Source organism: Frondihabitans sp. PhB161, assembly GCF_003814635.1.
In the GTDB taxonomy this organism is placed as follows: Bacteria; Actinomycetota; Actinomycetes; order Actinomycetales; family Microbacteriaceae; genus Frondihabitans.
In genome coordinates, this window is sequence record NZ_RKQW01000001.1 from 793,518 (window position 1) to 1,018,739 (window position 225,222).

The window sequence follows — 225,222 nt, forward strand, 5'->3', positions numbered from 1 at the left end:
AAGGCTGGTCATGGACCCAGCCTCTCACTGCAGTGACAGCTTTGCGTCGATGAGCGATCGGCTACCGAACAGCCTCAGGGCGTGCTAGCCGCTGCCCTCCTGGAGGGCGTATCGCACCACGGCGAGGTCCTCGTCGTGACGCTGAACAATGTTCGACCGGCGCACCTCGAAGTCGCTCATCGGGACAATCACGAGCCTGATCCCGTGCGCTGGAACCAACTCGCGACGACGGTCGTCGTAACGCTTCCGCTGCATGCCCCGGTGCATACCCGAGACGGTCATCACGTCTGGCTTGTCGAAGTGCCGCACCTGTTCGGTGTGCTGCTTTTCGTGGAACTCCACCACGGGCGCATGGTCAGGCCAGTACGCATCGACGGGAAGGGTCATCCGTCGCCCGGTATTAGGCGAAGGGTCTCCTTCGAGCCACTCGAACCGATGCTGCCGAAGGCCCGTGCTTCCGAGCACCTCGTCACACAGCCCCAGCACGTACTTCTCGTTTTGATTCGCCATGCCCTGACCGTAGCGGCCGCGCATCGTGGCTATTTCGCCTTACGCTGAGCCCTGAGCCGCGCCTTCAGCTTCGCGTTCTGTTCCTTCAGCCGTTTCTTCTGCTCGCGGAGCTTGCGCTTCTGGTCCGCGTTTTTCGTGTCCTTCGCCTTCTCACGCGGTGTGCGGTTGAGCGCGCCTTTGGTGCGGGGCATGTCCGGGTCCTCCCGACGGGTACTGATGCTCGGAGCCTATCGAGCAACGCTCGACTCGGCGTGTTGCGCGCATTGGACGGCCACTGAGCCGCGCTTGGACGTTGAAACCGGCGGAGGCTATGACCGCAGGCTGTCTACTTGAGGCCCACTGAAGCGCATCAAGTGCGTCATTGCGCGCCCTTCCAATGGGCGTCGCGATGCAGTACCGAATGGGACAACTGATTGATCGCTTGAACGGACCCGTGAGCGGCGCCCGATAGACGATGGTCTATCGAGATGCGTTCAGGTGGCGTACTCCCTGTGCCACCAGGTCGACAAGTGGTCAAGGGTCGCCGTGGCTGCGCCGTCTAGACGCTCGCGAGTGTCTCCCCGATGAGCATCCGACAGGACCGCGTCGCCGATGCTCGCGGTGGTCTGCTGCACCACCGAAACAAGTGCGGCCGCGTACGCCCGCTCGGACATCGCGTTCGGTCCCGTGCCGGCAAGTTCCGCTGCCACCGCGGTCGTGACGTCGTCGTAGAACACCAGGGCCCGGCGTCGGAGTAGCGCACTGAGCCGACACTGCGCGGGGAACTCGCCCTTGGCTAATCCCTCGTCGTCCTCGACGTACCGATCGATGTCCTCGAGGACGAGGGAGCGCATCGCATCGGCCGGCGACTGCTGGGGGTCTCGCCGGGAGATCGCACCCCTGATCTTCTCGAGCACTTCGTCCGCTCGGTCGAAGACGAGGTCGGGCTTAGTCGGGAAGTAGTTGTAGACCGTCGGCTCCGATACGCCCGCGGCGCCAGCGACGTCCGCGATGGACACCTCGTCGTACCCGTGCTCCGCGAAGAGCCGAGCCGCCACATCACCCAGACGCTCGCGGGTCTCTCGCTTCTTGCGTTCTCGGAGCCCTGATTTGGCACCCGCGCTCGCTTGCTCCATCCCACAAGTCTGCCACGAAACATAAGGTGACCCAAAGTTTCTGCTACCGTTGGCATCGTTCGAAAGTTTGGGTCACTATAAGTTCGGTGGGAGCCGGGAAACGAGGACGATCAATGAACACACGCGCGCAGGAACAGGTGCTCATCTCGGGAGCGAGCTTCGCGGGTCTCGCGACAGCACTGTGGATGCGTCGGCTCGGCTACGAGGTCACGATCGTCGAGATCGGATCCGGACTGAAGCGCGGCGGCACCCCCGTCGACATTCGCGAGGACACCATCGCGATCGTTGAACGGATGGGCGTGCTTGAGGAGATCCAAGCGAAGGCGCTTGCTCCTCGCGTGACCGAGTTCATGACGCCGGAGGGAGAGCTCATCGCGCGGATGGACCCAGAACCGCCCACGGACGCCTCGGTCGGCGACGGCTACGAGATCCACCGAGACGATCTGCTGGACATCCTCGCCGCCGCGACGGAGGGGGAGGTCGAGATGCTGTGGGGCAACTCCATCGAGTCGCTGACCGAGCCCGACGAGGACAGTGTTCACGTGGTCTTCCGCGATGGCACAGAGCGGGACTTCTCGATGGTGTTCGGGTGCGACGGCAACCACTCCACGGTGCGGCGATTGCGCTTCGGTCAGGAAGCGCTCCACACCCACTTCCTGCAGACGTACTTCTCCGTCGCCACCCTCAACCACCTCATCATCGACCGGCAGACGACCCAGATCACCAACGCGCCCGGCGTGACGATGCTGGTGAACTCCTACGACACCACGACCGACCTCGTGCTCGGCTTCCGATCCGAGCAAGAAATCCCATACGACCACCACGACGTCGACCAGCAGAAGCGCATCCTTCGCGAGCATCTGCTGCAGGCTGGCGCACCGTTCTCAGGCCACGTCGACGAGGCGGTCAACGTCGACACCTTCTACTTCGACAAGCTCAGTCAGATCAAGATGCCGGCGTGGACGTCCGGACGCATCGCGCTCGTCGGTGACGCCGGCTACTGCGCATCACCTGCCGCGGGCATGGGTGGATCGCTCGCCATCATCGGCGCCACTGCCCTCTACGACGCCTTCCGAGCTGCTGACGGCGACGTTAAGCAGGCATTCGTCGAGTACGAGCGCGCACTCCAGCCGACAGTCAAGGAGATCCAGCACAACGCCGAACACTTCGGCGTCAGCAGCTACTTCCCCGCTACCGACGAACAGATCCGGTCCCGCAACAACATGCTGCTCGGGCGCTGAGCAACGATCACCCCACGTAGGAGAACTCCATGTCCACCAGCGACGCGGCGTCCGATAGCCGATCGGCTATTGGGACGCAAGCCCGGCCAGGCCGGCCGTCATTCGGGCTACTAGACGGCAGGTGGGAACTGACCGGAAGCGGCCGTATGCATGGCGTCTCGGAAGGTGGCGTTAACAGCGTCGGTTCGGTCGAACCAAGGAAGGGCATCAAGCTCGGGAAGCTGCATCTCTCGGTACGAGTAGGCCCAATCCGACCCCAGTTCTGCGGCGTTGATTGGGTCGGCGTAGCCCAGGGCGTCGCCGCAGACGGGTACTAGCGCGCTTTCAAAGAAGGGAAGCGTGCTCCACAGGCGGTGACGACCGTTCACGAGCTGATCCCACCAGGGGTCGACCCGAACCGCCTCGGAGTGTTTGAACCACGCCGTCACGATGTTCTGCTCCTCAGGCGTCAGGACGCCCGGGTACTGCGTCACCTGGACGTCGCCGTAGCGGGGATCGTCCGGGTTCGGTATCCACGCCCCGCGCGCGAGTGCTTCGCCCACTTCGGCCACGACCCCGGCAATAAGATCCCAGCGCTGATCGTCTCGGTCGGCATGGCGAGGGCGACCATCATCGACGTCAGGGTCGCTCGTGACCCACGGCCGCATAGAGTCGGCGCTTGCTCTCCACCAGAAACGAGGTGTCGTCACCCTTATTGTCGTCATCACGGAATCCTAGGGTCAGGCTGTGCGACTCAGCCCGCCAGGCCACGTTTGTGGTTTCCCACAAGCCGGCCGCCGCGGTGGAGATCTCCGAGCAGCTGCTCGACTGTCGGATAAGGACCACGATTAGCGGCCTGTTTAGATCGGAAGCCCCTTTGCTCTCTTCCACCCGTCCTCAGGGCTCCAATACAAGAGATCTCTCCGGCTCATTGACGAGGCCACCCAGAGGTGCGTGACCCCGGAGGGAAGTTGCGGTGGCTCATGCGGGACGCTTGGTTCGTCGTCATCGTCGTGACGGAGCATGGAGTTCACGGACCAGGGACTTCCGGTTGAGGTCCAAATAAAAGCGTGACGCTGAGCGCCGCCATGCTTGGCCAGCTTTTCGGACACGTCGTATTCGCGGGTTAGAACTCGCGAGATCCAGGGGATGAGTTCGATGGGGTCATCCCAGCTATACCACCCCTCTGCGGTCAATCGGATGACCCCCGCATTTTCAGGCAAAGGCTGCAAGAAGACCACGCCAAGACGCTCGAGCAGATAGCTAGCTAGGGCGTACTCGCGGTCATCCTGGAGAAAGACGGCATCACCCGGCGTGCTTTCGCTTTGAAACCAGTGAACGGGTAGATCTTGAAGGAGTGCGGGCAGTTGCGCGCGGACGTGTCGAAGGTCGGCCGCATTGCGGAGGGACACATACCAGCCGGGCTGATCCGGAGACGTAATTACGCTCCATCCTATTTTCCGCGCGGCGTTGTCGAAGCGGTTGAAGGCGACGTCGTGGTCTCTCACTACCTCGAGCGGGGCTGGCCCGGTGGGGAAGTGAGTGAGGGCGTCAGGCTGGTTGTCGGCTGATCCGTCGTCGTATCGGGAAACTTCGACGTTCAGCTCTAATGCCACCAGTTCGCGAGCTACGCACTCTTCTAGGCCTTCGGCGGGGCGTTTCTTCTTCATCTCATCGGACTCGGCTGGTACCGCGCGAGCCTTGGCCATCCGTCGGCGTATTGCGTTTCCAGGTCATTCCGCTCTTGTCTGGGCTCCCCCCAAAGCTCCGAATTGACACCAGGGAGTCTGGGGCCAGGAGTGAGACCACAGGACGCATGTTCGTAACGCTACAAGTTTTTTGACGGTGGTCGCTCGTATCGTTCGGCTCATGGGCGTGCAGGGTCCGGGGGAGAGCGTCGACCGGTTCATTGGCCGGCCGAACCCGTCCCACCCGCTCGCGGTCCCGGCGGTCAAGAACACGTTCGGAGCGTGGCAGGTGCGGCGGGACCGGACGAACCCGCTCGGGTACGTCGTGAACTGCTCCCTCGACGGGCGCACCGTCTACGACGCCTATGCCCACTGCCGTGACGGCGGCAAGAAGCGCCCGTGGCTGAGGACGTTCGAAAGCTTGAATTCGGCGGTCGCGTGGATGATCCAGCACGAGGACGAGCTGCTGGCCTTCAACAGCCGGCACGACGTCGAGCCGGACGTGTGGCCGTCCTGACTTCCACCCTCAGAGTCCGGCGAGTGGGACTACGAGAGTCGACCCGGGTGCGTACCGTTGTCCCGACCGAACTCTCTTTCGGTCATCACGGCCCCCGGGTCTCAGGTGTTCCCCCTAACGCCTGATACGCCCGGGGGTCGTCTCGCGCCGTTTAGTGATGGAGCGTGATGGTGTCCGGGTCGACGCCGGGCTGAATGACCTCGATAAACTCGCGTTCCTTCTTCGCCAGGAACGCGTTGGCGAAGTCCACGCTGATTCCGAGCTGCCGCTTTCCGGGGTGGACCGAGACTGTTTCGTGAACGACTTCGGGGAGGTAGCGGGTGCGGAGGTCGTTGCGCCACGTCTGGATGGGGTGGCGGGCGTAGGGCAGTACCCGGATCCTGGTGTCGGGGTCGTCATCGTCGCGAAGCAGTTCCGCCAACGGAGTGTCCGTGAGGGCTGAAAAGCGCACCATGCGTTCCCACTTCGGGTACACGCCCCCGGCCTCCCACAGGTCAACTTCTTGCACGTCGGCGGACGCGTTACAGGCGACGTCTACCCAGTCGCCTTCGTCGATGCCGGTCCGCTGAAACACGGCGGTGAGACGCCACGGCCGTAGGGCACCCGCGGACCATGCTGCAAACGCGTCGGGCTGAGCGGCCTCGACCGCGGCCGGGTCGGCGGCGACCGCGGCAATCACCCCGAGCTGGTGAGTTTTCGGCGGCGGCCCCACTTTGGCCCATTGCTGGTCGTCATGGTGCTCGGCCCAGAACTTCTTCCACCCCACCGTCATGACCAGCACCCTACCGCCGGCCCCGCTATGGCCGGCCCTTCCGCCAGGGGCGGGAGTCGCTGCGCTCTTGAATGCAGCAGCAGAGCTGCCCTGTCTGGCGTTTTGCGAGGGGCAAAGGAACTGGCATGACCACGTGATGTTTATAGCGAGGGGTTGGATGCCTAGCGGTGACAAGTGTTGCGTAGAAGAAACGAGGCCGGATGGGATCTGGGTCCACCCGGCCTCGGCGGGGCCCGTGTGACCAAGCCCGCACCCCAAATCCTAGGGAAGAGAAGACCAACGGCAGTGGGGGACTAGAGGCCTTTTTTTCAAGGCCGCCGGGCCCCTCGGATTCAACCTTGGTTTCGTACATCCGGTCGCGGAGATGGCCCGACTTCGCGGCGGCACCCTCGGCGCCGTCGTCTTGTTCGACCCGATCGATGAATGTGGCGGGTTTGTCCCTGTTAGTGGTGGGCACCAGTGCCGTCTATTTTTGATGCCGTCTGTTCCGGCACGGGGATCGGCGTACGGTGCCAGGTATGACGAAAGACGATCACTCCGACACCCGGCACGAATTCGATCAAGTTGTCAACATGACCTCCCACGAGATCAAGGTATGGCTCGACACCGACGAGTCGAAAAGTGTCGGACAGAAAACCGATGGTCATGAGTCCACCGGGCATGAAAGCGGTCGCCACATTGTTCGGATCCTCGGGAAGAAACAGGCTGACCTCACCGGCGCCGACTACGCCCATATGCGCAAAGTGATCGGCTACATCGCCCGTCATTCCAAGCAACGCCCGACCGGAGACGTGACAGACACACCCTGGCGGTACTCCCTGATGAACTGGGGAAACGACCCTACAAAGTAGGAGCGGCCGCGGGCACCTTCCACCGAGTTGATGAGCGAGTCAATTCGAGCTTCCAAGGGCCCCGCCATCTACAGTTACGGCGAACAACACGCCCTGACCACACTGGAGAGCACCATGGCAGCCGACTACGACGCACCCCGAAACACCCCGGACAACGAAGACAACGTCGTCTCGATCGACGCCCGCCCCACGAAGGCCACCGGGCTCGCGGCGGACCTTGATGACGGCGACAGCGCGGACGGTTTCGAACTCGACGCAGCCATCGTCGACGAAGCCCTCGACGTCGTGGTGTTGCCCATTCAGGAGAACGAGTTCACGTGCGTGGAATGTTTCCTGGTTCGTCCTCGGGTTCAGTTTGATCACGAGTCCAAGCCCGGGCCCGTGTGTGTGGAGTGCGCCGCCTGACACACCCGCAGCCTTGACCTCCATGAGTGTGTCCTCAGACAGGGCGTGCTTTACCGTCGGGGTATGGTGCGACTGATTCCTCTTCCAGACCGTGAGGGGCGCCCGGGCGATGCCCGGCTCTGGTTCAACCCCGAACACATCACCACCGCCGCCCCCATCGTGTCCCGAAGCCAGGACACCGGCGGCGTGATCTTCACGTTGTCGGTCGAGCTCAAACTCGAAGGGCTACCCATGCAACGGGCGTGGCTCGCCACCGCCCGCACTGTCGAGGAGACCGATCAGAAGTGGCGGCAGTTCCTTGATCTTGTCGCCAGCCCCGACGCACTCTGAATCGCGTCCGCTATGCGTTACTTGACATAATACCGGTTATCGGATAACAACGCGGTGTTGGGCTGCCGGTGATGAGACGTGGAGCGAGTGACGGGAATCGAACCCGCGCTGTCAGCTTGGGAAGCTGAAGTTCTGCCATTGAACTACACTCGCGCACCGCACCCGGGGGAGCGGCAGGCCTAGCGTAGCAAAGTCGCACCGAGAGCACGCCGAGGTGAGCGGCGGCCGCGGAAGAGGGCGCCGGGTGTGGGGGACGCGCAAGTCGGCGCGGCGGCGGGTGAGGTGCGGAGGGGACGCGAGTCGGATCCTGAACTGGTGTTTCTACTCGAACACGCCACTACGCCGCGGCCTCATCTTTGAGCCTGTTCTTTCGCCTTGCCCACAGGACGACGGCGGCGATCGTGAGGGCGCTGATGAGGGCGGCGATTCCGGCGAGGACTGCCTCCGTCGGTGTTGGCACGTGGTGGTCGCCATCGATGGTGATATACGACGCGAAGACGATGAGAGCGCCGCTGATGAGGACGAAAGCGGCGGCCAGAGCAACCTCGGCCGTGTTCGGTGTCGGACGGCGGGCCGGGTGCGGGTCGCCGTCGGCGATTCGCTTCCGTTCCAGCTTGCGGGACTCTTAAAAACCAGCCACGATGACCGAACCCCAGAGAATGAGCGCCGCGCCGCCGTACGTGCCGTAGTACGAGCTGATGAATCCGACGAGAACTGCCGAGACGACGAAGCCGACCACGTAGATCCAGGGCACGTGGCGCCAGAAGCCGACGGGGACCTTGTCGGTGGGCTCCTCTGGCATAGGGGAACTGTAGTGGGCGACGTGGGTTCCGTCTGGGGACCGCTACAGCTACAGAGCTGAGCAGGCTGAGGAGTCCACGCCGAGGCCGACCGATGCCTGGATCATCTGGGTGTGGAGCGAGCCAGACGGGCCGTCCGATGTCAGCTCGAAGTCGCCGGCGCTCCCGGCCCTCGCGCCATCGGCCAGCGTCATGCTCGTGATGATCGTTGCGAACGCGTGCGGGGCGATTGTGGTGCCGTTGGCCGCGACCGGCGAGCTGTGGGCCACTTCCGTAGCCGGAACGTCTACTGATGCTGCCACCTCGTAGCCATCCGTCTTTTTGTCGTCGGCTCCCGGAGCGAGCGTCACCGTCGCAGAGGCGAGCCCCTTCAGGGTCTGAGGGCGGATGGCGCGGATCGTCACCGGTGACCCTGAGGTGTTCTTGATGAGGAAGCTCGCCGCCATCGAGTGGAAGGTCGCGGCGTCTGATTCTTGTGGCGATCCGCAGACGCCGATCTGCGGCCCACGGATCGGCTCCGGCCCCTGAACTGGTTGCGAGGCGCTGATCGCGATGACTGCGCCGACCGCCGCCGTGATCGCCAGCGCCGTCGACACCCCGAGTACTACCGACCCCACGTTCATGCCCAGAGCGTATCGGCTCGGCGACTCACTTTATGGCTGCGGGGTCTTCGTCAGCTTTGCAACGGGGCCCGAAGTTCACCCCGCGAGAGGCTCTAGCTCACGGTGCGAGCGTCGACGTCGAAATGATCGGTCTCGTGAACCTCGAAAGCCTCGAGGTCGGGATGGTTGACGATGCGCTCGATGAGCCCTTTCGAACCCCCGACGACGGTGGAGTCGAAGTCGATTTCGCTGGCTACGAGCCACTGATGGTCGCCGGGCCAGATCAGGTTCACACCCATTTCGAGGTCGTCATCGTGCTCGGCCAGGTCTCCCAGCTCATGCAGGGTGGTGACCGCCAAGTAGTACTCGCGGTTGGGCAGCTCGAGAAGAGGAACCTGCGATGGCTGGGGCGGGTTTCCCGCGAGGAGCTTCGCAACCGATTCCTCAGCCAGGCGCTCCGTCAGTGCCCACAGTTCGGCGTCTGTCAGTGCCGCTCGGGGTTCTGCTTCGTTCTGCCCGGACCAGACTGCGAGGGCGGCCCCTGAGCTTGTACCGGTCTCGAGGCCGAATCCGTCCCAGACGCCGATGGTGATGTCATCCGGGGTCGACGTGGCTCCCTCTAAGACGCCGACGAGGTGGCGCAGCAAGCGGGGTTCGAGAAGACCCTCCTGACCGGGGGAGAGGAAGAGGCCATCGACCTCGACCTGGCCGTCCTGGCGTCCGATCGTGTTCCAGTCGACGAGGGGATGCATGCCAACTCCGCGGCGTCGGGCGGCCTCGGCCCACGTCCATTCGTGCTCGACGAACTTGCCATCGACTTCACCGGACGCCCTCGCGGGATGCAGGATGCGGGCGTAGGCATCCCAGCCGGTGCCCGCAACAGTGGGGAAACCGTTGTCGCTCTGCATTCGCTCTCGAAGCCACGCACCCTGGTCGATGTGATCCGTCCACTTCACCGGCTCAGTCTGAGGCACGCCGACCTGTAGCTGCCACAGGTCGGTCGGTCGCCGCGTCGTCGTGCTGGAGGTGACGGCCAATCGGCTGCATGCCCCCGCCCTCTCGGGCGGTGAGTGTCCGCGATCTGCTGGTGCAGCGCCCCGAAGACCAGCAGATCGGGGACACTCACCGCTCACGGCGGGCCACCGCCGACGAGAAAACGGCTGCAGAGGCGGGCCCGGGCCGAGCGGCGGGGGTGGCGCCGCAAGACTCCCGGTTTGTACATGCGCTGGCGCCGGATCCTCGGCTCTTCCGCCAATTTGAGAGTGATCGTGGCCAGAAGCCGGCGGATCCGCGTCGAGTCGTAGGTTTCACTCTCAAATTTGCGCACAGCACGATCGCCGGGGCGCTTGCCGCTCAGCCCCGCGACACCACCCGCACGTCGAACACGGCGGGGAGCGCCTAGCGCGGCTCAGGCTTGGGCGGGGCCGATACCCTTCCGGGATGACTGACGAAACCGGGTCCGTTGTCCGTGCTGTGCAGGGGAAGGACGAGGCGGAGTGGAAGCGGCTCTACCGGGAGTATCGCGCCTTCTACGAGCTCGCTCCGGACGACGCCGCCGTCGATCGCACCTGGGGGTGGGTGTCGAACGGCGAGTTCGGGCTGTCCGGGCTCGTCGTCGTCCGCGGCGGCGAGCTGGCGGGCCTGGCGAACCTCCGGCGGTTCGCGCGCCCGTCGTCGGCCAGCACCGGCCTCTACCTCGACGACCTGTTCACGAGTCCCGATCATCGGCGGTCGGGTGTCGCGTCCGAGCTGATCGACGAGGCTCGACGGATCGCCGGGGCGGAAGGATCCACCGTCGTCCGTTGGGTGACCGCGGCCGACAACTCGACGGCGCGGTCTCTCTACGAGTCCGTCGCGACGGCAACCCGGTGGGTCACGTACGACCTGCCCGTCGAGTCGTCTAGTCACTAGACGTCCTGGTCGCTGCAGCCTCGTCGCTGCCCCCGGGCGGTGAGTGTCCGCGATCTGCTGATACCCGGCCCCGAGCATCAGCAGATCGGGGACAGTCACCACGACCGGCTGCCTAAAACCAGCCGTTCACCCCAGCGACACCACCCGCACGTCGACCACGGCCGGCGGCAACCCGCTTGCCGCGGCAGCGGTGCGAGCGGCAGCAGCCACAGCCCGGGCGACGGCGGGGCCGACCTGCCCGGGCGCAAGGGCGACGTCGAACTCGATGCGGGTGGCCTCGTCGGTCACGTGCACGTCGATGGGCGACACCGAGCCGTCGGAGCCCGAGCCCGAGACGACCGCGACGCCCTCGCGCACGATGCGCGACAGCTGGCCGATGCCGGGGCGGGCGTAGACGCCGGCGACGCCCGGAGTCGACCGAGCGAGGGCGAGGATCTCGTCGGCGAGACTGCGAGACACGTCGAGGCTCATTGCGAGGCCTCGCTTTCGAGCAGGTGCACGTCGCCGATCACGATGTCGACGGTCTCGACCACGAGCTCTTGGGCGGTCAGCCGATCGGCGACGGCCTGCCTGACCTCGTCGGCCATGGCGGGCACGAACTCACCGCGGAGAGCGCTGATCGTGACCTCGATGTGCAGTGGCGCGCCCAACTCGGTGACCGAACCATCGATCGAGCACGAGATGACGACGGCCCCGGGCACCGAGTCTCCGGCCTCGCGGATAAGGCCGCGCACCGCACCTTCGGTCACGTGGAGGGTCTCGAACGCGTCGGTCGCGAGTAGAGGGATGTCTCGCCCGGAGCGGGCCTCGCGGCGCACGCGGTCCATCACCCCGGAGAACCAGCTCGGGTCGGGTTCCGGCTCGGCGGCGGCCTCGTCAGAGATGAGGCGCCCCGAGAGCGAACGGAGCCGCTGCAGCACGGCCAACTGCCCGGCGTTCTCGGGCACGTCTTCGATCTCGGGGTCGTAGGGGAACCGGCCCGAATCCAGGTAGTCGGACAGCCGCTCGAGCGTCACGGTCTGCTCGCTCATCGCCACGCCTCCATCTCTCGGGTCAGGGTTTCTCGGGCGCGGGCGAGCTGACCGCGGGCTGCTGTGGTGGTGATGCCGAGGTGCTCGGCGATCTCGCCGTACGACTCACCGCCGACTTCGCGCAGGATCCAGCTCTGCCTCTGCAGAGGCGGCAGCCGATCGAGTGCCGCGCGCAGGCCCGACATGGCGTCGCCGGTCACAGCGAGACGCGCAGGATCCGCGGACTCGCTCACCGGCAACCGGTTCGAGACCGCCTCGTCGTCGATGTCATCCACCGGCTTCCGCGCGCGCATCAGATCGAAGGCCTTGCGCGACACGATGCGCATCATCCAGCCGCGCACCGCGTCGGGGGTGGTCAGCGTCGGCAGCTCGCGCCAGATGGCAATGGAGGCCTCTTGGACGGCATCGGAGGCGTCGGCCCGCGAACCGGTGAGGCGGACTGCATAGGCGGTCATCAGCGAGAGATGGCGGCGGAGGAGCACCTCGAAGGCTCGTGAATCGCCATCGGCGGCCCGGCGAGCGAGAAGCCCGTCGGAGGCACCGTCGAGGCCGGCACCGGCCTGGGGGGCGAGCTGCTGCTCGGGCGGGTGCGGGGCCTCAGGAGATGCGGCGACCTTCACCCGTTCAGCAAACACCATGCCGACGACAAACGGGGGCCCCGAAAACTTTTTTCAACGAATTCCGTGACGTTTCTGGAGCGGGTACCGTCTCACTCCTGAGCGGCGATTTCGTCGCCCCCTCACGCATCGAAGGAGCATCACATGGCCGACACCAAGCCCACCGTTCCCACCCCGACCTCGACCACCCCGACTTCGACCAGCCGCGTCGACAAGGTCGCGACCCCGGTCACCACCACGTCGAGTGCCGTCACGGCCTCCACCGCGACCGGCAAGACCGTCATCGCCGACAGCGTGATCTCGAAGGTCGCCGGCATCGCCGCCCGCGAGGTTCCCGGCGTCTACGCCCTCGGTGGCGGTGCCGCTCGTGCGTTCGGGGCGATCCGCGACGTGATCGGCTCGACCGACCTGTCGCAGGGTGTGCGCGTCGAGGTCGGCGAGACCCAGGTCGCCGCCGACGTCACCATCGTCGTCGAGTACCCGGTGCCGATGAACTCAGTCGCCGAGCAGGTCCGTGTCGCGGTCGCCCAGGCAATCACCGAGCTCGTCGGCATGGAGGTCGCCGAGATCAACGTCGCCATCAACGACGTGCACATCCCCGGTGACGACGACGACAACGACGACCAGCCCGCCGAGAGCCGCGTCTCGTGACCGCCACCACCACCGGTATCGCGATCGGCGCCGTGCTCGGCGTCGTCGCGGTGGCATTCGGTTTCTGGGCCTTCCTTCTCGTCGCCGTGTTCATCGCTGTCGGCGCCCTCGTCGGCCGGATCGCCTCCGGCAAGCTCGACGCCTCGAGTCTTCTCGACGTGCTGCGCGGACGGCGCTCGTCCTGATGGGTCCCCACACCGCCGCGACCGGCGACGCAGCCGGCGCGGCCTCTAGCGAGTGGTCGTCGGATCCTGATTCCCCGACGGCCACTCTTAGCCGTGACGTGCCGGGTGCGAGCCCGGTCATCCCCGGCCACGTCAGCATCGCCCCACGCGCTCTTCAGCGCGTGGGCAGCGCGATCGTGGCCGACGAGCTGCGCGTCTCGCACCACGACGTGCGGGTCGACGCGCACGACGACGAGGGCCGACTGGCCCTCCGCGTCGCGACCCCGTTGACGATCCCGCGGCTCGACGCTGCGACCGAGGCTCCCGCCGGCGGAGTGATCGGCACCGTGCGTTCGCTCCAAGAGACCGTCACCCGTCGCATCAACGAGATCGCCGGTCGCGCCGTGTCGCGTGTCGACGTGACGATCACCGGCAGCCAGCTCGAAAAGAAAGAGGAGCTGCGATGACCACCGCACCCACCAAGGATCCCTCGGCGGGCTCCCAGTCGAAGCCGACGTCTGCCGTGGCGCGCGTTCCTTCGGGGGTGACTCGGCGGATCCTGCGTCGCGAGACCCACTCGTCGCGCTCCGGGGCCACCGTCGTGATGCTGATCGTGCTGATCCTCGTGGTCGGATACGTCGGCGTCGAGGCCGTGTACGCGGCGCTCGGCCAACCACCGCTGCTGTTCTCGCCCGTCGACGCCGTCGCCACTCTGCTGTCGGCCGCGACCGCACAGCCCGCGCTCGTCATCGCGGCCGGTATCGCCGCGGCCATCCTCGGCCTCGTGCTCGTCGTGATCGGGCTCACCCCGGGTCGTCGCGGCCGCCACACCATCGACGACGACCGCGTCGCCGTGGTCGTCGACGACCAGGTGATCGCTGCGTCCCTCGCCCGCAACGCGCGGATCGCCGGCGGACTCGCTCCCGGCCAGGTCACCGCGTGGGTCGCTCGCTCGAGCGCCCGCATCACGATCACCCCGGCGTCGGGCTCCACCGCCGACACCGATGCCGTGTTGCGCGCCGCCAACGACGAGCTCGGTCGTGTCGCGTACCGCCCGCCCGTGACCGCCGAAGCGCGCGTCACCCCGAACGGAAGGCTCGGCGCATGACCACCACGAATCGCTTCGCCAACCGCCTCTTCTTGATCGTGCTCGGCGTCATCTCGCTCGCTGTCGGGCTCTTCGTCGCTGCGACGGCGCTGCCCGGAGCGCCGCTCCTGCGCGACTGGCTGACCACCGCCCGCGACGCCCAGTCGACGGCGCTCTCGAACACCCGGGCCGGCGGCAACGAGCCGTTCGACGGCAGCTACCTGCCGTGGCTGCTCGCCGTGCTCTGCCTACTGATCGTCATCATTGCTCTGGTGGCCATCGTGACGCGCGGTCGCGGCCGCACCGACCGGGTGGTCGACCTCGACGAGAACGCCGGACGCGTGATCGTGTCGTCGGGCTTCGCCGAGACCGCCCTGGTCGACGCGCTGTCGTCCCGCCGTGACGTGGCTTCGGTCTCGGTGGTCGCGTACGAGTTGAAGGGTGCGCCCGCGCTCAAGATCCGCCTGCGGCTCACCGCCGGATCGGCCCCGACGGACGCCGTCCAAGCGGCCTCCGGTGCGGTGCGCGGCCTCGACCGCGTGCTCGGCGGAGAAGCGGAGATCCCGGTGCTGGTCGAGGTCGTCGGCGCATCGCCGGTGCGGCCCGGGGCTGACTCGCGCGTTCGATGACGCGCTCGCCCTGCCTGCCGCACTGCGTAGTGCGGACTACCCCTCGTGCCGCGGCACGTCGCGTAGTCCGCACGAGGTCTGCTAACCCCTGCGTGGCGGCCCGTAGCCCAGCTACACCTTCAGCAGCAGCTTGCCGATGTGCCCGCCGGCGTCCATCCTCCGATGGGCGTCGGCGGCTTTGTCGAGCGGGAACACCTCGTCGATGATCGGCTTCACCATGCCGCGCTCCACCAGTGGCCATACGTCGCGGCGCACTCCGGCCACGATCTCGGCCTTCTCCTCGATCGGCCGCGCGCGCAGGGTTGTCGCCCAGATGCGTCCGCGCTTCTGCATGAGCGCCCCCAGCTGGAACGACGACGCCTCACCGCTCTGATTGGCGATCACCATGATCCGGCCGTTCATCGCGAGCGCGTCGATGTTGCGCGCCAGGTAGTCGCCGCCGACGAGGTCGAGGATCACGTCGACGCCGCGGCCGTCCGTGAGCTGCCTCGCCGCTTCGACGAAGTCGGTCGTGCGGTAGTTGACTCCCGCGGCGCCGAGGTCGTTCATGAAGGTGACCTTGGCGTCGGATCCTGCGGTTGCGATGGTCTTCGACCCCAGCGCCGTCGCGAGCTGGATCGCGAAGGTGCCGATGCCGCTGGTTCCGCCGTGCACAAGAAGCGTCTCGCCCGGCTGCAGGCCCGCGTGCCAGAACACGTTCGACCAGACCGTCGCGGCGACCTCGGGGAGGCCGGCGGCTTCGACGAGGTCGACTCCGGAGGGGACGGGAAGCACGAGGCGCGCATCGACCGCGACGAGTTCAGCGTAGCCGCCGCCCGCGAGGAGAGCGCAGACCTGGTCGCCGACCTTCCACTCGGGGGTGCCGGTGCCGGTGCCGTCGCCATCGCCGGAGTCGCTGGCGCTGGTCGTCTCGATCGCCGGTCCGATGGCCTCGATCGTGCCCGAGACCTCGAGCCCCGGCCACTCGGGGGCTCCGGGAGGTGGCGGATAGTTGCCCTGGCGCTGGCCGACATCGGCACGGTTGATGCCGGCGGCCGCGACGCGGATGAGGAGTTCGCCGGGGCCGGGCACGGGGTCGGGGGCGGTCGCGGTAACGAGGGCCTCGGGCCCTCCCGGCTGAGAAATCAGGACTAAGCGCATCCCCCGATCCTGCACCCTGGGGTTTCCGGCGGGCTGGACGCTTATGGCCTGAGTTGTCGACGCGGGGTGGGGGCGGGGTCGAGGGGAGAGCGGTGTCGGGGCTGGAGCGGGGTCGGGCCGGATCCTTGTGGCATGAGTTGCCGACGCGGGCTGCGGCGGGCCCCGGTTCAGTAGGCTGACCGCGTGCTGCTCTCCGACCGCGACATCAAGGCCGAACTCGAACTCGGACGAATCGGGCTCGACCCCCACGACCCCAGCCTCATTCAGCCGTCGAGCATCGATGTGCGCCTCGACCGCTTCTTCCGGCTGTTCGACAACCACAAATACCCGTTCATCGACCCGGCCGTCGATCAGCCCGAGCTGACGCACCTCGTCGAGGCGAAGCCCGACGAGCCGTTCATTCTGCACCCGGGCGAGTTCGTGCTCGGCTCGACCTACGAGCGGGTCAGCCTGCCCGACGACATCGCCGCGCGCCTCGAGGGCAAGTCGTCGCTCGGTCGGCTCGGCCTGCTGACGCACTCGACCGCTGGGTTCATCGACCCCGGATTCTCGGGCCACGTCACCCTCGAGCTCTCGAACGTCGCGACGCTGCCGATCAAGCTGTGGCCGGGCATGAAGATCGGGCAGCTCTGCTACTTCCGGCTGTCGTCGCCGGCCGAGAACCCCTACGGCTCGTCGGTCTACGGGTCGCGCTACCAGGGGCAGCGTGGCCCGACGGCGTCGCGGTCGTTCCAGAACTTCAGCGCGACCGACACGGGCGCCGAGCCGTCGTCTGCTCGCGACTAGCTGCTGCCTCTGCTCTGCTGCTGCCCTGCCCGGCCGAATTTGAAGGAGAAACTCGCGATCCGGCAAAAGTGAGGCGGATCGGCGCGGCGTGTCGCGAGGATCTCCTTCAAATTTGCAAAGGCAGTGCCCGGGGCCCAGGATCCCGCGCCCCCGCCTGCAAATTCGAGAGCAAAACGAGCGACCCGATGCAGATCGGCCCGGCCCGTAGCCGCGATCACTCTCACATTTGCAGGGGGAGCCAGTTGTGCCCGATCGGCGTCGACAGGCGCGCATTCGTCCAATCGGAGCGGCGGCGTCGCCCGGATCCTGGACGTTCTGCACTCGACTGGAACGGGAGCGGCCCGGCATTCATACTCGTGTCGTGACCGTCCAGCCCGCACTCGCTCCCAGCCTCGATTCCCGCCGTTTCGTGATGGAGTCGTCGACCAACAGCCCTGTCGACCCCGATTCGCCCTCGCGCTTCCGCTACTTCGAGAAAGACGGCGTGATCTGGGGCGACTACGACGGAGACACCGTCACCTTTGGACGTTTTGTCGGTACGCGGGTCGGTGACGACCTATCCGTCTCGTTCGTGCATGTGCTTGTCGAAGACGGCTCGGTCGTCGCGGGCACGGGCGGCAGTGAGGTCGTGACGGGGCCGGACGGCGTGCGCCTCGTGGAGCGCTTCGAGATCGACGGAGTCGACCACGTGAGTGTGTGCGTCGAGGAGTCGGCACCAAACGAGAGCTAGAAGAACGCGCTACGTCGGCAGCCTCAGCGAACCGAGTCGCGCCCGTTCCCCGCGGTCGTGAACCGCGTCATGCCGAGCCGGTTCGACGAGCCGGAGCGGTCGGGAATGTCGGTCGGCAGCAGGTACGACTTGCTCACCACCTCGTCGAGGATCACCACGCTCACCACCGATTTCACCTCGGGCCGCGCGGCCACGACGCCGGTCACGAAGTCGTGCACCCCGCCGATATCCAGGGATCGCACGAGAAGCATGGCGTCGTGCTCGCCGGTCGTGATGCAGCAGTACTCGACGTCGGGCATCTGCAGAATGCCCTCGCGGAACCGGTGCCAGCTCTGCGGGTGCACCGTCACGAACACGAGTGCGCAGACGTCGAGGCCGACCATGCCGGGGTCGATCTGAGCGGTGAAGCCGGTGATCACGCCGGTCGCGGTCATCCGCTCGACGCGGTTGTAGACGCTAGCTCTCGACACGTTGACGGTCTCGGCGAGTGAGGCCATCGAGATGCGTCCGTTCTCGCGGAGCACGCCGAGGATCCGAAGATCCACCTCATCGAGACCGGTCGCCCTTTGTCCAGGGGCCGGGCGGTTGTCTTGCTCGGTGTTCGACACTTGGTACTCCCATCGGGGGGTGAGTCGCAATTTATCCACAGATCGAGGCCTGAGGTGAAGAGGTGCTCGGAATCGTGCCACAGTTTCTCCACACCGTCCAAGGTGACCCCCCTTTCCCCCCCAGGAGGAACACGTGGCTTTTTCCACGCGAAACAGCTCCACCACCACGAAGCACACGGCGAAGCGAGTCGCGATCGGTGCAGCAGCCATCGCCCTCACCCTCGTCGTCGCCGGGTGCTCGTCCGGCAAGGCCTCGAGCACCGATGGCGCGTCGAAGACGCTGACCATCGACAAGGCGTTCGACCTCAAGACCGCCGACCCGGGCCGCATGTACGAGCCGACCGGCCAGCTGGTCGACAAGGCCCTCTATGAGACCCTCCTCACCTTCAAGGGCGGCGACGTCTCGAAGGTCGTCGACGGCGTTGCAAGCCTCGACGAGTCGTCCGACGCGAAGACGTTCACCCTGACCCTGAACGGCACGCACACCTTCTCCGACGGCACCGAGATGACGGCCGACGACGTCGTGTTCTCGCTCCAGCGCGTCATCGGCCTCAAGGGCAACCCGTCGTTCCTCCTGGCCGGCGTCACCGTCACGAAGAAAGACGCGAAGACCGTCGTCTTGACCACGAAGACCGCCACCCCGGCGCTCCCGTCGATCCTCGCCAACCCGGCGCTCGGTATCCTCAACTCCAAGGTCGTCAAGGCCAACGGTGGGGCAACCGACTCGAGCGACACCGCCGAGAAATACCTCAACGCCCACTCCGCCGGCTCCGGGCCGTACGTGCTCGACTCGCTGAACCTGTCGTCGAAGGTCGTTCTGACGGCTAACAAGAAGTACGACGGCGAGCAGCCCGGCTACGGCCGCGTCGTGATCCAGAACGTCGAGGGCGCCACCCAGAAGATCAACGTGCAGGGTGGCAGCGCCGACGTGGCCCTCGATCTGTCGGGTACGCAGGCGGCGGGGCTCGGATCCTCGGTCGACGTCACCAGCGACCCGTCGGCCAACGTGATCTTCCTGCTGCTCAACCAGAGCTCCAAGGTGTCGAAGATCACCAGCAACCCCGACTTCGTCAAGGCCGTCAAAGAGGCCATCGACTACGACGACCTCGTCTCGATCGCCGGCACCGGCACCGCTCAGGCGGCCGGCGTCGTGCCGAGCATGTTCCTCGGTGCTCTCGGTGAGGGCGATGCCCTCAAGCAAGACCTGGCCGCGTCGAAGTCCGACCTCGCCAAGAGCGGATACAACGGCGAGAAGATCACGCTGAACTTCCCCAGCGACATCACGCTCAACGGCATCGAGTTCCCGACGATCGCCCAGCGCCTGCAGTCGCAGCTCAAGACCGCCGGCATCACGGTCGACCTCGCTCCGGCTCCGGTCGCGACCGAGCTCGACGCCTACCGCAACGGCACCGAGACCGTCGGCCTCTGGTACTGGGGCCCCGACTACCCCGACCCGAGCGACTACCTCGTCTTCACCCCGGGCAACGTCGTCGGTCTGCGTGCCGGCTGGGCCGCGGGTGCCGACCCGGCGATCTCGAAGCTCGCCGATGCGGCAGCGGTCGGTGGCTCGAACGACGAGCGTCAGACGCAGTTCGAAGACTTGCAGAAGGCGCTCAACGCCGACGGCCCGTTCATCCCGCTGCTGCAGCCGGGCAACAACATCGCGGCCGCGTCCGACGTCACCGGCGTCGTCTACAACGCCGTATGGACCATTGATATCGCGGCCCTCCGCAGCAAGTAGTCGACTGTGACGACCAGCACCGCCACCCGACCCCCGCGCGCACGCTCCGTGTCGCGCGGGGGTCACCCCTTCGCCCGGTACGCCCTGCGTCGCGTGATCACCTCGCTGCTGCTGGTGGTCGGCGTCACTCTGGTGACGTTCATCCTGACGAACCTCGTGCCGGGTGACCCGGTCGCGGCGGCGCTCGGCCAGCGGGCCGCAGAAGACCCCGCGATCGTCGCTCAGTTCCGGTCGGAGTACGGCCTCGACAAGCCGCTCGTGGTGCAGTACTTCACCTACCTCGGCAACCTCCTGCACGGCGACCTCGGCACGTCCACCACCACGCACAACGCGGTGACGTCCGACCTCTCCTCGGCACTTCCCGCGACGCTCGAGATCGCGATCGGCGCCATTGTGCTCAGCGTGATCATCGGCGTCGTGCTCGGGACGGTCGCGGCCTACCGCCGCGGGAAGGCGTCCGACCACGTGCTCCGCGTCGTCTCGCTCGCGGGCCTCAGCGTGCCGACCTTTTGGCTGGCGCTGGTGCTGTACTACGTCTTCTACTTCAAGCTGCATATCGCGCCCGGTTCGGGTCGGCTGAGCAGCGACTTCAACGCTCCGCCGACGATCACCGGCCTCTACACGGTCGATGCTCTGCTCGCCGGTCAGCTCGACACGTTCCTCGACGCGGCCGCACACCTCTTCTTGCCTGTGCTCGTGCTGACGCTGTACACGGTCGGCCTGCTCACCCGGTTCGTCCGCACGGCCGTGCTCGAGATCCTCGATCAGGACTACGTGCGGGCCGCCCGTGCCAAGGGCCTTCCGACCCGCACAGTGATCTGGAGCTACGTGCTCCGCGGCGCGAGCATCCCCATCCTCACCGTCGTCGGCCTCGCCTTCGGCAGCCTGCTGAGCGGCACCGTGCTGGTCGAGTCGATCTTCGCCTGGCCGGGCATCGGCAGCTACGCGTACCAGGCCGCCTCGCACCTCGACCTCCCCGGCGTCATGGGCGTCGGCCTCCTGATCGGCGTGATGTACCTGCTGGTGAACCTCATCGTCGACCTTCTCTACGGAGTCATCGACCCGCGCGTCAGGCTGGCGTCGTGAGCCGGCCGACGCTCGACCGGGCGTCCTCGAAAGCCGCCGCGTCGGATCCTGGGCTCGACCTTCCCGGCCGCTGGCGTCGCCCGCGACTGCGGCTCGGCCGCTGGTCGGCCCCGCTCGGCATCGCCGGCGCGCTAGTCGCCCTGCTGTGGATCGTCATCGCGATCCTCGCCCCGGTGATCCAGCCGCACGATCCCCTCGCGCAAGACCTGCCGATCCTCCAGGCGCCCGGCCAGGGCACGTTCCTCGGCACCGACGCGCTCGGTCGCGACGTGTTCTCGCGTCTGCTGTCGGGTGCTCGCGTCACGATCCCGCTGGCTCTGCTGCTGGTCGTGATGAGCGTGCTGATCGGCGCGATCCTCGGGGCGGTCGCCGGCTTCTTCGGCCGCTGGGTCGACGAGCTGATCATGCGCGTCACCGACCTCGTGATGGCGTTCCCGACGGTGATCCTCGCGATGGTGATCGCGGCAGCCCTCGGCGCCTCGCTGCTCAACGCGGTGCTCGCGGCGCTGATCGTGTCGTGGCCGTCGTACGCGCGGCTGACCCGCGGCCTCGTGCTCGGGCTCCGCACCTCGAATTATGTCGTGTCGGGGCAGCTGCTCGGCTTCAGCCCGCTGCGGTCGCTCTGGCGCGACATCGCCCCGAACATCGTCGGGCCGATCCTGGTGCTCGCGAGTCTCGACATCGGCACGGCCATCCTGCTGCTGTCCGGGCTGTCGTTCCTCGGGCTCGGGGCCAAGCCGCCGACTCCCGAGTGGGGCTCGATGGTCTCCGACGCCGTCCAGAACTTCGACTCGTGGTGGCTCGGCGTGTTCCCGGGCCTGGCGATCCTCACGATCGTGGTCGCGTTCAACTTCGTCGGCGACGCCCTCCGTGACGCCCTCGACCCGAAGTCGCGCACGCTGCGCGGAGGAGGCCCGACCCTGTGACCGACTCGCTCACCATCACCGATCTGCGCATCGACCTCCGCACGCCCGACGGCCCCCGGCCGATCGTCCGCGGCATCGATCTCGCGCTCGAACGCGGTCGCATCCACGGCCTCGCCGGCGAATCAGGATCCGGCAAGACCATGACGGCCTTGGCCGTCCTCGGCCTGCTTCCCGACACCATGACCGCCACCGGCTCGATCCTCCTGTCGACCCCCGTCTCGGCGGGTGGCGACTCCGTCGAGCTCGTGGGGGCGTCGCGCCAGGTGCTCGGCGCCATCCGCGGCCGTCGTGTGGCGATGGTGTTCCAGGATCCCTCGACCAGCCTCCACCCGCAGCTCACGGTCGGGCGCCAGCTCACCGATCACCTGCGGCACCACCTGAAGCTGAGCAAGGCGGCAGCGCAGGAGCAGGCGCACGGGCTGCTCGATCGGGTGCGGGTGCCGGATCCTGCGGGCGCTCTCGCGAAGTACCCCCACCAGTTCTCGGGCGGACAGAGGCCGCGGATCGCCATCGCCGTCGCGCTGGCGTGCGGCCCCGACGTGCTGCTGGCCGACGAGCCGACCACCGCGCTCGACGTGACCGTGCAGGCCGGCGTGCTGCACCTGCTGCGCGAGCTCGTCGACGAGGGCGGGCTCAGCGTGCTGCTCGTCACGCACGATCTCGGCGTGATGAGTGCCGTCGCCGACGTGGTGACGGTCATGCGCCAGGGCGTCGTGGTCGAGTCGGCGCCGCGCGAGCAGCTGTTCACCGCGCCGCAGCACGACTACACGCGGTCGTTGCTGGCGGCCCTGCCCGGGTCGACGCTCGAAGAGACCCCCGACGAGCTCGTCGACGATCTGCTCGCAGAAGGCGGACACCATGACTCCTGAGCCACGCACCGGCGGCACCGGCGGCACCGGCGGCACCGGCCGCCCTCGCAGCACCGCGGGCCCCGTTCTGACAGCGACCGACGTCGCCGTCGAGTACCGCCGACCTGCCCTCCGCGCCGTCGACGGGGTGTCGCTCACCATCGCCCCCGGCGAGGTCGTGGCGCTCGTCGGCGAGAGCGGGTGCGGCAAGTCGAGCCTCGCCCGCGCGGTGGTCGGCATCGAGAAGCGCGCCGGCGGCTCCGTGCTGCTCGGCGGCACCGAGGTACCCGTGCTCGGGTTGCGACGCCGAAGCACCGAGATGACCGGCGTGCAGATGGTCTTCCAAGACCCGAACTCGTCGCTGAACCCCCGCCGCCCGGTGGGGGAGCAGATCGGCGACGGAGTGCGGGCCGCTGTCGCCCGCGGTGATGAGCCGTCCGATCCCGCGGAGTGGCTCTCGCGCGTCGGCCTCGACCCGGCCATGGTCGGCCGCTATCCGCACGAGTTCTCGGGTGGGCAGAAACAGCGCATCGCCATCGCCCGCGCGCTCGCCGCGAGGCCGCGCCTGCTGGTCGCCGACGAGCCGATCTCGGCCCTCGACGCCTCGACCCAGACCAGCGTCGCGGCCCTGATGCGCACGCTCAGCGTCGAGGCCGGTGCCGGCATGCTCTTCATCTCGCACGACCTCTCAGTGGTCAGGCGCATCGCCGACCGCACGCTCGTCATGTACCGCGGGCGCATCGTCGAGTCGGGCCACACCGAGACGATCTGGCAGAACCCGATGCACCCCTACACGCGTGCTCTGCTGGCGGCGATCCCGGTGCCCGACGGGTCGGGCCGTCTGCCCCTCGCCCCAGCGGAGGCCGATCGCGTCGACTGGACCGCGGCCCTGCCCGCCGCTCTCGAAAGGACCCCCGCGTGACGACCGTCGACGCTCACCCGTCCGCTCTCTGGCGCATGCCGCGGGCGCAGAACCGCGCTCCGCTCCCCGGCAACGGCGCCTTCATGCTGGCGGGCTGGGGCGACGCGGCTCCCGTGCTCGCAGCCGACGACCCGGTCGTCTCGTATACGGCGGAGCGTCGCGCCCGGCTCGCCGAGGCGCTGCCGGCTGAGCTGCTGGTGATCCCGACCGGCGAGATCCGCACCCGGTCGAACGACACCTCGTTCGGATTCCGCCCCGGCACCGACCACCTCTGGCTGACCGGCAACCGCTCGGCCTCGAGTGTGCTCCTTGTCGACACGACCGGTGGCGAGGCCGGCGCCGTGCTGTACCTGCACGCTCCATCCGGTCGCGAGACCGACGAATTCTGGCGCAACGACGCCATCGGCGACCTGTGGGTCGGGCCGCGCCCGTCGCTTCGCGAGACTCAGGACGCCCTCGGCATCGAGTGCCGCTCCCTCGACGACTTCGAGGCCGACCTCGCGAGCGCGGCTCGGCGGGCCAAGCGGGTCCGCGTGCTGCCGACCCTCGACGACCGGGTCGACGAGCTCGTCAAGTCGATCTGCGGGCCCGACTTCGAGCCGCACCTGCTGCTCAAGAGCACCCTCGACGAGCTCCGCCTGATCAAGAACGACTGGGAGATCGGGCAGCTCCAGGCCGCGGTCGACGCAACCGTGCTCGGCTTCGACGACTGCGCTCGAGAGTGGTCGGCGGCTCGCGCCTCCGGTCGTGGCGAGCGCTACCTCGAGGGCACCTTCACCCGTCGTGCGCGCCTCGACGGCGAAGGCCCCGCTTACGGATCGATCGTAGGATCCGGGGCGCACGCCACCACGCTGCACTGGACGTCCAATTCGGGGCCGCTCCGCGATGGCGACCTCGTGCTGATGGACATGGGCGTCGAACTCGAGTCCCTCTACTCAGCCGACGTCTCCCGCACCCTTCCAGTCACCGGCGAGTTCACGAGCCTGCAGCGCGACGTCTACTCGATCGTGTTGCGCGCCCAGCAGGCCGGCATCGACACACTTCGGGCCGGCGTCGCGTTCCAGGCCTGCCAGGATGCCTGTGCGCGCTCACTGAGCGAGGGTCTCATCGATCTCGGACTGTTGACATGCTCGGTCGACGAGGCGATGGATCCCTCTGCCCTGTATCAGCGCCGCTGGAGCATCTCGCGATCCGGCCACATGCTCGGCATGGACATCCACGACTGCAACCACGCGCCGCAGGCGTCGTACCTCACCGGCGTGCTGTCGGCCGGCAATGCGCTCACGGTCGAGCCCGGGTTGTACTTCCAGCAGAACGACCTGACGGTGCCGGTCGAGCTGCGGGGCATGGGCATCCGCATCGAAGACGACCTCGTCGTGACCGAGACCTCGTCGATCAATCTGTCGGCGGCGCTGCCCCGCGAGCCCGGCGAAGTCGAGGCCTGGATGGCCGAGCGCGCTCGGTAGCTCGGCCGCGCCCTTCCGCAAATGTGAGAGCGAAACGCGCGATTCGGCGGAATCCGCGCGGCGAATCGCCCGGATCACTTGCAAATTGGCAAGCGCGGCCTGACGCAGCAGCCAGCCCGCCCGGCCGCACGACCGCAGCTAGCTGGGCCAGGCCTCGAGCTGCCAGCCGAGCCACGGGCTCCAGGCGAAGGGTGCGCCCGCCACCGAGGCGCGCAGGTCGGCGGGAGACACCCAGGCCCACTCGGCGACCTCGTCGGGCGACGGCTGAGGCGAACCGACGGCAATGGCCGTGAACACCGGGCAGATCTCGTTCTCGACGAGGCCCGACGCATCGACCGCGCGGTAGCGGAAGTCAGGCAGGATCGGCGTGATCTCGGCGACCTCCATGCCCAGCTCCTGGAACGCCCGCCGCTGGACAGCCTCGGCCGGGGTCTCGCCCGGTGCCGGGTGGCCGCAGAACGAGTTGGTCCAGACGCCGGGCCAGGTGGCTTTCGTCAGTGCGCGACGGGTGACGAGAATGTCTCCGGCGTCGTTCGCGACGTGGCAGGAGAAGGCCAAGTGGAGCGGCGTCTCGGGGGTGTGCACGTCGCGCTTGGGGTACACCCCCGAGGGATTTCCCCCCTCATCGAGCAATACCACGAGCTCGTCGTGGAGAACGGTGTCGGCAGCGGTCGACTGCTGGGGAAGTGCCTGGGGTTCGGGATTCATCTCGCGGTAGTCTGCCCTAATGGACGGTGATCACCTGCTCGCAGAGATGCGAGGTAGGCCTATGGACGGTGGGGCGTCCTCTGACACTACGGCGTCAGCCCTCTCGACGACCGAGCGGGTCGACGGTGTGCTCGGCGATTTCTTCGCCGAGGGCAAGCGTCGCGCCTCTCTCCTCGGAGCCCGGTACGTCGACCTCTGGAACGTGCTCGAGCGCAATTCGATCGGCGGCAAGCGGTTCCGGCCGCGCATGGTCGTGGCGGCCTACGAGGGCCTGGGCGGCAGAGACGACGATGCCTGCGCTGCTGTCGGCGCGGCGTTCGAGCTGTTGCACACCGCGCTCATCGTCCACGACGACGTGATCGATCGCGACTTCTCTCGCCGCGGCATCCCCAACGTCTCCGGCAGCTACCGCGACACGGCGACGACGGCCGGTTTCTCCACTCCGGCCGCCGAGCACCGCGGCATGAGCGCCGGGGTCATCGCCGGCGACCTCGCTCTCACCGGTGCGAGCCGCCTCCTCCTCGCCGTCACGTGCGAGGCAGACGTTCGGGCGAGACTCCTCGACGTGCTCGACGACGCCATCTTCGCCAGCGCCGGCGGTGAGCTGCTCGATGTCGAGCTGAGCCTCGCTCCCGAGATGCCGACTGTCGCCGAGATCCTCGAGATGGAGCGCGCCAAGACCGCCGTCTACTCGTTCGAGGCCCCGCTCATGGCCGGGGCGATCCTCGCCGGGGCCGACGACGCCGTCGTCGACGCTCTCGAGGCGTTCGGTCGCGAGGTCGGCATCGCCTACCAGATCGTCGACGACCTCCTCGGGGTCTACGGGGTCGAAGAGGAAACCGGCAAGACCACTCTCGGCGACCTCCGCGAGGGCAAGCGGACCGTGCTGATCGCCCATGCGGCGACCACCGACGAGTGGTTCGCCATCCGCCCGTTCATCGGCAAGGCCGACCTCACCCGCGAGGAGGCCGAGCACGTGCGCGGCCGCCTCGACTCCTGCGGGTCGCGGGCCCTGGCCGAGCGTCTCATCGACGAGCACGCCGACCGTGCGCTCGCCGTGCTCGACAGCGAGGTCATCTCGAACGACCTCCGCGACGTGCTCCGCCCCATCGTCGACACCGTGCTCGAACGGACTCGATGACTCGCCTGGCCCTTTACGACCGCGTCGCCCATGAGGCGTCGGCCGACGTCATCCGCAGTTACTCGACCTCGTTCGGGCTGGCGTCGCGCCTGCTCGGTGCCGAGGTGCGCTCGCACGTCGAGAACATCTATGCGCTGGTGCGAGTGGCCGACGAGATCGTCGATGGCCCGGCGGCCGAGGCGGGTAATGATGCCGAGGCGTGCGCCCGGATCCTCGATGCCTTCGAAACCGAGACCGAGCAGGCGATCCAACTCGGATTCAGCGCCAACCTCGTCGTGCACGCGTTCGCCGCGACCGCCCGCGAGACCGGCTTCGGCGCTGAGCTGACCGCGCCGTTCTTCACGTCGATGCGCAACGACCTCGAGCAGTCCGAGCACGATGCCGAGTCGTTCGACACCTACGTCTACGGGTCGGCCGAGGTGGTCGGCCTGATGTGCTTGCGGGCCTTCGTGCAGGGCCGGTCGTACGACAAAGTCACCAGCGAGCGGCTCGTGCGCGGCGCGCGGGCTCTCGGCGCCGCCTTTCAGAAGGTCAATTTCTTGCGCGACCTCTCCGACGACTTCGAGACCCTTGGCCGCAGCTACTTTCCGGGCGTCGACCCGACGTCGTTCACCGATGCCGAGCGCGACCGCCTCGTGGCTGACATCGACGACGACCTCCGGGTGTCGGGCGAGATCATCCCGCTGCTGCCGAATTCATCGCGTCGCGCCGTGGCCCTCGCCCACGGTCTCTTCGCCGAGCTCAACCGACGCCTGGCAGTGACGCCGGCGTCTGAGCTGATGCACACGCGGATCCGGGTGCCGAACCCGGTCAAACTGCGGATCGCCGCTGCCTCGGCGGCGGGCCGCATCACGACGGTGGGAGCCCGATGAGTACCGAGTCCGGTCTGAGCTCGAAAGAGGGCCTGAGCTCGAAAAACGGCCAGCGTGCCAAGAACGGCCAGCGCGTCGTCATCATCGGCGGCGGCATCTCGGGTCTGGCCTCGGCAGGGCTGCTTGCCCGCGACGGTTACGACGTGACGATCCTCGAAAGGTCCGACCAGGTCGGCGGCCGCGCCTCGTCGTGGCAGTCCGATGGATTCCGCTTCGACATGGGCCCGAGCTGGTACCTCATGCCCGAGGTGTTCGACCACTTCTTCCGCCTGATGGGCACGACCGCCGAGGCAGAACTCGACCTCCGCGCCCTCGACCCGGGCTACCGCGTCTACTTCGAGGGCGAGCGCGAGCCGATCGACATCCCGCTCGGCCTCGAGAAGAACGTCGACCTGTTCGACCGCATCGAGCCCGGCGCGGGCGCCCGCATGCGCGACTATCTCGCCTCCAGCCGCGACACGTACGACATTGCCAAGCGCCGCTTTCTCTACACGTCGTTCCGCACCCTGCTGCCGCTGCTGCGCCGGGATGTGCTGACGCGGCTGCCCAAGCTCGCGCGGCTGCTGCTGCAGAATCTCGACTCGTTCGTGGGTCGCACCGTCTCGGATCCTCGTCTTCGGCAGATCCTGGGCTACCCGGCCGTCTTCTTGGGCTCCTCGCCCTTCGAGACTCCGAGCATGTACCACCTCATGTCGACGCTGGATCTCGACGACGGCGTGCAGTACCCGATGGGCGGCATCAGTGCCGTGATCGGCAGCATCGAGCGGCTCGCCCGCGACGCCGGCGTGACGATCGTCACCGAGGCGACAGCCACAAGGATCCGAACCAGCGGCGGCCTCCACCCCCGAGCCACCGGTGTCGAGTGGTCTGACGCGAGCGGCACGACGCACCTCCTCCGCGCCGACCTCGTGGTCTCCGCCGCCGATCTCCACCACACCGAGACGAAGCTCCTCCCCGCGAAGCTGCAGACGTACGGGGAGTCGTACTGGGCCGAGAAGAACCCCGGGCCGAGCGCTCTGCTGCTTTATCTGGGTGTCGAGGGCGAGATCCCTGAGCTCGAGCACCACACGCTGCTCTTCTCCCGCGACTGGCACGACAACTTCGGCCGCATCTTCGATGAGCCGAAGAGCATTCCCGAGCCGCCGTCGTTCTATGTCTGCAAGCCGTCGGTCGTCGACCCGGACACTGCGCCGGAGGGACAGACGAACCTCTTCGTGTTGGTGCCGTTGCCGGCGCAGCCCGAGCTCGGGTTGGGGTCGATGCCGGGGGCCGCTGGCTCTGAAGGCGCTGCCGATGGTGTTGCCGCAGGTGTTGGCGATTCAGGCCCGGGGCAGCTCGAGCGTCTCGGCGATGCCGTCATTCAGCAGATCGCTGACTGGGCGGGTGTCCCCGACCTGAATTCTCGAATCGTGCTCCGCCGCAGCCGCGGCCCGCAGGACTTCGTCGACGACTACAACTCATGGTCGGGCAGCATGCTCGGGCCGGCGCACACGCTGGCGCAGAGCGCGATGTTCCGTGCCGGAAACCAGTCGAAGAAGGTCCGTGGTCTGCACTATGTCGGCGGCTCCGTGCGGCCCGGCATCGGCCTCCCGATGTGCCTGATCAGCGCCGAGGTGCTGCTGAAGAACCTCCGGGGCGACACCAGCACCGAGCCTCTGCCCGAGTCTCACCTGCCCTGATGCCGGTTCTCTACCTCCTCGGCCTGCTCGTCGCCCTGACCGGGATGGTCGTGCTCGACCGACGGTTCACACTGTTCTTCTGGCGAGACGCACGCCGTGCCGCCGTCGTGCTCGTCGCCGGAATCGTCTTCTTCCTGGTCTGGGATCTCTTCGGAATCGGCCTCGGCGTCTTCTTCCGCGGCGAGACCAGCTTCATGACCAGCATTCAAATCGCCCGTGAGCTGCCGGTTGAGGAGCTCTTCTTCTTGACGCTGCTTTGCTACCTGACGATGAACCTGGCCGCCGGCGTACCACTGATCACCCGGGCGCTGCGTGCCCGGAGCGACGGGGCCCGAGCTGGCTCTCCCGCTCTCGAGGAGCGTCCGTGACCTACTGGGGCCTGAACGTTCCGTTCCTCGTTGTCGCGGCCGTGGCCGGCCTCGCCGCTCTCGTCGTGCGGCGTCGTCGTCGTGCTCCGCGAGCCAGCCTCGCCGACGCCGCTCTCGTGGCCGGAATCCTGCTCGTCATGACTGCCGTCTTCGACAACGTCATGATCGGCATCGGCCTCGTCGGGTATGACGAGGCCAAGATCAGCGGAGTCTTCGTCGGCATCGCGCCCCTCGAAGACTTCGCCTACGCGGTGGCGGCCCTGGTGCTGCTGCCGTCGCTGTGGGTGCTGCTCGAACGACGCCCGGCCCCGAATCAGAACGAGAGGCCCTCCCGGTGAAAACCCTTCGCGCGCTCTTCGCGGTCTCGCGACCGCTGAGCTGGATCAACACCGCGTTCCCGTTCGCCGCCGCGTACATCCTCGGATCGGCGGGCACTCCGGGGCTCGCCGCCGGTCGCGGCAGCGACTGGACCATCGGCTTCGCCGACGGTGCGCTGAGCCCGGGCGACCTGCTCAAGGTCACCGACTTCGACTTCGCGAGGGTCGACTGGCTGATCGCGGTCGTCGGGATCCTCTATTTCTTAATCCCCTACAACCTCGCCATGTACGGCATCAACGACGTCTTCGACTACGAGAGCGACCTGCGCAACCCGCGCAAGGGCGGCGTCGAGGGGGCGATGCTCGACCGCAGCTTCCACAGCGCGATCCTGCGGGCCGTCGTGCTCATGAACGTGCCGTTCCTGGTGTTCCTGATTGCGGTCGGCAGCCCGCTGAGCTGGCTGGTGCTCGCGGTGAGCATCTTCGCGGTGATCGCCTATTCGTTGGGTGGCCTCCGCTTCAAGGAGCGGCCGTTCCTCGATTCGCTCACGTCAAGCACCCACTTCACCAGCCCCGCCGTCTACGGGCTGGTGCTCGCCGGTGCGACGTTCACCCCGCAGCTGTATGCCCTGCTGGGCGCGTTCTTCCTGTGGGGCATTGCGAGCCACGCGTTCGGGGCCGTGCAAGACGTCGTCGCCGACCGCGAGGGCGGCATCGCGTCGATCGCCACAGTGATCGGCGCGCGCGCGACCGTGCGGTTCTCGTTCGTCGCCTACGCGCTCGGTGGTGTCTTGATGCTCCTGACTCGCTGGCCCGGACCCCTCGCGGCGCTTCTCGTGGTGCCGTACCTCGTGACGGTGGCGCCCTGGTGGTCGGTGCCCGACGACCGCGCCGAGGAGGCGAACCGTGGCTGGCGCCGGTTCTTGGCGATCAACTTCGTCTGCGGGTTCGTCACGACGATGCTGCTGATCTGGTGGGTCGTGCTCGGCGGCTGAGGAAGATTGACTGACACTGATGGCGGATCTGGCCCCTCGCCCCTCGCACGTGGCACCGTAGGATCCTAGGACCGAACAACCCCAGAAGGAGAACCCCATGAAAGGCAAGATCCTGTTTGTCGCCGGCCTCGCCGCGGGCTACGTAGTGGGTGCCCGCGCGGGTCGCCAGTCGTACGAGAAGATCAAGAACCGCGCCGACCAGGTCTGGAACGACCCGAACGTTCAGCGTGGCGTGACCAAGGCGGAAGACTTCGTGGCCGAGAAGGCCCCGATCGTCGGCAAGAAGATCCAGGAGACGGCCTCCGATGCCGCTCACGCCGCCACCGAGAAGGTCAAGTCGGCCACCTCGAAGAACGACACCCCGTAAGGCCGCAGATGTCTGACTCCTCTGAGCGTCGTTCGCTCGGCAGCCTGTTTTCGTCGTTGCCCGATCTGATCTCGCGCCTCATCCGGGGCGAGATCCGTCTGGTGCGCGCCGAACTGACGGCGAAACTGAAAGCCGCAGGAGTCGGCATCGGCATCCTCGCCGCCGCGGCCCTCTTCGGGTTCCTCCTTTTGGAGGTCTTGATCGCCGCGGCGGTTCTCGCCACCGCGACCGTTTTTCCGGCCTGGCTCGCCGCACTTCTGATCGCGGCCGGGCTTCTGATCATCACCGCGATCCTCGCACTGGTGGGTATTCGCGCGCTCAAGCGTGGCGTGCCTCCCGTGCCGACCGAGACCGTCGCGAGCCTCAAGAGCGACGTGAATGCACTGAAGGGCACGAAATGACCCCCGCAGCGAAGGATCCCTCGGGGCCCGGCACCGAAGACGAGTCGCCGAAGACTGTTCCCGGCATCGCCGACGAGGTCGCCCGAACTCGTGACGAGTTCGCCGCGACCCTCGACGAGATCGAGGATCGCCTTAACCCGAAGGCCAACATCCGGCGGGCCAAGAGCAAGGTGACGAACGACCCCAAGGTGTTGGCGGTGGCTGCTGCCGGTGCTGCCGGTCTGGCCGCCGTTGTCACCGGTATCGCCAAGCTCGCCGCGCGCCCGCGCCGCTAACCGCCCTTTTTCTCGGAGATCACCGTGGCCCAGAGCTCTTCGTCCCTTCAGGACACCCCTCCCGTCGAGGACGACGCCAAACCCGACACCCTTCCCGAGATCACGAAGCGGACGTGGGTCTACACATTCAAGAAGACGCTTCGCGAGTTCACCCGCGACCAGTGCACCGATCTGGCTGCGGCGCTGACGTACTTCGCGGTGCAGGCGCTCTTCCCCGCGCTGCTCGCGATCGTGTCGATCCTGGGTCTGTTTGGTCAGGGCAAAAGCACCACCGAGAAGGTCCTTGATCTCATCACGCAGCTCGGTGGGTCGAATGTCGTCGAGACCATTCGCGGGCCGGTTGAGGCGCTCGCGGATTCCGACGCAGCGGGCATCACCTTCGTCGTCGGTCTCATCGGCGCCATCTGGTCGGCGTCGGGCTATGTCGGGGCGTTCGGGCGCGCGCTCAACCGCATCTACAGCCGCGACGAGGGCCGACCGATCTGGAAGCTCCGCCCGACCAACCTGCTCGTGACCATCGTGGCGGTCGTGCTGATCGTCGTCGCCGGGCTGATCCTCGTGCTCTCGGGCGACATCGCCCGCACGGTAGGAGACTTCATCGGCCTGGGCGACGCCACCGTCACCGTCTGGCTCATCGTCAAGTGGCCGCTGCTCGCCGTCATCGTCGTGGTCGTCGTCGCCGTGCTCTACTACTTCGCCCCGAACGTCAAGCAGCCCAAGTTCCGGTGGATGAGCATGGGGGCGTTCCTCGCCATCTTCATCTGGGCGCTCGCCTCGGTCGGCTTCGCCTTCTATGTCGCGAATTTCTCGAGCTACAACAAGACGTATGGCGCCCTCGGTGGCGTGATCGTCTTCTTGCTCTGGCTGTGGATCACCAACATCGCCCTTCTGCTGGGTGCCGAATTCGACGCCGAGGTGGAGCGAGGGCGCGAGCTGCAGGCGGGCATCAAGGCGGAGGAAGAAATTCAGTTGCCTCCGCGCGACACCCGTCAGATCGAGAAGATGGAAGAGAAGCGCGCCAAAGACGTCGAGGAGGCGGTCGAGGTGCGCGAGGCGGCGGAGGAGTGGCGCGACCAGGAGGAAGCGGCCGGCGACGACGAGGAGCGCAAGCCGAAAAACCCCGTCGACAATCCTGCCGACTTCGTCTGATCTCACGGAGCCTCCCCTCACGCCTCGCCGGGTGACTCGAGCAACCCCAGCTCCATGGCGCGGGTCACCGCGCGGGTGCGGTCTCTCACGTCGAGCTTTTCGAAGATGTGCAGCAGATGCGTCTTGACGGTCGCCTCACTCACGAAGAGGGCATCGGCCGTCTTCCGGTTCGTGGAACCGTTGGCGACGAGTCGTAGCACCTGCCTCTCGCGGTCGGTCAACGTGACGCCCCGAGTGGCGGCCTCCCCGGCCCCGGCCCCGTCGCCTGAGCCGCCTGTGCTGGCCGGCCCCCTGCCCTGCGCTACCCGGCGCACCAGCGACGCGGCGATCGACGGGGCCAACGCGACTTCACCCCGGGCCACCGACCTCAGGCCGGCCAGGATCTCGGCCTCGGGTGCGGCCTTGAGCAGGTAACCGCTCGCGCCCTGCTCGATGGCCGGCAGAATGGCCTCGTCGGTGTCGTAGGTGGTCAGCAGGACGACGCGAATGCCCGAATCAACCGCGAGGATCCGCCCGGTCGCCTCACCGCCCTCCATGACGGGCATCCGGAGGTCCATCACCACGAGGTCGGGCCGTAACAGCAGGGCTTGGTCGACCGCTTCTGCGCCATTCGCAGCCTCGCCGACCACGTCGAAGTCGTCGGCCGCTCCGAGGAGCGCCACGATGCCGCTCCGCACGATCGGGTGGTCGTCGGCGACGAGTACCCGGATCATGCCGTGACTCCCGCGCGCAGTGGAGCCGGACGACCGGAGGCAGACGCCTCTGCGACGTCGGGAAGCGTGACGGACACGATGGTGCCGTCGCCGACGAGACTCTCTATCTCGACGTGCCCGCCGACCAGGGAGACCCGCTCGCGCATGCCGTTGAGCCCGAAACCGGCGAGGGGTTGAGTGGCGTCGAACCCCCTCCCGTCATCGCGGATCGTGAGGCTCACGTGCCCTGCCGTCTCTGTGAGGCGCATCTCGACAGCCGAGGCAGCGGAGTGTTTGCGCACATTCGCGAGTGCCTCCTGTGCGCATCGGAGGAGAACGACGTCGGAGTCGCGGGCCGATCGGTGCTCGGGGTGCGCGGTGTCGGGCTCTGCGACAACGCCGACGGCGACACCGGTTTCCCGTTCGAAGCGAGCACCGAGTCGCTCGAGGGCCGCGGTGATTCCGGCGCCGAGATCGACGGGCGCTGTGGCGGCGACGAGCGATCGCGTTTCGGCCAGTGCCTCGCGGGCTGTGTCTTCGAGAAGATGCAGGGTCTCGCTTAGCGGCCCAGATGGCCCCGAGGGCCGCGGGGCAGCGGCAGCGAGCTCTCTCTGCGCCCGCTGCCCGAGCATCACCAGACCGGTCAGGCTCTGGGCGATGGTGTCGTGAATGTCGCGGGCCCAGCGTTCTCGTTCGCTGGTGATGCCCGCCTGCCGCCCGAGTGCCTCGACCTGCGCTTCGGCCGCCCGGAGCTCGTCGAGGAGGCGGGCGCGCTCCTCGCTGAGCTCGGCGATGCGGCTGATCCAGAGACCGAGGGCGAGGCTTCCGGCGAAGCTCAGCGCTTCGGTCAGGATGGACTGGACGACCCCACCGCTCTCCCGGCGAAGCGACCACGACATGGCCGCCCCGATCACGAGTGCGAGCACGGCGTTGCCGATAACGGCGTCGCGGATGCGCGGGAGCAGGATCCACATCAGCGGCATCGCTATGCACTGGATGATCGCCATCGATGCATCCGCTGAGACGGCGACCCCGGAGCACAGCACCAGGACGACAGCGAACCCTCGGCCCAGGCGTTCGTCAGAGAAGCCGCGCCGCCCGAGCGTGACGTAGGCGACGATCAACAGTGCCACTGCGGCCAGGGCACAGATCTCGTCGCCGTGCCCCTGGAAGAGGTTCGACAGGGCGATTGTCGTGAGCACTGCCATGGTCACCGCGAAGAGCGTGTGCCACCATCTGTTGCCGTTCATGCGCACAGCCTTCCACGGCTCGGAAGGGGCCCGCAGAGGTTCTCCACAGGGCTGGTGTGCCGACCGCTTCGGAGACCGCTGGTCATGAGCACCGCGTCACGAGTCTTTGCGGATCCAGCGGAACGTGACCAGAGCGGCGACGGCCCCGACGACCAGCCAGATGCCCAAGACCACTGCGACTCCGGTGAGGTTCCAGACATCGCCCTGCTCCTGAGTCTCGAACGACGCCGGGAGGAAGACCGAGCGAGTGCCCTGGGCGATCCATTTCAGCGGAAACACCGACGCGAAATTCTGAAGCCAGACCGGCAGCATCGAGAACTGCAGGTAGACGCCGCTGATGAACTGGAGCACGAGCACGATCGGGATGATGACGGCGGTCGCGCTCTTGCCCGACCGCGGCACCCTCGACAGCGCGATGCCCAGCACGGCGGACGTGATCATGCCAAGAGCGTAGATCCAGACGAAGGTGGCCCATTTCGCCGGGTCGGTCGGAAGTTCGACCCCGAAGGCGAAGTGCGCGATGGCGATCAGCAGGACGATCTGCAAGATCGACGTCGCGAAGACCTGGCCGAGCTTGCCGATGAAGTAGGAGACGACTGGCAGGGGTGTTCCGGCCAGCCGCTTGAGCGTGCCGTCTCCGCGCTCGACCGCGATGTCGACGGCCAAGTTCTGCACGCCCGAGAGCAGGATGCCGGCCGCGATCATTCCGGGCAGGTAGAAGGCCGCGGGCGCGATTCCGCCGGAGCCGTCGGGCAGCGTGCCGATGTTGCCGGCTGAGCTGAAGGCGACGGAGAAGATGGTCAGCATGATGATCGGAAAGAGGAACGTGAAGAGGATCGTGTCGCCCTGCCGAAAGTAGACGCGGGTCTCGTAGCGGGCGCGTGCGACGCCCAGGGCCAGGGCGTTCATGCGTGCGCTCCGACCGTCTCGAGCGCGGCAGCCGCGGGGGAGTGCGCTGCCACGAGCTCGAGGTAGATGTCTTCGAGGCTGGGGCGCACGACTTCGAGGTCGCGCAGCTGGTCGCCGAGGGTGGCGTGGAGTCGAGAGACGAGAGCCCCCGGCGTCGTGGAGCGCTCTTCGTGGAGGCCGGAGGAGTCTCGCCAGCGGACCACCGGGATCCTTGCCGCCTGCCCTCCGATCTCGTCGATGCGGCCGATGTCGATGAGCCGCCCGCCGGCGATCACCCCGGCGCGGTCGCCGAGCTGGGCGGCCTCGTCGAGATAGTGGGTGGTCAGCAGAATTGTGGTGCCCTCGCGCTTGAGCGAGCGGATCAGCTCCCAGAACTCGTGGCGGGCCTCGGGGTCGAAGCCCGTCGTCGGCTCGTCGAGAAAGAGCAGCTCGGGGCGACCGATGACCCCCAGGGCGACGTCGACGCGGCGGCGCTGCCCGCCCGAGAGGGCCTTGATGCGGGTGCCCGCCTTCTCGGTGAGGCCGACCGCGCTGATCGTCTCGTCGACGCCGCGCGGGTTCGGGTAGAGGCGCGCGAAGTGCGCGACCTGCTCGCGGACGGTCACGTTGCCGCTCTCTCCGCTCGACTGCAGCACCATGCCGAGACGTGCGCGCCAGTCACGGCCCGCGTGCGCTGGGTCTTCACCCAAGACGGTCACCGAGCCGCCCGTACGCCCTCGATACCCCTCCAGGATCTCGATGGTGGTGCTCTTGCCGGCCCCGTTCGGGCCGAGCAGGGCGAATGTCTCGCCTCGGCGGATCTCGAAGCTGACGCCGTCGACGGCAGCGAAGGATCCGTACGTCTTGCGGAGGTCACGCACGATCACGTGGTCTTGGGTGGTGGGGGTCATGCCCCTAGCCTCTCGCCGCTCGCGCGCTGGCACCACAGTGGATCGGCTACACCTCCATCAACCGATCGGTTGATGCCCGTCGCCGCGTGGGGCCTGCCGAGTGGCCCGACGCCTAGAAGGCGAATCCGAGTTCGCTCGGGTAGTCGCCCCGAGCCGTCAGCGTCGTGGCTGCGTCGCGGAGGTGCGACAGCGTGAGGCCCATCACGGTCGGGCCGAAGCTGACGCGCGAGACGCCGAGCTCGGCGAGACGCGCGAGAGGCACCTGGGAGGGGTTCGCGATGACCGACACCTTGCCGTGGATGGCGGCGAGGGCGCGCTCGACGGTCTCCTCGGTCGAGAGCCCGAGCACGAAGGCCACGTCGGCCCCGGCGTCGAGGTACGCGTTGGCGCGGGTCATCGCGTCGTCCCAGAGCGACGGGTCGCCGGCGAGGGCGTCGACGCGCGCGTTGATGACGATCGGCACGCCGGCACGGTCACCGGCCGCTCGCGCCGCCGCGATCTTGGAGACCTGGGTGTCGATGTCGTAGAGCTCGGCCTTGCTGCGGCCGATGGAGTCTTCGAGGTTGAGGCCGGCGGCGCCGGCCTCGATCAGCCGCCAGACGTTGTCGCGAGTGCCGGCGGCATCGGAGGCATAGGCCTTCTCGAAGTCGACCGACACCGGCAGATCAACCGATCGGATGATCAACCGCGCGGCAGCGAGAGCCTCGTCGACGTCGAGCCCCTCGCCGTCTTCGACCCCGTGCGCCTCGCTGATGGAGTGGCTCGCCGTGGCGAGTGCCTTGACGCCGTCGGCACCCGCGACGATGCGGGCGGTGATGCTGTCCCACACGTTGGTCACGATGAGCGGGTCGCCGGGGATGTGGAGGGAGCGGAGGAGCTCGGCCTTCTCGGCCGTGGACTGGATCGACATGGCACCAGCCAACCAGTCCTGGCCCGGAGGCGCCAGCGCTAGCTCGATGCGCCTCCCGTCGCCCGGCCTCCCGTACCTGCCCCTCTGCAACGCCGCCCCTTCTGCAACGCCGCCCCGTCTGCAAATTGGAAGGAGATTTCGGCACCGCACCCCGTCGGATCCTTGATTCTGCGTGCGGCCCCGCCGTTTTCTCCTTCGAATTTGCACGCGACCCGCCGCAAACCCCCGCCGAGCCGACGAATTACACTGGGAGCACGGCCTTTGGCCCAGCGATCACGGGGGAGTGCAATGCAGAAGGTTCCCACCGTCTACGACGTCGCCGATCACGCCGGGGTGTCGATTGCCACGGTCTCGCGCGTCCTTCGTCGGCCCGACGCCGTCCGGCCCGAGACGCGAGCGCGAGTGCTGTCGTCCGTGCGTGACCTCGGCTACGTGCCGAGCGGTTCAGCACGAGGCCTGGCCGGACGCCGCACCGGAGTTCTGGGCCTCTTCCTCCCGGGCCACGACGGCCTCGACGAGACCGCGCCGCCCGCCCCCACCGCAGACGGAGCCGGGGCAGACACCGCCGCCGCAGACGCGGCTACCGCAGCTACAGCGGACGCGGCTACCGCAGCTACAGCCGACGCAGCTGCCAGCGCCCCTGCGGCAACGCCCCTCATCGACGATCGCGACGACCGCGCGGCCCCGGCCCCGTCCGGCCTCTACTTCGACGAGGTTCTGCGTGGAGCCGAGATCGAGGCGTGGCGCCACGGGTTCGCTCTCATGGTGGCCGCCGGCCGCGGTTCCAGTCGCGAGGTGATGGTGAACGACATCGCGGGCCGCGTCGATGGGCTGGCGGTGCTGTCGCAGACGGTTCCGGCCGATCTGGTGGCGCACGTGGCACGTCGGATCCCTGTCGTCTTAGTCGCCGACTCGCGCCCGGGCGACGACATCGATCACGTCGGTGTCGACAACCTCGGGGGCATGCGTGCTCTGGCCCGGCACGTCATCGCGTCGCACTCCGTCCGCTCCCTGGTCTATGTCTCCGGCCCCGCCGATTCACCCGACGAGGCCGATCGCCGAGCGGGTCTGGACGAGGGCCTCCGTGAGGGTGCCTTCGCGGGCGATCTTCGCGTCGTCCCCGGAACGTTCGGTCGCGACCGGGGCCGGGAGGTGGCGACGGAGCTCCTGGTCGGCGGTCGCCTTCCCGACGCTGTGATGTGCGCCAACGATCAGACGGCGCTGGGCGTCCTCGACGTGTTCGCGGCCGAGGGTGTCGACGTGCCGGGTCGCGTGCTGGTCACCGGCTTCGACGGGATCGAGGCGGGCCGGTTCTCCAGGCCCCGCCTCACGACGGTCCGTCAGCCCATGGCCGAGCTCGGGCGCGCCGCCGTGCGAGCCATCGTCGACCGGCTGGCCGCCCCCGAGCGGGATCCTCAGCGCGTCACGCTTCCCGTCGAGGTGCTTCTGCGCGAGAGCTGCCCGCCGGCCCCCTAGCTCGCCGGGCCCGTTGCAAATTCGAAGGAGATTTGCGCACCGCACCCCGCCGGATCCTTGATTTTGTGCTCGCCCGCGGCAGTTTTTCCTTCAAATTTGCAACCACCCCGGCAAACGGCCTGCAACCACCCCGGCAAATGGCCTGCAACCGCCCCGGCAACGCCCCGCAAACAGCCCGGCGCAAACCCCTAGAAGTCGGTCATCCCGTGCACCGGCCGGTCCGCCGCGAACAGTCGCGTCGCGAGCCCCAGTGCGCCTGAGGTGTGCTCGACCACGAGCCCCGCTTCGGCCAGCACCGTCACGGCCACGCCGCCGAGGTAGAGCGTCGCGAGCGTCGCGGCGTCGAGCTCCAGGTCGGCCGGTTCGCTCTCGCCGACGCGCACCGCATGCCCGGCGCCGTCGGATGCCTCGAGCCGGAACGTCCCGTCGGCGTGCCCGAGCTTGTCGTGCACCTTCAAAGTAAGGGTGCCGTCGATCGGGTAGGGCCTGGCCGAGAGGGCGGCAGGAGCATCGAGGATCCGCAGCCACACGTGATCGTGCTCGCTCTCGGTCTCGAGAGAGCGGCTCGATGCCAGCGCGTGCAGCAGCGGTCCTTCGACGGGCGCCTTGCGCCAGCGGACGAGGTCGACGAGGTCGACGGATCCGAGGAAGTCCCAGAGGGCGAGGAACGCGGCCGAGTCGGCGGCGACGAGGTCGGCGATCGTGAGCACCGACTTGCCGGCCTCCTCTTTCACCGAATAGACGACGTAGCCGTCGGGTTCTCCACCTGCGGCGGGCACGTGGATTGCGGCGCGGGCGTGTTCGTCGGGCTTGCCGGTGCCGTAGTCGAGCCCGTTGTAGAGGTTGGCGTACTGCCCCTGGCGGTCGACCGAGCCGGGCGTCGTCTCGTGGAAGCGCGCGAAGACGCGGGGCCCGACAGCCGCGATGGCACTGGCGGGGGCGAGCTCGACGCGTCCGGTCGGCTGCGACAGCAGGGCGAACGGCGTCTCGCGGTGGAGCACGACCGTGCGCTTGCGGGTCGCGGGCCCGAAGCCGAAGCGACGGTAGATGGTCGATTCGCTGGCGGTCAGTGCCGCGAGTGCGTGGCCGGCGGCCGCTGCCGCTGCCAGGCGCTCGGTCATCAGGTGACGGAGCATGCCGCGACGCCGGTGGGTGGGCCTGACCGTGACGTCCGAGATCAGGTAGGTGTCGACGAGGCGACCGCCGCCCACGTTGACGGTCTTCGTGTAGCCGGTGTACGTCGCGACGGGCCAGGTTTCGTCGAGGGTGCCGGGTAGCGGGTGCCTGTTGTAGACGCCGGTGAAGGCGCGGCCGTCGTCGATCGCGCCGATCGCCGACTCGCGGATGTTTTCCGCGCTCGAGTTCTCGTGGAACCCGATTCGAGTCGCACCGAGCCAGCCGACGGTGGCCGCGTCCGGGACGCCGTCGTCGAGGGCTGGGGTGAAGGTGCGGACGGTGTAGTCATCGTCGAAGGAGGCCATCGTTCCAGCGTAGTCACCCGAATTCGAAGGAAAAACGCCCAGCCCCGAACGAGAAATCAAGGATCCGCCGCCCCCACCTCCACAGATCTCCTTCAAATTCGGCAGGCGGCCCTTGCGTGCAGCGAATGTATGCGCTTACACTCGGGCACAGTTGAACCGACGGAGATGTCGAAGACGACCGCACAGAAAGCACGTGGCAAAGATGCACACGAATACCCCGAAACGCCGGCGCCGCCTCACGGCGGTCATCGCCGCACTCGCGACCTCAGCCCTCGTCCTCACCGGCTGCAGCATCGACATCAAGAGCGCACCCGACCCGAGCCTTGGCGCCGACACCCTCTTGATCGCGGCCGACACGGGCAGCCCGTCGATGCAGCGGGTCTTCAACCCGTACCTGCCCAACACCCGCATCGGCAGCTGGAACATGTTCGAGCCGCTCGCGATCCTCAACGACCTCACGGGCGAAGACGTGCCGTGGCTCGCGTCGAAGACGACCATCCCCGATCCGCAGACCGTCGTCTTCACGATCCGCGAGGGTGTCAAGTGGTCTGACGGCCAGGCCTTCACGCCCGCCGACGTCGCATTCACCTTCGACCTCCTGAAGAAGAACCCGAGCCTCGACCTCAAGGGCGCGTGGCAGTACATGAAGAGCGTCGAGGTGAAGGGCGACGACGTCGTGGTGCACCTCAAGGGCGACGATGTGCCGGCCTCGCAGGTCATCGAGCAGACGCAGATCGTGCCCGAGCACATCTGGTCGAAGGTGAAAGACCCAACGACCTTCACCAATCCCGATCCGGTCGGCACCGGCCCGTACACCCTCGGCAACTTCACGCCGCAGGAGTACGCGATGGACAAAAACAAGCTCTACTGGCAGGCCGACAAGGTCGAGGCCGAGCACCTCGTCTACCCGGCGAGCAACACGCAGCTCGACGTGGTGACGAAGGGCTACGACTGGGGCTTCTCGTTCATCACCGACGTCAAGGGCACGTGGGAGAAGGCGAACCCCTCGAACACCTACTGGTTCCCGCCGGGAGGCACGATCAGCCTGTTCCCGAACCTCACCGAGAAGCCGTTCAACGACGTGAACTTCCGCAAGGGTCTCAGCTACGCCCTCGACCGCAAGGCCGTCGGCGACGCAGCCGCCGAGGGCTACATGGAGCAGGCCGGCCAGACCGGCATGCTGCTTCCCAACCAGGACGCCCTGCTCAACCCCGCGATCCCCGACAAGGGCCTCATTGCCCAGAACGACAAGACCGCGGCGAGCTACTTCGCCAAAGCCGGCTACACGACCAAGAACGGCAAACTCGTAGGATCCGACGGAAAGCCGCTCACCATCACGATCACGACGGCCAACGGGTATACCGACTGGCTCCGCGCCGTGCAGTCGATCACAAAGCAGTGGGCCGCGGTCGGCATCACCGTCAAGGTCGCTCAGCCCCAACCGGCGGCGTATCAACTCGCCCTCCGCAACGGCGACTTCCAGCTCGCCATGGGCTCCGTCGGCGGCACCGGATCGGTGTACCAAGACTTCGCCAACAACCTGTCGAGCGAGTTCTACGCACCCATCGGAAAGCAGGCGTCGGGCAACTTCGGCCGTTACAAGACCTCGGAGGTCGACGCTCTTCTGACCCGGTTCAAGTCGACCACCGACGAGCAGGAGCAGAAGGAGCTGGGGTACCAGCTGCAGCAGATCTACTACGACGAGCTGCCCTCGATCGGGCTGTACTACGGCGGATCCTGGGGTCTCTTCTCCACCCAGAAGTTCACCGGCTGGCCCAGCGCGAAAGACCCGTACACCAGCCCGAAGACGTACGTGTCGACGGCGCTGTTGATCCTCACCCACCTGAAGAAGTCGGAGGCGACCAAGTGAAGTACGCACTCCGCAAGGTCGGCCTGCTGATCCTCACCCTGTGGGCGGCCATCACGCTGAACTTCTTTCTGCCGCGGCTCATGCCGGGCTCCCCGACCGATGCCGCGATCGCCAAGCTGTCGCAGAACGGCCCGGTCACGGCGGCGACGCGCAAGGCGATCGAGATCCAGCTCGGTGTGCCCGACGGCAACGTCCTCGAGCAGTACCTCCAGTACCTCAAGCAGGTCGTGACGCTGCAGTTCGGCATCAGCTACACCTTCTATCCGCAGCCGGTCGCCGAGCTCGTCAGCCAGGCGCTGCCGTACACCCTGATCCTGGTCGGGCTCGTGACCATCGTCGCATTCGTCTGCGGCACGCTCCTCGGAGTGCTGGCGGCGTGGAAGCGCGGCACCTGGCTCGACGCCCTGCCGACTCTCGGCGGCTCGTTCGCCAGCGCGTTCCCGTACTTCTGGACTGCCCTGCTGCTCCTCTTCTTCCTCGGCTACGTCTTCAAGATCTTCCCGACGTCGGGCGCCTACGGGGTGACGAACACCCCGGGTCTCAACGCGGCGTTCCTGGGCTCGGCCGCCGTCCACGCGGTGCTCCCCGCGGTCACGATCCTGATCACGTCGCTGGGCGGCTGGATCCTGGGCATGCGCAACACGATGATCTCGACCCTCGGCGACGACTACGTCACCTTCGCCGAGGCCAACGGCCTCAAGCCCCGCACGGTGGCGCTCCGCTACGCCGCTCGCAACGCGATCCTGCCGAACCTCACCAGCTTCGGGCTCGCCCTCGGTGGCGTCGTCGGCGGCTCCGTGCTGGTCGAGACCGTCTTCGGCTATCCCGGCATCGGCTACCTGCTGCTCAAGGCCGTGACCAACCAGGACTACCCGCTCATGCAGGCCCTGTTCCTGATGATCACGGTGAGTGTGCTGCTCGCCAACTTCCTCGTCGACATCCTGTACGGCGTCCTCGACCCGCGAACCAGAAAGTAGAGGTGCGACGATGACGACGACACCGCTGAACCCGAGCGCCGAGACCGTTCCGGTCGACGACACGCTGCTCGCAGCCCCCGGCCCCTGGCAGGTGATCACCCGTGTGGCCTCGACCATCTGGTCGAATACCAAGGCCCGCATCGGAGTGATCATCCTGCTGCTCTTCGTGGTGGTGGCGATCTTCGCCCCGCTGCTCGCTCCCTACGACCCGAGCGCGACCACCTTCGCACGCAGCCAGGACGCGAGTGCCGCCCACTGGCTCGGAACGACCGCGGCCGGCGAAGACGTGCTCAGCCAGCTCATCCAGGGCGCCCGAATCAGCGTCTTCGTGGGATTCGTGGCAGGTCTTCTCTCGACCGCTATCGCCGTGCTCATCGGCCTCAGCTGGGGCTACGTGAAGGGCTGGGGAGCCGACGTCATCAACTTCGTCGTCAACCTGTTCCTGGTCGTGCCCGGGCTGCCCCTCATGATCGTGATCGCCGCCTACCTGCAGAACGGCGGCATCGGCATGATCATCCTGGTGGTCGTGATCACCGGATGGGCCTGGGGTGCGCGCGTGCTTCGAAGTCAGACGCAGTCGCTCCGCGGTCGCGACTTCGTGACGGCGGCCGTGTTCAGCGGCGAGCGTCCGGCTCGCATCGTCTTCCGCGAGATCCTTCCCAACATGACCTCGCTCATCGTCGGCAACTTCTTCGGCGCCGCGACGAGCGCGATCCTCGCCGAGGCCGGCCTCGAATTCTTGGGGCTCGGCGACCCGTCGACGGTCAGCTGGGGAACGATGCTCTTCTGGGCGCAGAACTCCAACGCCCTCCTCACCGGCCAGTGGGCGCTCTTGTTCGCCCCGGGTCTCTGCATCGCTCTGCTTGCGACGAGTCTCACCCTCATCAACTTCGGCGTCGACGGCCTCAGCAACCCGCGACTCCGCGAATCGCGAAAGGCCGCGAAATGAGCACCGAAGCCCACGCCGCCCCCTCAGACGCGCTCCTGTCGGTCCGCGACCTCAGCGTCGTCTACGAGCCCGCCGGTGCCGACCCGACGTTCGCCGTCGAGAACGTGTCGTTCGATCTCCGTCGCGGCGAATTCGTCGGGCTTGTCGGTGAATCAGGATCCGGCAAATCGACCCTGGGGTTCGCGCTGACCCGCCTGTCCAAGCCCCCGGCTCGGATCAGCCACGGCCGGATCCACTTCGACGGGCGCGACATCGCGTCGATCGACTCTGAGGCTCTGCGTGAGCAGCGGCAGGGCGGTTTCGCGATGGTGCTGCAGTCGGGCATGAACGCGCTCAACCCGGTGCGATCGATCCGCAACCACTTTTTCGACGTCTTCAAGGCGCACGGGCACGTGCCGCACGACCGTCGCGAGCAGCGCGCCCACGACCTGATCGGCAAGGTCGAGCTGCCCGCTGCGACGCTCGACCGCTTTCCGGGCGAGCTCTCGGGAGGCATGCGCCAGCGCGTCTCCATCGCCCTGGCTCTCTCGCTCGAGCCGCAGCTGATGGTCTTCGACGAGCCGACGACCGCGCTCGACGTGCTCGTGCAGCACGCGGTGATGAACACGATCCGCGACCTGCAGAAGTCCGAGGGATTCACCGCCGTGCTGATCAGCCACGATCTCGGCATAGTGCTGGAGGCCACCGAGCGAGTACTGGTGATGCACGAGGGTGTCATTGTCGAAGACGGTCCGTCGTCGCAGATCCTCAGCAACCCCTCGGCCGACTACACGCGGATGCTGCTCAGCCACTACGCCGACCCGCGCGCCGAGATCGTCTCCCTCCCGGGCTTCGAAGACCGCTCGATTCGCCGAGACCAGGGTGTCAGCCGCAGCGCTCTCGCGTCGCCCGAGCATGCGCCGACCGTCGTGACGAGGTCGATCAGCACCGCGCAGGAGTCGATCGTCGTGAAGGGCGTCTCCAAGACCTACCCTCCGCCCCGCCGCGGCGAGCAGCCGGTCCGGGCAGTGCGCGACGTCTCGTTCACACTGGAGCCCGGCCAGTCGCTCGCTCTCGTCGGTCAGTCCGGATCGGGCAAGTCGACGATCGCGAAGATGATCACCGGCGTCGAGAAACCCTCCGAGGGGAGCATCTCGTTCGGCGGTTTCGACGTGGCGAAGCTCCGCCGCGGCCAGCTCCGCGACCTTCACAGCAACGTGCAGATGGTCTTCCAAGACCCGTACGCCGCACTCAACCCGCTGCACACTATCGAGTACACGCTGATGCGCCCCGTGGTGAACTTCACCGGGCTGAAGGGCGACGACGCGCGGCACCGCGTCCGCGAGCTGCTCGACACCGTCGGGCTCACACCGGTCGAGCAGTTCGCCGCGAAGCTGCCGCACGAGCTCTCGGGCGGTCAGCGCCAACGTGTCGTCATCGCTCGCGCCCTCGCCTCCGACCCCCAGGTGATCATCGCCGACGAGCCGGTCTCGATGCTCGACGTGTCGCTCCGCGCCGGCGTGCTCGCGCTGCTCGAAGATCTCCGCGAGAAGTGGGGCGTCAGCCTGCTCTACATCACGCACGACCTGCTCAGCGCGAGGCTCATCACCGACAACATCATGGTGCTGCACGACGGCGCCGTGGTCGAGCGCGGCGAGACCGCCGAGGTGCTGCAGCGACCGACCGACGCGTACACGGTCGCGCTGCTCGACGCCGTGCCGAACCCGGCGCGAGCGCACGGGGCCACGTGACTCTGTCGGATCCTCGTCTTCTTCCCGTTTCGTCCCCGAAAGGAGCACCCGTGCTCACCTTCCCCGATGGCTTCCTGTGGGGTGCCGCCACCGCGGCGCACCAGATCGAAGGCAACAACGTCAACAGCAACTGGTGGGTGCACGAGCACACACCGGGCACCTCGATCGTCGAGCCCTCGGGCGACGCGGCCGACAGTTACCACCGGTTCCGCGACGACATCCGCACCCTCGCGGAGCTCGGGTTGAATAGCTACCGGTTCAGCATCGAGTGGGCCCGCATCGAGCCCGAGCGCGGGTTCGTCTCGCGAGCCGAGCTCGATCACTACCGTCGCATGGTCGACACCTGCCACGAGTTCGGCATCGAGCCGATCGTCACGCTCATGCACTTCACCGTGCCGCGCTGGTTCGAGCGCGACGGCTTCTGGCGCGCGAGCGACGCGGCCGACCTCTTCGCCCGCTACACCGAGGCCGCCCTGCCGGTCGTGTCGGAGGGCGTGCGCTACGTCTGCACCATCAACGAGCCCAACATCGCGGCCATGCTCGCCGGGGGAGAGGATGCGTCGAACCTCGTCGCTCACGGCCTGCCCGATCCCGACCTGCAGGTGGCCGACGCCCTCCTGGCCTCGCACAAGCGCTCGCGGGAGGTGCTGTCGCAGGTGTCCGGCCTGAAGACCGGCTGGACCGTCGCGACGCAGGCGTTCAAGGCCGTCGACGAACCCGGCGCGGCCGAGAAGCTCCGCGAGTACGCCTACCCCCGCGACGACTGGTACCTCGAGAACGCCCGCGAAGACGACTTCGTCGGGGTGCAGGCCTATACGCAGACGTTCATCGGGCCGGAGGGCCCTCGCCCTGTCGCCGAGGGGCTCGAGACGACGCTGACCGGGTGGGAGTTCTATCCGCCCGCCGCCGCCGAGGGCATCCGCGCCGCCTGGGAGCTCAGCGAGCACGTGCCCGTCATGGTCACCGAGAACGGCATCGCCACGGCCGACGACGACCGTCGAATCGCCTACACGCAGGGAGCGCTCGAGGGCATCCACCAGACGATCGAGGAGGGGGTCGACGTGCTCGGATATCAGCACTGGAGCGCGCTCGACAACTACGAGTGGGCCTCGGGATTCCGGCCGACGTTCGGGCTCATCGCCTGGAACAAAGAGACGTTCGAGCGCACCCCGAAACCGAGCGCGCACTGGTACGGCGAGGTGGCGAAGGCGAACGCGCTCGGCTGAGACGGAGCGGTGCGGACCCCCCCAGTGTTTCGGCATGTAATATTTGTATCCTCTTCTCCGACCGTGCCCCGATCGCGAGGAGAACGCAGTGCCGAATCCCGCCCACCCCACCAAGGTCGAACGCCGCGAAGCCGCGCGCGAGCGTGCCCGGGCCGCCACGGCGGCGCAAAAGAAGCGCGAGGCTCGTAACAAGCTGCTCGTCCGATCGGGCATTCTCGTCGGCATCGTGGCGTTCGTCGCGGTGGTCGCGCTCGTCATCGTGACAGGCATCAAGCCGGCGGGCCCCGGGTCGCGCAACATGGCGAGCGACGGCATCGTCATCGGCAAGGGATTCGTGGCTGAGCGCACGGCAGCCCTCGCGGCCGGCCAGGAGCCCACCCCGACGAAGACGCCATTGACCGACAAGGTCGCTCACATCCGCCTCTACGGCGATTTCCTCTGCCCCAACTGCGGAGCGTTCGAGCGGCAGAACGGCTCGTACATCAAAGGTCTCGTGAAGTCGGGCGGGGCGACCATCGAGTACCACCCGGTCGCGATCCTCGACCGGGCATCGATGGGCACCGACTACTCGACTCGAGCGGCGAACGCTGCCGCCGCGGTCGCCAACTACTCGCCCGACTCGTACTTCGCGTTCAACGAGGCTCTCTTCGCGGCCCAGCCGGCCGAAAACTCCGAGGGTCTCTCCGACGCTCGACTCAAGTCCGTTGCCGGCGACGTCACGGGGATCGACAACCTCAAGAGCATCGAGAAGGCGATCGACAACCGCGAGTTCGCGGGCTGGGTGGCCGATGCCACCTCCCGAGCCGGCGACAATGCGATGCAGGGCAGCGACCTGAAGAAGTTCGTCGGCACCCCCACCGTGATCGTCAACGGCAAAGCCTGGGACGGCACGAAGCTCACCTTCACGGAGTTCGTCACCGCCGCAATCTCCGACACCACGAAGAACTAGCCGCCACCGCGGCACGCCCGCCCGCTTCGATCCGCGTCACATTTGACGCCGCGCAAAACGTCTCGACGGGGGTGCCACCTCCCGCGAGCACGGCGGCGACACTTGGCGCCGACCGACGTATTCCTCGGCTCGCCGAATGCCGCCAAATGCCGTCCGATAGGCAGCCCGCCGAGCATTTGGCGGCACTCGGCACGCGGCGGCCAGCGCAGCCGGCCCGGCCGGCCCGGCCAGCACCGACCCAGCGGCTCAGTCGATCGCGCGCTGCGTCGCGTGCACCCGAGTCATGAGCACCAGCCCGACAGTGAGCACGATGGCGATGCCGATCGCCCCAAACCGGGTGTCGCCGGTCAGCGTGACGAACAGTGTGAACAGGGCCGGCGCCAGAAAGCTGACGGCGCGGCCGGTCGTCGCGTAGAGCCCGAAGATCTCGCCTTCGCGTCCGGGCGGGGTCACCCGGGCCAAGAACGAGCGGCTCGACGACTGGGCCGGGCCCACGAACAGCGAGAGGAAGAGGCCGCAGGCCCAGAACCCCGCCTTGCCGTCACCGACGAAGAGGATCGCGACGGCGGCCACCACGAGACCTCCGACGCAGACGACGATGATCGTCTTTGCGCCGAGGCGGTCGTCGAGACGCCCGGCCAAGAAGGCCCCGGTGCCGGCGACCACGTTGGCGGCGACGGCGAAGTAGAGCACCTCGGTCGGCGTGAAGCCGAAGACCACCGCCGCGATGATCGCGCCGAACGTGAAGACGGCCGCGATGCCGTCGCGGTAGACGGCGGAGGCCGCCAGGAAGAGCAGCACCTGCGGGTTCTTGCGGTAGAGCTCGGCGATCGTCCGGCCGATGCGTCGGTACGAGCCGAGCACGCTCAGGCGCTCCCGGGCCGGGCCGGTCGGCGGCATCTCCGGAACGGCGAGAAACAGCGGCACGGCGAACAGGGCGAACCAGGCCGCCGAGGCGAGGATCGCGAATCGCACCGTCCACACGCCGCCGGCGATCGACGAGTCGAGGCCGAGCAGTCCCGCGTGCCCCTCGACACCGAAGCTCTGGATGAACAGCACGAGCAGGATCACGAGCAGCACGATGCCGCCGAGGTAGCCGGCGCCCCATCCCCAGCTCGAGACGCGCCCGACGTTCTTCGGGGTCGACACCTGCACGAGCATCGCGTTGTAGTTGACGTTGGCGAACTCGATCACGACGCTGCCGAGAGCCAGCAGGCACGCCCCGAGCAGCAGGTACGAGGGGATCGGCGCCACGAACACCATCGCGATCATGACCACGATCACGATGCCGGTGTTCACGCCCAGCCAGAGCTTTCGCTTGCCGGTTCCGTCGGAGCGCTGTCCGAGGAGAGGGGCGAGCAGCGCGATGAGCAGCCCCGCGACGGTCAGTGCCGTCGACACGACCGAGGCGTTGTGCGCTTTCGCGGCGACCAGGGCCGCGTTCGAGGCGTTGGAGCCTGCCGCCGCCACGATGTCGGGGGAGACGAACGAGTTGGAGGCGAGGTAGGTCGAGAAGACGAACGTGATGACGATCGTGTTGAAGCCCGCCGAGCCGGCGTCCCACAGCGCCCACGAGACGATGCGCCGGCGCGGAACCGGGGTGGTGTCAGCCAGCGTCGCCTGAGTCATGTCGCGACGATATCCCGTCGGGGAGCCAGGGCGCTACCGCGGCCGGATGAACGGTGTCGGCGATACCCCATCGGCGCGGAACACCCTCGGCGTCATTCCTCGGGGATGGCGACGCGCGTCGTGGATTCCCCGTCGGAGGCGAGCACGGTGGCGACGGAGTCTCGGCCCTCGGGCAGGAGGCGTGCGACCACCCGGCCCCCGGTTGCCGCGTCGAGGTGCTCGACCACCACCGACTCGACGCGCTCGCGAACGCTCTCCGAGACCTCGGCCCCGTGACGGTCGTCGAGCAGCGACACATCGATGCCGCGGGCGCGAGCCCGGGTCGCCGCGTCCGTCACGCGAGTCGTCGCCAGGTTGCTGGCCCGGAGCTGATCCCGCAGCCCCGCTTCGACGAGGGCGAATGCCTGCCGATCGTCCTCGGTGATCCGCTCCGCCGAGAGGAGCCGTTCGAGCGCCGGCGTGGCCAGGTGACGCAGCTGCTCGAGCCGGGTGTTCTGCTCTTCGAGGGCTGCGGTGGCCGCCGCTTCGGAGCGCACACGGCTGAGCTCGATCCGCTGCAGTCGCCGGATCGCCCTCCTGGTGCGGCTGAGCAGGAGCGAGAACAGCCAGACGACGAGCACGAGGGCGGCGGAGCGGATTACGAAGCCGATGCCGGCGGCTGCCCCTCGGCCGACCTCGACGCTCCAGACGATCGTCAGGCCGGTCATGATGCCGAAGCCGATCCAGGTCCATCCCGGCCGGCCCCTCAGGGTGAGCAGGAACAGCACGAACGACACCGCGCCCCAGTGCCAGGTCGCCCAGCCCGGCCAGCCTCGGTCCGGCAGGTTCCAGGCGTTGAGCGAGCCGAGCGTCGTCAGGCCGACCACGACGAGCGTGAGTCGCAGCGGGAAGGGCTCTTCGGCCGGCAGCGTGACGAGGTAGCCCGCGAGCAGAATGCACGCGAGGGCCACCAGCGTCAGGGCCGGCACGGTGTCCTGCGGGAGGCCGTAGAGGGCCACGGCGATGTGGGTCAGCGCGAACAGGCCGAACAGGAGTGTCGTCGCGGCCCCGGTGAGGCGGAGGAACGACGGGGCGCTGGACGTCACGAGGTCATCTCCGACCGCCAGCCGATCGTCACGCGGGTGCCGCTGCCGCGCCCGCTGTCGACATCGGCATAGCCGCCGGGCAGAGTGGACATGCGGTTCAGGATGCTGACACGCACCCCGAGGCGCTCCGGCGGGATCCTTCGGCTGTTGAATCCGACGCCGTCGTCCGTCACGCCGATCTCGATGCCCGAGGTCGCCGTTCGCACGCTGACGCGTCGAGTGACCTCCACTCGGCCCTGCCCGGCATGCCGGAGGGAGTTGCGAAGGGCCTCCGCTGTCGCCTCGAGAAGCGCCTGAGCGATATCGGAGGGAATCCGTGCCTCGTCGACCGACATCTCGAACTCGATTCCACTCGACTGCGACGAGACCGACGATCGAAGTCGCCCCACGAACTCGTCGCCGCTCAGCAGCTCGCTTGGCGGGAGGGCGTCTTCGCTCAGGGTCGCGAGCGTGGTCGCGGCGAGGGTGCGGAGCGCCGGGGTCGGCACGTCGTCGGCGCGGGAGGCGATGAGCAGGGCCGACAGCACATGATCGTGCACGAGAGCATCGATGCGGATCCGCTGCTGCACCCGGGCGGTCGTCTCCGCCTCCCGGGAGGTCTTGAGCTGCGCGGCGGCGGCGGCCTCGTCCAATCGGCGCGCGCTCGATCGGCTGACCAGGGTGATCGCGACGAAGACCGTGTCGAAGAACGTGTTGTAGAGCAGATCGAGCCCCGCGACTGCGAGTCCCTCGTCGGGCGCCGTCAGGGAGCGGATCACGCCGGAGGTGATGCCGGTCACGACGACGTACGGCCAGATCGTCCGCTGGCGCGCCCCGATGGCGAGGGCGATTGCGGGGATCGCCATGAGGTCATTGGTCCAGGGCGAACCGTCGTCGGGCAGGGGTGGCCGGGCGAAGAGGGGGAAGGTGACCATCACGACCAGGAACACGAGCGCGTACGCGCCCGCGATCCGATTCAGGATCCGAAGCGGCAACCAGAGAGACGTCGTCGCGAGCACGACCGGGCCGCCGGCCGCGAGCAGGTACGCGACGAGGGCCCACCCGTGCTCCATGGCTTCGATCTGAGCCGCCGCTTTGCCGAAGCCGACGCCGAGATAGACCAGCCCCCCGATGCCGATCGAGAGGTAGATGATGCGGAGGACGCGGCGTTCTGCTTCGCCCGCGTCGTCGAGGGCCGATCCGCCGCGAGGAGCCGGGGTCGTCACTGTCGGCGCGCGGGCAGGTCGCCGCCGATGAGGCCGTCCTCGGCGGCGCGCCGGTGCAGATCGACTTTGGTGTGGGCGGGGCGCCCGGCGTTGGCATACTTCGCCCGGATCCTCGAGACGTAGTTGGCGACCGTCGACTTCGAGAGGCCGGTCAGGTAGGCCACCGACTGCGCTTTCTCGCCGGAGGCGTAGAGCGCGAGGATCTCCTGCTCGCGGGCGCTGAGCCCGGCATCGGCGAGCCCCGCGTCGCCGTCGATCGCGGCGGCCCAGTCGAGGCCGGCGACCGTCTCGCCGCTCGCGGCCGCGCGGATCGCCTCGACCAGTTCGTCGACGGGCTGCGACTTGCGGACGATCCCGAGCACTCCCGCCTTCGCGGCGTCGCGGATGGCCTGCGGGTCTTCCGCCGCGGTGAGGATCAGCACGTCGATCCCCGCCGAGGCGAGCTGCCGGATGTTGTCCGTGGCGCTCGAGCCGTCGCCGAGCCGGAGGTCGAGTACGACCAGGTCGACCGGGGCGGCCACGAAATCGAGTTCGCGGACGGTCGCGGCCACGGTCACCACGTCGATGTCGGCGTACTGTCGCAGAAGTTCGGCGAAGCCGACAGCGACGATCTCGTGGTCTTCGACCAGGGCGACGCGCAGCACGGGAAGGCGCAGGCTGTCGTTGATTTCGGTGCGGTCGGCGGGCATCGGGTTGCTCATCGGTCCTCCTGCACGAAGTCTAGGGTTCGTCGATTTCGGAGAAAACCCCCAGCTCGGTGGGCATACCCCCCGTTCGGGTGCCAGCACATGTGATTCTGTCGAACTGAATGGGTTGGTGCGATTCTGATGTCGTCGGAAGAGACGCCGACCTCGATGCCCGAATCATCGAGACGCTCAGAGGGGCTGCCGCGCCAACTGGGGGGAAACCGATCGACCGGCCGGGGGGCCACGGTCCGGATCCCTTCGTCGCGGCAGCCCTCACGCGTCTCTCGGCAGACCGCCGGTGGGCCGCGTCGGCTAGGTCAGACTCGTCGCCAGCTCGTCCAGGACCGACCCGAGGGGTCGCCCTAACGACTCGACGAAGGATCCGTCGTAGGTCGCCTCGGAATCGTCTGCCCTCGCCCGCTCGCAGGCTTCGACCACTGCCGCGCCGAGGTCGCTCGGGTCGCTCGGCGCCGCGATCAGCCTTGGGCTCAGGTGGCCCCGCGTGCCTCCGAGTTCGTTCGTGACGGCCCTCCCGCCCGAGGCGACTGCGTCGAGTGGGGGGTGGGACGGGTGCGGCGTGAGTTGCAGGCTCAGGAGCACGTCGGTCTCGGCGAGGAAGTCGAACCAGCCCTGCCAGGAGAGCTGACCTCGACTGCGGAGCGGAGTGCCGCCGCCGAGGTCGATGGTGGCGTGGGGCTGGCCGACCGACGTGTAGTCGATCGCACCGGTCTTCTGCTGTCGGTTGGCGACCCGGAGGGCCGCGACCCCCAGGGAGAAGGCGTTGCGGGGCTTGCCGGGCCGCCCGTAGAAGGCCACTCGCGCTGTGCCGGTGCGAGAGCGTCTCTCGGCTGCTTCACGGAGACGGGCCACGTCGAGCTCGGGGCGGAAGACCGCAGCGTCGTCGGCGAGGGATCCGATCTGCGTCTGGAGGAAGGCGTGGAGCGGGCGCGAGTTGACCACGAGCCGGAATCCCGCTTCGTAGGTCGCCGCCGCGAGACTCGCCTCGGTCGAGTTGGGGAGGAAGTCGGGTTCGTAGTCCTGCACGAGGTACGCGACTCGGGCGGGGTCGATCGTGCCGACCCGGCACGCGACGTCGACGGCGTGCGCCGTGCTCCAGTAGGTCGGCACCCAGATGTCGCGGGTGGAGAAGTCGGTGCCGGAGAGGGTCCAGCCGCCGCGGAACGAGACTCGCTCTCGGGCGAGATCCGTCTCGGTATGTACGAGGTTCGTCACGGCCGCGCGCGTGTGGCGCGAGGGATCGGGTGCGAAGGTGATGATCCGGAGGTCGAGCCCGAGGCGGTGGGCGAGGCCGGCACCGGCAACGACGGCCGTTCTCACTCCGGCGAAGACCGAGGCCGACGTGAGCGGCGGCAGAAGGAGGTGAACGGTCGTGGCGGCGCGCTCGACTCCGCGACAGCCGACCAATGCGGTGCTGGTTGGGAGAAGGCCGCGGAAGTCGCTCCAGGCCCCCGGCTGGAGAAGGTCGAGGTGGCGCTCGTGCTGGAGTCGGAGGAGTCGGTTGGAGACCCTATTGGCGAGGTCTCCTACGTGTCGGTGGGCCTGGTGCAGGGGAGTCATGTCGTCCTCGGGATCGGGCGCAGAGCATCGAGCATGCTCGCATAGAAATGTAATATTTGCTCTCCTTGATGTCAAGCAGGGGGCTTTCCTTAGAGTTGAGTCTGTGTTGCTCAAGTTTTGACACTTCGACTTGACGCGGAGAAGTCGATGCGTAAACTTGAGCCAGTCGGACTCAACCCCGATCCTCAGATTTGTTCGGCTGCCTTGCGCAGCACCCGCACGACGAAGGAGAACAGCCACATGGCACGTGCAGTAGGAATCGACCTCGGTACCACCAACTCGGTGGTGGCCGTCCTCGAAGGTGGCGAGCCCACCGTTATCGCCAACGCCGAGGGTCTTCGCACGACCCCCTCGGTCGTGGCGTTCACCAAAGACGGCGAGGTGCTGGTCGGCGAGACCGCCAAGCGCCAGAACGTCACCAACGTCGACCGCACCATCGCGTCGGTCAAGCGTCACGTCGGCACCGACTGGAAGGTCGAGATCGACGACAAGAAGTACACCCCGCAAGAGATCTCGGCGCGCATCCTCGGCAAGCTCAAGCGCGACGCCGAGCAGTACCTCGGCGAAGACGTGACCGACGCGGTCATCACCGTCCCGGCCTACTTCAACGACTCCGAGCGTCAGGCGACGAAGGAGGCCGGCGAGATCGCGGGCCTCAACGTGCTCCGCATCATCAACGAGCCGACCGCCGCCGCTCTCGCCTACGGCCTCGACAAGGGCAAAGAAGACGAGCTCATCCTGGTCTTCGACCTCGGTGGCGGAACCTTCGACGTCTCCCTCCTCGAGGTGGGCAAAGACGACGACTTCTCGACCATCCAGGTGCGCTCGACCTCGGGCGACAACCGCCTCGGCGGCGACGACTGGGACAACCGCATCGTCGAGCACCTGATCAAGAAGTTCAAAGACGCGAACGGCGTCGACCTCTCGACCGACAAGATCGCCAAGCAGCGCCTCAAAGAGGCCGCGGAGCAGGCGAAGAAGGAGCTCAGCTCCTCGACCTCGACGAGCATTCAGCTCCCGTACCTCACGCTGACGGCAGAGGGCCCGCTCAACCTCGACGAGACGATCTCGCGCTCGCAGTTCGAGCAGTGGACCTCCGACCTCCTCGACCGCACCAAGAAGCCGTTCAACGACGTCATCAAGGAGGCCGGCGTCAAGGTCTCCGACATCTCGCACGTCGTGCTCGTGGGTGGTTCCACCCGCATGCCCGCCGTGACCGAGGTCGTCAAGCAGCTGACCGGTGGCCAGGAGCCCAACAAGGGCGTCAACCCCGACGAGGTCGTCGCCGTCGGAGCAGCCCTTCAGGCCGGCGTCCTCAAGGGAGAGCGCAAAGACGTCCTCCTCATCGACGTCACGCCCCTGTCGCTCGGTATCGAGACCAAGGGTGGCGCGATGACCAAGCTCATCGAGCGCAACACGGCCATCCCGACCAAGCGCAGCGAGACCTTCACCACGGCCGACGACAACCAGCCGTCCGTCGCGATCCAGGTCTTCCAGGGCGAGCGCGAGTTCACCCGCGACAACAAGAACCTCGGCACCTTCGAGCTCACGGGTATCGCTCCGGCGCCCCGCGGTATCCCGCAGGTCGAGGTCACCTTCGACATCGACGCCAACGGCATCGTGCACGTGTCGGCGAAAGACAAGGGCACCGGCAAAGAGCAGTCGATGGTCATCTCGGGCGGCTCGTCGCTGTCGAAGGACGACATCGATCGCATGGTCCGCGAGGCCGAAGAGCACGCCGCCGAAGACAAGGCTCGCCGCGAGGCGAACGAGGTCCGCAACAACGGCGAGCAGATGGTCTACTCCATCGAGAAGCTCCTCAAGGAGAACGACGAGAAGCTTCCCGCCGATGTGAAGACCGAGGTCCAGGCCGACGTCGACGCGCTCAAGACGGCTCTCGCCGGCGACGACGAGGCGGCCATCAAGCCGGCCGTCGACAAGCTCTCCGAGTCGCAGCAGAAGATCGGTCAGGCGCTCTACGCGTCCGACCAGGCTTCCGCTTCGGCACCGACCGACGAGCAGCCGGCTGACGGCCAGGCTCAGGGCGACGACGAAGACATCGTCGACGCCGAGGTCGTCGACGACGAAGACGACAAGAAGTAGCCGATGGTTGACGAAAAGAACGGCGCTCCCGACGAGGAGCCCACCGTGCCCGCCGCCGACCAGCCGCAGCCCGGTGAGGCGACTCCCTCCGAAGACGGCGGCACCGCCGACGTCGACGGCGCGGAGGAGCTCATCGAGGCCGAGGGCCCTGATGTCGAACTGAGCACCGAAGACGAGGCCATCCTCGATCAGGCGTCGGTCGACCTCGTGGCCGACATGCGCCAAGACATGCTCCGTGCTCAGGCCGAGCTGGTGAACTTCCGCAAGCGCGTCGAGCGTGACCGCGAAGCCAACCGCGACGCCGTGATCGCCGAGGTCGTCCGGGCGGTCCTGCCGGCCCTCGACGACCTCAGCCGTGCCGAGCAGCACGGCGACCTCGCCGATGGGCCCATGGTGGTCATCGCGCAGAAGCTCCGCGGCGGTTTCGACCGCTTCGGGCTGACGCAGATCGGTGCCAAGGGCGACGTGTTCGACCCGAAGATCCACGAGGCGATCGTCCAGCTCCCGACGGCCGACGTCGCGGTCAACACCGTGGCCGACGTCATCGAGCCGGGCTACACCCTCGGTGACCGAGTCCTTCGGGCGGCCAAGGTCGCCGTCTCGGTCCCGGCCTAGCACCACCAGCACTACCGGCGGCGGGTCCCCTCGGGGGCCCGCCGCCCATACTTGGAACCAGCAGACTTCTGAAACACACGAAAGGCGGCGCCCCTTGGCCAGCCAGGATTGGTTCGACAAAGACTTCTACGCCGTTCTCGGCGTCTCGAAAGACGTCACCCCGGCCGAGCTCAAGAAGGTCTACCGCAAGCTCGCCCGCAAGTACCACCCCGACTCGAACCCGGGCGACGCGGCGGCCGAAGCGAAGTTCAAAGAGATCTCCGAGGCCCACTCCGTGCTCTCCGACGCGGAGCAGCGCAAAGAATACGACCAGATCCGCGCCATGGGGTCGGGGGCCCGATTCACGGCCGGGTCAGGCGCTCAGGGTGGTGGCGGAGGCGGTTTCGAAGACGTCTTCGGCGGCATGTTCGGCCAGCAGGGCGGCGGCCGGCGCACCTCGGGTGGCGGCGGAGGCGGCTTCGAAGACATCTTCAGCGGGATGTTCGGCGGCGGCGGCTTCGGGCAGACCTCGGGCGGCTACCGCGGCTACGGCGGGCCCACCAAGGGTCGCGACATCGTTGCCTCCACGACGCTCGACTTCCGCACCGCCATCGGCGGCGACACGATCACTCTCACGCAGGCGCAGGGCAAGCCGATCAAGGTGCGCATCCCCGCGGGCGTGCACGACGGCCAGAAGATCCGCCTCCGTGGCCGCGGAGAGCCGAGTGCCGACGGCGGTGAATCCGGCGACATCGTTCTGACGGTGGCTGTGCGACCGCACCCGATCTTCGAGCGCGACGGCCTCAACCTCCGTCTCGACGTTCCCGTGACCTTCGCCGAGGCGGCGCTCGGGGCGACCATCGAGGTTCCGACGCTCGGTGGCGAGCCGGTCCGGCTGCGCGTTGCTCCGGGCACTCCGAGCGGGCGCGTCCTGCGGGTGAAGGGGCGCGGCGTCGACGCGAAAGACGGCAAGGGAGACCTGCTGGCAACCGTGCAGGTCGCGGTTCCCTCGCACCTCAGCGACCGGGCTCGCGAGGCCGTCGAGGCTCTGGCCGAGGCGCTTCCCGGCGAGAACCCCCGGAGCGACCTGCTCGATCGAGCGCGTCAGTAGCGACCAGTCCTGCAACAGACGTCCACCGAACCGACGCGGAGGCCCGCCATGGATGAACACTCCCCGATCTTCGCGATCGCGGTCGCGGCCGAGCTCGCCGAGATGCATCCGCAGACGCTGCGGCAGTATGACCGGCTGGGGCTCGTCACCCCGACCCGAACGGCCGGCAAGTCTCGGCGGTATTCGATGCGCGACGTCAATCAGCTGCGGGAGATCTCACGGCTGAGCGGTGAGGGTGTCAGCCTGGAAGGGATCAAAAGGATCCTCGAGCTCGAGAATCAGGTCACCGCACTTCAGTCGCGGGTCCGCGAGCTCGAATCGGCTCTGGCCGACGAATTACTGAACCGGCCGGGGTCGCGCGTCTTCGCGGCATCGCAACACGGCGGTGCCGTTCCTCTTCGGCATGGCGCGCGGCCTCAGCGCCCGACGGCTGTCGTGCTCTGGCGGCCACACAACTAACCCTTCTGTACTCTCTCGAAATCTGATATTCTTCATAGAATAATCGTCAGGTGTTCGAGGGGGTGTCGAATGGCAACGCAGACTCGCTCTGCCGGCCGCGTGGTCACACGCGCCAACAGCTTCGACGCCCTGAGGCTCTTCGCGGCCCTCGTCGTCGTCTTCCAGCACGGCCACGCCGGTCTCGGCTTCGGAGAGGGCTTCCATATTTCGGGGCTCTTCGACGGGGTCGCGATCTTCTTCGTACTCTCCGGTCTGCTCGTCTACTCGTCCGCCCAGAGTCTGGCGAGTCGGGGCATCGGCTGGAAGACGTTCTTCATCAACCGGTATCTCCGCATCGCGCCCGCGCTTCTCGCCTTCGCCGTGTTGGCCCCGGTGCTCTTCCTCCTCGTCGGCGCCGTCTCGCCGAAGCAGTTGCTGACGTTCCCTCTGGTGGTGTGGTTCGGAGCCTTCCTCGCCCTTCTGCCGAACTACCACCCGCCGTTCTTCCAGGGCATCGGCAACGGTGTCATCAACGGCCCGCTCTATACGATCCCTGCCGAGTGCAGCTTCTACCTGATCGTGCCCTTGCTGGTCGTGGCCATCCGCCGCTGGGGCCTTGCGAAGATACTCGTGCCGTACTTCGTCGTCACGGTCGGGTGCGGCGTGATCTCGGGGGCGATGGGTGGCCTTGTCGGCAATGTGCTCCATCACACGTTCCTCGAGCGCGGCTCGTACTTCGGTGTGGGCATCCTGCTCGCGCACTACGGCAGTCGCATCCCGCTCAAGCGCGGCTTCGCCCTCCTGGCGGCGGCGATCTACTTCGGCTTGGTCACGCTCGGCCCGATGCCGGCTGTCGAGTCGGTCTACGGCCTGTTCAAGTCCGCCCTCGTCGCGGCGCCCCTCGGCTATCTCATCCTCTTCGTCGGGCTCAAGGCCCCCGCGGTCTTTCGGGGTATCAGCAACAAAATCGGCGACCTCAGCTACGGCATCTACATCTGGCACTCCTTCGTGATCGCCTTGCTGGCCTGGGCGGGCCTCTCGGGGGAGTGGTTCGTGATGCTCCTCCTCGTCGCGATCACTCTCGTGTTGGCCCTCGGCTCGTGGTTCGTCGTCGAGAAACCCGCTCTCGGTCTGAAGCGAGTGAGTGTCAGAAGTCTCCGTCCATCGACTCCGGCTCGCGTCTAGCCGTTCCTCTCCGCTCGCGCGCTTGGAGAGCCGGGCTCGGCCTGCAAGCATGGTGTGGTGAAGATAGCTCAGCTGCCACGCGGCCCCGTTCCGGTGCCACCCCGGGTCGAGGCACTCGCGGCCGGCGCCGAGGTCACTCCGGTCTGGCTCAACGAGGTGGGTGGCCTGACCTTCCAACTCGGGCACGGCGAAACGCGTCGCTTCGCGAAGTGGGCGCCTCACGGCCGCGGCCTCGACCTCCGCGCCGAAGAGGAGCGCCTGCGATGGGCGCGTTCGTTCACGCCGGTGCCGACGGTGCTCGCCTCGGGCCGAGACCCCGATGCCGACTGGCTCGTCACGCAGGGGCTCCCGGGCCGCAGCGCGGTCGACGCACGGTGGCGTGCCGAGCCGGAGCGCGCGGTCGCGGCGTTGGGCACGGGCCTGCGGCGGCTACACGACGGCCTGCCGGTCGACGAGTGCCCGTTCGACTGGTCGGTCGAGACGCGACTGGCGCGGTCTGAGAAGGCGACCACGAAGGATCCTGCGCTTCTCCCGTTCGGCCCCGTGCCTTCCGTCGATCGTCTGGTGGTCTGTCACGGCGACCCGTGCGCCCCCAATACCCTCATCACCGACGATGGGAGCTGGGCAGGCCATGTCGATCTGGATGCGCTGGGGGTCGCTGATCGCTGGGCCGACATCGCGGTGGCGACGATGAGTCTCGGGTGGAACTACGGGCCGGGTTGGGACGATGTCTTTCTGCAGGCCTATGGTGTGAAGCCCGACGCGCAGAGAACAGCGTTCTATCGGTCGCTCTGGAATGGGACCTGAGATCGACTCGGAAATCAGCCAAGGGTATGAAAATTCGAAATACCTGTCGGCCTAGGATCAAAGCATGCCCTTCACGCAGTCACAGCCCGTGGTTCACGACGGCCTTGCGGGCCACCAGGGGACCACGACCCGGCAGAATGGCCCGACCCGTCGCCTTGCCAAGGTCGTGTCGCACGTGTACTTCGCCGCGAACGTCATTGCCTGGGTCGCGCTGTGCGTTCTGGCAATTACGGGCATCCTCGTCGTCCGTCAGCCGCTCGACCCGATCGATGTCGTCGTCGCCGTTCCGCTCGGGCTCGGCATCGGAACGGTCTGGTTGGGTGGGCTGCGCGCCTATGCGTTCTTCCTCGCTCGGCGGCCCCTCCGCCGGGCGCGTGCTGCCTCTGTTCCCGAGTCGTCGGCGTCGTCTTCCCGGGTCGCGCTGCTCTATTGCACCGCCGACGACGTCAACCCCGAGGCCCTGCGTCAGTCCGCTCGGCAGACGCACGACGATGTGACGGTGGTGATTCTCGACGATTCGTCGTCGGTTGAGGCGCGGGCGACCGTCGACCTCCTAGCAGCCGAGCTGGATGCCCTCGTCGTGCGGCGCGAGGCCAAACGTGGCTTCAAGGCGGGCAACCTCAACAACTTCTTCCGGTCGGGTCCTCGATTCGACCACTACGCGATCCTCGACAGCGACGAGATTCTGCAGCCGACCTTCGTCGAGCGAGCACTCGATCACTTCGCTGCGGGCGGGCCCGGCGATCGGATCGGCGTCGTCCAGGGGCGCCACGAGGCGAAGTCGGGGGAGACCCAGTTCACCAGCGAGTTCGCGCCGATGCTCGGCACCCACGTCGCCACGAACCAGCTCTCGCGCTCCGCTGTCGGCTTCTCGATGTTCATGGGTCGCGGAGCCCTGCTGAACGATGCCGTGATCCGAGCTACCGGCGGGTTCCCCGAGGTCGTGGCCGAAGACGTGGCTTTCACCATCCGAGCGCGCGAGGCCGGATTCCGCGTGCAGTACGCCCCCGACATCGTCAGCGTCGAAGACTTTCCCATCGACTATCACGCCTTCAAAAAGCAGCACGGCAAGATGGTTCAGGGGGCAACCGAGCTGATTCGCCTGTTCGCCCTTCCCGCCCTGCGGTCGCGCATGACTCCGGCCGAGAAGCTCGACCTTCTCGTCGAGCTCGTCATGATCCCCCTCGGCTCGCTTCTCGGGCTCTTCTTGTTCGCGACGTCGCTCGTGACGTCGTCGCTCGGTGTTCCGCTCTTCTCGATGTGGGTCGGGTTCGGGCTCGCCGCGAGTGGCCTCGCTCCGCTGATACCCGAGGCCCTGCGGCGCACGAGCCGGGCGACGCCGTTGGCCGGCGCCATCTTCCTGGGGCGTGCCTTCGCGCTTTATAGCTCGATGTTCTGGACCACCCTGCGTTCGGTCGTCCGGGTCGTCATAGGGCGTCGGGCCCTCTTCGTCATCACGCCGAAGCACCGGTCGAAGGCAGGCTGGCGGGCCACAGTCTTGGCCGATCTGATCGTCGCGGTCGTTGCGCTCGCAGTGTCGTTCGCCCTGTCGGGGTCGTTTGCGCCCGCGATGACAGCCGTGGCCGCAGCGGCCGCGGCGATCTACCTCACGCGCTTCGGCGGGAGAGCGGCCGTTCCGAGCTGACGGGCCCGTGCCCAGGAGTCTCGACGGGCAGCTGATGCAAGCGCTCGGCAGCGAGCTCGGCGGCGATCGCGTCGCCGGCCTCGACGGCGGATCGGAGGTCGCGGAACGACTGCGTGAGATCGGGCCAGTTGAAGATGCGCACCAGGTTGGGCAGCCGCAGCTTGAAGGCCAGCCCGGCACTCGTGTCGTGGCTCAGCTTGATCAGGTGGCTGTTGCCGCACTGCTCGACGAAGAGGTCGAACGTGGCGAGCGCGTGGACGTTGAGCGCGGGAACATCGCGTCGCTCGAGGTCGACCAGGCACGAATCGATCGAACCCAGGATCCGCGCCCGTACGTCATCCGCGAGAAGTGGCGTGGCGAGACGCACGGCCCCGCCGAAGATCACCCCGAGCGTCTGAACGACCTCGAATGCCTCCTCGGCTCGCGGTGTGGCGACCCGGGTGTAGCGGTTCGGCATGACCTCGACCAGGCCGGCGTGCTCGAGATCGTTGAGGGCCTCCCGGATGGGCGTGCGCGAGCACCCGAGCCACTCGGCGAGCTCGTCGTCGGACAGGCGCTCGCCGGGAGTGAAGGTGCCGTCGAGAATCGCGCGACGGATCTCGTGCCGGATCTTGTCGCGCATGAGCATGCGCGGGCTGGACGGGGAGCTGACGATCGGGACAGGCATGGATCTCTCCTGAGAAAGGTGCGGATGGTCCGTTAACTCTTCTAGGCGTCTGATTATCTGTCAAGTACTTCATTGAAAATACAGAATTACGCCGTTCGCGGCTGTCGACTGGGCCTTTTCCCGCTACCCCTCGACACCACGGCAGCGCACTCCTAGAGTTCGTCCATGAAGAAGCTGTCAGGGGCTGTCTCTCATCCTCTCGTCGTCGAAGAGCCGCTCGTCCTCACCGGCACGGCGCTCCGGGGTGCGCTCGTCTGCGACGGAGGGTCGCTCGATCTCCGTGGCGCCGTCGCCGACAAGCTCACGATCGAACCGGGCGGGTATGTGCTTCTCAGCGGCACCTGCACGGGCTCGATCGTCGTCCACCCCGGTGCTCTGCTTGAGATCTCCGGCACGGTCACCGGCCAGATCTCCCGAAACGACGGCGAGGTGTGGGCGATGGCCGGGGCGACGATCGGGGGCCGCATGGTTGGCAGCGGCGGTTTCTTCGTCGAACCCGATCCCTCCGCGCCCCGGGCCGTCGATCCGCCGCGATTCCGAATCGCCGGGCAGGGGACCCTCGTCGACGTCGTCGCCTGAGTCGGGCGTCGCCCGGCCGCCCCCTAGGGTTGAATCATGCCTTTCGACTTCGCCGACCTCCGCCGCCGCCCCGATTTCGAAGCCGCGAACCTCGTCGCCGTCGACGCGACCGACCGTCTCCTCCTCGACGAGGCTGCAACCGCGCTCGGCGCGGCCTCCGCAGGCCAGGTCGTCGTCATCGGCGACCACTACGGAGCCCTGACTCTCGGTGCGGCGGCCCTCCACGGCCTGACTGGCATTCGCGTGCACCAGGATCCCCTCGTCAGCGAACTCGCACTCGGCCTCAACGCCGACGAGGCGGGTCTTGCCGGCACCTACACCCAGCACGCGCTCGACGAGAGCCTGGTGGCGGGCGCCCGGGTCGTGCTCCTGCAGCTGCCGCGCAGCCTCGCCGCTCTCGACGAGATCGCCGGCCTCATCGCCCGTCACGCCGACCCCGAGGTCGTCGTCTTTGCGGGCGGCCGTCTCAAGCACATGGCCACGACCATGAACGACGTGCTCCGCGAGCACTTCGAGGTGCTCTACGCCGGCCTGGCCCGCCAGAAGTCGCGTGTGCTTACGGCGTCCGAGCCCGTCTCTCCGCCCGTCGTGTCGACCTGGCCGCGCACTCAGCGCCACGACGACCTCGGGCTCGAGATCAAAGCGTTCGGCGGCACGTTCGCCGGCGCGAAGATCGATATCGGCACCCGCGCGCTGCTCGAGGTGCTGCCGCAGGCGGTGCCCGGGGCGGAGACGATCGTCGACCTCGGGTGCGGGTCGGGTGTGCTCGCCGTGGCCGCGGCGGTCGCGCGGCCGTCGGCGCAGATTGTGGCAAGCGACCAGTCGGCAGCGGCGGTGGCGTCGACGCGAGCCACTGCCGAGGCGAATGGAGCGGCCGAGCGGGTGACCGTGGTGCGTGACGATGCGCTGGCGAGTCAGCCCGACGGATCCTTCGATTTGGTTCTGCTCAACCCGCCGTTCCACGTCGACGCCGCGGTCGAGCCGGGTGTCGCGCTCAAGCTCTTCGAGGCCGCCGCGCGCGTGCTCAAGCCCGGTGGCGAGCTCTGGACGGTCTACAACTCGCACCTCAAGCACCGCGACACCCTCCAGGAGGTCGTCGGCGAGACGCGTCAGGTGACGCGCAACCCGAAGTTCACGGTCACGGCGTCGGTTCGTCGGGGCTGATCTCGAGGCTCGACTTGATGTAGTCGAGCAGGGCGAGGGCGTAGGCGCTTTCGGCGTCGGTCGCCGAGTAGTTGTCGAGCCGGGTCTCGACGGTGAAGTCGGTGCCCTGGTGGGTGAGTGAGCGGAATGACGGGCCCAGAAGGATCCGCAGCTGGTCTTCTCGAGGAAGCCAGAGTGAGTCGTCGGCCGCCACCGAGTCGAGCGCCCACTCGGTGGTGCCGTTGAAGCCGAGCACCGTACCGCCGGAGTAGTCGTGTGCCTCGATGGTCATCTCGCTGATGGTGAAGACCTCGTCGGCGAATTCGTCGCCGTCGATGGCGAATCGATCGCCGGGCGTGGGGCGCCAGCGGAGCCCCGCGTCGCGGAGGGCCCGGGCGAGAGCGGCTGTGATCATCGGTTCATTGTGCTCTGGAACGCTGAAGGGCGCCTCCCGGGGGAGGCGCCCTTGTGACGCGGTGCTATTTGGCGACTGCCGTGTTCGTGCCGACGAATTCGCCAGCTTCGATGATTTCGGGAGCCTCGCCGGAGTAGGTGACGGTGTTGCCGTGCCCCTCGAAAATGAGCTTTTTCGTGGGGCCCAGGTCGATGGTGGCGTCTTCGGTTTGAACGAAGACGGTGTCGCATCCGTCGGGGAGCGAGGCTGTCTTGTTCGTCGTGTTGATGAGGGCTTGCCCATCGACGCAGGTGTTGATGTTGGCCGGAAGCTCGACCTCGGGGGTCGCAGTTGCGGGCGGTGTGGTCCTTGCAGTGCTGGACGGGCTGGTCGGGCTGGATGTGCTGGTCGAGGTGTCAGCTGCGGTCGGGGTGGACGTGGTGCAGCCGGTGAGTGTGGCGAGCAGGGCGAGGCCCGCGAGGGCGGCCGCGATCGGGGTCTGTGGCATGAGGTGCTTCCTGCGAGTGACGGTCCCGCCGGACGGAGCTCTGTTGGCTCCGCCCGGCGGGGTGGGTGGTGCGGTGGGGTGTCGCCGGTGTTATTTGGTGGGGGCGGTGATGGTGGCGGTGAAGGGGGTCACCGTGGTCGTGCCACCGAGGGTGTAGCGGGCTTCGAGGTTCCAGGTCCAGTTGCTGATGCCGCCGGTGGCTTGCCAGTTGCCTTGGTTGTCGACGTTGGCCATGGCGACGAGGCGGTCGGTTGCCATGTTCCCGGTGGTCCAGATCTCGACGTGCCCGCCGGTGGCGCCGAGTCCTTTGAAGGTGGCGAGGTTGGCGCCGTTCTGGACGAATGAGTCGACGTGTCCGTCTGCTCCGGGGGTGGTGAGTTCGAAGTCGTGGACGGTGCCGGTGGGTGCTTTGACGGTGATGGTGAAGAACACGTTCTGGACGATGCCGTTGGTGTTGACTTTGGCGCGGAGCATCTGGGTGCCGACGGGGAGGTTGGCGCCCTTCGCGGTCCAGGTTTCGGTGGTGCCGGTGAGGCCGGTTGCGACGACGGTGCTGCCGGACCAGATCTCGACGGAGGTGTTCTTCTTTGCTTTGCCGGTGAAGTCGACGAGTCCGTTGATCTGGGTGATTTCGCCGCCGTCTTTCGGGTTCGTCAGCTCGAATGCGGTGCCCTGTTCGGCTTTGACGGTGATGGTGAAGAACACGTTCTGGACGATGCCGTTGGTGTTGACTTTGGCGCGGAGCAGGTGGGTGCCGACGGGGAGGTTGGCGCCCTTCGCGGTCCAGGTTTCGGTGGTGCCGGTCAGGCCGGTTGCGACGACGGTGCTGCCGGACCAGATCTCGACGGAGGTGTTCTTCTTTGCTTTGCCGGTGAAGTCGACGAGTCCGTTGACCTGGGTGATTTCGCCGCCGTCTTTCGGGTTCGTCAGTTCGAACTGGGTGCCCTGTTCGGCTTTGACGGTGATCGTGCGGTAGTGATTCTCGGCTGGCTGTCCGGCGGTGGTGACTTTGAAGCGGACGTTGTGGGTGCCGGCGGGGAGGGTGGCGAGGGTCTGCCAGGTGTTGGAGTCGCTGGCGGTGGCGCTGCCGACGACGTTGCCGCCGAAGATCACCTGAACGTTGGCGCCCGCTCGTGCGGTGCCTTCGAGGGAGGCCTTGCCGTCGGCCAGGGTGACTTCTCCGCCGTTTTTCGGGTTCGTGACCTCGAACGTCGCGGCCTCGGCCTCTTCGGGTTTGTCGGGGTTGACGGTGATGGTCTCTTCGGTGGTCAGGTTGCCTTTGGAGAGCATGCGGGCGGTGTAGGTGTGCTGATAGTCACCCTTGACGCCGGTGATGTCGCGGCTCCAGTTGCCGGAGTTGAGGGCCTGGAAGGAGGCGAGGCGGGTGCCGTTTTCGTGGAGGCTGATGTTCGCAAGGGACTGACCTTCTCCGGTGAAGTGGAGGGTGCCGCCGTCGGTGTCGCTGTTGTTGCGGGGGGTGAGGATCTCGACCGGGTTGCCGTAGTTGACGTCGACTTCGCGGACGAGGCTGTTGGCGTCGCCGATGGTCTGGAACACCTCGAAGGTTTGAGTGCCAGCGCCGGGGGCGGTGACGGGGGTGGACCAGTTGCCCTTGGGGTCGGCGTCGGTCTCGGTCTTGTCGCCGTTTTCATCGAGGATGGTGATGTGGGCGGCGCTCTCGGCTTTGCCAGAGAGGATGACGTTCTCGTTGTTGTTGGCCCCGAACTTGTGCTCGACGGTGAGGTCGGCGATCGTCATCATGATGGTGAACGTCTTCGGCCCGCCGACTGACTTCGAGTCGATCCACTGCTCGAAGGTGACGTCGTTGGAGCCGAGGGCGAGGCCGCGGACGGTGGCGGTCGCGGTGCCGGTGCGGCCGAGGGAGACGTCGGTGTTTTGGTACTCGACGGTGGCACCAGGGGTTCCGGTGATCTCGACGTCGGCAGTGTTGTTCTTGATGCTGGTGGCGGTGACCTTGAAGCTCAAGGGTGTGGTCTTCACATCGACGACAAAGCTGGATTTGCCGAGCGATTCGTTGCCGTCGAACTGTTCCATCTCGAACGTGTTCTCACCGATCTCCAGGTTGCGGACGGTGGTCGTCCACTCACCTGTCGCGGAGTCGGCGATGATCTCCTTGTTCCCGATCACCACACGCGCACCCGGGACCGCTTGGCCCTTGATCGTCGCGGTTCGGTTGTAGACGTCGACGCTGGTCGCCTCGGCGGAAAAGGCGGGTTTGAATTCATCAAGGAGCGTGATCGAATCTGCGGACCCTCGCCCCTGAAAATAGGCGGATGTCGGGTTCCCCTGGGCGCTGGCGCCGAAGTAAAGCGGGGTAGTCGTGGTGCTGAGCTTCACGACTAGGCCCTTCCCTGATGAATACTCGTTTGCAACATCCCCCCAGCGAAACTGCTGGGCTTCGGATCCGTCGCAGGTGGCAACTTTGGGAACGGAACCGGTTACAGAACCCACCACGCACAGATTTTCGGCCGCACCTGTGCCGCGAATTGGACCTTCCGAGCCGACTGCCGGGATGCTGAAGTCGACGGCCACTGCTCTTGCTTCAGCAAGGGTATTTTTCGACATTCCCGTGACGTTTTGGCCAGCTCGAAGCTCTTGAGGCACGAAGTATTTCCCCGGGGTCCCCTCGGCCCCGCCGTAGTTGATAGTGATCAGCTTGCCGATGACCTGATTGGAACGGGATTCGGAGGCCGCGGGCGCAGCGCTAGCAGCAGCCCCGAGCGAGAGCGACGACGCGAGCGTCAACGCGGCGAGGCCGAAAGCGGCCCCGGTCTTAGCGATAGTCATGAAGGGTTTGTGTCTTTCTGATCGGCCCGCAGAGCGCGGGCGGAGAGAACGGAGTAAATAAATATTACATCTACACTCCAAATATCTCAAACAGAGCTAAAAAGCGTGGTGGCGCGCCGGGTCTCCGACGAATAAACTTGAGTCGGATCAACTCAACTTCGAAAGGTGACTCATGGCGAACATGCAAGGCGCGCCGGCCTCCGACGAGAAGCAGAAGAGCGCCCTCGAGCAGTACGGCGTCGATCTGACGGCGATCGCGGCGAGCGGCAAGCTCGACCCCGTTATCGGGCGAGACACCGAGATCCGGCGCGTCAGCCAGGTGCTGACCAGGCGCACGAAGAACAACCCCGTGCTCATCGGCGAGCCGGGCGTCGGCAAGACGGCGGTCGTAGAGGGCCTGGCACAGCGGATCATCGCAGGTGACGTGGCCGACTCGCTCAAGGGCAAGAGGCTGATCTCACTCGACATCTCGGCGCTCGTCGCCGGCGCCATGTACCGCGGCCAGTTCGAGGAGCGCCTCAAGGCTGTGCTCAAAGAGATCACCGAATCCGACGGCCAGGTGATCACGTTCATCGACGAGCTCCACACCCTCATGGGTGCGGGCGGCGGCGAGGGATCGGTGGCAGCGGCGAACATGCTCAAGCCGATGCTGGCCCGCGGCGAGCTGCGGCTGATCGGCGCGACGACGCTCGACGAGTACCGCCAGTACATCGAGAAAGACGCCGCCCTCGAACGCCGCTTTCAGCAGGTCTACGTCGGCGAGCCCAGCGTCGAAGACACGATCGCCATTCTCCGCGGCCTGAAGGAGCGCTACGAGGCGCACCACGGCATCACGATCGCCGACAGCGCGCTCGTCGCAGCCGCATCCCTCAGCAACCGCTACATCTCGGGTCGGCAACTGCCCGACAAGGCGATCGACCTGGTCGACGAGGCCGGATCCCGCCTCAAGATGGAGATCGACTCATCCCCCCTTGAACTCGACGAGCTCTACCGCTCCCTGGCGCGGATGCAGGTCGAAGAGCTGGCGCTCAAAAAAGAGAAGGATCCCGCGAGCCGCGCCCGACTCGACGCCCTGCGCGACGAGATGACCGCGCGGCAGCAGACCTACGCCGACCTCAATCGTCGGTGGCAGGCCGAGAAAGCTGCCCTCCAGGGCGTGGGTGAGCTCAAGGGGCAGCTGAACGAAGCCCGCATCGAGCTCGATCGGGCCATGCGCGAGGGGCGCTACCAAGACGCCTCGAAGATCAACTACGAGACAATCCCCGAGATCGAGAAGAGCATCGCCGACGCCGAGAGCATCGAGGAGTCGGGTGACCGGATGGTCAACGACCAGGTCACCGACGCCGACATCGCGGAGGTCGTCGCGGCGTGGACGGGCATCCCGGTCGGGCGGCTGCTCGCGGCCGAGACCGAGAAACTGCTGCACCTCGAAAACGAGTTGGGGCGGAGGATCATCGGGCAGCGAGAGGCCGTGACGGCGGTGAGTGAGGCCGTGCGGCGGACCAGGGCCGGGATCTCGGATCCTGATCGCCCGACGGGCTCGTTCCTGTTTCTCGGGCCGACCGGCGTCGGCAAGACCGAGTTGGCGCGCGCACTCGCGGAGTTCCTGTTCGACGACGAGAAGGCGATGATCCGCATCGACATGTCGGAGTACGGCGAGGCACACACGGTGTCGCGGCTGGTCGGGGCGCCTCCCGGGTACGTCGGCTACGAGGCCGGCGGGCAGCTGACCGAAGCGGTGAGGCGGAGACCGTACAGCGTGGTGCTGCTCGACGAGGTCGAAAAGGCGCACCCCGACGTCTTCGACATTCTGCTGCAGGTGCTCGACGACGGACGCCTCACCGATGGCCAGGGGCGGACGGTCGACTTCCGGAACGTGATCCTCGTGCTGACCTCGAACATCGGCAGCCAGTTCTTGGTCGACCCGGTGCTGACGCAGGAGCAGAAAGAGGAGGCCGTCCAGGCGACGCTGCGGCAGGCCTTCAAGCCGGAGTTCTTGAACCGGCTCGACGACATCGTTCTGTTCACGACACTGTCGCAAGACGACCTCGGGCAGATCGTGTCGCTGTACGTCGACCGACTGGCCCGGAGGCTCTCGGATCGTCGTCTCGAGCTGGCAGTGACTCCGGACGCCCGGGCCTGGTTGGCGGAGCGCGGCTACGACCCCATCTATGGGGCCCGGCCGCTGCGTCGACTCATGCAGCGGCAGATCGACGACAACCTCGCTCGAGCGCTGCTCGGCGGTGTGATCGTCGACGGCGACACGGTTCTGGTCGACGTGGCCGAAGGAGGCGAGTCGCTGACGGTCGTCAAGTCGGAGCCGACCGATCTGACATCACCGGCGCCGCAGCCGACCGACCCGGCCTCGGAGTGAGAGAAGGGCCCGGGCGCCAAACGGTGCCCGGGCCCTGCTCGTACGCGTGACGCCCGCGATCAGTCGCGGCGCAGAACCAGCTCGTCGAGCTCGAGGCGCGTACGGGGCAGCGTCTCGCGCTCGGCCAGCTTCTCGGGGAGCTGGTCGGCGGGGGCGACGACTCCGACCGCGCTCACGGTGACGGGCAGAAGGCGGGCGGGAAGGTCGAAGGCGGCTCGGAGTCCGTCGACCTCGATGCCGGCCATCTGGTGCACGTGGAGGCCCTCGGCGTGAGCCTGAACCGTCAGCGCCGAGACCGCGAGCCCGAGGTCGTACTGGGCCCCGGCGCGAGCGTCGCCCTCTTCGGACTCGGTCTCGGCGATGGCCACGACGAGCGCGGCGGCGTTGCCCGCCCACAGCGTGTTGAAGCCCATCAGGTTGGCGAGGATCGTGTCGAAGGTCGCGGTTCCGCGGCGCCCGACGATGAAGCGTCGCGGCTGCAGGTTGAGGGCCGACGGCGCCCAGCGCGCGGCCTCGAGCAGGGCCGTCACCTGCTCGTCAGAGACGGTGGCGGTCGGGTCAAAGGAGCGGGGGCTCCAGCGCTCGTCGAGAAGGTCGACGAGAGGCACCGAGGTCTCGGAGGTGCGAACCGTGGTGGCGGACTGGTCTGTGATGGTCATGGCTGCTCCTGAACTAGTGAAGTCTGACTCCGCACCGTCGAGGAGAACTCGTCTGCTGAACACCCTAGGCGCAGTATCTATGCCCGCGCATGCTTATGTCGTGACGCGGCGCCCTCAGCCACCGAGGTGCGAGACGACTGCCGAATCGATCATCTGCTGAGTGACCGAGTAGAGCGCCACGACGAGGATCGCGGCCACCACGGGCAACCAGAAGGCGAGAATGCGTCGCGCGACGAAAAGCCCGGCGAACACCGACGCGAAGACGGCGAGACCGATCGGGGCGAACTCGGCGAGGACGTTCGCGAGGGCGGCGCCCGGCACCGACCCCTCCGCTGAGTCGGCCCGTGTCAGTGCCTCGACGACATAGACCGCCACCAGGATGTACAGGATCGCCGTGAAGATCGCTGTGATTGCCACGTCGCCCGTGCGGAGGGGGCGTCGCTTCGGCTTGGCCGGACGCCCCGGGGCGACGGCCCCGGCGGGAAGCCCGGGGCGAGACGTGCCAGGGCTGGTAGCAGGCACGGGAATGCCCGAAGGATCCGACGGCTCGGTCACGAGAGCACGCCCAGTTCGCGACGGATCGACGCCACGAGTGAATCGACGTCGTCGGTCGTCGTATCGAAGGAGCACATCAGTCGCACCTCGCCCGTCTCTCTGTTCCAGTCGTAGAACCGGTGTTCGGCGCGGACCGTCTCGATGATCGGTTTCGGGAGGACCACGAAGACGGCGTTGGCTTCGACCGCCTGCGTGATCGTGACGCCGGGGAGGTCGACGAGCGCGTCGCGAAGGCGGAGCGCGAGTGCGTTGGCGTGCTGCGCTGACCGGAGCCAGAGATCACCCTCGAGGAGTGCCACGAACTGGGCCGACACGAAGCGCATCTTCGAGGGGAGCTGCGCGTCCATCTTGCGGATGTATGTGATGCCCTCGAGACCCGCGTCGCTCAGCGAGACGACCGACTCGCCGATGAGGAGGCCGTTTTTGGTGCCGCCGAACGAGACCGCGTCGACTCCGGCGTCGCGCGTCATCTGCTGGAGTGTGGCCCCGGTGCTCGCTGCGGCGTTGGCGATTCGTGCACCGTCGAGGTGCACCGTCATGCCGAGGGAGTGCGCGTGTTGCGTGATCGCCCTGATTTCGGAGACCGAGTAGGCCGTTCCCATCTCGGTCGTCTGTGTGATCGAGACGGCCAGGGGCTGCGGGCGCTGCTGGTCGCCCCACCCGTAGGCTTGCCGGTCGATCAGATCGGGTGTCAGCTTGCCGTCGGTGGTCGGAACGGAGAGGAGTTTCAGCCCGCCCAGGCGCTCGGGAGCCCCACCCTCGTCGGTGTAGATGTGCGCGGTCGATGCGCAGATGACGGCGCCCCAGCGCGGAACGAGCGCCTGGAGGGCGGCCACGTTGGCGCCCGTGCCGGTGAGGACGGGGTAGACGGTCGAGCCGGCGCCGAAGTGCTGCTCGACGAGTTCGCTGAATCGCGCCGTGTAGGGGTCGGCGCCGTAGGAGGCGACGTGGCCGCCGTTCGCGTCGGCCAGCGCCTGAATGACCTCGGGGTGGGCGCCCGAGTAGTTGTCGGAGGCGAACGAGTGAAGTGCGGGATCGTGCAGAGGAGTCACCTGCCCAGTCTCTCTCACGAAGAGAGGGCCGACCTACTCGTTGCCCGGCGGGGTGGGCGCGGGCGCGGTGGGGGCCGGCTCGGTGCCTGACGTCGGTGGGGCAGCCGGCTCGTCGTTCTGAGGCGCCGGGGCTGTGCCGTTGCTGTCGTCGTTACCGTCGCCGGTCTTGTCGAGCTCGCCGTCGGGCTCACCCTCGGTCTCGTCGGCGCCGAGCGGCAGCGGGGTGGTGCGGGGACGGTATTCGGGCGCCGCTGCCGCGAAGGCGTCTCCGCCGTAGGCAACGTTGATGGCCGACTGCAGGCCGCGCCAGATGTTCAGCCGCTGCACGTTCATCGCGCCGTAGGTGCCATAGATGCGGTACTGGTTTTGGTGGCCCTCGATGTTGCCGATCCAGGAGGCCGTGACGACCTTCGACGAGCCGCCGACGAGCCAGGTCTGTTCGGCGTGGTCGGTCGTTCCGGTCTTGCCGAGGATCGGCACGCCGTCGCGCGGGTTGGCGGAGGTCGCCGTGCCCGACGCGAAGACCCCCTGCATCGCCACCGCGGCCTTGGCTACGACATCGGCGTCGATGACCTGCTCGCACTTCGTCGTCTGGCCGCGAAGGGTCGTGCCGGCGTCGTCGACCATCGAGTCGATGAACGTCGGTTCGCAGTAGGTGCCGCCGTTGGCGATGGCGGCGAAGGCCGCTGCCATGGTGAGCGGAGCGACGGTGTTGCCGGAGCCGATGACGGACGACGGATAGGCGGAGAGCTTGCCGCCGTCGGCGGGGTGGACGCCGAGCGACTTGGCGGTGTCGCGGATGTCGCAGAGGTCGAGCTTCTGGGCCATCGCCGCGTAGCCCGTGTTGATCGAGCGGATCGTGGCCTGGAGGGCTGTGACCGTGCCCGGGTTGCCGAAGTCGTCGTTCATGGGGTCGAAGCGGGTGTAGTCGGGAGCCCCGCAGGCGGTCATCGGGCTGAAGTCGCGCGGAGTCGCATTGACCGTGTCGTACAGGCTGTGGCCCTTCTTCAGCCAGTCGAGAAGTGTGAAGGGTTTGTAGGTCGACCCGGGTTGAAAGCCGGTTGAGCTGCCCCACTTCTCGTCGACGGCGTAGTTGACCGCGGTCGTGCCGGGCCCGCCGCCCCGGAGGGTGTCGTCGAAGTCTTTGTTCTGGGCCATCACGATGACGCGCCCGGTGCCCGCCTCGACGGAGGTGGCCACGGCACCCAGCGCGTATCGAGTCTCGGTTTTGGGGGCGTAGGTGTCGACCAGCTCTTTCGCCTTCGCCGTGAGATCGAGATCGAGCGAGGTGTGGATCTCGTATCCGCCGAGTCGCCAGTTGCGGTCGCGGTCGGCGGCCGTCTTGCCCAGGGCCGGAAGCGTCTTCACGACGCGGCGGATCAGGTCGCACCACTGCTGGGCTCCGGCCTCCGTCACCGCCATGCAGCCCTGCGTCGCGGGGGTGAGATGGACGTACGAACCGATGCGCGCTTTGAGGGCCTTCGTGAGCGACGCCTTCGACATCATCTTTTCGTTCGCCATCGACCGGAGGATCACGTCGCGCCGAGCCTTATTGGCCTTGTAGTGCTTCGGTGAGGAGAGGTTGCGGCTTTCGGGGTACTGGACGGTCGCGATGAGACTGGCCGCCTCGGCCGGCGTCAGCGTCTTGGAGCTCTTGCCGAGGTAGTGCTGGGCCGCCGCCTCGACGCCGTACGCCTGATCGCCGAAATAGACGATGTTGAGGTAGGCGAGCAGGATCTCTTTCTTGCTGTATTTCTTCTCGAGACCGATTGCGAGCTTCATCTCGGCGATCTTGCGAGCCGTCGACTTCTCGGTGGCTTTTGCATAGGCCTTCTGACGGGCCTTCTCCGTGTCGAGCGACATGGCCTTCGCCACGAGGATGTTGCGAACCAGCTGCATCGACAGGGTCGAGCCGCCACCCGCCGACCCGAGCTCTTTCGTCGCCAGGCTGCCGACACCCGCCCGGACGAGCGAGTTGAGATCGACGGCACCGTGCTCGAAGAAGCGCCGGTCTTCACCCGCGACCGCGGCGTTCTTCAGGTTTTTGGAGACGTCGTTCCACCCGACCGTCACGCGGTTCTCGCTGTAGAGGGTGGCCAGCGGCACCTCCTGGCCACCCTTGTGCGCGTAGACGACATTGCGCTGCTGCAGTTTGCCGATCTCGATATAGTCGGGGACCTGATCGAAGGCGCTAATCGCACCCGAGGCTGCTTGACCGGCCACCGCAACGCCGGGCGTGATGGCGACGCTGACGAGGAGGCCGGCCACAGTGCAGAGGGCAACGATGCCGAGCAGGGCTGTAAGGGCGCGACGTGGTTGCGAGGTAGTGACTCCCATAGACAACATGGTATGTCACACCTCAGACATCCAGACTAGAGCTGTCGAGATTCGAGCCAGGTGTTCAGGATCCTGACGAATTCATCGGGGCGCTCGACGCTCGGCAAGTGCGCCGAGTCGGGAAACCGCGCCCCCGACGAGTCGGGGACGGTCGAGAGGAGGTACTCGGTCGCGGCCAACTCGCCCGAGAGGTCGTGCTCGCCGACGACGATGAGCGCGGGCAGCTCGATGTCGACGGTGCGGTAGTAGGCCGGAGACTCGAGGGGGACGGGCTTGGGTGCCTCGGTCAGGTGCGGCAGATTGGCCGCATTGAGTGCGTAGGCCTGCTCGAGAAACGCCGGTTCGAGTTCGAGCAGGTCTCGCGTCGGCCCCGCGGCCCAGAGCGCGGCCTCGACGCGATTGAGTTGCGTGTGGTCTCCCGCTGCCAGCAGGGCGTCGAGTTCGTCGAACAACTCGTTCTCGCGCTCGGTCATCTCGACCTCCGGAAAACCGCTCGGCACCGACCCGACGGTGACAAGGCCGGTGAAGCGGTCGGGGTGCTCGACGACGGCGTCGATCGCGATCCGGCCCCCGCGGGAAGCGCCGATGAGGGTGGCCCGGTCGATGCCCGCGGCGCCCATCACGGCGAGAAGGTCGTCGACCTCCGAGAAGTGGACGTCGTCGGTTGCCGTGTCACCGAAACCCCGGGTGTCGTAGCGCAGGATCCTGTGGTTCTGGGCCAGACCCGGCACGATCGGATCCCACATCCGCCGCGTCGCCACCCCCGCGTGGATCAGCACCAGAGCCGGAGCGTTCGGCTCTCCGTCGAGCTCGTAGGCGAATGTGCCCCCGTTGAAAACAGTCTTAGCCATGGCTCGAGGCTAACGCCGCAGCCACCAGACTGGGGAGTATGGCTGGAGTTCTGATCGGGTTCGCAATCATCGGCGCGGTCATTCTGATCGGGTACGTCGTCGGGCGCATCGATCTGCTCGGACCGCAAGGGCACCGCGTGCTCAGCCAACTCGTCTTCTTCGTGCTCACCCCGTGCCTGCTCTTCACGACCATCTCGAAGGCCGACGTGCACGTGCTGTTCTCGCCCATCTTGATCGTGTCGACCCTCGCGGCGCTCACCGCGGCGGCGATCTCGATCGTGGTGCTGCGGCTCGTGCTTCGTCGCTCGGTGCCCGAGACCACCATGGGCACGATGGCGGGGGCCTACGTCAACGCCAACAACATCGGCATCCCCGTCGCCGTGTACGTCTTGGGGAGTGCCACCTATGTAGCCCCGGTCCTGCTCTTTCAGCTGCTGATTCTGACGCCGGTCGTGCTGACGATCATGGACGTGTCGACGAACCGAGGATCCGGCAGCAGCCGCTTGGCCACCGTGACGCGCCCGTTCCGCAATCCCCTCCTCATCGCCTCTCTCCTCGGCGTGCTCGTCTCGGTGTTCGACATCCGCATTCCCACCGACGTGCTCGAACCGTTCGCGTTGATCGGTGCCGCCGCCGTGCCGGTCGTGCTGATCTCGTTCGGCATGTCGCTGCACGGGCAGAAGCCGCTGCAGGCGGGGAGCGCGCGGGTGGACGTACTCGTCGAGAGCGCACTCAAGGTCGTGGTGATGCCCGTTGTGGCGTGGATCCTCGGCGCTTTCGTGTTCGACTTCGGGCACGACGAGCTCTTCGTGACGGTGGTGCTCGCCGGGCTGCCGAGTGCGCAGAACGCGTTCAACTACGCGCAGCGCTATCAGACGGGGGTGGTCGTGGCGCGGGACACGGTATTGATCACGACGATTGCCGCGGTGCCCGTGCTCGTCGTCGTCGCGGCCCTCTTAAAGTAGGCCCGCCCGCTCCTTCTCAGACGTGCTGCGGACTAGCCGCTGCGCCGCGGCGCGTCTCCCAGTCCGCTCAACGTCCGCCAGTCGCCGGCCCTCGTAGCCGCCGCGCGGCACCGAATCGCGCTCGCCGCGGCACACGTCGGTGTGACGATCCTGGCCACCCGGATCATGAATTCGCCGGAGTTACTCCCGGGTGCACACTCCGACAACGTGATCGTCATTGGCTCTGCAGACGTCTCCGTCGAATTCATAGCCCCTGAACAAATCAGAAGATCATTGGCCGATCGTCGTCGTCACCCGGGTCGACATCGAGGTCGACGACGACGGGCACGTGGTCGCTCGGCGCATCACCCTTGCGCTCGTTGCGGTCGATGCGCGCGCTCGTGACGAGGTCGGCGAACGGCTTCGAGCCGAGGATGAAGTCGATCCGCATGCCCTCGTTGCGCGGAAAACGAAGCTGCTTGTAATCCCAGTAGGTGTAGCCCTCGGGGAGGCGCGGCCGAACGACGTCGGTCAGCAGCCCCTTCGTCTGGAAGGCGGCGAATGCGTCGCGTTCGGCCGGGCTGGTGTGGGTGTGGCCTTCGAAGACCGCGGGATCCCATACGTCGGAGTCGAGCGGCGCCACATTCCAGTCGCCCATCAGCGCGAGCGGCTGCTCGGGGTTGGCCTTGATCCAGCCCCCGGTCTCGTCGCGGAGCTTGGCCAGCCAGTCGAGCTTGTAGACGTAGTGCGGGTCGTCGAGTTCGCGACCGTTCGGCACGTACAGGCTCCAGAGCCGGACGCCGTCGACGGTGACGCCGATCGCTCGGGCCTCTTTTGGCGCCTCGGACGACTCGACGCCCTTGGCGAAGCCGGGCTGCGACGGGAAGGTGATCTCGACGTCGTCCATCGGGAGGCGGCTGGCGAAGCCGACGCCGTTCCACTGCGACAGGCCGTGCAGCTCGACGTCGTACCCGGCCTCCTGGAAGACGTCGTACGGAAACTGCTCCGGTTTGCACTTCAGCTCTTGCATGCCGAGCACGTCGACGTCTTCGCGCACGAGCCAATCGACGACGCGGCCCGCACGGGCTCGAATGGAGTTGACGTTCCAGGTGGCGACTCGCATGCACCCACGCTACTAAGAGCCGGCGACACCGGTGTCCAGCCGCCCCGCGAACGGGGCGTGAGGCCGTGGAGAGGGGCCGGGTACCATGTGGGCGTGACCGACGTACGCCAGAAGCTCATCGACTACATCAGCGAACTCGCCGTTTTCCACGGAGACTTCACGCTGACCAGCGGCAAGAAGGCGTCGTACTACGTCGATCTGCGCAAGGTCAGCCTCGATCACCGGGTGGCCCCGTTGATCGGCCAGGTGATGGTCGACCTCATCGACGAGGTGCCCGACGTCTTCGCCGTGGGCGGTCTCACCATGGGCGCCGACCCCATCGCCACCGCGGTTCTGCACCAGGGCGCCGCCGCCGGCAAAGACTACGACGCCTTCGTCGTGCGCAAAGAGCCCAAAGACCACGGTCGCGGTCGCCAGGTCGAAGGCCCGGAGCTCGACGGCAAGCGCGTCATCGTGCTCGAAGACACCTCGACGACCGGCGGCTCGCCGCTGAAGGCGATCGAGGCGCTCGAGAAGGTGGGCGCAGTCGTCGTCGGAGTCGCGGTCGTGGTCGATCGATCCACCGGTGCCCGAGAGGTGATCGAGGCGGCCGGCTACCCGTACTTCGCAGCTATCAGTCTGGACGACCTCGGGTTGGAGCCGTGAGCGACGAGCGTCGCCCGGGCGACGATCCCGAGGCGGAGGGCACAGGATCCGCGACGCCGCCCCCGGCAGCACGCGAATCCGCTGTTCCCGCCACCCCCACCGAGCCCGACGCCTCGCAGACCGTTCCGATCGTTCCGCGTCGGCTGCCGAGTGCCGAGGCCTTCTTCGGCGAGCCGCGTCCGCCGCGGCATTCCGCTCGGGTCGAGCCGCCCGTGACCCCCGCAGCACCCCTGCCTGTCCCGCCTTCGGCCGCCACACCGGCGTCTCCCGAGTCACCCCACCCGATGTCGCTCGATCTCTCGGCCCTCCGCGGCCAGCGCGACGACGCGCTCGACGAAGACCGATCGGCCGACGCCCCCGAACCCTGGAGTCTCTCGACCCCGACCGTCGCCGAACCCCTTGACACGTCGGCACTGCCGGCGCACGACGGCCGCGGAGAGACGCCCACCTCCGACTTCGGCGCGGTCTTCGGGGCGACCCCGACCGCTCCCGTCCACGTCGTTCCCCCGCAGGATCCCGCTCCCGCGAGTTCCGAATCCCCGCCCGCTCGTGCTGCCTCGTTCACGGAGCTCATCTCGGTGCCCCCGGCCGATGCGGCGACGTCGAGCGAGCCCTCCCGCTTCGATTGGACGGATCTGCCGCCCGTCGAACCGGCCTCGCGTGAGCCTGAGCCTCTCATGCCTGAGCCCGCTGCGCCCGAGCCGGTCAGGCCTGAGCCCGTGACGTCGGCGCCTGAGCCCGTGGCGTCGGTACCTGATGCAGTGACAAGGGACGAGACGCCGACGGTCGCCGCGCCGGTCGTGTGGTCGCTCGACGACCTCGAGCCCGAGCCGGCGGCGACCCCGACTGCCTCCGCGGCTGCAGCTGTGCCGGACCAAGACGAGCTGCCGGACTCGGTTCGGCCCTCTGTCGAACAGCCCGGTGCCGAGCCCCTCGACCCGGCCGACGACGTCGATGCCGTGGCTGCGCTGTTTGGGGAGGACGCCCGCCCCGAGGTCGCCGACCCCGCGGCAGACGATCTGCCGCCGGGCGGACCGGACGGTGCCTGGGCGGACGAGCCGGTGGATCCTGAGCTTCCTGTCACGCAGGCGATGTCGGCCGTACCGGCAGAGACCGACGCCGCTTTCGCCCGGCCCGACCCGGCTCCGAATGATGCGCCGACCGTCGCCTTCGTACCCCCCGTGGTGCCTGCGACCCCCGCGACGCCCGTGGTGCCTGTCACGCCCGTGTCGACCGTCACGCCCGACGTGCCGACGCGCGTGGTGCCGGTGACGCCGACGGAGCGTCCGCTGCCGTTCGGAGGAGCCAGCTCGCGGACCATCACGCCGATCGACGTTTCGAAGGCGCCCGCGGCCTGGGCTTCGGCCGCGCCCGTAGCGCCGACCGCATCGACGGCGACGCCGGCCGCGGTCCGCCCGCGCGCGCAGGGGGGTGGGGGATCGGATGCCGGACGCCGCCGGATCCTGCTCTTCGTCGGAATCGCCGTCGCCTTCATCGTCGTGCTCGCAGCGCTCTTCTTCTTCGGGCGGGTTCTGGCCGGGGGGTCCGACTCGACGGCCGCACCGATCGCCACGGCCACTCCGAAGGCGACCGCGACCAGCACGTCGAAAGCCACACCGAAGGTGAGCAGCACGCCTACTCCGAAGGCGACCGCGGCTTCGGGCCTCGCGGCGCCCGGCGTGCATCCCTATACCGAACTCGGTGGCGGCGAGTGCCTGTCGGCGTTCACCGACGCCTGGCAGTCGAGCTACACCGTCGTCGACTGCGGGACGCCCCACGTCGCCCAGCTCGTCTACGTCGGAACGCTCGACGGGGCCGCCGGGTCGACCTACCCGGGTGCTGCGGCTCTCGAGGCGCAGGTCTCGCCGCAGTGCCAGTCCGATAAGGCCATCAACCTGAGCGCCGCACAGGCCTACACCGACGTGCAGGTGTCAGACAGCTTCCCGTCGACCGCGGAGGAGTGGGCGGCGGGTTCGCGGACGTTTTACTGCTTCGTGAACCGCACCGGCGGCGACCAACTGTCGAGCAGCCTGGCGCCGTAGAGCCCGACTACAGGTTGCCCTCGGCATCGCCGAGATCGTAGGCGACCGGCTCTGAGCGCACGAGCTCGTGCACGCCGTTCAGCACCTCGGTGGGGCGGAACGGGTAGCGGTCGATCTCGGCGCGGTCGCTGATGCCCGTGAGCACGAGGATCGTGTGGAGCCCCGCTTCGATACCGGCGATGATGTCGGTGTCCATGCGGTCGCCGATCATGGCTGTGTTCTCGGAGTGGGCGCCGATCCTGTTCATTGCCGAACGGAACATCATCGGGTTCGGCTTGCCCACGATGTAAGGCTCTTTGCCGGTGACCTTGGTGATCATGGCGGCGATGGCTCCCGTGGCGGGCAGGATCCCCTCGGCGCTGGGGCCGGTTGCATCGGGGTTCGTCACGATGAAGCGGGCCCCGCCCATGATCAGCCGGGCCGCCTTCGTGATCGCCTCGAACGAGTAGTTGCGCGTCTCGCCCACGACGACGTAGTCGGGTGCCGTCTCGGTCATGATGAACCCCGCCTCGTGCAGGGCCGTCGTCATGCCGGCCTCGCCGATGACGAACGCGGAGCCCCCCGGCATCTGCGAGCGGCAGAAGTCGGCTGTGGCCAGGGCACTCGTCCAGATCCGATCTTCGGGCACCTCGAGACCGGAGGCGCGAAGGCGAGCGGACAGATCGCGCGGCGTGAAGATCGAGTTGTTCGTCAAGACGAGATAGGGCGTTCCCTCGTTCTGCCACTGCTGGATCAGCTCAGAGGCACCCGGAAGGGCCTGGTTCTCGTGGACGAGCACGCCGTCCATGTCGGTCAGCCAGCATTCCACTTCGTCACGAGTCGCCATGGGCTCACAGTAGCGGCCTGCCGTGGGCGGACGGCCTGGAAGACTGGACTGCGTGACCGACGAACCCGCAACGAGCCCCGAGCAGACCACCTACGGCGTCGGGCCGTGGCCGGGCGGCGAAGCGGACTGGCCGCGCGACGCGCACTACGACCCCGACCTCCTCCGGGGCGGTGACACCCGGAACGTCATCGACCGATACCGCTACTGGTCGATGGAGGCGATCGTCGCCGACCTTGACGAGCACCGGCACCCCTTTCACGTCGCCATCGAGAACTGGCAGCACGACATGAACATCGGCTCGATCGTGCGCAGCGCCAACGCGTTCGGTGCCGACACGGTCCACATCATCGGTCGTCGTCGCTGGAACAAGCGCGGAGCCATGGTGACCGACCGTTATCAGAACGTCATCAACCACCCCGACGTCGAGACTTTCATTGCCTGGGCAAAAGAGCGCAGGATCCCGGTGCTCGCGATAGACAACGTCGAAGGCTCCGTTCCCATCGAGACGTTCGATCTGCCCGAGACGTGCGTTCTGCTCTTCGGGCAGGAGGGCCCCGGGCTCTCACCCGAGGCGATCGCGGCGGCCGACGCGATCCTCGAGATCGTGCAGTTCGGGTCGACGCGAAGCATCAACGCTTCTGCCGCCGCGGCAGTCGTCATGCACGCCTGGGTGCTGCAGCACGTGAGCTTTCCGCGACCCGCGGCAGGCTGAGCCGCCACGAGCTCAGGGGGCTGCGACCGCGCGGCGCAGGAGGCTGGCGAGCGTCTCGATGGCCGGCTCGATCTCGGCGACGGCTTGGCGATAGACCGCGTCGGAGAGCCCGAACGGGTCGACGACGTCGTCGAACTCGGGTGTGGGTGGCGGTGGGACGGAGCCTCGCAGAGCGAGGACCGTGCGGGTCACCCCGCGGAGCCGCTCTGCTGGATCGTTGCCCGATCGCACGTCGAGATCTCGGACGTCGTCGTCGGTGACGGCCTGCGCGAGACGGTCGAACTCGCGCAGCGTCACGGTGTAGCGGTTCGTCCGTGGAGCCATTGAGACGACCCGGCCGCGGTTGTGGCGGTCGAGCGCGATGATCAGGTCGGCCCCGAGGAGTGCGCCCGCGGTGGCCTGGGTGCCTCGGTGGTGACCGGGTATCAGCCCGCGCGCCGTTGCCAGAGCGATCATTGGCTCGGGTATCGGCGCGCCCTCGGCCGCGCTGATGCCGAGGCTTGCAACGGCAACGAAGGGCGGGCTGCCCAGGCGCTCGCGGAGCAGGAGCTCGGCGTAGGGCGACCGGCAGATGTTGCCCGTGCAGACGAAGAGTAATTGGAAGGGTGCTTGCATACCGGTGCTTTCGTGGTGAAGGCGGGGTGGACAGCTGACGGGGGAGTTCGGATTGTCGGAGTCACCTCCGAGGTACTACGTCTAGCCGGTCGAGTGCCTCTCGCAGGATGTCGCTCAGCGCACGCGACATGCGCTCGCTGAGATGGGAAGCGTCGCCGCGGATGAGGTTGGTTCCGGCGAAGAGAGGGCATCGCGTGCCCGTGCAGAACCAGGGCAGCGTGTCGATGTAGTGCGCGTCGACGCCAGTCTTTCGGGCGGCGGCGGCAGCCTTCGATTCGGCGTCTCGCTTCAGGTGGTAGTTGGACGGCGGGCTTGCGAGGCACGCGGAGGGAGCGGAGAGGCGTGTCGTGCAGATCGCCGGCGAGGGGCCTTTGGGTGGCGCGGGCAACAGGACGAGAGCGCGATCGGGGGCGTCGAGAGCCCTGAGCGTCTCGGTGGTTCCGTCGCGCCACTCGCGCTCGGCGGCATCGCGCTGGGCTCCACTCTCGAGGAAGGGGAGGAGGTTGGTGCTGTCGCTGAGAAGCACGAGGTCGGCAGAGAGCTGCCGAGCGAGGCGGAACATGGTGTCGCGGCTTGCTCCGCAGGCTTCGGCGAACCAGGGCTGGCCGGTCGGAGTGGCCGACACGGAGACGAACGAGCAGCCGGAGAAGGAGAGGGCGTCGACTCGCCAGCCCAGGGGAACGAGCGCCCCGGCTACGGCGGGAGTCCAGGCGGCAGCCGAGGAATCCCCGATCACGACAGCGCGCCGAGATGCCTTGGGGTCGCCCCAGCTGCAGGTTCGGGGGATCTGCGTCGATTCGACCGGGTTATGACGGCATCCTGAATCGTTGTCCATTGCCGGGGGAAGGCGGCTCGTGAACGCGGAATCGAGTTGGGATCGAATCTCGGCGGGCCAGGAGCGGGCGGCGGAGGCTTTCGAGAGCTGTCGGCGCAGCTCGTCGAGGGTGGGTGGGGTGCTCGGAGGCGGGGCTGGGTCGATCAGGCCCAAGGTCGAAGCGGCGAACGCGGGATCGCCGAGCTTTCCTGGGCCGCGTACCTGAGCCACCGCGAAGCACCCGACGATGAGCACCGCGGATGTCGAAGCGGCCACGGCGGCAATCGCCGTCGCCCGGGGTGACAGTCGTGTCCGTGTCCGTGTGCGGTCAGGCGAGAGGACCCGTCGCGGCCGTTGGAAAGGGACCTCGATGTACCGGTAGGTCAGGGCTGACAGGAAAAGGGTCGCGGCCGCGATCGCCAGTGCGAGAGCCGGGGTCATGTCGATCACACTCGTGGCGACAACGATCAAGGGGAAGTGCCACAGATAGAGGGAATACGAGCGCAAGCCCAGCCAGCGGAGGGGAGCGAATCGCAGAGCACGTGACGGCAGTGCCGAGCCGCCGAGGCCGCAGAGGAGAACGAGAGCGGTGCCCACCACTGCGGGCGCGGCACCGGGCCAGGGCAGGGAGTCGCTCGGCACGACGAGCGGCATCACGACGAGGAGGGCGACCCCCGCCGACGAGGCCCAGGTGCGGATCGTGGCCGGGAGGTGGCGGAGGCGGTTCAAGGCGACGCAGCAGAGGCACCCGAGCGCGATCTCCCACAGCCGGGTCGTCGTGTTGAAGTAGCTCGCATTGGGCGAGCTCACGGTCAGCGACGCCGCGACGACGATCGAGACGGCCGTCGTGAGGATGGCGACACCCGCGACGAGGAGCAGGATCCTCCTGCGTGAGCGCCCGACAACCACCGCAAGAACCACCACGAGGGGCCAGGCGAGGTAGAACTGCTCCTCGACGGCGAGCGACCAGAGGTGCTGCAGCGGTGACGGTGTCGGATCGTGGAGGTACGAGGCGCCAGCACCGATGAGGTGCCAGTTCTCGACGAGGGTGGCAGCGGCGAAAGCGTCGAGGATGGTCTGGAAGAACCTCGGCTGAAACCACAGGGTGCCGGTCGCGACGAGGGTGGCAGCCGTCACGACTGCGGCGGCAGGGAGGAGGCGGCGGATCCTGCGCGCAGCGAACCCCGGAAGAGAGACGCGGCCGGTGCTCGCGAGCTCGCGGAGCAACGCGGCGGTGATGACGAAGCCCGAGATGGTGAAGAAGACGTCGACGCCGACTGCTCCGCCCCGCACGCCGGCGCCGAGGTGGAAAAGGACGACGAAGGAGACGGCTAGGCCGCGGATCCCGTCGATCTCGGCATGGTGCTTGTGCGGCGGTACAGTAAGGCGTGAAGTCACGAGGTATTTATACCTTACATCGGAATGGCCCGTATCGTTTCGCGGTTGATGTTTCTCATTTTGGCCATCGGTTTGCTTGCTCGCTGGCCTTCCTCACAGGCCCCGTCGTCGGCGATCGGCACCGTTTCGACACGGGGCATGGCGAGACAGACGATCAGGATGCTCACCATCGACGCGAAAGCGAGGTAGTCGAAGGAGAAGAGCATGACGACCATGGGGAGGATTGCTGCCCGCCCCGCCGCATCGGTTGAGCGCCACCCGACGAGTACGAGGAGGACGAGAAGCACGAGCCCGACCACGCCCTGGGTGGCGAGGGTGGTCACGAGCTGGTTGTCGACGACGTTGAGCCCGTTGTTGAGCAGGAGCCCGCGGTCGAAGAGCAGCTGCTGTGTGGCCGCACCGCTGCCCCAGAGCGACTCCCACGGGGGTCGCGCCAGCAGAGCGGGCACGTACGAGAGGTTTCCCTGACGGTTCGAGAAGGAGCCGGAGTCGACGAGTTCGCCGACGGTCGCACCGACGGAGTCGGCGTTGAGCGCAATGGCCGCGGCGCCGGCGGCGACGGCGAGGAGCCCCCGCCATCGACTCGACAGGGTCTTCCCGTTCAGGAGGACGTAGGCGACCCCGAGGATAGCGGCGAGGATCCCGCTTCGTGACCCCGACAGGATCAGGCTCGCCGCGAAGAGGGCGAGTAGGAGAAGAGCCCACGGCCTGGAGAAGGTCTTCCACTCGACAAGCAGGAGGACCAGGGCGATGGTGATGACCACCGAGAACGGAATCGGGTGGCCGAGGCTTCCCTGCACTCGTGACACCGCATCGCCGAGGAGGTGGTTCTCGTTGTTCAGCCCGCGTCCGTTGCCGTAGATCAGGTAGCCCCAGAGGACTGGGCGGTGAGTGATGAGAAGTTCGATCAGCCCCAGGGCGACCTGGATCGCACCGTTCGCGATGAGCCCTCGGCGCAGCGACGCTATGTCGTCTCGGGTGAATTGGCCGACGACGGTGATGAGCAGCAGCGACAGGCCCACTAGTCGAAGCAGGAAGCCGACTCCCTCGGGGTTGGTCAGTTGTGTCGTCGCCAGGGCACAGCCGAAGAACAAGGCCGTGAGGGGAATGAGGGGCGATATCGACGTCCGAATGCTCGCGTGCGCACGGGGCGACAGGGCAGTCAGGGCGAGGAAGAGGAGCGAGGCGGCGATAGTGGCGTCTTTGACGCTCTGCGGGCTCGTCCGTGACCAGAAGAGACACAGGGCGGTCACGGTCAGCGCGACGGCGATCCCGCGCACGCGCGCGGGCCGGACGAGGGCGCCGAGGAGGAAGAAGAGGCCGGCGCCAAGCGGGGCAGCGAGAGCGATGAGCATCAGGGAACCTTCGGGGAGGAGGGGTCTGGGAGTAGTGGGGTCACCGGGCGGGCGCCGTCGCGCGCCATCGACGGCGCACGCAGAGGCCCTGAACTGCAAGCGCTGTGACCTCGGCGACGATGACAGCGACAACCGCCCCGGTGGCCCCGGCGGCGAGAGAGAGCGCGGGGACGAGCGCGAGGGCCACTGCCGCCGCCGCCAGAATGGCTCGCGTGATGTCGTTGGACGCGTCAAAGGCGACCAGCACGATGCCGAACCCGCGGGATGCGCACATCACGGCGACCAGCAGTGATCCGAGAGCGATGAGGGCCGCATCCATCGGAACGGAGTCTGCGAACAGAACGCCCCAGACCGCGGGCATGCCGGCACCGAAGACGAGGGCGGCGGCGACCCCCATGCCGGCGTTGATCAGCAAAGCGTTGCGGGCCCGGTGCTGGGCGAGTCGCCGGTCGACCACGCCGAGATAGGCCTGCAGCCGAGCCGGGATGGCCCCGAGCACGACGACTCCCATGCGCAGCGGTCGGTCGACGGCGGCGTAGAGGGCGACCGCGCCGGGAGCCAGTGCGCCAAGGGCGACCGAGGGGAGTGCTGTATAGACGATGCTCACGGCTCGCCCGGACACGACGACCGCCTGGCGTCGAAGCGTCTCGGGCGCCCGCGTGAAGTCGCGCGCTCGCGGAACGAGCGGAAGCCCCGCGATCACAGAGGCGAGGATCCAGGCCACAACCGACGACGTGACGAGTGCGGTCCCGTAGAACGCGAGGGAAGCGCCACCGGCGATGAGCCAGGCGGCGCCGAGCGAGAGAACCAAGCGCGGCAGTGTGTCGCAGACCAGCGTCAGGCCGGGGCGCCCTGCCCCGACGAAGAACCACGCGGGGCTGAGGGAGGCCATCGCGCCACCGGCCCCGACGACCGCGGCGCCGACTGGATCGACCGGGGCGAGCAGGAACGCGAGGACCGCCGCGAGTGGGGCGATCACGATGAGAGCGACGAGCTTGGAGGCCAGAGCCGAGCGGTAGAGGTCGTGGCGGGAATCGGGGTGGCGAGCGACCTGCTGGGGGCCCACAACGCCCCAGCCCAATTCGGCGACCGTGGTGCTGGCGTTGCCGATGGCGAGAGCCAGGGCCAGTGACGCCCAGCCGGTGGCACCGAGGCCCCGAGTGACTGCGATGGTGATCGCGAGAGGCGCTGCCGCACCGAGGACTGGCGCTCCGGCAAACAGGAAGAGCGCACCCGTGCGGGCTGCCGGGGTGGAGCGGGGTGTCGTGGCGGCGGTGTGGCGGATGGTCATCGGCGGCATCGGCTCTCGACGAGATCGCGCAGAATGTCTCCGAACTGCGCGTATTCGCCTGCCACCCAGGCCTCGAGGTCTGTCGCGATCGACGTGTCGGCGTCTGCCGGGCTGAGTTCGGCAAGCGTGTCGGCCAATTCGGCGGATTCTGGGGAGCGCACGCCGACGAGAAGATTTCGCGCGATCGGCGCGAGCTCCCGAACCGCGGCGGTGTCGCGGGTCACGACGACGCGACCGCAGGCGAGCCCCTGCCAGACCTTGTTGGCGACGACTGACTGGGCCTTCGCGGATGTGCCGAACGTCCCGAGCACGACGTCAGTCGACGCGATCACTGATAGGAGTGCTTCTTCGGGAACGGAGTCAAGGAAAACGCAGTCGTTCGCGATACCCAGGCTGACGGCGCGGGCCTCGATGGCCGGACGCAGGCTGCCGTTGCCGACGAATGTCGCACTGAACGCCCGGCGCGGGGCAAGCGAGCCGAGGGCCTCGATGACGATGTCGAGCCCGTGCAGAGGAATGTAGTTGCCGTAGTACAGGATGCGCAGGGGCTCGCTGGTCGTTCGGGCCGGCTGGGGCATGGCCCACGGGGGCGCACCGACGGGCAGCGCCAGAACGCAGCGCGCTCGCGGATGGTCAAGTCGGACGGCGGCTGCTCGCACTTGGGTGTCGATGAGGTAGACGTCTGACCAGGCGACCGCCAGACGGTCTTGCAGTCGGAGGAGCCGGGCGCGAAACGAGGTCGGTGAGACGGCTTTCCAATCGCCCACGGCTGTTTCGTGAAGGCCGACGAACCCGTCGATCACGACGGTGCAGCGCGTCAGGCGGCCGACGAGGGTGACGAAGGGGGCGTGTGCGAGGCGGAGTTCGGAGAGCACGACGACCTGCGAGCGTCGCGCCTCGGCCCAGAGGCGGAAGACGTCGTGCGCCAGTCGCACGATTCGACCCCGCACTCGACTCGGTCGCGGTGAGACGACTTCAAAGCCCGCATCGGCCAAGTAGCGCCGGATTCGCGAGTTGCGTGGGTACGTGCGGTCGTGGATTCGGTAGTAGACGACTCGAGGGCGGGTGAGGCTCATCGGTGGCGGCCGGAGATGAGAGCGTCGGTCTCGAGCGACGGGTCTTTTCCGTCGATGCCGTAGTACGCGTCGTAGGAGCCGTAGCCATAGGCATTCGGGCCCTTGGCCGGAAGCATGGTCAGGATGACGCCGGCGGGGTGGCTGCCCGTCCGCTCGAGGTTGTCGAGCGCGCTTTGGAGCTGGTTCTTCGTCGTGCGGCCCGCCGCGGCGACGACGAGGGCACCGCTCGTGACGGTGCTCAAGAGCGCGGCGTCGGTGACGGGAAGTGTGGGGGGTGCGTCGACGAGAACGTAGTCGTAGGCGGCGGTCAGTTCGCGGATGAGGGCGTGCATGCCGGCCGACCCGAGAAGCTCGCTGGGGTTCGGCGGAATGCTGCCCGCGGGGAGCACCGTGAGGCTGCCGCGGCCCCAGGGCTGGAGAGCGTCTTCGAGCTCGACGCGCCCGATCAGGATGTCGGTCAGGCCGACGGCACCCTCGAGCCCCATGATCTCGGCGATGCGCGGCCGACGAAGATCTCCGTCGACGAGCACGACCGTGGCGCCGCTCTCAGCGATGGCGATGGCCAAGTTCGCGGTCGTGGTCGTCTTCCCCTCCGAGGGCACGGAGGAGGTCGTCACGAAGCACCGTTTCGTCGCGCCGATATCGACGAACTGGAGGTTCGTCCGAAGCGCGCGGAACGCTTCGGCTCGAGGGCTTCGAGGGTCGGCGCGGACGATGAGCGGTCGATTCTTGATCGACGGGTCGAAGCTGATGCCACCCAGAATGGGAACCGCGGTGATCCCTTCGACGTCGGAACTGCCGTGGATGCGCGTGTCGAGTGCCGAACGCAGCACTGCGACGGAGAATCCGGCAGCGAGGCCGATGAGCCCGCCCAGGGCGAGAGTGAACAGCACGCGCGGCGACGAGGGGTAGCCCGGCACGACTGCGGGCTCGATCGTGCGGACCTTCACGAGGCTCGACCCGCCCGCCAGCGGCGACTCGAGGTCGAGGACCTCGGTGGTGAAGCTCGCCCCGACCGCGTTCGCGATCTCGGCCGCGCGCTGGGGGTCGGTGTCGGTCACCGCGACGTCCATCAGCGTCGTGTTGGAGTTCGCGGTCGCCGTGACGCGATCGGCCAGAGCGGCCGGTGTCGTATCAAGATGCAGTTTTTTGATCACCGGCGCGAGGACAGTCGAGCTCTTGATGACGCCCACATAGGTGCGGACCTTCTCCTGGGCGGCGCTCGTGCCCTGGACGGCCTCGACGGCGCTGCTGGCGTCGGCCGCCTGAACGGAGACGAAGAGCTGCGTGGAGGCGACATAGGTCTTCGTCGCGGTGATCGTGTAGGCCGCGGCGCACGAGACGGCGACGAGAGTCACGACGACGATCGTCGCCCATCGTCTGCGAACGATGCGGATGTAGTCGTTGAGTTGCATGTTCCCTGCCTGATGTTGTCGAGGAGCGGAGGAAGAAAAGGGGTTGTCCGCTCAAAACGTATCGGAGTGAACAATTTAGCATTTTACATTCGATAAAGAAAGGCTCAGAGCGAGGCGCTACCCTGCCGTCATGCCCGCAAACAACCTCCTCGGTGTGCCCGAGACCCTCTTGCCCGACGAGCCAGACGTGCAGGCGGCGCTGGCAGTGAGTACTCCGCTGGTCGAAATCGTCTCGGCGCACCCGTCGTCGTCACTGGCATGGGCGCTCCTCGCCGACGAGACGGCGCTCGGCGGAGGTCGTGACCTCGAGGCCTACGCGTACGCCCGGGTCGGGTACCACCGCGGCCTCGACTCGCTGCGCAAGGCCGGCTGGCGTGGGCACGGGCCCGTGCCGTGGTCGCACGAGCCGAACCGGGGGGTGCTGCGGGCACTCTTCGCCCTGCGGCGCGGAGCCGCTGCAATCGGCGAGACGGAGGAGGTCGAGAGGCTGACCGCGTTCTTGACCGAGTCGGATCCTGAAGTCTTGCGAGTGCTCGGCAACGACTGAGCCGAAGCGGGTCAGACCGAAGGATCCGCGCCCGGCGCCCTGAGCAGCACGTCTCGGGCGACCGCCCCGAGGACCTCGGACATCGCGTTCGTCAGGTGGCTGTCGTCGATGCGCACCAGGGTTCCGCCGATCTGGGCCGGGCAGCGCCCGTCCGAGCAGAACCAGCTCTCGGTCGACACGAAACGGACGTCGTGGCCGGCCGCCGCTATCCGGGCGGCCGCCGCCTTCTCGGCCCGATCTTTCGCGCGGTGCTCGGCCGAGTAGGTCGTCTCGCACTGCCGGGGCGACGAGAGCCTCGTCGCGCACTTCGTGATCGGCGGGCCCATCGGCGGGCTCCCCAGGAGGACGACCTCGCGATCGGCGTCCGCGAGGGTGCGCAGGAGGCTTTCCGTCCCGCTGCTCCAGCCCGTCCCGGCCCGAGGCTCGGGTGATTCGAGCCGCTCGGGAGCCGTTTCGTGACCGGAGAGGATGACCAGCTCGGGGTCGAGGTCGTCGACGAGAGTGAGGCTCTCTTCTCGCGCGTGCGCGCAGCCGTCCGTGAAGGCGGCGCCGAGCCCTGGTTTCGTGAGAGTGGCGTCGATCAGCGGGCAGCTACTGAATCCCAGGCCGACCACACGCCAGCCGCGGCCGGCTAGGGCCCGGTTGATCATGGGGAGGTAGCTGATCGCCATTGAGTCTCCGAGAACCACCGCGGTCTTGGTCGCGCCCGGTGTCGAAGTCGAGCAGATCGCGTGGGTCGCTTGTGTCGTCACATCGTGCAGGCAGCCGCTTTCGAGCGACATGCCGGGCGCGCACTGGTTGTCGAAGGCGTGGTCGAGGCTCGGGATGGTGGAAGGCCAGGTGGCGTCTGACAGGCCGGCGGTGATGAGTGACTCGAGGGATGACGGGTCGAAGAGCTCGCGCGCCGATTCACGCTTGCCGAGGAGATGGGTCGCGGCGGCGGCGGCCTCGGTGCTGGTGAGTTCGGGCACGCCCGCCCGCTGGAGGGTCGTCGCCGTGCCGATGGCGACGAGCACGATCGCCGCGGTCGCGATCTGCAGGCGTCGGCGAGGTGCACTAGGGCTTCCGCTGATGTGGGCCGGTCGTCGCTCGGGTGTGCGCGCGTGGCGGAGCGCGGGCTGCTCGACGAAGCGATACGACAGCGCTGCGAGGAGGCCAGCCAAGGCGATGGTGAGCAGGGCGCTTGCGGGCGACGTGCCGAGCAGGCTGTGGACGAAGACGATGACCGGGAAGTGCCAGAGGTAGAGCGAATACGAGATTCGGCCAGTAAGGCGGATAGGCCGATTGTCGAGCACCCGGGCGAGATGGCTGCCGCCACGCGGCGGGAATAGGAGGATGAGCACGGCCGCGCCCACCGGGAGCACGGCCACGGGCCAGGGGTAGTGACGTGGAGCGACGGGGGCGAGGAGGCTGAGGGCGATGCCGACGAGACCGGCTGTCGACAGGAGCTGTCGAGACCGCGGCGCGAGTCGAGCGACCAGCGGCGCCAGGGTGGCCGCAAGGGCTCCGGCCGCGAGCTCCCAGACGCGGGCTCCGGTGTCGAAGTACGCGGCGTTCTGATCGACGCTGCTGCGCCAGGCGGCGAACGCCAGAGAGGCGACCAGGATCGCTCCGATCGCAACCGGGGTGACAGCCTGCGAGAGACGTGTTGATCTGCCCCGCTTGAGACGCCGGGCGGCAAGACCGGTCGCGATGAGGAGGAGGGGCCAGAAAGCGTAGAACTGCTCCTCGACTCCGAGTGACCAGAAGTGCTCGAGCGGCGACTCCCCACCGTCGCCCTGCAGGTAGGCGGTGCGGGTGGCGACGAGGTGCCAGTTTTCGACGAAGCTCAGGGAGGCGAGTGCATCGAGAGCGACGGCAAGGGTGCGCGGCGTGTGCCAGAGCGCAGCGGCGGCGACAGTGACCGCGGCGATGACGACGAGGGCGGCGGGCAGGATCCTTCGCGCTCGGCGCACCAGGAACGCCACCAGGTCGATCTGACCCGTCGTGTCACGCTCACGAATAAGGATGCCGGTGATCAGAAACCCGGAGAGGACGAAAAAGAGGTCGACGCCGGCGAACCCGCCGACGGGCGCGCCGAAGAGGTGGTTCGCGAAAACGGCGAGAACGGCGACGCCGCGCAGGCCCTCGAGATCGGGGCGGAAGTGGGTTGAACAAGAGATGTCGGGGCCTTTCGATGGCAACACTCCAAATATTACATAACAACAAGGGATTTGACGATAGTTTCTCGGTGGGACCGCTAGGGTTCGGTGCATGTCGAAATCCGTCGCCGTCATCGGAACCCGGGGCTACCCGAGCTATTACGGCGGTTTCGAGACCGCGGTGCGCAAGATCGCGCCGCACCTCGCCGAGCAGGGCTGGGACGTCACCGTCTACGGCCGCGACGGGGCGACTCGCGACGACGACCCCGACCTCGACCCGCGCGTGCTAGCGAAGACGACCCGCGGTGTCGAGAGCAAGTCGCTGTCGACCCTCAGCTACGGGCTGACCGCCACTCTCGACGCGATGATCCGCAAGCCCGACGTCGCTCTGGTGATGAACGTCGCGAACGGCTTCTGGCTGCCGTTGCTCAAGCTGCGCGGAATCCCGACGCTCGTCAACGTCGACGGCATCGAATGGGAGCGCGCCAAGTGGGGCCGCCTGGCCAAGCTGATGTTCCGGGCCGGAGCCAAGACCACTGCGTGGTGGGGCACCCGACTGGTCGCCGACGCGCGCGAGATCGCCCGGCGCTGGCGCGACGGATTCGGACGCGACAGCGTGTTCATCCCCTACGGCGGCGAAGAGCCCGGCGACCTCCCTGTCGAAGAAGGGCAGACGCATCGCGGCTACGCCCTGATCGTCGCGCGGTTCGTGCCCGAGAACACCGTGCACGAGTTCATCGAGGCGGCCCGCACGATCGCTCTCACGACGAATGTCATGATCGTAGGATCCAGCGGCTACGGCGGCGAGATCGACGACGCGGTCCGGTTGCTGGCCGACGCCGAGCCGCGTGTGACGTGGCTCGGCCACCTGAGCGACGACCGTCGCCTGCTCGCCCTCTGGCAGCACGCGGGTGCCTACTTTCACGGGCACAGCGTCGGCGGAACCAATCCGGCGCTCGTGCAGGCGATGCTCTGCGGCGCGCCGACCGTCGCCCGCGACACCGTCTACAACCGAGAGGTGCTCGACGATGCGGCGGTCTTCGTGCAGCCGACGCCGTCGGAGATCGCGTCGGCCGTCGTCGGCCTGATCGGCGATGCCGCGCGGCAGGAGGAGTTGTCGACGGCTGCGCGCTCACGGGCGCTGGAGCACTACACGTGGGCTGACATCTGCCGTCGGTATGAGGTCGAGCTCGAGGGGCTTATTCGGCGTTAGGTGCGCTGGCGTTACGCCGTCGCAGCGTTGCGTCGTCCCACTGCTGCCGCGTTGCCGCCGCCGAGAGTGCGGAATTGGTGGCTCGGAGAGCGTGCGAGCACCCATTCGTGCACTTTCGGGCGCTCGCCGGCCGGCCGGGCCGGATTGGCCTCCCTCCAGAGACGTTTTGCGCCCGATCGAATTTGACGCGAATCGAAACGTCGGCCATTTCGATCTGCGTCAAATTTGACATCGCGCAAAACGTCTCGACGGGGGCGTGGCCTCGGGTGGGTCGCTAGGGCGACGCCGGCCGATCAGCCGATCAGGCGATCAGCCGATCAGGCTGGGGCGCAGGTCGCGCATCGTGCGGCGCTTCGTCATGCGTCGAGCGGCGACGAACGAGACCAGCAGCGCGCCGATCATCCAGAGGGCGAGCACCCCGGCGTCGCTCCACGCGGCGCCGATGTTGCCGCCGTACATGAGCTGGCGGATGCCGTCGACGGCGTAGCTCATCGGCAGGGCGAAGTGCAGCGCCGCCAGCGGGCCGGGAAGGGTCTGCCAGGGGAACGTGCCGCCGGCGGTGACGAGTTGGATGAGCATCAGCACCAGTCCGAGGAACTGCCCGACGCTCCCGAGGAGCACGTTGAGCATCATGATGATGGCCGCGAAGGTGATCGACGCGAGCACCATCAGGCCGACCATCGGCACCGGGTTCACGACGTCGAACCCGAGGGCGAACTTGACGATCGCGAACAGGGCGACCATCTGCACCAGGCCGAGGATCGCGGGCGAAAGCCAGCCGGCGAGGGTGATCCGGCCCGGGGCGCGGACTGCCGTCAGGGCTCGCTTGGAGATCGGCTTGATGATCAGGAATAGCGCGTACATGCCGATCCAGGCGGCGAGGCTGATGAAGAACGGTGCGAGCCCCGCACCGTAGTTGCCGGCGCTCGCGATCGACGAGTCGCGAATGCTCACCGGGTCGGCGATCGCTGCGGCCTGGGTGTCTCGGGTGGCCGCGGTCGTGGCCGGAATCTGCTTCACGCCGTCTTTGAGGCCCTTCGTCAGCTTCGTCGAACCCGTGACGAGCGACTTCGCGCCCGAGTCGAGCTTGGTGATGCCGGAGGAGAGCGAGGAGGCACCGGTCGACGCGGTGGCCGCGCCGGAGGCGAGCTGCGCGGAGCCGTCGGCCGCGCTGGCGATGCCGCTCGTGAGGGCCGGAGCAGCCGTGCTGAGCTCGTTCGCTCCCGCGTCGAGCTGCTGGATTCCCGAGACGAGGGCCGGCGTCTGCGCCGAGAGCTCAGAGGTGCCGGCGGCGACCTGGGCACTGCCCGTGGCGAGCTGACCGGTCGTGGTTTCGAGCGTGGATAGCTGTGTCTCGGCGGCAGTCGCGGCCGAGGTCAGCTTGGTCGCCGTCGAGTCGTTGGAAGCATCGACGACCTGCTGGATGGCGGCCTTCTGCGCATCGGTCATTCCCGTGGCGGCGTAGATTTGATTGAGAGCGGCCTGCTGCTTCTTCTGAGCGGCCAAGAGCTGAGCCGGCAGGGCTGCCTTGACGTCAGACGCGGCCTGCTTCTGCAGGGCGACCCCGTCATCGAGAGCCTTGTTGCCCGCTGCGACCTTTTGAGCGCCGGTGTCGAGGGCTGCGGACTCGGCCGGAAGCGACGAGGTCTGCGACTGCAGAGAGTCGAGGCCGCTCGACAGCTGCGCCGTCTGGGCGGGGAGAGCTGCGGTCTTGGTGCGGAGCTGCTGGAGACCCGTGTTCAGACTCGACGCTCCGGTCGAGAGCTGGGATGCGCCCGAGGCGAGCTTCGTGGCGCCGGACTTCGCAGAGTCGAGACCGGATTTGAGGTCGGTCGCGCCCGAGGTGACCTTGCTGGATCCTGCGCTCGCGTCTTTCAGGTTGTCGCGGACGTCGTTCAAGCCGACGAGCAGGGTCTTGGCAGCCGTCTTGCCGACCTCCGCGGTGATCGTCGCCCGGATCGTCTTGCCCGCCTGATCGGCGATCGTCGACGAGAGGTAGCTCGTCGTGTCGTTCGTGGTCAGGTCGATCTTGGCCGCGGTCGGATCGGTCGTCGATGCGCTCGTGAGGTCGGTCGAGAAAGACTTCGGAATCGAGAAGACGAAGTTGTAGGTCTCGTCTTTGATGCCCTTGTCGGCCTCGGCCTGCGAGACGACGTGCCAGTCGAAATCGTTGCCGTCGACGAGCTGATCGGTGATCTTCTGCCCGTAGTCGACCGCGTTGCCGTCGGAGTCGGTCGCCCCGGCGTCGTTGTCGACGATCGCGGCGGGGATGTGGTCGAGCTTGGCGTAGGGATCCTGGTTGGCCCAGAGATACATTCCGCCGTAGAGCAACGGAACGCACATCAGCGCGATGAAGGCGAGCCGGGCGAGCGGGGAGGCGGTGAGGCGCCTGAGCTCGGAGCGGACGAGGGCGGCGATCTTCATTCGGTGTCCTGCGATTCTGAAGCGGTTTCGGGCGCGGGAAGCAGCGCGCTGACGTGCGCGGCCGCGGCGACGCCGGTGACGAGGAGGACGGCGACGTGGCGGAGGGCGAGGTCGCGGACGACACCGAACCAGGCCGCGGTGTCGCCGCCGTGGCGCTCCGGCGTGGTGATGATGAGGCCCTCGACGCCGGGGCGGAGGAGCGCGAGCTCGCAGAGAATGCGGATACGGGCCTCGGTCGGGAGGTGCTTGATGCGCGTCTCGTCGTGCTCGGCGAGACCGACCGCCTCGAGAAAGAGGTCGGACGTCGCCCGATTGCCACGCTGGCCGGCGAGAGCGAGCTCCTCCTGCACCACCGTGCGGACGGTCAGGTCGGCGAACGGCTCGGCGACCGTCGGGGTGTCGATGAGGGCGAACGCCTCGCGGATGCGGGCGGGGTCGTCGACGCCGTCGATCAGCACTCGGCCGGTGTCGGGGGCCATGCGGCCACCGGCGATGAGCGAGGCGAGCGTCGGGGCCCCCTCCGTCTCGACCGCGACAACCGCGGGAATGTCGCTGGTGGCGGTGGCGTCGAGCCGGGGCAGCGGGGCGCCGGGGCCCTCGCCGATGGCGACGCCGTCGAGGGTGAGTCTCATCGTTCTTCTTCCGGGGTGAGGGTGGTCAGAATGGTCGTCGCCTCGGCGTGACCGAAGCCGGCGAGGGCGAGCACCGAGAGCACGACGAGGCGTCGCCCCTCCGCGGTGGAGATCTCATGTCGGGTCGACTCGTCGAGCACAGAGATGGCAGCGCTCTCGATCAGGTGGGCCAGGGTGTGCGCGTCGATGTCGTCACGGAACGAGCCATCGGTGATGCCGCGCTCGACGATGCCGCGCACGTGCTCGCGCAGGGGGAGGAGTGCGTCGCCGACCAGCAGCGCCTGGGGCCCGCGCACCGTGATGAGGGCCATGGTGCGGACGTGGTCGACCTCGTTCCAGAGGCGGGCACCGACGGTGGCGAGCTGGAACGCAGGATCCGTCGGCTCGGCACCCGGCACGGCACCGGCGCCCGGCAGCAGCGCCGCGTTGATGCGCGCGGCGCCCCGCAGCGCCAGCTCGCGAAGCAGGTCGTCGCGGTTCGCGAAGTGGCCGTAGAGGGCGCGACGGGAGAGCCCGGCCTCCGCGGCGACGGCTTCGAGGGAGGCATTGGGGTCGCGGTTGAGCAGGGTGCCGGCAGCGAGCAGGAGGCTCTCGCGGTTCTCGGTCGCGTCGCGGCGCGGGGCGCGCGGGCGGCTGGCGGTGGAAGGCATGCAGCGAGTGTACGCCTAACTTGCACTCTCGTGTGCACTTTATGGAAGTAGGTCGATGGTGACCTGACCCGATTGCTTGACACGACGGATCCTCGGCCCGCTATGCTCAGTTCTCCATGCCACTCCGGCATGCCGCCCCTGGAAGGAACGAAATGCTGAACAACCAGCAACTCGCCCCGCGCTATGAGCTCGAGCTCATCCAGCGCACCTTCCACGAACCCATCTAGGGCCGTAGCTTTCGATCCGTCGAAGCCCCGGCCGCCGATGAGGCCCGGGGCTTTTCTCGTTTCTTTCGACACTGCAGGTCGATCGGAATGCGCCTCCCCGGGTGCACTCCGTCACACCGAACAGAAACGAAAGGACCATGAAGAAGATCACAAACCGGCTGCTGAGCTGGGCGAGCATCCTGGAGGACTCCACGGAGGCCCAGGCTCGCACCACCTCGACCATGCCGTTCATATTTCCGCACCTCGCTCTGATGCCGGACGCCCACCTGGGTCTCGGCGCCACCGTGGGGTCGGTCATCCCGACACTCGGGGCGGTCATGCCGGCCGCCGTGGGCGTCGACATCGGCTGCGGCATGATCGCAGTCAAGACGCAGTTCACCGCCGCCGACCTGCCCACCGACCGCAAGCCGGTGCGCGAGGCGATCGAGCGGGCCGTGCCGACCTCGGCCGGCTCGTACAACCGCAAGGTGGTGGCGACTGCCGCACCGCGCATCGACGAGCTCACGGCGATGGCCGTTGAGGCCGGATTCGACCCGGCGTCGTACACGAAGAGCTGGGAGCTGCAGCTCGGCACGCTCGGCTCGGGCAACCACTTCATCGAGATCAGCCTCGACGAGAACGACGACGTCTGGCTGTTCCTGCACTCGGGCAGCCGAGGCGTGGGCAACAAGATCGCGCAGAAGCACATCCAGGTCGCCAAGGCGCTCATGAAGAAGTGGTGGATCGCGTTGCCCGACGACGACCTCGCCTACCTGATCGAGGGCACGTCGGAGTTCGACCGGTACATCGCTGAGCTCCGCTGGGCGCAGCACTTCGCCCTGCTCAACCGCGAGGAGATGATGGACCGCGTCGTGCGGCAGTTCGCCGACTGGATGGGATCGCCCGTCACCGAGCTCGAGCGCATCAACACGCACCACAACTTCACGCAGAAAGAGACGCACTTCGGCAAGAGCGTCTGGCTCTCGCGAAAGGGCGCGATCTCGGCGCGGGCCGGTGAGGCCGGGCTGATCCCCGGCTCCATGGGCACGGCGTCGTACGTGGTCGAGGGGCTCGGCAACAAGCTCGCACTCGACTCGTCGCCGCACGGTGCGGGGCGGCAGTTCTCGAGGTCGAAGGCTCGCAAGACCTTCACGCACGATCAGCTGCGCGAGGCGATGGTCGGTATCGAGTACCGCGACACCGACGCATTCCTCGACGAGATCCCGCAGGCGTACAAGCCGATCGACCAGGTGATGGACGACGCGTCCGATCTGGTGTCGATCCGGCACACGCTGCGGCAGATCGCGAACGTGAAGGGGGACTAGCTGCTGCCGGTCGCGCCCGCTTCCGAATTTGAAGGAGAAACGCGCCGGCCCCGACGGAAACATCAGGATCCGCCGGGGTCGAGGGCGCGGATCTCCTTCAAATTCGGAGCAGGGCGCGGGGATGATTAACTGGACTCGTGAGCCCACTTCACCGTCAGCCCCGGCTGATCCTCCTCGTATTCGCGGGCGGCGCCGTCGGCACCGGCATCCGCGAGGCGCTGTCGCTCACCTGGCCGGCCGCGCCCCACGGCTTCCCGACGACGGTGTTCGCCATCAACCTCGTCGGTTCGTTCGCGCTCGGCGCGCTGCTCGAGTCGCTCTCGCGGCGCGGATCGGATGATGGGGGGCGCCGGATCTTTCGCCTTCTCTTCGGCACCGGCGTGCTCGGCGGCTTCACCACCTACAGCGCGCTCGCGACCGACGTGGCGACCCGCCTAGGATCCGCGACCGGCGTCGCTCTGACCTACGCGGCACTGTCGCTGCTCGCCGGGGTCGCGGCGGCGGTACTGGGCATCGCCGTCGCCGGGGCCGTGCAGTCGCGCTCGACCCACCACGTCACCGGCGATGACGAGGAGGACGCCGGATGACCACCCCTCTCGTCTTTATTGCGATCTGTCTCGCCGGCGGTGTCGGGTCGTCGCTGCGGTTCGTTCTCGACGGCGTCATCAAGGCGCGCGTCAGCCGCTTTCCGGTCGCGACCGTCGTGATCAATGTCACCGGATCGTTCGGGCTCGGCCTGCTGACCGGGCTCGGCACGGCAGCCGGTCTGCCGCACGACTGGGTGCTGATTCTCGGGGGTGGCCTCATGGGCGGCTACACGACGTTCAGCACCGCGAGCGTCGAGACCGTGCGTCTCGTGCACGACCGCCGGTACGGGGCAGCAGCCCTCTACGGCATCGGGATGCTCGTCGTGTCGATCGCCGCCTCCGGTCTCGGTCTCGTGCTCGGCGGGGCGTTCTAACGGGGCCTTTCCGCTCACCCCTCGTCGAGCCGCCGACGCTGTGCCATCCTCGACCTCATGGACCCCGTGACCTCGATCGCCTGGATCGTCGCGTTCGTCATCGTGACCGTCGCCGTGACCGGGCTCTCGGGTCGAGTCGGCTGGTCGGCCCCGGTCGCCCTCGTCGCGGTCGGAGCAGTGGCGTCGTTCATCCCCGGTGTGCCGAGGGTCACGCTCGAGCCGGATCTGATCCTCTACGCCCTCTTGCCGCCCCTGCTGTTCGCCGCTGCCATTCGCACGTCGCTGATCGACATTCGGGCTCGTAACGACAGCATCGTGCTGACCAGCGTCGCGCTCGTCGCCTTCACCGTCGTGGTGGTCGGATTCGCCGCCTGGTGGATCGTGCCGGGCATCACGATCGCGGCTGGCCTCGCTTTCGGCGCTGTGGTCGCCCCCACCGATGCGGTCGCGGTCACGGCGGTGACCGGCACGGTGCCGCTCCCGCGTCGAGTCGTGACGATCCTCGAGGGCGAGAGCCTGCTCAACGACGCCACGGCTCTCGTGGCACTCGATGCGGCAATCGCCGCCATCCACCATGTGGTTACACCCGGCGAAGTCGCGGTTGATTTTGGCCTCGCGGTGATCGTCGGCGGAGGTATTGGCCTTGTCGTCGGTATCGTGCTGGCCCAGATTCGTAGCCGGCTCCGGTCCGCCGTGCTCGACACGAGCCTCTCGCTCGTCACCCCCTTTCTCGCTTTCCTCCCCGCGCAACTCCTTCACGGATCCGGGGCGCTCGCCGTCGTGGTCGCCGGCCTCTACCTCGGCTACCGGTCGCCCGTCGTGCTCTCGGCCGAGGCCCGCGTGGCCGAGCGGCTCAATTGGCGCACAGTGCAGTTCCTCCTGGAGAACGCCGTGTTCCTCTTCATCGGCCTGAACCTCGCCGGGGTGCTCGAGAACGTGGTCTGGTTCGGGCCGGGGCTTTGGACGACCATCGGCATCAGCTTCGCCGTGCTCGCCATCGTGATCGCTGCCCGGTTCGCGTGGGTGTTCTTCACGATGTTCCTCTACCGGATCGGGCCGGCGCGAGTCCGCGAACGCGCGTGGACGGCCGCGTCGAGCACGGTCGTCTCGGCGGCCGGTATCCGCGGTGTGGTCACTCTGGCCGCAGCCTTCCTCCTTCCCGAAGGCACTCCGCAACGCGAACTGCTGCAGTTCTTGGCGTTCGTCGTAGTTCTCGGCACACTGCTGCAGGCACTGCCGCTGCCCCTGCTCATCCGCCGGGTGCACCTGCCCGCCCCGAACCTCGCGCAGGAGTGGACCGAACGACAGCTACTCACGGCAGAGGCCAAGCAGGCCGGCATCGACCGGCTCGACGCCGTGCGCGGCGACGACGATGAGGAGCGCGTCGTCGAGCAGCTCCGGCGCGCATCAAGCTTCCTCTCGGAGTCGCTCGCGAACCCGTCGCCTCCCGACCGCGAGCAGTCGCCGGTGATGTTCAGCAGGCTTCGCGGCAGCATGATCGAGGCCGAGCGAGAGGCCGTGCTTCTTGCCCGCCGCGACGGGCGGTATCAGGAGAACGCCGTGCAGGCCGTGTTGGCCGCGATCGACGCCGAAGAGACGGCGCTCCGAGCCCGGCACCCGAAGGCGATCGGCGACTAGCGGCGTCGGCGGGCGCGGTGCCGATCAGCCGAGATGGGAGAGCAGGATCCGCGAGATGTCGGTGGGCTGGATCCTGATTGCGCTGTCGACGTCGACCGGCACGCCGCTCCCGTACCTGCCGAGGGCGAGAAACGACCGCGTCAGCACGGGGTCGCCTCCGCCGTGGCCGCCCTCGTCGAGGTGCCCATGGTCGGTCGTGACACCGACCAGCCAGTCTTCGTCGTGAGTGCTCGCCCGGCGCGCCACCGCGTCGAGGATCGTGCCGAGGTGGGCGTCGACGCGCCCGACGGCAGCGTCATACTCGGGCGAGACCCCGCCATAGAGATGACCGGCCTCGTCGACTTCGCCGAGGTAGACGAAGCTCGCGTCGGGCCCGGCGTCGCGGATCGCAAGGCGCGTGAAGGCGGCGATGTCGCCGTCGGCCATGCGGTAGCCGTAGGTCTCGCCGTCGCGGACCACGAGGCGATGGCGACCGGCTCTCTGGTCGTCGAGGCGAGTGGTGAGGATCGGACCCGCGCTCGCCGGATCGGCGAGCGGTGGCCAGCTCACCGCGGCGAAGGTGGAGCGGCCCGCGTGCGAGGCGCGGGCGAGGAAGTCGGTGGTGGCGTCGAGGCGGTGACCGTGAAAGGTGTTGTCGAACACGCCGTGGACCGAGTGCGGTGCTCCGGTCAGAATGGACGACCATCCCGGACCGGAGATCGTCGGCACCTCCATCTCGAGCGGGAGAAGTCGGCCCGCGCGGGCGAAGGCGGAGAGCACGGGGGCGTGGACGCCTGTGAGGGCGTCGTCGATGCGCAGGCCGTCGATGCCGACCCGCAGGATCTTGCGCGGGTTCGCGTGTGTGGTCGTTCCGGGGCTCGAATTGGGGTTCGTGCGTGCGATCTCGTCGAGGTTCGTGCGTGCGTCCATGCCAGCAGAGTGGCGAGCCCGGGTGAACGAGCGGTTGCGAATGCGGGGAGGTGTCTCGGCCTTGTGGATAACTCCGACGGGGATCGGGAGCGTGTCCGTACTATTACTGGGTGACCGATCAGATCGACGACCTCCGCTTCGAGACCACCCGTCTCGACCTGTCGTCGAGCCGCCGCGCCTCGCAGGGGGGCGACTCTGGCGGTGACGCTCCCCGTCCCGTGCGATCCGGCCGACCGTCTGCCGTGGCCATCTGGCTGATCGGGTCGGGCGTGCTGTTGCTCGTGCTGGCGCTCGCGGCCATGTACTTCACCGGTGCGCTCGGTGGCTCACGTCTCGTCGATCCCGGTGTCGTCGTCAGTAACGGCCTTCCCCTGGTGACCGGCGTCTTCGACGCCGCCGCCGCCGTCACGATCGGTCTGTTGGTGGTGTCGTCGGTCGTTCTTCCTGGCCAGACGAAGGCTCCAAAGTCGGCCAGCTTTAGCCAGTGGCATGCGACCCGGTGGGCCACATGGTCGGCCACCGTGTGGTTGGTGGCCAGCGTCGGCGCCTTGGTGCTTCGCGTGGCGAGCGTGCTTCAGGTTCCCATCACCTCGTCGACATTCCGGCACCAGTTCCTCTTCGTCACCTTCCAGCTCGAGATCGGGCAGACCTGGGTGGTCACGATTGGGTGCGTGTTCGTCGCTCTAGTGATTCTTCTGGCGACGAAAAATGTCTCGTGGACGGCGACGGCAACTGTATTCGCGCTCCTCGCGCTGCTTCCCCTCTCCCTGTCGGGGCACTCGTCGGGCACGAACGAGCACGTCAACGCGGTGAACAGCCTGGCCATGCACCTCATCGGCGTCACCGTGTGGATGGGCGGTCTGATCGCGATCATCCTGCTGCGCAACAAGGCGGGCCGGCATCTCGCCGCGGTCGTCTCCCGCTACTCGACGATCGCCGTCTGGGCCTTCGCCTTCGTCGCGTTCTCGGGTGTCATCAACGCGAGCCTGCGTCTGACCGGTCCGGCCGACCTAGTGACCTCGACCTACGGCCTCCTGATCCTCGTCAAGTCGCTCATCCTGATCGGGCTCGGCGTCGCTGGCGTGCTGCACCGGAGGCATGTCATTCCGCGGCTCGTTCGCGAACCCGGTCGAACGCGAGCCTTCGTTCGTCTTGCAGCGGCCGAGGTTGTGTTCATGTCGGTGGCAATGGGGCTCTCGGTAGCGTTATCGCAGTCGGCGCCGCCTGTACCTCAGGTCGCGGAGGGCGACACCCGTGATGGGCTCATCGGCTTCGCTTATCCGGCGCCGATCACCCTGCCGCGCTTCCTGTTCGGGTTCCACCCCGACTACTTCTTCATCGCCGTCGCGGCCGTCATGGCCGGCCTCTACCTGATCGGCGTCTACCGCCTCAAGCGCCGCGGCGACAGCTGGTCGTGGGGCCGCACCGTCCCCTGGCTCTTCGGCTGCTTCGGAGTGCTCTTCGCTACGAGCGGCGGCCCAAGCGTCTACGGCGCCGTGAACTTCTCGACGCACATGATCCAGCACATGGTGCTGATGATGTACGTCCCCCCGCTCCTTGTGCTGGGTGCCCCGATTCTGCTGGCGCTTCGCGTGCTCCCGAAGCGCCACGACAACAGCCGCGGTGCTCGTGAGTGGCTGATGCTTATCACGCACTCGCGCTACGCCGGCTTCATCACAAACCCCATTGTCGCGGCCGTGGTCTTCGCCGGCAGTCTCGTCGCGTTCTACTGGACGGGCTGGTTCGAAGCCTCGCTGCAGACGCACCCCGGGCACTTCATCATGGAGGTGCACTTCCTCCTCTCCGGGTACGTCTTCTTCTTCGTACTCATCGGGGTCGACCCCGGCCCCAAGCGGCCGCCGTTCCCGCTCCGCATCATCCTGCTTCTCGCGACGCTTGCGTTCCACGCGTTCTTCGGTCTCGCCATCATGTCCGGCACCGACATCCTCGCCGCCGACTGGTGGCACGCGCTCGGCAAGACGAACTACCAAGACCTCCTGGCCGATCAGCACACGGGTGGCGCCATCGCGTGGGGTGCCGGCGAGTTCCCGACCGTGCTCGTGGCCCTGATGGTGATGCGCCAGTGGATCACCAGCGACGAGAAGACCGCCAAGCGGTACGACCGACGGGCCGAAGTCGACGGAGACGCCGAGCTGAACGCCTACAACGAGCAGCTCGCGCGCATGGCCGGCAAAGCACCGGCGGGCGCGGCCGACAACTCGCGCTCCGACCGCTGATCGCGTTCCCCGTAAGATTTCAGGCATGACGGTCCGGGTCGCTTCGAGGGGTTTGCGCGTCACGCGCGGCCTGATCGTGGCGACCCTCTCCGTGGCAATCGCCGCGTTCTCACACGTCGCCGGCGGCGGCATGGTGCCGGGCCTCCTTGGCACGGTATTGGCTCTCGTCTTCGCCTGCCTCGTCTGCATCGCACTCAGCGCACGGGCCCTGGCCCTCGTTCCATTGGCGGTCTCCGTCGGCGTGAGCCAGATCGTCTTCCACCTGCTCTTCAGCCTCGGAACGTCGCTTCCCGCCTCAGCCGGCAGCGGTCACTCGGTGGGCATGCTCGGCATGGTGATGTCGGGCGGCTCGACCGTCCACCTCCCCGACGTCACGGGATCGGCCAGCCACGGTATGGAGGGCATGAGCGACACGCGCATGTGGCTCGGCCACGCCGTGGCTGCTCTCCTCACGATCGCACTGCTGCTCCACGGTGAGCGTGCGCTGGTGACCATCGCCCGACTTGCGGTCGCCCGGCTCGCGCTGGTGTCGCGGATCCTCGGGTTCGCCCTGTTCCCCGACCGGCACGGGCTGGTCCGGGCTCTGGCCGACCGACGTGGCATTCGCCGGCTCGGTGTGCTCCTCGCTGCTCGCCCCCATCGCGGCCCGCCCGCTGTCGTCTGACCCCATTTTCCTGCGACCGCCCGCTGCCGGGCTAAGTCGCTGCGCCCCGAGCCTCCCGCGCCCGGGCGCCATTCAGACGACAGAAAGACGATTCACCATGCCCACCACCCGCACCCGCACCCGCACCCGCACCCTCGCCCTGCGCACCGCGTTCACTCTTCCCCTCGCTGGTGCCCTCGCACTGGCCGCACCTCTCGCCGCATCGGCACACGTGCACGTCGAGGGCGATGACGTGACCGCCGGTTCGTACTCCACGCTCCAGTTCAAGGTTCCGACCGAGTCGGCCACCGCGTCGACGACCAAGGTCGCTGTCGACTTCCCGACCGACCACCCCTTCACCTCGGTGTCGTTCCAGCCGCTCGCCGGCTGGAAGGCCGTCGTGACCACCGGCACGCTCCCCAAGGCCGTGAAGACCGACTACGGCACCATCACGAAGGCGGTCACCCGCGTCACCTGGACCGCCGACTCGACCGCCGACGGGATCGCGCCGGGTGAGTTCCAGCTCTTCACCGTGTCGGCCGGTGCCGTTCCCGAGGTCGACGAGGTCGAGCTCCCGACGACTCAGACCTACAGCGACGGCAGCGTGGTCAAGTGGAACGAGCCGACGCCCGCCGACGGCGAAGAGCCCGAACACCCCGCTCCGGTGCTCGCGATCGGTGCGGCGACCGACAGCCACCACGGGGGCGTGACGGCCACCGATACGGCGACGGCGACGCCGGTGGCATCCGCCAGTACCGGAACCACCTCGGGCCTGGGGCTCGGCTTCGGCATCGCCGGTCTCGGGCTCGGAGCCCTGGCCCTCGTGGTCGCGCTCCTCGCCTACGTGCGGAGCACTCGAGGCTCGGCCCGCTCGTGAGGCGCCTCGCCACGGCCCTCGGAGTCACCCTCGGGGTCGGCGCCCTCGTGCTCGCCCCGGCAGCCGCCGCGAACGCGCACGACTACCTCGTGTCGTCGACGCCGAAGGCCGGCTCGACCGTGTCGACCGAGCTCACGAGCGTCAAGCTGACCTTCGACGATCGCGTGCTCGACCTGTCGGGCGACGGTTCGTCGAATGTCGTCCAGGTGACCGGCCCAGCCGGAAAGCACTTCGAGACCGGTTGCCCGACCATCGCCGACACCGACGTGACGGTGCCGGTTGCCCTGGGCGCGTCCGGCGACTACACGGCCCGCTGGCAGATCGTCTCGGCCGACGGGCACACGGTGACGTCGTCGCTCGCGTTCAGCTACGACAAGCCGGCGTCGGTGACCGCAGCGGAGGGCGCCGACCGCAGGCCGACCTGCGGTGACCAGGCGCCCGCAGCCTCGTCGGGCTCTGCGGCGGCGACCGATGGCGATGGCACCGCCCCGGAGGCGACGAGCCAAGGATCCAACGGCCTCCCCCTCGCCCTCGGGGTCGGCGGCGGGGTGATCCTCGTCGCGCTCGTGGCCGTCGTCGTGGTGCTCACCAGGGCGCGGCGCGGTTCCGGCTCACAGCCGCCCTCGGCCGACTAGGGCCGGCGAACCCGCGTCAGACCGAAATAACGCAATCGAGCCACGGCATGCCGTGGCTCGATTGTGTTTTAGTGTCTCGATCGTGCTTTTCGTGAGTCGATTCTGCCCGCCGGGCCGTCGGATCCTCGGCTCCGATACACTGGGGTGCACCTGCGCACGGGTGCGATCCCCGACCGCGAGGAGAACACCATGCCCGCAATCGTGATCATCGGAGCCCAGTGGGGCGACGAGGGCAAAGGCAAGGCGACCGATCTGCTCGGCAGCCGCATCGACTACGTCGTCAAATTCAACGGTGGCAACAACGCCGGCCACACGGTCGTGATCGGCAATCAGAAGTACGCCCTGCACCTGCTGCCCTCGGGCATCCTGACCCCGGGCGTGACGCCGGTGATCGGCAACGGTGTCGTGGTCGACATCGAGGTGCTGTTCGACGAGCTCGACGCCCTCATCGCCCGAGGCGTCGACGTGTCGAAGCTCCGTGTCAGCGCCAACGCGCACCTCATCACGCACTACCACCGCACCCTCGACAAGGTCACCGAGCGCTTCCTGGGCTCGCGTTCGATCGGCACCACCGGTCGCGGCATCGGGCCGGCCTACGCCGACAAGATCAACCGCGTGGGCCTGCGGGTGCAAGACCTCTTCGACGAGAACATCCTGCGGCAGAAGGTCGAGGCGGCCCTCGACCAGAAGAACCACCTGCTCGTCAAGATCTACAACCGCCGGGCGATCAGCGCCGACGAGGTCGTCGAGACGCTGCTCAGCTACGCCGAGCGCCTGCGCCCCATGGTCGCCGACACCGCCCTCGAGCTGCACCACGCGCTCGAAGCGGGCAAGAACGTCCTCTTCGAGGCGGGCCAGGCGACCATGCTCGACGTCGACCACGGAACGTACCCGTTCGTGACCTCGTCATCGGCCACAGCGGGCGGCGCCTCGACCGGTTCGGGCATCGGCCCGGGGCAGATCTCGCGCGTCGTCGGAATCGTCAAGGCGTACACGACCCGCGTCGGAGCCGGCCCGTTCCCGACCGAGCTCTTCGACGCCTCGGGCGAGTTCCTCCGCAGCCAGGGCTTCGAGTTCGGCACCACGACCGGTCGCCCGCGTCGCTGCGGCTGGTACGACGCCCCGATCGCGCGCTACTCGGCTCGCATCAACGGCGTGACCGACTTCGTGCTGACCAAGCTCGATGTGCTGACCGGCCTCGAGACCATCCCCGTCTGTGTGGCCTACGAGGTCGACGGCGTCCGCTTCGACGAGATGCCCGTCTCGCAGTCCGACTTCCACCACGCGAAGCCGATCTACGAAGAGTTCCCCGGCTGGAACGACGACATCACGGGCGCGCGCACCTTCGCCGACCTGCCGAAGAACGCGCAAGACTACGTGCTCGCCATCGAGAAGATCTCAGGATCCCGCATCTCCGTGATCGGGGTCGGCCCCGGGCGCGACGAGGTCATCGTCCGCCACGACCTCCTCGGCGACGAGTAACAAAGCCGCACCAGATTCTGCAAGGCCGCGACCGATAAAGTCGAGCCATGGAACCGAACCCCAGCGCCGTCGAGCGGCTACAGAGCATCCGAGAGAGCATCGACAACATCGACGCGGCCCTGGTCCATCTGCTCGCCGAACGGTTCAAGTTCACGCAGACCGTCGGCCACCTCAAGGCGGATGCGGGGATGCCGGCGAGCGACCCGGGCCGCGAGGTCGAGCAGATCAAGCGCCTTCGGGCCATCGCGGCCGACTCGCGCCTCGATCCCGACTTCACCGAGAGCTTCCTCAACTTCATCGTGGCCGAGGTCATCCACCACCACGAGCGAATCGCCTCGGGCGTCCGAGACGAATCATGAGCGAGGCCCGCACACGTTTCTACCTGGGCTCGTACACCGCCACGAGTGGCGGGCGGGGCGAGGGTGTCTCGGTCTTCGAGCGGCAGGCGCGTGACGGGCAGTGGAAGCTGATCCAGGTCGCACCGGTCGACGACCCGTCGTTCCTCACCCTCACCGAGGGGGAGGTGCACATCGTCTCCGAGACGGCGGCGGGGCGCGTCGTCTCGTTCACGAACTCGGCCGGTGAGCTCGTACCCGCCTCGATCGCCGCATCGGGCGGTAGCGCCCCCTGCCACGTCGTCGTCGATCCGGCTTCAGGATCCCTCGTGGTCGCCAACTACACGGCCGGAACGGTCGCTGTCCTTTCTGCCGATGCGTTGGATCCTGCGCGAGTGGCCCGCGTGCTCCCCCTGCCTGCTGGCACCGGGCCCCACGTCGAGCGTCAGGAGGCGCCGCACGCCCACAGCGCCACACCGACGCCGTGGGGCACGCTGCTCGTCGCCGACCTCGGCACGGACCGCCTCTTCGAGGTCGCCGTCGATCCGATCACCCTTGAACCGTCGTTCGTCGGCGCGCATGCGTTGCCCGCCGGATCGGGGCCACGGCATCTCGCCTGGCTCGGCGAGCAACTCGTCGTCGCGGGCGAGCTGGACGGCTGCCTGCACGTGTTGTCGCACTCTGCCGAGGGGTTCACCCTCGACTACTCGGTGCTGGCCTGCGACCCATCGGTCGAGGCAGGCACGGGCGAGACGCTCCTCTCGCACCTCGTGGTGCAGGGCGGGCGGGTGTACGTCGCAGTTCGCGGGCGTGACACCATCGCCGTGCTCGCGGGCTCGGAGCCGGACGGAGACACGTCCACGGCCACGGCCGGGCGCCTAGCGCTCGTGGCCGAGGTGCCGTGCGGCGGTCGGTGGCCGCGCCACTTCGCGATCGACGCGGGCGAGATGCTCGTCGCGAACCAGCTCTCCGACACGGTCGCGGTCTTGCCGATCGACCCGGCGACGGGTGTGCCGGGTGCCCCAACCGCGCTCATCGCGACGGGTTCGCCCGCCTGCATCGTCTTCGCCTAGCGTCGCGTCGCGTCGCGTCGCGTCGCGTCGCGTCGCGCCGCGCCGCGTCGCGCCGCGCGTGAGACCTCAAATTCGACAGGCGCCGGGCGCGGATCCTGGTCGTTTTTGAGGTCTCACGGAGTTCGTTCGCGATGGAGGCGGGCGATTCGGGTGCAGAGCGCATCGAGGTGGCGCATGTCGGCGGCGGTGACCCTCACGGTGCGCCAACCGGCATCGTCGAAACGTTCGCGCCGCGCGATATCGGCGAACCATTGGTCGCGATCGGTGCGGTGGTAATCGCCCTCGTACTCGATAGCGAGGCGTTGCTCGTCGTAGGCGAGGTCGGCTGCACCCAGCCAGGCACCATCCGGGCCGTACTTGGTCACGTTGATCTCGGGCTAGGGGAGACCGGACTCGACGAGCGCGAGTCGGAGCCGCGTCTCTTGGGGTGACTTCGAACCGGCTCGAATACGGGTGGCGGCGCGGCGGAGTCGAGCGGATCCTTTGCCAGTGGCCTTTCTGGCAGCGGCCGCGAGGTCGGACGGATCGCAGTGGTGAGCTCCGCGGTAGGGCGACCACTCCCCGGCGAGGGCATCGCCCACGACGACGAGCTCGATGTCGTCCAGGGTGGTCCGGCAGTCGACCCAGGTGTCGATGGGCGTGCTGACCGGAATCCCCGCGCGAAGCACGTGCGGAGGTGCGGATCGACGGAGGTGGCCGACGACTCCTCGGCGTCGGAGTGCATTGCCCGAGCGCGTCGTGACATGGAGTGGTGCGTCATTCGACTCGAGCGCGGCGGGTAGGGGCAACCCCCACAGAATCGCCGCGGTGACGTGGCTGAAAAACGCGCCCTCGGGAAGGGCTGGCAGCAGCGCCCGGCAGAGATCGACTACCCGATCTCTCACGCCCCGCGGTGGCCCAGTGTCTCGTTGCCTGCGCCGAATGCCATGGAAGGGCCGCTCCCACTCGACGCGACGAAGGTCGGCCGGTGTCACCCCGCGCGCTTCGGCGTCGCGAACTCGAAAGGCTTCAGGGTCGTGGTTCACCCGCCGATCATGCCCGCCCGCGCACTCCGCCCGCGCTGTTGTGCCCCCACCCTGTGGAGAACGCGCGAGACCTCAAATTCGACAGGCGCCGGGCGCGGATCCTGGTCGATTTTGAGGTCTCACGGTGGAGCGTGAGCTACTCGGCGATTAGCGCTCCGAAGCGGGCGGGAAGAGTGCCGCGGTGGGTCGACTGGAGCTCGTTGAGGTCGACTGTGAAGAGGTCTTGCACCTCGAGGCCCGGGTTCTGCTTGTCGGTGACACCGATGCGGGCGACGGGGTAGCCGCGACCCTCGCAGAGGCCGCGGAACTTCACGTCGTCTTCGCGGGGGACGGACACGAGCACGCGGCCGGTCGACTCCGAGAAGAGGGCCGTCGCGGCGTCGACCCCGTCGCGCTCCATGACCTCGTCGAGCCACACTCGGGCGCCGACGCCGAAGCGGAGAACCGACTCGGCGAGGGCCTGGCCGAGGCCGCCTTCGCTGAGATCGTGCGCCGATCCGAGGAGCGACTCGCTGCCGCCGGCGGCCAGAAGGCCCGCAAGCTGACGCTCGGCCTCGAGGTTGACCGCGGGGGGACGGCCGCCGAGGTGATCGTGGATGGTGCCCGCCCAGGCCGAGCCGTCGAGCTCCAGCGACGTGGTACCGAGGAGGTAGATGTTGTCGCCCTCGTCTTGCCACCCCGAGGGGATCCGCTTTGCGACGTCGTCGATCACGCCGAGCACGCCGATGACGGGCGTGGGGTGGATCGGCGCGGTGCCGGTCTGGTTGTAGAACGAGACGTTTCCGCCCGTGACGGGGATCTCCATCTCGAGGCAGGCGTCGCTCAGGGCTTCGACGGTCTTCGAGAACTGCCACATGACCTCGGGGTTCTCGGGGGAGCCGAAGTTGAGGCAGTCGGTGACGGCGACCGGGGTGGCACCGGTGGCGGCGACGTTGCGGTAGGCCTCGGCGAGAGCCAGGCGAGCACCCTGCGCGGGGTCGAGCTGGCAGTAGCGGCCGTTGGCGTCGGTCGCGATCGCGAATCCGAGGCCGCTCTCTTCGTCGACGCGGATCATGCCGCCGTCGTCGGGGAAGCTGAGCGCGGTGTTGCCGAGCACGTAGGTGTCGTACTGGTTGGTGATCCACGACTTGTCGGCCAGGTTCGGGGAGCCGAGGAGGGCCAGGAACTGCTCGCGGAGCTCGTCGCCGGTCTCGGGCCGATCGAGGCTGCGAGCGGTGTCGGCCTGGAGCTCGTCGAGCCAGGACGGGTAGGCGACGGGGCGTTCGTAGACGGGGCCGTCGACGGCCACGGTGCGCGGCTCGACGTTGACGATCTCTTCGCCGTGCCAGTTGATGATGAGGCGGCCGGTGTCGGTGACCTCGCCCAGCACGCTGGTCTCGACCTCCCACTTCGCGACGACCGCGAGGAACGCGTCGAGCTTGTCGGGGCGCACGACGGCCATCATGCGCTCCTGGCTCTCGCTCATGAGGATCTCTTCGGCGGTGAGCGTGGGGTCGCGCAGCAGCACCTTCTCGAGTTCGATGAACATGCCGCCATCGCCGTTGCTGGCCAGCTCGGAGGTGGCGCACGAGATACCCGCGGCACCGAGGTCTTGGATGCCCTCGACGAGCTCGTCGCGGAACAGCTCGAGGCAGCACTCGATGAGCACCTTCTCGGCGAAGGGGTCGCCGACCTGCACCGAGGGGCGCTTGGTCGGGCCGCCGGCCGAGAACGTGTCGGAGGCGAGAATCGAGGCGCCACCGATTCCGTCGCCACCCGTGCGGGCGCCGAACAGCACGACCTTGTTGCCCGCGCCCTTGGCGTTGGCGAGGTGGAGGTCTTCGTGGCGGAGGACCCCGACGCTCGTGACGTTGACGAGCGGGTTGCCCTGGTAGACGGCGTCGAACACGGTCTCGCCGCCGATGTTCGGCAGGCCGAGGCAGTTCGCATAGAAGCTGATGCCCGACACCACGCCGTCGACGACGCGCTGCGTGTCGGGGGCGTCGATCGCGCCGAAGCGGAGCTGATCCATCACGGCGACCGGGCGGGCGCCCATCGAGATGATGTCGCGGACGATGCCGCCGACGCCGGTCGCGGCACCCTGGAACGGCTCGATGTAGCTCGGGTGGTTGTGGCTCTCACCCTTGAAGGTCACGGCCCAGCCGTTGCCGATGTCGACCACGCCGGCGTTCTCGCCCATGCCGACCATGAGGTTCTTCTTCATGGCGGGGGAGACCTTCTCGCCGAACTGGCGGAGGTAGATCTTCGACGACTTGTACGAGCAGTGCTCGCTCCACATGACGCTGTACATCGCGAGTTCGCCGGAGGTAGGGCGACGGCCGAGGATCTCGCGGATCTTGAGGTATTCGTCTTCTTTCAGGCCGAGGGCACCGTAGGGCTGCTCGCGGTCAGGTGTCGCTGCAGCGTTCGAGACGGTGTCGGGAATGTGGCGCTCGGATCCTGCGCTGCCGGGAGCCTGGGTGAGTTCGGTAGTCACGCGACGAGCGCCTTTCGGATGACGGAGGTGAAGAAGGTGAGGCCGTCGACGCCCGACGACATGGCGAGGGCCGTGTCGGGGCCGAAGCCGGGCTCGGTGGCGTGCTCCGGGTGGGGCATGAGACCCACCACGTTGCCGCGCTCGTTCGAGACGCCGGCGATGTCGTCGAAGGATCCGTTGGGGTTGACGCCGAGGTAGCGGAAGGCGACCTGGCCCTGGCCCTCGATCCGCTTGACGGTCTCCGCATCGGCGATGAAGCGGCCGTCGGCGTTCTTCAGCGGGATGGTGATCTCTTGACCCTGCTCGAAGCCGTTCGTCCAGGCGGTGTCGGCGTTCTCGACGCGAAGGCGCTGGTCGCGGCGGATGAACTGCTGGTGCGCATTGCGGGTGTGCGCGCCCGGGATGAGACGGGCCTCGGCGAGCATCTGGAAGCCGTTGCAGATGCCGAGAACGGGCATGCCCTTGTTCGCGGCGTCGACGACCTCGCTCATGATCGGCGAGAGGCTGGCGATGGCGCCGGCGCGCAGGTAGTCGCCGTAGCTGAAGCCGCCGGGAAGGATGATCGCCTCGACGCCGTCGAGGTCGTGCGAGCCGTGCCACAGGGCGACGGGCTCGCCGCCCGCGAGGCGAACGGCGCGCTGGGCGTCGCGGTCGTCGAGCGACCCGGGGAACGTGACGACGCCGATGCGCATGCCGGTTGCCATCAGAGGGCGGCGGCCGTGCTGGACGCTTCGGCCGGGGCGGTTGCCGAAGGATCTTGGAGCACTTCGATCGACACGACGTCTTCGATGACCGAGTTCGAGAAGACGTCGTCGGCGAGCTGCTTCACGTCGGCCAGGATGGCGTCGGTCACCTCGTCGACGGTGATCTCGAAGCGCTTGCCGATGCGCACCTCGGTGGCGAAGTCTTTGCCGAGACGGGCGAGAGCGAAGGTGACTGCCTTGCCCTGGGGGTCGAGCAGTTCAGCCTTGGGCATGACTTCGACGACGATCGTGGGCACAGGAACTCCATCACGTAGAGGGGAGGCGAGCGGACTCGCCAAGTCTACAAGTCGCGCCATTAGCGGCAGACGCCAAGACTCCTGTCAGCCCGCTCTTATGCGGGGGGCCCAGAGTAGAGCTTGTCGGAGAGACGAGGCCTTGTGATCGGGCTTCTGACTCACTCCGGCTCAGCCGTGGAGTATCTGATCCACTCCCGGCCCGAAGGCGCCCAGTCATTTCCCCCGATGGCTGGGCGCCTCCCTTATTTCCCCTCCGCTGTGTGCCTTTGCAAATTCGAAGGAAAAACGCGGAGGCGAACCCCCCGGATCGGCATGAAGTCGTTGCCGGGCGCGGGTTTCTCCTTCAAATTTGCAAGAGCCCCGGGCACGCAGGCGGTCGGCGAGCCAGCCGGGCAAGCAGGCAGGTCAGTCGCGAGCCCCGCGCAGGTGTGCCCGGGTCAGCTCCTCCATCTCGTCGTCGCTCAGCTCGTCGACGGCGCGGGCCTCCCGGCGGTCGGTGCGGCTCCAGCGCACGAACAGGAAGATCAGCACGGGAATGTCGGCCACCTCGGCGATGAACCAGAGCAGATCGCCCGAGAGCTGCTGGTCGCGCAGCTGTGACGGGAACCACCCGGGTGCGATGGCCGCGACGGCGTGGCCCTGGTCGAGCACGTGGCCGGTGATGCGCAGCACGATCGCGGGGATGGCATCGAGGATCAGCTCGACGAACGCCAGCAGAAACTCGACGGTGATGAAGAAGCTCGTGTGCACGCGAGACCCCTCGAAGACCGGCAGGATCATCAGCAGCCCGGCGACCGGGACGAGCACCGTAATGAGCGATTCGCCCACGGCGTTCTCGCGGATCGAGAAGGCGAGCGGTGTCAGGAAGACCGCGAAGACGGCTAGCGCGAACAGCGGCGAGAAGATCGCGCTGCCGACGACTTTCAGAAACGAGGATCCGAGGAACCGCTCCAATCGAGCCCGCCCGGCCTGCCCGAGTGCCGCTCGGGCCAGGTGCACGGGCCGACCGAGCGCGATGAGGGCCGGCACCACGAACAGCAGCAGTGCGATCCGGGTGGTAAAGGCGAAGCGCAGATCGTGGCTGTACGCGCCGAGGAACCCGAACGAGATGATCGCGTACGACCCGAGCCCCAGCATGAAGAAGGCCGCTGTGCGGCCCGGGCTCCAGCGGGTGCCCTCTTGACGGGCCCGAATGACACCGGCTCCGTAGAGGATGGCTGCCACGACGATCACGGCCAGCGCGACGGGGTCGAGGCGGAACGTGAGCAGCACGGTAGAGACGGGAGGCGTGGCTATTCCAATCGGTGAGGCGGGCGCTGACAAGTATGCGCCCACCGCGAGGAGTCCTCGCTTATTTTGAATCACTCAAAACAAGTGGTTCACTTGTGGCATGACTTCACTCGAGGCGAGCACCAGGATCCGAGACGCGGGACTCCGCGTCACGGCACCCCGTGTCGCCGCGATCGAAGCGCTGATCGACCACTCGCACGCGACGGCCGACGAGGTCTTCACTCGCGTGGCCGCGCGGCTCCCCGGCACCAGCCTCCAGGCGACCTACGGGGTGCTCGCCGCCCTCACCGGCATCGGCATCCTCCGGCGGATCGAGCCGGCGGGCTCGCCCGCTCGCTACGAGCTCCGCACCGGAGACAATCACCACCACGTCGTCTGCTCCATCTGCGGAGCGATCGCCGACGTCGACTGCGTGTTCGGCGAAGCGCCGTGCCTCGCCCCGTCGTCGACCTCCGGCTACTTGGTGACCACCGCGGAGGTGACCTTCTGGGGGCTGTGCCCCGAGTGCCGAGCCTCCGAGCTCGATGGGGCCGCTGGCGCGGCCGAGCCGTCGGATCCTGAACTTTCTCTTTCGTCCATCTCGATCAGCAAGGAGTCTCATGACTGACCAGTTGCACAACCACACGACAACTCAGGCCGGGGCGCCCGTCGCCAGCGACGAGCACTCGCAGAGCGTCGGCGCCGACGGCCCCATTGCGCTTCACGACGTCTACCTCGTCGAGAAGCTCGCCCAGTTCAACCGCGAGAAGGTGCCCGAGCGCATCGTCCACGCCAAGGGCGGCGGCGCGTTCGGTACGTTCACCGTCACGAACGACGTGTCGAAGTACACGCGCGCCTCGCTGTTCCAGCCCGGTGCGACCACCGAGATGCTCGCTCGCTTCTCGACCGTCGCCGGTGAGCAGGGTTCGCCCGACACCTGGCGCGACCCCCGCGGCTTCGCGCTGAAGTTCTACACCGACGAGGGCAACTACGACCTCGTGGGCAACAACACGCCCGTCTTCTTCATCCGCGACGGCATCAAGTTCCCCGACTTCATCCACTCGCAGAAGCGCCTTCCGGGCTCGCACCTCCGCGACCACAACATGCAGTGGGACTTCTGGACTCTCTCGCCCGAGTCGGCCCACCAGGTCACCTGGCTCATGGGCGACCGCGGCCTCCCGGCCTCGTGGCGCATGATGGACGGCTTCGGGTCGCACACCTACCAGTGGATCAGCGCTTCGGGCGAGAAGTTCTGGGTCAAGTACCACTTCAAGAGCGACCAGGGCAACGAGATCCTCACGCAGGACGACGCCGACCGCATCGCCGGTGAAGACGCCGACTTCCACATCCGCGACCTCTCCGAGGCGCTCGAGCGCGGCGACTTCCCGACCTGGAAGCTGTCGGTGCAGGTCATGCCCTACGACGACGCAGCCTCGTACCGCTTCAACCCGTTCGACCTGACAAAGGTGTGGCCGCACAGCGACTACCCGCTGATCGAGGTCGGCACCATGGAGCTCAACCGCAACCCCGAGAACTACTTCGCCCAGATCGAGCAGGCCACCTTCGCCCCCTCGAACTTCGTGCCCGGGATCGCCGCCAGCCCCGACAAGATGCTGCTCGCCCGAATCTTCAGCTACGCCGACGCGCACCGCTACCGCGTGGGCACCAACCACGCGCAGCTGCCGGTGAACATGCCGCACACCGAGGTCAACGACTACTCGAAAGACGGTGGCGCCCGCTACCACTTCTCGTCGGCGACGACCCCGGTCTACGCACCCAACTCGGTCGGTGGCGCACACGCGTCGCCCGAGGCGCACGGTGACGACTCGGGCTGGGAGTCCGACGGGCTCCTGACCCGCACGGCCGCCACGCTGCACCCCGAAGACGACGACTTCGGCCAGGCCGGCACCCTGTACCGCGAGGTCCTCGACGACGCCGCTCGTGAGCGCATGGTCGGCAACATCGTCGGTCACGTGTCGAAGGTCACGCGCCCCGACCTGCTCGAGCGCGTGTTCGCTTACTGGACGTCGGTCGACCCCGACCTCGGGGCTCGCGTTCGCGCCGGTGTCTCGCCCGAGGCTCCCGGTTCGAACGAGGATCCGGCTACCGTCGGCATCTCGCAGTAGTAGGGCCTCTCGGCCTCAGCATCACTAAACCCTCGCGTTCGGCGTCCGAGGTGGTCCTAGGGCCACCTCGAACGCCGCCCGCGAGGGTTTGTGCTTTGCGCGGCCGGCGCGGCGTGGGTTGCAGTGCCGAACGGCCGGACGCGGCGCGGGTCGCAGGCGCGGACGACCGAAGCTTGTCGGAGGTCCGCGCCCGCGACCCGCGCCGCGCTAGATGAAATTGTCGGAGGTCCGCGCCCGCGACCCGCGTCGCGCCAAAAAGATCCGGCGCGGCGTGGGGCGCAGTGCCGGAGGGCCGGAGCTTGTCGGAGGTCCGGCACCGCGACCCTCGTCGCACCAAAATGGATCAGACCATCTGGCCGTTCCAGCGAATGTCGCCGTCGGGCCAGGCCTCGCGGTCGGCGCCGCGGGGGCGGATCAGCCAGCCTTCGTCCTGGCTCACCAGGGTGGATGCTCCGTCGGCGGTGAGGGCGTTGTAGTGGCCGGTCACTCCGTCGAGGGGTTCCCATTCGTGGCGGCGGTAGAAACCTCGCACTGCTTCGCCGGTCTCGAGCAGGCCGAAGGGAACGCCGAGCCCGCTGAGCGCGTCGTCGACGTACGAGAGCAGGCCGGTGCCGAGGCCGGTCCCCTGCAGGATCGGCGAGACGGCCACCATCCCAACGGCACCGACGAGCTGGTCGACATCGCCGACGGTCACGAATTGGCGTCGGATGCCGGCGTGGGCGACGACGACGTCGCCAGCACGGGCGATGACTCGCAGTTCGGGTTGCATTCCGGCCCAGCTTCGAGCGCCCTGGTACCAGTGGTCGTATGACGGGAACGCCCGCGCCAGGGTGGCGGTGATCGCCTCGTGGTCGTCGAGGGTGAGGTCGCCCTCGGCCACGATCGTGAAGACTGGGTGGGTGGGGCCGTCGTCGGCGGGGGAGTCGGCGTCAGCTTGGTAGGTCATGGGCTCACCGTACTCACCGATCGCGCGCACCGACCTAGAGCTGGTGCAGACCTCTAACCGACGCCGTGCGGACTCAGCGACGTGCCGCGGCAAGGCCCGGTGTCCGTGAGACGTCGGGCGGCGGATCCTCGTGCTGCTAGGAGAGCGTCTTGCCGAAGCAGATCGAGTCGCGGTGGCCGACGTAGTGGCCGAAGTTGGGGATGCGCGTGTAGCCCTCGCGCTCGTAGAAGCGGATCGCGTCGGGCTGCGCGCTGCCCGTCTCGAGCACCAGGCGGCTCCACCCGCGAGCCACGGCACGCGATTCGAGGGCCTGGAGCACGGTGACGGCTGCCCCGCCGCCGCGACTGTTCGAGCGGACGAACATGCGCTTGATCTCGGCATCGCCGGCCGGGGCCACGCCGTCTTCGTCGTGGAGCTCGCGGAGGCCCCCGCACGCGACCGGCTTGCCGTCGATCGTCGCGACGACGAACTCGGCGATGTCGTCGGCCGTGGGCTTGACGCCCGGCTCGGAATCGTCGGTGCCGTAGCGGATGGCGATCTCAGCCCGCTGCTCGCAGCGGAGGTGTGCGCCTTCGGGGTCGGTCCACGGGCGATCCTGAATCTGGATCTCCGTCGCAGTTGCGTTCGTCACCGGAACATTCTGCATCTTCTTGGCTCCGATCGTTAATCAGGTGCATCCAGATTCATGGATTGCCGCTCGGTCACGGCCGAATAGCTGATCAGGAGGTGAGGCGTTCGAGCAGCTCGCGGTAGCGACCGGCCGTCTGCTCGACGACCTCCGTCGGCAGCGTCGGCGGGGTGCCTTCTTTGTTCCAGTTGTCGAGCAGCCAGTTGCGCACGATCTGCTTGTCGAAGCTGTCGGTGCGGTTGCCGCCGTCGTAGGTGTGGCGATCCCAGTAGCGGCTGGAGTCGCTGGTGAGCACCTCGTCGGCGAGGGTGATCTCGCCGGTGACGCGGTCGGCACCGAACTCGAACTTGGTATCGGCGAGAATCACGCCGCGCTCTTCGGCGATCGAGGACGCCGCCCCGAAGATCGACAGCGAGAGGTCGCGCAGGGCCGTCGCGGTCACCTCGCCGACCAGTTCGACGGTGCGCTCGAACGTGATGTTCTCGTCGTGGTCGCCCAGCTCGGCTTTGAACGCCGGCGTGTAGATCGGCTCGGGCAGGCGGTCGCCCGATGCGAGGCCGGCGGGCAACGGGATGCCGCAGACGGTGCCGGATGCCTGGTATTCGAGCCACCCGCTGCCCACGAGGTAGCCGCGTACGACGCACTCGATCGGGAACATGTCGAGCGACTTCACCAGCATCGACCGGTCGGCCACCGAGGCCGGAACGGCCGGAACCGCAGGATCCCCGCCGCTGCCGCTCGACAGGAGGTGGTTGGCGACGGGCAACCGCTCGAACCACCACCGGCTCAGGCTCGTGAGCAGAGCGCCCTTGTCGGGGATGCCGGGCTCGAGCAGGTGGTCGAAGGCGCTCACGCGATCGCTCGCGACGACGAGCACGGCCGGGGCGTCGCTGAGGTCGGTCGCGCCCAGCGGCACGTAGAGGTCGCGCACCTTGCCCGAGTAGAAGTGGCGCCAGCCGGGCAGATCGCCCGAGGCGGGGGTCGGCGCGGCGGTGGTCACTCGGCGACCTTCGCGGCGATGTCGCGGCGGTACTGGCCGCCCTCGAGGCCGATTCGGCCGAGCGCCTCGTAGGCGCGGGCGCGGGCCTCGGTGAAGTCGGCGCCGGCGCCGACGACGCTGAGCACCCGGCCACCGGTCGCGACGAGGGTGTCGTCGAGGCGGGCCGTCGCGGCGTGGGCGATGCTGACGCCCGGCACGGCGAGCGCTTCGTCGAGGCCGGTGAGGGCGCGACCGGTCTGCGGAGACTCGGGGTAGCCCGCGCTGGCGAGGACGACCGTGACGGCGACGTCGGTCGAGAAGGTCGGTGCAGCATGCTGCGAGAGCGAGCCGGTTGCCGCGGCGAGGAGCAGGTCGCTGAGCGGTGATGTGAGCCGGGGGAGGACGACCTGCGTCTCGGGGTCGCCGAACCGGGCATTGAACTCGATGACGCGGATGCCCTGCTCGGTGAGGATCAGCCCGGCGTAGAGCAGGCCGATGAACGGCGTGCCCTCTTTGGCGAGCTGCCGAACCGTGGGAAGAGCAATCGTCTCGATCACCTCGGCGACGAAGTCGGCCTCGCTGCCGAAGCGGTCGGCGAGCCAGGGCAATGGCGAGTACGCGCCCATGCCGCCGGTGTTGGGCCCGGCGTCGCCGTCGAGAAGGCGCTTGAAGTCTTGGGCGGGGCTCAGCGGGAGCACGGTGTGGCCGTCGGAGATCAGGAAGAGCGAGACCTCGTGCCCGTCGAGGAACTCTTCGACGAGCACCGAGCCGTGCTGCAGCCAGTAGGTGGCGTGCTCGAGGGCCGCGTCGCGCTCGGTGGTGACCAGCACGCCCTTGCCGGCGGCAAGGCCGTCGGCCTTGACGACGTAGGGGGCACCGAACTCATCGATCGCCGCGGTCGCTTCGGCCAGGTTGCCGGTGCGAACGGCGCGACCGGTCGGAACTCGCGCTTCGTCCATGATCCGCTTCGCGAAGGTTTTGCTGCCCTCGAGCGCGGCAGCTCTCTTGCCGGGGCCGAACACGGGAATGCTGTGGGCACGCAACTCGTCGGCGACACCGGCGACCAGGGGGGCCTCCGGGCCGATGACGACCAGCTCGATGTCGTTTTCGAGGGCGTACTCGGTGACAACCTTGCCGTTGGTCGCGTCGAGCTGGACGGTCTCGACGTCGTGGGCCAGACCAGCGTTGCCGGGCGCGGAGACGATGTGATGCGGTGGTGTTGCCGAACCGGCGCTGCCGTCTCGACCCGCCCCCTCACGGAGAAGAGCGGTGACGATGGCGTGCTCACGAGCACCGGAGCCGAGGACGAGGATTCGCACGGGGGATACCTTATCGAGTATGGCCAAAGCGAGAATCGATCCCTCCACAGGGCGGGCGGCCGTCCGCACGGCACTCGACGAGGGCACTGAAGCCGCGAGGCCGACGACCGCCACGGCGGTCCGCTATCTGCTGCAGCTGCTCGGCGACCGCGAGCCGGGAGCGACGGTCGAGGTGCGGGTTCCTCCGTTCGGGGCCGTGCAGTTTCGCGAGGGGCTGAGCCACACGCGCGGCACCCCGCCGAACGTCGTCGAGACCGACGCGCAGACCTTTCTGGCGCTCGCCGACGGGCGACTCCGATGGGAGGACGCAGTCGACCGCGCGCTCGTGTCGGCGTCCGGCAGCCGGGCCGACCTCGTCGGATACCTTCCCATCGCGTGGGGTGGGTCAGCCCAGTGAGCCGTGGGATCCTCGGCTCTCTCGAAGCGAAGCTCGCCGGGTCGGGAAGCGCGGCTGTTCCTGAGAGAATGGAGTCGTGAGTACGGCACCCGACGATCTTCCGCAGCCCGAGCCGCAGGTCAGCGCGACCCGCGACGAGGTGCGAGTGCGCCGAGCACCGAAATACCCGGTCTTCATCTTCGGCGGAATCGTCGTGGGTGTCGTCGTCACGCTGATCGCGGTCGTGGCTGCACCCGGTGACGACCAGACGCCGTTCGCGCAGGTCTTCGGCTACTTCGTGCTCTACGGCATCGCGATCGGCGCTCTGGTCGGAGCGATCGTCGCCGTCATCCTCGACGCGATCCTGTCGCGCCGCGGTCGTTCGGTCGAAGGGGAGCGGACGGTCGTCGAGACACCCGAGCCCGACGAGGCCGATCAGCCGGTCGACGGCGAACTCGAATAGCCAGTCGGGCAGCACCTCCTCAGCCCCGAGCGGGCTGATCGTCAGCGCTGGACGCGGAGGCGGGCCAGCAGGTCGGGCCCGCGCCGATCGAGCTCGCGGCCGCCGATTCGCACTCCGTTGACGAGCAGGGCCGCGCCGAGCCCCAGCCCGACCACCAGCGTGATCGCGCCGAGCAGGGCGCTGCCCGTGGCTCCCGCGACCACCGCCAGCACGATCTCGGGCAGGGAGAGCAGCAGCAGGACGCCCCAGGTCGCGAACGTGGTCACCGACGTGGTGAACCCGGCCCCGGTCTTCGCGGCGAAGGGGCTGTCGCCCGGCGCGGGCACCGGCAGCACGATCCGCGCCGACGACACGCTCGAGAGCCCCAGCCCGGTGAGCAGCATCCCGAGCGACAGGCCGAGCAGGGCCGGCAGAGACGACCAGGATCCCGCAACCGCCACTGATCCGACCGTGATCGCGACGACGATGGGCACTGCGAACGAGGCGACGGCGATCACGCGCCCGGCGCGATCGGCGCGGCCGGGCAACCCGGCCGATAGGTGCGCCGCGAAGGCGGTGGAGTCGTACGACAGGTCGGTGAAGATCGACAGCGAGACGAGCACAGCGACGACCGGACCCGAGGCGGTCACGAGGCCCGGCAGATCGAGCGTGCGGCTGTTGACGAGGAGCAGAATCGGGAAGATCGGGATCAGGATCAACTGCCTGCTGTAGCGGGGGTCGCGGATCCAATAGGTCAGGGCTCGGGCCGCGACGGCGCCGGTGGGGGTGGCCGGAAGGCGGGCGAAGAGACCGATGTCGCCCGCGGCCGCACTCTTCGAGGCCGGCTGCTGGGTCGAGACGAGGGCCGTCGCGAGGCTGCGGCGCCAGACGGCGACGACGATCGCGAGGGTGGCGAGCGCGATGAGCAGCTTCAGCGCGGCGGCGCCGCGGTGGCCGAGGGCGATGTCGGAGGGGACCGACCAGGCGGCACCGAGCGGGCTCCAGCTCAGGCCCTCCGCCAAGACGGGCAGCGTCGCTGCAGCACCCCGGAGCCCCTGGGCGAGCACGGTGATGGCTGGGCCGAGCAGGAGCAGTGGAATGAGCAGCAGGATCCCCGAGATCTCGCGGTACCGCCGGTGGGCGGAGAGGCCCGCGTTGAGCGACTCGATCATCCGTGACGCGCAGACGCAGGTCAGTACGGCGAGGGTGGCCACCAGGAGGGCGACGAGGGCGATCCCCGGCTGGCGCCACCAGGTGGCGGCCGTGAAGAGGCCCGCCAGGAGCGTCACCGCGCCGGGGATGCCGAGCAGACCGCAGACGGCCAGGGCGGCGACAAGGCGGGTGGGAGCGAGCGGGAAGATCTTGAGGCGCGCGACGCTCAGCGTCTGGTCGATCCCCGACGCGAGCAACGGCACGATCGCCCAGCCGAGAAGGGTCGCCGACCCGGCGAGCACGACGATCGTCTTGATCAGGCCGACCGGGGCCGATCCGAGAAAGGCGAGGCCGACGAACACCACGGCCAGAATTCCGACGCCGTAGATGCCTCCGGCGATGACGGCGACGAGCTGCCAGGGGCTCCGCGCCAGGGTGTTGCGCAGCACCAGCAGCCGAAGGCTCAGGAGGTGCGCAACCACTCCGGCCCCCTCGTGTGGTGGCGACCGCCGACGAGATCGACGAAGACGTCTTCGAGGTCTCGCCCGCCGCGGACTTCGTCGACGGTGCCCGAGGTCAGCACTCGCCCGGAGGCGATGATGGCCACGTGGTCGCACATGCGCTGCACCATGTCCATCGCGTGGCTCGACACGATCACCGTGCCGCCCGACTCGACGTAGCCGTGCAGGATGTCGCGGATGTTGGCCGCCGAGACCGGATCGACCGACTCGAACGGCTCGTCGAGCACCAGCAGTCGTGGTGCGTGCACCAGAGCTGTCGCGAGCGCGATCTTCTTCGTCATGCCGGCCGAGTAGTTGACGACGAGCTTGCCCGCCGCCTCGTTCATATCGAGCAGGTCGAGCAGGTCGCGGGTGCGCGTCTTCACGGTCTCGCGGTCCATGCCGTTGAGCAGGCCGTGGTAGGTGATGAGCTGCTCGCCGCTGAGACGGTCGAAGAGGGCGATCCCGTCGCTGAGCACCCCGACGAGTCGCTTGGCTGCAGTGGGATCAGCCCACACATCGGTGCCCAGGATCCTGATCTCTCCCGCATCGGGGCGGAGCAGGCCCGTCGCCATCGAGAGCGTCGTGGTCTTTCCGGCGCCGTTCGGGCCGACGAGGCCGAAGAAGGATCCGGCGGGAACCTCGAGATCGAGACCCTGCACCGCGACCTTCTCGCCGAACCGCTTGGCCAGGCCGCGGATGCCGAGCGCCGGGGTGCCCTTATCGCTACTCGGCCGACTCGGCGCGACCGAGTCGAGCAAACGCATCGCGGGGTCGGGTGGAGGAGCATCAGACATGGTGCCGATCAGCCTACGCACCCGCCCGGTCTCACCACGGGGTGAAAGAGGGGGTGCCGCCCGAGCGGGGGCTGTCTGCGCCGGGCTCAGCTGAGCTGGTTCGCCTCGACCCACGCCAGGTATTCGGGGGTGACCGAGCCGGTGACGTAGTCGCCCGTGAAGCAGCTCATCTCGAGGTCGGTGACGTTCGACCCCTCGGTGATCGCGGCGCGCATGTCTTCGACCTCCTGGTAGATGAGATGGTCGGCGCCGAGCACCTTGGCGATCTCGGGGATCTTGCGATCGTGCGCGATCAGCTCCTGCCGGGTCGGCATGTTGATGCCGTAGACGTGCGGGAATCGCACGGGAGGCGCAGCCGAGGTGAACGTGACCTCGTTGGCGCCAGCGGCACGGGCCATCTCGACGATCTCGCGCGAGGTGGTGCCGCGCACGATCGAGTCGTCGACGATCAGGATGTTCTTGCCCTTGAACTCGGAGCCCATCGCGTTGAGCTTCTGGCGGACCGAGCGCTTACGCTCCGCCTGCCCCGGCATGATGAAGGTGCGGCCGATGTAGCGGTTCTTGTAGAAGCCCTCGCGGTATTCGATGCCGAGCTTCTGCGCGACCTGCGAGGCGGCCGGGCGCGACGAGTCGGGGATCGGCATGACGACGTCGATGTTGCCCGTCGGGGCGTATTTCGCGACGGTATCGGCCAGCTTGTCGCCGAGACGGAGGCGGGCGTCGTAGACCGAGATGCCGTTCATCACCGAGTCGGGGCGGGCTAGGTAGACGTACTCGAACGAGCAGGGCACGAGGCGGGGGTGCGAGTGGCACTGCTTCGAGACCATCTCGCCGTCGAGCGTGACGAAGACGGCTTCGCCGGGAGCGACGTCGCGGACGATCTCGTAGCCGGCCGACTCGAGCACGAGACTCTCGGAGGCGACGATCCACTCCATGCGACCGCTGCCGTTCAGAGCCAGGCGCTTGCCGAGGATCAGCGGGCGGATGCCGAACGGGTCGCGGAAGGCGAGGAGGCCGTGGCCGGCGATCATCGCGATGGCGGCGTAAGAGCCCTCGACGCGGTCGTGCACGCGCGTCACGGCAGCGAAGACCTGCTCGGGGTCGAGGTCGTGGCCGTTGACCTGCTCTTGCAGCTCGTGCGCGAGCACGTTCACCAGGAGCTCGGTGTCGCTGTTCGTGTTCAGGTGGCGACGATCGATGTGGAACAGCTCGCTCGTCAGCTCACGCGTGTTGGTGAGGTTGCCGTTGTGAATGAGCGTGATGCCGTAGGGCGCATTCACGTAGAACGGCTGCGCCTCCTGCTCGTTTGACGCGGCGCCCTTGGTCGCGTAGCGCACGTGGCCGATGCCCATGTTGCCGAGGAGACCCCGCATGTCGCGGGTGCGGAAGCCCTCGCGAACCTGGCCGCGGGTTTTCGAGACGTGGAAGATGCTGCCTTCTGCGGTAGCGATTCCGGTCGAGTCTTGCCCCCGGTGCTGAAGTAGGAGGAGGGCGTCGTAGACGAGTTGGTTTGCTGGCTCGTGCGCGACGAGACCGACGATGCCGCACATGCGCAGCTGGCTCCAGACCGTAGAGTTGGGCTTACCCAGACAGTCTGTCATGCCTGCGATTGGAACGAGAATTGACCAACTCCGCCGCCTCGAACGTCTCGAGCTCCGCTGCGTCCGCCTCGAGTTCGTATGCCGCGGCCGGAGTCGACACCGCCGCCGGTGACCTCGCCGTCGAGTTGATGAAGTCGGCCGTCTCGGCCACGCACACCACCAACGTCATGGGCGGGGTCGGCGGTTTCGCGGGCCTCTTCGACGTCTCCTTCCTCAAGAGCTTCGACCGCCCGCTGCTCGCCACGAGCACCGACGGGGTCGGCACGAAGGTCGCCATCGCGCAGGCGCTCGACAAGCACGACACCATTGGCCAAGACCTCGTCGGCATGGTCGTCGACGACATCGTGGTGGTCGGCGCCAAGCCCCTTTTCATGACCGACTACATCGCCTGCGGCAAGGTTGTCCCCTCACGCATCGCCGACATCGTCGCCGGTATCGCCCGCGGGTGCTCGGCGACCGGCACGGCCCTCGTCGGCGGCGAGACCGCCGAGCACCCCGGCCTGCTCGGGCCCGACGACTACGACGTCGCGGGGGCTGCGGTGGGCGCGGTCGAGTCGGGCTCCCATCTCGGGCCGCACCTCGTCGAGGAGGGCGACGTGGTGCTCGCACTGGAGTCGTCCGGCCTCCACTCCAACGGCTTCTCGCTCGTGCGCCACATCCTGCGCTCGGCCGACCTCGGCTACAGCGACTCGAACGCCGACCTCGGCGGTGTCATCGGCGAGGTGCTCCTCGAGCCCACACGCCTCTACACGTCGCCCCTGCTGGCCGTGCTCGACGAGCCGTCGCTCCGAGGGAGCGTTCATGCGCTGAGCCACGTGACCGGAGGCGGGATCGCCGCCAACCTCGCTCGAGTGCTGCCGGTCGGATCTTGGACCGAGGTCGACCGCGGCTCCTGGTCGCCGGCCCCGGTCTTCCGTGTGCTGAGCGACATCGCCGGGTCGACCCTCGAGTCGAGCGAGGGCACCTGGAACCTCGGCATCGGCATGATCGCCGTCGTCGCGCGCGACTCCGCGGTCGCGGTGACTGCCCACCTCGAAGCAAGTGGAATTCACACCTGGCAGGTCGGTGCCGTATCGGTCGGCATCCGCGACCTCAGCGGCTTCGAGCAGGGCGCCAAGGGCGTCGACGGCGGGGCCGTGCGGCTCGTCGGGGCCTACGCGGGCTGAGCCGAGCGGCGGTTGCCGAGCCTCGCGGGTCGGGGCGCGCCAAATGGCCGAATCGTCGGGCGGCTCCGCCGGATCCTGAAGTTCAGGCCATCTCGCTGGCCCGACGAGCGCAGCCGCCTAAACGGGGACCGCCGGGGCACAGGTCGGGAACAGCGGAGTCCGCATTTCGCGGGACAAACGGGCGATTTCGACGTACTCTGTGATGGTTGCTCAACGATGAGCGGCACGGCAATGACGCCACATCACCCCAGAGGACCACCCGATGTCTTTCACCCGCACAGTCACCGTCATCGATCACGAGGTCGTCGTCCGCACCGTCGAGGTGCCCGACGAGGCTCCGGCGCAGACATTCACCGCGATCACCGGCGGGCGTCGCACCGCTGCATTCACGGCGGCTGGCGGACTCTTCGTCATCGCCCTAGCCCTCATGCCCGCGGTGACGGCCGCATTCCACTGAGCCGTCGCCCGCATCTCGAATGACGAATGCCGCCTCCCGAAGGAAGCGGCATTTCGCTGCGATGTTCGCCCAGCGAGCGCTCAGGCCGACTTGTGCTGCGGCTCGTCGTGCTCGACGAAGTCGTCGGCGTACTTGTCGACGTACTGGTCGTCGGTGTCGTCTTCTTCTACCTCGTCGGCCCACTTGTCGACGTAATTGTCGTCGCCGTGCGGGCTGGAGAGCTCTTTTTCGAGCGCACCGTAGTTGGTGTCCGGGCTGAAGTACTTCAGCTCGCGGGCAACCTTGGTGTGCTTGGCTTTTTGACGGCCACGCCCCATGCGAGACCCCCTCGTGATTCTGGTTCCGGTTGACTGCAGATGCGACTCGAATCGAAGCGCGCTTCGACTGGAATCACCACCGAGCCCGGGAACTACCGACAGGTAAATGGTGCAAAACTAACCGCAACCTTAGCATGTGCCCGCACGGCACGACCCCGAGTCGAGCTACGGCCAGAATGGATGCATGGTTGTCGCATCAGGAGCCCCCTCTGCCGCTCCGCGAACCAGGGTCGTCATCATCGGTGCCGGTCAGGCCGGACTTTCGGTCGCCTACTACCTCCGCCGGTTCGGTCTCGTACCGGGCTCCGACTTCGTCGTCGTCGACCGCGGCCCCAGCACTGGGGGAGCCTGGCAGTTCCGCTGGAGAGCACTCCGTCTCGGCACCGCCCACAAGGTCAACGACCTCCCCGGCCTCGCCGACCTCGGCCTCAGTTTCGACACCGCCGACCGGAGCGTGCCGGCGCGCGACATCGTCTCCGACTATTACGACCGCTACGAGCGGTACTACGACCTCCGGGTGCGCCGCCCGGTCGAAGTCCGCCGGGTCGACGAGTCGGGCGACGGCGACCTGGTCGTCGAGTTCGCGCACGCATTAGGATCCAGTTCTTCCGCCGAGACTGAGACCCTCACCACCGAGATCGTGGTCAACGCCACGGGGACGTGGGGCTCGCCCTTCCGCCCGTTCTACCCCGGTCGCGACGACTTCGCCGGTCGGCAGCTGACCACAGCCGAGTACGTCTCCGCCGATGAGTTCGCCGGGCAAGACGTCGTGGTCGTGGGCGGGGGAACGAGCGCCATCGGATTCCTCCTGGAGCTCGAGAGGGCGGGCGCGACGACGACCTGGGCGACGAGGCGACCGGTCGAGTGGTTCGACCAGCAGGAGCTCGGCGTCGAGATGGGGCTCGCGGCGGTCGGCGAGCAAGACGACGCGGCGAAGCGGGGGCTCGCACTCCCGAGCATCGTAAGCGGCACGGGGGTGCCCATGACGCGTCGCAATCGCGCGGGCATCGACCGTGGGGTGCTGGTCGATCGGCCGATGTTCGCCTCGATCGAGAAAGACGGGGTGCGGTGGGGCGACGGATCCTTCGCCCCGGCCGACGCGATCATCTGGGCGACCGGGTTCCGGCCCGAGCTGCGGCATCTCGCACCCCTCGGTCTGCGGAGCGCCCAGGGCGGCGTGGCCGTCGAGCGGGGTGTCTCGACGGTGGATCGGCGGGTGTTCTTCGCGGGCTACGGGCCGCAGGCCTCAACGATCGGGGCCAACCGGGCCGGGCGGGTCATCGCGCGACAGGTGCTGCTGGCTCTGTCTCGCTCGCGCTCGGCCTAGCCGGGGCGCTTCCGAATTTGAAGGAGATCCCGGCCGACACGCCGCGCCGATCCGCCTCACTTTCGCGGATCGGCGCGTTTCTCCTTCAAATTCGGGAGCGGAGGCGGAGGCGGGGCTAGCGACGCGGCGGGTCGTCCTGCGACTTCTTCGAGGGCGCCGACGCGCTGTTGCGGGCCGTCGACCGGGCGGCTGCGGCCTTGCGGCGCGACTTCGTGGTGGTACCGCCGTGCTGGTCGTGCTTGGGTGCAGCGGCGTTCGCGGCGGCCATGGCCTTGTCGGCCTCCGCCTGGGCGATCCTCGCCGAGGCCGCATCGGCGTGCATGCTCCGCGGCACGGGTTTCACCGGACGGCGCGGTTCTCCGGAGCGGTCCTGGCCCGGGAAGACCCGCGAGCGACGGCCGTAGAGCAACTCGGACGAGTCGAGGAGCCACGGCACGAGCGCCACCGTGACGCCGTGGGCGAGCATAAGCTTCTGGCGGATCCTTCGGCTTCTGTGGTTGTGGAGCAGCGACTCCCACCAGTGCCCGACGATGTAGATCGGGGTGTAGACGGTGACGACCTCGGCGCCGAATTCTTCGCGGTGCGCCTTGATGTACTTGATCACGGGCACGGCCACGTCGCGGTAGGGCGACGGGATGATGATGAGCGGGACGTCGATGTTCATGTCGTCCCACTGCTTCTGCAGGCGGTCGGTCGACTCGTGGTCGACGGCGACGTGGATGGCCTCCAGGGTGTCGTGCCGAGCCGCAATGGCGTAGTCGATCGCCTTGAGCACGGGCTTCTGCATCTTGCCGACGAGCACGATCGCGTGGTCGCCCGATGCGCCGAAGGTCGTGGTCTCGTCGACCTCCACCTCGACGTCGACGTCGCGGTAGTAGCGGTTGACGCCGAGCATGAGGGTGAACAGGATCGGCATCACGACGAAGACGATCCAGGCGCCGTGTGTGAACTTCGTGATGGTGACGACCACGAGCACCGTGAACGTCATGATCGCGCCGATCAGGTTGATCGTCAGCGAGCGCTTGATCTGACCCCGGTCGACGGTCGCGGGATCGCGCAGGAGCCGCAGCCAGTGGCGCACCATGCCGGTCTGGCCGAGTGTGAACGACACGAAGACGCCGATGATGTACAGCTGGATCAGCTGGGTGACGTTCGCCCGGAAGATGAGCAGGATCACGCTCGCGATGACCGCGAGCACGATGACGCCGTTCGAGTAGATGAGTCGGTCGCCGCGGCTGTTGAGCGCCTTGGGGGCGTAGGTGTCGCGCGCGAGGATGGAGCCGAGGAGCGGGAAGCCGTTGAAGGCCGTGTTCGCGGCGAGAAGCAGCACGGCCGCCGTGACGGCCTGGATCACGTAGAAGGCGATGCTGCCCGGGCCGAAGACCGCGCTCGCCACCTGCGAGATCAGGCTCGGCTGCGGAGTCGTCGCGCAGTTCGCCATGCCGATCAGGTCGCACGCGCGCTCGGCGTAGTGCACCTTCGAGATGAGTGCCACCGAGACGAGACCGGCGAACAGCACGATCGCGATGCCACCCATGAGCACGAGGGTCTTCTGCGCGTTCTTGACCTTGGGGAGCCGGAAGGCGGGCACGCCGTTGGCGATCGCCTCGACGCCGGTGAGAGCCGAGCAGCCGGAGGCGAAAGCGCGGAGAAGGAGAAGGACGAACGCCGCGTGGGCCACGTTGTCGCCCTGCACGGTGTAGCCGGCGCTCTCGGCGACTGGTGCGTCGCCCATCGCCGTGCGAACGAGGGCCACGATGATCATCACGAACACGCTGGTGATGAAGAGGTAGGTCGGCACCGCGAACGCTTTGCCGGATTCGCGGACACCGCGAAGGTTCACGGCGGCGAGCAGGATCACGAAGAAGATCGCCATCTCGACGCGGATGCCGTTCAGCTCGGGCAGCGCCGAGATGATGTTGTCGACGCCCGACGCGACCGAGACGGCCACGGTCATGACGTAGTCGACGAGCAGGGCCGACGCGACGATGAGGCCGGGCTTCTCGCCCAGGTTCTTGCGGGCGACCTCGTAGTCGCCGCCGCCCGACGGATACGCCTTGATGAGCTGCCGGTACGAGAGGACGACGACGATCAGAAGGATCACGACCGCCGCCGCGACGCCCGGCGCGAGAGTGAGGAACCCCAGCCCGCCGATCAGCAGGATCATCAGGAGCTCCTGCGGCGCGTAGGCCACGGAGCTCAGGGGGTCGCTCGCGAAGATGGGGAGCGCGAGGTGCTTGGGAAGGAGCTGCCCCTCGAGCTTCTCGGAGGAGAGGGGCTCGCCGATCAGCCAGCGCTTGGGAGACCGAACGTCGTTACTCACGAGCCGCAAGCCTAATCGCGTGCAATCGGCTGTCAACACCAGCGCGACACGCTCTATTCCCCCAGTTCTCGGGTCCCTCCCAGTCGGCTCACTGTCTTGAGTCCGAGCGAGGCACAGCCGCCCCCCAGTGCGGCTGGTGTTGCATAAGAAAACTGTCTGTTTTTTCGGGTCATCGGGTGGAGCCTTCGTGCATCTTCTTTCTGTCTTCAGCCTGCGCAACCGCGCGCTGATCGCTCTCATCACCATCGTGGTGGCGATCTTCGGCGGCTACGCGCTGACTTCGCTCAAGCAGGAGCTGATTCCCGACATCCAGTTCCCCCAGGTCGCGATCGTCTCCTCGTACCCTGAAGCCTCTCCGCAGGTCGTGAACGACAGCGTCTCGGCTCCGATCGAGAAGGCGATCCAGGTGATCCCCGGCCTGAAGTCGACCACTGCGACGTCGCAGACCTCCGAGAGCAACATCTCGGCCGAGTTCGACTACGGCACCGACCTGCCCGCCACCGAGGAGAAGATCCAGCAGGCGATCGACACCGTCTCGCTTCCCGACAGCGTCGACACGCAGGTGGTCTCGGGCAGCCTCGACGACCTCCCGGTCGTGCAGCTCGCCGTCACAGGCGGGCCCGCCGACAAGCAGAAGCTCGTCGACGACCTGACCAACATCACCGTCCCGGCCCTGCAGAAGCTCGACGGTGTGCGACAGGCCTCGGTCTACGGCGATGCCGGGCAGCGCGTCACCATCGAGCCGGATCAGGAGAAGCTCCAGGCGGTCGGGCTCTCGACGGCGGCCATCAAGGACGCCCTGGACGACAACGGCACTCTCCTGCCCGGTGGCCAGATCACCCAGAACGGCAAGACCCTCTCGATCCAGTCGGGCGCGCGCCTCACCTCGGTCACTCAGGTGAAGAAGCTGCCGCTGGTCGGGGCGAAGAACGCTCTCACCGGTCAGGTCGAAGCGACCGACATCGCCGACGTGGCCACCGTGAAGCTGACCAGCGCCCCGGTGACGTCGATCTCTCGCGTCAACGGCAAGGACGCCCTGACGATCGCGGTGACGAAGACCCTTGAGACGAACACGGTCAGCGTCTCGAGCACGATCCGCGATCAGATCTCGTCGCTCGAGTCGAACCTGTCGGACGGCGTCAAGATCGAGGTGGTCTTCGACCAGGCCCCGTTCATCACGCAGTCGATCGAAAGCCTCTCGACCGAGGGGCTTCTCGGCCTCCTTTTCGCGGTCGTCGTGATCCTCGTCTTCCTGCTGTCCCTCCGGTCGACGCTCGTCACCGCCATCAGCATCCCCACCAGCGTCTTGATCACGTTCATCGGGCTGCTCGCGTCGAACTACACGCTCAACATCCTCACGCTCGGTGCCCTGACGATCGCCATCGGGCGCGTGGTGGACGACTCCATCGTCGTCACCGAGAACATCAAGCGGCACCTGGTGCCAGGAGTCGACCGGATCACGGCCATCACCGAGGCTGTTCGCGAGGTCGCCGGTGCCGTCACAGCCTCGACGATCACGACCGTCGTCGTGTTCCTTCCGCTCGCCTTCGTCCAAGACGTCACGGGCGAGCTCTTCCGGCCCTTCGCGCTGACCGTCGTGATTGCGCTCGCCGCCTCGCTCTTCGTGTCGCTGACGATCGTGCCCGTGCTCGGCTACTGGTTCATGCGCGCGCCGAAGATGCACAAGCACGAGGTCGGGACCGAGGCTGCCGCGGTACCTGCAACGACTCCGTCGACCGCGCCCAGAGCGCCCGGCGCGACCCGCATCGACCCGGAGCCGGCCGACCGCCTTCACCGCGTGTATCGGCCGATCCTGCTGGCGACCCTCCGTCACCCGTGGATCACCGTCGTGGCCGCCCTCGTCATCTTGGCCGGGTCGGGTGGGGCCGCGACTCTCCTGACCACGAACTTCCTCGGATCCTCGGGTCAGAACACCCTCACGGTCACGCAGGTGCTTCCGGCCGCGTCGAGCCTCGCCGTGCAGTCCGACCAGGCGGAGAAGGTCGAGAAGGCCCTCGACTCGACCGACGGGGTCGAGACGGTGCAGCTCACGATCGGCTCCAGCGGAAACTCGCTCGCCGCCTTCTTCGGCGGAACCGGCGGCAGCACGGTCACGTACCAGATCACCACCGACGAGAACGCCGACCAGGATGCCCTGACGGCGACCGTCCGCGACCGGCTCGACGCGCTCAGCGACGCCGGAGACATCTCGGTGGAGGCCTCGAGCGGACTCGGCTCCTCGAGCGACATCGAGGTGAACGTCACCTCGAACGACGCTTCGACGCTCGCGACGGCGTCCGACCGCGTGCTGAAGGCGATGAAGGGACTGCCCGCCACCGCGGGAGCGTCGACCAACCTCTCGGCCGCCCAGCCACTCATCGGCGTCGAGGTGAACCGCGCCAAGGCAGCCTCGTACGGACTTTCCGAGCTCGATGTCGGAGGCATCGTCTCGCAGGCCGTGCAGCCGTTCCAGGTCGGCTCTCTCGAGATCAACGCCTCCACGGTCGACATCTACACGATTCCGACCGACCCGCCGAAGACGCTTGCCTCGCTCAAAGACGTCGAGATCCCGACGTCGACCGGCACCGTTCCCCTCTCGACGATCGCCACGGTTTCGCAGACCGAGGGGCCGACGTCGATCACGACCGAGAACGCCGTTCGCAGCGCGACGATCACGATCACGCCGTCGTCCGACAACCTGTCGGCCGCCAACTCGCAGGTGACCGATGCGCTCGCCGGAGTCGACCTGCCGAAGGGGGCCACCGCCGCGATCGGCGGCGTGACGGCTCAACAGGGCACCGCCTTCACCGACCTCGGCGTCGCCATCCTCATCGCGATCCTGATTGTCTACATCGTCATGGTGGCCGCGTTCAAGAGCCTGTTGCAGCCGGTGCTCCTTCTGGTGTCGATCCCCTTCGCCGCCACCGGCGCGATCCTGCTGCAGCTGATCGCGAAGGTGCCCCTCGGCGTTCCGTCGGTGATCGGATTCCTGATGCTCGTCGGGATCGTGGTGACGAACGCCATCGTCCTCATCGACCTCGTCAATCAGTACCGCCGTCGGGGGCTCCGGGTGCACGAGGCTCTCGTGGAGGGAACGTCGCGGCGCCTTCGTCCGATCCTGATGACCGCCCTCGCCACGATCTTCGCCCTCACCCCGCTCGCGATCGGGCTCACCGGGCACGGATCGTTCATCTCACAGCCGCTCGCGCTGATCGTCATCGGCGGACTCGTCTCGTCGACCGTTCTGACCCTCATCGTGCTGCCGGTGCTCTACTCGCTGATCTATTCGTGGCTGGAGCGACGAGCGGACCGCCGGGAGCGCGCGGCGGCATAGCGATACAGACGAGGATCCGACACGGGCGGCGGTCGCGGATCCTGCCCTCGCATCTTCGTCACCACTCGCGTAGTGTGTGTGGGTCGGCTCGAGACACCGCACTGTGTTGCTCTAACAGCACTGGCGGTTGGGTTTGTATGTCTCAGGGGCCGGAATCGCAGCGAATCGCGTTGCGAACAATCACATGTATGTGAACGGTCCCTGGCCAATGACTGCCGGGTGAATTCTTCGCGTCATTACGTAGAACCCAGGAAGAACCATGTCTCCTTACGACAAATCTGCATCGTCACGCCCCAAGGGCGAGCGTCCCGGCTCGAAGAGCCCCAAGCACCGCGGCTTCCGGGCCCAGGCCGAGGGTGGGCCCGCCAAGAAGCGCTGGGATGCCCCCGAGCGCGCTGCTCGCGCCGAGGGCCGCTCCGGCGGTCGCGACGCTGGTGCCCGTGACGGCGGTGCTCGCGGCGGTTCCGCTCGTGACGCCGGTGCCCGTGGTGGCTCGGCTCGCGACTCTCGTGGTGCCGGTCGCGACGCTTCGGCCGGACGCCCCAACTGGGAGCCCCGCAAGACCGGCGGCTCCAACCCCCGCTTCGGCGGCGGAGCCCGCGACGACCGCGACGCCCGCAACGGTGCGCGTGGCGGCGACCGCTTCGACCGCAACGACCGCTTCGGTGGCGGACGCCCCTCGCGCGACGACCGACCGGCCCGTGACGACCGTCCGTCGCGTGACGACCGCTTCGGTGGCGGACGCCCGGCTCGCGATGACCGCGCCCCCCGCGACGACCGTGGTGGTCGCTCGTACGACCGCAGCGACCGCCCCGCCCGCGACGACCGCGCCCCGCGTTCGTTCGACCGCGGCGACCGCCCCGCTCGCAGCTACGACCGCCCCGAGGGTGGCCGCCCGGGCCGCGAAGACCGCGCCCCCTTCAAGAAGCGCGACGACTACGGCCAGGGCCGTCCTGCTCGCGACGACCACGCGCCCCGCTCGAATGATCGTGGCGACCGACCCGCTCGTGACGACCGTGCCCCGCGTTCGTTCGACCGGAACGACCGTCCTGCGCGTTCGTTCGATCGCGACAGCCGTCCGGCTCGTGACGACCGCGCTCCGCGCTCGTTCGACCGGAACGACCGTCCTGCGCGTTCGTTCGACCGCGACAGCCGTCCGGCTCGTGACGACCGCGCTCCGCGCTCGTTCGACCGCAGCGACCGCACCGAGCGTCCGGCTCGCTCCTTCGACCGCACCGAGCGTCCGGCTCGCTCCTTCGACCGCACCGAGCGTCCCGCTCGCTCCTTCGACGGCGACGACCGCCCGAGCCGCTCGAGCGACTACTACCCGAAGCGCGACTCGCACTTCACTCCCGAAGACGACGTCAAGCTCGAGAAGCTTCAGGCCGAGGTCGTCACCGCCGGTGACGTCGCGGGCAAGACCTGGGGCGACCTGGGCCTCGGCGACAACCTCACCCGTCAGCTGATCGCGATGGGTGCTCCCTCGCCGTTCCCGATCCAGGCGGCGACGATCCCCGACGTGATCGCGGGCAAGGACGTCCTCGGGCGTGGCCGCACCGGATCCGGCAAGACCATCGCCTTCGGAGCACCTCTCGCCGAGAAGCTGCTCGAGCACGGCGGAGCCAAGGATCGCAAGATGGGCCGCAAGCCCCGCGCGCTGATCCTCGCACCGACCCGCGAGCTCGCCATGCAGATCGACGACACCGTGCAGCCCATCGCGCGCTCCGTCGGACTCTTCACCACCCAGATCTACGGCGGCGTGCCGCAGCAGCGTCAGGTGCACTCCCTGCAGCGCGGCGTCGACATCGTCATCGGCACCCCCGGGCGAATCGAAGACCTCATCGAGCAGGGTCGCCTCGACCTCAGCGAGGTCACCGTCACGGTGCTCGACGAGGCCGACCACATGTGCGACCTCGGGTTCCTCGAGCCGGTTCAGCGCATCCTTCGCGAGACCGCGGCGGTCACCCGTCACGGTGCCCGAGCGCAGAAGCTCCTCTTTAGCGCCACCCTCGACAAGGGTGTCGCCAAGCTGGTCGACGAGTTCCTGACCGACCCGGCCGTCCACGAGGTCGCTGGCGAAGACCAGGCGTCCGCCACCATCGATCACCGCGTACTGCTGATCGACCAGCGCGACAAGGGTGCGATCATCGAGCAGCTCGCGCAGGGCAAGGGCAAGACCCTCGTCTTCGCCCGCACGCGCGCTTTCGCCGAGCAGCTCGCCGACCAGCTCGAAGACGCCGGAATCGCGTCGACCAGCCTCCACGGCGACCTGAACCAGTCGCGCCGTACCCGCAACCTGCAGCTGCTCACCTCGGGCCGTGTCAACGTGCTCGTCGCCACCGACGTCGCAGCCCGCGGCATCCACGTCGACGACATCGAGCTGGTCATCCAGGCCGACGCCCCCGACGAATACAAGACCTACATGCACCGCTCCGGCCGCACCGGCCGCGCGGGCAAGGAGGGCACCGTCGTGACGCTGATCACGCGTGCTCGCCGCCGCCGCATGGAGGAGCTGCTCGACCGCGCTGAGATCACGGCCGAAATGGTCGAGGCTCGCCCCGGCGATCGCCTGATCGACCAGCTCGCCGGGGTCTGATCCGATTGGGTCGGCTCCTCCGGCGGGGCCTCCCCGCCTAAACCCGCACAGACGGCGTAAACACATGCCCTAGGGCAGGTGTTTACGCCGTTCGTGCGGGTGCAGCCACACGCGGGTCGTCAGAGACGGTCGAGGATCCCACGGGCATAGTTTGCCTGCCCTGCATGCTGCAGGCAGTCGTTCACGATGCTCACAAGGCGGGCGCCGCGCGTGACCGGCGGATCCCACTCCTCGTCGACCACGTCGTCGAGATCGTCGCCCGAGACGGTGCCGAGGTAGGCGACGGTCGCTGCCGTGACCGCCTCGAGGTACCCGCTCAGGAGGTCGGCGGTGGCCACGACTCGCGTCACATCGCCGGCGCTCATGCCGTAGCCCATCTCGTCGGGGCCGAACGGCAGCTCGAACCGGCCGTACCATCCGTCGGCCGTCCAGACCTCTTCCGACCCTGCGAGGGCGGCGATCTGGGCATCCTGCCCGCGGGCCGTGTGCCACGCGAGCCACGCGATCGTGTTCGTGCCGGGCGCGGGCCGGGCAGCGAGCTGCTGGGGATCGAGACCGTCGGTGGCGCGATCGACGAGGGCCGGGATCCTGGAGAACGATTCGATGAGAAGGTCGGACGGAGTCATGACTCCACGCTACGACCAGGGGCCGGCCGGCGTGCGGCGTGCCAGGATTCAGACATGAAGCTGGCCGAAGCCCTGATCAACCGAGGTGATCTGCAGAAGCGCATCGAGCAGTTGCGCTCCCGCGTGATCGCCAATGCCCGCTACCAGGAGGGCGAAGAGCCGGGGGAGAACGCCGAGGCGCTTCTCGCCGAGGTCATCTCCCTTCAGGAGGCCCTCGAGCAGTTGGTCGTCGCGGTGAACCTGACCAACTCGACGACGATGCTCGACGACGGACGCACCATGACCGAGGCGCTGGCCCACCGAGACGCCCTCCGCAGCCGGCATTCGATCCTCGTGCAGGCGGCCGACGCCTCGGCCGGTATGGGAGAGTTCGCGGGCTATCGGCAGCTGCGGAGCGAACTCCGCCAGCTCTCGGCTCTTCCGACCGCGGCCGTCCGCCAGCAGGCCGACGACGTCGCTCGCCGTCTGCGGCAGCTCGACGTGATCATCCAGCAGGCGAACTGGGAGGCCGATCTGGCCGACTGAGAGACAGCGCTGAGAACAGCGACAGCACGAGCGGTGAGTCGGTAGGCATCCGCCGGAGCGAGCACGGAGCCGACGGGACGACGGTCAATTCGTCCCACTGCATCCGCGAGGGGCCGCGGGCGGCCGCAAGGCGCTCACACCTCAGCCCAGCACCCATCACAGGTGACCTCGCAGCAGTCACACCTCATCACCGCGTGCTGGCTGGCGGTTCGCCGAGGGCGGGATCGGGGCCTCACCGCCGTGTTCGGAGTGGCCCCTGCCGATGTCGGCGCGCGGTCGTCGATGTCGGCGGCCCTCGCTACGCTGGCGAGGCCCACCGACGAAAGGCGAGCGCTTGCTGATCTTGCACACCAGCGACTGGCATCTGGGGCGCACGCTCCACGGCGTCGACCTCCTCGACCACCAGAGGGTCTATGTCGACCATCTGGTCGAGCTGGTGCGCGAGCGGTTGATCGACGTCGTGCTTGTCGCGGGCGACGTCTACGACCGGGCCGTGCCGTCGGTGCCGGCCGTTCAGCTGTTGTCGTCCGCGCTGGCGCGTCTCGGCGAGCTCGCCACCGTGATCGTGACGCCGGGCAACCACGACTCGGCCGTTCGCCTGGGGTTCGCGTCCGGCCTGCTTCGCGACCACGTCCAGATCCGCGCGTCGGTCGACGACCTCGCCGAGCCAGTCGTGCTCGACGACGCGAGCGGCCCGGTCGCGTTCTACGGCCTGCCCTACCTCGATCCCGACAGTGTGCGCGCGGTTCTCGTGCCAGACGAGCAACGGGCCGAGGATCCCACGGCGAGACTCGCGAGGTCCCATGCGGCCGTGATGGGCGCGGCCCTCGATCGTGTGCGGGCCGACCTCGCCACCAGGCCGGGCACCCGCGCCGTCGTGCTCGCCCACGCGTTTGTGGTTGGTGGCACCTCGAGCGACAGCGAGCGCGACATCCGCGTCGGCGGTGTCGACTCGGTTCCGGCCGAGCTGTTCCACGGCATTGACTACGTGGCCCTCGGTCACCTGCACGGCGCCCAGGGCATCACCGCGCCTGCCGCGGGCCCGGTCATCCGCTACAGCGGTTCGCCGCTCGCGTTCTCGTTCGGCGAGAAGCACCAGGTCAAGTCGTCGGCCCTGGTGCGGCTGGCGGCCGACGGCGAGGTCGACGTCGAGCTCGTTCCGACGCCGGTGCCGAGACGCCTCTCCGAGATCACCGGCGATCTCGCCGAGCTGCTCGACGGGCGGCACGACTCCCTGGCCGACGACTGGCTGCGCGTCTTCGTCACCGATCCCGTGCATCCGGCGGGCCTGCATGCGCTCGTGCGTGAGCGGTTCCCGCATGCGCTGTCGATCCAGCACGTGCCGCGGGGTGCGGTCCGCTCGCCCGAACGGCGGGCGGTGCCGGTCGACGCCGATCCGGTCGAGGTCGCTCGCGAGTTCGTCGCGTTCGCCACTGGGGCGGAGGCGAGCGACGCCGAGATCGCTGTGCTGCGTGCGGCCTACGAGGCAGCCGGTCGAGCCGAGCTGAGCGCCTGATGGAGCTGCATCGCCTAACGCTCCGCGCCATCGGCCCCTACGCCGACGAATTCACGATCGACTTCGCCGCACTCCGGTCGTCCGGGGTCTTCCTGCTCGAGGGCCCGACCGGCTCCGGCAAATCGACGATCATCGACGCAATCGTGTTCGCGCTGTACGGCGGCCTGGCGGGTGCGTCGTCGAGCGACGATCGACTCCGCAGTCACCACGCCGGCCCGTCGGTCGAACCGTTCGTCGAGCTCGTCTTCGAGACCGGCACCGGCATCCACCTCATCCGGCGCAGTCCCAAATGGAACCGCCCGAAGAGCCGCGGCGTCGGCACGACACCCGTCAACATGTCCGTGGTCTTGCAGCGGCTCGCGACGCCGGGTGCCGTTGACGGCGAGACGCTGTCGACGCGGGCACAGGAGGTCGGAGGGGAGATTCCTCGGATCCTGGGGGTCACGAAAGAGCAGTTCCTGCAGACGATCGTGCTTCCGCAGGGCGAGTTCGCGCGCTTCCTCGCCGCCAGCGGCGAAGAGCGTCGGCTCGTGCTGCAGTCGCTGTTCGGCACCGAGATCTACGACCGCACGACCGCGACCCTCGTCGATGCCCGGCGCGCGGCCAACGCCGCCGTCGAGTCGTCGCAACGCGCCGTCGACGAGGCGCTGGCGGGGCTCCGCAGCACGGTCGACGTCGGCGCCGATCAGGGTCCGGGCGATGGCCCGCGTGTGGAGGAAGACGCCGGTCTCGGTGGTGACGGCGGTACGGGAAGCCCCGTCGAGACGGTGTCGATCGACGTGGAGAACGCGGCCGAGGTGGTCGCCAGGCTGAGTGCTGAGTCGGGCTCAGCGAGTGAGCGCCGCGACATCGCCCGCGCGGCACTCGACGATGCCAGCGCGAAGTCGGCGGAGGTCATGAAGCTGGCCGAGGCGATCGAGGCGAGGCGTGGTCTGATGGCTCGCCGCGAAGCCCTCTCCGGGCGGGTCGCTGCCGTGGCCGAGGCTCGCAACCGAACCGAGCTGGCCGACCGTGCTGCTCTGGTCGAGGGGCCCGCAAGAGCGCTCAGCCTCTCCGAGGCGAAACGGGAACGCGCGCGCGACGAGCTCGCCGTACTGCGGGGCAGTATCGACGACAGCCTGTTCGAGGCAGAGCTCGACGATCTGCGAGATCGCCGCGAGCGACTCGCCCACGAGCGCGCGACACTGGCCGCGATCGTCGAGCTCGAGGTGGGCCTGCCGGCGCGCGACGACGAGCAACTGCGCACCCGGGGCCGGCTGGCCGATCGTCGATCGGCGATCGCAGCCGGCGAGACCGGGGTCACCGCCCAAGCCGCAGAACGGGAGGGGCTGACGGCCGAGATCGCCGCTGCGGCCGAGCTCGCGGGCACCCTCGACCTCGAGACCCGGCGACTCGACGATCTCCACGCCGCCCTGGAGGCGGTGCGGCGCCATGCCGAACTGGCCGGTGCGTCGCAGATCGCGCGGGAGAGCGTGTCAGCCGCCGCCGCTCGGGCCCGCGAGGCGGTCGATACCGAGGCCGACCTCCGCCGACGGCGCATCAGCGGTGTGGCCGGCGAGTTGGCTCTCGAACTGATCGACGGCGAACCCTGCAGTGTCTGTGGGGCAACCGAGCACCCGGCCCCCGCCGTGCTTCTCGACGGACATCCCACCGATCGAGAGCTCGACGAGGCGACCCGGGCCCGTGAGGTTGCGGAAGCCGCCCTGCAGACGGCGCGAGATGAGGCGTCCGCCCTCGAAGCGCGACTCGGCGACGCCGCCCGGGCCGTGGGCGATCACGACGGCGACGAACTGCGGGTACACCTGACCGAGGTCGAGGCGAAGATCGGCGCGGCCCGGGCTGCAGTCTTGGAGCGGTCCAAGGCCGACGATCGCCTGCTCCGATTCGACGCCGAGACGGCGGCGCAGGAGGCCGCGATAGCAGTCGAGCGGCTCGACCTGGCGGCAGAGGAGGCCCGACTCGAGACCGAGGCGGAGCGGCTCGTCGCCGACCGCTCGCGCGTCGCCGAGATTCTGGCGGGCCGTGCGGCATCGTGCGTCGCCCTCAGCGACGAGCTGCATGCCGACGAGCGGGTGCTGGTGACGATCGTGCGTGCGCGGGAGGCCGAGGCCGCCGCCGCCGTCGAGGTCGAGAGCCGCCGTGCAGACGTCGAGCTCGCCCTCGCGTCGTCGACCTTCGAGAGCGTCGCAGAGGCGTCGGCGGCGCTCCTCGCGCCGGGCGATCGGGCTGTGCTTCTGGCCGAGATCCGAGACTTCGACAACGAGTCGGCCGTCGTCGCAGACGGGCTCGCATCACCCCGCGTCGCAGCCCTCGCCGGAGACGAGGTCGCCGACATCGAGGCGGCAGAGGCGGCGCTGGCGGTGGCATCGGCCGCCCACGCCGCCGCCGCCGATCGTGCTTCCCGCCTCGAAGACCGTGCCGCGAGCTCCGAGAGGGCCCTCGGCCGCCTCCAACAGGCCCTCCGCGCGGCCGACGCGGTCGCCGAGGAGTCGCGCGCCATCGTGCGCATGGCCGACGTCGCCAGCGCCAGCGGTGCAGAGAACCTCCACGGCGTCACCCTCGGCACCTACGTGCTCCTCCGGCGCTTCGACGACGTGGTCGCCGCAGCGAACAGCCGGCTGGGGCTCATGTCGAGTGGCCGGTACCAGCTCGAGGCCGCCGAACGCGAGGCCTCGTCAAGGGCACGCCGCGCCGGGCTCGCGCTGACGATCCGCGACAACGCCACCGGCACGACGCGCGACCCGAAGAGCTTCAGCGGCGGCGAGACCTTTTACGCCTCGCTCAGCCTGGCGCTCGGGCTCGCCGACGTGGTGCAGGCCGAGGCGGGCGGTATCGAACTAGGCACACTCTTCGTCGACGAGGGCTTCGGCACGCTCGACCCCGAGACCCTCGACGCAGTCATGGCCGAACTCGGGGCGCTGTCGGCCGGTGGTCGCGTCGTCGGCATCGTCAGCCACGTCGACGAGCTCAAGCAGCGCATCGCCGACCGGATCGAGGTGCGGCGCCGGCCCGACGGCTCGTCGACGCTGACCTCGACGGCGGGGTGAGCGAGCGGGGGGTGGTGGCGGAGGGGCGGGGGCCAAAGCGACGCGTGCCGGATCCTTCGGTTCGCCTCCAGAATGGAGCGATGCAGATTCGCGCGTTCCGCCCCGCTGACACCGAGCCCGTCGTCGCCCTCTGGGAGGAGGCCGGGCTGACCCGCCCGTGGAACGACCCCCGCAAAGACATCGAGCGCAAGCAGCGCGTGCAGCCCGAGCTGTTCCGCGTGGGCGTCGAGGGTGACGCGATCGTCGCGACGGCCATGGCCGGATACGACGGGCATCGCGGCTGGGTCTACTACGTCGCCGTGGCCGACTCGGCGCGCGGAACCGGGCTCGGGGCACAGATCATGGCCGACGTCGAGCGCCTGCTGACCGACCTGGGCTGCCCCAAGATCAACGTGCAGGTGCGCCAGGGCAACGACGCCGTGATCGGCTTCTACGAGCACCACGGCTACTCGCCCGACGGCGCGCTCGGCTTCGGCAAGCGCCTGATCTCCGACGTCGCCGACTGACACGTTCGCCCGGGGCCGTCGCGCTACCCTCGCCAGGTGCCCTACGCGTATCACCGGCTGTTCCGCGCCCGTCCCCGCTACCGCTGGTGGAAGCCGCTTGTGGCGCTCATTGTCGGCGTCGGCATCTACTACGCGCTGAGCATCGTCTGGCAGGAGCTCCTCCTGCTGACAGTCGACGCGATCGGCGGCACTCAGGCCCGGCTTGATCTCGTCGCCGACATTCGGCGCAACCAGCAAGACGCCTCGAATCCGCTCGTGATGCTGTTCACGCTCGGCTCGCTCGCGCTGCTTTTGCCGTCGATGATCGTGGGCGTGCGGATCCTCGGCCTCGGCCCCATCGGCCAGCTGACGAGCGTCGTCGGGCGCCTCCGCTGGCGCTGGATGGCGCGCTGCATCGTTCCGGCGGTCGTCTACATGGCCCTGCAGGTCGGTCTCGGATTCGTGGTGCCCGCGTCATGGCAGGGCCAAGGATCCGACACGGCCGCGACCCAGACGACCACCCCGCCGCTGGCGCTGTTCGTGTCGATCGTGTTGATCCTGCTCCTGGTCCCGTTCCAGGCGGCCGGCGAGGAGTTCGCCTTTCGCGGCTTCGGGATGCAGGCGCTCGGATCGTGGGTGCGCTGGCCCGTCGTCGCCATCGTCGTGCCGACGGTGGCCTTCGCCTTCGCGCACAGCTACAACGTCTGGGGCAAGCTCGACGTCGCGACCCTCGGGGTGGCCTTCGCCTATCTCACCTGGCGGACGGGCGGGCTCGAGGCGGGCATCGTCGCCCATGTGGTCAACAACGTGGTGGTCTTCCTCTTGGCGGCTCCGGTCGTGAGCACGCAGCAGGCTGACGGGTCGCCGGGTGCCTTTGCCGTGACGCTCGTCGCCTCGGCCGCCTATGTGGGCCTGGTCACTCTCGTCGCACGCCGAAACGGACCCGAGCGCGTGGCGCCCGAGTCCGTTTGGGTGGGGGATGCTGCTGTCTAATGAGGATGTCAGCCGGCAAAGAGGCCGGTGAAGATCTTCGAGGCCTCGTCGTTCGTCATCTTTTTCTCGGCGGTGATGAGGTTGACGGTGGAGCCGAGGTCGGTCGTGGCTGTGAACTCGCGGTTGTCGCTCTTCTCGGAGCCCTTTGACGTGGTGAGGACGGAGCCTGAGAACTTCGCGACGGCGTCGTTGTCGATGACGACGCGGCTCTTGTCTTTAGCGACCTTGTCGGCTGCCGAGTCGGACTTCGCGTCACCGCTCGACTTGGTCTTTTTGTCGTCGACGTCGACCGCGATGACGCTGCCCTTCTTGCTCGACCAGACGCACTGGCCGCCCTTGCCGTCGATCTTCGAGTGCGACTCGAGCTTCATGCCGTCGATGCTCGAACCGAGCGCGGATTCGAACGAGGTGCAGTCGTCGGCGTGGAGTGCGAGAGGCTCGCTGGTGGTGGCGGAGGACGTGCAGCCCGTAAGGGCGGCCACGGCTGCGGCGGTGAGGGCGGTGGCGGCGAGGAAGCGCTTCATGGGGGGTCTCCTAAATGAGTTCGGGATGGTCAATGTAACATATTGGGTTTTATTGGACCAGAGACTGTGGATAAGGGAGCAGGGGTGTCGGGCCCGGCTCGTAGACTCGCCGGGTGACTACGACGACAGACGCGGCCCCGCGGCCGGGTGCCCCACTGCCACTCGACGTGTTGCAGGAGGTCTTCGGCTACGAGTCGTTCCGCGGCAGCCAGGCCGAGATCATCGACCAGGTGGTCGGGGGCGGCGACGCCCTGGTGCTGATGCCCACCGGTGGCGGTAAATCGCTGTGTTACCAGGTGCCCGCACTCGTCCGCGACGGCGTCGGCATTGTTGTCTCTCCGCTCATCGCGCTCATGCAAGATCAGGTCGACGCCCTCGAGGCGGTCGGTGTTCGCGCCGCCTTCCTGAACAGCACGCAAGACGGCGCTGAGCGCCAACGCGTCGAGAACGCCTTTCGAAGCGGCGACCTCGACATGCTGTATCTCGCGCCCGAGCGGCTTCGGCTCGAATCGACCAAGCGGCTGCTCGACGAGGGGCAGATCTCGCTCTTCGCCATCGACGAGGCGCACTGTGTGGCGCAGTGGGGGCACGACTTCCGCCCCGACTACCTCGAACTCTCCGTGCTCCACGAGCGCTGGCCGGCCGTGCCCCGAATCGCCCTTACGGCGACGGCGACGGAGACGACGCACCGCGAGATCTCGACCCGGCTCGACCTCGACTCCGCGCGCCACTTCGTCGCCGACTTCGACCGACCGAACATCCAGTACCGCATCGAAGCGAAAGACCAGCCGCTGAAGCAGATCCTGCGGCTGATCCAGACGGAGCACCCCGGCGACGCCGGAATCGTCTACTGCCTGTCGCGCAACTCCGTCGAGAAGACGGCCGAGTCGCTCGTAGCGAATGGCATCCCCGCCCTCCCGTATCACGCCGGTCTCGACGCCGCGACGCGGCAGCGAAACCAATCGCGCTTCCTCCGCGAAGACGGAATCGTCATGGTCGCGACGGTCGCCTTCGGCATGGGCATCGACAAGCCCGACGTCCGATTCGTTGCCCACCTCGACCTCCCCAAATCGGTCGAGGGCTACTACCAGGAGACCGGTCGAGCCGGGCGTGACGGCCTGCCGGCCACCGCGTGGCTCGCGTACGGGCTGCAAGACGTCATGCAGCAGCGACGAATGATCGACCAGTCGGAGGGCGACGCCGCGCATCGTCGGCAGCTGACCGTCCACCTCGACGCGATGCTCGCGCTCTGCGAGACCGTGGAGTGCCGACGCGTGCAGCTTCTCGCCTACTTCGGGCAGTCGTCGACGGCCTGCGGAAACTGCGACACCTGCCTCACGCCGCCGACGTCGCTTGACGGCACAGTCGCCGCGCAGAAGCTCCTCTCGACCATCGTCCGGCTCAAGCGCGAACGTAACCAGCAGTTCGGCGCCGGGCATCTGATCGACATCCTGCTGGGCAAGAGCACCCCGCGCATGGCGCAGCAGGGCCACGACAAGCTCGCCACCTTCGGAATCGGCACCGAGCTCTCTGATGCGGAATGGCGCGGCGTCGTTCGCCAGCTGCTCGCCAAAGGCCTGCTCGCCTCCTCGACCGACGGGTACGGCACCCTCCTCATCACCGACGAGTCGGCAGCCGTGCTCGCGGGCGAGCGGCCCGTGCTTCTCCGCAAAGAGCCGGAGCGTCCGTCGCGAGCGGCGCGCTCGCGGCGATCCGGGCCGGGCGCCTCCGTCGCCGACCTTCCGGCCGAGGCCCAGCCCCTGTTCGAGAAGCTCCGGGCCTGGCGCTCGGCCACGGCGAAGGAGGCGGGGGTTCCCGCCTACGTCGTCTTCGGAGACGTGACGCTCCGCGGTGTCGCCTCGATGAGGCCTTCGAGCCTCGATCAGCTCGCGACCATCTCGGGCGTCGGACAGAAGAAGCTCGAGAGCTACGGCGAACAGCTGCTCGCCGTCGTCGCCGAGTCGGGCGGCGGTGGGCCCGTGGGGAGCGCCGTCGCGCCTGCTTCGGGTGGGTCGAGGGGCGGGCGTGCCGGATCCTCGGCTAGTCGATTTGCCGCCGCGCCCTCGCGCGCTGTCTCGAGCTCGCCCGCCGTCTCGAGCTTCGACCCGGGGCCTGGCGTGGGTGTCGATGAGCCGGGCGCCTATGAGCCTGGCGCCGACGATGGCGGGTGGCCTGACGCGCCGCCCGACGACCCGTACGACGAGTCGGTGCCGCCCGACGACTGGCGCTGATTCTCGGGCTGATTCTGGGGCTGGTCGCTGGCCGGGGTTCCTCGAAGTGACGCGGTTCGGCCATTCTGACGCGGCGCGCCAGGTCGCCTTGGCCGATTCGCGTCAGGTCGTTGGCCGTCGGCTCGCAGCGCACGACCCGCAGCGTCATGAGAATTGACCCTTGCGAGGGCTCCGAATACCGTCACGACATGGCCCTCGACTGCGTCAACCACCCCGTCTCCACCTGGACTTCGCCCGACGCAGCTCTCGCCCAGCCTCTCGTCGACGACCTCGCCCGCGACTACGACGAGCGCTACGGGCTGAACGACGGCATCCCCTCGTCGGTCGAGCTGAGCCGCTACCCCGCCGAGCTATTCGCTCCGGCTCGGGGCGGGGCGTTCCTGATTCTCGAGCAGGCGGGGACGGCGGTCGCGGGTGGCGCCTTCATGCGCCTCGACGACAAGACGGCCGAGATGAAGCGGGTGTGGACGCACCCCGACCATCGGCGACGCGGTCTCGCCGGGCGGGTCATGGCAGAGCTCGAGGGCGAGGCGAGGATCCGAGGCTACCGCCGTGTGAATCTCACCACCGGAGCTCGCCAGCCCGAGGCCGTCGGGCTCTACCTGCACCTCGGCTACGTCCCTCTCTTCGACGTCGATGGTGACTACGAGGCGATCACCTACCTCCGGTTCACCAAGTCGCTCGTCGACTGAGTTCTCCACAGGGGGCGTATTTCCCTAGCCAGCCGATCGGAAGAAAGGTAACATTTTGCATGTCTTCCTCTGCGATCCAAAGGTGGCCCTGTGAATTCGCTCGCTCCGGCAACGCTCTCCGCTTCTCTCCTCGACGATGTCATCGGGCTCCGACGCTCGTCTGACGGGCCTTCCGGCGGGTCGCACTCGACCGATCATTCCCCGGTGGCTTTCGCGCCGCGACCTCGGGGCCGGGGCCGTACCCTCGTCGCTCTGCTGGGCGCCGGTCTGGCCGGGCTCCTCGCGGGCATCGACGTGCTTCTCCTCGTGCTCCTCGAGACGCTGCTGCGAGGCGTCGACGCCGACAGCCTCGACGTGCCGGGCATGGGCTTTGCCGCCTGGTCGGCCGAGAACGGCCTCGCCTACGGTTTCGGTCCGGCTGCGATCGCCATTCTTGTCGCGTGCACGGGTGTCGGTGTCGCACTCGGCTGGATGTTCGTTCGGTCGAGTCGATCGAAGTCGGCGGACAGCTCTCAGGCGTAGCGTCGATCGCGGCGCCGACGGCGCCGTGTTGGGGCAGGTGGCCCCGCAGAGAGGCAAGCGATGAAGGTGACCGTTCTCGGTCTGGGAATCATGGGCCAGGGGGTAGCGGCGACGCTTCTCCGCGAAGGCTTCGACGTGACGGTCTGGAACAGATCGCCCGACAAGGCCTCCGATCTTCAGGCGTCCGGAGCCTCGGTTGCGGGCACGCCCCGCGAGGCGGTCAGTGATGCCGACGTGATCCTGTCGATCCTCTTCGGCGCGGATTCTGTGCTCACGGTCTTCGACGAGGCGTCGTCAGCGGTTCGCGACGGCGCAGTGTGGGTGCAGGCCAGCACGATCGGCATCGACGGAACACGCCGCGTCACCCGGGCCGCCGAGGCGAAGGGCGTGTCGCTCATCGAGGCGATGATGCTCGGCACGAAAGTCCCTGCCGAGAAGGGGGCCCTCGTCATGCTCGCGGCGGGCGATGCCGGGCTCATCGAGAAGGCGTCGCCCGTGCTCGAGGCGATGGGTTCGAAGACGGTTGTGGCTGGCCAGGCAGTCGGCGACGGTTCGGCGCTCAAGCTCGCGGCGAACGCGTGGATCGCCAGCATCACCGCTGCGACCGCTCAGTCGATCGCGCTGGCGGAGGCGCTCGGGCTCGACGGCGACCTCTTCTTGCAGGCGATCGACGGCGGTGCGAGCGATACCCCGTACGCGCACACCAAGGGCGCGACCATGCTGGCGCACGACTATCCGGCGCAGTTCGCGCTCGACGGCCTCCGCAAAGACGTGGGGCTCATCACCGAGGCCGCTTCGGGAGCGGGGGTCGACGTCGGCCTGCTGACCGCTCTGAGCGCCGTCTACGCGAAGGCCTCCGAGTCGGGGCACGGTGGCGACGACATCGCGGCCGTCTACGAGGGCTTCGCGGCGTCTCGCTGACGGGTGGCTGGCTAGCTGGCTGGCTGGCGGAGGAGCCGAGCCGCCGAGTGCCGCCGAATGCCGGAAGCGGGCTCGCCGCTCCCGCAATTCGCGGCATTCGGCGTCGCGCGAACTTCGGGGTAGCTGGCGAGTGTCGCCAAACGTCGGCAGTGCGCTCGCCGGAAGTGCATTCGGCGGCACTCGGAGTCGCGCGCACGTTGAGGTAGCTGCCGAGCGCCGGGGCACCGAGCGCCAGGGCACAGAGTTGCCGAGTGCCGCTGAATGCCAGAACGGTGCTCGTCTGGCGCGCAATTGGCGGCACTCACCGTCGCGCGAACGCCGGGGTAGCTGGCGAGTGCCGCCGAATGCCGGAAGTGCGCTCGCTAGGGATGCATTTGGCGGCACTCGGCAGGCCGGTCGGAGTGAATCGCGACAGGCCGCACTCGAAGTGAGCGCTCACGGGGATTAGTCTCGATGCATGACGTTCACCGCCGAACGCGAGCAGAACTGGGCCGGCACTCACGTGTACGGCGCCTCGCGCATCCTCCAGCCCCAGTCCGTCGACGAGCTCCAGTCGATGGTGAGAGAGACGCCGCGCATCCGGGCGCTTGGCACCCGGCACTCCTTCAATGCGATCGCCGACGGGCCCGGTGTGCTCGTGTCGCCCGTCGACATCCCGACCGAGCTCGTGATAGCTGACGACCGGCTGTCGGCGACGGTCAGCGCGGGTGCGCGGTACGCGGCCGTCGCCACCGAACTCGAGGCCGCAGGCCTGGCCTTGCACAACATGGGGTCGCTCCCGCACATCTCGGTGGGAGGCGCCACCGCCACGGGCACGCACGGCTCGGGCTCGCGCAACGGGTCGCTGGCGACCTCCGTCCGCGCCCTCGAGTTCGTCACCGCCGACGGATCTCTCCGCACGGTCCGTCGCGGCGACGCCGACTTCGACGGCAGCGTGATCCACCTCGGCGCGCTCGGCATCGTGTCGCGGGTGACGCTCGACGTCGAGCCGTCGTTCCGTGCTCGCCAGGACATCTACCGCAACCTCCCCTGGTCGGCCATCGAGGGCGACGGGCTCGCCCAACTGATGGGCCTCGGCTACAGCGTCAGCCTGTTCACCGAGTACGGCGACGACATCTCGGCCATGTGGGTCAAGACCCGCATTCCCGAGGGGCAGGACGACGTCGAGGTTCCCGACGAGATCGGCGGTGCCCGGCGTGATCCCCGCCAGGTGGGGCTGGTCAGCGACGACGACAACACCACGCCGATGGACGGCTCGGTCGGCCCCTGGCATGAACGTCTGCCGCACTTCCGTATCGACCGCACGCCCTCGAACGGCGAAGAAATTCAGTCGGAGTACTTCGTCGCGCTGGCCGACGGGGCGGCGGCCGTCGCCGCGGTCCGCACCCTTGCCGACCGAATTCAGCCGCACCTCCTCGTGACCGAGCTCCGAGCCGTGGCGGCTGACGACCTGTGGCTGAGCGAGACACAGGGGCGCGACTCGCTCTGCATCCACTTCACCTGGGCTCGTCACGTCGACGAGGTCGCGGCACTGCTGCCCCAGATCGAGAGCGTGCTCGAACCGTTCACCGCGCGGCCGCACTGGGGCAAGGTGTCGACGCTCGATGCAGCCGCGATCGAGGCGCGGTACCCGCGGATCGGTGAGTTCCGTGAGCTGGTGACGCAGTGGGATCCTTCGGGCAAGTTCGGCGGCGGCTACCTCGACCGGCTCGTGCTCGGGCGGTAGCGGCGGAGCCAGGAGTACGGGCTGGGCTCGCGACGAGACCGCCCGGCGCTTCTGGGGTGGGGCTTCGAGCCGATCTGTCGGTGGTCGGGGGTAATCTTCGTCGCGAGGATCCCGGTTCGACGGGGTACGGCAAGGGGTACAGCACGGCTATGACGACACGTTTCGACCGCCCGAGAATCGAGGCCGCGGTGGCCGAGATCCTGGCCGCCATCGGCGACGACCCGGCTCGGCCGGGCCTCGTCGATACGCCCCGGCGAGTCGCCGACGCTTACGAGGAGTTCTTCTCGGGGCTCGACGTGGATGTCTCCGCCCTCATGGGCACCAGCGTTGTTCCGGCCGAATCGGGCGAACTCGGCGAACTCGTCATCGTCCGCGACATCGAGTTCCGCTCGGTCTGTGAGCACCACCTCCTGCCGTTTGTCGGCGTCGCTCACGTCGCCTACGTTCCCGGGTCGCAAATCGTCGGCCTCGGTCGCATCCCCGGCCTCGTCGACGCTCTCGCATCGCGGCCGCTCCTGCAGGAGCGCCTGGGCGAAGACATCGCACGGGCCCTCGACGACGCGGTCGCTCCGGCGGGTGTGCTGGTCATGCTCGACGCCGTTCATGGCTGCGTGACGACCCGGGGCGCTCGCCAGACCCACAGCTCTACGGTGACGGTCGCGAGTCGGGGCACCCTGTCCGACCCCGCGAGCCGGGCCGAAGCGATCGCGTTGATCGGTGGGCCGGCCGCGTGAGCGAGACGGTGATGCCGAGCGGCTTCGTGCTTCCGGCCTTCACGACGCCAGTGCGCCGGATCGGCCGACGCACGTTCGACTTCGACCGCCAGATCGCCGTCATGGCCATCGTCAATCGCACGCCCGACTCGTTCTTCGACCAGGGGGCGACCTTTGCGCTCGACAGCGCCGTGGCCGCGGCGGTCCGTGCCGCCGACGACGGCGCCGACTGGGTCGATATCGGGGGAGTGCCGTTCGCGCCCGGCCCCGAGCTGCCGGCCGCGGAGGAGGCGAACCGGGTTGTGCCGGTGGTTGCCGCGCTCGCCGAGCAGTCTGACGTCGTCATCTCGGTCGACACCTTCCGCGCCGATGTCGCTGAGTCGGCCATCGCGGCCGGTGCGGGCGTCATCAACGACACGACGGGGCTTGCCGACCCGCGCCTCGCCGACGTCGTCGCCGACAGCGACGCGACGCTCGTGCTCACCCACTCGCTCGCGGCACCTCGCCAGCCGTATCCGCGGCCGCAGTATGCCGACGTCACCCGGGAAGTGCTCGACCGGTTGCGCTCCCGAGTCGACTTCGCTCTCTCTCGGGGCATTCCCGAGAGTCGGCTCATCGTCGATCCCGGCCACGACCTCAACAAAAACACGGCGCAGACGCTCGAGATCACACGTCGTTTCGCCGAGTTCACGACTCTCGGCCTGCCGGTGCTCGCCGCCGTCTCGAACAAAGACTTCATCGGTGAGAGCCTCGGTCGCGACAAACCCGAACGCCTCGCCGGCTCGCTCGCGGCGGCGACGGCGTGTGCCCTGTTCGGCGCTCGCATCGTGCGCATGCATGCCGTGCGCGAATCGATCGACGCCCTCCGCATGGTCGAGGCGATTCTCGGCTGGCGCGAGCCCGTCAACCCGGTGCACAACCTATGAGCGGGCCGGGCGACGGGCCGATAGGCCAGATCTTTCCGACGGCGGTGGCCGCCCTCGACGACGACGCTCTTCTTGCCCTGCTGGCACCGGCCGATCGCGCCGTGCCGCGCCTTCGCGCGAACTTCGTCGCGAGCATCGACGGCTCGGCGACCGCGGAGGGGCTGAGTGGCAGTCTCGGCGGCCCCGCCGACCGCACCGTCTTCGACCTGATGCGACAGCTGTGCGACGTCATCGTCGTGGCGGCCGGCACCGTCGCAGCCGAGGGGTACGCCGGGCCTCTCGTACCCGCGGCGGCCAGTGCCTGGCGCGTGGCGAACGGGCTCGCACCGCACCCGGCGGTGGCCGTGGTGACCGGGCGACTGTCGCCGGATCCTGAATCGGAATTCTTCGCCCAGAGCCCCGTGCGGCCGCTGGTGCTGACGGCCGCATCGGCCGACGCGGGTCGGCGCCGAGCGCTGTCGGAGGTCGCCGACGTGATCGACTGCGGTTCCGCGACGGTGGAGCCCGGGCTGATCGTCGAATCGCTCGTCGCGCGGGGCCTCACGCAGATGCACTGCGAGGGTGGCCCCTCGCTGCTGGGAGCCCTGATCGAGGCCGACGTGCTCGACGCGCTGTGCCTGACGATCAGCCCGTCGCTCGAGGGTGGCTCCGGGCCGCGGATTGCCGTGCGGCCGGGCGAAGCGGCGCCGATCGACCTGCGCGCTATGCGACTCGACCACGTGCTGCACGCGTCGGGGATGCTGCTGACGCAGTACACGCGGGTGCGCTGAGGCGTGCTGACCCTCCGGCGCGGCACAGACCCGCACAGGCCCGCACGATCGGCACAGACCCGCACGATCGGCACAGACCCCGGTGATCAGCACAGACCCGCACCGTCGGCAGAGGCAGCACGCCGCGACCTAGGGTTTGTGCCGCGTGGGCGGGTGTGAGCCGATCCGACGGGTCTGAAGCGGTACACCGGTGTAGGAACCCGCTCCGCTGCGCTACGAGCCGAGCGAAAAGCGGGCGGCGGGTCGCGAACGGCCCATCGCAAGATCGGCAAGGATCCGGCCCACCGTCGGCGTGAACTTGAACCCGTGGCCCGAGAAGCCCGCGCCGATCGTGACCGGCCCGACCCGGTCGAGCACGAAGTCGGTGGTGTCGGTCGACGTGTACGTGCAGCTGATCTCGACGAACGCGTCGGGGTCGACGCCCGGCAACCACTCGGCGGCGTAGCGGCGCAGGGCCGCGAGCTGCACCGGCTCCGACTCGAAGGTGCGCGCGTCGGGGTCGATCTCGAGCCCGGTGCCGTGCCAGCCGACCTTGACGCCCTCGGTCGGGGTCAGCATGCCGTAGACGTCGCTGTACCAGTAGTCGTCGCGACCGCGGTCGCGCAGGTGGTTGAACGACGGCCAGGTGCTGACGAGCGCAGGATCCGAGACCGCGAAGTGAGCGGGCTGCTCCTGCGTCACGATCAGCCGGGGTAGCGGGATGAGCCCGCCGAGCAGCTTCTCCGTCCACGCTCCCGCGGTCACCACGACCGACCGTGCTCGGATCGTCTCGACGACCCCGTCCCTCTCCAGCTCCACCTCGGCGAGATCGTCGGTGAGGAGTCGGATGGCGACGGCGCGGGTCTCATGACGGATGTCGGCGCCATGCCCCTGCGCGGCGCGCTGCAGGGCGACGACCGAATCGTCGGCCCGGACCCGACCGGACTCGGGGGAGAACAGCACGCGGGTGTCGAACCGCATGCCCGGCCAGCGGTCGTGCGCGGCTTCGGGTGCGAGAAACTCCGAGGCGATGCCGGCGCCCTCGAGCTGCGCGTGCACGGCGTCGAAGCGCGCATCGGGGCCCTCGCCGTGATTGACGAGCCCGACGAGGTCGAGCAGCTTCTCGCCCGACTCGTCCTCGAGCTCGCCCCAGAGACGTCGTGCTTCGACGAGCATCGCGACATAGTCGGGCTCGGCGTAGGCGACGTTGAAGTTGCGGAACTCGCCGTGCGAGGCGCCGTTCGCATGGCCCGGCGTGAAACGCTCGGCCAGCACGACCTCGCGGCCTGCTCGAGCGAGAGCCCAGGCCGTTGCGGAGCCCATGGCTCCGCCACCGATGACGAGGGTGTCGACGTGTTCGATGGTCCGCTCCTTCTTCGACGTCCTTCTACCGTAGGTGCGGAGCGTGCCGCAGGGCAGGATAGGAACGTGGGGATCGCACAAGAACTGGAACTGCTCATCCGTGAGCCGGAGACCGGGAAGTCGCGCGTCGACGCCGTGGCAGCCCGCGCGGCACTCGCAGGAGCCCTCCTGGCAGACCTGCTGATCGAGCGAAGGATCGTTCGCGACGAGCGGGGCAAGCTCGTCGTCGTCGACCATTCACCGCTCGGCGACTTCGTCCTCGATCGAGCGCTCGCCTCCATGGCGAGCGACCCCAAGCCGCGGTCTGTTCGCCGGTGGGTGGCACGTCTGGAGAGGTCGGGTGTTCGCGAGGACGTCCTGGGCACGCTGGTGACGCACGGTGACGTCGAGGCTCGCACCCATCGGATCCTGGGCCTGTTTCCGACGACGCGCTACCCGGTCGTGAACGCGCGGGCCCGAGGAGAAGCGGTGCAGTCGATCCACAACGCACTCGTCGCAAAAGGACCTGTTCCGGATCGCGGGTCGGCCCTGGTCGGCCTCTGCGACGCCGCCGGACTGCTGAGGCAGGTCGTCGGACCGGTCGACCGCCATCGCCTCAAGCCGTTTCGAGACGTCGACGTCGCCCGCGCAGTCCGAGCGTCGATTGCCGAGAAGCGGTCGTCGTCGGATGCGGGCATGATCGGAGGCGGAGGAGCAGGCGGCGACGGCGGCAGCTAGGGGGCGGAGTTACTCCTCGAGGTCGCCTGGCCCCTCCGGCTCCACCTTGGTCTCGTCCATCCGGTCGCGGAGCTGATCGGACATCGCTGCGGCCCCCTCGGAGCCGTGATCGTGCTCGACCTGCTCGATGAGGCCCGAAAGCTTGTCTTTGTTCGTGGCCTCGTTGCTGCCGTCCATCATCGGTGCGGTCTGTTCGCTATCGCTCATACCGCGAACCTACGCCGGCTCCGGCGGTGAGCCCCAGGCAATCGTGTCGGGATGGTTGCCCGTCGAAATCAGGCGTCATTCTTCGATAGGCCGCTTGGCGCCCTCAGGCCGGTGCGGGTTGGCAGCGTGGGCACCACCATGTTCGGCGTTGTTGCGGATCGTTCGGGACTTCGGCCGTGGCGACGACGGGTGTGCCACAGCGCAGGCAAGGGCGGCTAGCCCGGCCAACGACGTAGTGTCGTTCGCCTCGGCGGCGGTTTCCGGTGGTCGTTTGAAACATGCCCGGGATCGTGACGGATGCGGTCAGGCCTCTCGCGGCCCGGTCGACCAACCGTCGAGTGTCGACGTCGCCAGTGGGGGTCCACGGATAGAGGCCTTGCAGATAGCAAATCTCGTTTGCCCACATGTTTCCCAACCCTGCAATGACTCGCTGGTCGAGAAGCGCATGGATGACTGGCTGCTGGGGTCGGGCGTTCAAGCGTGCTTCGGCGTCGTCGGGGTCCCAGTCGGAACGGAGGGGGTCGGGCCCGAGGTGTCCGACGAGAGTGTGTTCAGCCCCGGTGGGGACGAGGTCGACGACGGGCAGCCGTATGCCCCAGACGGTGGTGCCGGTATCGACGACGAGTCGGATTCGCACGTCGGGCAGGATGCGGCGGGGGAGGGTTCTGCCTTTCACACTGATGGTCCAGGAGCCTTGCATGCGCAGGTGGGTGTGCAAGGTGTGGCCGTTGTCGAACCGGGTCAGGAGGTGCTTGCCATGGGTGTCGTGCTCGAGGATCCGCCACCCCGTGACTTCAGCGCCGGCAGCGTTTCCGGAGCGAATCTCTCCGTCGGTAAGTGTGTGCCCGTCGAGTGCCGGGCGGAGGCGGGCTGCCAGCTGGTAGACGCTGTCGCCCTCAGGCACACCCACCCCCGGCCACAAGCACGGGTTTCACCAGATAAGCACCTCGACGGTCAGTCGTCGCTGCTGCTGGTGGAGGTCGTCTCTTCGTGCGTCTCAGTTGTTGTGGTCTTCTCAGTGGTTTCGCCGTCGTCCGAGGTGTGGGTGGAGGTCGTGGTGTCTTTGTCGTCGCTCATCGTTGCACCGTACCCCCGCCCACAAAAGGGAGTCACTCGGAGGGTGCACGCTCCCATCTCCCATGGTGTTGGCACCCGCCGGTTGTTTCAGACCTGGTCTTACGAACAAGAACCCCCTCGGTGTGGTTCCGGAGCGAGGATCAAGGTCGACGGCACCGGGTGTGCGGTCGTACGCTACGGCCCCACGCCACCGTAGAACGGTCTACGCTCCGGAGGTAGAGGAGAGCTCCTGCTGACCACGACCCTGAGCGTGGTTCCCAACCACCATTTCGGTGCGGCGATGCGGAGCAATGGCGCAGTGCGAGGGCGTCACCCGCACACCTCTCCCGGCCCAGACCCCGTCGGACGACGACTAGGCCGTGCACGAAAGCAGCTCTTCACCCATGGGTTACATCGTTTACGACGGGGAAATCCTCGAGTTCAAAGTCGAAGACCGTCTCCTCGCCCACCTGCAAATAGTCATCGTGAACAAATTCCGCAAAAACGAGTCCTTGATGTTTTCCTGGCGGGAACCTGCTGAGACGGGTGACGGCCGCGCGACCGTCTGGCTGTCACCGAACATCGGGTTGCGGTTCAAATTCGCGGGCGGCCGGATGCCCGAGATCAATCCCACCTGGCTTGCTGCCCTCTACGAGGCAGCCGACTCTGGCCGGGGTCTCTACGCCGTCGACGAACCCCCGCGCGATAGCACCACGGAACTTCCCGGGACCAGCGGCAACCCGGTTGATTGGGCCCACGACCGCGTTCCCGCGGGGAAACCGCGTGCCGCCAGGCCGTTGGCAGGGGAGAAGCGTCAGGAGTGAACGCTGGAGGCGGATTCCAGGTGCCAAAGGGCCGCTGGAGATCGGATCACAGAAGGTTCGGTGTATGAACGGCCGACTCCCCCATGCCCTCTACTCCCCGGTGGAAGCATCTCCGGGACGCGGGTTATTTGGGGTGAACAGGGTGGCGGCGGCACCGGTGAGGACGTCTGCGACGGGCTTTTCTCGGACGCTGGCGAGGGCTCCGGACAGTCCAGCGGTAAGCGTGCCGGCCGCGATCGAAATGGCTTCGACCACTTCCTCCTGGCGTGGTGTGAGGGGCTCGTCGACGAGTTCGTCGACGGTGTCGAGGAGGTTCTCTCGGGCGGCGTCGATAACGACCGGGTCATCGTCATGGAGTGCCGTGGCCTCCGCGATGACCACAAGACCCGCCTGAGTGAGGTCGGAGTTCGGGTCGGGTTGTGCCGGAGGCGAGCCAGTCATGCGGTGCACGGTACACGGGCGTCGGCTGTAGCGCTGACGCAGGTACAGCCGACAGGACAAATCTGCCGGCTCGGGCGGAAGGCGCGGACCGGGGGACAGGGCGTCTCAGTGAGTCGTCTGCTGGCGAGCGTAGCGTCGCGTTTCCGTTGCGTGCCCGCCAGGGCGGTGGGGACCCGACCCGCACCGCCGTCGTGGGCGAGGAGCTGTCATGTCCCGAACCAAGGCTGTTGTCCATTCCCTGCTGGCTGCGCCATCTCGTGGTGCTCGTTTCGTGGAGTTCCTCTTCCGGCGGCGCGACGCAGATGGGGATATCTACCCGGAGGACCCGGCGGAGGGGGTGGTGGCTGGTGCTGATCCGGACCGCATCGTATTTCTGGGGGAGCGTGGTGAGTTGTCGTTGGGCGTTCGGACTCACGAGTTGTCGTTGCCGGCGTTCTTTGCTCGGCACCGATCGCACATAACGCGCAGAGGAGTGAGCTGGTCGATTTCTGCTTTGCCGACGTCGAGGATCCAAGACGCACCCGCCGTGGTGGCAAGAATGTCCGAGCGCCTGCAGGGGGTTGACGCCGTCGTTGTCCTGGTAGGAATTACGGATGCCCTTCGAGTAACGAGCCCTATCGTCTGGGATCAGAACCTTCGAGAGACGCTGAACGCACTCATGCGGGCACTGCCCTGTGGCGCGCAGGTCATCGTTGGCGAGATCCCGCCGTTGGATAACGCTGGGAGCCTTTCTCGACCGGCACGGGTCGCCGCGGGACTGCAGGGTCGCCTCCTGAACATGCGCACACGACTCGTCGCCCGGGACTACCCGGCTGTTGTGGTTGCAGGGTTCCCGGATGAGTTGACGACGTCCGTGTGGCGCCCGGAGTCGGAGGAGAACCGGTACCGGAACACGTACAAAGTGTGGGGCGAAGACCTCACCGGGCACTTGTCAGCTGATCCACCGGTACCGCAAAACCTTTCCTGAGGATGCAATTGGTCCGGCGCAATGAAGCCCGGCCGCGGCAGGGCGTGCGCTGCGCGAAACAGCACACCCTGGTGGTGAACTCTGGCCGGGTCAAGCCCGGTCGAGTGATCGGCATGCGAGCGTACGGTCGTTGTATGACTACTTCAGGAAACAGCGACACGCCCGACGGCTCTTCGCACCCGACGGAGGAGCAGAAGAAGCACACCGAAAATCTCGCAGACGGGTCACCGTCCGGCGACGCCACGAAAGACCCTGGTAAGGACAGCGACACGACGTCGGGCGGTGAGCCCGAATGAGCGACCCGAGGCCCACCTCTGTTCCCGAGCCGGACGAGGTCGACCCGGAGACGGGGACAGACCCGGACGGCGCACCGATCGACAACCCCTCCGGTCTCACCCTCCAACTCAACGGAGCGTTCGCGCGGTGAGGTCTTTCGGCGCGGTAGGGATCGCCATCGCAGCGGGCCTGTTACTTTCCGCATGTGCCCCCAGCGCCCAGAACCTCGACCCGGCGGGCGATCAGAACGATGCCGAGGATTCCCGCACCAACCCGGCCCAGGCGAACAAGAACGCCTGCGACCTCGCCTCCGACAACACGCTGGCGGCCCTGACCGACCTCTCCAGTTCCGGCCCGGCACGGGTGGGCTGGGTCGCCGAAGGCGACGGTGGCTGGTACGTCCCGGCGCCTCTGGGTGAAGACGGAACCCTGTCAGACGTCGTCGGGCTGTGGGCGACCGACAAGGATCCGGCGGACAAGTCGTTCGACTCGACCTTGTACGCCGTGAATGGCGACGCACAGTCGAACTCGACTGCTGCGAAAGCCGCTGCGACCACCTTCACCGCCGAATCATCGGCGGCTAAGAAAGCCATCACCTGCGCGACCGAAACGGACGACTGATCGTTCTCCGTTCGTGAGATGACAAAACCCCGTCACGCACTGCCAGCGTGACGGGGTTCTGTGTTGCAGAGGCGCTCTAGGAGTTCTTGACCTCGTCAGCCGAACCCTGCGCGCTGTCCTTCACATCGGAGGCCGCACCCTGGGCCTCGTCCTTGACCGTTCCGGCTGCGCTCTGGGCCGTGTCTTTCAGCGACGCGGCGGCGTCCTGGGCGGGTCCCTTGAGATTCTGCGCGACGTCCTGCGCGGCGCTCTTCGCCTCGTCGACCAGGGGAGCAGCTTTCTCCTTGACCTGTCCGGCGAGCTGCTGCTCTTTGTCGCTTGCGGGGATCAGAGACGAGAGCAGCCAGCCGGCGCCGAAGGCGACGAGCCCGACGGCGAGAGGGTTGCCCTTGACCTTGTCGGCGGCCTGCTGCCCGGCCTGCTTGGCCGTGTCGGTCGCGTTCGTGGCCGCGGATCCTGCGGTGTCCTGTTTGTCGTGCACGGCGCCCATGACCGACTCCTTCGCGTTCGTGAAGCGGCTTTTGACCTTCTCGGCCTGACGGTGGGCGATCTGGCTGGGGTCGACCTTGTCGGCGAGCGCGTCGACGTCGTAGCCCAGCCCCGCACGAGTCGCGTCGATCTCGGCGCGAATCTGGTCGGGCGTCTTCTTGTCGTTGGTGCTGTCTGCGATGCTCATGCGTGGCCTCCCGGCTTCACGGTCTCGGGGATCTTCTTGAGGGAGTCGACCGTCTTCGGTGCTCCGTTGATTTCTTTGAGCTCCTTCTTGCCGCGAAGGAACAGGATCAACGCGACGATGGCGTAGATCACGGCGATGACAACGGCCGAGAGTGCGTTATTCAGCACGAAGCCGAGACCCCACCAGGCGGCGATCGACAGGAACAGCAGTGCGAAGAAGGCGGTCAGCCCGGCGCCGCCGAACATGCCCGCGCCCTTGCCTGCTTTCTTCGCGGACTCGGTCAGCTCGGCCTTGGCCAGCTCGACTTCCTGACGGAACAGCGTCGAGATATCTTTCGACACACCGGTGAGGAGGTCGCCGAGCGATGTGGTCGCAGCCTTCTCTTCCGGGGTGATCGACGGGTCGGTCATCGCTGGTCACCCGAGTACGGGCGCAGGTGCGCAGTGTCGGCTCCGTCGACGATGTCGTCGAACGACGGGGTCGGTGCAACGTGGGCGGTACCGGCCTCGACGGGTGTGACGCCGAACGACTCGGCACTGCGGCTGTATCCGGGAGCCGGTTCGCCGGTGACGGGAGCGTGAGCGGCGTCGGAGGACGCGGTGCTCGCCGGGGACTGGCGACCCGTGCTCGAGGAGTCGTCGCTCTTGGCCTCGGCGGCCAGCGACTTCGCGAGACGACCGGCAAGGATCCCGGCCCCCGCCGCGATCGCGATGAATGCGCCGGGCTTTCGGGCCGCGTACTGCTTCACCTCGTCGAGGAGTGAGCCGGGATCGCGGCCGTCGAGCCACGATGCAGCCGATCCGGCGCGGCCGGAGAGGTTGCGGACGAGCTCGGACGCGACGCCGTTGCCGTCGGACTTGTCGGCCATCGACGAGAGCTCGTCTGAAACGGACCGGAGCCCTTCGGCGACTTTCTGCGACTGCGTTCCGGCCTGCTCCTTCAACTGCGAGGTGGCCTGACCGTAGAGGTCTTTGGCCTGGCTCTTGACTTCGGATGCCACCTCGCCGGCCTGCTCCTCCGCGGTTCCGGCCACGTTCGACGCTGCATCCTTGGCATCGCCAGCGACCTGGCCCGCCTGCTCCTTCGCGGCACCGGCCTTGGCCTTTGCGGCGTCAGTCGACGACGAGGATTCGCTGTCGTCAGACACCTGAGCCTCTGTGTTGACCGGCTGCGAGTACCCACCCTGGTCGTAGAGGGGCGTCGAGGAAACGGGTTCGTTCTCGGGAAGATAAGTGGACACGAGGGCCCTTTCGTCGATTCCACCAGCGCGGACACGCCAAGTGGTGAAGTCTTCACACTCGTCGCGCGCGGCTCAGACAGACCAATGTCGAAAGGGGGTTGATTTCTCCCGCAGTTTTCGGGTTAGCTCTCTGGTTGGCCTGATTCATATTGCGGGGCGCTTGTTCCGCCGCCGGTGATCGGACGGGGCAGTTTCGCCCGAAGGAGCTGGCCTGCTCGCTGTTCGAGGAGCTTCGCAACGAGCAACTCCCCGTCGACCGGACCAAATCGGTCAGAGGCCTCCCTGTGAAGCGTTGCCACCATCCCGGTGACACCAGCGGGTGTTTCGGTCGCTGCGGCGAGGTCTGTGACGGTGTCGAGTTCTTCTACGATCCGGTCGATACCGAACGATTCCATGTAGTCGCCGCGAAGGAGCGCGTCGAGGTGATGGGTCATGAAGTGGCTGCCTCCGGCACTTGTCTCGAGCGCGCCGCGAAGGGTCTCAAGGTCAAGGCGGAGGGCTTGTCCGAGAAGGAGGGCTTCCGTGACGGCGGCGACCTGCCCGAACCAGAGCGTGTTCGCCAAGAGTTTGGTGACGTATCCGGAAGCAATATCCGCGCCTGTCTCCACGCGGTTGCTCGGATCGCCGAGCGCCTCGAGGACGGGCGCTGCGCGCGCTAAAGCGTCTTCGGATCCTCCGATGTAGAAGCGAAGGGTGCCAGCTGCCGCGTCGGCCGGGCCCCCTGCCATGGGCGCACCCAGGCTCAACGCGCCTACCGCCGTCACGGCAGCAGCGACTTCGGTCGCGACTCTCGGGTCGTTGCTGGTGAGATCGATCCAGCAAGCGCCCGCCTCCAGGCCAGTGACCGCCTGGCCGGGACCAAGCATGGCGCTGCGAAGTTCGGGCGGACCTGGCAGCACGGTCACCAAGATGTCGGACCGGGACGCCACCTCGTACTCGCCTGCTACGGCGACCGCGCCGTGCGACTCCGCAAACCGGACTCGGTTCGTGTCGGGGTCGAAGACGCACACGGGATATCCCGCAGCCACGAATCGAAGAGCCACGGGGAGGCCCATTCGGCCTAGTCCGAGGACACCGATGCTGTCCATCGAACCTCCCGCTCAGGACCTTTTCGCGTCTAGGTCAGGTCTCAGACCTTGGCGTCGGGATCGGGCACCTGTCAACCCCGGGCACGTGGAGAGACAAGTGCCTAGAGTCCCGATTAGCCGTCGTGAAACTAGACGCCCTTCGACGGGATTTCCGGAGTCGAGCGAATGGAGAACGCACATGAAAATCAGTTACGACACCGAAACCGATTCGATCTCGGCCACCGGCCTGAGCGCCGAGCAGAACGCAGAGCTTCAACGGGAGCTCTCGTCTGCGTTGTACCGAAACGAGCCCGTGCAAACCGTAGCCACAACGATCATGGCCGCAGCGCGCAGGTTCGCCTCGAATCCGTGACACCTCTCACCGGTTGCGTAGTTGCCGGTCGGTAGCCTCGTCGACGTCTCCGCAAAACCACCGGTCCAGCACTTCCACGAAGTCCGGGTCGTCAGGGGAGGCGCGCAGGAACAAAGTCATCGACGACTTCAGTTTCTGCGCATCGATGCTCCCAAGAACAGCATCTGCTGACTGCCCTGGGGTTGTTGCGATGGCCCGGGCGCTTTCTCTCAATCGTGGTCCGAGGACGGGGTGGTCAAGGAACGCTCGTGCTTCCTCGAGCGAGCTGATTGCGAACTGCTGCGCGGTCGCGCTTCGTCCGAGGCCTGCCACCTGAGGGAAGACGAACCACATCCAGTGAGACGACTTCCGACCGCGCCCGATCTCACGAAGGGCGGTCGTGTACGTCTGACGGTCGTCTTGAGCCGAGACAAATCGAGCCAGATCGAATGGGTCTGCTTTCGGAGCGTCCTCTGTGCCTTCCTCAGTGTCCATGGCGCCATTTCATCACTCGTGACCAGGCCGCGGTGCACTTTCGAGCTCGATGCGGCCCTGGTCGAACGTCAGTCACCCCCTGCACGCGCAGTTCCGGGCCCGGTACGAACGGATCGTCCTCAACATGACGACGGAGTTCCAAGCCCTGCAAGAACTTGGGCTCCTCCTTCCTGGCGTGAAACCGGACGAGGCGGCCCGGACACTCATCGCGGCCCAGGACGGCGCACAGATTCAGTGGCTGTACGACCCGGAAGGTGTCGACATCAACGACATTATTCAGGGGCTGCTCGACACGCTTCTCATGAGCCCACCGACGGCGACAGGCGCAGCCTCGTGACATGAAAACCACCATGTGGGCCGTCTGTGGGCAATCCCCCCATCGCAATGTGAAGCGAAGTGCCGGCGGGTAAACGCATGGACGTGCCGCTCGGGGCACGTGCATCGACGAGAGGATTCTGGTCGGGGGAACAGATCCCTACCCAAGGGGCTGTTCCACCCGAACAGACGCAACCGCAACCCAATGGCGGTCCCGCTACCCCGAAGACCCGAATGCTTCAGGGGGTACATCGAAGATACGCCACACCAGCAGCGTAGATAGCAGAAACCAGTGTTTTATCAGGGTTTTTTGCAGTACTTGCACACGAGTGCGCAGCGACGTACAAGACCCGCAGGGTACAAAACGGGGTACGAATGCGAAGCCCCGCGGAAGTAGTGACCCACTACTCGCCGGCGGGGGCGTCTGCTTGCTCGACTCGGCTGACGAGACCGCACTGTACGGCCGGTCTGCGGGTGTAGTCGAAGAAGCGAAGAGCTCCAATTGCAACCGTAATAATTAGTTCGGTATGTGTGCGAAGCTGGCGGTTCGGGACAAACCTCCGAGGGAAGCGTCCAACATGGACGGCTACGCCATCTGCATGGACCGAAGCAATCGATACTCAAGGATTGGGCAGCATGCGGGAACGCACGCTGGGCTGCTCGACCTCCTCGAGGACAGCGTTCCCGACGGTTCGACGTTGGTGGGGTTGGTTATTAGCTTTGGCTCGCAGATTCAACCGCAAATGCCACTTCGCCTGGCGACCTGAAACAGGCCGCACCCGGGCGGTCGGCGGGCACCGCCCGGGGAAGAGAGAATGGTCGACGTGAATATCGTCGACTGGCTGGGAGACTCCCGCGCGGTACTGCCCTTCGGCATCGCCCTCGCTGTCGCCGTCGTCGCGGCGTTCCTGGAGTCGGGGGTGGGGCTCCTCCTGTTCGTTCCGGCCGGGCCGATAGTGATCGTCGCGGCGAGCGGCACGGCGACCGTCCCTGGGATCCTCGGGCTGGTCATCGCTGTTGCCGTCGCCCGGGTCGTCGGCGACGTCGTCGGCTTCCGGTTCGGGCGCACCCGTGGTGCCGCGGGCGCCCGCGACTCCGCGGTCGTCGCCCGCCTCGGCGCGCAGCACTGGGATGTCGCCGTCTCGTCGCTGAAACGCCACGGCCCGCTCGCCGTTCAGCTGTCGCGGCTCGTGCCCGTGCCGCGGGCGCTCGCCCCTGCGGTCGCCGGGGCCTCGGGCATCGCGCCGGCGCGGTTCGTCCGGGCGAGCGTCGTGGCCTCGGTCGCCTGGTCGCTCCTCTACGTCGGCGTGGGAGTGCTCGCGCGCGCGTCGTTCCCGATCGTGCGGCCGTACCTCGGTGTCGGCGCGTGGTTCGTCATGGCCGTGCTCGTCGCTGTCGGCATCGTGTACCTGGTGGTGCGAACGGTGGTCGTACGGCTTCCCGCCGGCGACATCCGCCGTGTGCTCGGCGACTCGTCGTTCGCCGGGGCGAGCCCGAACGCCGAGGGCGGATCGAGTCTGCTGCAGCGGCTGTTCCACGAGGACAACTGGCGCACGCTGCCCAATGTGATCTCGGCCGTGCGGATCCTTTTGTTGCCGCTCTTCGGAGTGCTGCTCGTCGCGCACCAGTTCTGGGCCGCGATCGTCACGCTGCTCGTCGTGTTCCTCACCGACTTCGTCGACGGGTTCATCGCGCGCCGCTTCAACCAGATGTCGAATCTCGGAGCCTGGCTCGACCCGGTGGCCGACCGTCTGACCGTCGTCTTCGTGGTCGCCGCGTTCGCGGCGTCGAACATCGTGCCGTGGCAGCTGGTGCTGATCCTGCTCATTCCCGACCTGCTGTCGGGGGCGTGGGCCGTCGTCGCGTTCGGTGGAGCGCCCGATGTGCGCGTCTCGAAAGTCGGCAAGGTGCGGACGGCGCTCCTGTTCACCGGGCTGTTCCTGCTGCTGTTCGGCGAGGCCGTCAGCGGGGCCCACGACCTGCTCGTCGGGGTCGGGTTCGCGTCGTTCGTGCTCGGAGTCGTGGGGCACTATCTGGCCATGGCGCGGAACGCCCGCGGCCTGGTGACGCTGTGGCAGCGGGAGCCTGCCCGGGTCTGAGCCGACACCACCCTTCATGGGCGGCCCCTAGGGGATGCCAAGCAGGGGCAGAGGTCGGGCACTGATCGTTGACATTTCAACGAAGGGTGCACTCATGAACATCAGGCAGAAGGGGCTCCGCGGAGCCCGCGCCGTCACCGCGGCCGTCGGCGGCATCGGCATCGCAATCGCGGCCGTCACCGGCATCGCGGTCTGGAATCAGAGCAACGACGAAAAAGCCGACGCGGCAGCGACAAGCACGACCGAGTCGACCGACACGAGCGGCAGCACCGCGACGACCGAGCCGACCGACACGTCCAGCAGTAGTAGCGACACGAGCGCCACTGACAGCAGCACCGACACGAGCGGCACCGACAGCAGCGACACGAGCGGCGACAGCAGTGACTCAAGCGCCACCGACAGCAGCAGCGGCACGAGCAGCAGCGACTCCACCGACAGCAGCTCGACGACCACGACGACGCCGGTCACTGGCGGAACGTCGAGCGGATCGTCCGACGCGACGTCCACCGGATCCTGACTTCTCGCCCATCAGTTAGCGTCCAGAAACCTCATGGCCATGGCATCGGAACCGGACTGGGAGCGCATAGGCCGGCCGGAGAGAGTGGGAGTCCGCGACGGAAGGACTCCCGCATGAACGAGCAGCTCACCCCCACCCGCGCCACCGCCCTGAACGCGACCATGGACTGGCCCATCTGGAGCACGACGGCCCGCATCGTGGTGACCGACGCGACGGCGCTGAACAGGGCTCGACGGATCGCCGATCGGATCCTGGTCGATGTCGAGATGGCGTGCAGCCGGTTCCGCGACGACTCCGAGCTGCGGCTGATCGGCGGACGCGCCTCGGAGGGCGTCGAGGTCAGTGACATGCTCGCCGCCCTCGTCGACCGGGCCCTGCTCGCCGCGCGCTCGACCTTTGGCGACGTCGATCCGACCCTCGGTGGCGTGCTCGACGGACTCGGCTACGACCGCGACGTGCGTCTGCTGCCGCATGCGCAGCACGGTGACGAGGCCTCGTTCTCGATGTCGGTCGCGACGCCGCGCGAACCGGGCTGGCGCAGGATCCGACTGGTCGACCGGGTGCTGACCGTCCCCGACGACCTGAGGCTCGACCTCGGCGCCACAGCGAAGGCGATTGCGGCCGACCTGTGCGCCACGGCCATCGCCGACGAGCTGCATTGCGGCGTGCTGGTCAGCCTCGGCGGCGACCTGGCGACTGCTGGTCGCTCGCGCGACGACGGCTGGCAGATCACGGTCCGCGATCTCGACCGCGACCCCGAGACTCGCATCACCCTGGCGGACGGCTTCGCGGTCGCGACGTCGAGCACGCAGAAGCGACGCTGGGTGCACGACGGCCGTCAGGTGCATCACATCCTCGACCCTCGGCTCGGTCTTCCCGCCCCGGCCGTCTGGCGAAGCGTGACCGTCGCGGCGCACGACTGCCTGCGGGCGAACACCCTGTCGACCGCGGCGATCGTCCGCGGTCGCCGGGCGGTGGAGTTCCTCCGCGACGAGCAGACGCCGGCCCGTCTGGTCGACGCCCGTGGCAACGTGGTCCACCTCAACGGCTGGCCCGACGACGAGCGCGAGCCCGCGCCTGCCCTGTTCCGTCGGGCGGGCTGAGATGGAAGACGCACTCTGGGCTCTCGGCCGAGGCACGGGAGTCGCCTCACTCGTGCTGTTCACCGTCTCGGTGCTGCTCGGTGTCGTGACCCGCTCGGGCCGGCCTCTGCCCGGTCTGCCGCGCTTCGCCGTCACCCTGGTGCACCGCAACGTGTCGCTGGCTGCGACTCTCCTTCTCGTCGTGCACATCGTCAGCCTGCTGTTCGACCCGTATGCGCAGCTCACCCTGCTCGACACGATCGTTCCGTTCTTCGGCGAGTACCGCCCCGTGTGGCAGGGCCTCGGCACGCTCGCGTTCGACCTGGTGCTCGTGATCGTCGCCACCGGCCTGCTCCGCCACCGCATCGGCAACCGGGTGTTCCGGGCGGTGCACTGGTCCACCTACGCGCTCTGGCCCATCGCCCTTGCACACGCCATCGGCAACGGCACGAATGGCACCGACGGTTGGTTCCTGGCGCTCGCGGGGATCTCCGTCTCCCTGGTCGTCGCCGCCGTCGCCTGGCGTCTGACCACCCGCTTCATCGAGTTCCGCGGCGTCCGCGTCGCCTCGCCCGTCCGATCCGGAGGGATCTCATGACCTTGACCCAGCCCATCACCACCAGCATCGCCGGCCCGACCGGCGTCAGTCGCCTCTTCGCCGCCGGGGCCAGCGACTTCCGCTCGCACCGTGCCGTGTTCGGCCCGATGCCGGGCGCCGTCGACGAGGGCCATCTGCTGGCCGAGCTCGAGGCATCGGGTCTGGCCGGCCGCGGCGGCGCCGCCTTTCCGACCTGGCGCAAGCTGGTCGCCGTGCGCGGCGCGTCGTCCGGCGGCACCCGCGCCGACAGGGCTGGCAGTGGCGCAGGCACCGGCCGCCGCAGCTCCGCGACGCGAGGCGGCCCCGTCGTCATCGCGAACGGCGCCGAGGGCGAGCCGCTCAGCCGCAAAGACGAGACCCTTCTCGCCGGTGCCCCGCATCTCGTGATCGACGGCCTCCTGCTCGCCGCGGCGTCGGTCCGCGCATCGGATGTCGTCCTGTATGCCCCGACGCGCAGCCTCGAGCACGTCTCCCGTGCCATCGCCGAGCGCATCGACGCCGAGCGCATCCGACTCGTGACGGCCCCCGAGACCTTCCTCTCGGGCGAGGCTTCCGCCGTCGTGAGCGCGGTGGGCGGGGGCCCGGCCATCCCGCGTGACCGCATCGTCCGCCTCAGCGAGAGCGGCCTCGGGGGTGCGCCCACCCTGGTACAGAACGTCGAGACCCTCGCCCACCTGGCTCTGCTGGCACGTTTCGGCGCAATTTGGTTCCGCTCCCGCGGCACCGACGAGGATCCGGGCACCCGCCTCGTCTCGGTCAGCGGCGATGTGCCGAGCCCTCGGGTCTACGAGGTGGCCGCCGGAATGCCGCTCCTCGATCCGCTGGTGTCTGCCGGCGTCCGGCCTCAGAGGATCGGCGCGGTGCTGGTCGGCGGCTACCACGGCGCCTGGGTGCCCGGCACCGCGGTGGCGACACCGCTCTCACCCTCCGGCCTGCGGCCGTTCGGAGCGGCACCGGGCGCCGGGATCCTGATGGTCCTCGGCCCGCACCGCTGCGGCCTCGACGCCTCCGCCGAGATCGTCGAGTACCTCGCCGGGCAGTCGGCCAAGCAGTGCGGCCCCTGCGCCAACGGCTTGCCGCGTCTCGCCGACGTACTGCGACGACTGGCGCGGCGAGACCGGGCCGAGTGGCTGCCCGCCGAGATCGAACGCCTGGCACGGGTGGTGGCCGGTCGCGGATCCTGCCATCACCCCGACGGCACCGCGCGGCTCGTGCTGAGCACGCTCACCGTGTTCGCCGACGACGTGCAGGCGCACCTGCAAGGGCGCTGCGAGGTGCGGCGATGAGCCGGGATGCCTCCTCGAACGGCGACGCGTCGCTCCATATCGACTGGACGCTCTGCGACGGGCGGGGGCTCTGCACCGAACTGCTGCCGGAGCTGCTGGCCCGCGACGAGTGGGGCTACCCGCTCGCCGCAGCAGGGTCGGACGTGACTGTGCCGCGCGAGCTCGTCGGCCCCGCAAAGCAGGCGGTGGGGCTGTGCCCGCGAGCGGCGCTGCGTCTCAGGGCGTCTGCAGGTGCCTGATGGGCGGGCGTAGCGTTGTGCGCATGACACGTCTCACCACGCCCTTCGGGGCAAAGACCACGGCCGCCGAGATCCTCGACGGCAGCATCACCGACCGAGTCGACCTCACCGGCAAGCGCGCCGTCGTCACCGGCGCCGCCTCGGGCATCGGGCTCGAAACGGCTCGCGCGCTCGCGGGAGCCGGCGCCGACGTGACGCTCGCCGTCCGCAACGAGAGCGCAGGATCCGACGCGGTCGCCGACATTCGCAGCACCACCGGCTCCGACAAGGTTCACGCCGCCTACCTCGACTTGCAGAAGCGCGACACCCTGCGCGCCTTCGCCGACGCCTACGACGCTCCGCTCGACATCCTCGTAAACAACGCCGGCATCATGGCGACGCCCCTGACTCGCACGCCGGAGGGCTGGGAGCTGCAGTTCGCCAACAACCACCTGGGGCACTTCGCGCTGGCCCTCGCGCTGCACGACTCGCTCGCCGCGGCCTCGGACGGCGCCCGCATCGTGTCGCTGTCGTCGACCGGACACCACTACTCCGACGTCGTGTTCGACGACCTCGCCTTCGAGGGGCGCGAGTACGACCCGTGGCTCGGCTACGGGCAGTCGAAGACGGCGAACGTGCTGTTCGCGGTCGGTGCCGGCAGCCGATGGGCCGACGACGGCATCACGGCCAACGCCGTGCACCCGGGTGGCATCATGACGAACCTGCAGCGGCACATGGATCCTGCCGAGTTCACCCGTCGGGGCTGGATCGACGCCGACGGCAAGCCGAACCCGGCGTTCAAGTCGACCGAGCAGGGCGCATCGACGTCGGTGCTGGTCGCCGCGTCGCCGCTCGTCGCGGGTGTCAGCGGCCGCTACTTCGAAGACGCCAACGAGGCGGTGCCGTTCGACGAGGCGAAGCCCGGCGTCGGCGTGAAGTCGTATGCGCTCGACTCGGCCTCGGCGGACCGCCTGTGGGAGGTCTCGCTCGGCCTGGTGGGCTGACCGGGAGGGGCCGAGCGCAGGCCGGCTTTATGACGCGTTTCGGCCTTATCGACCCGGCTCGCCGCTTCGGATTGGCCGATCTGCGTCACTTCGCCCCATGAAACGGCGAAGGGCGCCGCCACCTCGAGAGGTGACGGCGCCCTTCGGCGAGCGGTGCGAACTACGCGCGGCTGCCCTTGCGGCCGGTGATTGCGCCCCAGATGACGAGCACGATGAGCGAGCCGACGATGGCGATGATCCAGCTCTGAATCGAGAAGAATCCGTTGTAGTCGACCTTGAAGATGAGGCCGCCGAGCCATCCGCCGAGGAGGGCGCCGATCACGCCGAGCACGAGGGTGGCGATCCAGCCGCCGCCCTGACGGCCGGGAAGGATCGCCTTGGCGATGGCGCCGCAGATGAGGCCGAGAAGAATGAATGCGAGGAAGCTCACGATGGTGCTCTCTTTCTAAGTGGGGTTGCTGTCACCGGTAGGTGAGGAATTACGCGAAGCGCTTTTTGGCTTTCTTCGCGGCGATCTTGCGGCCCTTGGCGACGTCTTTCTTCGCCTGCTTGCGGGCCTTCTTGACCTTGGGGTCGTTCCAGACGCCGGTGAAGGCGCTGGTGATCTCTTTGTAACGAGACGTACCGGCTTTTGCGCCCAGCAGGTAGGCAAAGAAGGCGATGATGATGATTACTACGAATTTCGGTCGCATTATGTGTCCTCCCAGATGGACTGACGAAGCCGGAGGGCCTCGTGCACTCGAGATTGCCCGAATACTGAGGAAACGCTAGTCCACAGCGCATTTGCAGGTTCTCAGGTGTCAGTTTTTCGGGGTACAACGCCGGTCCCGGTCGAGGGCGGCGTCACGCCCCCGCCCACTGTTCGAAACACTCCCGCAACAGCGGGCCCCTAGGTTCGAGACATGGGAGACCTCTTCGACGGTTACGCCGGTGTCGCACGCCGAGACACCCGCCGCCGCTCATCACCGGCATGGGACGAGATGTTCCAGGGGGCCGGGCATCCGCGCAGCATGTACCGCGAGATCCACGCGGCTCTCGAGAGCATGACGCAGGACGAACTCCGCGGCCGGACAGCCGCCCTCGCCGACTCGTACCTGGCCCAGGGCGTGACCTTCGACTTCGCCGGCGAGGAGCGGCCGTTCCCGCTCGACGCGGTTCCGCGCGTGATCGAGCAGGCCGAGTGGCTCACCGTCGAGCGCGGCATCAAGCAGCGGGTGCGGGCGCTCGAGGCGTTCCTCGCCGACGTCTACGGAGCCCAGCGGTGCGTTGCCGACAGCGTGATCCCGGCGTCGCTCATCACCTCGTCGAGCCACTTCCACCGTCAGGCCGCGGGTATCGACCCAGCGAACGGCGTGAGGATCCAGGTCTCGGGCATCGATCTCATCCGCGACGAGGCGGGTGCGTGGCGCGTGCTCGAAGACAACGTGCGGGTGCCGAGCGGTGTCAGCTACGTCATCTCGAACCGTCGGGTGATGGCCCAGACCCTTCCCGAGCTCTTCGTCTCCATGCGGGTCCGCCCCGTGGGCGACTACCCGAACCGACTGCTGCATGCGCTGCGGAAGAGCGCACCGACGGGAGTCGAGGATCCTACCGTCGTCGTTCTCACCCCCGGAGTCTTCAATTCGGCGTACTACGAGCACACCCTTCTCGCTCGCCTGATGGGGGTCGAACTCGTCGAGGGCCGCGACCTCTACTGCTCCGGCGGACGTGTCTGGATGCGGACGACCGCGGGGCCGCAACGCGTCGATGTGATCTACCGCCGCGTCGACGACGAATTCCTCGACCCGCTGCAGTTCCGCGCCGACTCGGTGCTGGGTTCGCCCGGCCTGCTCATGGCGGCGCGCCTCGGCACCGTCACCATCGCCAACGCGGTGGGCAACGGGGTCGCCGACGACAAGCTCGTCTACACGTACCTGCCCGACCTGATCCGTTACTACCTCGGCGAAGACGCGATCCTGCCGAATGTCGACACCTGGCGGCTCGAAGACCCGGGCGCCCTCGAAGAGGTGCTCGACCGCCTTGACGAGCTCGTGGTCAAGCCGGTCGACGGCTCGGGCGGAAAGGGGCTCGTCGTCGGGCCCGCCGCGTCGAAGGCCGAACTCGACGACCTGCGCGGTCGCCTGCTCAAAGACCCTCGCGGGTGGATCGCGCAGCCGGTGGTGCAGCTGTCGACGATTCCCACGCTCGTCGACGAGGGGCTCCGCCCGCGGCACGCCGACCTCCGCCCGTTCGCGGTCAACGACGGCGACGACATCTGGGTGCTCCCCGGCGGTCTCACCCGTGTCGCGCTGCCGGAGGGGCAGCTCGTCGTCAACTCCAGCCAGGGCGGCGGCTCGAAAGACACCTGGGTGGTCGGCCTCGACGCCGGCACCTGGACCGGCGGTCACAACGTCGGCGAGCTCGTCAGCGAGCAGGCCACGCAGACCTCGTCGATCCCGATCGTCGCCGCCGAGCACGTTCCCGATCAGTCGCCTGCCGACGACCCAAAACGCGACCAGCAGTCGCAGCAGCAGCAGGAACATCAACAACAGCAACGTCAGCTGTCTGACACGGAAGAGACATCATGCTGAGCCGCATCGCCGAGAGCCTGTTCTGGATCGGAAGGTACATCGAGCGGGCAGACGGGACCGCCCGGATCCTCGACGTCCACCTGCAGTTGCTGCTCGAAGACCCATGGATCGAAGAGGACGCCGCGTGCCGGTCGCTCCTCTCGGTGATGGGATCGGAGGCCCCCGACGACACCGCGCTCACCCGAGCCGACGTGCTGACGATGCTCGCGGTCGACCGGCACAACCCGGCCTCGATCGCGTTCTCGCTCGGCGCCGCTCGCGAGAACGCCCGGCGTGCCCGCGAGATCGTCTCGACCGAGCTGTGGGAATGCCTCAACACGACCCGGGCCCGGATGCCGCGCAAGGTGTCGAGCGAGAAGGTCAGCGACTTCTTCGCCTGGGTGCGCGAACGGTCGGCGCTCGCCGTCGGCATCATCGAGTCGGCGACGAGCCGCGACGAGGTCTGGCAGTTCTTCACGCTGGGGCGCTCGATCGAGCGTGCCGACATGACCGCCCGCCTGCTCGCCACGCGCACCCTGACCGAGGCGTCGGGCCCGTCGTGGACGACGATCCTCCGCTCGGTCGGTGCCTACGAGGCGTACCTCCGCACCTACCGCGGCGTGCCGAGCGCGCGCAACGCCGCCGAGTTCCTGCTGCTCGACCGCCTCTTCCCACGGTCGGTGCTGTTCGCCATCTCGCGTGCCGAGAACTGCCTGCGCGAGGTCGAGCCCGGCACCGCGCGCACCTCGTCGTCAGATACCGGGGTCAGGATCCTGGGACAGATGCGGTCCGAGCTCGAATACAAGCCGATAGCCGAGATCCTCGATGATCTGCCGAAGCACATGGACGCCGTCCAGGCCGCCACCTCCGCCGCGTCGGAGGCGATCCGCCAGCGCTACTTCCCGACCTCCGCCGCTCCGACCTGGGTGGGAGAGCGCTCGTGAGCCGGCTTCGGATCCGCCACGTCACCGGGTTCCAATACCTGGGCGAGGCGAAGGCCAGCTACAACGAGGCCCGCATGCTGCCGGCATCGACCGAGACGCAGTTCGTGCTCTCGTCGCACCTGCGCATCGAGCCGAACTCGGGCGCGCACGAGTACCTCGACTACTGGGGCACGCGTGTCTCGTCGTTCGAGGTGCTGCAGCCGCACACCGAGCTCTCGCTCTCGGCGACCTCGCTCATCGAGGTGCGTGGCACGCCGCACCTGCCGCACGACCTGTCGTGGGCCGACCTCGAGACGGCGGCCGCGCGATCGGCCGAGTTCGTCGAGCAGCTCGAGCAGACACCGCTCACCGAGCCGCCCGCCGAGGTGGCGGCCCTCGCCGCCGAAGCCGTCGCCGCGACGAACGCCCCCTGTGACGCCGCTCTCCGCATCTGCGAGGAGATCGGTGATCGAGTGTCGTATCTGCGGGGCGTCACGAACGTGAAGTCGACCGCGGCCGAGGCCTGGGAGGCGAAGGCCGGGGTCTGCCAAGACATCGCCCACATCACGCTGGGTGCATTGCGGTCGGCGGGGATCCCGGCGCGGTACGTCTCGGGCTACCTGCACCCCAAGCCCACCGCGGAGCTCCGCGAGACTGTGACCGGCGAATCGCACGCATGGGTGGAGTACTTCTGCGGATCCTGGTCCGGGTACGACCCGACGAACCTCATCGACATCGGAGAGCGCCACGTCGTCGTCGGGCACGGCCGCGACTACAACGACGTGCCTCCCTTGCGCGGTGTCTACGGCGGTTCCGGTGCGTCGAAGCTGTTCGTCACAGTCGAAATCACCCGCGAGGCGTAGGGGCGCCGGGGCGTCGATCAGCAGGTCTGGTAGACGTACGCCTTGCTCTTCGGGGTCGTCAGGTCTCGATCGCGGAGGATCGTCTGCGGCGGGGTGTCTTTGCGAGCGCAGACCTGAGCGAACGTGCCCCGAAGGTCGTCGGTGTATTCGATGTCGAGCACGTGCGTGCCGTAGACCTTTGAGAACGACCCGCACTCGCTGTAGACGTCGCACTCCTCGGTGGTGACGAAGTCGAAGCCGATCGACGTCTTGCCGCGGGAGCCCAGCTCACCGGTGTTCTTCTGGCTCGCCGCCAGACCCTTCGCGTGGGTGTGCTTCACCAGGAGCTTCGCGAACGCGATCGACTTCGACAGGGTCAGCCTGCCCTTCGATCGGGAGTACGAGTCGAGGTTGTCGAACTCCTCGGCCCGGAAGCCCTTGGCCGCGCACGAGTCGGTCATGGTGTTGATGCGCTTGCTGGCGGCGGTCCGCTTGGCGGCCGTCGAGATGTCGATGATGCGCTCGTCGGGCCAGCCCGGATCGACGATCGGCTTGCCCGCCTTGTTCTTCAGAATGAGGTTGCTCGGCCAGCTCGACCCCGGCTGCGTCTGGAATCCGTTGACGTAGCAGATCGAGTAGACGCCCTTCGCGGGCGTCGAGGTGCTGTCGCGCGTCACGACGGTGACACCTTTCGCGGGGGTGTACGACCCGCCGAGCTGGTAGTCGAAGGTGCCCTTCGTCGGGGGCAGCGTGCGGGTCGCGGTGGAAGCGACCGCAGGATCCGACGACCGAGCGTTCGCACTCGGCGAGGCGCATCCCATCGTGACGAGCAGCACGGCGGAGGTCGCAACGGCCAGGCCGGCTCGCAAGAGTGTCATGCCGTCGAGCTTAGGTTGCCCGCGCTGGCCCATTGCTCGCCTGGGCTCGCGCGGGCTCCCGCCCGCGGCCGGTGAGGCACCCCGGTCTGGCCATTTTCGGGGTGGCATCCGGGGGTTATTTGGCCGACCGGGGGTGCGTCGGCTGCTCGGCGGGCACCCGGGCGGGATCCGGGGCGGGCTCGCGGGCCTCCCGCTGGGCCTCCGACCAGGCCTCGGCCACGGCGGCGAGAGCGATGATGAAGCCCGCGATGAGCAGGGCGACTCCCACGAGCAGCACGACGGCCACGATGAAGTCGAGATGGCCAGAGGCGACGCCCTTCGGCGACCAGGCTCCCTGGGCCCCGAGCGTCTGCGAGGCCCAGATCGCGAGGCCGGCGCCGATCGCCAAGCTGACGCCGGCAACCGTGCCGATGAGGCGTGCCTTGCTCATGGGCCGCTCCTTCGCGACGGGGATCTGTGCTCGGGTGGGGCGGATCCTGACGTGAGCGATCGTCATGCGTGCACTGTAGGCGCAGTTGCCGCGCCGCGGAAGCCCCGGCCGTGCAGTGCCGGCGGCGTCGGGGCCGCGAGTGCCGCCTAATGCCGCCGGCCCTGGCCCGGCGAGCGCATTCGGCGGCACTCGTGGGGGCGCCGGCGCGCACCTGAGCGGCGCCCAACCCTGAGTGCCGTCTAATGCCGCCTGCGCGGGCCCGGCCGAGCGCATTCGGCGGCACTCGCGGGAGCGCACTCGGGGCCGGGCAACCCGAGGCGCCCCAAACGCAAGCCTCAGCGGCGGGCGGGCTCCGCCGGCAGAGTGATGGAGGCCGTGGCAGGGAGGCCGTCGCCGTCGTGCCGGATCCTGAAGTGCAGCCCCTCGTCGTGACGAAGCCGGAGGTGCTGCTGCCTCACCAGCCACACGATTGCGACGGCGGCCGCCGCGAACCCGGCGCCGGCTCCGACGCCGATCGCCGCGCGCGGGCCGAACGTGTTGGCGGCCCAGCCGACGATCGGAGCGCCGATCGGGGTGCCGCCGGTGAAGATCGCCATATAGAGGGCCATCACGCGCCCGCGCATCTCGGGGGCGGCGCCGAGCTGCACGGTGCCGTTGGCGGTGGTCATCAGCGTGATCGACGAGAGCCCCACGGCCACGAGCACCGCGGCGAAGCTCCAGTAGGTCGGCATGAGCGCGGCGACGGTGCAGGTGACGCCGAACGAGAGCGCGGCGAGCACGAGGATCCGCATCCGCGGCCGCTCACGCCGGGCCGAGAGGAGGGCCCCCGTCAGCGACCCCACCGCAACCGCCGAGGTCAGCAGGCCGAACCCGCTGGCTCCGACCCCGAACGCCTGCGTCGCCATGGTCGACGTGAAGATCGGGAAGTTCATGCCAAAGGTGCCGATGATGAAGATCATCACGAACACGACCACGAGGTCGGGGCGCCCCCGCACGTAGCGGAAGCCCTCTTTGATCTGGCCTTTCGCGCGCTTCAGCTTCGGCTTGAACTGCAGTTGGTTCACGCGGAGGAACCGCAGCGAGGCGAGCACGGCCAGGAACGACGCTGCGTTGATCACGAAGACCCAGCCCGACCCGACTGTCGCGATGAGCACGCCGGCGACCGCGGGGCCGATGAGACGCGCGCCGTTGAACGATGCCGAGTTGAGCGAGACCGCGTTCGACAGGTGCTCGGGCGGCACGAGCTCCGAGACGAAGCTCTGGCGGATGGGCGCGTCTATCGCCTGCACTATGCCGAGCAGGAGGGCGAAGCCCCAGACCATCCAGAGCTGCACGACGCCGGTGATGACGAGGAGGCCGAGGGCGAGGCCGAGTGTGCCGAGGGCGCCCTGCGTGAACATCAGCATGCGCCGGCGGTCGTAGCGGTCGGCGATGAGGCCCGTGATCGGGATCAGCAGGATCGGCGGCAGAAACTGCAGCGCCATCGTGATGCCGAGCGCTGTGGCGTTGTGGTCGGTGAGCTCGGTGAGCACGATCCAGTCTTGGGCGGTGGACTGCATCCACGTGCCGGTGTTCGACACGAGCGCGCCGCCGAACCAGAGCCGGTAGTTGAAGAGGCTGAGCGAGCGGAACATGGCGCTCATGAGCGACCCAGCTCACGGAGGATGCGAGTCGCTTCGGCCAGCGTGCGCCGCTCGTCGGGGCTGAGCTTCGCGAGCCGCGGCACGAGCCACTCGTCGCGGCGTCGCCGGGTCTCGAGCACGAAGTTCGCGCCGGCGGGGGTCGTGCAGAGCATCACCTTGCGGCGGTCGTCGGCGTGGGCGCTGCGCTCGACGAAGCCGAGTTCGACGAGGGCGTTGACGGTGCGGTTCATCGACGGTGGAGTGACGCCCTCGTGCTCGCTCAGGGCGCCGATCGTGAGCGGCTCGTTCTGCAGCAGGAATCCGAGCGCGGCCATCTGGGCGTCGCTCACGTGTGTGTCGGCCTTCTGCTGCCGGAGCCGCCGCGAGAGGCGGAGCACGCCCTGGCGCACGTCGGTCGCCAGTTGGGCGTGGGGAACGGTGCGCAGGGCACCCGTATTCGTGTCAGACATCGATGGTTAGCCTAACAAATTAGCTTTGCTAAATAAACGGCTCGGGCGTACTCTGTGGCTTAAACAACAAGTGTCGTCAAGACAGAAGGATCCGAGATGGGCAAGTTCGAAGGCAAGGTCGCGATCGTCACCGGTGGCGGTTCGGGAATCGGCGAGGGCATCTCGAAGGCGCTCGCCGCCGAGGGAGCCTCGGTCGTCGTCACCGACATCAAGCTCGACGCGGCCCAGCGGGTCGTCGACGAGATCGTCGGGGCCGGCGGAACGGCCAGTGCATTCGAGGGCAACACGTCGGTCGCCGCCGACAGCGAGAAGACCGTCGAATTCGCCCAGCAGACGTACGGCGCGCTGCACCTGGCTGTCAACAACGCGGGCATCGGCGCCGCCCCCGCCAAGATCGGTGACTACGACATCGCCGCGTGGGATCGCGTCGTCGGCGTCGACTTGAGCGGCGTCTTCTACGGCCTGCGCTACCAACTGCCCGCCCTCGTCGCGGCCGGCGGTGGCGCGATCGTCAACATGTCGAGCGTGCTCGGCTCCGTCGGAATCGCCCAGAACGCCGCCTACGTCGCCTCGAAGCACGCGCTGATCGGCCTCACCAAGGTCGCCGCCCTCGAGTACTCCGCCCAGGGCGTCCGCACCAACGCGGTCGGCCCCGGGTTCATCGACACGCCGCTCGTCCGCTCGTCGCTCTCCGCCGACGAGCTCACGGCGCTCGAGGCGCAGCACGCCACCGGCCGGCTCGGCACCGACGCCGAGGTCGCCGCGCTCACGCTCTTCCTGCTGAGCGACGACGCCTCGTTCATCACCGGGTCGTACCACCTCGTCGACGGCGGGTACAGCGCGCACTAGTGCGTGGGCTGCGGGTGCCGCTGGTGCCGCGGGTGCGCCGAAGCCGCTGGTGCCGCGGGTGCGCCGAAGCCGCGGTCGGCCGAAAGTGCCCGAAGTGGGGCCCGGTGGGCTGTTTGAGGCCGAAGTGCGCACTCTCGGCCGCGTTCGGGTCGGTGCCGCCGGATCCTGCTGTCCGCCCCGCGAGTGCACGAAAACCGCCCCTGGCGCACCGGCCGGGGCGGTTTTCGCGCATTGGGGAGGGCGCGGCGCCGATTTCAGCCCCGCTTCAGCGCATCGCCGCCATGCTGGACGTGCCCGCGGTGTGTGGGCACCGATCGCAGGAGGCAGCGTGCGCGTGCTCGTCGTCGAAGACAACCAGGGGCTCGCTCAGGGGTTGCGCCTCGGGCTCGAAGCCGAGGGCATCGCCGTCGACCACGCCGCGACCGGCACCGACGGCCTCTGGCGTGCGCGCGAGAACGACTACGACGCGATCGTGCTCGACATCATGCTTCCCGGAATGAGCGGCTACAGCGTCTGCCGCGCCCTCCGCGACGACGGTGACTGGACGCCCGTGATCATGCTCACCGCCAAAGACGGCGAATGGGACGAGGTCGAGGGCCTCGATACGGGCGCCGACGACTACCTCACGAAGCCGTTCTCGTTCGCGGTGCTCCTCGCGCGGCTGCGGGCTCTGGTGCGGCGCGGCGTGCGCGAACGGCCGACCGTGCTGACGGCCGGCGACCTGGCGCTCGATCCGGCATCGCGGCGCGTGACCCGGGGGGAGACCCCGATCGAGTTGACGACGCGCGAATACGCCGTGCTCGAGTTCCTGATGCGCCGGGCGGGCGAGGTCGTCACGAAGCGGCAGATGCTCGACGGCATCTGGGACGACGACTTCGAGGGCGACAACAACATCGTCGAGGTCTACGTCAGGCACCTCCGCAACAAGATCGACCGGCCGTTCGGGCGCGACTCGATCGAGACCGTGCGCGGTGCCGGCTACCGGTTGGCGGGGACCGGTGGCTGAGCGGCCGCGACCCGGTTCGCGCGGGCCCAAGGGCTCGCTCCGCCCGCGGCGCGGATCGCTGCGCCTGCGCATCACCCTCGCGGCCACGGCGATCGTCGGAATCACGCTGCTCGGCGGGTCGGCGGTCTACGTGGTCGTTCAGCGCGCCGTGCTCGCTCAGGGCGTCCGAGCGGAGGCCGTGAGCGACGCCGATCGCGTGCTGGCCCGGCTCGAGTCGGGGGCCACTCCGGCGGTGGCCGTGGCCGGGCTGGGCGAGCGTGACGGGGCGGTCACGGCGGTTCTGTCGGCGGACGGCTCGCGGATCCTTGGGGTCTCGGGCGACCCCGTCGCCGTCCGCGCCTACGAGACGCTCGCCGAGCCAGCGCGCTCGGGAACGGTCTCGCTGTCAGGCGAGAACTACGCGATCGAGACGTCGTCGGGCAGCGACCAGTCAACTCCGGCGCCGACCGTGACGATCACGCCGCCGAGCGACGACTCGACGAGGAGCACGGAACCGACGCCAGGATCCGGCGGCGGCGGCTCGAGCACCGACGACTCGGGCGGCGGCGGGTCGGACGACTCGGGGGGTTCCGGTGGCGGATCGAGCGGGAGCGGCGGGTCAAGTGGTGGCTCGGGCGGCAGTGGTTCTGAGAGCGGTGGTGGCTCGGGCGGTGGTTCCGGTGGTGGCGGGTCTGACGACGTCGGCGCCCCCGCACCCGGGAGCGGACAGCCGACGCTGACCGCGGCACGTCCGACCCCGGGTTCGTCGTCTTCGTCCTCGTCTCCTTCGTCGTCCTCGTCGACTGCGGCGGGTGATGGCGGTGCCGGAGCCGACGTCGACTTCGTGGTCGTCGCCGGTCGTTCGCTCGAGGCTGCCGCGGTCTCGGAGCGGGCGACGGTGACGACTCTCGGCATCGTGATCCCGGTGCTGCTCCTGGTGATGGCGGCGACCACCTGGTTCGTGGTCGGACGTTCGCTGCGGCCGGTGGAGCGAATGCGCCGGGAGGTCGAGGGGATCACGGCCGCTCGACTCGCGACCCGGATCCCCGGCCCGGGCGGCGACGACGAGATCGCCCGACTCGCCTCCACCCTCAACGAGATGCTCGACCGGCTCGACGACTCGGCGCGCGCGCAACGGCGCTTCGTCTCGGACGCGTCGCACGAGCTCCGCTCGCCGTTGGCGGTGATGCGGCAGCTGGCCGAAGTGGCGCAGGCCTACCCGGGGCGCATCGAGACCGAACTCCTGGCCGACACGGTCCTCACCGAGGGGCAGCGCCTTGCCGATCTGGTGCAGGGCATGCTCATTCTGGCCCGGGCCGACGAGGGTGGGCTCGAGCCGTCGATGCATCCGGTCGACGTCGACGACATCGTGCTGGCCGAGGCCGCGCGCCTGCGCAAGGCGGGCCTCGTAACGGTCGACGCGACCGGCATCGCACCCGTCCGTGTCGACGGCGATCGCGGAATGCTCGGCCAGGTCGTCCGGAACCTCGCCGACAACGCCGCCCGCCACGCGACCTCGACCGTCGCTCTCTCGCTTGCTGAAGTGGACGGACAGCTCGTGCTCACGGTCGACGACGACGGCTCGGGTGTGGCCGACGCCGACCGGGAGCGTATCTTCGCGCGCTTCGTGCGGCTCGACGAGGCGCGTGCTCGGGAATCCGGCGGCAGTGGTCTCGGTCTCGCGATCGTGGGGAGTCTCGTGGCCGCTCACGGTGGAGCCGTGGCTGTCTCCGGTAGTCCGCTCGGTGGTGCCCGCTTCACGGTCACCCTGCCGGTCGACGCCGCTGTGCCTGCTGGTGCCCCCGCGCCCGCTCCCGGTCCCGCGCCTGCTCCCGCTCCCACCGGGTGAGTGTCCACGATCTGCTGATGTTCCGCCTCCTCGACTAGCAGATCGTGGACACTCACCCTCGCCCGCCGTTCGTTGTCGGCGGGAGCGGGTGTTTCTCAATTCCTCATTGACTCTGGAGTCAATTGCGCGCCGGGCGACATCGCTCCAGGCCCGTGTCATTTGACTCCAGGGTCAATCACGGTTTTTGAGAGTCCCCGCCCGATCGCGTGTCCGGATTCGATGGCAGGCAGCCCACTCAGCCAGCAGTCGGGTGAGTGAGTCGGACGTGCGCTGAACGGACGTTCAGGGAAGGTCAGAAGCGGTTCAGCAGCCTCTTGGGAAGGTCATGGCATCCAACAAGGAGGACACCATGAACCGCAAGAATCTCATCATCGTCACCGGAGCAACCGCCGCCGCCCTCGTGCTCGGCTCGGCCGGAATCGCGTTCGCATCTCAGGGTGCCGACGACGCGACTACGCCGTCGCCGGCCTCGAGCGTGACCGTGGCGCCGACGACCGTGCCGACGACCGGATCGACCGGCGTGCCGACCGCCGTGCCGACCGCTGGGCCGGCGACCGTGCCGAGGGGCCACACCCACCACGGGCGGGGCCGCGACGACGCTGCCACCCACGACGTGAACGACGATCACGGCACCGACGCCGCAACCCACGCTGTCGCTGACGACTCCGGCCACCACGAGGCGACCGCGACCCCGACGCCGGTCGCGACCCGGCCGACGGCCGGGCCGACAGCGGCGCCGGTCGCATCGACGCCGGCGAGCGACGACGCCGCGACCCACGACACCGCAACCCACGACGCCAACGACGATCACGGCATCGACGCCGCGACCCACGACGCCAACGACGATCACGGCAGCGACTCGGGGCGCCACGGCGGTGGCGGGCGGGGACACGGCGGCTCCGACGACTAACGCCCGGATCCTTCGGTCTTTGCCCTAGGCCAGCCCACCGAATGCACGATTTCCGCCCTCCGCACCCGCGCGGAGGGCGGATTTCGCGCATTCGACGCAGCGCGGCAGCGCACGCCTCCTGACAGACTGACGCCGTGTACACCACCCGCAGCTACGTCGACGCCCAGGGCGTCACGATCACGTTCTACGTCTGGCCGGCAGTCGGACACACGGCGGAACCCCGAGGCATCGTCCAGATCGCGCACGGCGTCGGCGAATACGCCCTTCGGTACGAGCGTCTGGCCGAGGCGCTCGCCGCCGCCGGCTACACCGTCTACGCCGACGACCACCGCGGCCACGGAGCCACCGGCCTGGCCCAGTGGGGCGAAGGATCCGGCCGCCTCGGTCACCTCGGGGTCGGCGGCCATCCGGCGACGGTCGAAGCCGTTCGGCAACTCACGCACCTCGCCCGCGCCGAGAATCCGGGGATCCCCGTTACTCTGCTCGGCCACTCGTGGGGCTCGTTGATGGCGCAGATGCTCGTCGATGAGCACGCCGACGAGTACGACTCGGTCGTGCTCACCGGCACGGCCTACCGCACCCCGCTCAGCATGAACGGCGGCGATCTGAACAGGCGTCACGCCCACCTCGGCACGACCGGGTTCGAGTGGCTCAGTCGTGATCCGGCCGTCGCCGAGGCGATGTCGACGGATCCTCTGGCTGTCGAGGCGAGCGTGCTCACGCTCTTCGGTCTGCGCGACTCCCTGCGTCTCTACGGCCGGCCGAGCCGCAACCCGCGCCATGACGTGCCGCTGCTCGTGATGGTCGGCGGCGACGATCCGCTCGGCGGGCCGAAGAGCGCCGAGAAGCTCGTCGCGGCGTACCACTCGCGCGCTGGCTTCACCGACGTCGAGCTGATCGTCTACGACGGTGCGCGGCACGAGATCTTCAACGAGACGAACAAGGAGGAGGTCACCCGCGACCTGATCGACTGGTTGGACGCCCGGTCGTAGGCTCGACGCATGCACGGTGAATACAAGGTCCCAGGCGGCAAGCTGGTCGTGGTCGACCTCGATGTGAAAGACGGCCGGATCGAGAACTTCCGGCTCGCCGGCGACTTCTTCCTCGAGCCCGACGAGGCGCTAGAGGCCATCAACCGATCGGTTGACGGACTCGACTCCGCAGCCGACTCGACCGACATCGCGGCCGCCGTGCGACGCGGGCTGCCCGAGGGAACCACCATGCTCGGGGTGAGCCCCGAGGCGATCGCCGTGGCGATCCGCCGGAGCCTGAGCCGCGCTACCGCCTGGCGCGACTACGACTGGCAGATCATCCACGACGGGCCCGTGTCGCCGAACACCCACCTCGCGCTCGACCAGGTGCTCACCGAGGAGGTCGGCGCCGGCCGTCGCGGGCCGACCCTGCGGTTTTGGGAGTGGAACGAGCCCGCCGTCGTCATCGGCAGCTTCCAGTCGCTCAAAAACGAGGTCGATCCTGAGAACGCCGAGAAGTACGGCTTCCAGGTGGTTCGCCGCGTCTCGGGGGGCGGCGCCATGTTCATGGACGCCGAATCGATCGTCACCTACTCGCTCTACGCCCCCGGCGACCTCGTGCAGGGCATGAGCTTCGCCGACTCGTACGCCTACCTCGACGAGTGGGTGATCACCGGCCTCAAGTCGATGGGCATCGACGCGTTCTACCAGCCGCTCAACGACATCACGAGCGCCAAGGGCAAGATCGGCGGGGCCGCGCAGAAGCGGCTGGGCAACGGTGCGCTCCTCCACCACGCGACCATGAGCTACGACATGGACGGCGAGAAGATGGTGCAGGTGCTGCGGATCGGCCGCGAGAAGATGAGCGACAAGGGCACCACGAGCGCGGCTAAACGCGTCGACCCGCTGCGCTCGCAGACCGGACTGCCGCGTGCCGAGGTGATCGAGCGGCTCAAGCAGACGTTCACCGGCCTCTACGGAGCGACCGAGGGCCACGTCACCGCCGACGAGCTCGCTCAGGCGGAGGAGCTCGTCCGCACGAAGTTCGCGACGCCGGAGTGGCTCGCGCGCGTTCCCTGAGCGTCTTCGACCACCCCTCCGGCGGCGTCAGGCGAGGCGCCAACCGACCGCAGCAGGCGAGGCGCAACCCGGCCGAGGCGTCAACAGGTCGGGTCAGGCCACGCGATAGGCGAGGTATTCAGCCGGGACCGCACCGAGGATGGACGGCCTGCGCGGGTCGATCGGTTCGGTGATCGCGGCGGCTCCCTTCCGGATCCGCACGGTCATCACGACATCGTCGCCGAGACCGGTCGCGGGCGCAGACTTCAGATCGCGCATGCCGATCACGAGGGTCCCGCTGGTGTCGGCGAGGCGGTATTCGGCGTAGCCGGTCGCACTCCACAGGTCGGTGATGCGGCCCTCCACGGTTCCGACCACGTCGGTGGTCTCGCTCGCCGAGACGAGTTCTTCGACGGTGTGGGTCGCCTCGTCGGGGATACCGGGGGGTTCGTGAGCGGGGGGAGCCGCGGAGGTCAGGGCGGTGCGGCGGGCGTGGGCGCCGGATCCCGCGCTTTCCGCCGCCTCTGTCAGATCGTCGAGCAGCACGCAGAGATCGCGGTGCCGGGGTTCGAGCGCCACGGTGAATGCGGCGACGCCATCGACACGGGCCTCGTCGTCGGCCGACTCGTGTGCCGCGATGAGCGCGGGGGAGCGGAGGGCGCGACCGAAGAAGAGGGGCAGCGGCCCGCCGCTGCGCCAGCGGTACAGGATCTCGAGCTGGGGGCTCAGGATCCTGGGCGCGATCTGCTCTCGGAGTGACTCGACGCCGGCGTCGTCAAGGCCCGGCGCGAACGAGGCGAGCAGAGCCGGATCGATCGACGAGAGGATGAGCTCGAAACGAGCGAGCTGATGGGCGAGGGTCACCCTGTGAGTCTGATCGACGCGCGATGCGTGCGTAAGTCCGCAATCGGGTGCGACCCGAACGGGGAGAGGTGACCCTCCTGCCACTATCGGTAGAGGGAGCCGAACCGTTAGCGGCGGGTGAGCTCTTCGTACTGCGCGTTCTTCTTCACGAACATCTCGACGTACGAGCAGGCGGGCACGACGCGGAATTCGGTGTTCGCGGCCACGTCGTCGAGGGCGTGCTGCACGAGCACCGCTGCGAGCCCTTTGCCCTGCTCCGAGGGGTCGACCTCGGTGTGAGTGAACGCGATTTCGTTACCGGTGATCTGGTACGCGGCGAACCCGACCGGTCGGTCTCCGTCGAGGATCGTGTACTGGTTCTGGGCTTCGTCGTGACGCACTTCCACACTCATTCCGTGAACGATACGCCGCTGTCGTGAGAGCAGGCTCCGACGCAGCCATCATGAGGGGTGGTCGGCCCTGACACCGCAGACGGCCACAATAGGGGGATGCCCGTTAGCTGGACCCCCGAGTCACCCGATCTCGTCGTCCACGGCGAGAATCTCGACGTTCTTCCCGCCCTTCCCGACGGCGCATTCACGGTGGTCTACCTCGACCCGCCGTTCAACACGGGTCGGAGCCAGTTCCGTCACGAGACGCATTCCGTCCGCGGGTCGCGCACCGGAGCGGTGACCGGCTTCAAGGGCGTCCAGTACGAGCGCATCCGCGGCGACCTGATGAAGTACGACGACCGCTTCGACGACTACTGGTCGTTTCTCGAACCCCGGCTCGCCGAGGCCTGGCGCCTGCTCGCCGACGATGGAACCCTCTACCTCCACCTCGACTACCGCGAAGCGCACTACGCCAAGGTGCTGCTCGACGCGCTCTTCGGTCGGGCGTCTTTTCTCAACGAGATTATCTGGGCCTACGACTACGGCGCCAAGAGCCGCAGCCACTGGCCGACGAAGCACGACACGATCCTCGTCTACGTGAAAGACCCGGCGAGGTATCACTTCGATTCGACGGCCGTCGACCGCGAGCCCTACATGGCGCCGGGGCTGGTCACGCCCGAGAAGGCGGCACGCGGGAAGCTGCCGACCGACGTCTGGTGGCACACGATCGTGTCGCCGACGGGCCGTGAGAAGACGGGGTATCCGACCCAGAAGCCGCTCGGAATCTTGCGCCGCATCATTCAAGCGTCGACCCGCGAGGGCGACTGGGTGCTCGATTTCTTCGCAGGATCCGGCACGACCGGCGCTGCGGCCGCCGAGCTGGGGCGGCGCTTCGTCCTGGTCGACGGCAACGCCGAGGCCATCGACGTGATCCGCAAGCGCCTACCCGGCGCGACCTTCGTCTAGGCCGTCTTCAGAAGCTGCTTGAAAGCAGACCCGTGGAAGACGAGCGGCTCGACGCTCGCGTCGGCGTAGAGGCCCGTGACCTCGAGCAGGATCAGCGTGTGGTCGCCGGCCGGGTACTCGGCATAGGCCTTCGTCTCGAGCCACACCGGGGAACCCTTGACGAACAGGGCGCCCTGCTCGCTGGTCTCGAGCTCGAGGTTCTCGAACCGGGTCGCCTTGTCTTTCGCCGCGATCTGCCGGGCGGTCTGGCCGTGTGTCTCACCTAGCACCGAGATGCCGATCCGCTCGGCGCGCTTCAGCACCGGCCAGGTGGTCGAGGTGTTCTGCACGGAGAACAGCACCAGGGGCGGGTCCATCGAGACGCCCACGGTGAACGACGACGCGACGAGACCCTCTCGCGCGCCCTCGATCTCGGCGGCGAGGGCGACGACGCCGGACGGAAAGTACGAGAACGTGGTCCGCAGAAGCTGCGGATCCGGGGAGTACGGGGTGAGAGCCATGGAACGTCCTTCGCGAGTCGGTTGCTCCATGCTGTCACTCGATTGTTGAATCTAGATTTCGCGGGCCGCTAAATGACGCGCTGTTTCGTTACGTTCTGATTGCGCCGGACCGCGACGTGCGACGTCCTGAGTTCAGGTGCACGGGGCTCGCGCGACAGTGGCGAATCCTGAGTTCAGGCGCACTGGTCGTTATGTCAGGCCGAAATCGCCCCAGACGTCAAGAGCTCAGGAGACATTCGCATCTACGATCCTGATGTCAGGGCTGCTCGGCGAGTGCACCTGAGTTCAGGAGCGTGGCCGACGGCAGCAGGGCGAATGCACCTGAATTCAGGATCCGGCAGCCGCAGCTGAATCCGCCGTGCACCTCAGCTCAGGCGCACGCGCCCCGCCGCATCTGCCACCTGCCGTGAACCAGCGACACCCCGGCCGCTCTGGGAGAAGGCCGGGGCGTCGTTCGCGAGCCGAGAACGTCAGTGGTGTGAGGTAGAACTGCCGGATCCTGGGAGCCGGATGCTTCCGGTGTCGGGCGAGACCGGCGAGCCCATCGTGTTCGCGGCGGATTGCGCGGCCAGTGCGGCCCGATCGGTCTCTTCGGCGTCACGCGCGTCGGATGCCGCAGCGTCGGTGGCGTCCTGGTGGGCCGCTTCGTCGAGGGCCGAGCGCGTACGGAGCGGTGCCGGGCGGAGGAAGAAGCTCAGCACGAATGCCACGGCCACGACCACCAGCGAGATAGTGAAGACCGTCACCGTCGCGTTGGCGAATCCGTCGAGGAACGGCGCCTTGAGAGCCAGCGCCGCCTTGTTGAGGAACGACGTGTCGCCATTGAGGGCGTTGCCGAGAGCCGAGGTGTCGCCCGACGCGGCCTTCTTGAGCAGCGCGATGAGACTCGAGTTGTTCGGGTCGGCGAGCACCGACGGGTCGGCGAGGGCCTTCTGCTGGGCGGCGGCGAGTGTCTTGTCTTGGAACGACTCCGGAATCGTCGTCGAGAGACGGGAGAACAGCACCGAGAAGAGCACCGCCGTGCCCAGGGTTCCACCGATCTGACGGAAGAACGTCGACGACGACGTGGCCACACCGATGTCGCGCGGTCCGACCGAGTTCTGCGAGGCGAGTGTCAGCGTCTGCATCAGCTGGCCGAGACCGAGACCGACCAGGACCATGCCGATCGAGAGGTAGTACCAGGGCTTGTCGTAGCTCACCTGCGAGAACCAGGCGAAGCCGAGGATCATGAACGCGGTTCCGATCGGCGGGAACATCTTGTACTGGCCGGTGCGCGAGATGATCTGACCGGAGACGATCGACGAGATCATGAGGCCGAGGATCATCGGGAGCATCTGGAAGCCCGACTCGGTGGGCGTCGACCCGTTGACGAGCTGCAGGTAGAGGGGCACGGTGAGGAGCGCACCGAACATGCCGAAACCGACCAGGACGCCGAGGATGGTCGCCATCGAGAAGGTGCGGCTCTTGAAGAGCTTCAGCGGGATCAGGGCGGCGTCGCCCATCATGCGCTCGGCGACGATGAAGGCGATGATGCCCAGCCCGCCGATGACGTAGCAGACCCAGGCGTTGAGCGAGCCCCAGCCCCAGATGCGGCCCTGCTCGGCGACCAGCAGGAGCGGCGCGGCCGACACGATGACCATCGCGGCGCCCCACCAGTCGATGCGGATGTTGTCTTTGCGGCTCTGCCCGGGGATGTGCAAGAACCGGCCCACGATGAAGAGCGCGACGACACCGATGGGCACGTTCAGGAGGAAGACCCAGCGCCATCCGGTGATGAAGAGGATCTGGTCCGCGCCGGCGAAGAGACCGCCGATCAGCGGGCCGATGACGCTCGAGATGCCGAACACTGCGAGGAAGTAGCCCTGGTACTTCGCGCGCTGGCGAGGAGCGAGGATGTCGCCCATGATCGCCAGCGGGAGGGCCATGAGGCCACCGGCACCGAGGCCCTGCAGGCCGCGGAAGGCGGCGAGCATGTACATCGAATCGGAGAATGACGCGGCGGCCGACCCGAGGATGAAGATCGCGATCGCGATGATGAACAGCGGCCGACGACCGAAGAGGTCGGAGAGCTTTCCGTAGATCGGCGTCGAGATCGTGGAGCAGATCAGGTAGGCGGTGGTGACCCAGGCCTGGTGGTCGAGACCGTGGAGGTCGTCGCCGATGGTGCGGATCGCCGTTCCGACGATGGTCTGGTCGAGCGACGACAGGAACATACCTGCCATGAGGCCGAAGATGACGAACAGGATCTGCCTGTGGTTCATCAGGCCCTGCTTCTCGACGGGTGCCGTTTCTGGTGCGGCTGTATCTGCCCGGGACATGTGACTCTCTCTGGTGCTGTGGCGATGACTGGTGCTGTGGCTGTGGCTGACGCGGTGTGGTGACTGACGCAGCGGTGGTGGCTGATCCGATGGTGGTAGCTAATCCGGTGACGGCCGGCGTTGCGGTCGCGCAAATCTTTGCGTGCGGTGCAAATTTACATGACTGCCAGGAATTTGACCACGCGAGCTGTCGGATCCTTGGCCCGAATGGCCTGGGGAGAGACCAGGGGGCGCAAAACCGTCGGTGATAGCCTGGCGCCCGCCGAACGGCGTCGAAACGAGTGGAGTCTGCTGCATGCCGAGAAGGATCGCCCCCACCCTGATCGTGACGGTGGTCGCCGTGTCACTCCTCGCCGGCTGCACGGCCGGGTCGAACGGAGTGAGCGCACCCGCCACCCTCGGCCAGGGCACTCCCAGGGCGTCCGCCACACCGGCAGCCGCTGCCGTCTCGAAGGTCTCGCCCGTCGTGGGCGGAGTCACGGGCGGCACCACGATCACTCTCACGGGGTCGAACCTCGGTGCCGTCGATCGCGTCAAGATCGGCACGGAAGACGCAACCGATGTGAAGGTCGTCAGCGACTCCAAGGTGACCGCGGTCGTTCCGCGCTCGGTCGACTACCAGCCGGCGAGTGGCGACGTCGTCGCGTACGCGGGGTCGAAGCCCGTCAGTGCCGCCGCCACCGCGTCGTACACCTGGAAGGTCTCGTCGGGCGTCGACCGCGAGATGCAGTACGCCTTCGCGCACTGGAACGCCCCGACCTACAACGCCTCGTACCTCGACTTCAACTCGGTCGGCGGCGACTGCCAGAACTTCGTCAGCCAGGCGCTCGATGCCCGGGGCCTCGAGCAGAACGACTCCTGGCACTACAACTCGTCGGGCCACAGCGAGACGTGGGGGTACGCACCCGCCTTCGACAACTACCTCAAGGCCAACCCCTCGCTCGGATTCACCCCGCTCACGGCCGACCAGCGCTCTCAACTGTCGGTCGGCGATCTCGCGTACTTCGACTGGAACAACAACGACGTTCCTGACCACGTGATGATCGTCTCCGCGATCGATGGCTCGAAGATCTCGCTCGTCGGGCACAACCTCGACTACGACTACCGCGACCTCGACACGGCGATCACGAAAGATCACCCGGGCGCGAAGGTCTGGTTCTACAAGGTGCCCGCCTCGCTGTAGCTGGGTGCCTGGGTTACGTGCCGTGACGCACCCCCGTTCGGCGAGATCGGGCCTGGCATCTGGGGGTTATCTGGCCAACCAGGGGTGCCTCGCCCATCGAGCTGGAACTCGCGTGCGGCCGTCAGCGCGCGGGCCGCAGCAGCAGGGGCGCTACGACGGCCGCGAGAGCAAGTGCGGCGATCGCGCCGACAAGCCCGAGCCACACCGAGCCCGCCTCAGCGCCGGCCGGGCGGATGAGCGCGAGCACCGCGAAGGCGACGATCTGCGCTGCCACCTGCACGACCAGATAGCGGAGCAGCGGGCCCCGCAGCACAGCGAGCTGCACCGACGCCCGGCGCGGGAGCCACGCAGACAAGGATCCGACAGCGACCAGCAGGTGCCCCGCTGCCAGAACCCCGATCAGCGGTGGCGCGTAGCCGGGCCGACCGCCCGCCACCAGCGCGACCGCAAGGAGCACGATCAATATCGCGGCGAAGGGGCCGCGGGGCACGGCCGCTGCACCGAGCGCAAGCAGTAGTGCCACCACGAGCCAGCCGCTCACCCCGAGCACGAGGAAGCCGGCGCCCGCTCCGGCGATGAACGTCAGCGCGGAGAGGGCGAGGGCGGGAACGGTCGGTCCGATGTCGGGAAAGCTCGTGGGCGTCGCAGGGCCCCGGTTCGTGTCGCTCATCGGATCCGCCGCGGGCGGGTGAGGGCGCGCAGTCGCACGGCTGGCACGGCGGAGCCGGGAGCGGCATCCCAGCGGACGGGCTCGACGCCGGAGGCTGTCATGCCGTCGAGACGACTGGTGCGTTCGAGCATCAGAAGCTGGAACGCCGTGCGCTCCTCGCGGCTTGCGGCGGCCACGTCGACCTGGGGCAGCGTGTCGATAGCGAGAACGCGATGGCCTGTCGAGGCCCAGGTCACCGCCATGGTGGCTGCGAGGTCGTCGAGGAACGACGAGATCACGACCACGAGTGCCGAGGCGGGAACGATAGGCGTGCGGGTCGTCTTGACGGGGCGCCCGGTCGGAGCAGCGGTGGCGATTGTGGTCTGGAGACGCTGCAGGTGCCGCGTACCGCCTCCGGGTTCGACTGAGCGCGCCGTGCCGGCGAGGTCGCGCAACCCGACCCGATCGCCCGCTGCGAGGTAGGCGGAAGCCAGTGATGCCGCCGCTTCGCGAGCGAGGTCGAGAGACGTCGTGGAGGTCAGGGGCCCTTTGGATCCGGACCATCGAGAGATGTCGGCACTCACCTCGTCTCGGTCGTCGATGACGAGCATGACGATCGCGTCAGCTGTCGAGAACGTCCGGCGGACGTAGAGGTCGCCGGGGAGCTGCGCCCTCCGGGCGGTGACCTTCCAGTCGATTCGCCGGAGCCGGTCGCCCGGTGCGAAGAGCGCGACATCGCGGAACTCGCCGCCATCGCCCGGCGTCGCGGAGTCGTGCGCCCCGGTGATGCCCACCACTCGGTGGGGCAGCGGAAGGCTGTCGATGGGGAGCCGCGGCGGTGGCACCAGACGGGAGCTCGCGGGGCCCGCGTCGGGTGAGGTGAAGGCGGCGCCGGCGGCGCCGAGCGCCGAGTAGTGCAGCCGCAGGATCTCTTGCGGCCCGGAGTGCGTGACCGCCACTTTTCCGATGAGGCGCCTCGCGGTTTCGGGGGTGACGGCGAATCGGTGCGTCGTTCCGTCGGCGGTGGCGAGGACCACGGCGAGGGCGTCGACATCGGCGGAGAGGTCGAATCGGGTGTCGTAGCCGACACCGGTGGCATCCGTGTCGGGCGCCAGCCGTGTGGTGGTTGTCACGACCTCGGAGCGGCGTGGCCTCCGCTCGACCCCGAACGCGACGACGGCGAAGAGTGGGAGGGCGATCAGGGCGAACTCGGGGCGGGAGGTGACGAGGGCGAGGCCTGCCAGGAGCGCGGCGGCAGCGGCGGCGTACCCGACCGCGGGATTGAGCGACCAGCGTGGCCGCAGTGAGGTGCGGTCGGCGTGCCCGCCGGGTCGGGCGTCGCTCATCGAGGAGTCGAGGAGTCGACGGGGTCGTTTGCCCGGCCCACGGCCGGGGGCCCGGCGACCCGCGAGACGATCGAGCCGATGACCTGGGCGGCGTCGACGCCATTGGCCCAGGCCTGGGGGGTGAGCGACACCCGGTGCGCGAGCACGGGGATGGCAGCCGCCTTGATGTCTTCGGGCGTGACGAAATCGCGGCCGTCCATCACGGCGCGAGCTCGGCCGACGAGCATGAGACCCTGGGCGCCGCGAGGGGAAGCGCCGACCTGGATGTCGCGGTTCTCGCGGGTCGCGGTGGCGAGGTCGACGCAGTAGAGGGCGATGTCGGGATCGACGTGCACGCCCTCGACCGTGGCCTGCATGGCGAGGAGCGTCTCGGGGTCGATGACCGCGTCGATCCGCCCGACTTCGCGGCGTCGCGCCACACGGCTGAGGAGGACTCTCTGCTCGCCTTCGCGGCTCGGGTAGCCGACCGAGAGGCGCACCATGAACCGGTCGAGCTGCGCCTCGGGCAGGGCGTAGGTGCCTTCGTACTCGATGGGGTTGGAGGTCGCGATGACGTGGAACGGATGGGGGAGCGGGAAGCTCTGGCCTTCGACCGTCACCTGGCCCTCGGCCATCGCTTCGAGTAGGGCGGACTGAGTCTTCGGGGAGGTGCGGTTGATCTCGTCGGCGAGGAACAGGCCCGTGAAGACAGGGCCCGGGCGGAAGACGAACTCCGACGTGGCGGGGGCGTAGAGGAACGAGCCGGTGATATCGGCGGGGAGAAGGTCGGGCGTGCACTGGAGACGACGGAAGTCGAGACCGGTCGCCTGCGCGATGCTCCGCGCTGCCAGGGTCTTGCCGAGCCCGGGGACGTCTTCGAAGAGAACGTGGCCGCCCGCGAGGATGCTGGCGAACGCGAGCTCGAGCGGCTCGCGCATGCCCACAACGAGCTCGCCGACCTCGTCGAGCACTCGCCTGCTGAGCGAGGCGACCTCGGCGATGGAGAGGGATGCGGGGGTGGAGGTGGTCACGTGTGCCTCTCGGTAGGCGACCCGAGTGCCTCGATGGCATTCAGGAGGCGGGTGAAGGAGATCAGGTCGAGATTCGTGGCGCGCGGCACCAGGAGTGTGCGCACGACGCCGGGTGCCAGGATCTTCTCGATCTCGGGTCGGTCGCCCGGATCGAGGAGATCGAGGCCGTAGAGAAAGAGCAGTCGATGCCGGGCCGCCTCGCGGGCCCTCGCGACGGTGCGGTCTTGGACGCCCCCGCGGGTCTTCATCGACCAGCTGATCTCTTCGACGTCGAGCCGCGCGCCCGGGGTTCGGCGGATCGGCGGTTGAGGCCACGCAACGGCGTTCTCGCCGGCGAACGACTCCCAGGTCAGGCCGATGACGAGGAGGACGCCGAGGGCGACGACGGTGACGACCACGGAACCGACGACGTCGAGACCGAAGAAGTAGACGATGGCACCCACGACGAGCGCCGCGACGGACGAGAGGATCAGGGTTCGGCGGAATCTCACGCGTGACCGCCGTCGTCGGCCGGGTGGGCGGAACGCTCGGCCCATTGGGCCTCGAGCACGACGAGCGCGTGGCGTGCGGTGACCACGTCGGCGGGCGTGGCGACGGCGTCTCCGAACCTGACGGCTAGGTAGAGACGTCGGAGCGTGCCGAGGGCCTCCCCGTCGACCCCCGTCAGGCGCAGGATCCGGCTCGTGAACTCGGTCGGAGTCTCGGAGTCGAGTCGGGAGTAGCCGGCGTCTTCGGCGGCTTCCTGGAGGCCCAGCCAGGCGGCGACGATGGCGTCGTTCGGCGCGCGATCGCCGTCGAGGAGATCGAGGGCGAGGCGCAGGCCCCGGCGCAGATAGGGGGCGCTGGTCTCGATCGACGGGTCGTCGGCAAGGGGTGAGGGGTCGCTCAACTCGTCGAGCGACGCGGCGGTAGCGGCAGGCCGATCGCGGCGACGGGAGCGCCACCACCGGATGACCACGACCGCGAGGGCGAGTGCGGCGAGGCACGCCACGACGACGACGAGCCAAGTGAGGTCTGGCGGGGATCCTCCGCTGGTCGCCGGAGGCGATGCCGTGGGGTTGTCAGCCGGCTGCGACGGAGGGGCGGGCGGTGTGGCGGAGGGAAAGCCCCCGAGGTTCCAGCGCGGGCCGGAAAATCGGAGTTCGCCACCGAAGGCGCTGCCGGTAAGGACGAGGAGACCGAGCACGACGGCGAGAATGCCCGCGACCGGAAGCCGACGCGCACCCGAGTCGGGACGCGGCCGTGCGTCGCTCTCGGGTAGCTCGGTGTCGGTGGGCATGGATTCGACGCTAGTCGATTCCGACCGGGGGCTCTGCGGCATAGGTCAGACCTGTGGACAACTCGTCCGCGCTGGAAAGACCGCCTGCGTGAAGGAAGGCGCTACGCCGCCACGCCGAGGCCGTCGAGGGCCTTCTCGAAGATGGTCAGGCCCTGCATGCCGGGGAGGCTCGCAATGTTGTTGTCGAGCTTCTTCATCTCTTTGCGCCCCTCGACGCCACCCATGATCTGGCCGAAGACGAACTGGACATCGTCGCGCTCCATGATGCTCGAGCCCACCGGGGCCCAGAACTTCGAGAGGAGGAGGCGGGTGAGCTTCTGAGCCCGCTTGCTCTTGAGGAGCCGCTCGCGAGCCTGCGAGACGTAGAAGGCGACGTGCCGTGTCTCTTGCTTGGCGATGCGCCGCAGCAGCTCGCCCAACACGGGGTCGGTCTCGAGGTCGGCCATGCGCTTGTAGGCGCTCACGGCAGACCATTCGTTTGCGGCGCCCCACGACATGTGGACGGCGACGAAGTCGCTGCCGACGATCTTGCCGAGCATGGACTGCTTGATGGGGTCGAGGCGGTCGCGCCAGCCGAGCTTGAGGCGGGAGGCGCGGAGGGCGTCGTAGTCGACGGTGATTCCGTGGACGGCCAGGACGGCGCCCAGGGCCTCGCCGTGCCAGAACTCCTCGCGGTTCCACATCGTCATGAACGTCGAGATCTCGCCGTCTTTGTGCGACGGGGTCGTGAGCAGATCGCGGGTGTAGCAGACCGTGTGGTACTCGACGTCGGCCATGTAGCGGAGAGTGCGGAGCGTCTCGGGCGAGAGGGGGTTTTCGCGGAAGTGCTCGAGATCGAGGTCGTCCCAGCCCAGGCGCTCAGAGCCTGCAGCGTACTTGTCGATATCGAATGCCATCGTATGTCGGAAGAGGCATATGCCTCTTCCACTCCTCTCGGGTGTGCCTAGTCGGTGCCGCCTGCGGGGGTCTCTCCCGCTGACCTCAGGTGACTCGAGGTTAGCTGGATCGGCCCGCGCTTCCAATCGCGGATTCTCCACTTTCTTCGGAGGGCTTCACGAGAAAGATTGGAATCCGGGTTGACGGCGCTTGGATTTCCGAGCATTTCGAGCCAGACGAGGTCGGCGTGACTATCACCGTAACCGTACGAAGCTGAAAGATCGACACTGTTCCGCTCGGCGTATTGGCGCAGCCAGGCTGCTCGCGCCTCGTCGACCACCGGGGGCTGAGCAAGGTATCCGGTGTAGATGCCGTCACGGGCATGCATCGTCCCGGCGACCACCTCGTCGAACAGGTGAGCCAGAGGCGAGACGAGTGTTCCGATGGAGCCCGTGACGAGCACGGTGCGGTGTCCGGCGGCGCGGTGGGCGGCGATGCGCTCGAGGGCTTCGGGCATCGTGTGCTTGAGAAGCGTCTGGGCGTAGCCGCGAGCAACGACCTCTTCGAGGCGGGTCACCGGCATGCCCTCGTATCGACGGAGGAACGCGCGAATGAACTCGCCTCGATCGCGCTGTTCGGCGCGAAGGTAGCCGGGTAGCGACGCGAGGAGACTCGCCACCTCGGCGGGCCAGGCCGCCTTGCCGAAGCCCGAGCCGCGCACCCAGAGGTACTGCTCGACGATGTTCGAGTCGACGACGGTGCCCTCGAGATCGAAGATCGCCACGACGTCTTTGCGGCGGGGCAGCTCGCGGTCGAGCGCGGGGCCGGACGAGGCGGGCCGAACGCTGAACGCCCGGGTCATCGTCGTGACCGCGGGGAAGTGCACAGTCTGGAAGTAGTCCTCCCACTGGATGTCGGCCATGTCGAAGCCGATGTCGCCCGACACCTCGGCCGGCTGGGTGGCGACCAGAGCGGCCTGAAGCGCCTTCGTGCGGCGATCGTCGAAGATGATCTCCGACTGGATGTAGTGGCGGTAGAGATCGGTCAGGCTCTGCAGTGACTCGAGGTCGGCGCGGCGGCGATCGACCCCGGCGAGGGCCTCTCGCGTCCGGTCGGTCGACGGCAGCCGCAGAAAGACCGATTCGCGCGCATCGTTGAGACGGGCCTGGAGTCGGACCGCCCTCTCGACCTTGCGCCCGCCCGGAAAGCGCCAGGTCGCGGCGGCGATGGAGCCGCTGTCGGCAGTCGGCACCGGGTTGGCCGTGAAGAACATGCTGAGGTTCGTGAACATCCTGTGGATCGGCAGCGGATTGCTGGCGCCCGACGACACATGGAAGAACTGCGGCTCGCCAGCGGCCGCGGGGTTGGAGGCGACCAAGACGATCACGTTGACGACGAAGTCGACCGGCACCACGTCGAGGACGCTGTCGGGCACGCCCGGGAACTCGGGGAGCATGCCACGGCCGTAGGCCATGATCAGCGGGTCGGCGACCTTGAAGCCGTCGATCCAGCCCGGGTGCGGGTGGCGGAGCGCGCTCTCGACGATCGCCGGGCGCACGAACGACAGGCGGTGACCGCGAGCGGCCCACATCTGCTCGGCCGCGCGCTCGGCGAAGGCCTTCGTGAGCGTATAGACGTCGGTCCAGCCGAGGCTCTCGGCGCGGGCGCGACCGTGGTCGACGAGTTTGGCCTTGACCCAGGCCACACGGCGCTCCTCGGCCTCGCGCGAGACCGCGAGGGGGCCTTCTTTGCCGTGCTTGGCTCGGGCTTCGGCGATGAAGCGGCGCAGCACCTCCGGCTGGCGCGACGACAGCTCGACGCGGGAGCGGGCGGCACGGGCGGCCTCGAACTCGGTGCGCCAGTCGACCTCGTGGGTGAGAGATGCCTCGGGGAAGATGCCCTTGCGGAGGCCGCCGACGTAGGCGGTCGAGACGTGGACGACGTGCGGGTCGGTGCCCGAGGCGATGAGCGCCTCGTACAGGCCGACGGCACCGCCGACGTTCGTCTCGAAGGCCTGGTCGATGGGCGGGTCGAACGAGACGCTCGACGCGGAGTGGATCACGACGTCGAGGTCGCCCGGTAGCTCGGGGACGGCGTCGAGACCGCCCTCAAGCACGTTCAGGCGGTTCAGGATCGCGTCTTCGACCCCGTCGGGGCCGACGCTCTCGCGCCAGGAGGCGAAGACGGGCTTGCGCAGGACGTGACGAAGACGGTCGACGCCGGAGGTGCTCCCCTTGGTACGGATGAGCAGGGTAATCCTGGTGCCCGGGTGGCTCGCGAGGAGCCGTTCGAGGATCGCCTGACCGACGAAGCCGGTGCCGCCGGTGAGGAACACATGCGAGGATCCGAGGTCGGTCGAGAAATCGGGAAAGTCGAGTGCACTCACGGGGTCAGCTTCTTTGCGGTCGTCTGGCCGATGCGCGCATCCATGCCGGGGAGAGAGGCGACGCGGCGCCCGATGTCGTCCGCACGAGCCGAGCCGTCGGATCCTGAGAAGACGAATGCCTCGAACCGGTCGCGGTCGGCGGCGGCGCGCTCGACCCCGCCGATGGGCCAGGCCGCCGTCGCGAGAGCCGCGCGCGTCTGTCGGACGGCGCGCTTGGAGTCGCTCAGGCGCCACTCGGTCTCGTCTGCGAAGAAGGCCTCGTGTCGTTGCTTGATGATCTGGATCCTGCCGATCGTGTCGCGGAGCGCGGGCGAGTCGGTCGTCGCGCGGAGATGATCATATGCCGCGCGGAGAATCCACTCGTCGACCAGTCCGAGGGTCATGTGGGTGGCCACGATGGGAGCGCCGAGCCCGACGGCGGCGATGGCGCGTCGGATCGGACCGGAGCGCTGGATCGCCTCGTCGGCACCCGTGCGGGGAGGACCCTCGTCGACGTTGCGGGTGCGATCAAGACCGTGCGCGCCGAGCACGGCGTCGAGGGCGTCGGCCATCCAGAACTTCTCGAACGCCCAGGTGACGAGGAATGCGGTGACGCGGGCGTCTTTATGGGTCGCCGTGACGAGCAGATTGCGCAGGTGCTCCATGGTCGCTGCCTCGAGCCTCGACAGATAGCGGACCAGTTCGAGGGTCTCGGCGTCGAGGGGATGCGTCTCGTACGAGGTGAGGTCGAGGTCGGCGCGGAAGTTGCCCTGCGCCGTCCGTGTGAACTCACGGATGTCGAAGGGGCCTGCCGCCTCGGAATTCGGGCTGTCGGTCATGAAACGTGTGCCTCCGGAGGGGGTTTGAGCCGGGATCGATGCGCGAATCTCCCCGTAGGCACCGTATCGTAAGCGGCATGGTTGTAGCGCTCGTGACCGGGGGCACGTCCGGCATCGGAGCCGAATTTGCCCGCCAGCTCGCACACAGGGGATACGACCTCGTTCTCGTCGCTCGAGACGAGGCGAGGCTTGCGTCGACCGCTGACGACCTCCGCGGTCTCGGCGTGGGCGTCGAGCTCTTTCCGGCCGACCTCTCGCAGCGCGCAGACGTCGACCGCGTGGCGGCACGGCTCGAGGATCCAGCCCGGCCGATCGATTTCCTGGTGAACAATGCCGGTTTCGGCATGCACATCCCCTTGACCTCGCACGACGTCGAGGGTCTCGATCTCGGTTTCGAGGTCATGTGCCGCGCAGTGCTCGTGCTTTCGGCCGCGGCGGCACGCTCGATGCGTGATCGCGGAGAGGGCCGCATCGTCAACGTCTCGTCGACGGCGGGCCTGCTCGCGATGGGGGCCTACTCGGCGATCAAGGCGTGGGTCACGTCGTTCTCGGAGGGGCTGGCCGTCGAGCTGAAGGGGACGGGCGTCACTGTCACCGCCGTCCTGCCGGGCTGGGTGCGGACGGAATTCCATCAGCGCGCCGCCATTCGCACGTCGAGCATCCCAAACTCCCTCTGGCTCGACGCCGAACAACTGGTCACCGCGTGTCTGCGCGACGTCGACAGGGGCAAAGTGATCTCCATACCCACCATTCGGTACAAAGTGCTCGTCGGGTTGCTCCGTCACGCACCGAAGAGCGCCGTGCGAGGCGTCTCGGCGGCGATCTCGTCGGGCCGCAAGAAACCGGTGGAGGCGTGAGCGTGGAGGAGTCGAAGGGCGAACGCCCGGATCCTGAGGCCCTGCCTGAGGAGAAGACCGCCGATGGGTCGGAGCCGACCGCGGCCTCGGTGATCGGGGCGGTGGCCGGTCGGGTCAACGACACCGCGGCCGATGTGCGGGGTCGTCTCGGCGAAGCGGCGGAAGACGTCCGCGACCGGTTCAACTCCAGGATGCACGCCTCGGTGCGCTTCGTGGCCCAGCGCTGGGTGATGAAGCCGACGATCTGGTCGATCACCGACGTGACGGTCATCGGGCGAGAGCGGCTGATCGGTCTCGAGGGCGGCTTCGTGCTCATCGCGAACCACTCCAGCCACCTCGACGCGCCGCTCATCGTGAGTGCCCTGCCGCGCAAGCTCTCGCGCTACCTCGCGACCGGAGCGGCCGCCGACTACTTCTTCGACGTCTGGTGGCGTCGCGGCCTGACATCCCTCTTCTTCAACGCGTTCCCGATTCAGCGGGGTGGCCGTCGCGATTCGAAGAAGCGCGCCAAGCCCGCCCGAGAGAACCCCTCCGTGAGTGCGGTCTCGCTGCTCCAGCGGGGCTTTCCGGTGCTGGTGTTCCCCGAGGGGACGCGCTCCAAAGACGGCGAGATGGGATCGTTCAAGCCGGGCGCCGCTCGTCTCGCGGCAGCCTGTGACGTTCCCATCGTGCCTCTCGCCCTGATCGGGGCCAATATCGCTCACCCTCGCGGAGCGCACTGGCCGCGCCCCGGCCGCCTCCCCGTCGGCGTCGCATTCGGAGATCCGATGCGCCCCGAGCCCGACGAGACCGCTATCGCTTTCTCGACACGTCTCCGCGACGAGATTCTTCGCATTCGAAACCAGTACTCGGCCGATATCCTCGGTCAGTCCGATCCGTCCAAAGGAGTCCGCCCGTGACCGACCTGAAACCCCGCCAGACGTCCGCCCCCGACGAGGGGCCCGACGTCAAGCACATGAAGTGGTGGGGCTGGGGTGTCGAGGGGGTCGCCTTCCACCACGAAGACAAGCCCGCGTTCGCTCCGTTCGTGAAGAAGATGGTCGGCGTCGACCTGCACTCCGATGAGATCACCGCCGTTCCGGCCTTCGACGATCTCGAGATCCCCGCCTCGCGCATCACCGCCGACGTCTCGAGCGCCCTCTCGCTGATCGTCGGCGAAGGCCACGTTGTGCTCGGCGACATGGAGCGCGTCGTCCACACCTACGGCAAGAGCATTCGCGACCTGATCCGGATCCGCAACGGCGTCTTCCCGCGCACCCCCGACGCCGTCGTCTATCCGGCCACCGAGTCGGAGATCGCCAAGATCGTGACCGCGGCCGTCGAGCACGACCTGGTGCTCATCCCCTTCGGCGGCGGCAGCAACATCGTCGGTTCGCTCGAGCCCATGCCCACCGAAGAGCGCATCGTCATCTCGCTCGACATGGGGCGCCTCGACCGCGTGCTCGACATCGACGACGACGGACGCATCGCGCGCATCCAGGCCGGAGCGCAGGGCCCGGCCATAGAAGAGCAGCTGAACGCCAAGGGCTGGACCCTCGGCCACTTCCCTGACAGCTTCACCCACTCGACCCTCGGCGGCTGGGTCGCGACCCGCTCCTCGGGCATGCAGTCCGACAAGTTCGGCGACATCGCCGACATCACCAAGGGCCTGCGCATGGTGCGGCCCGACGGCGTCGTCGTGATCCGCGCCGTCCCGTCGGCATCGACGGGCCCGTCGCTTCGCGAGATGATCATCGGATCCGAAGGACGCCTCGGCATCATCACCGAGGTCACCGTCCAAGTGCACCGCATCCCCGAGAAGCGTGAGATCCTCGCCTACTTTTTCCCCACCTGGGAGGCCGGCCTCCAGGCCATGCAGGCGATCGCCGAGAGCGACGCGAACCCCTCGATCACACGTGTGTCGAACGAGTTCGAGACCGAGATGTCGCTCGCGACGTCGAAGGCCAGCAAGGGCATCTCTTCTCTCCTCAACCAGGGCGTGCAGAAGTTCATGAAGCTGAAGGGCTGGGATCTCTCGAAGATCTGCCTGTCGTTCATCGGCTACGAGGGCTCCGACGAGCACGTCGACCGCAACGAGAAGCTGGTCGCCAAGATCGTCAAGAAGCACGGTGGCTTCGGCGTCGGCAAGGGCCCCGGCGTGCTCTACGACCAGAAGAAGTTCGACACCCCGTACCTCCGCGACTTCTTCCTCGACCACGGCGGCGCAGCCGACGTGTCCGAGACCGCTGCACCTTGGTCGAAGCTGCTCCCGCTGTACAACGGCGTCTACGCCGCGGCGAACCGCGCGTTCGAGAAGATCGGCGCGCAGGGCCTGATCATGGCGCACCTGTCGCACTCGTATCACTCGGGAGCGTGCCTCTACTTCACGTTCGCGTTCGAACACGGCGACCAGCCGCTCGAGCAGTACGACATCGTCAAGAAGGCGATCCAAGACGCCTTCATCACCGAGGGCGGCACGGTGTCGCACCACCACGGTGTCGGTCTCGAGCACGCTCCGTGGCTCGGCCAGGACGTCTCGCAGCCCGGCCTCGCGCTGATGCAGGGCTTGCTCGACTCGGCCGACCCGAAGCGCAACTTCAACCCGGGCAAGGTGACGGGCAAGTAGTTCGGGGCTGCGTCGCTGCGGCTCGGCGCCTTTGCGCCGCACCACGTCTGACGGACTACCCCTCCTGCCGCGGCAGGTCGGGTAGTCCGTTTGGCGTAGGCCCGCGACGGGCTCCGTCGCGGCGCACCGTCTGGCATGCGGCAGACTGTCGGGATGCGCACCGCCAGTGGATCGAACGCCGACCGGAGCCGATTCACCGCGCTCGAACTCGAGTTGGCCGAGATCGTCGGGCAGTGGGATCCGATCGGCGTCGGCCCGGCGCGCGTCGCCGACGGCGAATACGACGATCTGGTGCGGCCGATCCTGATCGAGCTGGGCCATGGCGTACGCGACCGGGCGCTGGCGGTCAAGATCGCCGGAGCGATCGACAGCGACTACGGCCTGGCGATGCGCGAGCAGCAGGCCCGCGGGGTCGCCGGAACCATCACCGCCTGGTGGGCGCGGCAGCCGAACGCTCTGTGAGCTGAGGTTCCCGGGGTCCGTCATCCGGGCCGGGTGCTCCTCTCATGCAAGGAACGCAGGATCCGGCCCGCCCCCGCTCACTCCCAGCGTCGCCCGCGCCAGATGGCCTGATCTCCGCCCCCGCCTGCAGGATCTCGGCATGCAGGCCATTTCGCGCGCCTCCGCCCCCGCCGAGTGCCGCCAAATGCAGCTCGGCTGACCGCCACGCCCGTATTTGGCGCCACTCAGCGTCAGCCCGCCCGGCGTACCGAAGGTGACCCCGCCGAGTGCCGCCGAATGCAGCGCTGCTGACCGCCACGCGCGCATTTGGCGGCACTCGGCGCACCGCCAGAACGGCAGAGCGGAGCACCGCCAGAGCGGCGCACCTGCCCGACGGGCAGACCCCGAACTAGGCGCCGAGCGCCGCGTCGACGATCTCTTTCGCCTCGGCCTGCACGCGCTTCAGGTGCTCCGGACCCTCGAACGACTCGGCGTAGATCTTGTAAACGTCTTCGGTGCCCGACGGCCGCGCCGCGAACCACGCTTTCTCGGTCACGACCTTGAGGCCGCCAACCGCGGCACCGTTGCCGGGAGCTTCGCTGAGCTTCGCGATGATCGGGTCGCCCGCGAGCTCGGTCGCCGTGATGTCGTCGCCGCTCAGCTTGCCGAGTCGGGCCTTCTGCTCTTTCGAGGCGGCTGCATCGATGCGCTGATAGACCGGGTCTCCGTACTTCTCGGTGAGCTCTTTGTAGAGCACCGACGGCGTCTTGCCGGTCACCGCGAGGATCTCGCTGGCGAGCAGGGCGAGGATGATGCCGTCTTTGTCGGTGGTCCAGACCGAGCCGTCGCGGCGAAGGAACGACGCCCCGGCGCTCTCCTCGCCGCCGAACGCGACGCTGCCGTCGAGGAGACCGGGCACGAACCACTTGAAGCCGACCGGCACCTCCCAGAGGCGTCGACCGAGGGAGTCGGCGACCTTGTCGATGATCGACGACGAGACAAGTGTCTTGCCGATTGCGGCGTCGGCACGCCAGTCAGGACGGTGGCTGTACAGGTAGTCGATGGCGACGGCCAGGTAGTGGTTGGGGTTCATCAGCCCCTCGTCGGGCGTGACGATGCCGTGGCGATCAGCGTCGGCGTCGTTGCCGGTGACGATGTCGAATTCGCCCTTGCGCTCGACGACGCTCGCCATGACGGAAGCGCTCGACGGATCCATCCGGATCTTCTCGTCCCAGTCGAGGGTCATGAAGCGCCAGGTCGGGTCGACTCCGGGGTTCATCACGGTGAGGTCGAGGTCGTACGCGTCGCGGATGGCGGCCCAGTATTCGACGCTCGCGCCACCCAGCGGGTCGGCGCCGATGCGGATGCCGGCCTTCTTGATCGCCTCGAAGTTGATCACGTTGGCGAGGTCGATCACGTACCCGCGCAGAAAGTCGTGGCGCCCGGGGCTCACCATGCTCTTCTTCACCTCGACGTTGCCGCCGGCGATGATCTCGTTGGCACGGTTCGCGATCCACGACGTCGCGTCGCTGTCGGCCGGGCCGCCGTGCGGCGGGTTGTACTTGAAGCCACCGTCGCGAGGCGGGTTGTGGCTCGGCGTGACGACGATGCCGTCGGCCTGATCGGTGTGCTCGGGGTCGTTGTTGTAGACGAGGATCGCGTGGCTGATGACCGGCGTCGGCACATAGCCGCCCTCGGCGTCGGCGAGCACGGTGACCCCGTTGCCGGCGAGCACCTCGAGCGCTGTGCGCTCGGCGGGGCCCGAGAGCGCGTGCGTATCGCGGCCGATGAACAGCGGCCCGGTGATGCCCTGTGCCGTGCGGTACTCGACGATCGCCTGCGTGATGGCGGCGATGTGAGCCTCGTTGAACGCGGCGTCGAGCGACGAGCCGCGGTGACCGGACGTGCCGAACACGACCTTCTGCGAGGGGTCGGACACGTCGGGGATCAGCTCGTAATAGGCAGCCGAGACGGCCTCGGGGTTGATGAGGTCTTCGGGGGTGGCGTAGGTGCCGGCGCGATCGGTCATGTGAGCAATAGTGGCACTGACGGCAGACGTGTGTCGTGGTTGTCCACAGGTGGGGCGGCGGATCCTTGTGTCTGTCTTTGCTGGGGAGACAAGGATCCGTGGGCTCGTCGCCCTGCCCTAGGCTCTGAGCCATGTCAGCGATCGACCACGCCCCCGACCCGCTCGAGACCTACAGCTACCTGGGCCCGGCCGGCACCTTCACGGAGGCGGCGCTGAAGCAGGTTCCGGAGGCTCGGGGCAAGAGCTGGCGGAGCGTCAACAACGTGGGCGAGGCTCTGGCCGACGTCGTCGCCGGTCGCAGTGTGGCCGCCATGATCGCGATCGAGAATTCGATCGACGGAGGGGTCAGCGCGACGCAGGATGCCCTGGCCAACGTTCCGGGCCTGCGGATCGTCGGGGAGTATCTCGTCAAAGTCGACTTCGTGCTCGTGGCCCGACCCGGCACGAGGCTGGACGACGTCAAGGTCGTCAACGCGCATCCGGTCGCCTACGCGCAGACCCGGCTGTGGCTCGAGAGGGCGCTGCCCGACCACGGCCACCTGCCGGCCACCTCGAACGTCGCGGCCGCCGCCGCCCTGCTGCCACCGGTCGGCGCCGGCGAAGTCGTCGGCGGCCTGGCCGACGCGGCCATCGCCCCACCCGGAATCATCGAGCACTACCCACTCGAGGTGCTCGCCGACGGAATCGGCGACAACCCGAACGCGGTCACCCGCTTCGTGCTCGTGGGGCGCGTGTCCGCCGTGCCGCCGGCCACCGGCTCCGACAAGACGTCGATCATCGCGGAGCTCCCCGACGACCGAGCCGGAGGCCTTCTCGACATGCTGGAGCAGTTCGCGACGCGCGGCATCAACATGAGTCTGCTCGAGTCGCGCCCCATCGGAGACGCCCTCGGCCGCTACCGATTCGTGATCGACCTCGACGGGCACATCCTCGACGAGCGGGTCGCAGACGCGCTGCTCGGGCTCAAGCGGTTCAGCCCGAACGTCATCTTCCTCGGCTCGTATCCGCGGGCCGATCGACGTGAGGTGACGGTCACGCCGCGGTACGACAACCAGGCGTTCGTCGAGGCGCGCGACTGGCTGCGCGGTCTCGTGGCGGGGGAGCCGGAGCAGCTCTAGTCACCGCATTCGGCGATGCGAAGCGACGCGACGCGATTCGGCCGTACTGACCCGGCGCGCCAGGTCGCTTCGGCCGATCCGCGTCGGATCATGCCGCGGCTCCACTCCGAGCAGCGCTACGCCGGAACGCGCACTCGCAGCGCCAGCGGATCGATCCACGCGCGGATCGCCACCGCCATGCCGTGGGAGTCGCCGTCGAGCTCGAAATCCTGCGGGGAGTCGAGTCGCACGACGATCTCGGAGCCCTTCATATAGCGGACCGTCTTGAGGTCGGGCGCGAGCCGCATGATCTGGCGACCCGCTCGCGAGCGCCGCAGGATCCCGTTCTCCCAGACGATCTTGAGCCAGATTCCGACCCAGTCGATCTTGCGCTCGGGGCGAAGCGCGACGATGTCGAACACGCCGTCGTCCACGGCCGCGTCGGGAAGCAGCATCAGGTTGCCGGGCAGCAGCCCGCAGTTGCCGATGATGATCGTGTGGGTCTTCATCGTCTTCCGGCCGAGTCCGTCGAGGTCGTAGCGGATCGAGATGGAGTTGTTGTCGCGGAGGCTCTTCGCGATGGCGTCGACGTAGGCCAGCCAGCCGACGCGCGCCTTGAGCTTGTCGTTCGTGTTCGCCAGCATCTGCGCGTCGAGCCCGAGCCCGGCCATCACGACGAAGCACGAGCGGTCGCGCGTGCCATCCGGATTCTCGATGTCGACGACCCCGAGGTCGATCTGGCGTTCGACGCCGTTGAACGCAGTCGAGATCGCGTTGTCGAGGTGGTCGAGGCTGAGCTTGAGATTGCGCGCCAGCAGGTTGCCGGTGCCCGAGGGGAGCAACCCCAAAGCCGTCGAGGATCCGCGGAGCGCCTCGGCGACACAGCGCACCGTGCCGTCTCCGCCCGCCGCTATCACCATGTCGGCGCCGGCCTCGACCGCCTGGCGCGTGATGCCGCCGCCCGGGTCGTCGATCGAGGTCTCGTAATAGAAGGTTTCGCCCCAGCCGGCTCTCTGCTGATGACGGCGGACCGACTTCTTGATGTCGGCGAGCGACACCTTGATGGGGTTGTACACGACTGCGGCGACCGGTCGGGGCGAGGCCGGGTGCATCTCGTCATCCCTTTCGGCGGTGGCGGGGGATGGGTGGCTCATGGCACAACCGTATTAGACCGGCGCCTCCGTCGTGTGGCGGGGGTGTTAACAGCGGCCACGACCATGACTTGTCCACAGGTCGATCGTCTCCGCCTCGACGCCGGGCGAGGACTCCTTAGACTGACTGGGTGATCGATCCCCAGCTCCTCCGCGACGCCCCCGACCGCATCAAGCAGAGCCAGCTCGCCCGCGGCGACTCCACCGAGGCCGTCGACGTCGCGCTTGCCGCCGATGTCGCGCGTCGAGCCGCGATCGCCGTCTACGAAGACCTCCGCGCCGAGCAGAACGCTTTCGGCAAGACGGTTGCGAAGGCGCCCAAGGAGGAGAAGAAAGAGCTTGTCGCCGAAGCGCAGAAGTTGGCGGCGCGCGTCAAGGAGGCCCAGGCGGCCTCGACCGCGGCCGACGAGGCGTTCGACGTCGCGATGCGCGGGGTCGCCAATCCGATCATCGAGGGTGTTCCTGCCGGGGGCGAAGAAAACTTCGTCACGCTCCGCACTCACGGCGAGCCGAAGACCTTCGACTTCGAGCCGCTTGACCACGCCGACCTCGGTGAGAAGCTCGGCGCGATCGACATCAAGCGCGGCACCAAGGTGTCGGGCTCGCGCTTCTACTTCCTGCGTGGCGTGGGCGCCCGCCTCGAGATCGGCCTCATGCACATGGCCCTCGACAAGGCCATCGCCGAAGACTTCACTCCCCTCATCACACCCACGCTGGTGCGCCCCGAGGTCATGGCGGGCACGGGGTTCCTCGGCTCGCACGCCGACGAGATCTACTACCTGCCCGCCGACGACCTCTACCTGACGGGCACCAGCGAGGTGGCTCTCGCCGGTTATCACGCAGACGAGATCCTCGACGTCTCGAACGGGCCGATCCGGTACGCCGGGTGGTCGACCTGCTACCGGCGCGAGGCCGGTGCTGCCGGCAAAGACAACCGCGGGATCCTTCGGGTTCACCAGTTCAACAAGCTCGAGATGTTCAGCTACATCCACCCCGATCAGGCGGAAGCCGAGCACGAGCGCTTGGTGTCGTTCCAGGAGCAGATGCTGCAGGCCTGCGAGCTCAGCTACCGAGTGATCGACGTCGCTGCCGGCGACCTCGGGTCGAGTGCCGCCCGCAAGTACGACATCGAGGCCTGGGTGCCCACGCAGGGCACGTACCGCGAGCTGACCTCGACTTCGAACTGCACGACGTTCCAGGCGCGACGCCTCGACACGCGCTACCGCACGGAGTCGGGCAAGACGGCGCCGGTGTCGACGCTCAACGGCACCCTGGCGACGACCCGATGGATGGTGGCGATCCTCGAGACGCACCAGCAGAAAGACGGGTCGGTCGTCGTGCCGGCAGCCCTGCAGCCCTACCTGGGCGGTCTCGAAGTCTTGGAGCCGGTCGCGTGAGCCACGATTCGTCAGAGTCCCAGCTCTCGTTCTCCGTGCCCACCATCTCGCCCGCTCCTCGGCCGCGTCGTGGCGACGCCTGGCTGGTCGCACTCGACGTCGACGGCACGATCATGACCGAGGGCGGGCAGATCAGCGATGCGGTGGCCGACGAGATCACGCGTCTCCGGCTCGACGGGCACGAAGTGATGATCGCCACCGGGCGCTCCGTCGCGATGACCCTGCCCGTGATCGAGCGTCTCGGTTTCGACTCCGACTACGTCGTCTGCTCGAACGGTGCCATGACCCTCGGGCGCGACGACACCTCTTCCGATGGTTACAAGACCGTCTTTGTCGAAGAGTTCGACCCGACTGAGGTGTTGACCACCATCGACGGTCGACTCGAAGGTGCGGGCTATGCCGTCGAAGACGCTCACGGCAACATGCTGTACCTCGGCGCGTTCCCCGAGATCGCCCTCACCCCGACCAGCCGCGACGCCACGCTCGCCGAGCTCTGCGGCGTAGCGGCAACCCGTGTCGTCGTGATGTCGCCGTCTCACAGCCTCGACGAGTTTCTCGAGATCGTCGAGAGCATGGGCCTTCACAAGGTCAGCTACAACGTCGGGTGGACTGCCTGGCTCGACATCGCGCCCTTCGGCGTCACCAAGGCGACCGCGCTCGAGCGTGTGCGCACCTGGCTCGACATCCCGGCCGAGCGCGTCATGGCGGTCGGTGACGGCCGCAACGACATCGACATGCTCACCTGGGCCTCCCGTGCCGGTCGCGGCGTCGCCATGGGCCAAGCGCCCGACGACGTGCTCGACGTGGCATCCGAGCGCACGGGCAGCGACGTCGACGACGGTCTCGCGTCGGCGCTTGCCACCCTGCGCTAGTCGGTCCGTTCGAAAGGCCCCGCGGTGAGGTGCTCCTGTCAAAAGGAACGTCACGGCCGTGCCTTCCTGCCTGCAAGGTCAGACCTGCTGCGATATCCTCCTGGGCCGAACACTGGTCCTCTTGAAGGGAGCAGCGGACACGTCGGATAAGATCGTCATGGTCGCGACTCGAGGGTCGCGCCCGGGAGGGCTGTCCGAGCGGCCGATGGAGCTTGTCTTGAAAACAAGTGGGCAGAGATGTCTCGTGGGTTCGAATCCCACGCCCTCCGCACCAGCAGACCAGAAGCCGGAGTCGATCAAATGGCCACAGTGATCCTCGTGCGGCACGGGCGCACCACCGCGAACGCGAGCGGCATCCTCGCCGGGCGCACCGCCGGCGTGCGACTCGACGATGTCGGCCGCAAGCAGGCCTTCCGCACCGCCGAGCGCCTGTCCGATGTTCCCCTCGTCGGCGTGGTCTCGAGCCCTCTCGAGCGGTGTCGTCAGACGACCAAGTTCGTCGTCGAGGCGCAGCGAGCCCAGGGTTTCGACCCGCAGACGCCGCTCGACCGCGCGATTACCGAGTGCGATTACGGCGACTGGCAGGGCAGGCCGCTCAAAGAGCTGGCGAGCGAGAAACTCTGGTCGGTCGTGCAGTCGCAGCCGTCGGCAGCCGTGTTCCCCGGCGGGGAATCGATGCAGGTGATGCAGGCGCGATCGGTGGCGGCGATCCGTCGGCACGACGCCGCGTTCGAGGCCGAGTTCGGGCCGCAGGCGGTGTGGGCGGCGGTGAGTCACGGCGACATCATCAAGTCGATCCTGGCGGATGCCCTCGGCATGCACCTCGACCTGTTCCAGCGCATCAGCGTGGGCCCAGCCTCGGTCTCGATCATCCGCTACGGGTCGAGCCGCCCCGAGGTCATGGCGACGAACACCGACTCCGGCGATCTGAGCTGGCTTCGCGTCGCCAAGCCGGACGCCGACGCCGCAGTCGGAGGCGGCGCGGGGCACCCGACCGCCTGAGACAGGCCGTTTGGCCAGCGCGGCGGGCCACTCGGGCACCCGCCAATCACGCTGCAGGTGCTCGTGAAACTCGACCGTCAACCCGACTGCGAACCAGTGTCGGCGGACGCTCGTAGGATGACAGCATGCCCACAATCGTCCACGGATTCGACTGGCCCGACCGGCTGGTGGTCGGCACAATCGGCCAGCCCGGAGCCCGTTCGTTCTACCTCCAGGCCCGCGCCGGTTCGCGAGTCACCAGTGTCGCGCTCGAAAAGCAGCAGTCTGAGCTTCTCGCGGCGAAGATCGACGAGATCCTCGACGAGCTGATGGTCGCCGAGGGCAACCCGATCACGATCCCCGCCACGACGCCGATCGAACTCGTCGACAACGAGCCGCTCGACCAACCCGTCGAGCCCGAATTCCGCATCGGGGCGATCACGTTGGGGTGGGATCCCTCTACCGCCCAGGTCGTCATCGAGGCGTACCCCTACGACGACTCCGAAGACGGCTTCGACGACAGCGACGAGTTGGGCGAGGCGACCCCGCCGAGCGAGGTGCTTCGGGTCAAGATCCCCGTGGGCACTGCGCGGGCATTCGCAAAGCGCACGATCGAGGTCGTGGGTGCGGGTCGGCCGCTCTGTCCTCTGTGCGCGACCCCGATGGATCCTGAAGGGCACACCTGCCCTCCGCTCGACGACCTGCTGTGACCACGAACGCCGTCGAACCGCCGGTCGGCGAGCTCGAGCTCGCCGGCCGCATCCGAACGGCTTCGAACGCCACCTTCCTCGGAACCATCGGCGAGACGGCCGTCGTCTACAAGCCCATCGCCGGCGAGAAACCGCTATGGGACTTCCCTGACGGCAACCTCGCCCACCGAGAAGTCGCGGCCTACGTGGTCTCAGAGGCACTCGGGTGGAACATCGTGCCGCACACGTGGCTAGGCCAGGGCCCTCTCGGCGAAGGCATGGTGCAGCTCTGGCAAGACATCGATCCCGAGCAAGACCCGGTCGACCTCGTTCCGACCGACGCAGTGCCGGGCGACGGGTGGCGTCACGTCTTCGACGGTGACGACGAAGAAGACCGGCCGGTGTCGCTGATCCACGAAGACACTGCTGCGCTCCGTCGCATGGCCGTATTCGACGTGCTGGTCAACAACGCCGACCGCAAGGGGGCGCACGTCCTGGCGATGCCGGGCGGCCACCGGTACGGCGTCGACCACGGCCTCACCTTCCACGTCGAGCACAAGCTCCGCACGGTGCTGTGGGGGTGGATCGACGACGAACTCAGCGACGACGAGCGGGCAGGCGCCTCAAGGATCCGCGAGGGTCTCGGCGGCGAACTCGGCACAGCGCTCGACGGGCTGCTCAGCGTGCGAGAGGTCGACGCGCTCGCCGCCCGCTGCGATCGTCTTCTCGCCCGGGGTCGGTTCCCGGCGCCGCACGGGCACATGCCGGCCGTGCCCTGGCCTCTGTTCTGAATCTGGTTGGCGCGGCGGCGGTCGCGGCACCGGGCCTCGTGCGAGCCTCGGCCGCCCGGCGCTGCAACCGCCGCCGCGCGGAGCCTCGGCCGCCCGGCGCTGCGACCGCGGCCGCGCCGGGCCTCGGCCGCCCGGCGCTGCGACCGCCGCTACGCCGGGCCGCGAGTGGCGGCAAATGTCGTGCGGGGTCTGTCCGCTGCAGCATTAGGCGGCACTCGGCGACGTTCCGGCCCGCGCGACCGCCGTTGGTGCAGACGGCCGCCCTGCGAGTGCCGCCAAATGTCGCGCGGGGTGGGTCCGCTGCAGCATTAGGCGGCACTCGGCGGCGGGTCTGTGCCGATCGGGCGGTTTGAGCGCCGCTCGCGGCTAGAACAGCCCACCAAAACGGCCGGGATAATCGCTGAGGCCGCCGGCCCCGAACCCGCCGGCCCCGAACCCGCCGGCCCCACCCGCCTGCCGCGATCCAAGGTACGACCCGACCACCGCGGCACCGAGGTCGTCGGCCTCCGGCGCGATGACGGAGCCGCCGACGCGCTTGGCCATCGACGCGATGAAGCGTGCCAGGCCCGGGTCGTCGCCGAGGCGGAAGAACGTCGTGTGGGCGCCCAGCCGCATGGAGTTGTCGAGCTCGCGGACGGCGTAGGCGACGGTGAGCGGATCGGGCGGGTAGTTGAAGTAGACCTCGCCGTCGGGCTCGAGGTGCGAGGTCGGCTCGCCGTCGGTGACGATCAGCAGCACCGGCTGGGCATTCAGATGTTTGCGGAAGTGGCGGTTCGCGAGCAGGAGCGCGTGGTGGAGGTTCGTGCCCTTGTCCCACATGGCCTCGAGCCCGACGAGCTTCTCGATCTCCATCACCTCGGCCTGGCGCCCGAAGCCGATCAACTGCAGGTCGTCGCCGCGGAACCGGCTCGTGATGAGCGTGTGAAGCGCGAGAGCGGTGCGCTTCATCGGCACCCAGCGGTCTTCCATCGCCATCGAGAACGACGTGTCGACGAGCAGGGCGACACAGGCCTGAGTGCGGGCCTCGGTCTCGAGCACCTCGATGTCGCCGACCTCGATCCGCACGTGCGAGCCGGCAGGGAGCCCCGCACCGGCCGTGCGGGTAATCGAGTTCGTGATCGTTCGGGTGACGTTCCACGGTTCGGTGTCGCCGAACTCCCACTCGCGCGAGGCCCCCGAGAGGTCGCCCGCTGCGCCGGCGCGTCGCACGTCACGGTTGCCGCGACGCCCCGAGAGTGCTTCCGAGACGTCGCGGAGCAGAGCCTTGCCGAGTTGGCGCATGGCCTTCGGGGTGAGTCGAAGCTGGCCGTCGGTGCCGCGTTGTATCGCCCCCGAGTCGCGCAGTGCTTTCTCGAGTTGCTGGAGGGCGCGGGCATCGACCGATGCGGCATCGCCGAGCTGACGGGTGAGCGCGTCGAGGTCGAGGTCGTCGAGCTGTGAGCCGTTCGACGACTGGGCCAGCTGGTCGGCCAGGGCGTCGAGGTCGGCGATGTCTTGGAAGACGCCCGTGCCGTCGCCGAGCCCCAGCCCTTCGGAGCCTTCCATCCGCTCGGAGCCGCCCCAGTCTTCGCCGGGGCGGAGTGACTGGAGGTTGCCGTCGAGCTGCCCGAGCGCCTGCATCAACTCGGGGGAGCCGAACGCCTGCTGTGCCAGGGCGTCGAGCTCGTCTCGTTGCTCCTGCGTCATGGAGTTGCGCATGCGCTGGGCGGCGGCGGCGCGCGCGGCTAAGGCGTCGATCAGTTCGTCGACGTTCTGGGGCGCCTCAGGAAAGAACGCGCCGTGCTTCGCCATGAAGTCGTCGAACATCTCGGGGGTGTCGATGCCCTCGCGGTGAGCGTCGAGCAAAGCGTTGAGGTCGTCGAGCATCGCGGTGATCGCTTCGCGGTCGGCTTCGGTGGCGCCTTCGAGCGCCTGCTTCATTCCGGCGAATCGCTGGTCGAGCATCTCGCGGCCGAGCAGCTCTTTGATCTTGTCGTAGCTCTGACGGGCCTCGGCGCTCTGCCACGAGTAGTCACTGAGCTCGCTGACGGCGGCGGCCGGCGACGGCGACAGGCTGTCGAGCTGCATCTCGGCGAGGGCGCGGTCGGTATCGTCGAGCAGGGCGTCGCGGGCGAGTTGCTTTCGCTCGGCCAGGACGGCCTTGTCGAGCAGCTCCTTGACCTCGCGCAGCGTGCCGTCGAGATTGTTCTTCTGGGTGAGCTCACGGCGGCGCTCGGCCACCCGGCGGGCGAGGTCGTCGAGCCCGGGGCGGTCGGCCCCACCACGGCGCAGGAACTCGCGGAGGGCCCGCTCGGGCGAGTAGCCGGCCATCACGTCTTGACCGATCGCGTCGAGCGCCTCGGTCAGGTCGGCCGGGGGAGCCAGAGGATCCGGCCCACCCGTGTAGCGACCGTAGCGAGAGTCGCGCGTGAGACGCCGATTTGCTCTAGGCATGCGGGATTCTTCGCTTCTGGGGCGTGACGACGAGCACAGCGACAGCCCAAGCAGACGGCGCGACAGCCGACGAAGGCAGGGTGTCAGCCATAGATCGTCTCGCCCCCGCCCGACTCTTTGCTCACCCGGCGGCCGAGGTAGAGGCCCTCGAGGGCTAGCTCGATGGCGCCGGCGCGCTGGCCGTCGGTCGTGGCGTCGAGGCGTGCGCAGATGTCGTCGTAGATCTCGGATTCGCCGAGCGACGGCAACCCCGCCAGGAAGTCGCTAGCGGCCACCTGCTCGCCGGTCGTGACCATGACGCCGTTCTCGATGGCGGAGACGAGCACGTCGAAGTCGAGCCCGCGGAAGTGCGCACGCACCGTCTCGGCCGTGGCCGTGCGCAGCAGGTGGTCGAGGATCTCGTCTTCGCGCCCCTCTTCGCCCGATTCGAACTCGATCTTGCCGCCGAGCACGTCGACGGCCGTTTCGAGATCGACCGGTCGAGCGACCGCTTCGGGCTCGCCCTGCCGGGTCGCCCGGTGGAGAGCGGCTGCGGCGATGGTCTCGGCGCCCGCGATGGAGAACCGGGCGCTCACCCCCGACCGCTGGTCGACGGCGCTCGAGTCGCGGAGGTTGCGGGTGAATCGGGCGAGGATCTCGATCAGGTAGTCGGGCACCTCGGCGGCCAGCTCGGCCTCCTGCCGGATCACGGCGATCTCGTCGTCGAGCTCGGTCGGGTAGTGCGTGCGGATCTCGGCGCCGAACCGGTCTTTCAGCGGCGTGATGATGCGGCCGCGGTTCGTATAGTCTTCGGGGTTCGCACTGGCCACGACGAGGACGTCGAGAGGCAGGCGCAGCACGTAGCCGCGAATCTGCACGTCGCGCTCTTCCATCACGTTGAGCATCGCGACCTGGATGCGCTCGGCGAGGTCGGGCAGCTCGTTGATCGCGACGATGCCTCGGTGGCTCCGCGGGATCAGCCCGAAGTGGATCGTCTCGGGGTCGCCGAGACTGCGGCCCTCGGCCACCTTCATCGGGTCGACGTCGCCGATCAGGTCGGCGACGTTCGTGTCGGGCGTCGCGAGCTTCTCGACGTAGCGCTCGCTGCGATGCTTCCACTCGATGGGCAGAGTGTCGCCGAGCTCTGCGGCTCGACGGATGCTCACCATGGTGATCGGCTCGTAGGGGTGCTCGCCCAGCTCGGAGCCGGCAATGACCGGCGCCCATTCGTCGAGCAGACCAGACAGGGTCCGCAGGATCCTCGTCTTGCCCTGCCCTCTCTCGCCCAGAAGCACGATGTCGTGCCCCGCGATGAGCGCTCGCTCGAGCTGGGGGATCACGGTCGACTCGAAGCCGTGCAACCCCGGCCACGGGTCTCGGCCCTCGCGGAGGGCGTCTAGGAGGTTGTCTCGGATCTCGGCACGGACGGTCTTCTGGGCGTGGCCCGAAGCACGGAGCTCGCCGACCGTTGTGAGCGAAGGGCTGGTCATGCGCGCAACGGTACGCCCGACCCCCGACAACGACCTAGCGGGCGAGGGGGACCGGCTCAGGATCCGGCAGCACCGGCACCGCTGCCACGCGCCGGGTGTGCGCCCAGACGAAGAATCCGGTCAGCGTGAACGCCCCGTAGAAGACGTACATGATCGCCGATGCCCAGTAGCCGGCGCCGAGCAGCAGGGGCACGCCGACCACGTCGACGGCGACCCAGATGAGCCAGAATTCAACCCAGCCCTTCGCCATGCCGTAGGTGGCGAGCAGCGAGCCGACGAAGATCCACGCGTCGGCCCAGACCGGCGAGTACGAGCCGAGAGCGGTGAAGATCGGTGTCACGACCGCGGTGCCGCCGATGAGGGCGACGACGAGAAGGATTCGCGCCCGGCCACCTGCCCACCGGGGTTCGACCGCGTCTCCGCCGCCGTCGCGCGCGTGCTTCCAGCGGTACCAGCCGTAGATCGAGACGACGATGAACATGATCTGCCGACTGGCCTGCCCGAGCAGGTTGACCGGGTTGGGCGTCTCGAAGACCGCACCGAGAAAGACGGTAAAGAGAAGGGCGTTGCCCGCGATTCCGATCGGCCAGGCCCACACTTTGCGACGCATGCCGCCGAGGGCAGAGAAGAGGCCGAACAGGTTGCCGGTCACCTCGCGCCAGAGGACGGTCTGATCGTGGATCGTGAATGTCGCGTCGAACAGCCAGTGGATGGCGCTCATGGTTCTCCTGTGGGGGAGCTTCTCTCATCCAGACTGTCTGAGCCGAACGGCCCCGAAGAGGTCGTTCGCCCCACTGTCGGCACCGGAATGATCGCCCCCGCGAACGAGAGCGACTGACCGATTCGGCCCCGTGATCGCACGGGGTTCGCGGGCTGTCACCGCCGGTACGGAATCACACCGTCCCTGAAGCTTCTGACGAAACAGTAACGGGCCCCGTGCCATTCCCATCGGGCGAGGTCACACCGGGTAATGCGGGCTTGGTCCGGCGCCGGTAGCTGGCGAAGAGCACTCCGCCGACCACGAACGCCCCGGCGAAGAGTTCGATCCCGTCGGGGATCTCGCCGAAGACGAGCCAGGAGGCCAGCACGCCGATCACCGGCACCAGCATGGAGAACGGGGCGACCGTGCTAGACGGGTACTTCGACAGCAGAGTGTTCCAGATGCCGTAGCCGACGATCGTCGCGATGATCACGACGTAGAGGAGGCCGCCGAGGGCCGGGAGCGCCTCCGCCGTGAACGCGGTCGCCAGCGACTCTGCGATGCGGCGGGGGCCCTCGAACAGCAGCGAGAGCGCGAGCATCGGCAGCGGCGGCACGACCGACATCCACAGGGTGAGGTGGAGGGGATTCGGTGCGGCGGCCCGGCGGGAGGCGACGTTGCCGAGCGCCCAGCCGAGGGCGGCGCAGAGCGCGAGCAGCACGGGCAGGATCGCCGCGACCTGCGCCCGGTGCAGCGCGATCGCCAGAAGCCCGAGCACGGCGATGCCGATGCCGATCGCCTGGCGCTTCGTGATGCGCTCGCCGAGGAGGAACCCGGCGAGCACCACGGTGAACGGCGCCGACGCCTGCAGCACGATCGAGGCCAGGCCACTCGCGAGCCCGGCATTCATCGCCAGGTACAGAAAAGCGAACTGCAGGATCCCCAGGCAGCCACCCACCGCAAGGAGCCAGCGAACCGGAATGGCCGGTCTCGGGATCAGGAAGATCGTCGGCACGGCGAGAAGCGCGAACCGGAGCGCCACCATGAAGAAGGGCGGGTAGTGCTCGAGGGCCAGTGCCGTGGCCGGGAAGTTGAGACCCCACGCGACGGCGACGAGAGCAGCGAGAAGGCGGTCGCGAGGAGACATTCCCTCATCATGTCGTCCTCGGGCAGGCGACGACAGCGCCAATGGTGACCAATTGGATTGGAGGGCTCGACAGGACGCCAGGCCCTCCCGCTACAATCGCAACCCTTGCCGCCACCGAGCGGCGCGACTTCTGCGGTACGGATTCGGGTCCGGCCACAGCATCAGAGCCTCTGGGCTCCGGAGCGCGCCGCCGCCGAAGGAAAGGACCCCCGTGAGCGACAACCACCGCTCCGAGAGCCCCCGTCGTGCCGCTCGCCGAGCGCATGAAGAAGCCGCAGCCCGCCAGGCTGCCGCCGCCTCGCCGGGCCTCCCCGCTGCCACCGACGGCCTCGCCCGTCACGGTCGCCTCCGCCGGCGCGGCCCGGCCGGCTTCGTGCTCAAGACGATCGCCGTCGGCGCGGCCGTCGTCCTGGTCAGCGGCGTTTCGGTCGGCGCGATCGCCCTCCAGCAGATCCAGAGCGACATCGGCGACGGCGTCGCACTTACCGGCGAAGAGACCGAGCCCGCGCTCCAGGGCACCGGCATCGGAGCGTACGAGGGCGGCTTCAACATCCTCATCGTCGGCACCGACAACGACGCCAAGCAGAGCACGGCGGAGTTCGGCAAGCGTGACGCGACCCTCAACGACGTCAACATCCTGCTGCACGTCTCGGCCGACCACACGAACGCGACGGCCGTGAGCATCCCGCGCGACCTCGTCGTACCGATCCCCGCCTGCGAGAAAGAAGACGGCACCGGCACGAACAGCGCGATGAGCGCCCAGCCGATCAACTCCGCCTACTCGTACGGCGGGCTCAACTGCGTCGTGCAGACGGTCAAGGGACTCACCGGCCTCGACATCCCCTTCGCGGGGCTCATCTCGTTCAACGGCGTCATCGAGATGTCAAACGCGATCGGCGGGGTGCCGGTCTGCGTCAACAAGCCGATCTCCGACCCCTATACCGACCTGAACCTCCCGGCCGGTACGTCGACCCTCCAGGGCGACGAGGCGCTCGCCTTCCTCCGGACCCGCCACGGAATCGGCGATGGCTCCGACCTCGGCCGAATCTCGAGCCAGCAGGTCTACCTCTCGTCAATGCTCCGCACGATCAAGTCGGCGGGCACCCTGTCGAGCCCGACGAAGCTGTACAAGCTCGCTCGCGCCGCGACGAGCAACATGGTCCTCTCCAACAGCCTGAAAAATCCGAGCACGCTCATCGAGATCGGGCTGGCACTCAAAGACCTCCCGCTCGGCAACGTGAACTTCGTGCAGTACCCCGGGTCGACCGGCGGCACCGGTGTCTACGCCGGCAAGGTCCAGCCCGATGTCGCCACGGCCGGGCTGCTCTTCGACTCGATCAAAGCGGACAAGCAGTTCACGATTCCGAAGGGCTCCACCGGCATCGGGTCGGAGTCGTCGGGGGCCGCAGGGTCGACGGGTTCCTCGGGCGCGGCGGCCGGATCCTCGTCACCACCGGCTCCGTCGACGCCATCGAGCACCCCCACCACACCGGCGACGAAAGCACCGGCTGCGACCGAGATCTCGGGCCTCACCGGGCAGACGGCAGCCGACCAGACCTGCTCGGTGGCCTACAAGTTCTAGGCAGAGTTGTCGAGAGAAGGCCGCCCCGCGAGTAACCAACTCGCGGGGCGGCCCGGTGTCTCACTCAACCGCCCGGGGAAGACGGGAGCGAAGACCCTGCGAGGCCGAGATCAGGGGTGAACGGCCTCGCAGGGCGCTATGCGCCGACAGCATCGTTGCTGAGCGAACCAGCCGTTCTGGTGGGCCTCGACCGATTCGGGCGGTCATGGCCTTGGGGTTCACCATCGGGGTGAACAGCTGGTAACCAGAACTCTATGGGTCCGCATAAAGGAGGACAAGGGGACAATCGCACCCAAATCGGGGGGCAAAATTGTGGGCATAAGTGCGGACACGGTTCCAAGGATCCGATGGGCTCGGTTCGTACTCGGCACCCGGTATAGTGGAGGCCGTGCGTTCGCGAAGCGGGCGTCAAGGAGCTGTCGCATAGTTCGGCCTAGTGCACCACCCTGCTAAGGTGGAGTGCCCTTTTTGGGCACCGTGGGTTCAAATCCCACCGGCTCCGCACGATTTGGGTTCTGCGTGTTCGGTTGCTTCGCAACCTCCCCCGCCGCATAGTGCGTGTTTGTCGGGTCCGCTCCGCGGACGTGCGGCCGAGGCCGCTCATCCAGTTGCCGCTCCCGCCGCGTTTGAGCGCGCAGTGGTGCCGTTCCGCGGTGAGCGTCCTTGATGTGCTGATGTCGGTGGCCTTGGACTAGCAGATAGGGGACAGTCACGCGGCGACACGGGGCAGCGCGGCTGACAAGATGTGGGCATGGAATACAGCGCCGTGCTCTTCGACCTCTTCGGCACGCTCGCCCCGGGAGGCACCCGCGAACTCCGCGACAACGTGTCACTCGAAGTGGCCCGCGATCTCGGCGTCGACCCCGACGCGTTCGCAACCGTCATCGGCGAGACATTCCGCGAACGCACCCTCGGTCAGCTGGGCACTCTCGAAGAGACCCTGGCCACTCTCGCCTCACGGCTCGGCGGGTCGCCGAGCGCTGACGACCTCACTCGCGCCGCCGGGCGACGCACCGAGATGACAGCCGGACTGCTCGCCGACACCTGGGCCCTCGACGTGCTCGACGAGCTTCGCGCCCGTGGCTACTCGCTCGGGCTGGTCAGCGACTGCTCGATCGAGACGGCGCTGATCTGGCCGGAGAGCGCCCTCGCCGAGCGCTTCGACGTGGCGGCGTTCTCGGCGGTGCACGGCATCAAGAAACCCGCCGCCGAGCTGTATCGCGTCGCAACCGATGCCCTCGGGGTGGCGCCGGAGCAGTGCGTCTATGTCGGCGACGGCGGAAGCACCGAGCTGCCCGGGGCGGCCGACCTCGGCATGCGAGCTGTCTGGCTCAACCACCCGGGCAATCAGGGCGGTGCCGCGGATCCTGAGTGGTCTGGTGAAACCGTCACCGAACTCGCCGAGATCCTCGCGATCTTGCCCTCGCGTCACCCGCGGGGCACAACCGCTCTCACCCGCTCGGGGGATAGCTGATTCTCAGCAGCTCAATAGAATCAGCGGCATGTACCTCGTGCTTTCCGCGTTCTATTTTCTGCTGGTCGCGGCCGCCCTCATCGACATCATCACGCGTGCCGACTCGCAGGTGCAGCATCTGCCGAAGCTGATCTGGATCCTCCTGGTGGTCGTGCTGCCCGTTATCGGGAGCATCGCGTGGTTCGTCGCGGGGCGTGATTACGGGCCGCGTCCCGAGTACGTGCCGCTGGGCGACGCGCGCCGTCACTCGCCCGGATCGGGCGCGACCGCGGTCGACGTGAGGCACCACCGGGTTTCGACGACCGAGCAGCAGCTCGCCGACCTCGACCGCGAGATCGAGTTCTACGAGAAGCAGGCCAAGCTGCAGAAGCTCCAGGCCGAACTCGACCCCAAGGATCCGGCCTAGCCCCGCTCGCCAACTCCGCCGTGGGCGCCAGGTGCATCCTCGTCCCCACAGCCGCACGGCTCGGCCAGTTTGGACGAAATCTGTGGAGGGGCTACCCGCGGTTCACCCCGAGGCGCTTTGATCGTCTGTAACCAGCACGTTCGAGGTTCTCAGGGGAGAGTCATGCGACAACCACAGGTCGGTTTCGATTCGATGGCCGGCGCGACTCCGGTCGAGCCCGGTCGCTCGGTGCGTCATGTGGCGCGCAAGGGGGCAACGGTCGCCGGCGCGGTAATCGGGGCGGTGGCTCTCGTCGGGGGTGTGCTCGTCGGAGCGACGCCCGGCGGCGATCCCGCGTCGGCTGCCACCTCGCCGGGTAGCGTCCGTATCCACGACATCCAGGGAGCCTCCTGGATCTCGCCGCTCGACGGGCAGAAGGTCGACAACGTGCCCGGCATCGTCACGGGCATCAGGGCGACCGGTTCGAGCAGGGGCTATTGGGTGCAGGATCCCGCCCCAGACGCTGATCCCCTCACGAGCGAGGGCGTGTTCGTGTACACCGGCAAGGCCCCCACGGTCAGCGTCGGCGACTCGGTTCTCGTCTCGGCCACCGTGAAAGACTTTCGCGCGATCGCCTCGGGCACCACGCTCGCCACCACCTCGTACCTCTCGGTGACCGAGCTCACCTCGGCGACGGCCACTGTCGTCTCGTCGGGCAACGAGCTACCGGCACCGGTCGTCATCACACCGACAACGGTGCCCGCCACCTACGCGCCCGACCTCGGCGGGGCGAACATCGAGACGACAGCGCTGACGCCGTCGCGCTCCGCCCTCGACTATTACGAGTCGGTCGAGGGAATGCGGGTCCGGGTCGACGATGCTCGCGTCATCGGTCCATCCGACGCCTACGGGGAGCAGTACATCACCACCAAGCCCGATCAACTGCGCTCGAAGCGCGGCGGCGCGCTGCTCACGGCGGAGAACGCGACGCCGTCCGGGCGGCTCGAGGTCGTCCCGACCGACGGCAGCAACCCGGGTGTGAGTGTCGGCGACGTCTTCACCGGCGAGACCGTCGGGCCGATCGACTACTCGCAGTACGGCGGATACCTCATCGCGGCGACGACCCTCGGTCCGGTCGCTTCGGCGAACCTGAAGCCGACCGTCGCCTCGAAGCCGAAGAGCGACCAGCTGTCGATCGCCACCTACAACGTCGAGAACCTCACCCCCACCGACTCCGCAGCGAAGTACGCCGCGCTCGGCAAGGGCATCGTCACGAACTTGGCCTCGCCCGACATCGTCACGGTCGAAGAGGTGCAAGACAACACCGGAGCGACCGACGACGGCACAGTGGCGTCCGACCAGACCCTGGCCAAGCTCACCGCCGCGATCACGGCAGCTGGCGGCCCGGCCTATTCGACGCGCTCGATCGACCCCGTGAACGACGCCGACGGCGGGCAGCCGGGCGGCAACATTCGTATCGTGTTCCTCTTCAACCCGAAGCGGGTCAGTTTCGTCGATTCCGGCCGACGCGGCATC

The 225,222-nt window shown here is 68.0% G+C and carries 224 protein-coding genes and 3 tRNA genes (2 of these 227 running past the window's edge); 124 read left to right on the forward strand and 103 right to left on the reverse strand.

The window, feature by feature from the left end; genetic code table 11:
- The 4 genes from EDF39_RS03850 to EDF39_RS03860 form a co-directional block, all read right to left on the reverse strand.
- Positions 1-12, reverse strand: the start of a protein-coding gene (locus EDF39_RS03850) for a hypothetical protein (protein WP_123940643.1). It extends 255 nt beyond the left edge of the window; the window shows 12 of its 267 coding nt (coding positions 1-12); the start codon lies at positions 10-12; its stop codon lies beyond the left edge, outside the window.
- 72 nt (positions 13-84) lie between these two features.
- Entirely contained in the window at positions 85-510 is a 426-nt protein-coding gene (locus tag EDF39_RS03855) for a hypothetical protein (protein ID WP_123940645.1), read from the reverse strand.
- A gap of 29 nt (positions 511-539) precedes the next feature.
- Positions 540-701, reverse strand: coding sequence for a hypothetical protein (locus tag EDF39_RS17435; RefSeq protein WP_158613152.1), 162 nt, complete (start codon positions 699-701; stop codon positions 540-542).
- Positions 702-983: 282 nt separating this feature from the next.
- Positions 984-1,625, reverse strand: coding sequence for a TetR/AcrR family transcriptional regulator (locus EDF39_RS03860; protein ID WP_123940647.1), 642 nt, complete (start codon positions 1,623-1,625; stop codon positions 984-986).
- Between the two features lie 113 nt (positions 1,626-1,738).
- On the opposite strand from EDF39_RS03860, the gene EDF39_RS03865 reads away from it, so the two are divergent.
- Positions 1,739-2,866 carry an FAD-dependent monooxygenase gene (locus tag EDF39_RS03865; protein ID WP_123940649.1) on the forward strand — a complete coding sequence of 376 codons (1,128 nt, stop codon included), beginning with the start codon at positions 1,739-1,741 and terminating at the stop codon, positions 2,864-2,866.
- A gap of 110 nt (positions 2,867-2,976) precedes the next feature.
- Here EDF39_RS03865 and EDF39_RS03870 read toward each other — a convergent pair whose 3' ends face one another.
- Positions 2,977-3,570 carry a hypothetical protein gene (locus tag EDF39_RS03870; RefSeq protein ID WP_123940651.1) on the reverse strand — a complete coding sequence of 198 codons (594 nt, stop codon included), beginning with the start codon at positions 3,568-3,570 and terminating at the stop codon, positions 2,977-2,979.
- Positions 3,571-3,705: 135 nt separating this feature from the next.
- Positions 3,706-4,554, reverse strand: a complete 849-nt coding sequence (locus tag EDF39_RS03875) for a hypothetical protein (protein WP_123940653.1) — start codon at positions 4,552-4,554, stop codon at positions 3,706-3,708.
- A 160-nt stretch (positions 4,555-4,714) separates the two neighbouring features.
- On the opposite strand from EDF39_RS03875, the gene EDF39_RS03880 reads away from it, so the two are divergent.
- A complete protein-coding gene (locus tag EDF39_RS03880) occupies positions 4,715-5,050 on the forward strand; it encodes a hypothetical protein (RefSeq protein WP_123940655.1) in 336 nt (111 codons plus the stop codon).
- 151 nt (positions 5,051-5,201) lie between these two features.
- Here the strand turns inward: EDF39_RS03880 and EDF39_RS03885 are convergent, their stop codons facing one another.
- Complete coding sequence (locus EDF39_RS03885; RefSeq protein WP_123940657.1) at positions 5,202-5,822, reverse strand: hypothetical protein; 621 nt, start codon at positions 5,820-5,822, stop codon at positions 5,202-5,204.
- A gap of 518 nt (positions 5,823-6,340) precedes the next feature.
- Here EDF39_RS03885 and EDF39_RS03890 point away from each other — a divergent pair.
- From EDF39_RS03890 to EDF39_RS03900, 3 genes are all read left to right on the forward strand, one after another.
- Positions 6,341-6,673, forward strand: a complete 333-nt coding sequence (locus EDF39_RS03890; RefSeq protein WP_123940659.1) for a DUF3140 domain-containing protein — start codon at positions 6,341-6,343, stop codon at positions 6,671-6,673.
- A gap of 114 nt (positions 6,674-6,787) precedes the next feature.
- Positions 6,788-7,078: a DUF4193 family protein gene (locus tag EDF39_RS03895; RefSeq protein ID WP_123940661.1), complete on the forward strand. Its 291-nt coding sequence runs from the start codon at positions 6,788-6,790 to the stop codon at positions 7,076-7,078.
- Positions 7,079-7,141: 63 nt separating this feature from the next.
- Complete coding sequence (locus EDF39_RS03900; protein WP_123940663.1) at positions 7,142-7,408, forward strand: hypothetical protein; 267 nt, start codon at positions 7,142-7,144, stop codon at positions 7,406-7,408.
- 79 nt (positions 7,409-7,487) lie between these two features.
- Here the strand turns inward: EDF39_RS03900 and EDF39_RS03905 are convergent.
- The 5 genes from EDF39_RS03905 to EDF39_RS03915 form a co-directional block, all read right to left on the reverse strand.
- A tRNA-Gly gene (locus EDF39_RS03905) sits at positions 7,488-7,561 on the reverse strand.
- A gap of 184 nt (positions 7,562-7,745) precedes the next feature.
- Positions 7,746-7,868, reverse strand: a complete 123-nt coding sequence (locus EDF39_RS17770) for a hypothetical protein (RefSeq protein ID WP_255410106.1) — start codon at positions 7,866-7,868, stop codon at positions 7,746-7,748.
- A gap of 165 nt (positions 7,869-8,033) precedes the next feature.
- Positions 8,034-8,210 (reverse strand): hypothetical protein, encoded by a 177-nt coding sequence (locus EDF39_RS17440; RefSeq protein WP_158613153.1) that lies wholly within the window; start codon positions 8,208-8,210, stop codon positions 8,034-8,036.
- A 48-nt stretch (positions 8,211-8,258) separates the two neighbouring features.
- Positions 8,259-8,831, reverse strand: a complete 573-nt coding sequence (locus tag EDF39_RS03910) for a hypothetical protein (protein WP_123940665.1) — start codon at positions 8,829-8,831, stop codon at positions 8,259-8,261.
- 92 nt (positions 8,832-8,923) lie between these two features.
- Positions 8,924-9,766, reverse strand: a complete 843-nt coding sequence (locus EDF39_RS03915) for a hypothetical protein (RefSeq protein WP_123940667.1) — start codon at positions 9,764-9,766, stop codon at positions 8,924-8,926.
- A 484-nt stretch (positions 9,767-10,250) separates the two neighbouring features.
- Here EDF39_RS03915 and EDF39_RS03920 point away from each other — a divergent pair, with 484 nt between their 5' ends.
- The gene (locus EDF39_RS03920; protein ID WP_123940669.1) at positions 10,251-10,721 is read left to right on the forward strand and encodes a GNAT family N-acetyltransferase; all 471 of its coding nucleotides are present in this window, start codon (positions 10,251-10,253) and stop codon (positions 10,719-10,721) included.
- Positions 10,722-10,847: 126 nt separating this feature from the next.
- Here EDF39_RS03920 and EDF39_RS03925 read toward each other — a convergent pair whose 3' ends face one another.
- From EDF39_RS03925 to EDF39_RS03935, 3 genes are read right to left on the reverse strand one after another with little or no spacing between them, the layout of a single operon-like run.
- Entirely contained in the window at positions 10,848-11,180 is a 333-nt protein-coding gene (locus EDF39_RS03925) for a hypothetical protein (protein ID WP_123957793.1), read from the reverse strand.
- Between the two features lie 8 nt (positions 11,181-11,188).
- On the reverse strand, positions 11,189-11,752 hold the full coding sequence (locus tag EDF39_RS03930; RefSeq protein ID WP_123940673.1) for a hypothetical protein: 564 nt from the start codon (positions 11,750-11,752) through the stop codon (positions 11,189-11,191).
- Entirely contained in the window at positions 11,749-12,372 is a 624-nt protein-coding gene (locus EDF39_RS03935) for an RNA polymerase sigma factor (RefSeq protein ID WP_233572954.1), read from the reverse strand. Before EDF39_RS03935 ends, EDF39_RS03930 begins: the two co-directional genes overlap by 4 nt.
- Before the next feature lie 141 nt (positions 12,373-12,513).
- On the opposite strand from EDF39_RS03935, the gene EDF39_RS03940 reads away from it, so the two are divergent.
- From EDF39_RS03940 to EDF39_RS03960, 5 genes are read left to right on the forward strand one after another with little or no spacing between them, the layout of a single operon-like run.
- On the forward strand, positions 12,514-13,020 hold the full coding sequence (locus tag EDF39_RS03940; RefSeq protein WP_123940677.1) for an Asp23/Gls24 family envelope stress response protein: 507 nt from the start codon (positions 12,514-12,516) through the stop codon (positions 13,018-13,020).
- Positions 13,017-13,205 (forward strand): DUF2273 domain-containing protein, encoded by a 189-nt coding sequence (locus EDF39_RS03945; protein WP_055961273.1) that lies wholly within the window; start codon positions 13,017-13,019, stop codon positions 13,203-13,205. Before EDF39_RS03940 ends, EDF39_RS03945 begins: the two co-directional genes overlap by 4 nt.
- Positions 13,205-13,651, forward strand: coding sequence for a hypothetical protein (locus EDF39_RS03950; RefSeq protein ID WP_123940679.1), 447 nt, complete (start codon positions 13,205-13,207; stop codon positions 13,649-13,651). Before EDF39_RS03945 ends, EDF39_RS03950 begins: the two co-directional genes overlap by 1 nt.
- Positions 13,648-14,292: a DUF6286 domain-containing protein gene (locus EDF39_RS03955; RefSeq protein ID WP_123940681.1), complete on the forward strand. Its 645-nt coding sequence runs from the start codon at positions 13,648-13,650 to the stop codon at positions 14,290-14,292. Before EDF39_RS03950 ends, EDF39_RS03955 begins: the two co-directional genes overlap by 4 nt.
- On the forward strand, positions 14,289-14,900 hold the full coding sequence (locus tag EDF39_RS03960) for a hypothetical protein (RefSeq protein ID WP_123940683.1): 612 nt from the start codon (positions 14,289-14,291) through the stop codon (positions 14,898-14,900). The genes EDF39_RS03955 and EDF39_RS03960 overlap by 4 nt, the downstream gene beginning before the upstream one ends.
- 111 nt (positions 14,901-15,011) lie before the next feature.
- Here the strand turns inward: EDF39_RS03960 and EDF39_RS03965 are convergent, their stop codons facing one another.
- A complete protein-coding gene (locus EDF39_RS03965) occupies positions 15,012-16,040 on the reverse strand; it encodes an NAD(P)H-quinone oxidoreductase (RefSeq protein ID WP_123940685.1) in 1,029 nt (342 codons plus the stop codon).
- 183 nt (positions 16,041-16,223) lie between these two features.
- On the opposite strand from EDF39_RS03965, the gene dcd reads away from it, so the two are divergent.
- Both dcd and EDF39_RS03975 read left to right on the forward strand, forming a co-directional pair.
- Positions 16,224-16,826 carry a dCTP deaminase gene (dcd, locus tag EDF39_RS03970; protein WP_123940687.1) on the forward strand — a complete coding sequence of 201 codons (603 nt, stop codon included), beginning with the start codon at positions 16,224-16,226 and terminating at the stop codon, positions 16,824-16,826.
- Between the two features lie 361 nt (positions 16,827-17,187).
- Positions 17,188-17,556, forward strand: coding sequence for a hypothetical protein (locus tag EDF39_RS03975; RefSeq protein WP_233572955.1), 369 nt, complete (start codon positions 17,188-17,190; stop codon positions 17,554-17,556).
- A gap of 23 nt (positions 17,557-17,579) precedes the next feature.
- Here EDF39_RS03975 and EDF39_RS03980 read toward each other — a convergent pair whose 3' ends face one another.
- On the reverse strand, positions 17,580-18,164 hold the full coding sequence (locus tag EDF39_RS03980; protein ID WP_233572956.1) for an Lrp/AsnC family transcriptional regulator: 585 nt from the start codon (positions 18,162-18,164) through the stop codon (positions 17,580-17,582).
- Between the two features lie 133 nt (positions 18,165-18,297).
- On the opposite strand from EDF39_RS03980, the gene EDF39_RS03985 reads away from it, so the two are divergent.
- The 6 genes from EDF39_RS03985 to EDF39_RS04010 are packed head-to-tail and all read left to right on the forward strand — an operon-like array spanning position 18,298 to position 25,153.
- Entirely contained in the window at positions 18,298-19,905 is a 1,608-nt protein-coding gene (locus EDF39_RS03985; protein ID WP_233572957.1) for an ABC transporter substrate-binding protein, read from the forward strand.
- Positions 19,906-19,911: 6 nt separating this feature from the next.
- Positions 19,912-20,991 (forward strand): ABC transporter permease, encoded by a 1,080-nt coding sequence (locus EDF39_RS03990; protein WP_233572958.1) that lies wholly within the window; start codon positions 19,912-19,914, stop codon positions 20,989-20,991.
- A complete protein-coding gene (locus EDF39_RS03995; protein ID WP_233572959.1) occupies positions 20,988-21,917 on the forward strand; it encodes an ABC transporter permease in 930 nt (309 codons plus the stop codon). Before EDF39_RS03990 ends, EDF39_RS03995 begins: the two co-directional genes overlap by 4 nt.
- Entirely contained in the window at positions 21,914-22,786 is an 873-nt protein-coding gene (locus EDF39_RS04000; protein WP_123940691.1) for an ABC transporter ATP-binding protein, read from the forward strand. Before EDF39_RS03995 ends, EDF39_RS04000 begins: the two co-directional genes overlap by 4 nt.
- Complete coding sequence (locus EDF39_RS04005) at positions 22,776-23,687, forward strand: ATP-binding cassette domain-containing protein (RefSeq protein WP_123940693.1); 912 nt, start codon at positions 22,776-22,778, stop codon at positions 23,685-23,687. Before EDF39_RS04000 ends, EDF39_RS04005 begins: the two co-directional genes overlap by 11 nt.
- Positions 23,684-25,153: an aminopeptidase P family protein gene (locus EDF39_RS04010; protein ID WP_199726132.1), complete on the forward strand. Its 1,470-nt coding sequence runs from the start codon at positions 23,684-23,686 to the stop codon at positions 25,151-25,153. The genes EDF39_RS04005 and EDF39_RS04010 overlap by 4 nt, the downstream gene beginning before the upstream one ends.
- Positions 25,154-25,291: 138 nt before the next feature.
- Here the strand turns inward: EDF39_RS04010 and idi are convergent, their stop codons facing one another.
- Positions 25,292-25,861, reverse strand: coding sequence for an isopentenyl-diphosphate Delta-isomerase (idi, locus tag EDF39_RS04015; RefSeq protein ID WP_123940695.1), 570 nt, complete (start codon positions 25,859-25,861; stop codon positions 25,292-25,294).
- A 19-nt stretch (positions 25,862-25,880) separates the two neighbouring features.
- Here idi and EDF39_RS04020 point away from each other — a divergent pair, with 19 nt between their 5' ends.
- From EDF39_RS04020 to EDF39_RS04065, 10 genes are all read left to right on the forward strand, one after another.
- On the forward strand, positions 25,881-27,002 hold the full coding sequence (locus EDF39_RS04020) for a polyprenyl synthetase family protein (protein ID WP_123940697.1): 1,122 nt from the start codon (positions 25,881-25,883) through the stop codon (positions 27,000-27,002).
- A complete protein-coding gene (locus EDF39_RS04025) occupies positions 26,999-27,874 on the forward strand; it encodes a phytoene/squalene synthase family protein (protein WP_123940699.1) in 876 nt (291 codons plus the stop codon). Before EDF39_RS04020 ends, EDF39_RS04025 begins: the two co-directional genes overlap by 4 nt.
- The gene (crtI, locus tag EDF39_RS04030) at positions 27,871-29,553 is read left to right on the forward strand and encodes a phytoene desaturase family protein (RefSeq protein ID WP_123940701.1); all 1,683 of its coding nucleotides are present in this window, start codon (positions 27,871-27,873) and stop codon (positions 29,551-29,553) included. The genes EDF39_RS04025 and crtI overlap by 4 nt, the downstream gene beginning before the upstream one ends.
- Positions 29,553-29,921, forward strand: coding sequence for a lycopene cyclase domain-containing protein (locus EDF39_RS04035; protein WP_123940703.1), 369 nt, complete (start codon positions 29,553-29,555; stop codon positions 29,919-29,921). Before crtI ends, EDF39_RS04035 begins: the two co-directional genes overlap by 1 nt.
- Positions 29,918-30,259, forward strand: coding sequence for a lycopene cyclase domain-containing protein (locus EDF39_RS04040; protein WP_123940705.1), 342 nt, complete (start codon positions 29,918-29,920; stop codon positions 30,257-30,259). The genes EDF39_RS04035 and EDF39_RS04040 overlap by 4 nt, the downstream gene beginning before the upstream one ends.
- Entirely contained in the window at positions 30,256-31,233 is a 978-nt protein-coding gene (locus tag EDF39_RS04045; RefSeq protein WP_370275154.1) for a prenyltransferase, read from the forward strand. The genes EDF39_RS04040 and EDF39_RS04045 overlap by 4 nt, the downstream gene beginning before the upstream one ends.
- A 97-nt stretch (positions 31,234-31,330) precedes the next feature.
- Complete coding sequence (locus tag EDF39_RS04050; protein ID WP_084816065.1) at positions 31,331-31,600, forward strand: hypothetical protein; 270 nt, start codon at positions 31,331-31,333, stop codon at positions 31,598-31,600.
- An 8-nt stretch (positions 31,601-31,608) separates the two neighbouring features.
- A complete protein-coding gene (locus tag EDF39_RS04055) occupies positions 31,609-32,001 on the forward strand; it encodes a phage holin family protein (protein WP_055961238.1) in 393 nt (130 codons plus the stop codon).
- Complete coding sequence (locus EDF39_RS04060) at positions 31,998-32,276, forward strand: DUF3618 domain-containing protein (protein ID WP_123940707.1); 279 nt, start codon at positions 31,998-32,000, stop codon at positions 32,274-32,276. The genes EDF39_RS04055 and EDF39_RS04060 overlap by 4 nt, the downstream gene beginning before the upstream one ends.
- Before the next feature lie 24 nt (positions 32,277-32,300).
- Positions 32,301-33,425, forward strand: a complete 1,125-nt coding sequence (locus EDF39_RS04065; protein ID WP_233572960.1) for a YihY/virulence factor BrkB family protein — start codon at positions 32,301-32,303, stop codon at positions 33,423-33,425.
- A gap of 17 nt (positions 33,426-33,442) precedes the next feature.
- Here EDF39_RS04065 and EDF39_RS04070 read toward each other — a convergent pair whose 3' ends face one another.
- The 5 genes from EDF39_RS04070 to EDF39_RS04090 all read right to left on the reverse strand — a co-directional run bounded on the left by EDF39_RS04070 (position 33,443) and on the right by EDF39_RS04090 (position 38,076).
- Complete coding sequence (locus tag EDF39_RS04070; protein WP_123940709.1) at positions 33,443-34,138, reverse strand: response regulator transcription factor; 696 nt, start codon at positions 34,136-34,138, stop codon at positions 33,443-33,445.
- Positions 34,135-35,367, reverse strand: a complete 1,233-nt coding sequence (locus EDF39_RS04075; RefSeq protein ID WP_123940711.1) for a sensor histidine kinase — start codon at positions 35,365-35,367, stop codon at positions 34,135-34,137. Before EDF39_RS04075 ends, EDF39_RS04070 begins: the two co-directional genes overlap by 4 nt.
- 96 nt (positions 35,368-35,463) lie before the next feature.
- Entirely contained in the window at positions 35,464-36,276 is an 813-nt protein-coding gene (locus EDF39_RS04080; RefSeq protein WP_055961229.1) for an ABC transporter permease, read from the reverse strand.
- Complete coding sequence (locus tag EDF39_RS04085; protein WP_123940712.1) at positions 36,273-37,166, reverse strand: ABC transporter ATP-binding protein; 894 nt, start codon at positions 37,164-37,166, stop codon at positions 36,273-36,275. The genes EDF39_RS04080 and EDF39_RS04085 overlap by 4 nt, the downstream gene beginning before the upstream one ends.
- Positions 37,167-37,278: 112 nt before the next feature.
- Positions 37,279-38,076, reverse strand: a complete 798-nt coding sequence (locus EDF39_RS04090; RefSeq protein WP_123940714.1) for an isocitrate lyase/phosphoenolpyruvate mutase family protein — start codon at positions 38,074-38,076, stop codon at positions 37,279-37,281.
- A 288-nt stretch (positions 38,077-38,364) separates the two neighbouring features.
- Here EDF39_RS04090 and EDF39_RS04095 point away from each other — a divergent pair, with 288 nt between their 5' ends.
- The gene (locus EDF39_RS04095) at positions 38,365-39,552 is read left to right on the forward strand and encodes a LacI family DNA-binding transcriptional regulator (protein ID WP_123940716.1); all 1,188 of its coding nucleotides are present in this window, start codon (positions 38,365-38,367) and stop codon (positions 39,550-39,552) included.
- Positions 39,553-39,740: 188 nt separating this feature from the next.
- Here EDF39_RS04095 and EDF39_RS04100 read toward each other — a convergent pair whose 3' ends face one another.
- The gene (locus EDF39_RS04100) at positions 39,741-41,033 is read right to left on the reverse strand and encodes a GNAT family N-acetyltransferase (protein ID WP_123940718.1); all 1,293 of its coding nucleotides are present in this window, start codon (positions 41,031-41,033) and stop codon (positions 39,741-39,743) included.
- Positions 41,034-41,235: 202 nt separating this feature from the next.
- Here EDF39_RS04100 and EDF39_RS04105 point away from each other — a divergent pair, with 202 nt between their 5' ends.
- From EDF39_RS04105 to EDF39_RS04130, 6 genes are all read left to right on the forward strand, one after another.
- Positions 41,236-42,903 carry an ABC transporter substrate-binding protein gene (locus EDF39_RS04105; protein WP_123942272.1) on the forward strand — a complete coding sequence of 556 codons (1,668 nt, stop codon included), beginning with the start codon at positions 41,236-41,238 and terminating at the stop codon, positions 42,901-42,903.
- Positions 42,900-43,880: an ABC transporter permease gene (locus EDF39_RS04110; RefSeq protein ID WP_055961211.1), complete on the forward strand. Its 981-nt coding sequence runs from the start codon at positions 42,900-42,902 to the stop codon at positions 43,878-43,880. Before EDF39_RS04105 ends, EDF39_RS04110 begins: the two co-directional genes overlap by 4 nt.
- 10 nt (positions 43,881-43,890) lie before the next feature.
- Positions 43,891-44,829 carry an ABC transporter permease gene (locus tag EDF39_RS04115; protein WP_055961208.1) on the forward strand — a complete coding sequence of 313 codons (939 nt, stop codon included), beginning with the start codon at positions 43,891-43,893 and terminating at the stop codon, positions 44,827-44,829.
- Positions 44,826-46,559 (forward strand): ABC transporter ATP-binding protein, encoded by a 1,734-nt coding sequence (locus EDF39_RS04120; protein ID WP_123940720.1) that lies wholly within the window; start codon positions 44,826-44,828, stop codon positions 46,557-46,559. The genes EDF39_RS04115 and EDF39_RS04120 overlap by 4 nt, the downstream gene beginning before the upstream one ends.
- A gap of 50 nt (positions 46,560-46,609) precedes the next feature.
- Complete coding sequence (locus EDF39_RS04125) at positions 46,610-47,785, forward strand: glycoside hydrolase family 1 protein (protein ID WP_123940722.1); 1,176 nt, start codon at positions 46,610-46,612, stop codon at positions 47,783-47,785.
- 88 nt (positions 47,786-47,873) lie between these two features.
- Positions 47,874-48,734, forward strand: a complete 861-nt coding sequence (locus EDF39_RS04130) for a thioredoxin domain-containing protein (RefSeq protein WP_123940724.1) — start codon at positions 47,874-47,876, stop codon at positions 48,732-48,734.
- Positions 48,735-48,980: 246 nt separating this feature from the next.
- Here EDF39_RS04130 and EDF39_RS04135 read toward each other — a convergent pair whose 3' ends face one another.
- From EDF39_RS04135 to EDF39_RS04155, 5 genes are all read right to left on the reverse strand, one after another.
- On the reverse strand, positions 48,981-50,363 hold the full coding sequence (locus EDF39_RS04135) for an MFS transporter (RefSeq protein WP_123940726.1): 1,383 nt from the start codon (positions 50,361-50,363) through the stop codon (positions 48,981-48,983).
- Between the two features lie 92 nt (positions 50,364-50,455).
- Positions 50,456-51,448, reverse strand: a complete 993-nt coding sequence (locus EDF39_RS04140; protein ID WP_055961194.1) for a hypothetical protein — start codon at positions 51,446-51,448, stop codon at positions 50,456-50,458.
- Positions 51,445-52,653: a sensor histidine kinase gene (locus EDF39_RS04145; RefSeq protein ID WP_123940728.1), complete on the reverse strand. Its 1,209-nt coding sequence runs from the start codon at positions 52,651-52,653 to the stop codon at positions 51,445-51,447. Before EDF39_RS04145 ends, EDF39_RS04140 begins: the two co-directional genes overlap by 4 nt.
- On the reverse strand, positions 52,650-53,354 hold the full coding sequence (locus tag EDF39_RS04150; RefSeq protein ID WP_055961189.1) for a response regulator transcription factor: 705 nt from the start codon (positions 53,352-53,354) through the stop codon (positions 52,650-52,652). Before EDF39_RS04150 ends, EDF39_RS04145 begins: the two co-directional genes overlap by 4 nt.
- Before the next feature lie 297 nt (positions 53,355-53,651).
- A complete protein-coding gene (locus tag EDF39_RS04155; protein WP_123940730.1) occupies positions 53,652-54,917 on the reverse strand; it encodes a hypothetical protein in 1,266 nt (421 codons plus the stop codon).
- Positions 54,918-55,157: 240 nt separating this feature from the next.
- Between EDF39_RS04155 and dnaK the strand changes: the two genes are divergently transcribed.
- From dnaK to EDF39_RS04190, 7 genes are all read left to right on the forward strand, one after another.
- Entirely contained in the window at positions 55,158-57,020 is a 1,863-nt protein-coding gene (dnaK, locus tag EDF39_RS04160) for a molecular chaperone DnaK (RefSeq protein ID WP_055961183.1), read from the forward strand.
- A gap of 3 nt (positions 57,021-57,023) precedes the next feature.
- On the forward strand, positions 57,024-57,635 hold the full coding sequence (locus tag EDF39_RS04165) for a nucleotide exchange factor GrpE (protein WP_233572961.1): 612 nt from the start codon (positions 57,024-57,026) through the stop codon (positions 57,633-57,635).
- Positions 57,636-57,729: 94 nt separating this feature from the next.
- A complete protein-coding gene (locus EDF39_RS04170) occupies positions 57,730-58,725 on the forward strand; it encodes a DnaJ C-terminal domain-containing protein (RefSeq protein WP_055961180.1) in 996 nt (331 codons plus the stop codon).
- 48 nt (positions 58,726-58,773) lie between these two features.
- Complete coding sequence (locus EDF39_RS04175) at positions 58,774-59,184, forward strand: heat shock protein transcriptional repressor HspR (RefSeq protein WP_055961177.1); 411 nt, start codon at positions 58,774-58,776, stop codon at positions 59,182-59,184.
- 69 nt (positions 59,185-59,253) lie between these two features.
- On the forward strand, positions 59,254-60,348 hold the full coding sequence (locus EDF39_RS04180) for an acyltransferase (protein WP_123940732.1): 1,095 nt from the start codon (positions 59,254-59,256) through the stop codon (positions 60,346-60,348).
- A 57-nt stretch (positions 60,349-60,405) separates the two neighbouring features.
- Positions 60,406-61,155 carry an aminoglycoside 3'-phosphotransferase gene (locus EDF39_RS04185; RefSeq protein ID WP_233572962.1) on the forward strand — a complete coding sequence of 250 codons (750 nt, stop codon included), beginning with the start codon at positions 60,406-60,408 and terminating at the stop codon, positions 61,153-61,155.
- A 64-nt stretch (positions 61,156-61,219) separates the two neighbouring features.
- On the forward strand, positions 61,220-62,800 hold the full coding sequence (locus EDF39_RS04190) for a glycosyltransferase (protein WP_123940734.1): 1,581 nt from the start codon (positions 61,220-61,222) through the stop codon (positions 62,798-62,800).
- Here the strand turns inward: EDF39_RS04190 and EDF39_RS04195 are convergent.
- Positions 62,763-63,467: a GntR family transcriptional regulator gene (locus EDF39_RS04195; RefSeq protein WP_123940736.1), complete on the reverse strand. Its 705-nt coding sequence runs from the start codon at positions 63,465-63,467 to the stop codon at positions 62,763-62,765. The two genes, EDF39_RS04190 and EDF39_RS04195, sit on opposite strands and share 38 nt — an antisense overlap.
- A 165-nt stretch (positions 63,468-63,632) precedes the next feature.
- On the opposite strand from EDF39_RS04195, the gene EDF39_RS04200 reads away from it, so the two are divergent.
- On the forward strand, positions 63,633-64,046 hold the full coding sequence (locus tag EDF39_RS04200; protein ID WP_123940738.1) for a hypothetical protein: 414 nt from the start codon (positions 63,633-63,635) through the stop codon (positions 64,044-64,046).
- Positions 64,047-64,082: 36 nt separating this feature from the next.
- Positions 64,083-65,210 carry a class I SAM-dependent methyltransferase gene (locus EDF39_RS04205; RefSeq protein WP_123940740.1) on the forward strand — a complete coding sequence of 376 codons (1,128 nt, stop codon included), beginning with the start codon at positions 64,083-64,085 and terminating at the stop codon, positions 65,208-65,210.
- On the opposite strand, the gene EDF39_RS04210 is transcribed toward EDF39_RS04205, so the two are convergent.
- The 3 genes from EDF39_RS04210 to EDF39_RS04220 all read right to left on the reverse strand — a co-directional run bounded on the left by EDF39_RS04210 (position 65,185) and on the right by EDF39_RS04220 (position 68,899).
- Positions 65,185-65,604, reverse strand: coding sequence for a pilus assembly protein CpaE (locus tag EDF39_RS04210; RefSeq protein ID WP_123940742.1), 420 nt, complete (start codon positions 65,602-65,604; stop codon positions 65,185-65,187). The genes EDF39_RS04205 and EDF39_RS04210 overlap by 26 nt on opposite strands.
- A gap of 64 nt (positions 65,605-65,668) precedes the next feature.
- Positions 65,669-66,091: a DUF3060 domain-containing protein gene (locus EDF39_RS04215; protein WP_123940744.1), complete on the reverse strand. Its 423-nt coding sequence runs from the start codon at positions 66,089-66,091 to the stop codon at positions 65,669-65,671.
- Positions 66,092-66,181: 90 nt separating this feature from the next.
- The gene (locus tag EDF39_RS04220; protein ID WP_123940746.1) at positions 66,182-68,899 is read right to left on the reverse strand and encodes a hypothetical protein; all 2,718 of its coding nucleotides are present in this window, start codon (positions 68,897-68,899) and stop codon (positions 66,182-66,184) included.
- A 172-nt stretch (positions 68,900-69,071) separates the two neighbouring features.
- On the opposite strand from EDF39_RS04220, the gene EDF39_RS04225 reads away from it, so the two are divergent.
- Positions 69,072-71,273 (forward strand): ATP-dependent Clp protease ATP-binding subunit, encoded by a 2,202-nt coding sequence (locus EDF39_RS04225; RefSeq protein WP_123940747.1) that lies wholly within the window; start codon positions 69,072-69,074, stop codon positions 71,271-71,273.
- A gap of 59 nt (positions 71,274-71,332) precedes the next feature.
- Here EDF39_RS04225 and EDF39_RS04230 read toward each other — a convergent pair whose 3' ends face one another.
- The 5 genes from EDF39_RS04230 to EDF39_RS04250 form a co-directional block, all read right to left on the reverse strand.
- The gene (locus tag EDF39_RS04230) at positions 71,333-71,932 is read right to left on the reverse strand and encodes a nitroreductase family protein (protein WP_123940749.1); all 600 of its coding nucleotides are present in this window, start codon (positions 71,930-71,932) and stop codon (positions 71,333-71,335) included.
- Positions 71,933-72,046: 114 nt separating this feature from the next.
- Complete coding sequence (locus EDF39_RS04235) at positions 72,047-72,487, reverse strand: hypothetical protein (protein WP_123940751.1); 441 nt, start codon at positions 72,485-72,487, stop codon at positions 72,047-72,049.
- A complete protein-coding gene (locus EDF39_RS04240; protein WP_233572963.1) occupies positions 72,484-73,539 on the reverse strand; it encodes a low specificity L-threonine aldolase in 1,056 nt (351 codons plus the stop codon). The genes EDF39_RS04235 and EDF39_RS04240 overlap by 4 nt, the downstream gene beginning before the upstream one ends.
- A 33-nt stretch (positions 73,540-73,572) precedes the next feature.
- A complete protein-coding gene (locus EDF39_RS04245; RefSeq protein ID WP_158613154.1) occupies positions 73,573-75,876 on the reverse strand; it encodes a transglycosylase domain-containing protein in 2,304 nt (767 codons plus the stop codon).
- A 35-nt stretch (positions 75,877-75,911) separates the two neighbouring features.
- Positions 75,912-76,727, reverse strand: a complete 816-nt coding sequence (locus tag EDF39_RS04250) for an alpha/beta fold hydrolase (RefSeq protein WP_123940757.1) — start codon at positions 76,725-76,727, stop codon at positions 75,912-75,914.
- 38 nt (positions 76,728-76,765) lie between these two features.
- On the opposite strand from EDF39_RS04250, the gene EDF39_RS04255 reads away from it, so the two are divergent.
- Positions 76,766-77,692 (forward strand): AEC family transporter, encoded by a 927-nt coding sequence (locus tag EDF39_RS04255; RefSeq protein ID WP_123940759.1) that lies wholly within the window; start codon positions 76,766-76,768, stop codon positions 77,690-77,692.
- Between the two features lie 262 nt (positions 77,693-77,954).
- On the opposite strand, the gene EDF39_RS04260 is transcribed toward EDF39_RS04255, so the two are convergent.
- A complete protein-coding gene (locus EDF39_RS04260; RefSeq protein WP_123940761.1) occupies positions 77,955-78,794 on the reverse strand; it encodes an exodeoxyribonuclease III in 840 nt (279 codons plus the stop codon).
- A 93-nt stretch (positions 78,795-78,887) separates the two neighbouring features.
- On the opposite strand from EDF39_RS04260, the gene pyrE reads away from it, so the two are divergent.
- Positions 78,888-79,439, forward strand: coding sequence for an orotate phosphoribosyltransferase (gene pyrE, locus EDF39_RS04265; RefSeq protein ID WP_055962361.1), 552 nt, complete (start codon positions 78,888-78,890; stop codon positions 79,437-79,439).
- On the forward strand, positions 79,436-81,481 hold the full coding sequence (locus tag EDF39_RS04270) for a septum formation family protein (protein ID WP_123940763.1): 2,046 nt from the start codon (positions 79,436-79,438) through the stop codon (positions 81,479-81,481). The genes pyrE and EDF39_RS04270 overlap by 4 nt, the downstream gene beginning before the upstream one ends.
- A gap of 7 nt (positions 81,482-81,488) precedes the next feature.
- Here the strand turns inward: EDF39_RS04270 and EDF39_RS04275 are convergent, their stop codons facing one another.
- Positions 81,489-82,307, reverse strand: coding sequence for an HAD-IIA family hydrolase (locus tag EDF39_RS04275; RefSeq protein WP_123940765.1), 819 nt, complete (start codon positions 82,305-82,307; stop codon positions 81,489-81,491).
- A gap of 52 nt (positions 82,308-82,359) precedes the next feature.
- Here EDF39_RS04275 and EDF39_RS04280 point away from each other — a divergent pair, with 52 nt between their 5' ends.
- A complete protein-coding gene (locus tag EDF39_RS04280; protein WP_123940767.1) occupies positions 82,360-83,019 on the forward strand; it encodes a TrmH family RNA methyltransferase in 660 nt (219 codons plus the stop codon).
- Positions 83,020-83,031: 12 nt separating this feature from the next.
- On the opposite strand, the gene EDF39_RS04285 is transcribed toward EDF39_RS04280, so the two are convergent.
- The 6 genes from EDF39_RS04285 to EDF39_RS04310 form a co-directional block, all read right to left on the reverse strand.
- Positions 83,032-83,634 carry a low molecular weight phosphatase family protein gene (locus EDF39_RS04285; protein ID WP_123940769.1) on the reverse strand — a complete coding sequence of 201 codons (603 nt, stop codon included), beginning with the start codon at positions 83,632-83,634 and terminating at the stop codon, positions 83,032-83,034.
- A gap of 61 nt (positions 83,635-83,695) precedes the next feature.
- Positions 83,696-85,846, reverse strand: coding sequence for an acyltransferase family protein (locus EDF39_RS04290; protein WP_123940771.1), 2,151 nt, complete (start codon positions 85,844-85,846; stop codon positions 83,696-83,698).
- 14 nt (positions 85,847-85,860) lie between these two features.
- The gene (locus tag EDF39_RS04295; RefSeq protein WP_123940773.1) at positions 85,861-87,201 is read right to left on the reverse strand and encodes an O-antigen ligase family protein; all 1,341 of its coding nucleotides are present in this window, start codon (positions 87,199-87,201) and stop codon (positions 85,861-85,863) included.
- A 40-nt stretch (positions 87,202-87,241) separates the two neighbouring features.
- A complete protein-coding gene (locus EDF39_RS04300) occupies positions 87,242-88,492 on the reverse strand; it encodes a hypothetical protein (protein WP_123940775.1) in 1,251 nt (416 codons plus the stop codon).
- Positions 88,489-89,568, reverse strand: a complete 1,080-nt coding sequence (locus EDF39_RS04305) for a glycosyltransferase (RefSeq protein ID WP_123940777.1) — start codon at positions 89,566-89,568, stop codon at positions 88,489-88,491. Before EDF39_RS04305 ends, EDF39_RS04300 begins: the two co-directional genes overlap by 4 nt.
- Positions 89,565-90,983, reverse strand: a complete 1,419-nt coding sequence (locus EDF39_RS04310; RefSeq protein WP_123940779.1) for a polysaccharide biosynthesis tyrosine autokinase — start codon at positions 90,981-90,983, stop codon at positions 89,565-89,567. The genes EDF39_RS04305 and EDF39_RS04310 overlap by 4 nt, the downstream gene beginning before the upstream one ends.
- Before the next feature lie 130 nt (positions 90,984-91,113).
- On the opposite strand from EDF39_RS04310, the gene EDF39_RS04315 reads away from it, so the two are divergent.
- Positions 91,114-91,530, forward strand: coding sequence for a DUF3151 domain-containing protein (locus tag EDF39_RS04315; protein WP_123940781.1), 417 nt, complete (start codon positions 91,114-91,116; stop codon positions 91,528-91,530).
- Between the two features lie 11 nt (positions 91,531-91,541).
- Here EDF39_RS04315 and EDF39_RS04320 read toward each other — a convergent pair whose 3' ends face one another.
- Positions 91,542-93,716 (reverse strand): acyltransferase family protein, encoded by a 2,175-nt coding sequence (locus tag EDF39_RS04320; RefSeq protein WP_158613155.1) that lies wholly within the window; start codon positions 93,714-93,716, stop codon positions 91,542-91,544.
- 67 nt (positions 93,717-93,783) lie between these two features.
- Here EDF39_RS04320 and EDF39_RS04325 point away from each other — a divergent pair, with 67 nt between their 5' ends.
- A complete protein-coding gene (locus EDF39_RS04325; RefSeq protein WP_123940785.1) occupies positions 93,784-94,884 on the forward strand; it encodes a glycosyltransferase in 1,101 nt (366 codons plus the stop codon).
- A gap of 309 nt (positions 94,885-95,193) precedes the next feature.
- On the opposite strand, the gene EDF39_RS04330 is transcribed toward EDF39_RS04325, so the two are convergent.
- The 3 genes from EDF39_RS04330 to EDF39_RS04340 are packed head-to-tail and all read right to left on the reverse strand — an operon-like array spanning position 95,194 to position 98,590.
- Positions 95,194-97,308, reverse strand: a complete 2,115-nt coding sequence (locus EDF39_RS04330; RefSeq protein WP_123940787.1) for a YhgE/Pip domain-containing protein — start codon at positions 97,306-97,308, stop codon at positions 95,194-95,196.
- Positions 97,305-97,940, reverse strand: coding sequence for a hypothetical protein (locus EDF39_RS04335; RefSeq protein ID WP_123940789.1), 636 nt, complete (start codon positions 97,938-97,940; stop codon positions 97,305-97,307). The genes EDF39_RS04330 and EDF39_RS04335 overlap by 4 nt, the downstream gene beginning before the upstream one ends.
- A complete protein-coding gene (locus tag EDF39_RS04340; RefSeq protein ID WP_123940791.1) occupies positions 97,937-98,590 on the reverse strand; it encodes a TetR/AcrR family transcriptional regulator in 654 nt (217 codons plus the stop codon). The genes EDF39_RS04335 and EDF39_RS04340 overlap by 4 nt, the downstream gene beginning before the upstream one ends.
- A gap of 364 nt (positions 98,591-98,954) precedes the next feature.
- On the opposite strand from EDF39_RS04340, the gene EDF39_RS04345 reads away from it, so the two are divergent.
- The 4 genes from EDF39_RS04345 to EDF39_RS04360 all read left to right on the forward strand — a co-directional run bounded on the left by EDF39_RS04345 (position 98,955) and on the right by EDF39_RS04360 (position 102,720).
- Positions 98,955-100,121 (forward strand): RtcB family protein, encoded by a 1,167-nt coding sequence (locus tag EDF39_RS04345; protein ID WP_123940793.1) that lies wholly within the window; start codon positions 98,955-98,957, stop codon positions 100,119-100,121.
- A gap of 137 nt (positions 100,122-100,258) precedes the next feature.
- On the forward strand, positions 100,259-100,708 hold the full coding sequence (locus EDF39_RS04350) for a CrcB family protein (protein ID WP_123940795.1): 450 nt from the start codon (positions 100,259-100,261) through the stop codon (positions 100,706-100,708).
- Positions 100,705-101,082: a fluoride efflux transporter CrcB gene (gene crcB / locus EDF39_RS04355; RefSeq protein WP_123940797.1), complete on the forward strand. Its 378-nt coding sequence runs from the start codon at positions 100,705-100,707 to the stop codon at positions 101,080-101,082. Before EDF39_RS04350 ends, crcB begins: the two co-directional genes overlap by 4 nt.
- Positions 101,083-101,139: 57 nt before the next feature.
- Complete coding sequence (locus tag EDF39_RS04360) at positions 101,140-102,720, forward strand: Na+/H+ antiporter (RefSeq protein WP_123940799.1); 1,581 nt, start codon at positions 101,140-101,142, stop codon at positions 102,718-102,720.
- 24 nt (positions 102,721-102,744) lie between these two features.
- On the opposite strand, the gene EDF39_RS04365 is transcribed toward EDF39_RS04360, so the two are convergent.
- The gene (locus tag EDF39_RS04365) at positions 102,745-103,629 is read right to left on the reverse strand and encodes an alkaline phosphatase family protein (RefSeq protein WP_123940801.1); all 885 of its coding nucleotides are present in this window, start codon (positions 103,627-103,629) and stop codon (positions 102,745-102,747) included.
- Positions 103,630-103,739: 110 nt separating this feature from the next.
- Between EDF39_RS04365 and EDF39_RS04370 the strand changes: the two genes are divergently transcribed.
- From EDF39_RS04370 to EDF39_RS04400, 7 genes are all read left to right on the forward strand, one after another.
- Positions 103,740-105,866, forward strand: coding sequence for a cytochrome c oxidase assembly protein (locus EDF39_RS04370; protein ID WP_233572964.1), 2,127 nt, complete (start codon positions 103,740-103,742; stop codon positions 105,864-105,866).
- Between the two features lie 25 nt (positions 105,867-105,891).
- Positions 105,892-106,530 carry a hypothetical protein gene (locus EDF39_RS04375; protein ID WP_123940803.1) on the forward strand — a complete coding sequence of 213 codons (639 nt, stop codon included), beginning with the start codon at positions 105,892-105,894 and terminating at the stop codon, positions 106,528-106,530.
- A 97-nt stretch (positions 106,531-106,627) separates the two neighbouring features.
- Positions 106,628-107,386 carry a YcnI family protein gene (locus tag EDF39_RS04380; protein ID WP_123940805.1) on the forward strand — a complete coding sequence of 253 codons (759 nt, stop codon included), beginning with the start codon at positions 106,628-106,630 and terminating at the stop codon, positions 107,384-107,386.
- Positions 107,383-108,021 (forward strand): copper resistance CopC family protein, encoded by a 639-nt coding sequence (locus EDF39_RS04385; protein WP_123940807.1) that lies wholly within the window; start codon positions 107,383-107,385, stop codon positions 108,019-108,021. Before EDF39_RS04380 ends, EDF39_RS04385 begins: the two co-directional genes overlap by 4 nt.
- Positions 108,022-108,210: 189 nt before the next feature.
- Positions 108,211-109,503 carry an adenylosuccinate synthase gene (locus EDF39_RS04390; protein WP_055962352.1) on the forward strand — a complete coding sequence of 431 codons (1,293 nt, stop codon included), beginning with the start codon at positions 108,211-108,213 and terminating at the stop codon, positions 109,501-109,503.
- Positions 109,504-109,550: 47 nt separating this feature from the next.
- The gene (locus EDF39_RS04395) at positions 109,551-109,862 is read left to right on the forward strand and encodes a chorismate mutase (protein WP_055961060.1); all 312 of its coding nucleotides are present in this window, start codon (positions 109,551-109,553) and stop codon (positions 109,860-109,862) included.
- A complete protein-coding gene (locus EDF39_RS04400) occupies positions 109,859-110,911 on the forward strand; it encodes a beta-propeller fold lactonase family protein (protein ID WP_123940809.1) in 1,053 nt (350 codons plus the stop codon). The genes EDF39_RS04395 and EDF39_RS04400 overlap by 4 nt, the downstream gene beginning before the upstream one ends.
- A 113-nt stretch (positions 110,912-111,024) precedes the next feature.
- On the opposite strand, the gene EDF39_RS04405 is transcribed toward EDF39_RS04400, so the two are convergent.
- The 6 genes from EDF39_RS04405 to EDF39_RS04430 form a co-directional block, all read right to left on the reverse strand.
- Positions 111,025-111,276: a hypothetical protein gene (locus EDF39_RS04405; protein ID WP_123940811.1), complete on the reverse strand. Its 252-nt coding sequence runs from the start codon at positions 111,274-111,276 to the stop codon at positions 111,025-111,027.
- Positions 111,277-111,288: 12 nt separating this feature from the next.
- Positions 111,289-111,795 (reverse strand): hypothetical protein, encoded by a 507-nt coding sequence (locus tag EDF39_RS04410; RefSeq protein ID WP_123940813.1) that lies wholly within the window; start codon positions 111,793-111,795, stop codon positions 111,289-111,291.
- A gap of 277 nt (positions 111,796-112,072) precedes the next feature.
- A complete protein-coding gene (purL, locus tag EDF39_RS04415; RefSeq protein WP_123940815.1) occupies positions 112,073-114,412 on the reverse strand; it encodes a phosphoribosylformylglycinamidine synthase subunit PurL in 2,340 nt (779 codons plus the stop codon).
- Positions 114,409-115,104, reverse strand: a complete 696-nt coding sequence (gene purQ, locus EDF39_RS04420) for a phosphoribosylformylglycinamidine synthase subunit PurQ (RefSeq protein WP_055962349.1) — start codon at positions 115,102-115,104, stop codon at positions 114,409-114,411. The genes purL and purQ overlap by 4 nt, the downstream gene beginning before the upstream one ends.
- An 11-nt stretch (positions 115,105-115,115) precedes the next feature.
- Entirely contained in the window at positions 115,116-115,412 is a 297-nt protein-coding gene (gene purS, locus EDF39_RS04425) for a phosphoribosylformylglycinamidine synthase subunit PurS (RefSeq protein ID WP_123940817.1), read from the reverse strand.
- Between the two features lie 405 nt (positions 115,413-115,817).
- Positions 115,818-116,684, reverse strand: a complete 867-nt coding sequence (locus EDF39_RS04430) for a cytochrome c oxidase assembly protein (protein WP_233572965.1) — start codon at positions 116,682-116,684, stop codon at positions 115,818-115,820.
- Positions 116,685-116,802: 118 nt separating this feature from the next.
- Between EDF39_RS04430 and EDF39_RS04435 the strand changes: the two genes are divergently transcribed.
- Entirely contained in the window at positions 116,803-117,309 is a 507-nt protein-coding gene (locus tag EDF39_RS04435) for a Fur family transcriptional regulator (protein ID WP_123940819.1), read from the forward strand.
- Entirely contained in the window at positions 117,302-118,807 is a 1,506-nt protein-coding gene (locus tag EDF39_RS04440) for a catalase (protein WP_123940821.1), read from the forward strand. The genes EDF39_RS04435 and EDF39_RS04440 overlap by 8 nt, the downstream gene beginning before the upstream one ends.
- 343 nt (positions 118,808-119,150) lie before the next feature.
- On the opposite strand, the gene EDF39_RS04445 is transcribed toward EDF39_RS04440, so the two are convergent.
- From EDF39_RS04445 to purD, 4 genes are all read right to left on the reverse strand, one after another.
- Positions 119,151-119,753 carry a GNAT family N-acetyltransferase gene (locus EDF39_RS04445; RefSeq protein WP_123940823.1) on the reverse strand — a complete coding sequence of 201 codons (603 nt, stop codon included), beginning with the start codon at positions 119,751-119,753 and terminating at the stop codon, positions 119,151-119,153.
- Positions 119,754-119,889: 136 nt separating this feature from the next.
- Positions 119,890-120,384 carry a GNAT family N-acetyltransferase gene (locus tag EDF39_RS04450; RefSeq protein ID WP_233572966.1) on the reverse strand — a complete coding sequence of 165 codons (495 nt, stop codon included), beginning with the start codon at positions 120,382-120,384 and terminating at the stop codon, positions 119,890-119,892.
- An 88-nt stretch (positions 120,385-120,472) separates the two neighbouring features.
- Positions 120,473-121,381, reverse strand: coding sequence for a phosphoribosylaminoimidazolesuccinocarboxamide synthase (locus tag EDF39_RS04455; protein ID WP_123940826.1), 909 nt, complete (start codon positions 121,379-121,381; stop codon positions 120,473-120,475).
- Positions 121,378-122,679, reverse strand: coding sequence for a phosphoribosylamine--glycine ligase (gene purD, locus EDF39_RS04460; protein ID WP_123940828.1), 1,302 nt, complete (start codon positions 122,677-122,679; stop codon positions 121,378-121,380). The genes EDF39_RS04455 and purD overlap by 4 nt, the downstream gene beginning before the upstream one ends.
- 19 nt (positions 122,680-122,698) lie before the next feature.
- Here purD and EDF39_RS04465 point away from each other — a divergent pair, with 19 nt between their 5' ends.
- Both EDF39_RS04465 and EDF39_RS04470 read left to right on the forward strand, forming a co-directional pair.
- Positions 122,699-123,076, forward strand: coding sequence for a sterol carrier family protein (locus EDF39_RS04465; RefSeq protein WP_123940830.1), 378 nt, complete (start codon positions 122,699-122,701; stop codon positions 123,074-123,076).
- A 76-nt stretch (positions 123,077-123,152) separates the two neighbouring features.
- Positions 123,153-123,518 (forward strand): hypothetical protein, encoded by a 366-nt coding sequence (locus EDF39_RS04470; protein ID WP_123940832.1) that lies wholly within the window; start codon positions 123,153-123,155, stop codon positions 123,516-123,518.
- Between the two features lie 41 nt (positions 123,519-123,559).
- Here EDF39_RS04470 and EDF39_RS04475 read toward each other — a convergent pair whose 3' ends face one another.
- The 3 genes from EDF39_RS04475 to purF form a co-directional block, all read right to left on the reverse strand.
- Entirely contained in the window at positions 123,560-125,131 is a 1,572-nt protein-coding gene (locus EDF39_RS04475) for a transporter (protein ID WP_123940834.1), read from the reverse strand.
- Positions 125,113-125,916, reverse strand: coding sequence for an ABC transporter ATP-binding protein (locus tag EDF39_RS04480; protein ID WP_233573034.1), 804 nt, complete (start codon positions 125,914-125,916; stop codon positions 125,113-125,115). The genes EDF39_RS04475 and EDF39_RS04480 overlap by 19 nt, the downstream gene beginning before the upstream one ends.
- Before the next feature lie 116 nt (positions 125,917-126,032).
- Positions 126,033-127,496 carry an amidophosphoribosyltransferase gene (purF, locus tag EDF39_RS04485; protein ID WP_123942283.1) on the reverse strand — a complete coding sequence of 488 codons (1,464 nt, stop codon included), beginning with the start codon at positions 127,494-127,496 and terminating at the stop codon, positions 126,033-126,035.
- A 71-nt stretch (positions 127,497-127,567) separates the two neighbouring features.
- Between purF and purM the strand changes: the two genes are divergently transcribed.
- Positions 127,568-128,713 (forward strand): phosphoribosylformylglycinamidine cyclo-ligase, encoded by a 1,146-nt coding sequence (gene purM / locus EDF39_RS04490; protein WP_123940838.1) that lies wholly within the window; start codon positions 127,568-127,570, stop codon positions 128,711-128,713.
- 262 nt (positions 128,714-128,975) lie between these two features.
- Complete coding sequence (locus EDF39_RS04495) at positions 128,976-129,170, forward strand: hypothetical protein (protein WP_055961013.1); 195 nt, start codon at positions 128,976-128,978, stop codon at positions 129,168-129,170.
- 80 nt (positions 129,171-129,250) lie between these two features.
- On the opposite strand, the gene EDF39_RS04500 is transcribed toward EDF39_RS04495, so the two are convergent.
- Entirely contained in the window at positions 129,251-129,487 is a 237-nt protein-coding gene (locus EDF39_RS04500) for a DUF3073 domain-containing protein (RefSeq protein WP_055961010.1), read from the reverse strand.
- Between the two features lie 184 nt (positions 129,488-129,671).
- Between EDF39_RS04500 and EDF39_RS04505 the strand changes: the two genes are divergently transcribed.
- The gene (locus tag EDF39_RS04505) at positions 129,672-130,814 is read left to right on the forward strand and encodes an NAD(P)-binding domain-containing protein (protein WP_123940840.1); all 1,143 of its coding nucleotides are present in this window, start codon (positions 129,672-129,674) and stop codon (positions 130,812-130,814) included.
- A gap of 115 nt (positions 130,815-130,929) precedes the next feature.
- Here the strand turns inward: EDF39_RS04505 and EDF39_RS04510 are convergent, their stop codons facing one another.
- Positions 130,930-133,137: an APC family permease gene (locus EDF39_RS04510; RefSeq protein WP_370275155.1), complete on the reverse strand. Its 2,208-nt coding sequence runs from the start codon at positions 133,135-133,137 to the stop codon at positions 130,930-130,932.
- Positions 133,138-133,324: 187 nt separating this feature from the next.
- On the opposite strand from EDF39_RS04510, the gene EDF39_RS04515 reads away from it, so the two are divergent.
- Positions 133,325-136,471, forward strand: a complete 3,147-nt coding sequence (locus tag EDF39_RS04515; RefSeq protein WP_123940842.1) for an efflux RND transporter permease subunit — start codon at positions 133,325-133,327, stop codon at positions 136,469-136,471.
- Positions 136,472-136,730: 259 nt separating this feature from the next.
- Positions 136,731-139,067: a DEAD/DEAH box helicase gene (locus EDF39_RS04520; protein ID WP_123940844.1), complete on the forward strand. Its 2,337-nt coding sequence runs from the start codon at positions 136,731-136,733 to the stop codon at positions 139,065-139,067.
- A 119-nt stretch (positions 139,068-139,186) separates the two neighbouring features.
- Here the strand turns inward: EDF39_RS04520 and EDF39_RS04525 are convergent, their stop codons facing one another.
- Positions 139,187-139,693 carry a DUF664 domain-containing protein gene (locus tag EDF39_RS04525; RefSeq protein WP_123940846.1) on the reverse strand — a complete coding sequence of 169 codons (507 nt, stop codon included), beginning with the start codon at positions 139,691-139,693 and terminating at the stop codon, positions 139,187-139,189.
- A gap of 54 nt (positions 139,694-139,747) precedes the next feature.
- Between EDF39_RS04525 and EDF39_RS04530 the strand changes: the two genes are divergently transcribed.
- From EDF39_RS04530 to EDF39_RS04550, 5 genes are all read left to right on the forward strand, one after another.
- Positions 139,748-140,218 (forward strand): DIP1984 family protein, encoded by a 471-nt coding sequence (locus EDF39_RS04530; protein WP_055961000.1) that lies wholly within the window; start codon positions 139,748-139,750, stop codon positions 140,216-140,218.
- 334 nt (positions 140,219-140,552) lie between these two features.
- Positions 140,553-141,734, forward strand: coding sequence for an exonuclease SbcCD subunit D (locus tag EDF39_RS04535; protein WP_123940848.1), 1,182 nt, complete (start codon positions 140,553-140,555; stop codon positions 141,732-141,734).
- Complete coding sequence (locus tag EDF39_RS04540) at positions 141,734-144,781, forward strand: AAA family ATPase (protein ID WP_123940850.1); 3,048 nt, start codon at positions 141,734-141,736, stop codon at positions 144,779-144,781. The genes EDF39_RS04535 and EDF39_RS04540 overlap by 1 nt, the downstream gene beginning before the upstream one ends.
- Before the next feature lie 80 nt (positions 144,782-144,861).
- Entirely contained in the window at positions 144,862-145,287 is a 426-nt protein-coding gene (locus EDF39_RS04545; protein WP_055960990.1) for a GNAT family acetyltransferase, read from the forward strand.
- 36 nt (positions 145,288-145,323) lie between these two features.
- Positions 145,324-146,259, forward strand: a complete 936-nt coding sequence (locus EDF39_RS04550; protein WP_123940853.1) for a CPBP family intramembrane glutamic endopeptidase — start codon at positions 145,324-145,326, stop codon at positions 146,257-146,259.
- 8 nt (positions 146,260-146,267) lie between these two features.
- On the opposite strand, the gene EDF39_RS04555 is transcribed toward EDF39_RS04550, so the two are convergent.
- Positions 146,268-146,783 carry a hypothetical protein gene (locus tag EDF39_RS04555; RefSeq protein ID WP_123940855.1) on the reverse strand — a complete coding sequence of 172 codons (516 nt, stop codon included), beginning with the start codon at positions 146,781-146,783 and terminating at the stop codon, positions 146,268-146,270.
- Positions 146,784-146,896: 113 nt separating this feature from the next.
- Here EDF39_RS04555 and recQ point away from each other — a divergent pair, with 113 nt between their 5' ends.
- From recQ to EDF39_RS04595, 8 genes are all read left to right on the forward strand, one after another.
- Positions 146,897-149,014, forward strand: coding sequence for a DNA helicase RecQ (recQ, locus tag EDF39_RS04560; protein ID WP_199726133.1), 2,118 nt, complete (start codon positions 146,897-146,899; stop codon positions 149,012-149,014).
- A 188-nt stretch (positions 149,015-149,202) separates the two neighbouring features.
- Positions 149,203-149,706 (forward strand): GNAT family N-acetyltransferase, encoded by a 504-nt coding sequence (locus EDF39_RS04565; protein ID WP_123940857.1) that lies wholly within the window; start codon positions 149,203-149,205, stop codon positions 149,704-149,706.
- A 90-nt stretch (positions 149,707-149,796) separates the two neighbouring features.
- Complete coding sequence (locus tag EDF39_RS04570; protein WP_123940859.1) at positions 149,797-150,228, forward strand: hypothetical protein; 432 nt, start codon at positions 149,797-149,799, stop codon at positions 150,226-150,228.
- 60 nt (positions 150,229-150,288) lie between these two features.
- The gene (locus EDF39_RS04575) at positions 150,289-151,149 is read left to right on the forward strand and encodes an NAD(P)-dependent oxidoreductase (RefSeq protein ID WP_123940861.1); all 861 of its coding nucleotides are present in this window, start codon (positions 150,289-150,291) and stop codon (positions 151,147-151,149) included.
- A 457-nt stretch (positions 151,150-151,606) separates the two neighbouring features.
- A complete protein-coding gene (locus tag EDF39_RS04580) occupies positions 151,607-152,875 on the forward strand; it encodes a D-arabinono-1,4-lactone oxidase (RefSeq protein WP_123940863.1) in 1,269 nt (422 codons plus the stop codon).
- Between the two features lie 149 nt (positions 152,876-153,024).
- Positions 153,025-153,609 carry a GTP cyclohydrolase I gene (gene folE / locus EDF39_RS04585; protein WP_123940865.1) on the forward strand — a complete coding sequence of 195 codons (585 nt, stop codon included), beginning with the start codon at positions 153,025-153,027 and terminating at the stop codon, positions 153,607-153,609.
- Between the two features lie 11 nt (positions 153,610-153,620).
- Positions 153,621-154,514: a dihydropteroate synthase gene (gene folP / locus EDF39_RS04590; RefSeq protein ID WP_123942287.1), complete on the forward strand. Its 894-nt coding sequence runs from the start codon at positions 153,621-153,623 to the stop codon at positions 154,512-154,514.
- A gap of 44 nt (positions 154,515-154,558) precedes the next feature.
- Positions 154,559-155,284: a pyrimidine reductase family protein gene (locus EDF39_RS04595; protein ID WP_199726134.1), complete on the forward strand. Its 726-nt coding sequence runs from the start codon at positions 154,559-154,561 to the stop codon at positions 155,282-155,284.
- A 213-nt stretch (positions 155,285-155,497) separates the two neighbouring features.
- Here EDF39_RS04595 and EDF39_RS04600 read toward each other — a convergent pair whose 3' ends face one another.
- Positions 155,498-156,706: an FAD-dependent oxidoreductase gene (locus tag EDF39_RS04600; RefSeq protein ID WP_370275156.1), complete on the reverse strand. Its 1,209-nt coding sequence runs from the start codon at positions 156,704-156,706 to the stop codon at positions 155,498-155,500.
- On the opposite strand from EDF39_RS04600, the gene EDF39_RS04605 reads away from it, so the two are divergent.
- Positions 156,692-157,342, forward strand: coding sequence for a GPP34 family phosphoprotein (locus EDF39_RS04605; RefSeq protein ID WP_158613156.1), 651 nt, complete (start codon positions 156,692-156,694; stop codon positions 157,340-157,342). The genes EDF39_RS04600 and EDF39_RS04605 overlap by 15 nt on opposite strands.
- A 9-nt stretch (positions 157,343-157,351) precedes the next feature.
- Here EDF39_RS04605 and EDF39_RS04610 read toward each other — a convergent pair whose 3' ends face one another.
- From EDF39_RS04610 to EDF39_RS17775, 3 genes are all read right to left on the reverse strand, one after another.
- Complete coding sequence (locus EDF39_RS04610; protein ID WP_123940871.1) at positions 157,352-157,549, reverse strand: hypothetical protein; 198 nt, start codon at positions 157,547-157,549, stop codon at positions 157,352-157,354.
- Positions 157,550-157,652: 103 nt separating this feature from the next.
- Complete coding sequence (locus EDF39_RS04615) at positions 157,653-158,453, reverse strand: Fpg/Nei family DNA glycosylase (RefSeq protein ID WP_123940873.1); 801 nt, start codon at positions 158,451-158,453, stop codon at positions 157,653-157,655.
- 50 nt (positions 158,454-158,503) lie between these two features.
- Positions 158,504-158,626 carry a hypothetical protein gene (locus EDF39_RS17775; RefSeq protein WP_255410107.1) on the reverse strand — a complete coding sequence of 41 codons (123 nt, stop codon included), beginning with the start codon at positions 158,624-158,626 and terminating at the stop codon, positions 158,504-158,506.
- Positions 158,627-159,009: 383 nt separating this feature from the next.
- Here EDF39_RS17775 and EDF39_RS04620 point away from each other — a divergent pair, with 383 nt between their 5' ends.
- The gene (locus tag EDF39_RS04620; RefSeq protein WP_199726135.1) at positions 159,010-159,429 is read left to right on the forward strand and encodes an ATP-dependent DNA ligase; all 420 of its coding nucleotides are present in this window, start codon (positions 159,010-159,012) and stop codon (positions 159,427-159,429) included.
- A gap of 90 nt (positions 159,430-159,519) precedes the next feature.
- Here EDF39_RS04620 and EDF39_RS04625 read toward each other — a convergent pair whose 3' ends face one another.
- Positions 159,520-159,870 carry a hypothetical protein gene (locus EDF39_RS04625; protein WP_123940875.1) on the reverse strand — a complete coding sequence of 117 codons (351 nt, stop codon included), beginning with the start codon at positions 159,868-159,870 and terminating at the stop codon, positions 159,520-159,522.
- A 208-nt stretch (positions 159,871-160,078) separates the two neighbouring features.
- Between EDF39_RS04625 and EDF39_RS04630 the strand changes: the two genes are divergently transcribed.
- The 3 genes from EDF39_RS04630 (at position 160,079) to EDF39_RS04635 (ending at position 161,734) form a co-directional block, all read left to right on the forward strand.
- Positions 160,079-160,837 (forward strand): hypothetical protein, encoded by a 759-nt coding sequence (locus tag EDF39_RS04630; protein WP_123940877.1) that lies wholly within the window; start codon positions 160,079-160,081, stop codon positions 160,835-160,837.
- A 134-nt stretch (positions 160,838-160,971) separates the two neighbouring features.
- A complete protein-coding gene (locus tag EDF39_RS17445; protein ID WP_158613157.1) occupies positions 160,972-161,133 on the forward strand; it encodes a hypothetical protein in 162 nt (53 codons plus the stop codon).
- A gap of 127 nt (positions 161,134-161,260) precedes the next feature.
- The gene (locus tag EDF39_RS04635; protein WP_123940879.1) at positions 161,261-161,734 is read left to right on the forward strand and encodes a hypothetical protein; all 474 of its coding nucleotides are present in this window, start codon (positions 161,261-161,263) and stop codon (positions 161,732-161,734) included.
- 76 nt (positions 161,735-161,810) lie between these two features.
- Here the strand turns inward: EDF39_RS04635 and EDF39_RS04640 are convergent, their stop codons facing one another.
- The 5 genes from EDF39_RS04640 to EDF39_RS04660 all read right to left on the reverse strand — a co-directional run bounded on the left by EDF39_RS04640 (position 161,811) and on the right by EDF39_RS04660 (position 165,564).
- Positions 161,811-162,410 (reverse strand): DUF3618 domain-containing protein, encoded by a 600-nt coding sequence (locus EDF39_RS04640; RefSeq protein ID WP_123940881.1) that lies wholly within the window; start codon positions 162,408-162,410, stop codon positions 161,811-161,813.
- Positions 162,407-162,820 (reverse strand): phage holin family protein, encoded by a 414-nt coding sequence (locus tag EDF39_RS04645; RefSeq protein ID WP_123940883.1) that lies wholly within the window; start codon positions 162,818-162,820, stop codon positions 162,407-162,409. The genes EDF39_RS04640 and EDF39_RS04645 overlap by 4 nt, the downstream gene beginning before the upstream one ends.
- Positions 162,817-163,650 carry a hypothetical protein gene (locus EDF39_RS04650; protein WP_123940885.1) on the reverse strand — a complete coding sequence of 278 codons (834 nt, stop codon included), beginning with the start codon at positions 163,648-163,650 and terminating at the stop codon, positions 162,817-162,819. The genes EDF39_RS04645 and EDF39_RS04650 overlap by 4 nt, the downstream gene beginning before the upstream one ends.
- A gap of 122 nt (positions 163,651-163,772) precedes the next feature.
- A complete protein-coding gene (locus EDF39_RS04655; protein ID WP_123940887.1) occupies positions 163,773-164,738 on the reverse strand; it encodes an NAD(P)-dependent oxidoreductase in 966 nt (321 codons plus the stop codon).
- A gap of 358 nt (positions 164,739-165,096) precedes the next feature.
- Positions 165,097-165,564 carry a DUF1810 domain-containing protein gene (locus tag EDF39_RS04660; RefSeq protein WP_123940889.1) on the reverse strand — a complete coding sequence of 156 codons (468 nt, stop codon included), beginning with the start codon at positions 165,562-165,564 and terminating at the stop codon, positions 165,097-165,099.
- Between the two features lie 49 nt (positions 165,565-165,613).
- On the opposite strand from EDF39_RS04660, the gene EDF39_RS04665 reads away from it, so the two are divergent.
- Together EDF39_RS04665 and EDF39_RS04670 are read left to right on the forward strand one after the other, a co-directional pair.
- Positions 165,614-165,901: a TetR family transcriptional regulator C-terminal domain-containing protein gene (locus EDF39_RS04665; RefSeq protein ID WP_123940891.1), complete on the forward strand. Its 288-nt coding sequence runs from the start codon at positions 165,614-165,616 to the stop codon at positions 165,899-165,901.
- Between the two features lie 793 nt (positions 165,902-166,694).
- The gene (locus tag EDF39_RS04670) at positions 166,695-167,978 is read left to right on the forward strand and encodes a CDP-alcohol phosphatidyltransferase family protein (RefSeq protein ID WP_123940893.1); all 1,284 of its coding nucleotides are present in this window, start codon (positions 166,695-166,697) and stop codon (positions 167,976-167,978) included.
- A 198-nt stretch (positions 167,979-168,176) separates the two neighbouring features.
- Here EDF39_RS04670 and EDF39_RS04675 read toward each other — a convergent pair whose 3' ends face one another.
- Positions 168,177-168,485 (reverse strand): hypothetical protein, encoded by a 309-nt coding sequence (locus tag EDF39_RS04675; RefSeq protein WP_123940895.1) that lies wholly within the window; start codon positions 168,483-168,485, stop codon positions 168,177-168,179.
- A gap of 123 nt (positions 168,486-168,608) precedes the next feature.
- Between EDF39_RS04675 and EDF39_RS04680 the strand changes: the two genes are divergently transcribed.
- From EDF39_RS04680 to EDF39_RS04700, 5 genes are read left to right on the forward strand one after another with little or no spacing between them, the layout of a single operon-like run.
- Complete coding sequence (locus EDF39_RS04680; protein WP_123940897.1) at positions 168,609-169,598, forward strand: FAD:protein FMN transferase; 990 nt, start codon at positions 168,609-168,611, stop codon at positions 169,596-169,598.
- 1 nt (position 169,599) lies between these two features.
- The gene (locus tag EDF39_RS04685) at positions 169,600-170,175 is read left to right on the forward strand and encodes a ferric reductase-like transmembrane domain-containing protein (RefSeq protein WP_123940899.1); all 576 of its coding nucleotides are present in this window, start codon (positions 169,600-169,602) and stop codon (positions 170,173-170,175) included.
- Positions 170,172-171,461, forward strand: a complete 1,290-nt coding sequence (locus EDF39_RS04690) for an NADH-ubiquinone oxidoreductase-F iron-sulfur binding region domain-containing protein (RefSeq protein WP_123940901.1) — start codon at positions 170,172-170,174, stop codon at positions 171,459-171,461. Before EDF39_RS04685 ends, EDF39_RS04690 begins: the two co-directional genes overlap by 4 nt.
- Positions 171,458-171,700: a ferredoxin gene (locus EDF39_RS04695; RefSeq protein WP_123940903.1), complete on the forward strand. Its 243-nt coding sequence runs from the start codon at positions 171,458-171,460 to the stop codon at positions 171,698-171,700. Before EDF39_RS04690 ends, EDF39_RS04695 begins: the two co-directional genes overlap by 4 nt.
- Before the next feature lie 23 nt (positions 171,701-171,723).
- A complete protein-coding gene (locus EDF39_RS04700) occupies positions 171,724-172,683 on the forward strand; it encodes an SDR family NAD(P)-dependent oxidoreductase (RefSeq protein WP_199726136.1) in 960 nt (319 codons plus the stop codon).
- A 160-nt stretch (positions 172,684-172,843) separates the two neighbouring features.
- Here EDF39_RS04700 and EDF39_RS04705 read toward each other — a convergent pair whose 3' ends face one another.
- Both EDF39_RS04705 and EDF39_RS04710 read right to left on the reverse strand, forming a co-directional pair.
- Positions 172,844-173,113, reverse strand: a complete 270-nt coding sequence (locus tag EDF39_RS04705) for a GlsB/YeaQ/YmgE family stress response membrane protein (protein ID WP_123940907.1) — start codon at positions 173,111-173,113, stop codon at positions 172,844-172,846.
- Between the two features lie 49 nt (positions 173,114-173,162).
- Entirely contained in the window at positions 173,163-173,375 is a 213-nt protein-coding gene (locus EDF39_RS04710; protein ID WP_055960935.1) for a hypothetical protein, read from the reverse strand.
- Positions 173,376-173,585: 210 nt separating this feature from the next.
- Between EDF39_RS04710 and EDF39_RS04715 the strand changes: the two genes are divergently transcribed.
- From EDF39_RS04715 to EDF39_RS04725, 3 genes are read left to right on the forward strand one after another with little or no spacing between them, the layout of a single operon-like run.
- Positions 173,586-175,253, forward strand: a complete 1,668-nt coding sequence (locus tag EDF39_RS04715; protein WP_123940909.1) for a circularly permuted type 2 ATP-grasp protein — start codon at positions 173,586-173,588, stop codon at positions 175,251-175,253.
- Positions 175,247-176,176: an alpha-E domain-containing protein gene (locus EDF39_RS04720; protein ID WP_123940911.1), complete on the forward strand. Its 930-nt coding sequence runs from the start codon at positions 175,247-175,249 to the stop codon at positions 176,174-176,176. The genes EDF39_RS04715 and EDF39_RS04720 overlap by 7 nt, the downstream gene beginning before the upstream one ends.
- Positions 176,173-177,018 carry a transglutaminase family protein gene (locus tag EDF39_RS04725; RefSeq protein ID WP_123940913.1) on the forward strand — a complete coding sequence of 282 codons (846 nt, stop codon included), beginning with the start codon at positions 176,173-176,175 and terminating at the stop codon, positions 177,016-177,018. Before EDF39_RS04720 ends, EDF39_RS04725 begins: the two co-directional genes overlap by 4 nt.
- Positions 177,019-177,035: 17 nt before the next feature.
- Here the strand turns inward: EDF39_RS04725 and EDF39_RS04730 are convergent, their stop codons facing one another.
- The 4 genes from EDF39_RS04730 to EDF39_RS04745 form a co-directional block, all read right to left on the reverse strand.
- Complete coding sequence (locus EDF39_RS04730; protein ID WP_123940915.1) at positions 177,036-177,875, reverse strand: endo alpha-1,4 polygalactosaminidase; 840 nt, start codon at positions 177,873-177,875, stop codon at positions 177,036-177,038.
- A gap of 115 nt (positions 177,876-177,990) precedes the next feature.
- Entirely contained in the window at positions 177,991-178,371 is a 381-nt protein-coding gene (locus EDF39_RS04735) for a hypothetical protein (protein WP_123940917.1), read from the reverse strand.
- 269 nt (positions 178,372-178,640) lie between these two features.
- Complete coding sequence (locus tag EDF39_RS04740; protein WP_123940919.1) at positions 178,641-179,948, reverse strand: MFS transporter; 1,308 nt, start codon at positions 179,946-179,948, stop codon at positions 178,641-178,643.
- Positions 179,945-180,397 (reverse strand): MarR family winged helix-turn-helix transcriptional regulator, encoded by a 453-nt coding sequence (locus EDF39_RS04745; RefSeq protein ID WP_123940921.1) that lies wholly within the window; start codon positions 180,395-180,397, stop codon positions 179,945-179,947. The genes EDF39_RS04740 and EDF39_RS04745 overlap by 4 nt, the downstream gene beginning before the upstream one ends.
- A 96-nt stretch (positions 180,398-180,493) precedes the next feature.
- Here EDF39_RS04745 and EDF39_RS04750 point away from each other — a divergent pair, with 96 nt between their 5' ends.
- From EDF39_RS04750 to EDF39_RS04780, 6 genes are all read left to right on the forward strand, one after another.
- Positions 180,494-181,246, forward strand: coding sequence for an SDR family NAD(P)-dependent oxidoreductase (locus EDF39_RS04750; protein WP_123940923.1), 753 nt, complete (start codon positions 180,494-180,496; stop codon positions 181,244-181,246).
- A 328-nt stretch (positions 181,247-181,574) separates the two neighbouring features.
- Positions 181,575-182,252: a response regulator transcription factor gene (locus EDF39_RS04755; RefSeq protein WP_055960920.1), complete on the forward strand. Its 678-nt coding sequence runs from the start codon at positions 181,575-181,577 to the stop codon at positions 182,250-182,252.
- Positions 182,245-184,080 carry a cell wall metabolism sensor histidine kinase WalK gene (locus EDF39_RS17695; protein WP_233572968.1) on the forward strand — a complete coding sequence of 612 codons (1,836 nt, stop codon included), beginning with the start codon at positions 182,245-182,247 and terminating at the stop codon, positions 184,078-184,080. Before EDF39_RS04755 ends, EDF39_RS17695 begins: the two co-directional genes overlap by 8 nt.
- Before the next feature lie 349 nt (positions 184,081-184,429).
- Positions 184,430-184,990, forward strand: a complete 561-nt coding sequence (locus tag EDF39_RS04770; RefSeq protein ID WP_123940927.1) for a hypothetical protein — start codon at positions 184,430-184,432, stop codon at positions 184,988-184,990.
- Positions 184,991-185,124: 134 nt separating this feature from the next.
- Positions 185,125-185,982, forward strand: coding sequence for an alpha/beta fold hydrolase (locus EDF39_RS04775; protein WP_123940929.1), 858 nt, complete (start codon positions 185,125-185,127; stop codon positions 185,980-185,982).
- Positions 185,983-185,991: 9 nt separating this feature from the next.
- Complete coding sequence (locus EDF39_RS04780) at positions 185,992-187,041, forward strand: lipoate--protein ligase family protein (RefSeq protein ID WP_123940931.1); 1,050 nt, start codon at positions 185,992-185,994, stop codon at positions 187,039-187,041.
- Between the two features lie 93 nt (positions 187,042-187,134).
- Here the strand turns inward: EDF39_RS04780 and EDF39_RS04785 are convergent, their stop codons facing one another.
- Both EDF39_RS04785 and EDF39_RS04790 read right to left on the reverse strand, forming a co-directional pair.
- Positions 187,135-187,884: a hypothetical protein gene (locus EDF39_RS04785; RefSeq protein WP_123940932.1), complete on the reverse strand. Its 750-nt coding sequence runs from the start codon at positions 187,882-187,884 to the stop codon at positions 187,135-187,137.
- A 107-nt stretch (positions 187,885-187,991) separates the two neighbouring features.
- Positions 187,992-188,276 (reverse strand): GNAT family N-acetyltransferase, encoded by a 285-nt coding sequence (locus tag EDF39_RS04790; RefSeq protein ID WP_055960908.1) that lies wholly within the window; start codon positions 188,274-188,276, stop codon positions 187,992-187,994.
- Between the two features lie 96 nt (positions 188,277-188,372).
- On the opposite strand from EDF39_RS04790, the gene EDF39_RS04795 reads away from it, so the two are divergent.
- Positions 188,373-189,221, forward strand: a complete 849-nt coding sequence (locus tag EDF39_RS04795; RefSeq protein WP_123940934.1) for a site-specific DNA-methyltransferase — start codon at positions 188,373-188,375, stop codon at positions 189,219-189,221.
- On the opposite strand, the gene EDF39_RS04800 is transcribed toward EDF39_RS04795, so the two are convergent.
- Together EDF39_RS04800 and EDF39_RS04805 are read right to left on the reverse strand one after the other, a co-directional pair.
- Positions 189,218-189,721, reverse strand: coding sequence for a flavin reductase family protein (locus tag EDF39_RS04800; protein ID WP_055960904.1), 504 nt, complete (start codon positions 189,719-189,721; stop codon positions 189,218-189,220). The genes EDF39_RS04795 and EDF39_RS04800 overlap by 4 nt on opposite strands.
- 470 nt (positions 189,722-190,191) lie before the next feature.
- Positions 190,192-192,039 (reverse strand): MDR family MFS transporter, encoded by a 1,848-nt coding sequence (locus EDF39_RS04805; RefSeq protein WP_233572969.1) that lies wholly within the window; start codon positions 192,037-192,039, stop codon positions 190,192-190,194.
- 295 nt (positions 192,040-192,334) lie between these two features.
- Here EDF39_RS04805 and EDF39_RS04810 point away from each other — a divergent pair, with 295 nt between their 5' ends.
- On the forward strand, positions 192,335-193,222 hold the full coding sequence (locus EDF39_RS04810; protein ID WP_123940936.1) for an amidase domain-containing protein: 888 nt from the start codon (positions 192,335-192,337) through the stop codon (positions 193,220-193,222).
- A gap of 121 nt (positions 193,223-193,343) precedes the next feature.
- Here the strand turns inward: EDF39_RS04810 and EDF39_RS04815 are convergent, their stop codons facing one another.
- The 8 genes from EDF39_RS04815 to EDF39_RS04850 all read right to left on the reverse strand — a co-directional run bounded on the left by EDF39_RS04815 (position 193,344) and on the right by EDF39_RS04850 (position 201,586).
- Complete coding sequence (locus tag EDF39_RS04815) at positions 193,344-193,892, reverse strand: hypothetical protein (protein ID WP_123940938.1); 549 nt, start codon at positions 193,890-193,892, stop codon at positions 193,344-193,346.
- Complete coding sequence (locus tag EDF39_RS04820) at positions 193,889-195,217, reverse strand: DUF58 domain-containing protein (RefSeq protein ID WP_123940940.1); 1,329 nt, start codon at positions 195,215-195,217, stop codon at positions 193,889-193,891. Before EDF39_RS04820 ends, EDF39_RS04815 begins: the two co-directional genes overlap by 4 nt.
- Positions 195,214-196,227: a MoxR family ATPase gene (locus EDF39_RS04825; RefSeq protein WP_233572970.1), complete on the reverse strand. Its 1,014-nt coding sequence runs from the start codon at positions 196,225-196,227 to the stop codon at positions 195,214-195,216. The genes EDF39_RS04820 and EDF39_RS04825 overlap by 4 nt, the downstream gene beginning before the upstream one ends.
- Complete coding sequence (locus EDF39_RS04830) at positions 196,224-196,718, reverse strand: hypothetical protein (RefSeq protein WP_123940942.1); 495 nt, start codon at positions 196,716-196,718, stop codon at positions 196,224-196,226. Before EDF39_RS04830 ends, EDF39_RS04825 begins: the two co-directional genes overlap by 4 nt.
- A complete protein-coding gene (locus EDF39_RS04835) occupies positions 196,715-197,506 on the reverse strand; it encodes a DUF4129 domain-containing protein (RefSeq protein WP_158613159.1) in 792 nt (263 codons plus the stop codon). The genes EDF39_RS04830 and EDF39_RS04835 overlap by 4 nt, the downstream gene beginning before the upstream one ends.
- A gap of 101 nt (positions 197,507-197,607) precedes the next feature.
- Positions 197,608-198,402, reverse strand: a complete 795-nt coding sequence (locus EDF39_RS04840; protein ID WP_055960887.1) for a hypothetical protein — start codon at positions 198,400-198,402, stop codon at positions 197,608-197,610.
- A gap of 47 nt (positions 198,403-198,449) precedes the next feature.
- Positions 198,450-200,768 carry an HAD-IB family hydrolase gene (locus EDF39_RS04845; RefSeq protein WP_123940946.1) on the reverse strand — a complete coding sequence of 773 codons (2,319 nt, stop codon included), beginning with the start codon at positions 200,766-200,768 and terminating at the stop codon, positions 198,450-198,452.
- The gene (locus EDF39_RS04850) at positions 200,765-201,586 is read right to left on the reverse strand and encodes a hypothetical protein (RefSeq protein WP_123940948.1); all 822 of its coding nucleotides are present in this window, start codon (positions 201,584-201,586) and stop codon (positions 200,765-200,767) included. The genes EDF39_RS04845 and EDF39_RS04850 overlap by 4 nt, the downstream gene beginning before the upstream one ends.
- A 77-nt stretch (positions 201,587-201,663) precedes the next feature.
- Between EDF39_RS04850 and EDF39_RS04855 the strand changes: the two genes are divergently transcribed.
- The 4 genes from EDF39_RS04855 (at position 201,664) to EDF39_RS04870 (ending at position 205,510) form a co-directional block, all read left to right on the forward strand.
- The gene (locus EDF39_RS04855) at positions 201,664-202,443 is read left to right on the forward strand and encodes an SDR family oxidoreductase (protein WP_055960882.1); all 780 of its coding nucleotides are present in this window, start codon (positions 201,664-201,666) and stop codon (positions 202,441-202,443) included.
- A 2-nt stretch (positions 202,444-202,445) separates the two neighbouring features.
- A complete protein-coding gene (locus EDF39_RS04860; protein ID WP_233572971.1) occupies positions 202,446-203,342 on the forward strand; it encodes a lysophospholipid acyltransferase family protein in 897 nt (298 codons plus the stop codon).
- Complete coding sequence (locus EDF39_RS04865) at positions 203,339-205,048, forward strand: FAD-binding oxidoreductase (RefSeq protein ID WP_370275157.1); 1,710 nt, start codon at positions 203,339-203,341, stop codon at positions 205,046-205,048. The genes EDF39_RS04860 and EDF39_RS04865 overlap by 4 nt, the downstream gene beginning before the upstream one ends.
- A 153-nt stretch (positions 205,049-205,201) precedes the next feature.
- Entirely contained in the window at positions 205,202-205,510 is a 309-nt protein-coding gene (locus EDF39_RS04870; protein WP_123940950.1) for a hypothetical protein, read from the forward strand.
- A gap of 388 nt (positions 205,511-205,898) precedes the next feature.
- Here EDF39_RS04870 and pgm read toward each other — a convergent pair whose 3' ends face one another.
- Positions 205,899-207,518, reverse strand: coding sequence for a phosphoglucomutase (alpha-D-glucose-1,6-bisphosphate-dependent) (pgm, locus tag EDF39_RS04875; protein WP_123940952.1), 1,620 nt, complete (start codon positions 207,516-207,518; stop codon positions 205,899-205,901).
- Between the two features lie 131 nt (positions 207,519-207,649).
- On the opposite strand from pgm, the gene pheA reads away from it, so the two are divergent.
- Positions 207,650-208,636 carry a prephenate dehydratase gene (pheA, locus tag EDF39_RS04880; protein ID WP_123940954.1) on the forward strand — a complete coding sequence of 329 codons (987 nt, stop codon included), beginning with the start codon at positions 207,650-207,652 and terminating at the stop codon, positions 208,634-208,636.
- A 116-nt stretch (positions 208,637-208,752) separates the two neighbouring features.
- Here pheA and EDF39_RS04885 read toward each other — a convergent pair whose 3' ends face one another.
- A complete protein-coding gene (locus EDF39_RS04885) occupies positions 208,753-209,769 on the reverse strand; it encodes a diacylglycerol kinase family protein (protein WP_123940956.1) in 1,017 nt (338 codons plus the stop codon).
- 128 nt (positions 209,770-209,897) lie between these two features.
- Between EDF39_RS04885 and serS the strand changes: the two genes are divergently transcribed.
- From serS to EDF39_RS04915, 6 genes are all read left to right on the forward strand, one after another.
- Positions 209,898-211,163 carry a serine--tRNA ligase gene (gene serS / locus EDF39_RS04890; RefSeq protein WP_123940958.1) on the forward strand — a complete coding sequence of 422 codons (1,266 nt, stop codon included), beginning with the start codon at positions 209,898-209,900 and terminating at the stop codon, positions 211,161-211,163.
- On the forward strand, positions 211,160-212,035 hold the full coding sequence (locus EDF39_RS04895; protein ID WP_233572972.1) for an HAD family hydrolase: 876 nt from the start codon (positions 211,160-211,162) through the stop codon (positions 212,033-212,035). Before serS ends, EDF39_RS04895 begins: the two co-directional genes overlap by 4 nt.
- A gap of 184 nt (positions 212,036-212,219) precedes the next feature.
- Positions 212,220-212,304, forward strand: a tRNA-Ser gene (locus EDF39_RS04900).
- A gap of 31 nt (positions 212,305-212,335) precedes the next feature.
- A complete protein-coding gene (locus EDF39_RS04905; protein ID WP_123940962.1) occupies positions 212,336-213,037 on the forward strand; it encodes a histidine phosphatase family protein in 702 nt (233 codons plus the stop codon).
- A 125-nt stretch (positions 213,038-213,162) separates the two neighbouring features.
- A complete protein-coding gene (locus tag EDF39_RS04910; protein ID WP_055960867.1) occupies positions 213,163-213,726 on the forward strand; it encodes a DUF3090 domain-containing protein in 564 nt (187 codons plus the stop codon).
- Positions 213,723-214,496 (forward strand): SCO1664 family protein, encoded by a 774-nt coding sequence (locus EDF39_RS04915; protein ID WP_123940964.1) that lies wholly within the window; start codon positions 213,723-213,725, stop codon positions 214,494-214,496. Before EDF39_RS04910 ends, EDF39_RS04915 begins: the two co-directional genes overlap by 4 nt.
- 366 nt (positions 214,497-214,862) lie before the next feature.
- Here EDF39_RS04915 and EDF39_RS04920 read toward each other — a convergent pair whose 3' ends face one another.
- The 4 genes from EDF39_RS04920 to EDF39_RS04935 form a co-directional block, all read right to left on the reverse strand.
- The gene (locus EDF39_RS04920) at positions 214,863-216,929 is read right to left on the reverse strand and encodes a VWA domain-containing protein (RefSeq protein ID WP_123940966.1); all 2,067 of its coding nucleotides are present in this window, start codon (positions 216,927-216,929) and stop codon (positions 214,863-214,865) included.
- Between the two features lie 83 nt (positions 216,930-217,012).
- Positions 217,013-218,398, reverse strand: a complete 1,386-nt coding sequence (locus EDF39_RS04925; protein ID WP_123940968.1) for an AAA family ATPase — start codon at positions 218,396-218,398, stop codon at positions 217,013-217,015.
- A 34-nt stretch (positions 218,399-218,432) separates the two neighbouring features.
- The gene (pnuC, locus tag EDF39_RS04930) at positions 218,433-219,119 is read right to left on the reverse strand and encodes a nicotinamide riboside transporter PnuC (RefSeq protein ID WP_123940970.1); all 687 of its coding nucleotides are present in this window, start codon (positions 219,117-219,119) and stop codon (positions 218,433-218,435) included.
- 172 nt (positions 219,120-219,291) lie between these two features.
- Positions 219,292-220,245, reverse strand: coding sequence for an EamA family transporter (locus EDF39_RS04935; protein ID WP_123940972.1), 954 nt, complete (start codon positions 220,243-220,245; stop codon positions 219,292-219,294).
- A gap of 211 nt (positions 220,246-220,456) precedes the next feature.
- Here EDF39_RS04935 and EDF39_RS04940 point away from each other — a divergent pair, with 211 nt between their 5' ends.
- The 5 genes from EDF39_RS04940 to EDF39_RS17455 all read left to right on the forward strand — a co-directional run.
- Entirely contained in the window at positions 220,457-221,827 is a 1,371-nt protein-coding gene (locus EDF39_RS04940; RefSeq protein ID WP_123940974.1) for an LCP family protein, read from the forward strand.
- Between the two features lie 412 nt (positions 221,828-222,239).
- Positions 222,240-222,329, forward strand: a tRNA-Ser gene (locus EDF39_RS04945).
- A gap of 249 nt (positions 222,330-222,578) precedes the next feature.
- A complete protein-coding gene (locus EDF39_RS04950) occupies positions 222,579-223,301 on the forward strand; it encodes an HAD family hydrolase (protein ID WP_123940976.1) in 723 nt (240 codons plus the stop codon).
- A gap of 28 nt (positions 223,302-223,329) precedes the next feature.
- Positions 223,330-223,707: a PLD nuclease N-terminal domain-containing protein gene (locus EDF39_RS17450; protein ID WP_084816042.1), complete on the forward strand. Its 378-nt coding sequence runs from the start codon at positions 223,330-223,332 to the stop codon at positions 223,705-223,707.
- Between the two features lie 162 nt (positions 223,708-223,869).
- A protein-coding gene (locus EDF39_RS17455) for an esterase-like activity of phytase family protein (protein WP_158613160.1) crosses the window boundary here: on the forward strand, positions 223,870-225,222 show its beginning. Its footprint extends 1,638 nt past the window's final position; 1,353 of the gene's 2,991 nt are visible here — the first part of the coding sequence; its start codon is at positions 223,870-223,872; its stop codon lies off the right edge, out of view.

What these genes read in the sequence shown, in the direction of transcription:
- EDF39_RS04260 (WP_123940761.1), bottom strand. Translation starts at nt 78,794, where the DNA reads ATGCGAGTCGCCACCTGGAACGTCAACTCCATTCGAGCCCGTGCGGGC.
- EDF39_RS03855 (WP_123940645.1), bottom strand. Translation starts at nt 510, where the DNA reads ATGGCGAATCAAAACGAGAAGTACGTGCTGGGGCTGTGTGACGAGGTG.
- EDF39_RS03895 (WP_123940661.1), top strand. Translation starts at nt 6,788, where the DNA reads ATGGCAGCCGACTACGACGCACCCCGAAACACCCCGGACAACGAAGAC.
- EDF39_RS04565 (WP_123940857.1), top strand. Translation starts at nt 149,203, where the DNA reads ATGGCCCTCGACTGCGTCAACCACCCCGTCTCCACCTGGACTTCGCCC.
- EDF39_RS04440 (WP_123940821.1), top strand. Translation starts at nt 117,302, where the DNA reads ATGACTGACCAGTTGCACAACCACACGACAACTCAGGCCGGGGCGCCC.
- EDF39_RS04840 (WP_055960887.1), bottom strand. Translation starts at nt 198,402, where the DNA reads ATGGCATTCGATATCGACAAGTACGCTGCAGGCTCTGAGCGCCTGGGC.
- EDF39_RS04500 (WP_055961010.1), bottom strand. Translation starts at nt 129,487, where the DNA reads ATGGGGCGTGGCCGTCAAAAAGCCAAGCACACCAAGGTTGCCCGCGAG.
- EDF39_RS04225 (WP_123940747.1), top strand. Translation starts at nt 69,072, where the DNA reads ATGGCGAACATGCAAGGCGCGCCGGCCTCCGACGAGAAGCAGAAGAGC.
- EDF39_RS03865 (WP_123940649.1), top strand. Translation starts at nt 1,739, where the DNA reads ATGAACACACGCGCGCAGGAACAGGTGCTCATCTCGGGAGCGAGCTTC.
- EDF39_RS04275 (WP_123940765.1), bottom strand. Translation starts at nt 82,307, where the DNA reads ATGGCGACTCGTGACGAAGTGGAATGCTGGCTGACCGACATGGACGGC.
- EDF39_RS04250 (WP_123940757.1), bottom strand. Translation starts at nt 76,727, where the DNA reads ATGGCTAAGACTGTTTTCAACGGGGGCACATTCGCCTACGAGCTCGAC.
- EDF39_RS04330 (WP_123940787.1), bottom strand. Translation starts at nt 97,308, where the DNA reads ATGAAGATCGCCGCCCTCGTCCGCTCCGAGCTCAGGCGCCTCACCGCC.
- purQ (WP_055962349.1), bottom strand. Translation starts at nt 115,104, where the DNA reads ATGCGCATCGGCGTCGTCACGTTCCCCGGGTCGCTCGACGACCGCGAC.
- EDF39_RS04380 (WP_123940805.1), top strand. Translation starts at nt 106,628, where the DNA reads ATGCCCACCACCCGCACCCGCACCCGCACCCGCACCCTCGCCCTGCGC.
- EDF39_RS04345 (WP_123940793.1), top strand. Translation starts at nt 98,955, where the DNA reads ATGAAGAAGATCACAAACCGGCTGCTGAGCTGGGCGAGCATCCTGGAG.
- EDF39_RS04055 (WP_055961238.1), top strand. Translation starts at nt 31,609, where the DNA reads ATGTCTGACTCCTCTGAGCGTCGTTCGCTCGGCAGCCTGTTTTCGTCG.
- EDF39_RS04230 (WP_123940749.1), bottom strand. Translation starts at nt 71,932, where the DNA reads ATGACCATCACAGACCAGTCCGCCACCACGGTTCGCACCTCCGAGACC.
- pgm (WP_123940952.1), bottom strand. Translation starts at nt 207,518, where the DNA reads ATGACCGATCGCGCCGGCACCTACGCCACCCCCGAAGACCTCATCAAC.
- EDF39_RS04820 (WP_123940940.1), bottom strand. Translation starts at nt 195,217, where the DNA reads ATGAGCGACGCCCGACCCGGCGGGCACGCCGACCGCACCTCACTGCGG.
- EDF39_RS04060 (WP_123940707.1), top strand. Translation starts at nt 31,998, where the DNA reads ATGACCCCCGCAGCGAAGGATCCCTCGGGGCCCGGCACCGAAGACGAG.
- EDF39_RS04075 (WP_123940711.1), bottom strand. Translation starts at nt 35,367, where the DNA reads ATGAACGGCAACAGATGGTGGCACACGCTCTTCGCGGTGACCATGGCA.
- EDF39_RS03900 (WP_123940663.1), top strand. Translation starts at nt 7,142, where the DNA reads ATGGTGCGACTGATTCCTCTTCCAGACCGTGAGGGGCGCCCGGGCGAT.
- EDF39_RS04540 (WP_123940850.1), top strand. Translation starts at nt 141,734, where the DNA reads ATGGAGCTGCATCGCCTAACGCTCCGCGCCATCGGCCCCTACGCCGAC.
- EDF39_RS04465 (WP_123940830.1), top strand. Translation starts at nt 122,699, where the DNA reads ATGGCCAAAGCGAGAATCGATCCCTCCACAGGGCGGGCGGCCGTCCGC.
- EDF39_RS04255 (WP_123940759.1), top strand. Translation starts at nt 76,766, where the DNA reads ATGGCTGGAGTTCTGATCGGGTTCGCAATCATCGGCGCGGTCATTCTG.
- EDF39_RS04285 (WP_123940769.1), bottom strand. Translation starts at nt 83,634, where the DNA reads ATGCAAGCACCCTTCCAATTACTCTTCGTCTGCACGGGCAACATCTGC.
- EDF39_RS04325 (WP_123940785.1), top strand. Translation starts at nt 93,784, where the DNA reads ATGTCGAAATCCGTCGCCGTCATCGGAACCCGGGGCTACCCGAGCTAT.
- EDF39_RS17435 (WP_158613152.1), bottom strand. Translation starts at nt 701, where the DNA reads ATGCCCCGCACCAAAGGCGCGCTCAACCGCACACCGCGTGAGAAGGCG.
- EDF39_RS04315 (WP_123940781.1), top strand. Translation starts at nt 91,114, where the DNA reads ATGCCCGCAAACAACCTCCTCGGTGTGCCCGAGACCCTCTTGCCCGAC.
- EDF39_RS03870 (WP_123940651.1), bottom strand. Translation starts at nt 3,570, where the DNA reads ATGACGACAATAAGGGTGACGACACCTCGTTTCTGGTGGAGAGCAAGC.
- EDF39_RS04925 (WP_123940968.1), bottom strand. Translation starts at nt 218,398, where the DNA reads ATGACCAGCCCTTCGCTCACAACGGTCGGCGAGCTCCGTGCTTCGGGC.
- EDF39_RS03930 (WP_123940673.1), bottom strand. Translation starts at nt 11,752, where the DNA reads ATGAGCGAGCAGACCGTGACGCTCGAGCGGCTGTCCGACTACCTGGAT.
- EDF39_RS04175 (WP_055961177.1), top strand. Translation starts at nt 58,774, where the DNA reads ATGGATGAACACTCCCCGATCTTCGCGATCGCGGTCGCGGCCGAGCTC.
- EDF39_RS04190 (WP_123940734.1), top strand. Translation starts at nt 61,220, where the DNA reads ATGCCCTTCACGCAGTCACAGCCCGTGGTTCACGACGGCCTTGCGGGC.
- EDF39_RS04295 (WP_123940773.1), bottom strand. Translation starts at nt 87,201, where the DNA reads ATGCTCATCGCTCTCGCTGCCCCGCTTGGCGCCGGCCTCTTCTTCCTC.
- EDF39_RS04610 (WP_123940871.1), bottom strand. Translation starts at nt 157,549, where the DNA reads ATGAGCGATAGCGAACAGACCGCACCGATGATGGACGGCAGCAACGAG.
- EDF39_RS04700 (WP_199726136.1), top strand. Translation starts at nt 171,724, where the DNA reads ATGACACGTCTCACCACGCCCTTCGGGGCAAAGACCACGGCCGCCGAG.
- EDF39_RS04200 (WP_123940738.1), top strand. Translation starts at nt 63,633, where the DNA reads ATGAAGAAGCTGTCAGGGGCTGTCTCTCATCCTCTCGTCGTCGAAGAG.
- EDF39_RS04005 (WP_123940693.1), top strand. Translation starts at nt 22,776, where the DNA reads ATGACTCCTGAGCCACGCACCGGCGGCACCGGCGGCACCGGCGGCACC.
- EDF39_RS03885 (WP_123940657.1), bottom strand. Translation starts at nt 5,822, where the DNA reads ATGACGGTGGGGTGGAAGAAGTTCTGGGCCGAGCACCATGACGACCAG.
- EDF39_RS04080 (WP_055961229.1), bottom strand. Translation starts at nt 36,276, where the DNA reads ATGAACGCCCTGGCCCTGGGCGTCGCACGCGCCCGCTACGAGACCCGC.
- EDF39_RS04780 (WP_123940931.1), top strand. Translation starts at nt 185,992, where the DNA reads ATGCACGGTGAATACAAGGTCCCAGGCGGCAAGCTGGTCGTGGTCGAC.
- dnaK (WP_055961183.1), top strand. Translation starts at nt 55,158, where the DNA reads ATGGCACGTGCAGTAGGAATCGACCTCGGTACCACCAACTCGGTGGTG.
- EDF39_RS04870 (WP_123940950.1), top strand. Translation starts at nt 205,202, where the DNA reads ATGCGCACCGCCAGTGGATCGAACGCCGACCGGAGCCGATTCACCGCG.
- EDF39_RS04505 (WP_123940840.1), top strand. Translation starts at nt 129,672, where the DNA reads ATGGTTGTCGCATCAGGAGCCCCCTCTGCCGCTCCGCGAACCAGGGTC.
- purF (WP_123942283.1), bottom strand. Translation starts at nt 127,496, where the DNA reads ATGTGCGGCATCGTCGGTCTCGTCGCGCACGAGCCAGCAAACCAACTC.
- EDF39_RS04640 (WP_123940881.1), bottom strand. Translation starts at nt 162,410, where the DNA reads ATGAGCATCGCAGACAGCACCAACGACAAGAAGACGCCCGACCAGATT.
- EDF39_RS04645 (WP_123940883.1), bottom strand. Translation starts at nt 162,820, where the DNA reads ATGACCGACCCGTCGATCACCCCGGAAGAGAAGGCTGCGACCACATCG.
- EDF39_RS04095 (WP_123940716.1), top strand. Translation starts at nt 38,365, where the DNA reads ATGCAGAAGGTTCCCACCGTCTACGACGTCGCCGATCACGCCGGGGTG.
- EDF39_RS17450 (WP_084816042.1), top strand. Translation starts at nt 223,330, where the DNA reads ATGTACCTCGTGCTTTCCGCGTTCTATTTTCTGCTGGTCGCGGCCGCC.
- pnuC (WP_123940970.1), bottom strand. Translation starts at nt 219,119, where the DNA reads ATGAGCGCCATCCACTGGCTGTTCGACGCGACATTCACGATCCACGAT.
- EDF39_RS04390 (WP_055962352.1), top strand. Translation starts at nt 108,211, where the DNA reads ATGCCCGCAATCGTGATCATCGGAGCCCAGTGGGGCGACGAGGGCAAA.
- EDF39_RS04360 (WP_123940799.1), top strand. Translation starts at nt 101,140, where the DNA reads ATGGACCCCGTGACCTCGATCGCCTGGATCGTCGCGTTCGTCATCGTG.
- EDF39_RS03920 (WP_123940669.1), top strand. Translation starts at nt 10,251, where the DNA reads ATGACTGACGAAACCGGGTCCGTTGTCCGTGCTGTGCAGGGGAAGGAC.
- EDF39_RS04400 (WP_123940809.1), top strand. Translation starts at nt 109,859, where the DNA reads ATGAGCGAGGCCCGCACACGTTTCTACCTGGGCTCGTACACCGCCACG.
- EDF39_RS04710 (WP_055960935.1), bottom strand. Translation starts at nt 173,375, where the DNA reads ATGCGACCGAAATTCGTAGTAATCATCATCATCGCCTTCTTTGCCTAC.
- EDF39_RS04745 (WP_123940921.1), bottom strand. Translation starts at nt 180,397, where the DNA reads ATGTCTGACACGAATACGGGTGCCCTGCGCACCGTTCCCCACGCCCAA.
- EDF39_RS03940 (WP_123940677.1), top strand. Translation starts at nt 12,514, where the DNA reads ATGGCCGACACCAAGCCCACCGTTCCCACCCCGACCTCGACCACCCCG.
- EDF39_RS04025 (WP_123940699.1), top strand. Translation starts at nt 26,999, where the DNA reads ATGACTCGCCTGGCCCTTTACGACCGCGTCGCCCATGAGGCGTCGGCC.
- EDF39_RS04310 (WP_123940779.1), bottom strand. Translation starts at nt 90,983, where the DNA reads ATGCAACTCAACGACTACATCCGCATCGTTCGCAGACGATGGGCGACG.
- EDF39_RS04850 (WP_123940948.1), bottom strand. Translation starts at nt 201,586, where the DNA reads ATGACCGACAGCCCGAATTCCGAGGCGGCAGGCCCCTTCGACATCCGT.
- EDF39_RS04070 (WP_123940709.1), bottom strand. Translation starts at nt 34,138, where the DNA reads ATGATCCGGGTACTCGTCGCCGACGACCACCCGATCGTGCGGAGCGGC.
- EDF39_RS04750 (WP_123940923.1), top strand. Translation starts at nt 180,494, where the DNA reads ATGGGCAAGTTCGAAGGCAAGGTCGCGATCGTCACCGGTGGCGGTTCG.
- EDF39_RS04660 (WP_123940889.1), bottom strand. Translation starts at nt 165,564, where the DNA reads ATGGACACTGAGGAAGGCACAGAGGACGCTCCGAAAGCAGACCCATTC.
- EDF39_RS04340 (WP_123940791.1), bottom strand. Translation starts at nt 98,590, where the DNA reads ATGCCTTCCACCGCCAGCCGCCCGCGCGCCCCGCGCCGCGACGCGACC.
- EDF39_RS17445 (WP_158613157.1), top strand. Translation starts at nt 160,972, where the DNA reads ATGACTACTTCAGGAAACAGCGACACGCCCGACGGCTCTTCGCACCCG.
- idi (WP_123940695.1), bottom strand. Translation starts at nt 25,861, where the DNA reads ATGAATCCCGAACCCCAGGCACTTCCCCAGCAGTCGACCGCTGCCGAC.
- EDF39_RS03910 (WP_123940665.1), bottom strand. Translation starts at nt 8,831, where the DNA reads ATGAACGTGGGGTCGGTAGTACTCGGGGTGTCGACGGCGCTGGCGATC.
- EDF39_RS03950 (WP_123940679.1), top strand. Translation starts at nt 13,205, where the DNA reads ATGGGTCCCCACACCGCCGCGACCGGCGACGCAGCCGGCGCGGCCTCT.
- EDF39_RS04245 (WP_158613154.1), bottom strand. Translation starts at nt 75,876, where the DNA reads ATGGGAGTCACTACCTCGCAACCACGTCGCGCCCTTACAGCCCTGCTC.
- EDF39_RS04620 (WP_199726135.1), top strand. Translation starts at nt 159,010, where the DNA reads ATGGGTTACATCGTTTACGACGGGGAAATCCTCGAGTTCAAAGTCGAA.
- EDF39_RS04195 (WP_123940736.1), bottom strand. Translation starts at nt 63,467, where the DNA reads ATGCCTGTCCCGATCGTCAGCTCCCCGTCCAGCCCGCGCATGCTCATG.
- EDF39_RS03860 (WP_123940647.1), bottom strand. Translation starts at nt 1,625, where the DNA reads ATGGAGCAAGCGAGCGCGGGTGCCAAATCAGGGCTCCGAGAACGCAAG.
- EDF39_RS04435 (WP_123940819.1), top strand. Translation starts at nt 116,803, where the DNA reads ATGACTTCACTCGAGGCGAGCACCAGGATCCGAGACGCGGGACTCCGC.
- EDF39_RS04375 (WP_123940803.1), top strand. Translation starts at nt 105,892, where the DNA reads ATGACGGTCCGGGTCGCTTCGAGGGGTTTGCGCGTCACGCGCGGCCTG.
- EDF39_RS04815 (WP_123940938.1), bottom strand. Translation starts at nt 193,892, where the DNA reads ATGAGCGACACGAACCGGGGCCCTGCGACGCCCACGAGCTTTCCCGAC.
- EDF39_RS04495 (WP_055961013.1), top strand. Translation starts at nt 128,976, where the DNA reads ATGTCTTTCACCCGCACAGTCACCGTCATCGATCACGAGGTCGTCGTC.
- EDF39_RS04920 (WP_123940966.1), bottom strand. Translation starts at nt 216,929, where the DNA reads ATGCCTAGAGCAAATCGGCGTCTCACGCGCGACTCTCGCTACGGTCGC.
- EDF39_RS03890 (WP_123940659.1), top strand. Translation starts at nt 6,341, where the DNA reads ATGACGAAAGACGATCACTCCGACACCCGGCACGAATTCGATCAAGTT.
- EDF39_RS04885 (WP_123940956.1), bottom strand. Translation starts at nt 209,769, where the DNA reads ATGAGCCACCCATCCCCCGCCACCGCCGAAAGGGATGACGAGATGCAC.
- EDF39_RS04530 (WP_055961000.1), top strand. Translation starts at nt 139,748, where the DNA reads ATGAAGCTGGCCGAAGCCCTGATCAACCGAGGTGATCTGCAGAAGCGC.
- EDF39_RS04035 (WP_123940703.1), top strand. Translation starts at nt 29,553, where the DNA reads ATGCCGGTTCTCTACCTCCTCGGCCTGCTCGTCGCCCTGACCGGGATG.
- EDF39_RS04480 (WP_233573034.1), bottom strand. Translation starts at nt 125,916, where the DNA reads ATGCGTTTGCTCGACTCGGTCGCGCCGAGTCGGCCGAGTAGCGATAAG.
- EDF39_RS04730 (WP_123940915.1), bottom strand. Translation starts at nt 177,875, where the DNA reads ATGACACTCTTGCGAGCCGGCCTGGCCGTTGCGACCTCCGCCGTGCTG.
- EDF39_RS04770 (WP_123940927.1), top strand. Translation starts at nt 184,430, where the DNA reads ATGAACCGCAAGAATCTCATCATCGTCACCGGAGCAACCGCCGCCGCC.
- pheA (WP_123940954.1), top strand. Translation starts at nt 207,650, where the DNA reads ATGTCAGCGATCGACCACGCCCCCGACCCGCTCGAGACCTACAGCTAC.
- EDF39_RS04520 (WP_123940844.1), top strand. Translation starts at nt 136,731, where the DNA reads ATGTCTCCTTACGACAAATCTGCATCGTCACGCCCCAAGGGCGAGCGT.
- EDF39_RS04855 (WP_055960882.1), top strand. Translation starts at nt 201,664, where the DNA reads ATGGTTGTAGCGCTCGTGACCGGGGGCACGTCCGGCATCGGAGCCGAA.
- folP (WP_123942287.1), top strand. Translation starts at nt 153,621, where the DNA reads ATGCCGAGCGGCTTCGTGCTTCCGGCCTTCACGACGCCAGTGCGCCGG.
- EDF39_RS04105 (WP_123942272.1), top strand. Translation starts at nt 41,236, where the DNA reads ATGCACACGAATACCCCGAAACGCCGGCGCCGCCTCACGGCGGTCATC.
- EDF39_RS04220 (WP_123940746.1), bottom strand. Translation starts at nt 68,899, where the DNA reads ATGACTATCGCTAAGACCGGGGCCGCTTTCGGCCTCGCCGCGTTGACG.
- EDF39_RS04720 (WP_123940911.1), top strand. Translation starts at nt 175,247, where the DNA reads ATGCTGAGCCGCATCGCCGAGAGCCTGTTCTGGATCGGAAGGTACATC.
- EDF39_RS04950 (WP_123940976.1), top strand. Translation starts at nt 222,579, where the DNA reads ATGGAATACAGCGCCGTGCTCTTCGACCTCTTCGGCACGCTCGCCCCG.
- EDF39_RS04365 (WP_123940801.1), bottom strand. Translation starts at nt 103,629, where the DNA reads ATGGACGCACGCACGAACCTCGACGAGATCGCACGCACGAACCCCAAT.
- EDF39_RS04740 (WP_123940919.1), bottom strand. Translation starts at nt 179,948, where the DNA reads ATGAGCGCCATGTTCCGCTCGCTCAGCCTCTTCAACTACCGGCTCTGG.
- EDF39_RS04180 (WP_123940732.1), top strand. Translation starts at nt 59,254, where the DNA reads ATGGCAACGCAGACTCGCTCTGCCGGCCGCGTGGTCACACGCGCCAAC.
- EDF39_RS04305 (WP_123940777.1), bottom strand. Translation starts at nt 89,568, where the DNA reads ATGAGCCTCACCCGCCCTCGAGTCGTCTACTACCGAATCCACGACCGC.
- EDF39_RS04335 (WP_123940789.1), bottom strand. Translation starts at nt 97,940, where the DNA reads ATGAGACTCACCCTCGACGGCGTCGCCATCGGCGAGGGCCCCGGCGCC.
- EDF39_RS04395 (WP_055961060.1), top strand. Translation starts at nt 109,551, where the DNA reads ATGGAACCGAACCCCAGCGCCGTCGAGCGGCTACAGAGCATCCGAGAG.
- EDF39_RS04800 (WP_055960904.1), bottom strand. Translation starts at nt 189,721, where the DNA reads ATGGCTCTCACCCCGTACTCCCCGGATCCGCAGCTTCTGCGGACCACG.
- EDF39_RS04545 (WP_055960990.1), top strand. Translation starts at nt 144,862, where the DNA reads ATGCAGATTCGCGCGTTCCGCCCCGCTGACACCGAGCCCGTCGTCGCC.
- EDF39_RS04210 (WP_123940742.1), bottom strand. Translation starts at nt 65,604, where the DNA reads ATGATCACAGCCGCTCTCGCCCGGGCCCTCCGCGACGCGGGGCTCCGC.
- EDF39_RS04625 (WP_123940875.1), bottom strand. Translation starts at nt 159,870, where the DNA reads ATGACTGGCTCGCCTCCGGCACAACCCGACCCGAACTCCGACCTCACT.
- EDF39_RS04050 (WP_084816065.1), top strand. Translation starts at nt 31,331, where the DNA reads ATGAAAGGCAAGATCCTGTTTGTCGCCGGCCTCGCCGCGGGCTACGTA.
- EDF39_RS04670 (WP_123940893.1), top strand. Translation starts at nt 166,695, where the DNA reads ATGGTCGACGTGAATATCGTCGACTGGCTGGGAGACTCCCGCGCGGTA.
- EDF39_RS17440 (WP_158613153.1), bottom strand. Translation starts at nt 8,210, where the DNA reads ATGCCAGAGGAGCCCACCGACAAGGTCCCCGTCGGCTTCTGGCGCCAC.
- EDF39_RS04655 (WP_123940887.1), bottom strand. Translation starts at nt 164,738, where the DNA reads ATGGACAGCATCGGTGTCCTCGGACTAGGCCGAATGGGCCTCCCCGTG.
- EDF39_RS04525 (WP_123940846.1), bottom strand. Translation starts at nt 139,693, where the DNA reads ATGACTCCGTCCGACCTTCTCATCGAATCGTTCTCCAGGATCCCGGCC.
- EDF39_RS04835 (WP_158613159.1), bottom strand. Translation starts at nt 197,506, where the DNA reads ATGCCCACCGACACCGAGCTACCCGAGAGCGACGCACGGCCGCGTCCC.
- EDF39_RS04150 (WP_055961189.1), bottom strand. Translation starts at nt 53,354, where the DNA reads ATGAGCAACCCGATGCCCGCCGACCGCACCGAAATCAACGACAGCCTG.
- EDF39_RS04690 (WP_123940901.1), top strand. Translation starts at nt 170,172, where the DNA reads ATGACCTTGACCCAGCCCATCACCACCAGCATCGCCGGCCCGACCGGC.
- EDF39_RS04790 (WP_055960908.1), bottom strand. Translation starts at nt 188,276, where the DNA reads ATGAGTGTGGAAGTGCGTCACGACGAAGCCCAGAACCAGTACACGATC.
- EDF39_RS04685 (WP_123940899.1), top strand. Translation starts at nt 169,600, where the DNA reads ATGGAAGACGCACTCTGGGCTCTCGGCCGAGGCACGGGAGTCGCCTCA.
- EDF39_RS04810 (WP_123940936.1), top strand. Translation starts at nt 192,335, where the DNA reads ATGCCGAGAAGGATCGCCCCCACCCTGATCGTGACGGTGGTCGCCGTG.
- EDF39_RS04205 (WP_123940740.1), top strand. Translation starts at nt 64,083, where the DNA reads ATGCCTTTCGACTTCGCCGACCTCCGCCGCCGCCCCGATTTCGAAGCC.
- EDF39_RS04120 (WP_123940720.1), top strand. Translation starts at nt 44,826, where the DNA reads ATGAGCACCGAAGCCCACGCCGCCCCCTCAGACGCGCTCCTGTCGGTC.
- EDF39_RS04090 (WP_123940714.1), bottom strand. Translation starts at nt 38,076, where the DNA reads ATGTCGATCCAGTCCACGGCCGAGAAGGCCGAGCTCCTCCGCTCCCTC.
- EDF39_RS04165 (WP_233572961.1), top strand. Translation starts at nt 57,024, where the DNA reads ATGGTTGACGAAAAGAACGGCGCTCCCGACGAGGAGCCCACCGTGCCC.
- EDF39_RS03960 (WP_123940683.1), top strand. Translation starts at nt 14,289, where the DNA reads ATGACCACCACGAATCGCTTCGCCAACCGCCTCTTCTTGATCGTGCTC.
- EDF39_RS03965 (WP_123940685.1), bottom strand. Translation starts at nt 16,040, where the DNA reads ATGCGCTTAGTCCTGATTTCTCAGCCGGGAGGGCCCGAGGCCCTCGTT.
- EDF39_RS04935 (WP_123940972.1), bottom strand. Translation starts at nt 220,245, where the DNA reads ATGTCTCCTCGCGACCGCCTTCTCGCTGCTCTCGTCGCCGTCGCGTGG.
- EDF39_RS04680 (WP_123940897.1), top strand. Translation starts at nt 168,609, where the DNA reads ATGAACGAGCAGCTCACCCCCACCCGCGCCACCGCCCTGAACGCGACC.
- EDF39_RS03880 (WP_123940655.1), top strand. Translation starts at nt 4,715, where the DNA reads ATGGGCGTGCAGGGTCCGGGGGAGAGCGTCGACCGGTTCATTGGCCGG.
- EDF39_RS04805 (WP_233572969.1), bottom strand. Translation starts at nt 192,039, where the DNA reads ATGTCCCGGGCAGATACAGCCGCACCAGAAACGGCACCCGTCGAGAAG.
- EDF39_RS17775 (WP_255410107.1), bottom strand. Translation starts at nt 158,626, where the DNA reads ATGAGCGACGACAAAGACACCACGACCTCCACCCACACCTCGGACGAC.
- folE (WP_123940865.1), top strand. Translation starts at nt 153,025, where the DNA reads ATGACGACACGTTTCGACCGCCCGAGAATCGAGGCCGCGGTGGCCGAG.
- crcB (WP_123940797.1), top strand. Translation starts at nt 100,705, where the DNA reads ATGACCACCCCTCTCGTCTTTATTGCGATCTGTCTCGCCGGCGGTGTC.
- EDF39_RS04555 (WP_123940855.1), bottom strand. Translation starts at nt 146,783, where the DNA reads ATGAAGCGCTTCCTCGCCGCCACCGCCCTCACCGCCGCAGCCGTGGCC.
- EDF39_RS04580 (WP_123940863.1), top strand. Translation starts at nt 151,607, where the DNA reads ATGACGTTCACCGCCGAACGCGAGCAGAACTGGGCCGGCACTCACGTG.
- crtI (WP_123940701.1), top strand. Translation starts at nt 27,871, where the DNA reads ATGAGTACCGAGTCCGGTCTGAGCTCGAAAGAGGGCCTGAGCTCGAAA.
- EDF39_RS04300 (WP_123940775.1), bottom strand. Translation starts at nt 88,492, where the DNA reads ATGACCATCCGCCACACCGCCGCCACGACACCCCGCTCCACCCCGGCA.
- EDF39_RS04910 (WP_055960867.1), top strand. Translation starts at nt 213,163, where the DNA reads ATGCCCACAATCGTCCACGGATTCGACTGGCCCGACCGGCTGGTGGTC.
- EDF39_RS04020 (WP_123940697.1), top strand. Translation starts at nt 25,881, where the DNA reads ATGGACGGTGATCACCTGCTCGCAGAGATGCGAGGTAGGCCTATGGAC.
- EDF39_RS04575 (WP_123940861.1), top strand. Translation starts at nt 150,289, where the DNA reads ATGAAGGTGACCGTTCTCGGTCTGGGAATCATGGGCCAGGGGGTAGCG.
- EDF39_RS04215 (WP_123940744.1), bottom strand. Translation starts at nt 66,091, where the DNA reads ATGCCACAGACCCCGATCGCGGCCGCCCTCGCGGGCCTCGCCCTGCTC.
- EDF39_RS04715 (WP_123940909.1), top strand. Translation starts at nt 173,586, where the DNA reads ATGGGAGACCTCTTCGACGGTTACGCCGGTGTCGCACGCCGAGACACC.
- EDF39_RS04445 (WP_123940823.1), bottom strand. Translation starts at nt 119,753, where the DNA reads ATGACCTACCAAGCTGACGCCGACTCCCCCGCCGACGACGGCCCCACC.
- EDF39_RS03875 (WP_123940653.1), bottom strand. Translation starts at nt 4,554, where the DNA reads ATGGCCAAGGCTCGCGCGGTACCAGCCGAGTCCGATGAGATGAAGAAG.
- EDF39_RS04135 (WP_123940726.1), bottom strand. Translation starts at nt 50,363, where the DNA reads ATGACTCAGGCGACGCTGGCTGACACCACCCCGGTTCCGCGCCGGCGC.
- EDF39_RS04665 (WP_123940891.1), top strand. Translation starts at nt 165,614, where the DNA reads ATGCGGCCCTGGTCGAACGTCAGTCACCCCCTGCACGCGCAGTTCCGG.
- EDF39_RS04795 (WP_123940934.1), top strand. Translation starts at nt 188,373, where the DNA reads ATGCCCGTTAGCTGGACCCCCGAGTCACCCGATCTCGTCGTCCACGGC.
- EDF39_RS04905 (WP_123940962.1), top strand. Translation starts at nt 212,336, where the DNA reads ATGGCCACAGTGATCCTCGTGCGGCACGGGCGCACCACCGCGAACGCG.
- EDF39_RS04735 (WP_123940917.1), bottom strand. Translation starts at nt 178,371, where the DNA reads ATGACGATCGCTCACGTCAGGATCCGCCCCACCCGAGCACAGATCCCC.
- EDF39_RS03955 (WP_123940681.1), top strand. Translation starts at nt 13,648, where the DNA reads ATGACCACCGCACCCACCAAGGATCCCTCGGCGGGCTCCCAGTCGAAG.
- EDF39_RS04155 (WP_123940730.1), bottom strand. Translation starts at nt 54,917, where the DNA reads ATGACTCCCCTGCACCAGGCCCACCGACACGTAGGAGACCTCGCCAAT.
- EDF39_RS04630 (WP_123940877.1), top strand. Translation starts at nt 160,079, where the DNA reads ATGTCCCGAACCAAGGCTGTTGTCCATTCCCTGCTGGCTGCGCCATCT.
- EDF39_RS04115 (WP_055961208.1), top strand. Translation starts at nt 43,891, where the DNA reads ATGACGACGACACCGCTGAACCCGAGCGCCGAGACCGTTCCGGTCGAC.
- EDF39_RS04085 (WP_123940712.1), bottom strand. Translation starts at nt 37,166, where the DNA reads ATGACCCCCACCACCCAAGACCACGTGATCGTGCGTGACCTCCGCAAG.
- EDF39_RS04695 (WP_123940903.1), top strand. Translation starts at nt 171,458, where the DNA reads ATGAGCCGGGATGCCTCCTCGAACGGCGACGCGTCGCTCCATATCGAC.
- EDF39_RS04100 (WP_123940718.1), bottom strand. Translation starts at nt 41,033, where the DNA reads ATGGCCTCCTTCGACGATGACTACACCGTCCGCACCTTCACCCCAGCC.